This is a genomic window from Massilia sp. 01N417 (assembly GCF_056399645.1).
In genome coordinates this window covers 1-180,234 of sequence record NZ_JBFTRS010000010.1, presented here as the reverse complement: position 1 = coordinate 180,234, position 180,234 = coordinate 1, and the positions used below count along the sequence as shown (strand labels likewise).

The 180,234-nt window shown below is 66.8% G+C and carries 164 protein-coding genes, 5 tRNA genes and 1 pseudogene; 91 read left to right on the top strand and 79 right to left on the bottom strand.

Going from position 1 to position 180,234, the window contains the following annotated elements; genetic code table 11:
- A partial coding sequence (locus AC1DOQ_RS13325) for a hypothetical protein (RefSeq protein ID WP_477364550.1) occupies positions 1-221 on the bottom strand: 221 nt, incomplete at its 3' end.
- Between the two features lie 53 nt (positions 222-274).
- Between AC1DOQ_RS13325 and AC1DOQ_RS13320 the strand changes: the two genes are divergently transcribed.
- The 4 genes from AC1DOQ_RS13320 to AC1DOQ_RS13305 are packed head-to-tail and all read left to right on the top strand — an operon-like array spanning position 275 to position 2,644.
- On the top strand, positions 275-982 hold the full coding sequence (locus AC1DOQ_RS13320) for a YoaK family protein (RefSeq protein WP_477364547.1): 708 nt from the start codon (positions 275-277) through the stop codon (positions 980-982).
- A gap of 19 nt (positions 983-1,001) precedes the next feature.
- A complete protein-coding gene (locus AC1DOQ_RS13315; RefSeq protein ID WP_477364544.1) occupies positions 1,002-1,688 on the top strand; it encodes a hydrolase in 687 nt (228 codons plus the stop codon).
- Positions 1,689-1,722: 34 nt separating this feature from the next.
- A complete protein-coding gene (locus AC1DOQ_RS13310; RefSeq protein ID WP_477364541.1) occupies positions 1,723-1,992 on the top strand; it encodes a XapX domain-containing protein in 270 nt (89 codons plus the stop codon).
- The gene (locus AC1DOQ_RS13305; RefSeq protein ID WP_477364538.1) at positions 1,976-2,644 is read left to right on the top strand and encodes a response regulator transcription factor; all 669 of its coding nucleotides are present in this window, start codon (positions 1,976-1,978) and stop codon (positions 2,642-2,644) included. The genes AC1DOQ_RS13310 and AC1DOQ_RS13305 overlap by 17 nt, the downstream gene beginning before the upstream one ends.
- An 18-nt stretch (positions 2,645-2,662) precedes the next feature.
- On the opposite strand, the gene AC1DOQ_RS13300 is transcribed toward AC1DOQ_RS13305, so the two are convergent.
- Positions 2,663-3,736 carry a porin gene (locus tag AC1DOQ_RS13300; RefSeq protein ID WP_477364535.1) on the bottom strand — a complete coding sequence of 358 codons (1,074 nt, stop codon included), beginning with the start codon at positions 3,734-3,736 and terminating at the stop codon, positions 2,663-2,665.
- A gap of 295 nt (positions 3,737-4,031) precedes the next feature.
- On the opposite strand from AC1DOQ_RS13300, the gene AC1DOQ_RS13295 reads away from it, so the two are divergent.
- The 6 genes from AC1DOQ_RS13295 to AC1DOQ_RS13270 all read left to right on the top strand — a co-directional run bounded on the left by AC1DOQ_RS13295 (position 4,032) and on the right by AC1DOQ_RS13270 (position 12,393).
- A complete protein-coding gene (locus AC1DOQ_RS13295; RefSeq protein WP_477364532.1) occupies positions 4,032-5,816 on the top strand; it encodes an amidohydrolase in 1,785 nt (594 codons plus the stop codon).
- Positions 5,817-5,838: 22 nt separating this feature from the next.
- A complete protein-coding gene (locus AC1DOQ_RS13290) occupies positions 5,839-6,417 on the top strand; it encodes a TMEM175 family protein (protein ID WP_477364529.1) in 579 nt (192 codons plus the stop codon).
- 37 nt (positions 6,418-6,454) lie between these two features.
- Positions 6,455-7,783: a hypothetical protein gene (locus tag AC1DOQ_RS13285; RefSeq protein WP_477364526.1), complete on the top strand. Its 1,329-nt coding sequence runs from the start codon at positions 6,455-6,457 to the stop codon at positions 7,781-7,783.
- Positions 7,784-7,903: 120 nt separating this feature from the next.
- Positions 7,904-8,923 carry an NADP-dependent oxidoreductase gene (locus AC1DOQ_RS13280; protein WP_477364523.1) on the top strand — a complete coding sequence of 340 codons (1,020 nt, stop codon included), beginning with the start codon at positions 7,904-7,906 and terminating at the stop codon, positions 8,921-8,923.
- A gap of 107 nt (positions 8,924-9,030) precedes the next feature.
- Positions 9,031-11,688: a bifunctional diguanylate cyclase/phosphodiesterase gene (locus tag AC1DOQ_RS13275; RefSeq protein WP_477364520.1), complete on the top strand. Its 2,658-nt coding sequence runs from the start codon at positions 9,031-9,033 to the stop codon at positions 11,686-11,688.
- 99 nt (positions 11,689-11,787) lie between these two features.
- Entirely contained in the window at positions 11,788-12,393 is a 606-nt protein-coding gene (locus AC1DOQ_RS13270) for a hypothetical protein (RefSeq protein WP_477364517.1), read from the top strand.
- Between the two features lie 3 nt (positions 12,394-12,396).
- Here AC1DOQ_RS13270 and AC1DOQ_RS13265 read toward each other — a convergent pair whose 3' ends face one another.
- Positions 12,397-12,609, bottom strand: coding sequence for a GDCCVxC domain-containing (seleno)protein (locus AC1DOQ_RS13265; RefSeq protein ID WP_477364514.1), 213 nt, complete (start codon positions 12,607-12,609; stop codon positions 12,397-12,399).
- Positions 12,610-12,915: 306 nt separating this feature from the next.
- Positions 12,916-13,383, bottom strand: a complete 468-nt coding sequence (locus tag AC1DOQ_RS13260) for an Lrp/AsnC family transcriptional regulator (RefSeq protein ID WP_477364511.1) — start codon at positions 13,381-13,383, stop codon at positions 12,916-12,918.
- A 131-nt stretch (positions 13,384-13,514) separates the two neighbouring features.
- Between AC1DOQ_RS13260 and AC1DOQ_RS13255 the strand changes: the two genes are divergently transcribed.
- Positions 13,515-17,036 (top strand): indolepyruvate ferredoxin oxidoreductase family protein, encoded by a 3,522-nt coding sequence (locus AC1DOQ_RS13255; RefSeq protein ID WP_477364508.1) that lies wholly within the window; start codon positions 13,515-13,517, stop codon positions 17,034-17,036.
- On the opposite strand, the gene AC1DOQ_RS13250 is transcribed toward AC1DOQ_RS13255, so the two are convergent.
- The gene (locus AC1DOQ_RS13250) at positions 17,027-17,800 is read right to left on the bottom strand and encodes a slipin family protein (protein WP_477364505.1); all 774 of its coding nucleotides are present in this window, start codon (positions 17,798-17,800) and stop codon (positions 17,027-17,029) included. The two genes, AC1DOQ_RS13255 and AC1DOQ_RS13250, sit on opposite strands and share 10 nt — an antisense overlap.
- 4 nt (positions 17,801-17,804) lie before the next feature.
- A complete protein-coding gene (locus AC1DOQ_RS13245) occupies positions 17,805-19,175 on the bottom strand; it encodes an NfeD family protein (protein ID WP_477364556.1) in 1,371 nt (456 codons plus the stop codon).
- A 383-nt stretch (positions 19,176-19,558) separates the two neighbouring features.
- Between AC1DOQ_RS13245 and AC1DOQ_RS13240 the strand changes: the two genes are divergently transcribed.
- The 3 genes from AC1DOQ_RS13240 to AC1DOQ_RS13230 are packed head-to-tail and all read left to right on the top strand — an operon-like array spanning position 19,559 to position 21,410.
- A complete protein-coding gene (locus tag AC1DOQ_RS13240) occupies positions 19,559-20,380 on the top strand; it encodes a universal stress protein (RefSeq protein WP_477364502.1) in 822 nt (273 codons plus the stop codon).
- 1 nt (position 20,381) lies between these two features.
- Positions 20,382-21,251 (top strand): universal stress protein, encoded by an 870-nt coding sequence (locus AC1DOQ_RS13235; protein WP_477364499.1) that lies wholly within the window; start codon positions 20,382-20,384, stop codon positions 21,249-21,251.
- Complete coding sequence (locus tag AC1DOQ_RS13230) at positions 21,252-21,410, top strand: hypothetical protein (protein ID WP_477364496.1); 159 nt, start codon at positions 21,252-21,254, stop codon at positions 21,408-21,410.
- 1 nt (position 21,411) lies between these two features.
- Here the strand turns inward: AC1DOQ_RS13230 and AC1DOQ_RS13225 are convergent, their stop codons facing one another.
- Positions 21,412-22,215: an AraC family transcriptional regulator gene (locus AC1DOQ_RS13225; RefSeq protein WP_477364493.1), complete on the bottom strand. Its 804-nt coding sequence runs from the start codon at positions 22,213-22,215 to the stop codon at positions 21,412-21,414.
- Positions 22,216-22,308: 93 nt separating this feature from the next.
- On the opposite strand from AC1DOQ_RS13225, the gene AC1DOQ_RS13220 reads away from it, so the two are divergent.
- Positions 22,309-24,087, top strand: coding sequence for a peptidoglycan D,D-transpeptidase FtsI family protein (locus AC1DOQ_RS13220; RefSeq protein WP_477364490.1), 1,779 nt, complete (start codon positions 22,309-22,311; stop codon positions 24,085-24,087).
- A 6-nt stretch (positions 24,088-24,093) separates the two neighbouring features.
- Here the strand turns inward: AC1DOQ_RS13220 and AC1DOQ_RS13215 are convergent, their stop codons facing one another.
- On the bottom strand, positions 24,094-24,909 hold the full coding sequence (locus tag AC1DOQ_RS13215) for a LytR/AlgR family response regulator transcription factor (protein ID WP_477364487.1): 816 nt from the start codon (positions 24,907-24,909) through the stop codon (positions 24,094-24,096).
- Positions 24,906-26,009: a sensor histidine kinase gene (locus AC1DOQ_RS13210; RefSeq protein WP_477364484.1), complete on the bottom strand. Its 1,104-nt coding sequence runs from the start codon at positions 26,007-26,009 to the stop codon at positions 24,906-24,908. Before AC1DOQ_RS13210 ends, AC1DOQ_RS13215 begins: the two co-directional genes overlap by 4 nt.
- Positions 26,010-26,167: 158 nt before the next feature.
- Here AC1DOQ_RS13210 and AC1DOQ_RS13205 point away from each other — a divergent pair, with 158 nt between their 5' ends.
- Positions 26,168-27,181, top strand: coding sequence for a ribonuclease Z (locus tag AC1DOQ_RS13205; protein ID WP_477364481.1), 1,014 nt, complete (start codon positions 26,168-26,170; stop codon positions 27,179-27,181).
- Here AC1DOQ_RS13205 and AC1DOQ_RS13200 read toward each other — a convergent pair.
- Positions 27,129-27,872 (bottom strand): siderophore-interacting protein, encoded by a 744-nt coding sequence (locus AC1DOQ_RS13200; protein WP_477364478.1) that lies wholly within the window; start codon positions 27,870-27,872, stop codon positions 27,129-27,131. The genes AC1DOQ_RS13205 and AC1DOQ_RS13200 overlap by 53 nt on opposite strands.
- A 36-nt stretch (positions 27,873-27,908) precedes the next feature.
- On the opposite strand from AC1DOQ_RS13200, the gene AC1DOQ_RS13195 reads away from it, so the two are divergent.
- Positions 27,909-28,382 carry a MarR family winged helix-turn-helix transcriptional regulator gene (locus AC1DOQ_RS13195; RefSeq protein ID WP_477364476.1) on the top strand — a complete coding sequence of 158 codons (474 nt, stop codon included), beginning with the start codon at positions 27,909-27,911 and terminating at the stop codon, positions 28,380-28,382.
- A gap of 3 nt (positions 28,383-28,385) precedes the next feature.
- Here AC1DOQ_RS13195 and AC1DOQ_RS13190 read toward each other — a convergent pair whose 3' ends face one another.
- Positions 28,386-28,943 (bottom strand): DUF488 domain-containing protein, encoded by a 558-nt coding sequence (locus AC1DOQ_RS13190; RefSeq protein WP_477364473.1) that lies wholly within the window; start codon positions 28,941-28,943, stop codon positions 28,386-28,388.
- A 101-nt stretch (positions 28,944-29,044) separates the two neighbouring features.
- On the opposite strand from AC1DOQ_RS13190, the gene AC1DOQ_RS13185 reads away from it, so the two are divergent.
- Positions 29,045-29,629: a M23 family metallopeptidase gene (locus AC1DOQ_RS13185; protein WP_477364470.1), complete on the top strand. Its 585-nt coding sequence runs from the start codon at positions 29,045-29,047 to the stop codon at positions 29,627-29,629.
- A gap of 73 nt (positions 29,630-29,702) precedes the next feature.
- Positions 29,703-30,203, top strand: coding sequence for a hypothetical protein (locus tag AC1DOQ_RS13180; protein WP_477364467.1), 501 nt, complete (start codon positions 29,703-29,705; stop codon positions 30,201-30,203).
- A 223-nt stretch (positions 30,204-30,426) separates the two neighbouring features.
- Here the strand turns inward: AC1DOQ_RS13180 and AC1DOQ_RS13175 are convergent, their stop codons facing one another.
- Positions 30,427-30,828: a response regulator gene (locus tag AC1DOQ_RS13175; protein WP_477364464.1), complete on the bottom strand. Its 402-nt coding sequence runs from the start codon at positions 30,826-30,828 to the stop codon at positions 30,427-30,429.
- Positions 30,829-31,069: 241 nt separating this feature from the next.
- Complete coding sequence (locus tag AC1DOQ_RS13170; RefSeq protein ID WP_477364461.1) at positions 31,070-31,819, bottom strand: hypothetical protein; 750 nt, start codon at positions 31,817-31,819, stop codon at positions 31,070-31,072.
- Between the two features lie 82 nt (positions 31,820-31,901).
- On the opposite strand from AC1DOQ_RS13170, the gene AC1DOQ_RS13165 reads away from it, so the two are divergent.
- Together AC1DOQ_RS13165 and AC1DOQ_RS13160 are read left to right on the top strand one after the other, a co-directional pair.
- Positions 31,902-33,434, top strand: a complete 1,533-nt coding sequence (locus tag AC1DOQ_RS13165) for an alkaline phosphatase family protein (protein WP_477364458.1) — start codon at positions 31,902-31,904, stop codon at positions 33,432-33,434.
- Between the two features lie 70 nt (positions 33,435-33,504).
- Complete coding sequence (locus tag AC1DOQ_RS13160; RefSeq protein WP_477364455.1) at positions 33,505-34,959, top strand: Ppx/GppA phosphatase family protein; 1,455 nt, start codon at positions 33,505-33,507, stop codon at positions 34,957-34,959.
- A gap of 8 nt (positions 34,960-34,967) precedes the next feature.
- On the opposite strand, the gene AC1DOQ_RS13155 is transcribed toward AC1DOQ_RS13160, so the two are convergent.
- Both AC1DOQ_RS13155 and AC1DOQ_RS13150 read right to left on the bottom strand, forming a co-directional pair.
- Positions 34,968-35,237 carry a hypothetical protein gene (locus AC1DOQ_RS13155; RefSeq protein ID WP_477364452.1) on the bottom strand — a complete coding sequence of 90 codons (270 nt, stop codon included), beginning with the start codon at positions 35,235-35,237 and terminating at the stop codon, positions 34,968-34,970.
- Positions 35,238-35,330: 93 nt separating this feature from the next.
- Entirely contained in the window at positions 35,331-35,480 is a 150-nt protein-coding gene (locus tag AC1DOQ_RS13150; protein ID WP_477364449.1) for a hypothetical protein, read from the bottom strand.
- Between the two features lie 183 nt (positions 35,481-35,663).
- Here AC1DOQ_RS13150 and AC1DOQ_RS13145 point away from each other — a divergent pair, with 183 nt between their 5' ends.
- Positions 35,664-36,206 carry a GbsR/MarR family transcriptional regulator gene (locus AC1DOQ_RS13145; RefSeq protein WP_477364446.1) on the top strand — a complete coding sequence of 181 codons (543 nt, stop codon included), beginning with the start codon at positions 35,664-35,666 and terminating at the stop codon, positions 36,204-36,206.
- Positions 36,203-37,177, top strand: coding sequence for a TIGR01777 family oxidoreductase (locus AC1DOQ_RS13140; protein WP_477364443.1), 975 nt, complete (start codon positions 36,203-36,205; stop codon positions 37,175-37,177). Before AC1DOQ_RS13145 ends, AC1DOQ_RS13140 begins: the two co-directional genes overlap by 4 nt.
- 93 nt (positions 37,178-37,270) lie before the next feature.
- On the opposite strand, the gene AC1DOQ_RS13135 is transcribed toward AC1DOQ_RS13140, so the two are convergent.
- The 3 genes from AC1DOQ_RS13135 to AC1DOQ_RS13125 all read right to left on the bottom strand — a co-directional run bounded on the left by AC1DOQ_RS13135 (position 37,271) and on the right by AC1DOQ_RS13125 (position 40,914).
- On the bottom strand, positions 37,271-37,744 hold the full coding sequence (locus AC1DOQ_RS13135; protein ID WP_477364440.1) for a SixA phosphatase family protein: 474 nt from the start codon (positions 37,742-37,744) through the stop codon (positions 37,271-37,273).
- Entirely contained in the window at positions 37,710-39,884 is a 2,175-nt protein-coding gene (ppk1, locus tag AC1DOQ_RS13130) for a polyphosphate kinase 1 (RefSeq protein ID WP_477364437.1), read from the bottom strand. Before ppk1 ends, AC1DOQ_RS13135 begins: the two co-directional genes overlap by 35 nt.
- Before the next feature lie 91 nt (positions 39,885-39,975).
- Positions 39,976-40,914 (bottom strand): LysR substrate-binding domain-containing protein, encoded by a 939-nt coding sequence (locus AC1DOQ_RS13125; protein WP_477364434.1) that lies wholly within the window; start codon positions 40,912-40,914, stop codon positions 39,976-39,978.
- A 22-nt stretch (positions 40,915-40,936) separates the two neighbouring features.
- On the opposite strand from AC1DOQ_RS13125, the gene AC1DOQ_RS13120 reads away from it, so the two are divergent.
- The 3 genes from AC1DOQ_RS13120 (at position 40,937) to AC1DOQ_RS13110 (ending at position 45,582) form a co-directional block, all read left to right on the top strand.
- A complete protein-coding gene (locus AC1DOQ_RS13120) occupies positions 40,937-41,617 on the top strand; it encodes a DUF4336 domain-containing protein (RefSeq protein WP_477364431.1) in 681 nt (226 codons plus the stop codon).
- Positions 41,618-41,709: 92 nt separating this feature from the next.
- On the top strand, positions 41,710-43,695 hold the full coding sequence (locus tag AC1DOQ_RS13115) for a PAS domain-containing sensor histidine kinase (protein ID WP_477364428.1): 1,986 nt from the start codon (positions 41,710-41,712) through the stop codon (positions 43,693-43,695).
- 63 nt (positions 43,696-43,758) lie between these two features.
- Positions 43,759-45,582 carry a DUF885 domain-containing protein gene (locus AC1DOQ_RS13110; RefSeq protein ID WP_477364425.1) on the top strand — a complete coding sequence of 608 codons (1,824 nt, stop codon included), beginning with the start codon at positions 43,759-43,761 and terminating at the stop codon, positions 45,580-45,582.
- Here the strand turns inward: AC1DOQ_RS13110 and AC1DOQ_RS13105 are convergent.
- Both AC1DOQ_RS13105 and AC1DOQ_RS13100 read right to left on the bottom strand, forming a co-directional pair.
- Complete coding sequence (locus AC1DOQ_RS13105; protein ID WP_477364422.1) at positions 45,555-46,694, bottom strand: acyltransferase family protein; 1,140 nt, start codon at positions 46,692-46,694, stop codon at positions 45,555-45,557. The two genes, AC1DOQ_RS13110 and AC1DOQ_RS13105, sit on opposite strands and share 28 nt — an antisense overlap.
- Entirely contained in the window at positions 46,691-47,581 is an 891-nt protein-coding gene (locus tag AC1DOQ_RS13100; protein WP_477364419.1) for a LysR family transcriptional regulator, read from the bottom strand. The genes AC1DOQ_RS13105 and AC1DOQ_RS13100 overlap by 4 nt, the downstream gene beginning before the upstream one ends.
- Before the next feature lie 120 nt (positions 47,582-47,701).
- Between AC1DOQ_RS13100 and AC1DOQ_RS13095 the strand changes: the two genes are divergently transcribed.
- From AC1DOQ_RS13095 to AC1DOQ_RS13070, 6 genes are all read left to right on the top strand, one after another.
- On the top strand, positions 47,702-48,817 hold the full coding sequence (locus AC1DOQ_RS13095) for an NADH:flavin oxidoreductase (protein ID WP_477364416.1): 1,116 nt from the start codon (positions 47,702-47,704) through the stop codon (positions 48,815-48,817).
- Positions 48,818-48,871: 54 nt separating this feature from the next.
- Positions 48,872-49,213: a DUF6152 family protein gene (locus AC1DOQ_RS13090; RefSeq protein WP_477364413.1), complete on the top strand. Its 342-nt coding sequence runs from the start codon at positions 48,872-48,874 to the stop codon at positions 49,211-49,213.
- On the top strand, positions 49,213-49,722 hold the full coding sequence (locus AC1DOQ_RS13085) for a DUF6644 family protein (RefSeq protein WP_477364410.1): 510 nt from the start codon (positions 49,213-49,215) through the stop codon (positions 49,720-49,722). The genes AC1DOQ_RS13090 and AC1DOQ_RS13085 overlap by 1 nt, the downstream gene beginning before the upstream one ends.
- A gap of 102 nt (positions 49,723-49,824) precedes the next feature.
- Complete coding sequence (locus AC1DOQ_RS13080) at positions 49,825-50,244, top strand: DoxX family protein (protein WP_477364407.1); 420 nt, start codon at positions 49,825-49,827, stop codon at positions 50,242-50,244.
- A 50-nt stretch (positions 50,245-50,294) separates the two neighbouring features.
- A complete protein-coding gene (locus AC1DOQ_RS13075; RefSeq protein WP_477364404.1) occupies positions 50,295-50,678 on the top strand; it encodes an OsmC family protein in 384 nt (127 codons plus the stop codon).
- On the top strand, positions 50,679-51,611 hold the full coding sequence (locus AC1DOQ_RS13070; protein WP_477364401.1) for a pirin family protein: 933 nt from the start codon (positions 50,679-50,681) through the stop codon (positions 51,609-51,611).
- A gap of 21 nt (positions 51,612-51,632) precedes the next feature.
- On the opposite strand, the gene AC1DOQ_RS13065 is transcribed toward AC1DOQ_RS13070, so the two are convergent.
- Both AC1DOQ_RS13065 and AC1DOQ_RS13060 read right to left on the bottom strand, forming a co-directional pair.
- A complete protein-coding gene (locus AC1DOQ_RS13065; protein ID WP_477364398.1) occupies positions 51,633-52,187 on the bottom strand; it encodes a TetR/AcrR family transcriptional regulator in 555 nt (184 codons plus the stop codon).
- 79 nt (positions 52,188-52,266) lie between these two features.
- A complete protein-coding gene (locus AC1DOQ_RS13060) occupies positions 52,267-54,144 on the bottom strand; it encodes a putative bifunctional diguanylate cyclase/phosphodiesterase (RefSeq protein ID WP_477364395.1) in 1,878 nt (625 codons plus the stop codon).
- Between the two features lie 162 nt (positions 54,145-54,306).
- On the opposite strand from AC1DOQ_RS13060, the gene AC1DOQ_RS13055 reads away from it, so the two are divergent.
- The 6 genes from AC1DOQ_RS13055 to AC1DOQ_RS13030 all read left to right on the top strand — a co-directional run bounded on the left by AC1DOQ_RS13055 (position 54,307) and on the right by AC1DOQ_RS13030 (position 60,457).
- The gene (locus AC1DOQ_RS13055) at positions 54,307-55,044 is read left to right on the top strand and encodes an SDR family oxidoreductase (RefSeq protein ID WP_477364392.1); all 738 of its coding nucleotides are present in this window, start codon (positions 54,307-54,309) and stop codon (positions 55,042-55,044) included.
- Positions 55,045-55,300: 256 nt separating this feature from the next.
- Positions 55,301-56,119: a GTPase gene (locus AC1DOQ_RS13050; protein ID WP_477364389.1), complete on the top strand. Its 819-nt coding sequence runs from the start codon at positions 55,301-55,303 to the stop codon at positions 56,117-56,119.
- 3 nt (positions 56,120-56,122) lie between these two features.
- Entirely contained in the window at positions 56,123-56,704 is a 582-nt protein-coding gene (locus AC1DOQ_RS13045; protein WP_477364386.1) for a hypothetical protein, read from the top strand.
- 14 nt (positions 56,705-56,718) lie between these two features.
- On the top strand, positions 56,719-58,551 hold the full coding sequence (locus AC1DOQ_RS13040) for a dynamin family protein (protein WP_477364384.1): 1,833 nt from the start codon (positions 56,719-56,721) through the stop codon (positions 58,549-58,551).
- Positions 58,548-60,194 (top strand): GTPase, encoded by a 1,647-nt coding sequence (locus AC1DOQ_RS13035; RefSeq protein WP_477364381.1) that lies wholly within the window; start codon positions 58,548-58,550, stop codon positions 60,192-60,194. Before AC1DOQ_RS13040 ends, AC1DOQ_RS13035 begins: the two co-directional genes overlap by 4 nt.
- Entirely contained in the window at positions 60,194-60,457 is a 264-nt protein-coding gene (locus AC1DOQ_RS13030) for a YkgJ family cysteine cluster protein (RefSeq protein ID WP_477364378.1), read from the top strand. The genes AC1DOQ_RS13035 and AC1DOQ_RS13030 overlap by 1 nt, the downstream gene beginning before the upstream one ends.
- Before the next feature lie 13 nt (positions 60,458-60,470).
- On the opposite strand, the gene AC1DOQ_RS13025 is transcribed toward AC1DOQ_RS13030, so the two are convergent.
- Positions 60,471-61,181 (bottom strand): glutathione S-transferase N-terminal domain-containing protein, encoded by a 711-nt coding sequence (locus AC1DOQ_RS13025; protein WP_477364375.1) that lies wholly within the window; start codon positions 61,179-61,181, stop codon positions 60,471-60,473.
- Between the two features lie 78 nt (positions 61,182-61,259).
- Here AC1DOQ_RS13025 and tssF point away from each other — a divergent pair, with 78 nt between their 5' ends.
- The 5 genes from tssF to AC1DOQ_RS13000 all read left to right on the top strand — a co-directional run bounded on the left by tssF (position 61,260) and on the right by AC1DOQ_RS13000 (position 67,875).
- Positions 61,260-63,116, top strand: coding sequence for a type VI secretion system baseplate subunit TssF (gene tssF, locus AC1DOQ_RS13020; RefSeq protein WP_477364372.1), 1,857 nt, complete (start codon positions 61,260-61,262; stop codon positions 63,114-63,116).
- Positions 63,080-64,180 carry a type VI secretion system baseplate subunit TssG gene (tssG, locus tag AC1DOQ_RS13015; RefSeq protein WP_477364369.1) on the top strand — a complete coding sequence of 367 codons (1,101 nt, stop codon included), beginning with the start codon at positions 63,080-63,082 and terminating at the stop codon, positions 64,178-64,180. Before tssF ends, tssG begins: the two co-directional genes overlap by 37 nt.
- Positions 64,181-64,230: 50 nt before the next feature.
- Complete coding sequence (locus AC1DOQ_RS13010; RefSeq protein WP_477364366.1) at positions 64,231-66,684, top strand: heavy metal translocating P-type ATPase; 2,454 nt, start codon at positions 64,231-64,233, stop codon at positions 66,682-66,684.
- Between the two features lie 128 nt (positions 66,685-66,812).
- Positions 66,813-67,142, top strand: coding sequence for an H-NS histone family protein (locus tag AC1DOQ_RS13005; RefSeq protein ID WP_477364363.1), 330 nt, complete (start codon positions 66,813-66,815; stop codon positions 67,140-67,142).
- Between the two features lie 52 nt (positions 67,143-67,194).
- On the top strand, positions 67,195-67,875 hold the full coding sequence (locus AC1DOQ_RS13000) for a DNA-binding protein (RefSeq protein WP_477364360.1): 681 nt from the start codon (positions 67,195-67,197) through the stop codon (positions 67,873-67,875).
- A 132-nt stretch (positions 67,876-68,007) separates the two neighbouring features.
- On the opposite strand, the gene AC1DOQ_RS12995 is transcribed toward AC1DOQ_RS13000, so the two are convergent.
- From AC1DOQ_RS12995 to AC1DOQ_RS12970, 6 genes are all read right to left on the bottom strand, one after another.
- The gene (locus AC1DOQ_RS12995; protein ID WP_477364357.1) at positions 68,008-68,775 is read right to left on the bottom strand and encodes a sulfite exporter TauE/SafE family protein; all 768 of its coding nucleotides are present in this window, start codon (positions 68,773-68,775) and stop codon (positions 68,008-68,010) included.
- A 74-nt stretch (positions 68,776-68,849) separates the two neighbouring features.
- The gene (locus tag AC1DOQ_RS12990) at positions 68,850-70,223 is read right to left on the bottom strand and encodes a multicopper oxidase family protein (protein WP_477364354.1); all 1,374 of its coding nucleotides are present in this window, start codon (positions 70,221-70,223) and stop codon (positions 68,850-68,852) included.
- Positions 70,220-71,602, bottom strand: a complete 1,383-nt coding sequence (locus AC1DOQ_RS12985) for a TolC family protein (protein WP_477364351.1) — start codon at positions 71,600-71,602, stop codon at positions 70,220-70,222. The genes AC1DOQ_RS12990 and AC1DOQ_RS12985 overlap by 4 nt, the downstream gene beginning before the upstream one ends.
- Entirely contained in the window at positions 71,599-72,084 is a 486-nt protein-coding gene (locus AC1DOQ_RS12980) for a hypothetical protein (RefSeq protein ID WP_477364349.1), read from the bottom strand. The genes AC1DOQ_RS12985 and AC1DOQ_RS12980 overlap by 4 nt, the downstream gene beginning before the upstream one ends.
- A 60-nt stretch (positions 72,085-72,144) precedes the next feature.
- On the bottom strand, positions 72,145-72,540 hold the full coding sequence (locus AC1DOQ_RS12975) for a hypothetical protein (protein WP_477364346.1): 396 nt from the start codon (positions 72,538-72,540) through the stop codon (positions 72,145-72,147).
- A 140-nt stretch (positions 72,541-72,680) separates the two neighbouring features.
- A complete protein-coding gene (locus AC1DOQ_RS12970) occupies positions 72,681-73,628 on the bottom strand; it encodes a cation diffusion facilitator family transporter (RefSeq protein ID WP_477364343.1) in 948 nt (315 codons plus the stop codon).
- Between the two features lie 95 nt (positions 73,629-73,723).
- On the opposite strand from AC1DOQ_RS12970, the gene AC1DOQ_RS12965 reads away from it, so the two are divergent.
- Positions 73,724-76,402 (top strand): bifunctional acetate--CoA ligase family protein/GNAT family N-acetyltransferase, encoded by a 2,679-nt coding sequence (locus AC1DOQ_RS12965; protein ID WP_477364340.1) that lies wholly within the window; start codon positions 73,724-73,726, stop codon positions 76,400-76,402.
- Between the two features lie 14 nt (positions 76,403-76,416).
- Here AC1DOQ_RS12965 and AC1DOQ_RS12960 read toward each other — a convergent pair whose 3' ends face one another.
- Together AC1DOQ_RS12960 and AC1DOQ_RS12955 are read right to left on the bottom strand one after the other, a co-directional pair.
- Positions 76,417-77,166 (bottom strand): PLDc N-terminal domain-containing protein, encoded by a 750-nt coding sequence (locus AC1DOQ_RS12960; protein WP_477364337.1) that lies wholly within the window; start codon positions 77,164-77,166, stop codon positions 76,417-76,419.
- A gap of 40 nt (positions 77,167-77,206) precedes the next feature.
- Positions 77,207-78,058: a LysR substrate-binding domain-containing protein gene (locus AC1DOQ_RS12955; RefSeq protein ID WP_477364334.1), complete on the bottom strand. Its 852-nt coding sequence runs from the start codon at positions 78,056-78,058 to the stop codon at positions 77,207-77,209.
- Between the two features lie 89 nt (positions 78,059-78,147).
- On the opposite strand from AC1DOQ_RS12955, the gene AC1DOQ_RS12950 reads away from it, so the two are divergent.
- Positions 78,148-79,005: an alpha/beta fold hydrolase gene (locus AC1DOQ_RS12950; protein ID WP_477364331.1), complete on the top strand. Its 858-nt coding sequence runs from the start codon at positions 78,148-78,150 to the stop codon at positions 79,003-79,005.
- A 13-nt stretch (positions 79,006-79,018) separates the two neighbouring features.
- Here AC1DOQ_RS12950 and AC1DOQ_RS12945 read toward each other — a convergent pair whose 3' ends face one another.
- A complete protein-coding gene (locus AC1DOQ_RS12945) occupies positions 79,019-79,618 on the bottom strand; it encodes a response regulator transcription factor (RefSeq protein WP_477250266.1) in 600 nt (199 codons plus the stop codon).
- The gene (locus tag AC1DOQ_RS12940) at positions 79,615-81,750 is read right to left on the bottom strand and encodes a sensor histidine kinase (RefSeq protein ID WP_477364328.1); all 2,136 of its coding nucleotides are present in this window, start codon (positions 81,748-81,750) and stop codon (positions 79,615-79,617) included. Before AC1DOQ_RS12940 ends, AC1DOQ_RS12945 begins: the two co-directional genes overlap by 4 nt.
- A 133-nt stretch (positions 81,751-81,883) precedes the next feature.
- On the opposite strand from AC1DOQ_RS12940, the gene AC1DOQ_RS12935 reads away from it, so the two are divergent.
- Positions 81,884-83,224 (top strand): MFS transporter, encoded by a 1,341-nt coding sequence (locus AC1DOQ_RS12935; RefSeq protein ID WP_477364325.1) that lies wholly within the window; start codon positions 81,884-81,886, stop codon positions 83,222-83,224.
- A 31-nt stretch (positions 83,225-83,255) separates the two neighbouring features.
- On the opposite strand, the gene AC1DOQ_RS12930 is transcribed toward AC1DOQ_RS12935, so the two are convergent.
- The 3 genes from AC1DOQ_RS12930 to AC1DOQ_RS12920 all read right to left on the bottom strand — a co-directional run bounded on the left by AC1DOQ_RS12930 (position 83,256) and on the right by AC1DOQ_RS12920 (position 85,433).
- A complete protein-coding gene (locus AC1DOQ_RS12930; protein WP_477364322.1) occupies positions 83,256-84,521 on the bottom strand; it encodes a DEAD/DEAH box helicase in 1,266 nt (421 codons plus the stop codon).
- Positions 84,522-84,602: 81 nt separating this feature from the next.
- A complete protein-coding gene (locus tag AC1DOQ_RS12925; protein ID WP_477364319.1) occupies positions 84,603-84,731 on the bottom strand; it encodes a hypothetical protein in 129 nt (42 codons plus the stop codon).
- 27 nt (positions 84,732-84,758) lie between these two features.
- The gene (locus AC1DOQ_RS12920) at positions 84,759-85,433 is read right to left on the bottom strand and encodes a hypothetical protein (protein ID WP_477364316.1); all 675 of its coding nucleotides are present in this window, start codon (positions 85,431-85,433) and stop codon (positions 84,759-84,761) included.
- A 133-nt stretch (positions 85,434-85,566) separates the two neighbouring features.
- Here AC1DOQ_RS12920 and AC1DOQ_RS12915 point away from each other — a divergent pair, with 133 nt between their 5' ends.
- Positions 85,567-86,094 (top strand): hypothetical protein, encoded by a 528-nt coding sequence (locus AC1DOQ_RS12915; protein WP_477364314.1) that lies wholly within the window; start codon positions 85,567-85,569, stop codon positions 86,092-86,094.
- Between the two features lie 101 nt (positions 86,095-86,195).
- Positions 86,196-87,668 (top strand): NAD(P)/FAD-dependent oxidoreductase, encoded by a 1,473-nt coding sequence (locus AC1DOQ_RS12910; RefSeq protein WP_477364311.1) that lies wholly within the window; start codon positions 86,196-86,198, stop codon positions 87,666-87,668.
- Between the two features lie 79 nt (positions 87,669-87,747).
- Here the strand turns inward: AC1DOQ_RS12910 and AC1DOQ_RS12905 are convergent, their stop codons facing one another.
- On the bottom strand, positions 87,748-88,374 hold the full coding sequence (locus AC1DOQ_RS12905) for a sensor histidine kinase (RefSeq protein ID WP_477364308.1): 627 nt from the start codon (positions 88,372-88,374) through the stop codon (positions 87,748-87,750).
- A gap of 236 nt (positions 88,375-88,610) precedes the next feature.
- On the opposite strand from AC1DOQ_RS12905, the gene AC1DOQ_RS12900 reads away from it, so the two are divergent.
- The gene (locus tag AC1DOQ_RS12900) at positions 88,611-89,129 is read left to right on the top strand and encodes a hemerythrin domain-containing protein (RefSeq protein WP_477364305.1); all 519 of its coding nucleotides are present in this window, start codon (positions 88,611-88,613) and stop codon (positions 89,127-89,129) included.
- Positions 89,130-89,132: 3 nt separating this feature from the next.
- Here the strand turns inward: AC1DOQ_RS12900 and AC1DOQ_RS12895 are convergent, their stop codons facing one another.
- Entirely contained in the window at positions 89,133-90,767 is a 1,635-nt protein-coding gene (locus tag AC1DOQ_RS12895) for a response regulator (protein ID WP_477364302.1), read from the bottom strand.
- A gap of 262 nt (positions 90,768-91,029) precedes the next feature.
- Between AC1DOQ_RS12895 and AC1DOQ_RS12890 the strand changes: the two genes are divergently transcribed.
- Positions 91,030-91,476 carry a hypothetical protein gene (locus AC1DOQ_RS12890; protein ID WP_477364299.1) on the top strand — a complete coding sequence of 149 codons (447 nt, stop codon included), beginning with the start codon at positions 91,030-91,032 and terminating at the stop codon, positions 91,474-91,476.
- Between the two features lie 136 nt (positions 91,477-91,612).
- On the opposite strand, the gene AC1DOQ_RS12885 is transcribed toward AC1DOQ_RS12890, so the two are convergent.
- The 3 genes from AC1DOQ_RS12885 to AC1DOQ_RS12875 all read right to left on the bottom strand — a co-directional run bounded on the left by AC1DOQ_RS12885 (position 91,613) and on the right by AC1DOQ_RS12875 (position 96,795).
- Positions 91,613-92,623 (bottom strand): GGDEF domain-containing response regulator, encoded by a 1,011-nt coding sequence (locus tag AC1DOQ_RS12885; protein ID WP_477364296.1) that lies wholly within the window; start codon positions 92,621-92,623, stop codon positions 91,613-91,615.
- A 143-nt stretch (positions 92,624-92,766) separates the two neighbouring features.
- Positions 92,767-95,754 (bottom strand): ATP-binding protein, encoded by a 2,988-nt coding sequence (locus tag AC1DOQ_RS12880; protein ID WP_477364293.1) that lies wholly within the window; start codon positions 95,752-95,754, stop codon positions 92,767-92,769.
- Between the two features lie 207 nt (positions 95,755-95,961).
- Complete coding sequence (locus AC1DOQ_RS12875; RefSeq protein ID WP_477364290.1) at positions 95,962-96,795, bottom strand: response regulator; 834 nt, start codon at positions 96,793-96,795, stop codon at positions 95,962-95,964.
- Positions 96,796-97,137: 342 nt separating this feature from the next.
- Here AC1DOQ_RS12875 and AC1DOQ_RS12870 point away from each other — a divergent pair, with 342 nt between their 5' ends.
- Together AC1DOQ_RS12870 and AC1DOQ_RS12865 are read left to right on the top strand one after the other, a co-directional pair.
- The gene (locus AC1DOQ_RS12870) at positions 97,138-97,806 is read left to right on the top strand and encodes a TOL_0243 family YfiR-like periplasmic protein (RefSeq protein ID WP_477364287.1); all 669 of its coding nucleotides are present in this window, start codon (positions 97,138-97,140) and stop codon (positions 97,804-97,806) included.
- Entirely contained in the window at positions 97,803-99,716 is a 1,914-nt protein-coding gene (locus tag AC1DOQ_RS12865) for a sensor histidine kinase, YfiR-like protein-associated (RefSeq protein WP_477364284.1), read from the top strand. Before AC1DOQ_RS12870 ends, AC1DOQ_RS12865 begins: the two co-directional genes overlap by 4 nt.
- Before the next feature lie 58 nt (positions 99,717-99,774).
- Here the strand turns inward: AC1DOQ_RS12865 and AC1DOQ_RS12860 are convergent, their stop codons facing one another.
- The 6 genes from AC1DOQ_RS12860 to AC1DOQ_RS12835 form a co-directional block, all read right to left on the bottom strand.
- A complete protein-coding gene (locus AC1DOQ_RS12860) occupies positions 99,775-100,380 on the bottom strand; it encodes an FxDxF family PEP-CTERM protein (RefSeq protein ID WP_477364281.1) in 606 nt (201 codons plus the stop codon).
- Positions 100,381-100,824: 444 nt separating this feature from the next.
- Positions 100,825-100,901 (bottom strand) — tRNA-Arg (locus tag AC1DOQ_RS12855).
- Between the two features lie 181 nt (positions 100,902-101,082).
- A tRNA-Arg gene (locus AC1DOQ_RS12850) sits at positions 101,083-101,159 on the bottom strand.
- A 62-nt stretch (positions 101,160-101,221) separates the two neighbouring features.
- The gene (locus AC1DOQ_RS12845) at positions 101,222-101,479 is read right to left on the bottom strand and encodes a hypothetical protein (protein ID WP_477364278.1); all 258 of its coding nucleotides are present in this window, start codon (positions 101,477-101,479) and stop codon (positions 101,222-101,224) included.
- 14 nt (positions 101,480-101,493) lie between these two features.
- A tRNA-Arg gene (locus tag AC1DOQ_RS12840) sits at positions 101,494-101,570 on the bottom strand.
- 139 nt (positions 101,571-101,709) lie between these two features.
- Positions 101,710-101,786, bottom strand: a tRNA-Arg gene (locus AC1DOQ_RS12835).
- Between the two features lie 174 nt (positions 101,787-101,960).
- On the opposite strand from AC1DOQ_RS12835, the gene AC1DOQ_RS12830 reads away from it, so the two are divergent.
- Positions 101,961-102,914 carry an IS1595 family transposase gene (locus AC1DOQ_RS12830; protein WP_477364275.1) on the top strand — a complete coding sequence of 318 codons (954 nt, stop codon included), beginning with the start codon at positions 101,961-101,963 and terminating at the stop codon, positions 102,912-102,914.
- Positions 102,915-102,979: 65 nt separating this feature from the next.
- On the opposite strand, the gene AC1DOQ_RS12825 is transcribed toward AC1DOQ_RS12830, so the two are convergent.
- Positions 102,980-103,056: transfer RNA gene (locus tag AC1DOQ_RS12825), tRNA-Arg, on the bottom strand.
- Positions 103,057-103,162: 106 nt separating this feature from the next.
- Between AC1DOQ_RS12825 and AC1DOQ_RS12820 the strand changes: the two genes are divergently transcribed.
- From AC1DOQ_RS12820 to AC1DOQ_RS12810, 3 genes are all read left to right on the top strand, one after another.
- Complete coding sequence (locus tag AC1DOQ_RS12820) at positions 103,163-107,005, top strand: two-component regulator propeller domain-containing protein (protein ID WP_477364272.1); 3,843 nt, start codon at positions 103,163-103,165, stop codon at positions 107,003-107,005.
- A gap of 7 nt (positions 107,006-107,012) precedes the next feature.
- Complete coding sequence (locus AC1DOQ_RS12815) at positions 107,013-108,122, top strand: DegT/DnrJ/EryC1/StrS family aminotransferase (RefSeq protein ID WP_477364269.1); 1,110 nt, start codon at positions 107,013-107,015, stop codon at positions 108,120-108,122.
- A gap of 151 nt (positions 108,123-108,273) precedes the next feature.
- Positions 108,274-108,723 (top strand): RidA family protein, encoded by a 450-nt coding sequence (locus AC1DOQ_RS12810; RefSeq protein WP_441933481.1) that lies wholly within the window; start codon positions 108,274-108,276, stop codon positions 108,721-108,723.
- Between the two features lie 68 nt (positions 108,724-108,791).
- Here the strand turns inward: AC1DOQ_RS12810 and AC1DOQ_RS12805 are convergent, their stop codons facing one another.
- The 3 genes from AC1DOQ_RS12805 to AC1DOQ_RS12795 form a co-directional block, all read right to left on the bottom strand.
- Positions 108,792-110,330: a right-handed parallel beta-helix repeat-containing protein gene (locus AC1DOQ_RS12805; protein ID WP_477364266.1), complete on the bottom strand. Its 1,539-nt coding sequence runs from the start codon at positions 110,328-110,330 to the stop codon at positions 108,792-108,794.
- 144 nt (positions 110,331-110,474) lie between these two features.
- Complete coding sequence (locus AC1DOQ_RS12800) at positions 110,475-111,329, bottom strand: oxygenase MpaB family protein (protein WP_477364263.1); 855 nt, start codon at positions 111,327-111,329, stop codon at positions 110,475-110,477.
- 72 nt (positions 111,330-111,401) lie between these two features.
- Positions 111,402-112,352 carry a LysR family transcriptional regulator gene (locus AC1DOQ_RS12795; protein WP_477364260.1) on the bottom strand — a complete coding sequence of 317 codons (951 nt, stop codon included), beginning with the start codon at positions 112,350-112,352 and terminating at the stop codon, positions 111,402-111,404.
- A gap of 114 nt (positions 112,353-112,466) precedes the next feature.
- On the opposite strand from AC1DOQ_RS12795, the gene AC1DOQ_RS12790 reads away from it, so the two are divergent.
- The 3 genes from AC1DOQ_RS12790 (at position 112,467) to AC1DOQ_RS12780 (ending at position 116,257) form a co-directional block, all read left to right on the top strand.
- On the top strand, positions 112,467-113,555 hold the full coding sequence (locus tag AC1DOQ_RS12790) for a tartrate dehydrogenase (protein ID WP_477364257.1): 1,089 nt from the start codon (positions 112,467-112,469) through the stop codon (positions 113,553-113,555).
- 73 nt (positions 113,556-113,628) lie between these two features.
- A complete protein-coding gene (locus tag AC1DOQ_RS12785; RefSeq protein WP_477364254.1) occupies positions 113,629-114,981 on the top strand; it encodes a dicarboxylate/amino acid:cation symporter in 1,353 nt (450 codons plus the stop codon).
- A gap of 4 nt (positions 114,982-114,985) precedes the next feature.
- Positions 114,986-116,257: a glycerate kinase type-2 family protein gene (locus tag AC1DOQ_RS12780; RefSeq protein WP_477364251.1), complete on the top strand. Its 1,272-nt coding sequence runs from the start codon at positions 114,986-114,988 to the stop codon at positions 116,255-116,257.
- Here AC1DOQ_RS12780 and AC1DOQ_RS12775 read toward each other — a convergent pair.
- From AC1DOQ_RS12775 to AC1DOQ_RS12760, 4 genes are all read right to left on the bottom strand, one after another.
- Positions 116,254-116,637 (bottom strand): group III truncated hemoglobin, encoded by a 384-nt coding sequence (locus AC1DOQ_RS12775; protein WP_477364248.1) that lies wholly within the window; start codon positions 116,635-116,637, stop codon positions 116,254-116,256. The two genes, AC1DOQ_RS12780 and AC1DOQ_RS12775, sit on opposite strands and share 4 nt — an antisense overlap.
- Before the next feature lie 7 nt (positions 116,638-116,644).
- Positions 116,645-117,589 carry a D-2-hydroxyacid dehydrogenase gene (locus AC1DOQ_RS12770; RefSeq protein ID WP_477364246.1) on the bottom strand — a complete coding sequence of 315 codons (945 nt, stop codon included), beginning with the start codon at positions 117,587-117,589 and terminating at the stop codon, positions 116,645-116,647.
- 105 nt (positions 117,590-117,694) lie between these two features.
- The gene (locus tag AC1DOQ_RS12765) at positions 117,695-118,048 is read right to left on the bottom strand and encodes a hypothetical protein (protein WP_477364243.1); all 354 of its coding nucleotides are present in this window, start codon (positions 118,046-118,048) and stop codon (positions 117,695-117,697) included.
- Between the two features lie 120 nt (positions 118,049-118,168).
- Positions 118,169-119,428, bottom strand: coding sequence for a M28 family peptidase (locus AC1DOQ_RS12760; protein WP_477364240.1), 1,260 nt, complete (start codon positions 119,426-119,428; stop codon positions 118,169-118,171).
- A gap of 132 nt (positions 119,429-119,560) precedes the next feature.
- Here AC1DOQ_RS12760 and AC1DOQ_RS12755 point away from each other — a divergent pair, with 132 nt between their 5' ends.
- Both AC1DOQ_RS12755 and ligD read left to right on the top strand, forming a co-directional pair.
- On the top strand, positions 119,561-121,261 hold the full coding sequence (locus tag AC1DOQ_RS12755) for a M28 family metallopeptidase (RefSeq protein ID WP_477364237.1): 1,701 nt from the start codon (positions 119,561-119,563) through the stop codon (positions 121,259-121,261).
- 102 nt (positions 121,262-121,363) lie between these two features.
- Positions 121,364-123,985 carry a DNA ligase D gene (gene ligD, locus AC1DOQ_RS12750; RefSeq protein WP_477364234.1) on the top strand — a complete coding sequence of 874 codons (2,622 nt, stop codon included), beginning with the start codon at positions 121,364-121,366 and terminating at the stop codon, positions 123,983-123,985.
- A 32-nt stretch (positions 123,986-124,017) separates the two neighbouring features.
- On the opposite strand, the gene AC1DOQ_RS12745 is transcribed toward ligD, so the two are convergent.
- Genes AC1DOQ_RS12745 through AC1DOQ_RS12735 form a run of 3 tightly spaced genes read right to left on the bottom strand, consistent with a single transcriptional unit; the run spans position 124,018 to position 126,321 of the window.
- Positions 124,018-124,293 carry a hypothetical protein gene (locus AC1DOQ_RS12745; RefSeq protein ID WP_477364231.1) on the bottom strand — a complete coding sequence of 92 codons (276 nt, stop codon included), beginning with the start codon at positions 124,291-124,293 and terminating at the stop codon, positions 124,018-124,020.
- On the bottom strand, positions 124,294-125,331 hold the full coding sequence (gene ku, locus AC1DOQ_RS12740) for a non-homologous end joining protein Ku (protein ID WP_477364228.1): 1,038 nt from the start codon (positions 125,329-125,331) through the stop codon (positions 124,294-124,296).
- A gap of 18 nt (positions 125,332-125,349) precedes the next feature.
- Complete coding sequence (locus AC1DOQ_RS12735) at positions 125,350-126,321, bottom strand: SDR family oxidoreductase (RefSeq protein WP_477364225.1); 972 nt, start codon at positions 126,319-126,321, stop codon at positions 125,350-125,352.
- 170 nt (positions 126,322-126,491) lie between these two features.
- On the opposite strand from AC1DOQ_RS12735, the gene AC1DOQ_RS12730 reads away from it, so the two are divergent.
- Positions 126,492-127,961 (top strand): GGDEF domain-containing protein, encoded by a 1,470-nt coding sequence (locus tag AC1DOQ_RS12730; RefSeq protein ID WP_477364222.1) that lies wholly within the window; start codon positions 126,492-126,494, stop codon positions 127,959-127,961.
- Positions 127,962-129,614 carry a SulP family inorganic anion transporter gene (locus AC1DOQ_RS12725; RefSeq protein WP_477364219.1) on the top strand — a complete coding sequence of 551 codons (1,653 nt, stop codon included), beginning with the start codon at positions 127,962-127,964 and terminating at the stop codon, positions 129,612-129,614. It abuts the gene before it with no gap.
- A 9-nt stretch (positions 129,615-129,623) separates the two neighbouring features.
- On the opposite strand, the gene AC1DOQ_RS12720 is transcribed toward AC1DOQ_RS12725, so the two are convergent.
- Positions 129,624-130,259: a 1-acyl-sn-glycerol-3-phosphate acyltransferase gene (locus tag AC1DOQ_RS12720; protein WP_477364215.1), complete on the bottom strand. Its 636-nt coding sequence runs from the start codon at positions 130,257-130,259 to the stop codon at positions 129,624-129,626.
- 171 nt (positions 130,260-130,430) lie between these two features.
- Between AC1DOQ_RS12720 and arsC the strand changes: the two genes are divergently transcribed.
- Positions 130,431-130,772, top strand: coding sequence for an arsenate reductase (glutaredoxin) (arsC, locus tag AC1DOQ_RS12715; protein ID WP_477364212.1), 342 nt, complete (start codon positions 130,431-130,433; stop codon positions 130,770-130,772).
- 5 nt (positions 130,773-130,777) lie between these two features.
- Here arsC and AC1DOQ_RS12710 read toward each other — a convergent pair whose 3' ends face one another.
- The gene (locus AC1DOQ_RS12710; protein ID WP_477364209.1) at positions 130,778-131,917 is read right to left on the bottom strand and encodes a DUF1565 domain-containing protein; all 1,140 of its coding nucleotides are present in this window, start codon (positions 131,915-131,917) and stop codon (positions 130,778-130,780) included.
- 175 nt (positions 131,918-132,092) lie between these two features.
- Here AC1DOQ_RS12710 and AC1DOQ_RS12705 point away from each other — a divergent pair, with 175 nt between their 5' ends.
- Positions 132,093-132,947, top strand: coding sequence for an aldo/keto reductase (locus AC1DOQ_RS12705; protein WP_477364206.1), 855 nt, complete (start codon positions 132,093-132,095; stop codon positions 132,945-132,947).
- On the opposite strand, the gene AC1DOQ_RS12700 is transcribed toward AC1DOQ_RS12705, so the two are convergent.
- The 4 genes from AC1DOQ_RS12700 to AC1DOQ_RS12685 all read right to left on the bottom strand — a co-directional run bounded on the left by AC1DOQ_RS12700 (position 132,948) and on the right by AC1DOQ_RS12685 (position 136,975).
- Complete coding sequence (locus AC1DOQ_RS12700; RefSeq protein WP_477364203.1) at positions 132,948-134,726, bottom strand: putative bifunctional diguanylate cyclase/phosphodiesterase; 1,779 nt, start codon at positions 134,724-134,726, stop codon at positions 132,948-132,950.
- On the bottom strand, positions 134,713-136,041 hold the full coding sequence (locus AC1DOQ_RS12695; protein ID WP_477364200.1) for a sensor domain-containing diguanylate cyclase: 1,329 nt from the start codon (positions 136,039-136,041) through the stop codon (positions 134,713-134,715). Before AC1DOQ_RS12695 ends, AC1DOQ_RS12700 begins: the two co-directional genes overlap by 14 nt.
- Positions 136,038-136,430, bottom strand: a complete 393-nt coding sequence (locus tag AC1DOQ_RS12690) for a phosphonate transporter (protein ID WP_477364197.1) — start codon at positions 136,428-136,430, stop codon at positions 136,038-136,040. The genes AC1DOQ_RS12695 and AC1DOQ_RS12690 overlap by 4 nt, the downstream gene beginning before the upstream one ends.
- Positions 136,431-136,543: 113 nt before the next feature.
- Positions 136,544-136,975, bottom strand: coding sequence for an acyl-CoA thioesterase (locus AC1DOQ_RS12685; RefSeq protein ID WP_477364194.1), 432 nt, complete (start codon positions 136,973-136,975; stop codon positions 136,544-136,546).
- A gap of 181 nt (positions 136,976-137,156) precedes the next feature.
- Between AC1DOQ_RS12685 and AC1DOQ_RS12680 the strand changes: the two genes are divergently transcribed.
- Positions 137,157-137,507 (top strand): hypothetical protein, encoded by a 351-nt coding sequence (locus AC1DOQ_RS12680; protein WP_477364192.1) that lies wholly within the window; start codon positions 137,157-137,159, stop codon positions 137,505-137,507.
- A 6-nt stretch (positions 137,508-137,513) separates the two neighbouring features.
- Here AC1DOQ_RS12680 and AC1DOQ_RS12675 read toward each other — a convergent pair whose 3' ends face one another.
- Both AC1DOQ_RS12675 and pepN read right to left on the bottom strand, forming a co-directional pair.
- On the bottom strand, positions 137,514-138,209 hold the full coding sequence (locus AC1DOQ_RS12675; RefSeq protein WP_477364189.1) for a hypothetical protein: 696 nt from the start codon (positions 138,207-138,209) through the stop codon (positions 137,514-137,516).
- Positions 138,210-138,291: 82 nt separating this feature from the next.
- Positions 138,292-140,934, bottom strand: coding sequence for an aminopeptidase N (gene pepN / locus AC1DOQ_RS12670; protein ID WP_477364186.1), 2,643 nt, complete (start codon positions 140,932-140,934; stop codon positions 138,292-138,294).
- Positions 140,935-141,238: 304 nt separating this feature from the next.
- Here pepN and AC1DOQ_RS12665 point away from each other — a divergent pair, with 304 nt between their 5' ends.
- Positions 141,239-143,053, top strand: a complete 1,815-nt coding sequence (locus AC1DOQ_RS12665) for a hypothetical protein (RefSeq protein WP_477364184.1) — start codon at positions 141,239-141,241, stop codon at positions 143,051-143,053.
- Positions 143,054-143,095: 42 nt separating this feature from the next.
- Here AC1DOQ_RS12665 and AC1DOQ_RS12660 read toward each other — a convergent pair whose 3' ends face one another.
- A complete protein-coding gene (locus AC1DOQ_RS12660; RefSeq protein WP_477364182.1) occupies positions 143,096-144,160 on the bottom strand; it encodes an alkene reductase in 1,065 nt (354 codons plus the stop codon).
- Positions 144,161-144,325: 165 nt separating this feature from the next.
- Between AC1DOQ_RS12660 and sugE the strand changes: the two genes are divergently transcribed.
- Positions 144,326-144,646, top strand: a complete 321-nt coding sequence (gene sugE / locus AC1DOQ_RS12655; protein ID WP_477364179.1) for a quaternary ammonium compound efflux SMR transporter SugE — start codon at positions 144,326-144,328, stop codon at positions 144,644-144,646.
- 16 nt (positions 144,647-144,662) lie between these two features.
- Here sugE and AC1DOQ_RS12650 read toward each other — a convergent pair whose 3' ends face one another.
- On the bottom strand, positions 144,663-145,439 hold the full coding sequence (locus tag AC1DOQ_RS12650) for a substrate-binding periplasmic protein (protein ID WP_477364176.1): 777 nt from the start codon (positions 145,437-145,439) through the stop codon (positions 144,663-144,665).
- A gap of 179 nt (positions 145,440-145,618) precedes the next feature.
- Between AC1DOQ_RS12650 and AC1DOQ_RS12645 the strand changes: the two genes are divergently transcribed.
- The 5 genes from AC1DOQ_RS12645 to AC1DOQ_RS12625 all read left to right on the top strand — a co-directional run bounded on the left by AC1DOQ_RS12645 (position 145,619) and on the right by AC1DOQ_RS12625 (position 150,411).
- Complete coding sequence (locus tag AC1DOQ_RS12645) at positions 145,619-146,629, top strand: NAD-dependent epimerase/dehydratase family protein (RefSeq protein ID WP_477364173.1); 1,011 nt, start codon at positions 145,619-145,621, stop codon at positions 146,627-146,629.
- Entirely contained in the window at positions 146,622-147,659 is a 1,038-nt protein-coding gene (locus tag AC1DOQ_RS12640; protein WP_477364170.1) for a glycosyltransferase family 2 protein, read from the top strand. The genes AC1DOQ_RS12645 and AC1DOQ_RS12640 overlap by 8 nt, the downstream gene beginning before the upstream one ends.
- Complete coding sequence (locus tag AC1DOQ_RS12635; RefSeq protein ID WP_477364167.1) at positions 147,656-149,296, top strand: ArnT family glycosyltransferase; 1,641 nt, start codon at positions 147,656-147,658, stop codon at positions 149,294-149,296. Before AC1DOQ_RS12640 ends, AC1DOQ_RS12635 begins: the two co-directional genes overlap by 4 nt.
- Positions 149,297-149,369: 73 nt before the next feature.
- The gene (locus tag AC1DOQ_RS12630; protein ID WP_477364164.1) at positions 149,370-150,134 is read left to right on the top strand and encodes a phosphatase PAP2 family protein; all 765 of its coding nucleotides are present in this window, start codon (positions 149,370-149,372) and stop codon (positions 150,132-150,134) included.
- Complete coding sequence (locus AC1DOQ_RS12625) at positions 150,127-150,411, top strand: lipid-A-disaccharide synthase N-terminal domain-containing protein (protein WP_477364161.1); 285 nt, start codon at positions 150,127-150,129, stop codon at positions 150,409-150,411. Before AC1DOQ_RS12630 ends, AC1DOQ_RS12625 begins: the two co-directional genes overlap by 8 nt.
- A 16-nt stretch (positions 150,412-150,427) precedes the next feature.
- Here AC1DOQ_RS12625 and AC1DOQ_RS12620 read toward each other — a convergent pair whose 3' ends face one another.
- The gene (locus AC1DOQ_RS12620; RefSeq protein WP_477364158.1) at positions 150,428-151,327 is read right to left on the bottom strand and encodes a LysR substrate-binding domain-containing protein; all 900 of its coding nucleotides are present in this window, start codon (positions 151,325-151,327) and stop codon (positions 150,428-150,430) included.
- A 111-nt stretch (positions 151,328-151,438) separates the two neighbouring features.
- Here AC1DOQ_RS12620 and AC1DOQ_RS12615 point away from each other — a divergent pair, with 111 nt between their 5' ends.
- A complete protein-coding gene (locus AC1DOQ_RS12615; RefSeq protein WP_477364156.1) occupies positions 151,439-151,975 on the top strand; it encodes an N-acetyltransferase family protein in 537 nt (178 codons plus the stop codon).
- Here AC1DOQ_RS12615 and AC1DOQ_RS12610 read toward each other — a convergent pair.
- Positions 151,936-152,913, bottom strand: coding sequence for a M14 family metallopeptidase (locus AC1DOQ_RS12610; protein WP_477364154.1), 978 nt, complete (start codon positions 152,911-152,913; stop codon positions 151,936-151,938). The two genes, AC1DOQ_RS12615 and AC1DOQ_RS12610, sit on opposite strands and share 40 nt — an antisense overlap.
- A 104-nt stretch (positions 152,914-153,017) precedes the next feature.
- Between AC1DOQ_RS12610 and AC1DOQ_RS12605 the strand changes: the two genes are divergently transcribed.
- Together AC1DOQ_RS12605 and AC1DOQ_RS12600 are read left to right on the top strand one after the other, a co-directional pair.
- The gene (locus AC1DOQ_RS12605; RefSeq protein ID WP_477364151.1) at positions 153,018-154,175 is read left to right on the top strand and encodes an acyltransferase family protein; all 1,158 of its coding nucleotides are present in this window, start codon (positions 153,018-153,020) and stop codon (positions 154,173-154,175) included.
- A gap of 47 nt (positions 154,176-154,222) precedes the next feature.
- On the top strand, positions 154,223-154,591 hold the full coding sequence (locus tag AC1DOQ_RS12600) for a hypothetical protein (RefSeq protein WP_477364149.1): 369 nt from the start codon (positions 154,223-154,225) through the stop codon (positions 154,589-154,591).
- A gap of 13 nt (positions 154,592-154,604) precedes the next feature.
- Here AC1DOQ_RS12600 and AC1DOQ_RS12595 read toward each other — a convergent pair whose 3' ends face one another.
- From AC1DOQ_RS12595 to AC1DOQ_RS12585, 3 genes are read right to left on the bottom strand one after another with little or no spacing between them, the layout of a single operon-like run.
- On the bottom strand, positions 154,605-155,075 hold the full coding sequence (locus AC1DOQ_RS12595; protein WP_477364146.1) for a hypothetical protein: 471 nt from the start codon (positions 155,073-155,075) through the stop codon (positions 154,605-154,607).
- 32 nt (positions 155,076-155,107) lie between these two features.
- Positions 155,108-155,989 (bottom strand): pirin family protein, encoded by an 882-nt coding sequence (locus AC1DOQ_RS12590; RefSeq protein WP_477364143.1) that lies wholly within the window; start codon positions 155,987-155,989, stop codon positions 155,108-155,110.
- A 54-nt stretch (positions 155,990-156,043) separates the two neighbouring features.
- Positions 156,044-156,637, bottom strand: coding sequence for an FMN-dependent NADH-azoreductase (locus AC1DOQ_RS12585; RefSeq protein WP_477364140.1), 594 nt, complete (start codon positions 156,635-156,637; stop codon positions 156,044-156,046).
- Between the two features lie 112 nt (positions 156,638-156,749).
- Here AC1DOQ_RS12585 and AC1DOQ_RS12580 point away from each other — a divergent pair, with 112 nt between their 5' ends.
- Both AC1DOQ_RS12580 and udk read left to right on the top strand, forming a co-directional pair.
- Positions 156,750-157,676: a LysR family transcriptional regulator gene (locus AC1DOQ_RS12580; protein ID WP_477364137.1), complete on the top strand. Its 927-nt coding sequence runs from the start codon at positions 156,750-156,752 to the stop codon at positions 157,674-157,676.
- Between the two features lie 52 nt (positions 157,677-157,728).
- Positions 157,729-158,370, top strand: coding sequence for a uridine kinase (gene udk, locus AC1DOQ_RS12575; RefSeq protein ID WP_477364134.1), 642 nt, complete (start codon positions 157,729-157,731; stop codon positions 158,368-158,370).
- 18 nt (positions 158,371-158,388) lie between these two features.
- Here the strand turns inward: udk and AC1DOQ_RS12570 are convergent, their stop codons facing one another.
- Both AC1DOQ_RS12570 and asd read right to left on the bottom strand, forming a co-directional pair.
- The gene (locus tag AC1DOQ_RS12570) at positions 158,389-160,569 is read right to left on the bottom strand and encodes a hypothetical protein (protein WP_477364131.1); all 2,181 of its coding nucleotides are present in this window, start codon (positions 160,567-160,569) and stop codon (positions 158,389-158,391) included.
- Positions 160,570-160,692: 123 nt separating this feature from the next.
- On the bottom strand, positions 160,693-161,550 hold the full coding sequence (asd, locus tag AC1DOQ_RS12565) for an archaetidylserine decarboxylase (protein ID WP_477364128.1): 858 nt from the start codon (positions 161,548-161,550) through the stop codon (positions 160,693-160,695).
- A gap of 205 nt (positions 161,551-161,755) precedes the next feature.
- On the opposite strand from asd, the gene AC1DOQ_RS12560 reads away from it, so the two are divergent.
- Positions 161,756-163,954, top strand: a complete 2,199-nt coding sequence (locus tag AC1DOQ_RS12560; protein ID WP_477364125.1) for a TonB-dependent receptor plug domain-containing protein — start codon at positions 161,756-161,758, stop codon at positions 163,952-163,954.
- A gap of 18 nt (positions 163,955-163,972) precedes the next feature.
- Here AC1DOQ_RS12560 and AC1DOQ_RS12555 read toward each other — a convergent pair whose 3' ends face one another.
- Positions 163,973-164,350: a YybH family protein gene (locus AC1DOQ_RS12555; protein ID WP_477364122.1), complete on the bottom strand. Its 378-nt coding sequence runs from the start codon at positions 164,348-164,350 to the stop codon at positions 163,973-163,975.
- A 147-nt stretch (positions 164,351-164,497) separates the two neighbouring features.
- Here AC1DOQ_RS12555 and AC1DOQ_RS12550 point away from each other — a divergent pair, with 147 nt between their 5' ends.
- From AC1DOQ_RS12550 to AC1DOQ_RS12520, 7 genes are read left to right on the top strand one after another with little or no spacing between them, the layout of a single operon-like run.
- Positions 164,498-166,135, top strand: coding sequence for an AMP-binding protein (locus AC1DOQ_RS12550; RefSeq protein ID WP_477364119.1), 1,638 nt, complete (start codon positions 164,498-164,500; stop codon positions 166,133-166,135).
- A 20-nt stretch (positions 166,136-166,155) separates the two neighbouring features.
- A complete protein-coding gene (locus AC1DOQ_RS12545) occupies positions 166,156-168,543 on the top strand; it encodes a bifunctional salicylyl-CoA 5-hydroxylase/oxidoreductase (RefSeq protein ID WP_477364116.1) in 2,388 nt (795 codons plus the stop codon).
- The gene (locus AC1DOQ_RS12540) at positions 168,543-169,298 is read left to right on the top strand and encodes an SDR family NAD(P)-dependent oxidoreductase (protein ID WP_477364113.1); all 756 of its coding nucleotides are present in this window, start codon (positions 168,543-168,545) and stop codon (positions 169,296-169,298) included. Before AC1DOQ_RS12545 ends, AC1DOQ_RS12540 begins: the two co-directional genes overlap by 1 nt.
- Complete coding sequence (locus tag AC1DOQ_RS12535) at positions 169,295-169,789, top strand: MarR family winged helix-turn-helix transcriptional regulator (RefSeq protein ID WP_477364110.1); 495 nt, start codon at positions 169,295-169,297, stop codon at positions 169,787-169,789. The genes AC1DOQ_RS12540 and AC1DOQ_RS12535 overlap by 4 nt, the downstream gene beginning before the upstream one ends.
- A gap of 9 nt (positions 169,790-169,798) precedes the next feature.
- Entirely contained in the window at positions 169,799-170,653 is an 855-nt protein-coding gene (locus AC1DOQ_RS12530; protein ID WP_477364107.1) for an enoyl-CoA hydratase family protein, read from the top strand.
- Between the two features lies 1 nt (position 170,654).
- On the top strand, positions 170,655-171,821 hold the full coding sequence (locus AC1DOQ_RS12525; protein ID WP_477364104.1) for an acyl-CoA dehydrogenase family protein: 1,167 nt from the start codon (positions 170,655-170,657) through the stop codon (positions 171,819-171,821).
- Positions 171,821-172,216 (top strand): RidA family protein, encoded by a 396-nt coding sequence (locus AC1DOQ_RS12520; protein ID WP_477364553.1) that lies wholly within the window; start codon positions 171,821-171,823, stop codon positions 172,214-172,216. Before AC1DOQ_RS12525 ends, AC1DOQ_RS12520 begins: the two co-directional genes overlap by 1 nt.
- A 49-nt stretch (positions 172,217-172,265) precedes the next feature.
- Here AC1DOQ_RS12520 and AC1DOQ_RS12515 read toward each other — a convergent pair whose 3' ends face one another.
- Both AC1DOQ_RS12515 and AC1DOQ_RS12510 read right to left on the bottom strand, forming a co-directional pair.
- A complete protein-coding gene (locus tag AC1DOQ_RS12515) occupies positions 172,266-172,724 on the bottom strand; it encodes a hypothetical protein (protein WP_477364101.1) in 459 nt (152 codons plus the stop codon).
- A gap of 248 nt (positions 172,725-172,972) precedes the next feature.
- A pseudogene (locus AC1DOQ_RS12510) lies at positions 172,973-174,334 on the bottom strand (IS1182 family transposase); the annotation flags it as partial.
- A 233-nt stretch (positions 174,335-174,567) separates the two neighbouring features.
- On the opposite strand from AC1DOQ_RS12510, the gene AC1DOQ_RS12505 reads away from it, so the two are divergent.
- Entirely contained in the window at positions 174,568-175,128 is a 561-nt protein-coding gene (locus AC1DOQ_RS12505; protein WP_477364099.1) for a septal ring lytic transglycosylase RlpA family protein, read from the top strand.
- 193 nt (positions 175,129-175,321) lie between these two features.
- The gene (locus AC1DOQ_RS12500; RefSeq protein WP_477364096.1) at positions 175,322-175,669 is read left to right on the top strand and encodes a hypothetical protein; all 348 of its coding nucleotides are present in this window, start codon (positions 175,322-175,324) and stop codon (positions 175,667-175,669) included.
- A gap of 36 nt (positions 175,670-175,705) precedes the next feature.
- On the opposite strand, the gene AC1DOQ_RS12495 is transcribed toward AC1DOQ_RS12500, so the two are convergent.
- Positions 175,706-177,199: an HNH endonuclease gene (locus AC1DOQ_RS12495; protein ID WP_477364093.1), complete on the bottom strand. Its 1,494-nt coding sequence runs from the start codon at positions 177,197-177,199 to the stop codon at positions 175,706-175,708.
- A 473-nt stretch (positions 177,200-177,672) separates the two neighbouring features.
- On the opposite strand from AC1DOQ_RS12495, the gene AC1DOQ_RS12490 reads away from it, so the two are divergent.
- The 3 genes from AC1DOQ_RS12490 to AC1DOQ_RS12480 all read left to right on the top strand — a co-directional run.
- Complete coding sequence (locus AC1DOQ_RS12490; RefSeq protein WP_477364090.1) at positions 177,673-179,055, top strand: APC family permease; 1,383 nt, start codon at positions 177,673-177,675, stop codon at positions 179,053-179,055.
- Positions 179,056-179,303: 248 nt separating this feature from the next.
- Positions 179,304-179,858 (top strand): DUF2059 domain-containing protein, encoded by a 555-nt coding sequence (locus AC1DOQ_RS12485; protein ID WP_477364087.1) that lies wholly within the window; start codon positions 179,304-179,306, stop codon positions 179,856-179,858.
- A 167-nt stretch (positions 179,859-180,025) separates the two neighbouring features.
- Positions 180,026-180,234, top strand: a 209-nt coding sequence (locus AC1DOQ_RS12480) for a transposase (RefSeq protein WP_477364084.1), incomplete at its 3' end; no start/stop codon positions are given.

The window sequence follows — 180,234 nt, the reverse complement described above, 5'->3', positions numbered from 1 at the left end:
CCGGTGGAGAGCGCGGCGCCGGCGGCGGCGGCGCCGGCCAGCAGCGAGCGGCGTGCCAGCGAAGGTTTGTCGTTCATGGTCGTCATTTCCGTTTGTCGTGGTGAGGATGCCCAGTCTAGGGACCACGAGCCCGGCCGGCCCCGGCCGGAAGATCGGGTGGGGGCCGAACTGGCCGAATGGGAGGGGCAGGGCGGACGCGGCGGCCCTAGGATGCATGGCATCGCGGTGGCCTGGAACGCGTCCGTCCCAGCACCGCGCCCGATGGGAGACATGCATGAACGATCGAAGCCGCAGCCAGTGCCAGGGGATGGCGCTGGGATTCTTTGCAGGGTACGTCGATACCCTCGGCTTTCTGGCGCTGTTCGGCCTGTTCACCGCCCACGTGACCGGCAACTTCATCCTGATCGGCGCCGCGCTGGCGGATCCCTCGCGCAGTTCCGTCCTCCTCAAGTTCCTGGCCTTCCCGGCCTTCATCGCCGGGGTGGCGGTGGCGCGCCTGCTGGTGGTGGCGGCCGAACGGCGCGGCGTCGCGGCATTGCGGCCGGCGCTGGCGATGGAACTGCTGTTCCTGCTCGGCTTCATGGGCTTCGGCCTGGCGGCGTCGCCGGTCGGCGCCGAAGCCGGTCCGCTGGCGATGGCTGCCGGCCTGCTGGGCGCCGCCGCCATGGGCGCGCACAGCGCCACCAGCCGGCTGCTGCTGGGCCACCTGGCGCCCACGTCGATGATGACCGGGAACGTGACCCAGGTCGTGATCGACCTGGTCGACCTGCTGCGCGGCGCCGACGACCCCGGCCTCAAGGAGCGGCTGGTGAAATTCGTGTGGCCGCTGGCCGCCTTCGCCATCGGCTGCGTCGCCGCGGCATTCGGTTTCCTCTGGTTCGGCTTCGCCGCGCTGGCGCTGCCCGTCCTGATCCTGCTCGCCCTGCTGGCGGCCGAAAAGCCGTCGCAAGCGGGGGCACCCCTGCGGCAACCCGCCGCATAATCTCACCTGAAAGCACAACATGCGCAATCCAAAACTCGAAGTACTGACGCCCGATAACTGCCAGCTGATCTTCATCGACCAGCAGCCGCAGATGGCCTTCGGCGTGCAGTCGATCGACCGCCAGACCCTGAAGAACAACACGGTCGGCCTGGCCAAGGCCGCCAAGGTCTTCAACATCCCGACCACCATCACCACGGTCGAGACCCAGAGCTTCTCCGGCCCGACCTATCCTGAACTGCTGGACGTCTTCCCGGGCAAGGAAATCCTGGAACGCAGTTCGATGAACTCCTGGGACGACCAGAAAGTGCGCGACGCCCTGGCCGCCAACGGCCGCAGGAAGGTGATCGTCTCCGGCCTGTGGACCGAAGTCTGCAACACCACCTTCGCCCTGTGCGCCATGCTGGAAGGCGACTACGAGATCTACATGGTGGCCGACGCTTCCGGCGGCACCTCGAAGGACGCCCACGACTTCGCCATGCAGCGCATGATCCAGGCCGGCGTGGTCCCGGTCACCTGGCAGCAGGTGCTGCTGGAGTGGCAGCGTGACTGGGCGCACCGCGATACGTATAATGAGGTGATGGCCATCGTGCGCGAGCACTCGGGCGCCTACGGCATGGGCGTCGACTACGCCTACACCATGGTGCACAAGGCGCCGCAGCGCACCGCCGGCGCCCACGAGGTGCTGGCACCGGTGCCCGCGCGCTAAAACAGCGCATGCCCGCCGCTCAACCGGAGAACCCATGAAGATCTATGTCGTCTCGCTGGCGGCCGGCATCCTCGTCGGCCTGATCTACGCCCTGCTGCAGGTACGCTCGCCGGCGCCGCCCGCCATCGCCCTGGTGGGCCTGCTGGGCATGCTGATCGGCGAGCAGGCCGGTCCCGTCATCAAGCGCATGGTGGCCGGCGAGCCGGTCACCGCGGCCTGGCTGCGGACCGAATGCGTGGCCCGCATCACCGGGGTGCCACCCGTCGCCGCCAAGGCGCAGGCCGCGGATGAGCGTGTCTCCTGAGATCCCCGCATCCATCGGCGCCGGCGACGAGCCGGCGCCGATGGTCTACGTGGTCGACGACGACGATACCGTCCGCGACTCGGTCCTGAACCTGCTGCGCGCCGAAGGCTTCGCGGCGCGCGGCTTCGCCTCCGGTCCGGACTTCGTGGGCGAAGTCCGGGTCGAGGCGCCCTCCTGCCTGGTCTGCGACATGCACATGCCCGAACTGGACGGCCTGGAAGTGGCGGCCGAGCTGGCGCGCCTGGGCGCCGACATTCCCGTGATCTTCATGACCGGTTTCGGCACGATTCCGATGTCGGTGCGCGCCATGAAGGCAGGCGCCGTCGAATTCCTCACCAAGCCGGTGGCGCCGGACGAACTCTTGCAGGCGGTGCGCGATGCCCTGGCCGCGGATGCCCGCCGGCTGGACGAGCGCCGCGAACTGGCCGGCCTGCGCCGGCGCCACGCCAGCCTGACCCCGCGCGAACGCCAGACCATGCAGCTGGTGATCGGCGGACTGCTGAACAAGCAGATCGCCGGCGAGCTCGGTGTCAGCGAGATCATGGCCAAGACCCACAGGCGCAAGGTCATGGAAAAGATGGCGGCGCGCTCGCTGCCCGACCTGGTGCGCCAGGCGGAGCGGCTGCAGATCGTCAAGACCCGCAGCCGCTAGGTTTTCCCGTTTCCCTCTTCAGAAGGCGTGGCGCATGCCCAGCGCCGTCCCCGACGCGGTGGCGCCGGCGCCGCCATCGAGCCCATTGATCGCGAAGTCGTAGACGCCGTGCGCATCGTTGCGCAGCCGGGTGTGGAACACGAACAGGCTGGTGCGCTTCGACAGCGCGAGGTCGTAGCCCAGGGTCGCGTGCACGGCGCCGGTCGCGCTGCCGGCGCGGACGAATCCCACCTTTTCCATCGTACTGCCCTTGCCGTTGCCGGCTTTGGCGATCGCCAGCTGCAGTCCGTGCGGGCCGAACTGCTTGGTCAGCGACAGGAAGCCAGATACGCGTTCGAGCGTGCCGCCGGCGGTCTCGTAGCGCAGCCATTCGACCGCGCCGGCCAGGCGCAGCGTGCCGACGCGGTAGGCGGCGGCCAGCTTGCTGGCGCGGTCCTCGCGTCCGGGGCCGCGGTAGGCATGGTGGCGCTCATGTGCCAGGGCCGCATAGAGTCCGCCGTTTTCGTAGATCAGGGCGCCCGAGCTCAGTGACGGCCTGGCGCCGCTGGCCGGCCTCTCCTCGTTCAGGCCATGGGCAAGGCGCAGGGTCAGGCCGTGCCAGGCCGGGCTCCAGTAATGCACGCTGTTCTGCTGGCGGCGGTCGAAGGAGCTGGTGTCGCTGGCGTTGTTTGCGGTAGCGGCCGAACCGTTTCCCATGATGCTCATGTAGCCGGCCGTGGTCGGGTAGAAGGGATCGAGGCCGGAAGTCGCGGAATTGTAGGGCGTGGTCCAGTTACCGCCGAACAGCGTGCCCCAGTCGCCCGCCAGGCCGACGCGGGTGTCGCGCGCGGCGATGACGCCGGCGCCCGTATCGGGAGAGAGCGTGCCTTCGACCTGGAATACCAGGCGCAGGCCGTTCCCCAGGTCCTCGCCGCCGCGCACGCCCAGCACCGAGCGGTAGTTCGACAGCCTGCCGGCGGACGCGCCGCCGCTGATGCGCACGTCCTCCATCGCCAGGTTCAGGCGGCCATAGGGCTGGACCGCTTCGGCATGGACGCAGGCAGGGGAGGCCAGCAGGCCGAGGACGGCGCCGCGGAATATCGTTTGTTTCATCGTGTTCGCTGGTTGATCGCAGAAGGGCCGATCTTAGCGGCGGGGATGGGCGCTGAACCCCATCCTTTGGCAAGGCGGGCCGCCAGCGGCGCCAATCGAAAAATTCGATGCAAGGTCTGCAAATAACTCGTTTTTCTTCCTGTCCGGCGCTCTCCATAATGCCTTCCATTCCACATTCATCCCGTCCCGGCAATAAGGCAGGGGACGGTGCCGCCACCGACTGTTATCGTTTGAAAGGCCTGCGCGCCCAAGCGCCGCCGCGAACCCACGAAAGATCCGAGCCATGACAAATCCAATGCCCCTGAAACGCCGCACTGTCCTCGCCGCCGCGCTCGCCGCCGGCCTCTTCGCCGCCTTGCCGGCGCAAGCCCGCGAGCAGGCCGACCTCATTCTCACCAACGGCAAGGTCGCGACCATGGCCCGCGAGGGCGAGTTCGTGCAGGCCGTCGCCGTCAAGGATGGCAAGGTACTGGCGACCGGCAGCAATGCCGCGGTGCTGAAGCTGAAAGGCGCCGGCACCCAGCTGATCGACGCCGGCGGCCGCACGGTGATCCCGGGCTTGAACGACTCGCACCTGCACGTGATCCGCGAGGGCCTGAACTACAATATGGAGCTGCGCTGGGACGGCGTCACCTCGCTCAAGCGCGCCCTCGAGATGCTCAAGGAACAGGCCGCGCGCACGCCGGACGGCGAATGGGTGAAGGTGGTCGGCGGCTGGAACGAATACCAGTTCGAGGAAAAGCGCCTGCCGACCCTGGAGGAAATCAATGCCGCGGTGCCGGACAAGCCGGTCTTCATCCTCTACCTCTACGGCCTGGGCTTCCTCAACAAGAAGGGCATCGACACCCTCGGCTACGACAGGAACACGAAGTACAAGGACGGCGAGGTCGAACTCGGCGCCGACGGCAGGCCGACCGGCAGGCTGATCGCCAAGCCGAACGCTCTGATCCTGTACTCGACCCTGGCGAAAACCAATAAGCTGAGCCGCGACGACCAGCTCAACTCGACCCTGCAGTATTACCGCGAGCTGAACCGCCTGGGCCTGACCAGCGCCATCGATGCCGGCGGCGGCTTCCAGAACTATCCCGACGATTATGGCGTGACCCTGGAACTGGCGCGTGCCGGCAAGTTGACGGTGCGTACCTCTTACTACCTGTTCGCCCAGCGCGCCGGCAAGGAGCTGGAAGACTTCCAGCGCTGGCTGACGATGACCCATCCGAAGCAGAACGACCACATGTTCTACCCGAACGGCTTCTCGGCCGAAGGCGGTGGCGAGAACCTGGTGGCGAGCGCCGCCGACTTCGAGAACTTCCTCGAGCCGCGTCCCGAACTGCCGCAGGTAATGGAGAGCGAACTGGAACCGGTGGTGAGCCTGCTGGTGAAGAACCGCTGGCCCTTCCGCCTGCACGCGACCTATGGCGAAAGCATCGACCGCGACCTGGCCGTCATCGAAAAGGTGAATGCGCGGACGCCGCTGAACGGCCTGCGTTTCATCGTCGACCATGGCGAAACCATCAGCGACAGCCAGCTGGCCCGCATCAGGAAACTGGGCGGCGGCGTGGCGGTGCAGGACCGCATGCACTTCCAGGGCGAAGCCTACTGGAAGCGCTATGGCGAGCAGGCGCGCCAGATGCCGCCGATCCGCAGGATGCTCGAACTCGGGGTGCCGGTCGGCCTCGGCACCGACGGCACGCGCGTGTCCAGCTACAACCCCTGGCCCTCGCTGTACTGGACCGTGACCGGCAAGACCGCCGGCGGCCTGCAGATCTGGAAGGATGAAGACCGCCTGAGCCGCTACCAGGCGCTGAAGCTGATGACGACCGGTTCGGCCTGGATGAGCGGCGAAGAAAAGATCAAGGGCACGATCAAGCGCGGCCAGTACGCCGACCTCGTGGTCCTGCCCGAGGACTACTTCACCATCGATGCCGAGAGGATCAAGCGGCTGGAGAGCGTGCTGACGGTCGTGAACGGCAAGGTGGTCTACGGCGCCGGGGCCTACGCGCCGCTGGCGCCGCAGTTGCCGGCGGTGTCGCCGGCCTGGAGCCCGGTCGCCGTCTACGGCGGCTACCAGCAGCGCTGAGCGCGGGCAGGGGACGGCAGCGATGGGCAAGGGCAGGCTGGAAGCCTTCAGCGATGGCGTGATCGCCATCATCATCACGATCATGGTGCTCGGGCTGGAGGTGCCGCAGGCGGGCACGCTGGCCGCCTTCGAGCACATGGCGCCGGTGCTGCTCGGTTACGTGCTGAGCTTCGTCCACGTCGGCATCTACTGGAACAACCATCACCACCTGTTCCAGGCGGTGCGCGACATCGACGGCACGGTGCTGTGGCTGAACCTGCACTTCCTGTTCTGGCTGTCGCTGCTGCCCTTCGTCACGCACTGGATGGGCGCCAGCGGCTTCGTGACCGCACCGGTGTCCATCTACGGCGTGGTGCTGTTCATGTGCGCGGTGGCGTATGCGCTGCTGGTGCACCGTTTGGCCAGCCGGCGCCGCGGCAACCGCATGCTGGCGGAGGCGATCGGCACCGACCGCAAGGGCTGGATCTCGCTGCTGCTGTATGCCTGCGGGATCGGCCTGGGATGCGTGCAGGCCTGGATGGGGCTGGCCGTCTACGTGATCGTCGCCCTGATCTGGTTCGTTCCGGACCGCCGCATCGAAGGCCATGTGGGCGAGGCCTGACCCTTGATTCTTCGCCAAGTCTGCCGTTAACACCTGCATGACCTCGATTTCTTCTCTCTCGTCCATCGCCAGGCAGCAGCCTGCCGCTGCCTATGCGGCCGTCCCGCCGGCGTCCGGCGCCACCACGGCTGGCAGGTCCACGCCCTCGAGCGTCGTGCAACTGAGCCCGGAAGGCCTGGCCGCCGCCCGCGCGCAGGCCAGCGCCGCCACGCCGGCGGCGCGCCTCGCGGATATCGGCGCGGCCCTGCTGTCGGGCTTCAGGACCGGCGCGGTGCTGCCTGCGGCCAGCGGACAGCTGCCCGGCCAGGCCGCCAAGCGCTTCACCCTGAGTATCGTGACGGACAGCGGCAAAAGCGTGGCGCTGGCGCTGGCCAGCCGCGGCGACCGGCTCAGCGTCCGCGTCGATGCGGACGAAGGCCTGAGCATCGACGAGCGCGAAGCCCTGGCCGGGCTGGCGCAGGGCTTCCAGGACCTCATCGGCGGCATGGACCGCGACGATCCGCGGATCCGCCTCGACGGGCTGGCGCAGTTCGACAGCCGCTTCCTGCGCTCGGTCGACCTGCATGCCGAGCTGACGCCGCCGGGACCCGGCGCGGACCCGCAGAAGCTCGACCTCCACCTCGACGCCGGCCAGCGCAAGGTGGCCATCGACGGCCCGGCCGGCCGGATCGACGTCGCGGTCGACATGGGCAAGCTGGAGACCCTCGGCACCCGCAAGCAGCAGGCAAGGGCGATCGACGGCTACCTGAAGCAGTTCGACGAGGCAGCCGCCCGCGGCCATGCGGACCCCAGGCTGATCGGGATGTTCAAGGATGCCTTCGCGAGCATGAGCGCCACCTCGGCCAGCGACGAACTCGACGAGACCGGGATCACGATGCACAGGCCCTGGGCCTACTCTGCGCAAGACCACGCGCTGCTGACCGGCCTGGCCGACTTCAGCGCCACCGTGACCCAGGCGCCGGCGTGGAGCAATCCCGCGCGCCGCGACGAGGCCGACGGCTTCCAGTACGAGGTTTCGCAGGCGTCGCGCACCGGCGGCAGGTCGCGCGCCGAGCGCTCGCTGGAGCAGGTGCAGAAGTCGCATCTGCGCGCCCGGTTCCACCTTGGTATCGAGGAGGACGGGCAGGCGAAGGCCGGCACCAGGCTGCCGGCGCAGAACTACGATTACCACGAGATCGACGATGCCGCGAGCAGCGCGGTGCGGCTGGCGTACAAGGATGGCCAGCTGCGCCAGGCCAGCCTGGAACAGTCGCTCAGCCAGTCCGAACGCATCCGCAAATACGTCCTCGGCAAGCTGCAGTCGGATCGTACGCTGCCCCAGCACACGCAGGTCACGCGCGACCTGCTTGCTTCGCTCGGGCACTGAGCGGCGGCAGCATCGGCTTTGAAAAGGCAAGTCCCTTGCCGGCCAAATAGCGGCTGGCGGCGATTCAGCCGCGCCACCGCGCGGTGCTAGAATGCGGCATTCTCTTCCCGCCCTCTGCCCATGAACTATCAAAACCGCCAGTGGATCTACGTCAAGCGACCGGAGGGACGCGTCGGCGACGAACACTATGAATTGCGCGAACACGAGATCGATGACGTGCTGTCGACCAATGAAGTCCTGGTCCGTATCCGCTATGTCAGCGTCGATCCCTATATGCGCATCCAGCAGGCGCAGCGTAATACCTACGATTTGCCGCACCCGCTGGGCATCGTCCAGCGCGCCGGTACGGTCGGGCAGGTCGTCGCTTCGAAGAGTGCCGCTTTCGCCGCCGGCGACTGGGTGTTGAGCTACAGCGGCTGGCAGCTCTACGACAAATGCCACCAGAACGAGTTGACCAGGCTCGACCCGGAGGCTGCGCCGGTGACGGCGGCGCTGGGGGCGCTCGGGATGCCCGGGCGCACGGCGTGGTTTGGCCTGATGGAGGCGGGCAGGCCGCGGCCTGGAGACACGCTGGTGGTGTCCGGTGCCGCCGGCGCCGTGGGATCCCTTGTCGCACAGTTCGGCAAGCGGGCTGGGTGCCGCGTCGTCGGTATCGCGGGCGGAGCCTCGAAATGTGCCTTCCTTACCGAAACCCTGGGACTGGATGCCGCCGTCGACTACCATGCTCATCCGACCCTCGAGGGCCTGCGCGGGGCCATCGGCGCTGCCACCGGTGGCGTCGACATCTATTTCGACAATGTGGGCGGGATGGTCACCGACGCCGTGATTCCGCTGATCAAGCTACGGGCCCGCATTGTCATTTGCGGAGCAATTGCTCAATACGACGGTGGCCTCGACACACCGGACCTGGCGCCCCGTTTCCTGCAGCACATGCTGTTCAAGCGCGCGACCATCCAGGGCATCCTGGCGCGTGACTTCACGGCACGCATGGGCGAAATGCTGGAGGTGGTCGCGCCCTGGGTCAAGGCCGGCGAAATCGTCACGCAGGAAACCTTTGTCGACGGTTTCGAGCAATTGCCGAGGGCGCTCAACAGCTTGTTCGAAGGACGAAATCTCGGCAAGCTGCTGGTTCGCGTGTAAAGCCGGACGGGGCTTCGGCATGCACATTGCGATACGCCACCCTGGTGCATGCGTGCATCCCGATATGACGTTTATACTGGGTTACGATCTTTAGGTTTCGGCAACCCATGTCCAGTGTGCTTCCACCATCTTCGGAACGCAACCACCGCGTCGCTCACGCGCTTGCGGTGGCCGCGGTGCTGATCATCGCGGTGACGCTGGTGCTGGCCGGTTTGCTGTTCTCCAGTTATCGCAGCACGATTCAGCGCGAACAGACCAATCTGCGCAACCTGGCATCGGCCTTCGCCGCACAAACCCATTATGCGACCCGGGCGCTGGACATGGCGCTGGCACGGGACGCCGAACGGGTCCTGTACGCGCATGACGCCGTGGCGGGCACGCTCGAAGGCTCAATACGCGATGAGATCCCGGTGCGCGTGTATGTGCTGGCGCCGGATGGCCAGGTGCGGGCGGCGAGTCCCGGAGCCGGCCCGGCCAGGCCAGCCTGGATGCGACGCATGGCGCCGAACGAGGGGCCGCAGGTCGGCATCGTGGTATCCGGCCAGGACAAGGGACATGACGTCATCACGCTGGCGCGCCCCCTTCCGGCGAACGTGAGCGTGGCCGGCGGGGCCATCGGTATCGAGACCGATGCCGCCTACTTCGAACGCATCTTCGATGCCGCCGACCTGGGTGCCGGCGGCTCGGTCACCTTGCTGCGGCGCGACGGCACGATGCTGGTCCGTAGCCCTGGGTTGCCGAAATCCATAGGCAAATCCTTCCTGAACACGCCACTGTTCCAGGTCCAGCTGCCGCGCGGTCCCGTCGGCGCGTTCGAGGCGACCAGCCCGGTCGACGGCAAACACCGCCTGTACGGCTACAGCGTGGTCGCCGACTATCCGCTGGTGATCATCACCGGGCGTGACGTGGCCGACACGCTGAGCCTCTGGGTGGGCTGGCTGTGGGTGGCGCTGCTGGCCTGGACCTTGTTGTCGGCAGTGCTCCTGCTGCTGGCCTGGCGTATCGGCCGCGAGGCCTCGCGCCAGGCGGCGCTGATCGGGCGCCTGAGGACCAGCGAAAGCCGCTTGCAGCACAGTTATCGCTACCTGACCGCCATCCTCGACGCCCTCGCGACGCCGCTCTGGGTGCTCGACGCGCAGCGCCGCATCGTCTTGTTCAACAAGGCGTTCCAGCACTTTACCGGCCATGACGGGCAGGGGCTGGCCGGATCCGAGGAGGCCGCGGTGCTCGACCCGGAAAGCGCCGCGTCGCGCGAACGGATGTACGCCGCGACCGCGCAGGACGGTGTGCATGCGCTCGAAGTCGAAGTGCGCGATGGCGCCGGCGAGCCCCGTACCATGATCCAGCTCACCGCACGCCTGGAAAGCGAAGACCATGCATCGCAGATCGTCAGCAGCCTCACCGACATCACGGAACGCAAGCAGGCCGAGTTGCGGCTGGCCTATCTGTCCGACCACGATCCAATGACCGGGCTGGCCAACCACGACCAGCTGCGGCGTGTCCTCACCGATGCGATCCAGGCTGCGGCGGCGCGCGGCGAACAGGTCGCCCTGTTGCTGGTTGCGTTGGAGCGCCTGCAGGAGGTGGCCGACTTGCTGGGCCATGAGGCCGGCGACGAGGCGGTAGGCGAGATCGCCAGGCGCCTGCAAGCGCTGGCGCCGAACACCTTGTGCATGGCGCGCGTCAAACCCAATGAGTTCGGCCTGGTATTGCCGGCCCTGGCGGGACTCGGGACCGTCGATGCGACTGCGTTCAAGCTGTATGACTTGCTGGCGGAGCCGGTGCAGGTGGGCGGACGCGAGTTCCTGCTGGCACCGGTCGTCGGGATCGCGCTGTACCCGCAGGATGCCGGCTCGGTCAACGAATTGTTGCGCTTGGCCGATATCGCCAAACATCGTGCCCGCAGCGAGACCGGCGAGCCAGTGCATTTCCATTCCGCATCCACCCACACCCAGCTCAACGAACGCCTGTCCATCGAAGAGCAGTTGCGTCATGCGCTGGCGCGCGGAGAATTGACCGCGATGTACCAGCCGAAGGTCGAGATCGAGACGGGACGCATGGTCGGCTTCGAAGTCTTGCTGCGCTGGGAAAACCCGGTGCTCGGCAGTGTTTCTCCGGCGCGCTTCATCCCGATCGCCGAACAGACGGGATTGATCGTGCCGATCGGGGAATGGGTCATGGGCGTCGCATGCAGGCAGGCCAGCACCTGGCTGCGCGAGCATGGACTCCGGACCAGGATCGCCGTCAATCTGTCGATGCGCCAGTTCTACCACCGCGACCTGTTGCGCTCGATTCGCGATGCACTGGCCGGTTCCGGCCTGGCGCCGGATGCGCTCGAACTGGAAATCACCGAAAGCATCGCCATGAGCCGCGCCGACCTGGTCGAACCCTTGCTGGCCAGCATCCGCGAGCTCGGCGTCGAACTGTCCATCGACGATTTCGGCACCGGCTACTCGAGTCTCGCCTACCTGAAGCGCTTTCCGGTGCAACGCCTGAAGATCGATCGTGCCTTCGTGCACGATCTCGGGCGCGATGCGGACAGTGCGGCGATCGTGCGTTCGATCGTGGGCCTCGGTCATGGCCTGCAGATGCGGATCGTGGCCGAAGGCGTGGAAACGGCATCCCAGCTTGCCATGTTGCGCGAGTTCGGTTGCGACGAGTACCAGGGCTTCCTGTTTTCGCGTCCGCTCGACGCGCAGGCTGCGCTGGCTTTGCTGACGGCGCCGGATACGGCGCCGCGGGCGCGGGGAGGGAGTGATTCGTAGCGTAAAGATCACGCACGCGAAGTCGCGGGACCGCAAGTTACGAAATGCCAGCTACAATAGCGTTACGATTATGCAAGATAACTGAGTTCACCTGGCAAGATGAAGCGATTGACGTCGACCGTAGCAAAGCATCTCGGAAAAGTCGGCATTACTTTCTTTGCGTTCCTTGGTCTCAACTGGATCAACGAACTGGTATTCATTCAGCTTCAGCAAAGCAACGGTATCAACTGGGTGTTCATCCCGGCCGGCATCCGTTTGCTGTCAACCCTGCTCTTTGGGCTTGCCGGCTTCGAAGGCCTGCTCCTGGCGGGCGTCTATCTCAACTTCTTTCATTTCGAGTTTCATAGCGATTTTCGTGCCTGGAGCGGGGCCCTGGCAGGTGCACTGGGTCCTTATCTTGCCGCTTTGCTGGTCAAGCATTGGTTCGACCTGGAGCCACGTCTCAAGGGCCTGACAGCGCATCGACTGCTGTTTACCGGCGTACTGTGCGGGCTCATGAGTCCTGTTTTTCACCACACCTTCATGTGGGTTCTCACCGGACATGTGGACTGGCCTGCGCTGGGCGCCATGATCATCGGCGACACGATCGGCATTCTCATCGTGCTGTGCCTGGCAAAGGGCGCTATAGCGCTTGCTGATCGTTATGCTCCGGCTTCGAATCTTATTCGCCGCTGGAACCCGCCGGGCCGCTCCAGAACACCCTGATTTTCAAGCGCAGCACCCTCGATTCTCTTGAACGGGCGGACATTTGACCGTCCCATACGAGCAGTACACGCAGCAGTCGCCGGCCTTCGGCCTCAGCACGACTTTGCAACGACTGCATTCGTAAAAGAACTGGCAGGCGTCGGTCGGCATCGACTCCTGTTGCATGTGACCGCACTGGGGGCAGGTCAATACTGATTCAAGAACAAGGGTGGTCATATAAACCTCTCCTTTCGACGATGGCTTGCGCTCTCGATTCCGGCTTGCCAGACATGGCCTATTAGCGTCCAGTGCCGTCATCCGAATTGCGCCGTGAAAAGCAGGATTTTTCCACCATGCGCCATCGCGGACGCCTCGCACGCCATGGCAGAACCTTCATTTTCGAAATTTACGACAATCAGGAATTCATGGGACTTGCCGGGATCGAGAGGCGGTCTATTCCGGGAAAACGATAACTGCGGTTTTGGATTAACAAAACCCTTGAGCCGAGAGATGAAACGCATATTTTCATGAAATTGCTTGGCACTACAAGGGCAGCGCGGTCTCGTACTTCACCTCCCGCAGCGCCACGCTGGTATTCACCTGCGACACCCCGTTCAGCTTGACCAGCACGTTGTGCAGGAAGTCGTGATAGGCATCCATGTCCGCCACCACGACCTTGACCAGGTAGTCCGAGGTGCCGGTGGTCTCGTAGCATTCCACGACCTCCGGCCGCAGGCGCATGGCCTGCTCGAACTGCTCGACCACGCCCTCGGCATGGCGCAGCAGCGACACGTGCAGCAGGCAGACCACGGCCAGGCCCAGCTTGCGGCGGTCCAGCAGGGCGGTGTAGCGCACGATGTAGCCATTTTCCTCCAGTTCCTTCTGGCGCCGCCAGCAGGGGCTGGCCGACATGCCGATCTTGTCGGCCAGCTCGTTCGACGAGATCCTGCCATCCTTCTGCAGCTCGGCGAGAATTTTCATGGAGGCTGCATCGATCGAATGGTTTTTCATATTTTTTATCGAAATCAGACAAGATCTTGCAATTCTAGTCCTGAAACATGAACAGATAGAAAAAATCTTTCTCGGTGCGCAGCCTATCCTGTCTCATCATTTGTATTCCTAAAAAAACAACGATGAACGACATGACGCTTCCCGCGACCGTCGGGCTGGCAGACCCCGACTACGCACTCGACGACAACCTGATCCGCGAACGCGGCCGGGTGTTCCTGACCGGCACCCAGGCCCTGGTCCGCCTGCTGTGCATGCAGAAGCGCTTCGACGAAGCCCAGGGCCTCGCGACGGCCGGCTTCGTCAGCGGCTACCGCGGCTCGCCGCTGGGCGCCGTCGACCAGGAGCTGTGGCGCGCCAAGAAGCTGCTGCAGGCCCACCAGGTCGAGTTCCTGCCCGCGATTAACGAGGAGCTGGGCGCCACCGCCGTGATGGGATCGCAGCAGGTCGAGGCCAATCCGACCCGCAAGGTCGATGGCGTGTTCGGCATGTGGTACGGCAAAGGGCCGGGCGTCGACCGCGCCGGCGACGCCCTCAAGCACGGCCACGTCTACGGCTCCTCGCCGCATGGCGGCGTGCTGGCCATCCTGGGCGACGACCACGGCTGCGTGTCCTCGTCGATGCCGCACCAGAGCGAGCAGGCGCTGATCGCCTGGGGCATGCCGGTGATTAATCCGGCCAACATCCAGGAATACCTGGAATTCGGCTTGTATGGCTGGGCGCTGTCGCGCTATACGGGCGCCTGGTGCGGCTTCAAGGCGATCTCGGAAACGGTGGAGGGCGGCGCGGTGGTCGAGCTGCCGGCCATGCCGCGCTTCGTCGCGCCCACCGATTACACGCCGCCGGCGGACGGCTTGCACAACCGCTGGCCGGACCTGCCGGGACTGGCGCTGGAACAGCGCGTGGCGGCCAAGCTGGAAGCGGTGCAGGCCTTCGCGCGCGCGAATTCGATCGACCGCCTGGTGGTGCCGGCGCCCGGCGCCCGCATCGGCATCATCGGCGCCGGCAAGGCCTATCTCGACCTGGTCGAGGCGCTGGAACGCATGGAGCTGTCCGTCGAGCGGCTGGCGGAACTGGGCGTGCGGCTGTACAAGCCGGGCCTGACCTATCCGCTCGAAGCGACCCGCCTGTCCGGCTTTGCCGAGGGACTGGACGAGATCCTGGTGGTCGAAGAGAAGGGCCCGGTGATCGAGCAGCAGGTCAAGAACCTGTTCTACAACCTCGCGCCCGAACAGCGGCCGGCGGTGGTCGGCAAGACCGACCGCGACGGCGCGCCGCTGCTGTCCGCGCTGGGCGAGCTGCGTCCTTCGCGCATCGCCCCCGTCCTCGTACGCTGGCTCGGCGCGCGCTTCCCGGCGCTGGACCTGAACCGCTTCCTCCCGGACTTCTGCGCCGCCGAACTGCCCTTCGATCCCGCCGACGGCGCGCGCCGCACGCCTTATTTCTGCTCGGGCTGCCCGCACAATACCTCGACCCGCGTGCCGGAAGGCAGCCGCGCCCTGGCCGGCATCGGCTGCCACTTCATGGCCACCTGGATGAAGCGCGATACCTATTACCTGTCGCAGATGGGCGGCGAGGGCATCAGCTGGGCCGGCACCTCGCGCTTCGTGGCGGAGAAGCACATCTTCCAGAACCTGGGCGACGGCACCTTCTACCATTCGGGCTCGCTGGCGATCCGCCAGAGCGTGGCGGCCGGCGTCAATATCACCTACAAGATCCTGTACAACGATGCGGTGGCGATGACCGGCGGCCAGCCGGTGGACGGCACCCTGTCGGTGCCGCAGATCCTGCAGCAGGTGATCAGCGAAGGCGCTCGACGCGCCGTGGTGGTGACCGACTACCCGGACAACTACCAGGGCGTGAGCCTGCCGGAAGGCGTGACCGTGCACCACCGCGGCGAACTCGATGCGATCCAGCGCCAGCTGCGCGAGATCCCCGGCGTGACGGTGCTGGTGTACGACCAGACCTGCGCCGCCGAAAAGCGCCGCCGCCGCAAGAAGAACAAGCCGGACAATATCGTGTTCCCGGACCCGGCGCGGCGCATGGTCATCAACCCGGCCGTCTGCGAAGGCTGCGGCGATTGCGGCGTGCAGTCGAACTGCCTGTCGATCCTGCCGCTGGAGACGGAGCTCGGGCGCAAGCGCCAGATCGAGCAGTCTTCCTGCAACAAGGACTACTCCTGCGTCGAAGGCTTCTGCCCGAGCTTCGTCTCGGTGCTGGGCGGCTCGCTGCGCAAGCCGGCCGGCCAGAAGCTCTCGCTGGCCGACCTGGAACGCGTGCTGGCGGCGTATCCCGCGCCAGGCGGACCGGCGCTGGCCAAGCCCTTCGAGATCCTGGTGGCCGGCGTCGGCGGCACCGGCGTCGTCACCGTGGGCGCCCTGATCACGATGGCGGCCCACCTGGAAGGCAAGGGCGCTTCCACCCTGGACTTCATGGGCTTCGCGCAGAAGGGCGGCGCGGTGCTGTCCCACGTGCGGGTGGCATCCTCGCCGGAGCGCCTGCACCAGGTCCGCATCGACCTGCGCCAGGCCGACGCGGTGTTCGCCTGCGACCTCGTGGTGGCGGGCATGCCGGACGGCCTGGCCGTCATCCGCCGCGGCCATACGAGGGTGGTGGCCAACGAGTACGAGATCCCGACCGCCGACTTCACCCGCGACCGCGATGCCCGGGTCGACCGCGAAGGCCTGCTGGGCAGGCTGGGCGCGGCGGCCGGCGAAGAGAACATGCTGCGCCTGAATGCCCAGGCGACGGCGGCGCGCTTCCTCGGCGATCCGGTCGGCAGCAACGTCCTCTTGATGGGCTATGCCTGGCAGCAGGGACTGGTGCCGGTGGGCCTGCCGGCGTTGATGCGGGCCATCGAATTGAACGGCGTGGCGGTGGACATGAACAAGCGCGCCTTCACCCTCGGCCGCCTGCTGGCCGCCGATCCGCAAGCGCTCGAGCGCATGGGCCAGCCGGCCCAGGTGATCCAGTTCGCGGCGCCGAAATCGCTGGAGGAAATCGTTGCCTTCCGTAGCGACTGGCTGACCAGCTACCAGGACGAAGGCTATGCCCGGCTGTACCTGGACGCGGTGGCCGCCGTCGAGCAGCGCGAGCTGGCCGTGGAGGGCAGCGGCTCGCGCAGGCAGCTCGCCAAGACGGTAGCGCGCAACCTGTTCAAGGTGATGGCCTACAAGGACGAGTACGAGGTGGCGCGCCTGCACAGCGACCCGGCCTTCCGCGAGCAGATCGCCAGCCAGTTCGACGGCGACTACAAGCTGGCCTTCCACCTGGCGCCGCCGCTGCTGGCGCGCAGGAAGCCGGGTTCCGACGTGCCGGCCAAGATGCGCTTTGGCGCCTGGCTGCTGCCGGTCTTCGGCGCGCTGGCCCGCTTCAAGGGACTGCGCGGCACCGCCTTCGACCCCTTCGGCTACACCCGCGAGCGCAAGGAGGAACGCGCGCTGCGCAACCGCTACCTGGCGTTCGTGCGCGAGCTGTCCACCGGCCTGCGCGCCGACAACAAGGAAGCGGCGCTCAAGCTGGCGGCCCTGCCGGACCAGGTGCGCGGCTATGGCCACATCAAGCAGGCGGCCATGAGCAAGTTCGACGCGCAATGGGCCGAGCTCTACCCGCGCTACCGCGACGGCCAGGTGGTGGAGCTGCGGCGTCAGGCCTGAGGGCCTTCGCGCCGCAGCGCCTCCCTTGCCCCGGCCAGCAGCTCCATCGGCATGGGAAACACGATGGTCGAGGACTTGTCGCCGGCAATCGCGCCCAGGGTCTGCATGTAGCGCAGCTGCATCGCGCCCGGCTGCTGGGCCAGCACGAAGGCGGCCTCCTTCAGCTTTTGCGAGGCCTGCAGCTCGCCTTCGGCATGGATCACCTTGGCCCGCCGTTCGCGCTCGGCCTCGGCCTGGCGGGCGATGGCGCGCACCATCGATTCGTCGAGGTCGATGTGCTTGATCTCGACGTTCGAGACCTTGATGCCCCAGGCGTCGGTCTGGGCGTCGAGCACCTGCTGGATGTCGAGGTTGAGGCGCTCGCGCTCGGCCAGCATCTCGTCCAGTTCGTGCTTGCCGAGGACCGAGCGCAGGGTGGTCTGGGCCAGCTGGCTGGTCGCTTCCAGGAAGTTGGCCACCTGGATGATCGCCTTTTCCGGATCGATCACGCGAAAATAGATCACCGCGTTCATCTTGACCGAGACGTTGTCGCGCGAGATCACGTCCTGGGTCGGCACGTCGAGCACGATGGTGCGCAGGTCGACCCGCACCATCTGCTGGACCACCGGGATGAGGATGATGAGGCCGGGGCCTTTCACGCCCCAGAAGCGCCCGAGCTGGAACACGACCCCGCGTTCGTATTCGCGCAGCACCCGGATCGCGGAGGCCAGCAGGGGAAACAGCAGGACGATGAGGGCGGCGACGCCGATGCCGACGTTGAACATGATTTCAGGCTCCTGGGGAAGGGTCGACCGGGACGACATCCAATGTCAGGCCGCGCCGGCCCACGACCCTGACCGTCTGCGACTGGCTGAGCGGCAGGCCGCTGGCCGCCTGCCACAATTCTCCTTCGATGCGGATCCAGGCCGCGCGGCTGCCGCCGGCCTGGACGATGCGTTCCACCGTGGCGGTGGCGCCGATCAGGGTGGCGGCGCCGCTGGCCGGCGGACGCCTGCGGCTCGCCAGCGCGAGGCGGGCGGTGCCGATGAGCAACAGGGCGCTGGCCACGCCGAGGGTGGCGATCAGGGCCGGCGGGATGCCGAAGCCGGGAATGTCGGTATCGACCAGCATCAGCGCGCCGGCGACGAAGGCGACGATGCCGCCGAAGCCGATCACGCCGAAGCTGGGCAGGAAGGCTTCGGCGACCATCAGCATCAGGCCGAGCAGCGCCAGCGCCAGGCCCGCATAGTTCACCGGCAGCAGCTGCAGGGCGTACAGCGCCAGCAGCAGGCAGATCGCGCCGACCACGCCCGGCGCCACCAGGCCCGGGTTCATGAATTCGAACACCAGGCCGTAGATCCCGATGGTCATCAGGATCAGCGCCACGCTCGGATGGGTGATCGCCGCCAGCAACTGGGTGCGCCAGTCCGGCGCGAATTCCGCCGGCATCACGCCCTTGGTGGCGAGGCGGTGCGCCTGGCCGCGCGCGACGACGGTCCTGCCGTCGAGCTGGGCCATCAGGCTGGGCAGGTCCGGCGCGACGATCTCGATCACGTGCTGGTGCAAGGCTTCCTCGGCGCTCAGGCTGACGGCTTCGCGCACGGCGCGTTCGGCCCAGTCGGCATTGCGGCCGCGCATCTGGGCCAGGCCGCGCAGGTAGGCGGCGGCATCGTTGACCTGCTTGCGCGTCATCGCCGAGCCTTCGCCGGCGTCGGCGGGTTTCTTTTGTCCCTCGGGCTGCTGCTGTCCGAGGCCGATCTCGACCGGCGTGGCCGCGCCCAGGTTGGTGCCCGGCGCCATCGCCGCGACGTGGCTGGCATAGAGGATGTAGGTGCCGGCGCTGGCGGCCCGGGCGCCGCTCGGCGCAACCCAGGCGACCACCGGCACCGGGGAGCCGAGGATGGCCTTGATCACCTCGCGCATCGCGGTATCGAGGCCGCCCGGCGTGTCCATCCTGATGATCACGAGCTGCTGCCCGGTGCCGGCGGCGCGGGCGATGCCATGCACCACGTAGTCGGCATTCGCAGGGCCGATCACGCCGTCGACGGTCAGCACGCCGACGCCGGCGGCGCCATGGGCGGCGGGCGGCAGGACCAGTGACAGCAGCAGGGCCAGGGCCGCCATGGCAGCCGTTCCCAGCAAGCGCATTCGACGAATCATCATCCGCCTCCACCGGCACGTGAACTGCTGGGCACCGGGCTGAGTTGACGAAAAACCCAAGTCGTATATACTGATTCTAGTCCATCGAACCATAGCAAGGAAGCGTCGCGCATGGTCGCCGTAGTTTTCACCAAATTTGCTCAGTGCCTTTTGTCTCGCGGACTCAGCGTGTTCCACGCGCGTCCCGTGCATCTGTCCACTCGAGATCTCGCCTGCCTCTCCTGAGCTCGGCGAGACCTGAACGCATCGCCGTTCAGCGTCTCCCGAGCATCCTCACACGAACTGCCTGACGAGCCGGTGCGCCTTCGCGCGCCGGGCATTCGCGCAGTCCATTCATTTCGTTGACGTCGGCCAGCGCCATGCCGGCCGGGGAGGGCTATCGCATGAACGCTCCGCACATCCAAAGAATCCTGCTGGTCGCCGACCACGGCCGGCAGCCTTGCCGGCTGGTGCAGCGCGCCGGCCAGCTGGCGTTCCACCTGGTGCCGCATGCCGTCGAGCGCGTCGCGGTGCGCGAGACCGCCGGCGCGGACCACGGCGGCGCGGCCGAGCGGGTGCTGCGCATCGCCGGCCAGAAGAAGGCGGACCTGATGCTGTTCGCCGCCGGCTCCCGCCACTTCCTGCTCGAGTGGCTGCTGCCTTCCTGCGCGCTGAAGGTGATGCGGCGCAGCCGCCTGCCGGTGCTGCTGGTGAAACCGGACACCGCCAGGGAGTACCGGAAGGTGGTGATCGCCACCGATTTTTCGCCGGAGTCCATTGCGGCGGCCAGGACCGCCTTCCAGCTCGCGCCCTCGGCCCACTTCATCTTCCTGCACGCCTACCGCCTGCCGGACGAGAACCTGATGCGGGAGCTGGAGCTGCAGCCGCGCCTGATCTCGCTGTACCGCGAGCGGGCCCGCGTGGCGGCCCGGCAGTACCTGCAGACCCTGGTCGACAGCTTCGCCGGCCGCAGCGGCCTGTCGATGTCCAGCGAGGTGCGCTACGGCCCGCCGCACCGGGTGGTGGACGACTTCGCGGAGGAAAGCGGCGCCGACCTGGTGGTGATCGGCCGGCGCTTCCGCCATGCGCGCGGATGGCCGGGGCTGTTCGACTCGGCGCTCAGGACGATCAGCCGGCCGCCCTGCGACCTGCTGGTCGGTACCGACGACGCGATCCGCATCTCCGGCCGCCGCCGCGCGCTGGAACGACTGGTAGAGGAGAAATGATGTGTCGACCCCGATCCTGCTTGCCTCCCTGTACCCCAATCCGCTTGCCCACGCCGCCCAGCGCGCGGCGATGCTGGCCCAGGCCCTGAACAGCCGGCGCATGGAATTCCTGTCCGTGATCCCGCCCGCCGAACAGGAGAGCGGCGACCTGAAGCACGTGTCCCTGGCGCGCTGCATGAACGACGTCAAGACGGCATCGGCGAACGCGCTGATCCGCTTCGGCATGCGCTGCTCGGCCACCTTCGAATTCGGCAGCCTGTTCGAATCGACGATCCGGCGCGCCGGCCAGGCCGCGCCCGGACTGATCGCGATCGCGTGGCAGGCCCACCCCTGGTGGCCGGTGCTGCATAACTTCAACCTGATGCGCGACCTGTCGCGCAGCTGCCTGTGCCCGACCCTGCTGGTCCGCCAGCAAGCGCAGCGCCCGTACAGGCATGCGGTGTTCGCCAGCGACTTCTCCTGCGAGTCGCTGGAGACCCTGAAGGTGGCGGCGCGCCTGCTGCCCGGCGTGCGGATCACCATCGTCCACACCTACAAGGTGCCGGGCGAAGGCCATATGCGCACGGCGGGCGTGCGCAACGACGCCATCGACGCCTGCCGCCAGACCCTCGAACGCGAGGTCAAGACGGCCTACGCCAGGACCCTGGAAGAACTGAAGCCGGAAGGCTCGAAGCTGACCCTGGCCTTGCTGCCGCGCCCCACCGGGCTGTCGCTCACGAACTACGTGAACGCGGTCGGCGCCGACCTCGTCATCCTGTCCGGCGGCCAGCGCTGGCTGGTGGACGAATGGTGCCGGCAGTCCCGCGCCCGCGACCTGATCGGCAAGACCGCGAGCGACCTCTTGATGATCACCACCACAAGGAGAATATGAATGGAAAACATCGTCTACGGCATCTCCCTCATCGGCGTCTGCCTGCTGGCCGTGGCCTGGCAGGAATTCCGCAGCCTCAACCACCGCGACAGCCGGTTCATGGCCGGTGCCGGCGCCGTCATCATGCTCGGCAGCGTCGCCGCCTCGATGTTTGTGTGAGCTATTGATCGCGCGGGAAGAATTCGCCCGGCGTCACGCCGGTGATCCAGCGGAAGGCGGCGATGAAGGCCGACATGCTGTCGTAGCCGCAGGCCACGGCAACGTCGGTCACGCGGTGGCCGCGTTCGAGCATGGGCAGGGCGGCCAGGATGCGCAGGCGCTGGCGCCAGGCGCGGAAGCTCAGTCCCGTTTGCTGCAGGAACAGCCGGCTCAGGGTCTTTTCCGAGACCCCGAGGCGGGCCGCGTGTGCGGACAGCGTGCGCGCGCTGTCCGGGTGCGCTTCGAGTTCGCGGCAGATCTTGCGCAGGCGAGAGTCGCCCGGCCATGGCAGCGCCAGGCCGGCCTGGGGCGCGCGCGCCAGCTGGTCGAGCAGGACCGCCACCAGGCGTCCCTGCTCGCCGGCCTCGTCGTACTCGACCGGGAATTCGCTGAAGCTGCGGATCAGTTCCCGCAGCAGGGGCGCGACCGTCACCACCCGGCAGCCGCCGCCGCTATCGGCGACGGCCGCCGGATCGACGTACAGGCTGCGGATCTCGGTGCCCTCGAAGCGGTGCACGGCATGCGGCGCGCCGGCCGGCACCCACACCGCGTGCAGCGGCGGCGCCATGTAGCGCGCGCTGTCGGTGATCACTTCCAGCACGCCGCGTACCGCGTACGAGAACTGGGCCCAGGGATGGCGGTGGCGCTGTCCGATCGCGCGGTTCGGCAGGCCGTGCAGGTGGCCGTAGACCGGCCGCGGCAGGGTCCGCAGGGCCTGCAATGCCTCGATGTCGGCCGATGAGGTGTCCGTTTGTCGATGTTTCATATCCGATGTGCGCTAAACCTCCACGGTGCACTACGTTACATTACCTGCCTTCGATTCACAACGGGTACCGGGCTACCCCCTGAAAGAACAAGAATGATCGGAAGATTCACCCGAAAAAGCCGCGTGGCGGCACGCAATGGCCGGCCCTTCGCCGCCAACCCCCTGCTGGCCGACAGCCTGCCGCGCTGGCGCTCCAGCGTGGTGCAGTGCGTGCTGCTGTGCGCCTTCGTCGGCCTGGCCGTGCGCGCCGTCTGGCTGCAGGTGTATTCCGGCGAGTTCCTGCAGAAGCAGGGTTCCTACCGTTATGCGCGGACCCTCGACTTGCCGGGAACCCGCGGCCGCATCGTCGACCGCGCCGGCCACACGCTCGCGACCTCGGTGCCGGCGGTGACGGTGTGGGCGATCCCGGAAGACTTGCGCGAGGCCGAACCCGACACCCTGCGCCGCCTGGCCGGCGTGCTGCAGTTGCAAGAGGCGGAGATCGCCAAGCGCATCGACACCGCGAAGAACTTCGTCTACCTGAAGAACCAGGTCGATCCCGCCGTCGCCCGCCAGCTCGCCGCCATGAAGATCCGCGGGGTCGGCTTCACCGATGGCTTCCGCCGCGTCTATCCCCAGGGCGACATGGCCAGCCACGTGGTCGGCTTCGTCGGCCGCGAGGGCAGGGGGCTCGAAGGGATCGAGCTGGCTCACCAGGCCCGGCTCGAGGGCGCGTCCGGGCACCGGCGCGTCATCAAGGACAGGCTCGGGAACATCGTCGAGGATGTCGGCACCGACCTCAGGCCGCAGCCGGGCAAGGACTCGGTGCTGTCGATCAGCAGCGTGGTCCAGTACGTCGCTTCGAAACAGTTGAAGGAGGCGGTCGAGAAGTTCCAGGCCAAGGCCGGCGGCGCCATCGTGGTCGATGCGCACACCGGCGAAATCCTCGCGCTCGCCAATTACCCGAGCTACGACCCCAACGACGCCGGCGCGCTGAAAGGGCCGGCGCTGCGCAACCGCGCCATCACCGACATCTACGAACCGGGTTCGGTGTTGAAACCCTTCACGGTGGCGCTGGCGATCGACCGCGGCAAGGTGACGGCGGACACCATGGTCGATACCGGGCCGGGACGCTACGTGATCAACGGCGCGCCGATCTCGGACACCAGCGCGCACGGCGTCATCAACGTCAGCGACGTGCTGCGCTATTCCTCGAACATCGGCACCGCCAAGCTGGCCCTGGGCCTGCCGGCGAAGGACATGTGGGAGATGTTCACCAGCCTCGGCTTCGGCCAGCAGCCGCAGCTGGGCTTTCCCGGCGCCGCCGCCGGACGGGTGCGGCCCTACCGTTCCTGGCGACCGATCGAGCAGGCCACCATGAGCTACGGGAACGGCATCGCGGTCTCGCTGCTGCAGCTGGCGCGCGCGTACACGATCTTCACCAACGACGGCAAGGTGGTCCCGCTGACCCTGGAGAAGGGCAGCGGAACGCCCGCCGGCACCCAGGTGATTTCGCCGGCCACCGCGCGCACGATGCGTGAGATGCTGGAGAACGTGGTGGTGCAGGGCACCGCCAGGAACGGGCGCATTCCCGGCTACCGGGTCGGCGGCAAGACCGGCACCGCCTACAAGGCCGAGAACGGGCGCTATGTCTTCCCGCGCAAGTACATCGCCTCCTTCGTCGGCATCGTGCCGATGTCGGCGCCGCGCTTCATCGTGGCGGTGATGATCGACGAGCCCTCGGGCCGCTACCACTACGGCGGCCAGGTGGCGGCGCCGGCCTTCGTGAACATCGCCTCCAACGTGCTGCAGGTGACCAATGTGGCGCCGGACGCCGCCATCGAGGACGTGCTGGCGGCGCCGGAGACGTCGCCCGAAGAAATCGAGGACTGAGAGCGGCTACATCTGCCGGAACAGGTGGGCGAACAGCGGGCTGACCTTCAGGCGGTCGCTGCGGCCGTGCAGGGCCAGGGTCAGCTTGCCCATCTCGTCGCGGCTGGCGCTGGCCACCTGCTTCATGTTGACGATGGCGCCGCGGCTGACCTGGCAGAACAGGTCCGGGTCGAGCTGGGACAGCAATTCCTTGAGCGGCAGGCGGATCAGGGCCTCGCTGTCGGCGGTAGCCACGGTGACGTACTTGTCCAGGGCCTGGAAATAGACCACGTCCTGCACCGGGATCATGCGCACCACATTGCCGACCGCCGCACGGATCACGCTCAGGCGCTCCGGCGCCGCAACCTGGGGCAGCAGGGCGCGCATCTGCTCGACCAGGGCCGCCATGCCGCCGTCATGGGCCGGGCCGCCGGCGCTGCCAAGGCGCTGGCGCAGGCGGTCGACGGTGCGGCGCAGGCGCTCGTCGCTGACGGGTTTCAGCACGTAGTCGGCGGCCGCCTGCTCGAAGGCCTTCAGCGCATAGTCGTCGTAGGCGGTCACGAACACGACCTCCGGGAAGGGCTGGGCGGCGTCCCAGCGCTCGGCCAGTTCCTCGGCGGCTTCGAGGCCGGTCTGGCCGGGCATCTTGATGTCGAGGAAGAGCACGTCCGGACGCAGCGCCAGCGCCTGCTCGACCGCCGCCAGGCCGTTCGGCGCTGGCCCGAGGAGCTCGAGTCCGGGCCACAGGCGCTGCAGCGACTGGGCGAGGATGGCGGCGAGTATGGGTTCGTCTTCGGCGATCAGGGCGCGGACGGGCCGGGCTGCGGTCATCGATGCGGTCATGGGAACTCCAGGGGAAGGTGGATACGGGCGACCGCACCCTGGGGCGCGGCCGGGGACAGTTCGACATTCGCGCGCGCGCCGTACAGCACCTGCAGGCGCTCGCGGGTGGTGGCCACGCCGACGCCGGTCCCCTTGCGCGATGGGGCGCTGCCGAGGCCGAGGCCGGTGTCGCGCACGCTGATCTCCAGGATGTCGCCATTGCGGGCGGCGGCGATCGTGACCGTACCGCCGTCCACCTTCGGCTCGAGGCCGTGCACGATGGCGTTTTCCACCAGCGGCTGCAGCAGCATGGTCGGCAGGCGCACCGTGCGCAGCTCTTCCGGCAGGCTGCAGCGGTAGGCCAGGCGGGCGCCCATGCGCACCTGCATCAGGCCCAGATAAGCCTCCTGGGCGGCGAATTCCTGTTCCAGCGTGGTGGTCTCGTCACGCGACACGCTGAGGGTGGCGCGCAGGTACTGGATCAGCTGGTCCAGCATCTGGCCGGCGCGTTGCGGGTCGATGGCGATCAGGCCCTGCAGGTTGGCCAGGGTATTGAACAGCATGTGCGGCTCGATCTGGGCCTGCAGCAGGCGCAACTGGGCCTGCAGGGCCTGGCGCTCGACGGTCTCGGCGCGCGCATGGGCTTCGCTGCGCTCGAGCTTGATGCGGTCCATGCGTTCGCGGGCGACGATGATGCCGAGCAGGCCGAAGCAGCTGAGCATGGTGAACAGGACCATGCTGAAGCGCGGTACCGTGAAGTAATGGGCGAGACCCGGCATGTCGAGGCCGAGGATCAGGCTGCCGATGCTCAGGCCGAGGTAATGCATGACCGGCGCCGCCGGCACCAGCAGGGCCAGCAGGGCAAAGCGCCAGCGGCTGTGCCGCACCCGGTCGCGCCAGAAAACCCGCCGTGCGCCCAGCACCATCACCAGGGCGACCATGCCGATGCAGAGCGAGACGATCAGCTCGGTGTACAGCTGGTCCGGACGGCCCGCCGCCAGCGTCATCAGGACCGCTGCCCAGCCGCTGATGAGCACGGTGAGCCCGAAGATCCCGGCAAAGGCGAGCAGGGGGCGGCGTGGCGCCGGGCCCGGACCGGCGGAGGGAAAAAGTGTGCTCATCGGCTTTCCTGATTGCTAATATGCATGGAATTGTCGCCAGAGCGGGCGGCGCGGGCAAGCGCGAAATGACGAAGCCCGGTTTTGGCGGCGCGAAACCGGCCGCCGGAGGCGCGAAACGGCCCGATAATGCGCTGTATCCCATCACAGGAAGGCAAGGCATGGAATTCCAGTTCCTCGGCACCTCATCCGGCACCCCGAGCAGGACCCGCAACGTGACGGCGCTGGCGCTGCGCTCGCTGGGCGGCGCGCGCGCGGCGCGCCACTGGTCGCTGGTCGACTGCGGCGAAGGCACCCAGCACCGCATCCTGCGCACCAGCTGGTCGCTGCACGAACTGCGCGCCATCTTCATCACCCACATGCACGGCGACCACTGCTACGGCCTGCCCGGCCTGCTGGCCAGCGCCGGCATGCTGAACCGGACCGCGCCGCTGGCCCTGGTCGGGCCGCCCCAGCTGCGACCTTTCCTGGAGGGCGTGATGGCGACCACCGAGCTGGGCCTGCCGTTCGCGATCGACTACGTCGACGTCACCCGGGGCGGCGAGATCGATGTGCTGCCCGACCTGCGGGTCGTGGCGACGCCGCTGTCGCACCGCATGCCTTCCTGGGCCTACAGCTTCACGGAGAGGGAGGTCGAGCGCAAGCTGGACACGGCGAAACTGGACGTGGGCGGGGTGGCGCGCGGCGCCGCCTGGGGCGAGCTGCAGCACGGCCGCCAGGTGGTGCTGGATGACGGCCGCGTCCTCGACCCGCGGGATTGGCTGCTGCCCGGCCGCAAGCCGAGGAAGGTGATCGTCGGCGGCGACAACGACAGCCCGGAGCTGCTGGCCGCGGAGGCGCGGGACGCCGAAGTGCTGATCCACGAGGCGACCTACACGGAAGAGGTCTTGAAGAAGGTCGGGCCGGGGCCGCGGCACAGTTCCGCCCGCATGACGGCGCTCGCAGCGAGCCGGGCCGGGGTGCCGAATCTGGTGCTGACCCATTTCAGCCCGCGCTACCAGCAGAATGACAAGAATGGCCTGAGCATGGCCGACCTGGAGCGCGAGGCGCGCGAGGTGTATGCCGGCCGGCTCTTCCTGGCCAGCGATTTCGACCGCTTCGTGCTGGAGCGGGATGGGCGGCTCAGCTTAGTTCCTCGTGATGATGGTCGGCCACGCCCCGTTTCCAGTAGCTAGACACCCGCATATGCTGCTTCGGCACGCCCTTGTCGGCCAGCACCTGGCGCACCCGCGCCATCAGCGAGGCTTCGCCGCCGCCCCAGGCGAAGCCGGCCTGGGCGGCCGGCAGCGTCAACTTCTCCAGCGCCGCCAGCAGTTCCTCGCTCGTGGCCGCCCAGTGCAGCTCGACCCTGGCCCGGCTCGCGAAGTCGCGGCGGTCGGCCTCGTCGGCCAATGCGAAGACGAAGGCGCGGCTGCCGTCCGGCAGTTCTTCCAGGCGGCGCGAGATCGCCGGCAGGGCGGTATCGTCGCCCACCAGCAGGTGCCAGCCCAGTTCCAGCGGCACGATCATCGAGCCGCGCGGGCCGCCGACCAGCAGGCGGTCGCCGGTCTTCGCGTTGCGCGCCCAGTCGGAGGCCTTGCCGTGGCCGTGGACGGCGAACTCGATCACCAGCTCGCGCGCTTCCCGGCTGAAGCGGCGTGGGGTATAGTCGCGCCGAACCTGTTCGCCGCCCTCATCGAACATGAGCTTGACGTGGTCGTCGAAGGACAGCGAAGTGAAGTCCGCCAGCGCCTCGCCCGTGAAGGTGATGCCGAGGAAGCCGGGAGACAGGGTGTCGATGTTGCTGACTTCCAGTTCGCGCAGCTTGAGTTCGTGGCGTACGCGTTGGAGCAGCGGTGTCGTGTCTTGGGTGTGAACGTCAGTCATCGTCACTCCGAAAATTAGTTGATAATGTCATCCATTATGCCGAAACAAGTTGATCAAGTCAACCAACATGCCGGGCGTCCGGTCGACGACGTCCTCGAGACCATGCACGCGATCATGCATCTCTACCGCTCGGCCCAGCAGCGCAGCCTGCGCGACGGGCCCAATGATCTCGCGCATATGGAGGTGAAGGCGCTCGGCTTCTTCGCCCGCCATCCCGGCGCCACCCAGAGCGAGCTGGTGGCGCATTCCGGCCGCGACAAGGCCCAGGTGGCGCGCCAGATCCGTGCGCTGCGCGAGCGCGGCCTGCTGGAAGTCCAGGCCGACGAGGCGGACCGCCGCAGTTCGCGCCTGAGCCTGTCCGCCGAGGGCCGCGCCGTGCACGCCGCCCTGCACGGCAATGACGGCCGGCTGAAGCAACAGGCGCTGCGGGGCTTCACGGCAAAGGAGCAGGACGCGTTGCGGGACCTGCTGGCGCGGGTGCGCACCAACCTGCAGGCGATGCCGGATTGAATCTCAAAACAGGTCGCCCTGAGCTTCCTCCTGGCGCTGGGTGTCCGATGGGTAGGTGATGCGCAGGCCATCCACGTGGGCGAAGGGCGTCAGCTTGTGCGGGCGCGGCGTTTGCGGGCCGATGATTTCCTCGACCGGAATGCCGCGCACCAGCAGCGCGTCGGCCACCAGCGAACGGTGGCAGCGCCACGGCACGGCTTCGGCGCACATCAGGGCGCAACGGCGGTCTTGCGCCAGTTCGATGACCGTATCGACGTTGCGTGCGAACTCCTCGGTCTGCATGTAGTCGGCGTAGCCGCGGAAGGAGGTGTTGCGCCAGCCGCCGTTCGGCGAATCCGGGCGCGGCTTCCTCAGGCCGCCGAGGCCGGCCAGGTAGCGGTATTCGATGCCGGCCGCGGCCAGCGAGGCGGGCAACTGGTCCTGGCCGAACTGCGGGTTGTGGCGCGATTTCGGCACCGTGCGGATATCGAGCACGCAGGCAATATGGTTGCGCTTCAGCAGCTCGACGAATTCCTCGATCGAGCGGTTCGAGTGGCCGATGGTGGAAACGGTCTGGGTCATCGCAGTACGTATCCAGGTTGGGCCTTTCATTCTTGCACAGCCATCCGGGAGGCGGCGCCCGCAGCGCTGGGAATCCTGCCGCCCGGCCCCATATGCCCACCATGCGCACTTTCGTCCGTAGCCTGGCCATTGCCCTCGTCCTGATCGCCCTCGAAGGCGTGATGCGGCCCTGGCTGGAAAACCTCGCCTATGCCATCCGCCTCGGCGCCATGCCGACGCCGGCCACGCTGCCGGTGCCGGTCGCGGGCGTGACGCCCGCGCGCCTGGTCGATACCTGGGGCGGGGCGCGCAGCGAGGGCCGCAGGCACGAAGGCATCGACATCTTCGCCAGACGCGGCACGCCGGTGCTGTCGGCCACCGAAGGCATAGTGATGCGGGTCGGCACCAACCGGCTCGGCGGCCAGGTGGTGTGGGTGCTGGGGCCGGGCGGCCAGCGCCATTACTACGCCCACCTGGACGGCTACGGCGATGTGCATCCCGCCATGCGCATCGATGCCGGCAAGGTCGTCGGTTATGTGGGCAACACCGGCAACGCCATCACCACGCCGCCGCACCTGCATTACGGCATCTATACGGCGGGTGGCGCCATCAATCCTTATCCCTTCCTGCATTCCTACAAGCGCACGGGAGATGCCGTCAGTGCCGGCAGCGCCCGTCGCACTAGAATTGTACAAACCTGTTTGTGACTCGAAACAGCATGATGTAGCGATGGACACCCTCGAAGCAAGAAACTTTCTCGAACCAAGGATCAACGATCAGTTGAGGCCGGACACTGTGCTGTGGCGCTATCTGGACTTCTGCCGCGCCGACCATTTCAGCGACAAGTTCGAAGGCGCGTTCACGCCTTCGCTGCGGCAACAGATCAGCGACGCCTATGCGAAAGGTGAGATCGACTACACCTACGAACAGTTCAAGCGGCGCATGCGGCAGTCCGTTTTCATCAATTGCTGGCACCGCAACCAGGACGACAGCGCCGCCATGTGGGCGCTGTACGGCAAGTCGGCATGCGCGGTGGCGCTGACCAGCACCGTCGGCCAGCTGGCGGACACCCTGCGCGGGGTGGAAACGGAATACGATATCGCGATCGAGCGGGTCGAGTACGTCAAGCACTGGAGCGATCCCAAGCTGGACGTCTCGCCCGCCTATGCGCGCATCTTCGCCTACAAGACCAAGGCCTACGAGTACGAGAAGGAAGTGCGGGTCATCATCGACCGCACGGGTGTGATCCGATTCCGGAGTCATTTCAGTCCGGAATCGTAGTGCCTATCGATCCTTCCAGCTCTTGCGCAGCATCGTGATCGCGCCCGACGCGCCACCCTGGTTCGAGCGGCTGGTGCGCCAGTCGGCGCTGCGCTAGGGCATCAAGGCGCCGGTGCGGCGCTCGAGGCTGGCGACGGATCCGATCTGAGTTCCTGCCCGGGCTTCGTGCACTGGGCCGTGCCGACCGTCTGCTTCGCTAATGGTCCATGTTCACGATCTCGACTCAGTCTGCGTCGAAAGCGAGCGTCTTGATGTGAATGTCGAGCAAATCGCGGACTGCCCCGATGTTTGCAGGTTTGACCAAGTGGAAATCAAACCCGGCAGCATGGGTGCGCCTACGCGCTTCCTCGTCGCCCCATCCTGAAATTGTGACGAGCAAAGGCTGTTGCCCGTAGAAGTCTCGCAACCTCAGATGTTCTGCGAACTCATAACCGGACATGGTCGGCATGCCGAGATCGCAAAAAATTACTTGAGGATCGAAGGCCTGGGAGATGTCGAGTCCAACTTGACCGGAGTAGGCAATTCTCACTTCATGCCCATCCGCTTCGAGCAACCAGCCAAACATATCGGCCGAATCACTGTTGTCATCAATGACAACAATGCGCAATTTTCTTGACGGTAACATTGCTACGTTCCTCTGACTGCGGCGGACCGTAGCGCGGCGCAAGGTTGAGCCTGCGAAATCACAGGTGATTCACAGTAACACTCATTCCTCCTTGTTACCCATACAAATTGAGGAATTCCACAAAATTCAAGGTGGCGTACGACACATCCCAAGACCAAGCACGGCGACATCTCCCGGCGGGACTGGCGGTTCGGCACCTACGAGAACCCGGAGCGCTTCGAGGACCGCGCCTGGGCGCTCATCATGCGCTCACCACTTGCCGCCCTTGCCGGTGACGGCGCTGGCGGCCAGCGGAATCACGGCCGGCACGCCCACGCCAGCCCAGTACCAGCAGGCCGGGGCCCAGCATCCAGGCCATCGACGGTTCGGGCACGGGCAGGGCGGCGGACGAGGTCCAGACGAAGGCAGCGGCAACCACATAGCCGGAGGCGACGGCGTCGCTGTCGTTGCGGAAGATGATGTCGAAGTTCTGCTGCCCGACGAAGCTCGACGGCAGTCCCGGGGCGCTGGTGGAAGCTCCCGACCTCAGCCCGTTCGACCAGAAACCGACCCTGCCGTCCGCGAACGCCAGCCGGACGTTCATCTCGCTCTGGGCGCGCGCGTACTCCTGCAGCTCGGTGTCGGTGACGCTGCCGCTGGCCTGGGCGCTGGAGCCGAGCACCACCTCGGTATGCGGTGAGAGCAGGAACTGTATCCAGCACGAAGTGGCGGTGGCCTCGACCCGGCCGTCCATGCCCAGGGCAAAGCTGGTGGTCGCGCGGGCGTCGAGCAGCATGCTGCCGATCGAACCGGCATTCGACATCTTCACGGCGCCCGACTGGCCGACGTCGTCGTAGCCGCGGTCCAGGAAGCCGCTGCCGCCCAGCGCCGTCTCGCCGTGGAAGTCGACGCCGCGCCAGTGCATGATGTCGCTGCGTTCCGGGATGGTGGGGATGAGCTGGACGATGTGAGCGGTGGCCGTGGCCGCGGCTGCGGCGCTTGCGGCAAACAAGCAACTCGGCGGCGGCGTCCCGTAGCCGCTGATGTGATGGGAATGTCATCAAATTGACATACGGGCTGCCTACAATGCGTGGATGACATCCATCAAGCGCTGCTTCCTCCTTGCTTCCTGCGCCTCGCTGCTTGCCGGCGCCTCCCTCCACACGGCCGCCGCGCCGCTTCGCGCGACCCCGCCGCCCAGGCTGGTGCTGGTGATGGTGATCGATGGCCTGCCGGCCGAGCAGCTGCAGCGCTACCGCGGCCAGTTCGCGCCGGACGGCGGCCTGCGCCGCCTGCTGGAGCAGGGCAGCTACTTCACCAACGCCCACCAGGCCCACGGCGTGACGGTGACGGCGGTCGGCCACTCGGCGGTACTGAGCGGCGCCTATCCCTACCGCCACGGCATCATCGGCAACAACTGGATCGACGCCAGCGGCCGCCTGGTCTACTGCACCGAAGATGCGAATTACAAGTACATCGGCGAAGAGACCGGCGAGCATGACGGCACTTCGCCGGCCAGGCTGCGCGTCGACACACTCGGCGACCAGTTGCGCTACGCTACCGGCAACCGCAGCAAGGTGGTGGCGGTGTCGGGCAAGGACCGCGGCGCCATCCTCCTGGCCGGCAAGACCGGCACCGCCTATATGTTCATGGACAAGACCGGCGACTTCGCGTCGAGCACGTATTACATGCAGCAGCACCCGGCCTGGGCCGAGCGCTTCAGGCAGGGCAAGCCCCAGGACCGCTATTACGCGAAGTCCTGGAAGCCGCTGCTGCCCGCCGGCGCTTACGTCGACGATGCCGCAGACCCCGAGCCCAGCCTGAAGAGTCCCAACCGCTTTCCCTTCACCTTCTACAGCGAAAGCGGGGAGCCGGCCGCCGACTATTACACGCGCCTGAAGGCCAGCCCGGCCATCGACGAGCTGACCCTGGAATTCGCCCAGGCCGCCGTCGAGGGCGAGCGGCTCGGCAGCAATGCCAGCGGCGCCACCGACCTGCTGGGCGTCAGCCTGTCCGGCCACGACTACGTGAACCACGCCTACGGCCCGGAAAGCCGGATGTCGCACGACCACCTGCAGCAGCTCGACCGCATGCTCGGCAAGTTCTTCCGCTACCTCGACCAGCGCGTCGGCAAGGACCAGGTACTGGTGGTGCTGACCGCCGACCACGGTTTCGCGAATACCGCCGAGTTCTCGAACAGCCGCCACCTCGACGCCCGCCGCATCGACCAGAAGCCGCTCGTCGCCGGTCTCGAGGCCGAGCTGGGCAAGCGCTTCGGCATCGCCGAGGTCTTCACCCGCAGCCAGCTGGAGCAGGGCGTGGCCGGAAAATCGCGGCTGGCGCTGCTGATGCAGCGGGCCTGGAACCGCGAGCTGTCCGGCGACCTGCTGCTGGTGCCGACCGCCTACTCGTCCTTCGGCAGTGGCGACAGCGGCGCCACCCATGGCACGCCCTACGCCTACGACACCCAGGTGCCGCTGGTTCTGATGGGCCGGCCATGGATCCGCAGCGGCGCCGTGCCGCACTATGCCGAGGTGGTCGACATCGCGCCGACCCTGGCCCACCTGCTGCGCCTGCGCGCTCCGGCCGGCGCCGAGGGCAGGGTGCTGGACGAAGCACTGAAGTGAGATGGAAACCGGTCCGGCGTCCATGGCGGCTATACTGCACACAACGCCACCCCGGACCTATTTCAATTTCATGTACGCAGCCGTCGACCTGGGCTCCAACAGCTTCCGCCTCCACATCGGCGAACCGATCGCCGGCCAGATGCACATCGTGCGCACCGCGCGCGACCCGATCCGCCTTGCGGCCGGCTTGCAGCCCGACGGCGCGCTGAGCAGCGATGCGATGGAAACGGCGGTGCGCAGCCTGCACGGCCTCGGCGCCCTCCTGCGCCAGCACAAGCTGGACGCGGTGCGGGTGGTCGCCACCAACACCATGCGCGTCGCCACCAATGCCGAGGCCCTGCTGCCGCGCATGGAAGCGGCGATCGGCCATCCGATCGAAGTGATCTCGGGCGAGGAAGAGGGGCGGCTGATCTATATGGGCGTGTCCTGCGCGCTCGGCCGGCCGGGCGAGCAGCGCCTGGTGATCGACGTCGGCGGCGGTTCGACCGAGGTGATCGCCGGCCGCGGCGACGAGATCCGGCTGGTCGAATCCTTCAGCATCGGCACCCATCCGCAGAGCGCCACCTATTTCCCCGGCGGGCGCATCGACACCGCCGCCTTCGAAGCCGCCGTCAACGGCGCCCGCGCCCGCTTCGAGGATGCCGCCGCCCAGTACCGCGCCCACGGCTGGCAGGCCGTGTACGGCTCGTCCGGCACGATCCGCGCGATCAACGAGGTCATCACCCGCAACCGGCTCGGCGACGGCACCATGTCCTTCGACAGCATGCTGGTGCTGCGCGACAGGCTGATCGCAGCCGGCCACGCCGACGCCTTCGACCTGCCCGGCATCAAACGCGAACGCGTGATCGTGATGGCCGGCGGCCTCAGCGTGCTGCTGGGCGCGATGGAGGAGTTCGGGGTACGCGCGATGAACGCCATCAACGCCGGGCTGCGCCTTGGCGTGCTGTCCGACCTGGAGTTGCGGGCCCGCCGCAGCGACCGCCGCGACAGCGCGATCCAGGACTGCATGCGCCGCTTCGGCGTCGACGAGCAGCGCGCCCTGCGCACCGCCTCGATCGCGCGCCAGCTCTACGACAGGCTGGGCCCGGCCGACGACGCGACGCGCCGCCAGCTGCTGTGGAGCTGCATGCTGCACGAGGTGGGCCAGGCGATCTCGCACACCGGCGCCCACAAGCACGCCGCCTACATCGTCGAGCATGCCGACCTGCCGGGCTTCACCAACCGCGAACAGCGCCTGCTGAGCACCATCGTGCTGGCCCAGAAGGGCAATCTGCGCAAGGTGAGGGAAGCACTGGGCACACCCGACCTGGCGCGCGCGGTGCTGGCGATCCGGCTGGCGGCCGTGTTCATGCATGCGCGCGTGGACGCCGACGTCGACGCCCTGAAGCTGCGCATGAAGAACCGCATCGAGATCGATACGCCGCGCGGCTGGCTGAAGCAGCATCCGACCGTGGCGGCCTGGTTCGAGAAGGAAGTCGCCGCCTGGGCCGAGGTCGGGGTCGGCTTCCAGGTGGCGCAGGTCTAGAAGCTCGTCTAGAAGCTTGAACAGTTGAAGAAACCGCGATGGCCGAAGCAGGTCGTCGTCGTCGGCGAAGTCCGGTAGCGCTCGATGGCGTGCCTGGTGTCCATCGTGAGGATGCACGAGCGCCACTGCTCGGAGTCGCGCGCATTTCCCAGCCTTTCGCAGGCCGGCCCGTAGACCGCGATCATTTCGTCCACTTCGCGCTGCTGTTGCGCGGCCCGGTCCGCTTGCGTTGTGCAGCCGGCCAGCAGTGCCAGCGTCAACGTCAATATCGTACGCATGTCAAACCCCCTTCATGGCTTCCCGCGCACCAACGTGGCACGGCGGCGAACGTCAACGTTCACCGGTTAATTCCTTTTCGATGTTGTAAGGTTCTATGGGAAACGCATCCCGCAGCGCTCAGGCCTTGTCGAGGGCGGCTGCTGGTCGGTAGCCGGCAGCAGCGGTACGAATTCCTCGCCGTCCCATTCGACGGCATGGACGGTATCGAACATGCGCCGGTTGGCGATGCCGGCGAAGCGCATCGTTGTCCAGTCGATGCGCCATGGCCTGGAAAGTCGGGAGGATGGATGTCATCGGTAAATACGCCTGGGTGGTAGGGCACTGTGCATCAATAAGGAGCCGGCCCGGCATAATTGTTGAAAATGATTTGACAATCATTTCAGTATGTTCTTTAATTTCTGCATTAACAGAAATAAGAGAAAACCATGCTGAGCAGCCCGACCGCGCAGAAATTCATCCTCCACTGGGGCGAGATGGGCACCCGCTGGGGCGTCAACCGCACCGTCGCCCAGATCCACGCATTGCTGTTCCTGGCGGGGCGGCCGCTGACCGCCGACGACATCGTCGACACTCTGGGCGTGGCGCGCTCGAACGTCAGCAACAGCCTGAAGGAATTGCAGAGCTGGAAGCTGGTGCGCGTGTCCCACGTGCTGGGCGACCGCCGCGACCACTTCACGGCGCTGCAGGATGTCTGGGAAATCTTCCGGGTCATCGTCGAGGAGCGCAAGCGCCGCGAGATCGACCCGACCCTGAGCGTGCTGCGCGAATGCGCGATCGAGGGCACGCAGGACCGCGAGCTCGACGCCGCCGCCCTGGCCCGCATGCAGACCACGCTCGACTTCCTCGAGATGCTCAGCGCCGGCTTCGACGATTACCGGCACCTGTCGCCGCAAACCCTGCAGCGCATGCTGAAAATGGGCGGCAAGGTCGCCCGCTTCCTCGGCCCCAACGACAAGGAGAGCACATGAAACCCGCCACCGGCATCCAGGCATCGGAGCCGATCGTGTTCGACGAGACGAAGCGCAGCGTGCTGGTGACCGGCGCCACCGGCTTCGTCGGCCAGCACCTGGTGGATGCGCTGCTGCGCGACGGCCACCAGGTGATCGCCCTGACGCGGCAGCCGGAACAGGCCGCGCGGCTCTTCGGCGGCAGGGTGCGCTGCATCGCCTCGATGGACGGGCTGGACCCGGCAACGAAGGCCGAGGTGGTGGTCAACCTGGCCGGCGCCCGCATCCTCGGGCCGCGCTGGAGCGCCAGGCGCAAGGAGGCGCTGCGCCGCAGCCGCATCGGGCTCACGCGCGGCGTGGTCGACTGGATCGCAGGGGCGGCGCACAAGCCATTCTTGTTCCTGTCGGCGTCCGCGATCGGCTATTACGGCATCCAGGAGATCGGCGACCAGGCCGCCCTCGACGAGAGCGCACCGCCGCAGCCGATGTTCATGTCGGACCTGTGCCGCGAATGGGAAGAGGCGGCGGGTGAGGCCGCGCAATCTGGCGTGCAGGTCGAGTGCATGCGCTTCGGCCTGGTGCTGGGCAAGGACGGAGCGCTGCCGATGCTGCTGCTGCCGATCCGGCTGGGGCTGGGCGGCAGCCTGGGCGGCGGGCGCCAGTGGCTGTCGTGGATCCACGTGGATGACCTGGTGAGGGCCATCGCGCACCGCTGGCGGCAGGCGCTGCCGGTGAAGGGGGAAGGGCGGCGCGGCGCCACCAATTTCACGGCGCCCGGATGCGTGAGCCAGGCGGCGTTCAGCCGCATCGCGGCCCGTATCTGGCACCGTCCCGCGCTGATCCCGACGCCGGGCTGGCCGCTGCGGCTGGCGCTGGGCGAGCAGGCCGACCTGCTGCTGGAGGGGCAGCGGGTGGTGCCGGCGCGGCTGGAGCGGGAAGGTTTCGTGTTCCGTTATCCCGGCCTGGCGCAGGCGCTGCAAAGCCTGAAGTGAGCGCACTAGGCGGCAGATCTGCAACTAACCGACAGTGTAATCAAGGACCACGGCAAGCCGGGGCCTGGACGGCCCCGCCGGCTACCAAGGCGATCAGCGCAGCTTCCCGACCAGGTCCGGTCCCACGGCCAGGCGCACGAAAGGCGCCGGATCCGACTCGCCCTTGTGCGCGATCCAGAGCACGCTGGCCTTGCGGATCTTCCACTCATGCGGCTCGCCGCAGAAGATCAGGGAAGCCACCTGGCCCAGCAGCGGGTTGTGGCCGACGATGACCACCGGCAGGCGCGCATTCGGCCAGCCGCTCGCTTCGAGGATGGCCTGCGGGGTCGAGTCGGTATTGAGGGCGTCGACGGTCTGGAACTTGCGGCCCAGTCCCTCGGCGGTCTGCACGCAACGGGTGGCGGGGCTGGACAGGATGCGGCACTGGGCCGGCAGCTGGCGGTCGAGCCAGGCGCCGACGCGCGAGGCGTGGCGCGCGCCCTTGGGCGTCAGCACGCGCAGCTGGTCGGCCGCTTCGTCCGGCTTGTGCGCTTCAGCCTCGGCGTGCCGCCACAGGATCAGTTCCATGTTCTGTCATCTCCAGGTTGAGTTCCTTGTCGTGCTGGTCGGCCGTGCCCATGCCCAGGGTTTCCATCAGCTGCTGCTGGGCGCTGTAAGCCGCCTGGCTGCCGCGCGGCTTGCGGCGGCGGTAGTGGCCGTCGCTGCCGAGTTCCCAGGTGTTGACGTTGTCCTTCAGGTAGACCTGCAGGCCTTCGCGGATCACCCGTTTCTTGAGGGCCGGCGAGCGCACCGGGAAAGCGATTTCGACACGCCGGAACAGGTTGCGGTTCATCCAGTCGGCGCTGCTCAGGTAGACGTCGTGCTGCAGCTTGTTACGGAAGTAGAAGATGCGGCTGTGCTCGAGGAAGCGGCCGACGATCGAGCGCACCCGGATGTTTTCCGACAGGCCCGGCACGCCGGGCCGCAGCGAGCAGGCGCCGCGCACGATCAGGTCGATGCGCACGCCGTCGTTCGAGGCGTCATACAGGGCGCGGATCACCGATTCGTCGGTGAGGGAATTCATCTTGGCGATGATGCGCGCCGGCTTGCCTTCGCGCGCGATCGCGGCTTCCTGGCGGATCGCCTTCACGATTTCCTTCTGCAGCGAGAAGGGCGCCAGCCAGATGCTCGAGAGCTGGGTCGGGCGCGTCATGCTGGTGAGGTGGATGAAGACTTCGTTGACGTCGGCGGTGATGTCCTCGCTCGAGGTCAGCAGGCCGAAGTCGGTGTAGTGCTTGGCGGTGGTCGGGTTGTAGTTGCCGGTGCCGAGGTGGGCGTAGCGGCGCAGTCCCTGCGGTTCGCGGCGCAGCACCAGGGCCAGCTTGGCGTGGGTCTTCAGGCCCACCACGCCGTAGACGACCTGGGCGCCGGCTTCTTCCAGGCGCTCGGCCCAGTTGATGTTGGCCTCTTCGTCGAAGCGCGCCATCAGCTCGACGATGGCGGTGACTTCCTTGCCGCGCAGGGCGGCGTCGATCAGCGCCTCCATCAGCTCGGAATTGGATCCGGCGCGGTAGATGGTCTGCTTGATCGCCACCACGTTGGGGTCAAGGGCGGCGCAGCGGATGAAGTCGATCACCGGTTCGAAGGACTGGAAGGGATGGTGCAGCAGCACATCCTGGCGGCCCAGCACGTTGAAGATGTCGCGGTGGTTGACCAGCTTGGCCGGGAAGCCCGGTACGAAGGGCGTGAACTTCAGTTCCGGCCGCGCATTGGTGTTGACGATCTCCAGCAGGCGGCCCATGTTGACCGGGCCGTCGACGGCGAACAGGCGCGAGCGGTCGATCGAGAACTGGTCGAGCAGGAAGTCGGCCAGGTGGGGCGGGCAGCCGCGGCCCACTTCCAGGCGCACCGCGAAGCCGTAGTTGCGGCTGTGTAGTTCGCTCTGCAGGGCCTGGCGCAGGTTCTTGACCTCTTCCTCGTCGACCCACAGGTCGCTGTTGCGGGTGACGCGGAACTGCGAGTAGGAGACCACCTCGCGCCCGGTGAACAGGTCGGCCAGGTGGGCCTGGATGACGGAGGACAGCAGGCAGTAGGACGCGCCCGGCTTGTCGGACAGTTCGTCCGGCAGGCGGATCACGCGCGGCAGCACGCGCGGCGCCTTCATGATCGCGATGCCGGTGCCGCGCCCGAAGGCGTCCTTGCCGGCCAGTTCGACGATGAAGTTGAGGCTCTTGTTGATCACGCGCGGGAAGGGGTGGGCCGGATCGAGGCCGATCGGCGTCAGCAGCGGGCGCACTTCCTTGTCGAAGTACTGCTTGACCCAGGCCTTCTGGGCGGCGTTGCGGTCGGAGCGGCGCAGAAGGTGAATGCCGTTCTCGGACAGGCGCGGCAGGATCTCGTCGTTCAGCAGCGCATACTGGCGCGCGATGATCTGGCGGCATTCCTCGCTGGCGCCGTCCAGGTTGACGCTGCCGCCGTCGTCGATGCCGGCCTGGTGGCGGTGCTGGGCCAGCAGGCTGGCCACCCGCACTTCGAAGAATTCGTCGAGGTTGCTGCTGACGATGCACAGGAAGCGCAGGCGCTCGAGCAGCGGTACCGAAGGATCCTCGGCCTGCGCCAGCACGCGCCGGTTGAATTCCAGCAGCGATATCTCGCGGTTCAGGAAGAGGGCCGGGCTGTCGGCGATGGGCGCGGCCAGCGCCTCATCCGGTTTTGACTTCATGTCCATTGGGCTCGACTGTTTCACTCGTGGCAACGGAGTGTAGAGCCCGATTATGACAGGACCGTGACTCGTACGGCGCGCGCCCTGCTGAGCAGTATCAGCCCGGCAGCGGCCGTTCCACGGGACAGTTCATGGCCAGCATGCGCCGCACCGGCGACCCGCTGCGCAGGCGCTCGCGCCACCATTTCAGGGCCGCGCCTTCCTCGCCGGTGCGCCAGGCCATGAACAGGGTCTCGTCCGGGCGCGGCTCCTCGACCTCCTTCTCGACCAGGCGCCCGGCCTCGATCGCCGGCCGGGCCCAGGCCTCGGGCAGGAAGCCGAAGCCGAGGCCGGCCAGCTGGAAGTCGTATTTCGTCTGCATATCCGGCACCGTCAGGGTGTCCTGGCCGAACAGCAGGCCCACGGTGCGCGCCTGCAGCAGGCGCACCGAGTCCGCCACCGACACCGCGCGGTGCTCGCTCAGCTCGGCCTTGCCCAGGCGGTGGCGTACTGCGGCCAGCGGATGCGAGGGCGCGACCGCGAACACGAAGGACAGCTTGCCGATCGGCTCGGCCGTGTAGCCGCCGCCGGACGGTCCTTCGCCGGCGGCGCCGGCCAGGAAGTCGACGCGGCGGTCGAGCAGGCTTTCCCAGGTGCCGGACAGGGCTTCCTTGACGATGCGCAGCCGGGTCTGGTCCGCCACCTCATAGAAGGCGCGGATGTCCTCGTCCAGGCCGAGCGGCGACAGCGCCGAGTCGATGCCGATCGTGAATTCGGTCTCCCAGCCGGAGGCGACGCGGCGCACGCGGCTTTCCAGGTCGCCCGCCGCCTTCAGCAGGTAGCGGCCTTCCTTCAGCAGTTCCTCGCCGGCGGGCGTGAGCACCACGCGCGGGCCGAAGCGCTCGAACAGCTGCACGCCGAGGTCTTCCTCGAGCTTGGATACGGTATAGGAGATCGTCGAAGGTACGCGGAACAATTCCTTGGCGGCGGCGGAAAAGCTGCCACGGCGGGCGATGGTGTCCACGGTGAGGAGGGCGTCGAGGCTGATTCTTAGCATGTAACTATTTTACAATAGGGCCATGCTCAAACAAATCGCCCCCGATCTCTGGCACATGGAACGCGGCTTCAGCGCCGCCGGCCTGCCGGTCTCGTCCCGCATGACGGTGGTCCGCTTCGGGGACGGCCGCCTGTGGCTCCATTCGCCGGTCCGCTTCGACGAAGCCGTCGCCGATCAGCTGCGCAGTCTCGGCACGGTCGCCTTCATCGTCGCCCCGAACCGCGCGCATCACCTGTTCGCGAAGCATGCCCGGCGCATGTTCCCGCAGGCGGCCCTGTACGGCGCGCCCGGCCTGGCCGCCAAGCGTCCGGACCTGGCCGGCCTGATCGAGCTGAAGGACACGGTCGAGCCGGCGTGGCAGCAGGATCTCGACCAGGTCTGCATCCGCGGCATGCCCTTCGTCAACGAGGTGGTGTGGTTCCACAAGGCCTCGGCCACGCTGATCATGACCGATGTCCTGCAATGCTGGTGCGGCGAACTCGATTGGCGGACGGCCCTGTACGCGCGACTGACCGGGGTGCGCGGCCGCCTCGACCTGCCGCGCACGGTGCGCCTGGTCACGCGCGACCGCATGCTGGCCGCCGGCAGCGCGCGCGTGATCCTGCAGTGGCCCTTCACCCGCGTCATCACGGCGCACAACAGCATCGTCGAGCAGGACGCCCACGCCGCCGTGGCGCGCGCCTTCAGCCGCCTCGGGGCCTAGCATATCCATGAAGCATTGCGTGCGATGCAAAATCGGACACCGCTGTACTGTATCAAGCTGCGCACGGGCGAACCCTCCAGGAGTCGGAAACGATGGAAACGACAGGTAAGCCGGCGGATACCCCACTGGACTATCGGGCGATCTTCGAGGCCACAGTGGCGCCCCAGCTGGTGTTGACGCCCGATTTCACGATCGTCGCGGTGAACGACGCCTATCTGGCGGCAACCGCGACCACGCGCGAGGACCTGCTGGGCCGCTACCTGTTCGACGCCTTTCCCGACAACCCGCGCGACCTCGAGGCCACCGGCGTCACCCGGCTGCGCGCCTCGCTCGAGCGCGTGCTGGCCTACCGGATGGTGGACAGGATGGACATCCAGAAGTACGACATCGAAATCCGGGGCAGCGAGGTCGGCGAGTTCGAGGAGCGCTACTGGAGTCCGGTGAACAAGCCGGTCTTCAACGCTGCCGGTGAACTCGCCTGGATCATCCACCGCGTCGAGGACGTGACCAGCCTCGTACAAAGCCGGACGCGCGCCAACGAACTGGCGTCGGAAAATTCGGCCCAGGCCATGGAAATCAAGGCCGTCGAGGAACGGACCAGGACCCTCAGCAACGAGCGCGAATACCTGCATTCGCTGCTGATGGCGGTGCCGGTGCCGGTGGCCGTGCTGCTGGGTCCCGAGCATCGCTACTTCCTGCGTAACGACGCCCACGCCGCCTTGTTCGCGCACGGGAACGTGATCGGCAAGACCTTCGAGGAAGTCGAACCCGACGGCGCGAAGCTGGTCCTCGACATCCTGGACCGGGTATACCGCAGCGGCGCACCCTACCGCCTGCACCGCCAGAAAATGCTGTTGCCGGCGGCGGCGGGCAGCGGTGTGAGCGAGGCCTACTACGACTTCGCATGGCATCCGCTGTTCGGCGCCAGCGGCATGGTCGACGGGGTGCTGGTAACCGGGACCGACATCACCGAGCAGGACAGGGCGCGCCGCGCCATCGAGGAAAGCGAGGCCCGCTTCCACCTGATCGCCAACGCGCTGCCGCAAATCGTCTGGACCGCGCGGCCCGACGGCTTCATCGACTGGTACAACGACTGGTGGTACAACTACAGCGGGCTGGCGCGCGATGCGCACTGGGGGGAGGCCGGCATGCCGCTCCATCCGGACGACATGCAGCGCACCGCGGCGCTCTGGAGACAGTCCATGAGCTCGGGGGAGCCCTACGAAATCGAGCACCGTCTACGCAGGAAGTGCGACGGCCAGTACCGCTGGCACCTGGCGCGCGCGGTGCCGGTGCGCAGTGAAAGCGGCGCCATCGCGCAGTGGATCGGCAGCAGTACCGATATCGACCGGCAGAAGCTGGCCGAATACCGTCTCAGCGAAGCCCAGCGGCTGCGCGAGCGGTTCATGAATACCCTGGCGCACGACTTGCGCAACCCGCTTGCCACCGCCGCCATGGCGGCACAATTCCTGTTCAGGTTCAAACCGGTGAACGGCCAGCGCGATCATCTGCTGCAGACCATCATCGCGTCCTTGCGCAGGGTCGACGACATGACCGAGAACCTGCTCGACGCCAGCCTGCTCGAAGCCGGGCAATCCTTGCCGCTGACGGTCGGCGCCTGCGACCTGCGTGCCATCGTCGAGCGCACCGTCGGCGACCTGGCGCTGGTGCACGGCGACCGGATCCTGGTCCGCGGCGACCGCGAGGCCTTCGGTTGCTGGAGTTCCGATGGCCTGCACCGGGTCCTGGAAAACCTGGTCACGAATGCGATCAAGTACGGTGCGCCGAACACGCCGGTCACCGTCACCCTGGTGCATGGCGATACCGGCCCGAGCCTGGCGGTACACAACCACGGCCGTCCCCTGGGCGAGGCCGAGAAACAGACGCTGTTCGACCTGTTCCAGCGAAGCGGCAGCGCCAGGTCCAGCGGCCAGCAGGGCTGGGGCATCGGACTGGCCGTGGTCAAGGGCATCGCGGAGAGCCACGGCGGCCACGTTGCCGTCGAGAGCGGAGCCGGCGAGGGCACGACCTTCACGGTGCGCCTGCCCTGGGATGCGCGGCCTTTCGTGCCTTCCTGAATGCCGCCAGCAGGGCGACGGGCTGCGGTATCCTTGTCGGAATTCCATTCATAAAGGAAACGCATGTTCCCGTCCTCGCTATCCCTGCGCGCAATCAGCCTGGCCGCCGCCATCCTCGCCGCCGGCGCGCCCGCCACCCTCGTCCATGCCGCGGCCGCGCCGGCCTCCGCGGGCGAGCAGGCCGCCGAACGCAAGGTCGACAGCATCGCCGCCAGGTTCTACGACACCCGCGCGCGCTTCGATCCGATGCTGTACGCTACCGCCAACGGCGACAGCCGCTACGACGACCAGCTCGGCATGGCAATCGATCCCAAGGCGATCAAGCGCTACCAGGCCGCGAACCACGGCTTCCTGAAGCAGCTGAAGGCGATTGACGGCACGCGCCTGTCGGACAAGGCCCGGCTGAACTACGACATCCTGGCTGCCGAGATCCAGGCCCAGCTCGACCTCGAGCGCTTTCCGGAACACCTGCTGCCGCTGAACCACTTCGACAACGTGCCCAGCAACCTGGCCAATTACGCGAGCGGCACCGGTTCGCAGCCGCTGGAGACCCCGGCGCAATACCGCGCCTATCTGCGCCGCCTCGAGCAGCTGCCGGCCTGGATCGACCAGGCGATCGCCGACATGAAGGAGGGCATGCGTACCGGCGTGGTGCAGCCGAAGATCGTCACGACCCGCATGCTGCCGCAGTTCCAGCAACTGCGCAGCAAGACGCCGGAGACCAGCGTGTACTACTCGCCGGTCACGCGCTTCCCGGGCGCCTTCACTGACGAGGACAAGCGCGAGCTGGGGGCCGGCTACCGCCAGGCCGCGGTGAAGATCGGCCTGGCGCTCGAGCGCCTGTGCGCCTTCCTGGAGAAGGATTACCTGCCCGCCGGCCGCAGCACGGCCGGCTACGGCGCGCTGCCGGACGGCGCCGCCTGGTACCAGGCCCGCATCAGGAACAATACCAATCTCGACCTGCCGCCGGCGCAGATCCATGCGCTGGGCCTGAAGGAGGTCGCGCGCATCCAGGGCGAGATGGCGAAGCTCGCGCCGAAGCTCGGCTACCAGGGGCCGCTGAAGGACTTCCCGCAGTGGGTGGCGGCGCAGGCGAAATTCAAGCCCTTCACCAGCGAGCAACAGGTGCTGGAACGCTACCGCCAGATCTACGGCCAGGTCGAAGCCAGGCTGCCGCAGTACTTCAGCCTGCTGCCGAAGGCCAGGCTCGACATCCAGCTCGAACCCGAGCTGACCCGCGCGACCGCCTCGGATCACTACACGCCGATGGCGGCGGACGGCTCGCATCCGGGCGTGTTCTGGGCCGTGGTGAACGATCCTAAGGACTACGACACGGTCGGCATGGCCACCCTGTTGCTGCACGAAGGCGTGCCCGGCCACCACTTCCATGCCGCGCTGCTGAAGGAATTGCCGCTGCCGGACTTCCGCAAGTTCTTCACCGAACACCCGAGCGCGGCCGCCTACGCCGAGGGCTGGGCGCTGTACTGCGAGACCCTGGGCCGCGAGTTCGGCTTCTACGACGATCCCGCCTATTACTACGGCCACCTGAACGACGAGCTGCTGCGCGCGGTGCGCCTGGTGGTCGACACCGGGATGCACGCCCAGGGCTGGTCACGCGAGCAGGCGATCGCCTATGCGATGGAAAACCTCGGCTACAACGAAGCCCAGGCCGCCAACCAGATCGAGCGCTACATGGTCTGGCCGGGCCAGGCCCTGGCCTACAAGATCGGCGCGCTGAAGATCCTGGAGCTGCGCGCGCGGGCGCAGCAGGCCCTGGGACCGAAGTTCAGCCATGCGAAATTCCACGAGGTGGTGCTGGGCGACGGCACCCTGCCGCTGCCCATCCTCGAGGCGCAGGTTCAGCGCTGGATCGACGGCGCCAGGTAGAGCCAGGGGCGCGCGCCCGCCAGCCGGGCGCCGAGCTTTTCCAGTACCAGCGCCAGGCCGAAGCAGAGCAGCAGCACCGGCAGGTAGACGCCGAAGGTCCAGGCCTGCTCCTTGCCCAGCAGTGCGCGGTACAGGGCGACCGCGGCCAGCACCACGAACATGTGCGACAGGTAGAGCTCGTAGCTCAGGCTGCCCATGCGCGCCAGCCAGCCCAGGCCACGGCGCGGGGCCGGCGGATGCGCGTGGAAGGCCAGCAGCATCGCCGCCGCGCCCAGCACCAGCCCGACCATGCCGGACTTGAACAGGTGCCGGTGCACCAGCTCGCCCCAGCCCAGGACCATCAGGATGCAGAAGCCGCCGAACAGGGCCAGGGCGCGGGCCTCGCGCGACGTCGGCCGCCAACGCCGCGCCAGCAGGGCCGCCAGCACGCCCCAGGCGATCGCCGCCATCCCGGGCAGGTAGGCTTTCTCCCGCCAGACCTCGTTCGCGGCCGGCACCAGCGAGCGCAGCGGGTTCAAGAGCAGCGCCCATGCCAGCAGCAAGCCGACCAGCAGGCGCCGCGGCAGCCACAGGCACAGCAGCGGAAAGCCGAGATAGAACACTTCCTCGATCGACAGCGACCACAACACGTCCCAGCCGGCCGGCGCCCAGCCGGTGCGGCCTTCGTACCAGTTGAAGGTGAAGCTCAGGCTCGATCCGAGCAGGCCGGCCACGCTCTGCCTGCCTTCGTCGGGGGCGAAGCCGGTCACGCCGCCCAGGGCCAGCGACGCCAGCATGGCCAGGGTCAGGAACAGCAGCGGCAGGATGCGCAGCGCGCGGGCGCGGTAGAAGCGCCGCAGGTCGACCCGGTCGAGGCTGCCGTCGCGCTCGAGGATGCGGCTCGCAATCAGGAAGCCGGAGATGACGAAGAAGATGAACACGGCTTCGTAGCCGTTGAAGCTGACGGCGTCCAGCAGGCGCTTGGGCAGGTAGTCCTTCAGCAGGCTCGGACCCAGCGGCAGGCGGAAGGGCAGGGCCAGGTGGTGAACGATCACGAGCAGGATGGCGAGGCCGCGCAGGCAGTCGATGCCGAAGTTGCGGGACTGGAGGCCAGGTGCGGATTGCGGTGTCATACGGTCCTTGGGATGGCTGCGAGCGCCTGTTCCAGGGCGTCGAGGAAGACCTTGACCCGGGTCGGCAGGTAGCGCCGGGTCGGCATCACGGCCCACACCGACAGGTCTTCCATACTAGCATCTTCCAGGGTCACGCCGAGCAGTTCGCCATCGCCGAGCTGCCGGTGCACGTCCCAGTAGGCCAGCATCGCCAGGCCCAGCCCCTGCATGGCGGCAGTCCGCGCGGCGTCCACATTGCTGGTCGTGATGCGCGCGTTCATCCGCCTGCGCTGCAGCTCGCCGTCGACCACCAGCGGCCAGCGCGGAACGGCATGCAGGACGATGCATTGATGCGCGTCCAGGTCGGCCAGCCGGGACGGCACGCCATGGCGCTCCAGGTAACGCGGCGAGGCGCAGATCACGCGCGGGTTGGCGGCGATGCGCCGGGCCACGAGTTCGGAATCCTCCAGGGTCGCCACGCGCAGCGCGAGGTCGAGGCCCTGGCCGACGATGTCGACGACGCGGTCGGACAGGTCGAGGTCGACGCGCAGCTCGGGATGCCGCTCCAGCAGCGCCGCCAGCACGGGCAGGACGATCGTCTGGCCGAAGACGCTCGGCGCGGTCAGCCTGAGCACGCCCGAGACGCCGGCCGGCGAGGGGCGCAGTTCGCAGCGGGCGCTCTCTTCGGCATCCGCCATCGTGTTCGCAAACGGCAAAAAGGCCTCGCCTTCGGCGGTCAGCGAAATCGCGCGGGTCGTGCGGTGCAGCAGCCTGACGCCCAGCTCGTCTTCGAGCACGGCAAGGCGGCGCGACACCTGCATCGGGCCGATGCCGAGTTGCCGTCCCGCGGCGGACAGGCTGCCGGCGCTCACGGCGGCAAGAAAAATCCGAATATCCGACGTTTGCATCTTAACCTTTCTCGATAAGGCGGCTTCACCCGTACCGGGCTGTTTGAAGTGCGCTCCGGTTCATATGATGGAGATCTTGATGCCGCAGCCGTGGCATGCCTTCTCCGAAAGCGAACAGACATGAACAATCATCAGACCGAGATTCTATCGAATTACGTTATGAAAGGCCGGACTTTACGGAACCGTCTGGCCGTCGCGCCGATGACCAGGGTGACGGCGACCGGGTCCGGCGTCCCGACCCCGGCGATGCGCGACTACTACGCCAGGTTCGCCAGGGGCGGTTTCGGCCTGGTGATCACCGAAGGGCTGTATACCGACAAGGCATACTCGCAGGGCTACCGGAACCAGCCCGGCATTGCCGACGACGCCCAGGCCGAGGCCTGGACATCGATCACGAGCGACCTCCAGCAACATGGTGCGCTGGTGTTCGCGCAGCTGATGCATGCGGGCGCCCTCAGCCAGGGCAATCCCTTCCGCAGCCATACCGTCGCGCCTTCCGCGGTGCAGCCTGCCGGCGAGCAGATGGCCTTCTACTATGGCGAAGGGCGCTACCCGGTGCCGGCCGAAATCGGCGAACAGGAAATCGCCGAGGTCATCGATGGCTTCGTCCAGTCGGCGATCCGCGCGGTGCGCGTGGCCGGCTTCGACGGCATCGAGATCCATGGCGCGAACGGCTACCTGCTGGACCAGTTCCTGACCGCCCACACCAACCTGCGCACGGACCGCTGGGGCGGCAGCGTGGAGGGCAGGGTGCGCCTGCTGGAAGAGATCGTGAAAGCGGTGAAGGCCGCGGTCGGCGGCGAGGTTCCCGTGGGCATCCGACTCTCGCAGGGCAAGGTCAACGATTTCAGCGCCAAGTGGCCGGGCCGCGAGGCCGACGCGGAAGTCATCTTCGGCACGCTGGCCCGTGCCGGCGCCGATTTCATCCATGTGACCGAATTCGAGGCCTGGCAGCCCGCGTTCGAAGGTGGCGGCGCGAGCCTGGTCGCGCTGGCGCGCCGCTTTGCACCCGGCGTGACGATCATCGCCAACGGTTCCCTGCACGGCATCGAGCGCGCGGAGCAGGCGCTGGCACTGGGCGCGGACATCGTCGCACTGGGCCGGGGCGCGCTGGCGAACCCGGACATGCCGCGCGTGTTCGAGAAAGGGGATGCGCCGCGCGCCTTCGACGGCGCCATCCTCGGGCCGATCGCCGACATCAAGGAGTCCGAGCTCGCTTTCGGCGCAGGCGCTTGACGGACTTGCGCGGGACAGGCGTAGAATCGACGCGTTCCCAAAGGAGTCCGCCACATGAAACGCTGGTTCCTGCTGGCCGCCTTCGCTGCGGCCGCCACCGCTTCGGCCCACCACGGCTGGACCGAGTACGACACCGACAAACCGCTGCAGCTCAACGGCACCATCCAGGAAGCCGGCTATGTGCAGCCGCACGGCTGGATCCGTCTCAAGAGCGCCGGCAAGACCTGGCTGGTGGTGCTCGCGCCGCCGGGCCGCATGGACAGCCGCGGGCTGCCCAGGGACAGGCTGGCGGTCGGCACCAGCGCCAGCGTCTACGGTTATCCGCACCGCACCAGGCCTGACGAGATGCGCGCCGAGCGCATCACCATCGGCGGCAAGACCACCGAGCTGCGCTGATGCCGCCCGGCGCCGGGATCGACATACCGGCCGGTGCGGCGGCCTGGACCGTCTGGCTGGCCGCGACCCCGCCTGCCGCGGCCATGCGCGCCAGCCCCTGGCTGTATCCCGGCATCGAAATCCTTCACATCATCGGCTTTACCGTGCTGGTCGGCGCGGTGGCGATGTTCGATCTGCGCGTGCTCGGCCTCGGCCGCGAACTGCCGCTGCGCGCGCTGGCGCGTTACCTGCTGCCGTGGTCGGTGGGCGGCATGCTGGTGGTACTGCCGAGCGGCCTGCTGCTGTTCGCCGCCGAGGCGCCCGAGCTGGCCGCCAACCGCGTATTCCTGCTGAAACTGGTGCTGATCGTCGTCGCCGGCCTGAACGCGCTGGCCTTTCATATCGGCCCCTGGCGCGTCGGCGCACACTGGCAGGACACCGCGCCGCTGCGCGCGCGCCTGCATGCGGCCTTGTCGCTGCTGCTGTGGCTGGCGGTGATCGCCTGCGGCCGGCTGCTGGCTTACGTATAGCATCGAAAAAATCGATGATAGAGGCGAAAATAACTCGTTTTTCTTCCACCGGCCGGGTGTCCATAATGGTTTCCATCGACAACCCACATGGAAGGAAACATCATGGAAACCAGCAAACTCTACCCCGTCGGCCGCGCCCTCGCCGGCTCCCTGTTCGTCGTGTCGGGCATCGGCAAGATCCTCGGCTTTGCGGGCGTGGCCGGCTGGATGGCCGGCATGGGCCTGCCGTTCGCCAGCCTGCTGCTGGCCGCCACCATCGCCCTCGAAGTCGGCGGCGGCCTGGCCCTGGTGACGGGCTTCCAGGCGCGCTGGGCCAGCCTGGGCCTGGCCCTGTTCCTGGTGCCGGTCACCCTGATCTTCCACGCTTTCTGGGGTGCCGGCGCGGCCGAGTTCCAGAACCAGCTGAACCACTTCCTGAAGAACGTGGCGATCCTGGGCGCGATGCTGGTGATCTTCGATATCGAACGCCGGCGCGTGCAGGCGAAGACCGGCGCCGGCATCCTGCGCGTCCGCGCGGCCTGATCAGGTCCGCGCATCACGTACAATCGACCGAAAACACCAGGGAGAACATCATGGAAGTGACGACGCACCGCGGCCAGGGACCGCTGCAGCAGGTAATCGAGATCGGGCCGCACCGGCTCCTGACGGACGTGTCGCCGGCGCTCGGGGGCGAAGACAGCGGCCCGGAACCCCACGACCTGCTGGCCGCGGCGCTGGCGGCCTGCACCACCCTGACCGTCAGCCTGTACGCGAAGCGCAAGGGCTACGCACTGGACGAGGTGAAGGTCGGCATCAAGCACGGCCAGGAAGGCGAGGCCTACGCCCTGCACCGCAGCATCCATTACGTGGGCGCCCTGAGCGAGGAAGAAAAGCAGCGCCTGACGGACATCGCCAACAAGTGCCCGGTCCACAAGACCCTGTCCGGGAAAATCCAGATCACCACGGAGGCAATCTAAATGGAACCCGATCACAAACACGATGAACTGAGCAAGCTGGAAACCATCGTGGTGCCGCGCACCCATGACCTCGGCGGCGGTTTCGAAGTCAGGCGCGCGCTGCCGCACCGCGACCGCCGCATGGTCGGCCCCTTCGTCTTCCTCGACCAGATGGGCCCTCACGTGTTCGAGGCCGGCACCGGCATCGACGTCCGTCCGCACCCGCACATCGGCCTGTCCACCGTGACCTATCTGCTGGAAGGCGAGATCTCGCACCGCGACAGCCTCGGCACGGTGCAGGACATCCGTCCCGGCGCGGTGAACTGGATGACGGCCGGGAAGGGCATCGTCCACTCCGAGCGCACCGGCCCGCAGGTGCGCGCCCAGGGCTCGACCCTGTACGGCCTGCAGTGCTGGGTGGCGCTGCCGAAGGCGAAGGAAGAGAACGATCCGAGCTTTTCGCACATCGGCGCCGGCGAGCTGCCGATCATCGACGGCGACGGCGCCAGCGCCCGCATCATCGCCGGCGAATACTTCGGCAAGCGCGCTCCGGTGCCGGTGGAATCGCCGCTGTTCTACGTGGACCTGGCCCTGCAGCCCGGCGCCCGCATCGGCTTGCCGGCCGAGTATCCGGAACAGGCGCTGTACGTGGTGGAAGGAACGCTCGACCTCGGCCGCGACGGCAGCTTCGGCCCCGGCCAGCTGCTGGTGCTGAAGCCCGGCGCGGCCTTGACCCTGGCCGCCGGCAATGGCGGCGCTGCGCGCGTGATGCTTCTGGGCGGCGAGCCGATGGACGGGCCGCGTTACCTGACCTGGAATTTCGTGTCCAGCTCGGCCGATCGTATCGAGCAGGCCAAGGAAGACTGGCGCGAGATGCGCTTCCCGAAGGTGCCGGGCGAGACCGAGTTCATTCCGTTGCCGGATCTGCCTGGGCGGCCGGTGCGGTATCCGTAAGTCGCCTGCGCGGGAGTGACGTCAGGACACCGGCGGTTTGACCGCCGCCTGCACGGCCCCGAGAATGCGTTCCGACAGTCCCGGATCGGCCACCGCGCGCGACAACGTCAGTGCGCCGACCAGTGCGGCCAGCGCCACCAGGCCCTGGTCGTCGGCGGCGGCGCCGAGCTTGCAGTCCCCCAGTCGCTGCGCGATCGTCAGGGCCAGGCCGTCGGTGGTGGCGCTGGGCTGGCCTCGCAGGCCGAGTTCAGCGCACAGGCTGGGCAGTGGACAGCCGGCACCCGGATCGTCGCGGTGGCGCGGCGACAGGTAGCTGGACAGGAGGGCGCGCAACGCCGCTGGCGACAGCGGATCCTGCCACTCTTCCCTGGCCTGTTCGGCCGCCGCTTCGAGCGAGGCCTCGACCAGCGCTTCCTTCGACGCGAAGTGGGCATAGAAGCCGCCATGGGTCATGCCCAGCGCCTTCATCAGGGGGACCAGGCCCGTGCCGTCGATGCCGTCGCGGCGGAAGCGGCGCGCGGCCTCGTCGAGGATGCGCCGGCGCGTCTCGGCCTTGTGGTTCTGCGAATACCGCATGCGTATGTGCTGTGAATTAATTGCCGTACTGAAATTGTAAAACTTTTGACAGTATCAGGCAAACATTCGTCCATCGATGTCAGTGGCGCCGCACCGCATGTTCCCGGAGGTAGGCGGCGCAGTCTTCGGCGCTCAGCGGTTTGCTGTAATAAAAACCCTGGATCTGGTCGCAGCCGGCGGCGCGCAGTCCATCGAGCTGTTCCTGCAGTTCGACGCCCTCGGCGATCACTTCCAGGTGCAGGCTGTGGGCCATCGCGATGATGGCCTTCACCATCGCCATCGATTCCACGCTCTCGTGCATGTCCTGGACGAAGGAGCGGTCGATCTTCAGCTTGTCGACCGGCAGGCGCTTCAGGTAGCTGAGGCTCGAATAGCCGGTGCCGAAGTCGTCGATGCTGAGGCTGACGCCGAGTCCGCGCAGGCGCGCCATCAGGTCGGCGCTGCGTTCCGGATTCTGCACCGAGGTGCTCTCGGTGAGTTCCAGTTCGAGGTCGCCCGGCTGCAGTTCGGCGTCGCGCACCACGGTGTCGACGCAGCCGACGATGTCGGTACGGTAGAACTGGCGCGCCGACAGGTTGACCGCCACCGGCACGGCGGGCAGGCCGGCGGCGCGCCAGGCACGGCACTGGTCGACGGCGCTCTTCAGCACCCATTCGCCGATCTCGACGATCAGCCCCGCCTCTTCGGCCACCGGAATGAACTCGACCGGCGAGATCAGGCCGTGGCTCGGGTGGCGCCAGCGCAGCAGGACTTCCAGGCCGGCCACCGCGCCGTCCTTCAGTGCGATCTTCGGCTGGTACAGCAGGAACAGCTCCTTGTGGTCGAGTGCTGCGCGCAGCTGGCTTTCGAGTGCCAGCTTGCGGTTGAAGGCCTGCTTGAGCTCTTCCGTGAAATGCTGGATCTGGCCGCCGCCCAGCAGCTTGGCGCGGCGCATGGCGAGGGCGGCATTGCCGAGCAGGGCGTCGGCATTGTCGCCGTCGTGCGGGAAGATCGCGTAGCCGATGCTGCAGGTGAGGGGAATCGCGCCGCCGCCCGGGTTCTTGAACTCGCGGTGCACCGCCTGGGCCAGCTGGCGCAGGCGGTCGCGCGCCACGCTGTCGTCGCCGAGGCCGGGCAGCAGCACCACGAATTCGTCGTTGCCGACCCGCGCCAGCAGGTCGCCGGGCCGCAGCACGCCCTGCAGGCTCCAGGTGACCGAGACCAGGGCCTGGTCGCCGGCATGATGGCCGAGGGCTTCGTTGAGGCGCTTGAACTTGTCGAGGTTGATCGAGACCACCAGGGTCGGCGTCCCCTGGCTGCGCCAGTCGTCGAGGCCCTGGCCGATGATGCGCGCCAGCGCCTGGCGGTTCGACAGCCCGGTCAGCTGGTCGTGGTTGAGCAGGAATTCGACCTGGCTGGCGGCCGCGCTCAGCTCGGGGTCGGCGCCGTCCCGCGGCACGTGCGAGTACAGGGCCTGCACCGCGGTGGCCAGCTGCCGATGGTGGATCAGCTGTTCGACCATGCGCGCCAGGTCGCGCAGCACGTCGAGGTCGCCGGCGCCCAGCCGGCGCGGCCTGGTGTCGAGCACGCACAGGGTGCCGATCGCCATCCGATCGACCGAGTACAGCGGCACGCCGACGTAGAAGCGTACGTGCTCCTTCCCGGTCACCAGCGGGTTGTCGCGAAAGCGCGGGTCCCTGGTGGCGTCCTCGATCACCAGCGGCTCGTGTTCGAGGATGGTGTGGCCGCAGAAGGAGATGTCGCGCGCGGTCTCGGTCGCCTCGAAGCCGCAGCGCGATTTGAACCACTGGACATCCTTGTCGACCAGGGACACCAGCGCGGTCGGCGCATCCAGCAGGCGCGCCGCCAGGCGTGTGATGCGGTCGAACGCCTCCTCGGGCGCGCTGCCCAGCAGGCGGGTGGCGTGCAGGGCGGTCAGGCGGCGTGCTTCGTCGACGGGGATATCTGGAATCTGCATTCGGCCTCGCTTCGTGAATCGGTTCCTGTCGAGGCCATTCTGCCATGGGAGCCGAACTGGAGCAGAGGCAAGGGTGCGCCATCTACACGATTGACTTTATCTTGCGGGCCTGCTTGCGATAACATCCATGACGATGCCCCGCGCGGGGAGATGGAGACTGAGATGAAAGCGATCGTTACCGGCCACACGAAAGGCCTCGGCGCGGCACTGGCGCGCAATCTGCTGGCGCGCGGCGTACCGGTGCTGGGCCTGGCCCGCACCCGCTCCGACGAACTGGCGCAAAACTGGCCCGAGCTGTTCGAGGAAGTCGAACTCGACCTCGCCGACGGGCCCGCGCTGATCGACTGGCTCGACGGCAGGGAGCTGAGCGATTACCTGGACGGCACCGGCGCCGTACTGCTTCTCAACAATGCGGGGATGGTGAGCCCGGTCGGCCCCCTGGAAGACCAGGATCCGCGCGCGGTGCTGCGCGCGGTGACCCTGAACGTGGCGGCGCCGATGGCGCTGGCGGCGGCGGTGGTGCGCGCCAGCGACGGCGGCCAGAAGCGCATCATGCACATCTCCAGCGGCGCCGGGCGCCATGCCTATCCCGGCTGGAGCGTGTATTGCGCCACCAAGGCGGCCCTCGACCACCACGCGCGCGCGGTGCTGATGGACGCCGGCCAGGACGTGCAGATCTGCAGCCTGGCGCCGGGCGTGATCGACACCGGCATGCAGGCCGAGATTCGCGACACCCCGGAAGACCGCTTCCCGATGCGCCAGCGTTTCGTCGACCTCAAGGAAACCGGCACCCTGCTCGACCCCGACGAATGCGCCGAGCAGCTGGTCGACTACCTGCTCGGGAAAAGCTTCGGCGACGAGGTCGTGGCCGATCTGCGTACCTTGGCGGTCAAGGCCTAAGCTCGCCTGCCGTGCCGCCGGCGCGGCGCTGCGACAGCGCTTGTCGCCATCCTTGAGATCATTCTTCCCGTCACGGGCAAGCCTTCGGTGAAGTATGCGCCGATCCAACAGGGCGCAACAAATAGTTGCCTGAGTGAAATTATATTTGATAAGATGAAAATTCCTTCCCGGTTACCCCCGCCGTGTGACCGCGGACCGCCGTGCGCCCTTGTGCGCCTGCGCGCCGGCATTAATACACGTTTTTGAACAGGTTCGAATGAAATCCCAGGCATTGCAATCCCGGCTCGACAGTCTCCTGAAGGAGAAGGAAGAAATCAGGCCTGTCATCGTCGCCTACGGCATGATGAACGCAGGAAAAAGCTATCTGCTCAATATGCTGACCGGCCACCTCGAGCAGGAATTCTTCAAGACCAATGACATCCGCGAGACGGTCGATGTGGCGCGCTACGACGACGCCGGCTGCGACTGGCTGGATACGCCGGGCCTGGACGCCGACGAGGAAGACGACCGCCGCGCACAGCACGGCGTACGGAGCGGTGACATCGTGCTGTTCGTGCACCAGCCCCAGGGCGAACTGGAAGCAAAGGAGCTCGCCTTCCTCGGCCGCTTGCGCGCTTCGCTGGATGCGCAGGCGGCGCGCAATATCGTCGTCGTGCTGAGCAAGGCCGACAAGGAAGCCGCCGACAAAATCGGACAGATCGAGCAGCGCATCGCGCAGCAATGTACCGACCTCCTGGGCTTCGCGCCCCGCATCTTCCGCGTATCGGCACGGCGCCACCGCGACGGCAGCATCAAGGGCCAGCAGGCGCTGGTTGCCGCCGCCGGCGTCGACGTCCTGGCGGCGCATTTGCGCGAACTGGCCGCCGACGTGCGCGCGGTCCGTGCGCAAAAGCGGCTGTCGTACATCGACGAGTTGCTGGCGCAGGTCGGCGAGGCCCGCGCCGCCGCACTGGCCGAGCGCTCGCGGCTGCACGCCTCCGTCGTTGCCGCCTTTGCCGCCTACAACGAAGGGATGGCGCAACTGCGCCGCTTCCTGGACGAGAGCGCGTCCGACTACAAACGCATTCAAGGATAATTCATGGCATTACCCTGGTTGATCGGGGCCGCGGTGGTCGGCCTCGGCTCGCTGATTGCCGCTGCCGCCAGCGACGACAGCAGCTCGAATAGCAGTTCCGGCACCGGCTCGGACAGCAGCGCCGACGAGGAACGCCGCCGCAGGGAAGCGGCGGCCAAGGAACATCGCCGTCGCGAACGCGAGGAAAAGCTCGCCAGTGCCCGGACCCTGTTTGCAGGGAAGGGTGCGGCCCTCGGCGAAGAACTCGGCGAGGCACTGGACGGGATCGTTCAAGTGAAATCCGGGTCCACCCCGGCGTTCAGGCCCCGGCTTGGCGCCCAGGATCTGGGAATTCCGTCGTCCGATGACGGCCGCGCGCATGAGGTTTCACATGCCCTGCGCGGGTCCGTCATCGCGGACGATCCCGAGCTCGAGCGGATCGTGGAGAATCTCGAGTTCCACGCTCGCGTCTACGACGTGAACATGTGCTGCACCCCTCGGGTCTGGCAGAAGCTGCTGTCCCTGGACGACGTGAACGCGGCACTCGTGGAACTGGACAGCATCGAGCGGCAACTGCGGGCGCTCAGGCGCGGCGCCGCGGCCTGAGAGCGGAGCGCATCATGCAGAACACCATCCTCCGCACCGACCTGCTGGCCTCCTTCCAGGACTTGCAGGACCAGTTCAACGATACCCTGGCGTGGGCCCAGGCCCGGGAGCACGAATTCGACAGCTTGCGCCAGCGCTTCCTAACGGCCTTCCAGGCTCACCTGGACCGGGCCCGCCAGCAAACCCCGGAAACCAGCCCGATCCATGACCAGGTCCTGGGCTTTATCGACCTGATGAAGGCGACCGGAAACGAGTGGGATGCCAGGGTGCGCGGCCGGGAGTCGGGCGTGAACTTCCAGTCGAGGTTCGGCGATTCCCTGCTGGTCTTCGTCAACGGCAAGGTCAAGTCGGGCAAGAGCTCTCTTGGCAACTATATGGCGTGGGGGCATAGCGATCCCGCCGCCGACCTCAAGGAAGGCGTCCCGGCCGCGCTGACGCCTAGGTATTTCTATCAGGACCACGTCAAAGTGGCGGGCGGCGACGCCAAGGAAGAGGCCGTGGACAAGAGCGAGTTCCGCGTCGACGCCATCGAGGCGACGAGCTCGATCCAGGGCTTCAGCCTGCCGGGCCTGACCTGGGCCGATTCGCCCGGGCTGCATTCGACCAACCGCGAGAACGGCGACCTGGCGAAACGCTATGTCGAGCATGCCGACCTGATCCTCTACACGATGAAATCCGATTCGCCCGGCCGCGAGAGCGACCTGGCCGAGATCTCCGGGCTGTTCAGCAAGGACAAGCGGGTCCTGCTGCTGTTGACCGGCAGTGATACCACCGACGACGAGGTGCTGGACGACGGCGAAACCATCGTCACGACCGTGGTCATGAAGTCCGTGGCCGACCGTGAGAAGCAGCGCGCCTATGTGCGCGAGGCGCTGGAGAAGATTTGCGGCGCCGAGCTGGCGGCCGGGGTCGAGATCCTGTCGATCTCGTCCCGTTATGCCCAGCTTCATGCGGACGACCCGGTCCGCTTTGCCGACAGCGGCATGAGCGAGCTGTTTGATACCCTGCGCCGCATCGCCCGCGAAGACGGCGTGGCGCTGAAGGCGCGCACGCCGCTGGCGAACCTGTGCCACTTCCTCGAAGCCTGCCGCGCCGACCTGGATCCCTATCAGGCGTTGCTGGCTGGTTTCAGGGAACCCTTGCAGGCGCTCAGGCGCCATTCGGACCGGCGGCTCGGCACGGTCGTGCATGCCGCCCAACGCGAGCTGCAAGTCTTCATCGACGGCTTTTTCGAGCGGATCGAGGCCAGGCGCGAGAGCGGCGATCCGCGCGCGGAACTGGTAGCCTTCCAGCAGGCGCTGGACGGGCAGTTCCGCGAGATCACGCACGCGCACCTGGCGACCGTGTTCGAAGAGATCATGTCGGGCTTTGCGGATGCGGTCCAGGACACCTATCAGTCGAGCACCCTGGTGCGTCTGCCGGATTTCGACCTGCAGAAGGTCATCGAGAAGATCCCACAGGTGCGCAGCGGCACGCGCAAGCGCAACAGCGTGATCGGCAGCCTGCTCGGCGGTGCGCTCGGCCTGCTTGCCGGCCCGGCCGGCGTGCTCGCGGGCGCGGCCATCGGCGGCAAGCTGGGCAGCGCGACCGGCGACAGCGCGTCCACCACCTATCGCGAGATCGAAGTCACGGTCGGCGACAACCTGCAGCAGATCCGCATGCAGGCGCTGCGCGACGGCCAGCTGGCGATCGAGGGACAGATTCGCAACGGCGCCACGGTCCTGTGGCAGTCGATCGAACGCGACGTCGAGCGCCTGCTCGGCAGCCTGGCCGGCGAAGTCCAGGGCTTCGAATTGGAACTGCGGCAACTGCTGCGGACCGTCCAACTACAGCAGGAGAAAGTATGACCATCGATCCATCCCGCCTGTTCGAGGCCTACGAGGGCGCGCGCGAACTGGCGGCCGCCTCCCCCGTCCTGGCGGCCTCGTTCGCCGCCGTCGGCAAGGCATTCGAAGACAAGAAGGGCAGCCCCGACGCTAGGATCATGGTGTACGGCGTCTACAATGCCGGCAAGAGCACCTTGATCAATGCGCTGCTGCGCAGGGAGGCGGCCGCCACCGGCGACATTCCGCTGACCGACAAGGTCTCCACCTATGCCTGGGGCAGCTACGAGATCCTCGATACGCCCGGGGTGGACGCGCCGATCGAGCACGAACAGGTGACTCGCGAGCAGATGGTGACCGCGGACGCGATCGTGTTCGTGGTCGATCCGCTGGGGACCGTTGAAGAGGCGAAGACGCTCGACGTGCTGATGGAGATGGTCAGGGCGCGCCGCCAGATCTACCTCGTCTTCAACGAGAAGAATCCGGTCGACGCGGAGACCTTCGTGCACCTGAAGGACCAGTTGCGCAGCCGCCTCCAGGCGCTGGCGGCCGAGCGCGGCCTGTCCGACGTGCTGAAGGACATTCCGATCTCGAAGGTGAACGCCCGCCGCGCCCTGCAAGGCTGGCTCAGGCAGCAGCCCTTGCTGGTCGAGGCCAGCGGCTTCCCGGCATTCGAGCAGCAGCTCGCCGCCTTCCTCCAGGGCGTGGGCCCCGACGCCGTCTACGGCCGCTTGCGCCAGCAGCTGCAGGAGTTCCTCGCTTCCGCGGTGGCGACGATCGAAGGCGCTTCGCAGTCGGAGATCGTCAGGAAGTATGAGCGCCTGTTGCAGCGGGTCAATGGCGAACGCGCGCGCGTGGCGCGTGACATGAAATCCGAGATCAACCGCCAGCGTGTCGACCTGGCCCGGATGAGCATGGCGTACATGCGGTCGGCCCCGGAAGAATGCCAGGTCCGGATCGAGGGCTTGCTGCGCAAGGCAGGCGAGCAGGTGGCCGTCAGCCTGCAGGCCGAACTGCAGGTCGTGGTGACGCTGGTGCAGGCGGAGATCGACGAATTCCAGGTCGCCGTGCCGGACGTCGGCGTGGCCGAGGCGCCGGGCGCGGCGCCGGCCTTCCGGGCCGATTCCCAGGAGCCGGGCGCGGCGGGAGCACCGCTAGTAGCGGCCATGCCGTTCGCCCCGATCCAGGACTTGTTGACTCAGGCGGGCCCGCTGGCCAGGCCAGAGTCCATCGTCGGCGGCCTGAAGGTGGTCAAGAACGTGATGCCGTCGCTGATGAAGGGCGTCGGCGTCAAGACCATGGAAAAATGGGGCGCCGCCATCGTCGGAAAATGGATTCCCTATGTGGGCGTGGCGATGACCGTCGGACAGGGGCTGTACGCGCTGTTCCGCGGCGACCCGGAAGCCGAGCGCCTGCGCGAGCAGCACGCCGAGCAGGAGCGCGCCCGCGAGCGCGCGGTCCAGCAGATGGAAGATTTCGCGCTCGAACTGGCGAACGGCTTCGAGATCGCGATGCTGGCGGCCGTCGACAAGGAAAGCGACGAGTTCTTCGGTGCCGTCAACGGCCAGCTCGAACAGCTACGCCGGAGCTTCAGCGATGCCGAGCAGCAGAACAGCCGGCGCCTGGAACAGGTGCTGGAGATCCAGCGACTGGTGGCCGGCGCGTGATGAACGGGGGAGACCAGGCGCCATTCCCCTGCAACGGCTGCGGCAAGTGCTGCCGCCTGGTCGACCGCAGCACCGAGACCGCCTGGCTGGACCGCGGCGACGGCACCTGCCGCCACTTCGACGAAGCCACGCTGGGCTGTACGATCTACGAGACCCGTCCGCTGGTATGCCGGGTGCAGGACTATCATGCCGCCCACCTTGCCGGGCGCTTCTCCTGGCCGGAGTTCGTGAAGATCAACCTCGCCATCTGCGCCAGCCTCTAGGCGGTGCGCACGCTTAGGCCGCCGGAGCAGAAGGAATCTGCAAGCCGCGCGCCACCGCCGGCCGCGCCACGAAGGCCGCCAGCACCCGCGCGACGTTCTTGAACTCGTCGAAGCCCACCAGCTCGCGCGCGCCGTAGAAGCCGATCAGGTTGTTCACCCACGGGAAGGTGGCGATGTCGGCGATCGTGTACTCGTCGCCCATGATCCAGTCGCGCCCCTCCAGCTGCCGGTCCAGCACGCCGAGCAGGCGCTTCGATTCGGCGGCGTAGCGGTCGCGCGGGCGCTTGTCCTCGTAGTCCTTGCCGGCGAACTTGTGGAAGAAGCCGACCTGGCCGAACATCGGGCCGATGCCGCCCATCTGGAACATGAGCCACTGGATGGTCTGGTAACGCAGCGCCGGGTCGTCCGGGAGCAGCTTGCCGGTCTTCTCGGCCAGGTAGAGCAGGATGGCGCCGGATTCCCACAGCGGCAGCGGCCGGCCGCCCGGACCGTTCGGATCGAGGATGGCGGGGATCTTGTTGTTCGGGTTCAGCGACAGGAATTCCGGCGACAGCTGGTCGTTCCTGTCGAAGGCGACGCGGTGCACCTCATAGGGCAGGCCGATCTCTTCCAGCATGATCGCGGCCTTCACCCCGTTCGGGGTCGGCAGCGAATACAGCTGCAGGCGCTCGGGATGCCGGGCGGGCCATTTGCGCGTGATGGGGAAGTTGCTCAGGTCGGTCATTGTCGTCTCCCTCGGAGTGATTGGTCGGTATTGATTGTACTCAAGATACATCCGCAGCGTGGGTGGGACTATCCATGAATGGATGAGCTCCTGCGCTATTACGAAGAAGAGTTGGGCCTGTTCGGACAGTTCGCGCGCGAATTCCGCGCCCGCTATCCGAAACCGGCCAGCGAGCTGCACCTGGCCGGCGAGACCTACGAAGACCCCAGCGTCGCCCGGCTGATCCAGTCGGTGGCCCTGATGAGTGCGCGGATCCGCAAGCGCCTCGACGACGACTATCCCAAGTTTACCGAATCGCTGCTGGAAAGCCTGTATCCGCACTACCTGCGGCCCATGCCCTCGCATACCATCGTCCAGGTGGGCGGCCGCAGCGATGCGGAACTGCCGGATGCACCGGTCCTGCTGCCGCGCGGGACCATGCTGCGCACCAGCGCCCGCGACGACGGCGTGTGCCAGTTCCGCACCGTCTACGACGTGCTGCTGGCGCCGTTGCGGGTGGCGCAGGTCAGCTTTGCGCCGCTGGCGAAAAGCCCGCGTTCGCTGCGCCTGCCGCGCGGCGCCGCCAGTGCGATCGGCATCACCGTCGATACCCCGGGACCGCGCCCGCTGGCCGCGAGCCTGCCGCCGCGCCTGCGCCTCTTCGTCGACGGCGAAGCGTCCACCCGCGCGGCCCTGATCGACGCGCTGTTCCTGAAGGCCGGCTGCGCCTTCGTCCAGGCCGGGGGCGAGGCGGCCTGGCTGCCGCTGCCGGCCGTGCCGCTGGCGCTGGCCGGCTTCGACGAGAACGACGCCATGATTCCCTTCCCGGCGCGCTCGCATCCGGCGCTGCGCCTGCTGAGCGAATACTTCTGCTATCCCGAGAAGTTCAGCTTCATCGACCTCGACACCACGGCCCTGCGCACGCTGTTGCCGCCGCGCTGCACCGGCTTCACCCTGCACGTGGTGCTAAACGGCCTGGCCGCCGACTCGGACGCCGCGCGCCTGCTGGCCGGCATCGGCCCGGGCAACCTGCTGCCGGCCTGCACCCCGGTCATCAACCTGTTCCCGAAGGCCGGCGCGCCGCTGCAGCTGTCCTATACCAGCGCCGACTATCCGCTGCTGGCCGACGGCTTCCGTGCGGCCGACTACGAGATCCACAGCGTCGACGCGGTGCGCCTGGTGCGCGAAGGCGCCGGCGCCGCCAGCGTGACCCGTTTCGCGCCGCTGTACGCGGCCGACGGCGGCGAGGAGCGGGAAAGCCGGACCCACTACTGGATCACGCGGCGCGACCACACGGTGGCCACCGTCAGCCCCGGCCACGAGATGCGCATCGCCCTGATCGACGCCGACTTCCGCACCAGCCAGACGGAAGGAGCGCCGGGGTGCCGGACCACGCTCTCCACGATGCTGACCTGCACCAACCGCGACCTGCCGGCCCGGCTGCGCTACGGCGACCCCCAGGGCGACCTGCGCACCGACGAGCTGTCCAGCGTGGCGCCGATCCGCATGCTGCGCAAACCCAGTCCCAGCTACCGCTTCGGCAGCACCAAGGGCGCGCACTGGCGCCTGATCTCCCACCTGTCCCTCGACCACGCGAGCCTCACCATGGCGGGCCTGGACGACTTCCGCAAGATGCTCGCCCTGTACGACCTGCCGCGTTCGCCGGCCGCGCAGCGCCTGATCGCCGGCATCCACGGCCTCGAGCACGGCGCCGTGCGCGCCTGGGTCCGCACCGCGCCGGTCTCGACCCTGATGCCGGGCATCGGCATCCGCATGACGGTCGACGAAGAAGCCTTCACCGGCAGCAGCCTGTTCGTGTTCGCCAGGGTGCTCGACCATTATTTCGCCCTCAACGGGCAGCTCAACTGCTTCACCCGGCTGCAGGTGGTGTCGCGCCAGACCGGCCAGGAAATCCTCGCATGCGAACCCCGCCACAGCAGCCAGCCGCTGGGCTGATCGAGCGCCTGCTGGCCGAGCCGCAGCGCTTCGAATTCTTCCAGGCGGTGCGGCTGCTGCTGCTGTGGCTGGGCGAGCAGGGCGTGCCGCCGCGGCGGGCGCTGGAACGCCACCTGCGCTTCCGTAACAGCCTGGCGCTCGGCTTCCCGGCCGGCCAGATCGAGGCGATCGTGCCGGCGGGCCTGGCGCCCGGCCTGCCGCCGCAATTCCACCTGACCCCGACCTTCATGGGCCTGCTGGGCGCCCACGGTGCGCTGCCGAGCCACGTCACCGAGCGCATCGCGGCCTGGGAATCGAGCCAGGCGGACGTCCAGCTGGCCGAGGCGCCGCGCGCCTTCCTCGACATCTTCACCACCCGCATGCTGGCCCTGTTCTACGGCGCCTGGCGCAAGTACCGGATCGAGCATGCGGTGTCCGGGCCGGAGGCCGGCGACGGTTTCCTGCCGCTGCTGCTGGCGCTGGCCGGCTTCGCACCCGGCGCGCCGCACGAACAGGTGGAGGATGCCACCCTGGCGCGCTATGCCGGCGTGCTCAGGCAGCGCCCGGCCTCCGGCGTGGTGCTGGCCAGGGTGCTGTCCCACCATTTCGGGGTGCCGGTCCAACTGCAGGAGGGGATCGGCCACTGGGATGCGCTGGCCCCGGACGAGCAGAGCGTGCTGGGCAGCGCGGCAGGCCGGCCGGGCGCGGTACTGGGCCAGGCCGCGGTGCTGGGCCGGCGCTGCTGGCGTCCCGACCTGCGCGTACGGGTGCGCATCGGCCCCTTGCGGCGCGCCGGGTTCGAGCGCTTCCTGCCGCGCGCGCCGGGCGCCCTGGCCCTGCGCACCATGCTCGGCCTGTTCGCCGCGCCGACCCTCGGCTACGAGGTGGTGCTGGTGCTGGCGCGCAGCGAACCGCGTCCCGTGCAGCTGGCCGGCGGGCCGGAGCAGCTGGGACGGGACAGCTTCCTGATCACCAGGCCGCCGGCCCGGGACCGCGCCGACATGGTCTACGAGATGCGGCCGATGGCGCCGCTGCCGGATACGCCCGTGCCATTCCCTGTCGAGGACATGGCGGACGGGGCTTGACCTTCCCATCGTGGGAAGGATTATCCTGTCGTTAAATGACAGGAGCAATCATGGAAACGATGGAATCGCCGGCCGGGCTGCAGGTCGCGGTACGCGGCATGACCTGCGCGTCCTGCGTGGCGCGCGTCGAGAAGGCATTGAAGAAAGTCCCCGGCGTCGAGGACGCCAGCGTCAACCTGGCCACCGAGCAGGCGACCGTGCACGGCGCGGCTCTGGATGCCGACGCCATCGTCGCGGCCGTGGCCCTGGCCGGCTACGAAGCGGCGCCGCTGCAGCGCGGCCAGCGCCGTGTGCCGGAAGAAGAGGGCAAGACGGGCCTGCCGTCCTGGTGGCCGGTGGCCGCCGCCGCCATCCTCAGCCTGCCGCTGGTGCTGCCGATGTTCGGCCAGCTGTTCGGCACCGACACCGCCCACGGCTGGATGCTGCCGGGCTGGATCCAGCTGCTGCTGGCGACCCCGGTCCAGTTCTGGCTGGGCGCGCGCTTCTACCGCGCCGGCTGGAAGGCGCTGCGGGCCGGTTCCGGCAACATGGATTTGCTGGTGGCGATCGGCACTTCGGCGGCGTATGCGCTGTCGGTGGTTCAGCTGGTCACCGTCCCGGCCGGCGAGCGCATGCCGCATTTGTATTTCGAATCCTCGGCGGTGGTGATCACCCTGGTGCTGCTCGGCAAGTGGCTGGAAGGCCGGGCCAGGCGCCAGACCGTCGAGGCCATCCGCGCGCTGGAATCGCTGCGCCCGGAGTCCGCCCTGGTGCGGCGCGGCGGCCAGGACCTCGAGATCCCGCTGGACGCGCTGCGCGCCGGCGACGTGATGGTGGTGCGGCCGGGCGAGCGTGTGCCGGCCGACGGCCGTGTGCTCGAGGGCAGCAGCCACCTGGACGAATCCCTGCTCACCGGCGAGAGCCTGCCGGTGGCGCGGACCATGGGCGAGCCCGTTCTGGGCGGCGCCGTCAATGGCGAGGGACTGCTGCTGGTCGAGGCGACCAAGGTCGGTACCGACACCATGCTGGCCCACATCATCCGCATGGTCGAGGATGCGCAGGCGGTCAAGGCGCCGATCCAGCGCCTGGTCGACCGCGTCAGCGCCATGTTCGTGCCGGCGGTATTGCTGATCTCCCTCGTTACCTTGCTCGGCTGGGGCCTGGCCACCGGCGACTGGCAGCAGGCCCTGCTGAACGCGGTGGCGGTGCAGGTGATCGCCTGTCCCTGCGCGCTGGGCCTGGCGACGCCGACCGGGATCATGGTCGGCACCGGCGTGGCGGCGCGCCATGGCATCCTGATCAAGGACGCCCAGGCGCTGGAGACGGCCCACGCGGTGCGCACCGTGGTGTTCGACAAGACGGGGACGCTCACCGAAGGCAAGCCGCGGGTGGTGGCGGTCGAAGGCGGCGATGCGCTGCTGGAGCTGGCCTGGGCGGTGCAGCAGTACAGCGAGCACCCGCTGGCGAAGGCGGTGGCGCAGGCGGCCCGCGAGCGCGGCCTGAAGCTGCGCGCCGCCTTCGACGCCGGCGCCTTGCCGGGCCGCGGCGTGCGGGCACGCGTCGGCGCCACCCAGGTCTATCTCGGCAACCGCCGCCTGATGCAGGAGACCGGCGCCGACGTCGAGGCCTGGGACGCTGCCGCGCGCCGCCACGAAGCTGATGGCCGTACCGTGTCCTGGCTGGCCGCGGAAGAGGGCGGACAAGTGGCAGTGCACGGCCTGCTGGCCTTCGGCGACCGCCTGAAGCCGACCAGCGCGGCGGCCATCGCCCGCCTGAAGGAGATGGGCGTGGATGCCGTCATGCTCACCGGCGATAACCAGGGGGCGGCGGCGCTGGCGGCGCGCGAGCTGGGCCTGGGCCGTTTCGTGGCCGAGGTGCTGCCGGCGGACAAGGCCGACGCCGTGCGCAAGCTGATGGCGGAGCATGGCGGCGGCAAGCGGGGCGGCAAGGTGGCGATGGTCGGCGACGGCATCAACGACGCCCCGGCCCTGGCCGCGGCCGACGTCGGCATCGCGATGGCCGGCGGCACCGACGTCGCCATGCACACGGCCGGCGTCACCCTGATGCGCGGCGACCCGCTGCTGGTGGCGGACGCCATCGCGATCTCGTCCGCGACCTACCGCAAGATCCGCCAGAACCTGGGCTGGGCCTTCGTCTACAACGTGGTCGGGATCCCGGTCGCGGCGCTGGGCCTGCTCAATCCCATCCTGGCCGGGGCGGCGATGGCGCTCAGCTCGGTCAGCGTGGTCACCAATGCCTTGCTGCTGCGGCGCTGGACGCCGGAACAGCGGCAGGATTTTGTTTCAACCCAAGGAGAACCAACGATGTATCAACTGACTGTAGAAGACATGACTTGCAAACACTGCGTGGGTCGCGTGACCAAGGCCGTGCAGGAAGTCGACCAGGACGCCAGGGTCGACATCGACCTGCCGACCAAGCGGGTGAAGATCGACAGCAAGGCCGACCTGGACCGGATTGCGCAGGCGATCGATGCGGCCGGTTATCCGGTGAGCGCGCGTTCCTGAGGGGTCCCGGCGCTGGCGGCTGGCCTGTGCGCGATTGCCGCCCAATCGACCAGTGCGGCAAAAAATTGGCAGTTATGTAAAATTGCCGAGAATGCAAATTTACCAACCCGCACACGAAAGGCGCGCACATGGCCAAGACCGACCTGTCGAACTACAACCTTGCCGAGCTCAAGGGTTTGCAATTCGATATCGAGAAAGAGATCAAGTCCCGCCAGAAGGATGAGGTGCGCAAGGCGCGCGAGCAGATCCTGGCGATTGCCCAGGACGTCGGGGTGCCGGTGACGGCCCTGATCGCGAAGGCCGGCGGCGCCAGGAAAGGCGGCGATGGCGCGCAGGGCCAGGCCCGTTTCCGCAACCCGGCCGACGAGTCGCAGACCTGGACCGGCCGCGGCCGCCAGCCGAAGTGGATTGCCGAGGCCCTGGCCGGCGGCAAGTCGCTGGAAGATTTCCGGGTTTAATCGGAGGGCGCGCCTGTCGTATCATACGGTCTTCGACAATGGATAGGTATTTATGAACTTCGAAGACGTAGCGGCGGCGGCCGACAAGCTCCAGGCCGGCGGCACGCCGGTGACCATCGACGCGGTGCGCGACGCCCTCGGCGGCGGTTCCGCCAGCGCCATCTCCCGCCACCTGGCCGACTGGCGCGCGGCCAACGAAACCCCGCCCGAGCCGCCGAAAGCCGAGCTGCCGCAGAACCTGATCGCCGAACTGGCGCGCTGGGCCCAGCAGTTCGCCGAAGAGGCGGGCACCGGCACGCGCGCCACCCTGGCCCGCCACGAAGCAGAGCTGGAAGCCCTGCGCGAAGCCGGCGATGCCCTCGAGGCTGAGCGCGGCGACCTGCAGCAGCGGCTGGGCGAGCTCACGGCCGCGCGCGACGAGGCCCTGGCCTCGGTGGCCGAGCGCGACGAGGAAATCGAGCGCCTCAACGCCGAGCTGCGCAATGCAAAGCAGGTGGCGATGGATGCCCTGGTCGGCAAGGCCAAGGACCAGCTGGCGATCGAGGGCAAGGATGCCCAGCTGGCGGACCTGCGCACGCAGCTGGAGAAGGGCGTGGCGCAGAATGCGACGCTGTCGGATGCGCGCCTGGCTGCGGAGATGGAACTGGTCGGCGCCAAGACGGCGCGCGACAGCCTGGAAGCCGAAAACGCGGAGCTGCGCGCCCAGGTCGCGGCGTTGCGCAAGAAGGCCTAGCCGGCGCCTCCCCGCCGGCCTGGCCGGCGGTGTCGGCCGGGTGCGTGATGAACTTCGCCGCGATGCTGGCCAGGATCGCCAGGGTTCCGATAGTTGCCATCAGGGCCTCGAGCATGGCGTCCTCGCATCGTATCAATGGTGCAGCAGGGCGGGTGCATAAGTCTTCAGGAAGAATACCAGCGTGATGCAGGCGGTGGCGCATAGGGTCATCGCGCGTATCACATTGGCCGGCGCGCGCCGCCCGATGTGGGCGCCGCCGTAGCCGCCGATGACGGCGCCGGCCAGCATCGCCAGCGTCTCCGGCCAGCGCACCGCCCCGGCCGCGACGAAGGCCAGCACCGCCACCGTGTTCGCCGCGCTGACCAGCAGCGTGCGCGGGGCGTTCAGGCGCTTCAGGTCGCTGTTGTCGAGCAGTCCCCACACGGCGATCATCATGATCCCCACCGCCCCGCCGAAATACCCGCCGTAGACGCCCAGCGCGAACTGCACCGCCAGCACCGCATGCGCGTGGATCTTCCAGCGCGCCCGCAGGGCTTCGCCGGCGCGCCGCCCGAAGGCCAGCGCCAGCGAGGCCACCAGCAGCAGCCAGGGCAGCACGAAGCCGAAGGCCGCGGACGAGGTCTTCAGCAGCAGCACCGCGCCCACCAGGCCGCCGCACAGGGTCGCCGGCAGCAGGGAGCGCAGCGGCACCGGGCCGACCGAGACCGCGCCGTCGCGGTAGGCCCAGGCGCTGGCGAGGCCGCCGGGGAAGAGGGCAACCGTGCTGGAAGTATTCGCCTGGACCGGAGGCACACCGGCCGCGATCAGCGCCGGCAGGCTGACGAAGGAGCCGCCGCCGGCCAGCGCATTCATCGCACCGGCCACGATTCCCGCGGAAAAAGTCAAGATCATCGCATTCATGCAAGGATCTTAGTGGCGGGGCGGCGCCTTCGCAATCTGGCAATACCAGGGTCAGCCTTCGGAAAATCCGAAGGCTAATGGCCGCTGTGGCCGCCGCCGCGCTTGACGGTCGCCACCGGTTCGTCCGCTGCCGCGGGCGTGGCCGGCGCCCGGACGGTCTCCGGCGGCGCCCCGGTCCACTCCCGCGCCACCGTGCCCGCCGGATGCCGGTACCAGCCCGGATCGCGGAAGTCGCCGCGCGCCAGGCCTTCGCGCACCTTGATCATGGTGAACATGCCGCCCATTTCGATCTCGCCGAAGGGTCCTTTGCCATCCATCATCGGCAGGGTGTTCTCCGGCAGCGGCATGCGCATGCCGCCCATCGAGCCGCCTTTCTCGCCCATCACCATATAGCCGGGCACCAGGTCGTTGATCTTCCTGGCCACGCCGCGGTGGTCGACGCCGATCATGTTCGGCACCTGGTGGCCCATCGCGTTCATCGTGTGATGCGATTTATGGCAGTGGAAGGCCCAGTCGCCGGGAGCGTCGGCGTTGAATTCGATCGCGCGCATCTGGCCCACCCCGATATCGACCGTCACTTCCGGCCAGCGCGCCGCCGGCGGAATCCAGCCGCCGTCCGTTCCGGTGATCTCGAAGCGGTGGCCGTGGATGTGGAAGGGGTGGTTGGTCATCGTCAGGTTGCCGATGCGGATGCGCACGCGGTCGTCCTTCCTCACCACCATGGCATCGGTGCCGGGGAAGGCGCGGCTGTTGATGGTCCAGATATTAAAGTCGAGCATGGTGTTGACGTTCGGCGTGTAGCCGCCCGGCTCGATGTCGTAGGCGTTCAGCAGGAACACGAAGTCGCGGTCCACCGCGTGCTGGCGCGGGTCCTTCGGATGCGTGACCCAGGACCCCATCATGCCCATGCCGATCTGCGCCATCTCGTCGGCGTGCGGGTGGTACATGAAGGTGCCGGCATGGCGCGCCACGAATTCATACACATAGGTCTTGCCCGGCGCGATGGCCGGCTGGGTCAGGCCCGCCACGCCGTCCATCCCGTTCGGCAGGAACTGGCCGTGCCAGTGGATGCTGGTCGCCTCCGGCAGCTTGTTCGTGACGAAGATGCGCACGCGGTCGCCCTCGACCACCTCGATGGTCGGCCCCGGGCTCTGGCCGTTGTAGCCCCACAGGTTGGCCTTCATGCCGGGTGCAATCTCGCGCACCACCGGCTCGGCCACCAGGTGGAACTCCTTGACGCCGTCCTTCATGCGCCAGGGCAGGGTCCAGCCGTTCAGGGTGACGACCGGGTTGTAGGGACGCCCGTTCGGCGGAACCAGCGGCGGCGCGGTGCCGGCCGAACTCTGTTGCGGGGCTTCGGGGATGGCGGCGGCTGCGACCTTGCCGACCAGCGATGCGCCGACCATGGCGGCGCCGGCGCCGCTGAGGAAATTCCTGCGGGATGTCATTCTGCGTGTTCCTTGACGTTTGCATCGTGATGCCGTTGTTCGAGCCGCATGCCGAGCGATGCTTCGAGCGTCGCGTGCGCGGTCCAGAACTCCTTCAATGCCTCGATATAGGCCGAGACCGCGTTCGCCTGTTCGCGCGAATCGGCCAGCAGTTCGCGGGTCGAGACCAGCATGCCGTTGTAGCGCAACAGGACTTCCTTCGAGATCCGCTTGCGCAGCGGGATCACGGTATCGCGGTAATGCGCGGCGACCTCGTAGGCGCTGCGGTAGTCGAGATAGCTCTCGCGGGCTTCGCTGCGCGCCGCGACCGCGGCCTGGGCGACGCGCTGCACCGCCTGCATGTAGACGCCCTCGGCCCGCGCCACCCGCGCGCCGCCCCAGTCGAACAGCGGCAGTTCCAGCGTGAGCTCGTAGCCGCGCGCGGTCGGCGCATTGGTCGTGGTGTCGTTCACGAAGCCGAGATCGAATACGTTGACCAAGCGGGTCGTCCTGGTCAGCCCGAGATTGGCGGCGGTGGACTCGGCATCGAGTTTCGCGGCCTGGACGTCGAGGCGCTGCGACAGGGCGAGGCGCTCGACGTCTTCCAGGCTGGCCGGCGCGGCGGGCAGCTCGGGCAGGTGGGCGGGCAGGCTGTACTGCGCATCCTTGCCCCAGAGGCCCAGCAGGCGGGTGAGCTTTTCGCGCGCCGCCACGGCCGTCTTGCCGGCGCGTGCCAGGGCGGCGCCGGTCTCGGCGTGGAACAGCTGTTCGCGCGCCAGGTCGAGCTGGCTCATATTGCCCACTTTCGCCATGCGTCCGGCCAGTTCGGCGCTGGCCTCGGCGGCGGCATCGACCTGGCGCGCGTATTCGAGCGCCTGGTTCGCGGCCACCGCCTCGACCCAGGCGATGCGGGTGTCGCGCGCATGCTGCTCGATCTCGCGCGCCACTTCCAGCTTGACCTGCTCGAAGCGCTGCGCTTCCAGGCGCGAGGCCAGGGGCAGGGTCAGCAGCCTGGCCAGGTTGACCGTGAAGGTGCGCTCGATGGCGATGTCGCCGGCGTTCGACACGCGCTTGAAGTCGAGTACCGGATTCGGCAGGCGGCCGGCCTGGGCCAGGTCGGCCTGGGCGATGCCGACCTTCCAGTAGCTCGCCTGCAGGCCGGGATTGGCCAGCACGGCCACCTTGACGGCATCGTCCATGCCGAGCGGCTTGGCCAGCATGGCCCGCACCGACTGCGTCAGCTCGCGGGCGGCGGCATCGTCGCGCGCCAGTCGCGGTTCGGCCCCGATGTGGCTGTGCGCGGTGCCGGCCACGCTGCCGAAGCCGCCGTCCGGGGCCACCGTCGTGCAGCCGGCCAGGACGGCCAGCGCGAACGGGGCGCCCAGCAGTCTGAAACTCATGGCGTCTCCTTCGGCATCTTCATCTTGTCCATCTTGCCCATCTTGTCCATGCAAGGGCAGGCTGCGCAGCAGGCCATCTTGGCGTCGCCGGCCTTGTTCCCGGCCCCGCACTGCATGCCTTCGCCTTCCTTGCCGCCGCCCGGCTTGCACATCGCCGGCGCGGCAGGGGCCTGCATCTGCATGCCCTGCATGCCCTGCATGGCCGCATGGTCATGGCCGCCGTGGCCAGCCATGCCTTTCATGGTGAGGGACATCGAATTGGTGGCGGCCACGGTGTCGTCGGCGCCGCTCCAGTTGCGGTCCGGGCTGGCGTCGGCCGCCGCCTCGGGCTTGTGGCCGAGGACCGACTGGTATCGGGTGGCCGTCACGGCGGCCTGCGGATCGGCGGCTGCGGCCGGGGCCTGCTGGGCGTGAGCGTGGGCGCCGGCCATGGCCAGCAGCAGGCAGGCGCAAACGCGTGCCAGGGATGATTGGTGTTTCATGTGAACCTCGTCGAAATGCGTGATGACAGCCGTCGGCCCACAGGGCGACGGCGCGCGAAATCAGGCGAGGAGGCTGGTGGGAGGCCGTTCGAGGAGGACCGGATCGACGCTCGGCAGGTGGCCGGCGCGGAACGGAATCAGCATCGTGCTGGGCGGGGCCAGTGCCGGCGATGCCGGCAGGCTTGATGCCACCGCGGCGCCCACGCAGCAGGCGGCGCAGGTGCCGCACTTGCCTTTTTCATGGCGTGTGGCGTGGCCGTCCTGCATGGACGATGCCTGTGCCTCTGCCTCGTGGCCGTGATGCCGGACATCCATCGATGCCTGTGCCATCTGCTGGTGGCAGGGCGGCTGCTGCACCGGCGCGGCGGGCAGGCGCATGCTTGCCGAAGCGAATGCCTGGAAGGGCAGCGCCAGCAGCAGGTAACACACGAGCAGCAGTTTGAGGATGGATTTCACGCGGCCATTCTAGCACGCGTACCCGGCCCTGCGGTGCTGCACGGCTGGCGTTCCGCAGCCATGGGCCTTCCGGATAAGGTGGTAGCATTGTGCCAACGCCATCGTCGACGGAGGCAAACCCAATGAGTCCAGCGGCCCTGTCAGCCCATCGCCGCACGCAGCGCGCCCGATTCGAAATAGATATGCCGGATCGAGGGATACAGCGCCGTCACCGATTGTTCCAGGCGCTCGATCGCCGCCTCCACTTCGTCGATGCGCATGCCGCGCCGGAACTGCACCGCCGCCGTCAGCAGCACCTCGTCCGGCCCCAGCTGCATGCTCTGCAGGGCGGTCACGCTCTCGATCGCCGGGTCCTGCTCGAACACGCCGCGCACCTTGCGGGTGGCGTCCGCGCCGATGCTCTCGCCGACCAGCAGCGCGCCGGTCTCGCGCGCCAGCGTGAAGGCGGCGCCCACCAGCAGCAGGCCGATCAGCACCGAGGCGGCCGGATCGAAATAAGGGTTGTCGAAGGCATGGCCGAGCACGATGCCGAGGGCCGCGATGGCCAGGCCGATCAGGGCCGCCGAATCCTCGATGAAGACGGTGAACACGGAAGCGTCCTTACTGGCGCGCATGGTCTGCCACAGCGAGGAACCGGCTTTCCTTCTCTTGTTGAGGGCCTTGCGCGAGACGTTCCAGCTATAGCCTTCGAACAGCGCCGAGACGCCCAGCACCACGTAGTTCCAGGTCGGATCCTGCAGCGGCTCGGGGTGGCGCAGCGCATCGATGCCGTGGTAGATCGAGAGGCCGCCGCCCAGCGAGAACACGGACAGGGCCACGATCAGGGCCCAGAAGTACAGCTCCTTGCCGTAGCCGAAGGGGTGCTTGGCGTCGGGCGGCTTGGCGCTGTTGCGCTCGCCGATCAGCAGCAGCAGCTCGTTGCCGGTGTCCACCGCCGAGTGGATGCCTTCGGCCAGCATGGCGGCGCTGCCGGTGATGCCGGCGACGATGAACTTGCTGACGGCGATGCCGAGGTTGGCGGCGATGGCCGCGTAGATCACTTTCAACGATCCGCTTTTCTTTTCTTCTTCGTCCTGCCCGGTGCTCATGTCCTGGTCCTGTGCCTTGTTTTTGCCTGGGTCCAGTGTAGCCAATCTGACAGCATCGGCTTGCACGGCTGCGGGCGTCCTGCGGAGGCCGGGGCATGAGCGTCCGTAACCTGCGCCAGCTGTTCGCCCCGAAATCGGTGGCCCTGGTCGGCGCCACCGAGCGGCCCGGCAGCGTCGGCGCCACCATGCTGCGCAACCTGCGCGAGGGCGGTTTCAAGGGCACGCTGTATCCCGTCAATCCGAAATACGAGAGCATCGCCGGCCTGCGCGCCTGGCCCGACGTGGCCAGCCTGCCCGCGGCGCCCGACCTCGCCATCGTCTGCACGCCGCCGCATACCGTACCCGGCATCGTCAAGGCGCTGGGCGAACTCGGTACCCGCGCCGCCATCGTCATGAGCGCGGGCGTCGCGACCGGACGCGACGCCCGCGGACGCAGCCTGCGGCAGGCCATGCTGGACGCCGCCAATCCCTACCTGCTGCGCATCCTCGGCGCCAACAGCGCCGGCCTGCTGGCGCCGGGCATCGGGCTGAACGCCAGCATCGCCGCCGGCGGCGCGGCACCCGGACGGATCGCCTTCGTTTCCGAATCCGGCGCCCTGATGACCGGGGTGCTGGACTGGGCGCGCACGCGCGGGATCGGCTTTTCCAGCTTCGTCTCGCTGGGCGAGTCGGCCGACGTCGACTTCGGCGACGTGCTGGACTACCTGGCCAGCGACCCCGGCACCAGCGCCATCCTGCTGCACATCGAGAGCCTGCGCTATGCCCGCAAGTTCATGTCGGCGGCGCGGGCGGCGGCGCGCAGCAAGCCGACCGTGGTGCTGAAGGCCGGGCGCTCACTGGAGGCGGCCAGTGCCGGCGCCTGCCTGTCCGGCGTGCTGGCGACACCGGACGAGGTCTATGGCGCCGCCATCCGCCGCGCCGGCATGCTGCGGGTGTACACCACCGAGCAGCTGTTCGCGGCGGTCGAGACCCTGGCGCGCGCCAAGCCGCTGTACGGCGACCGCCTCGCCATCATCGGCAACGGCGCCGGCCCGGTGGTGATGGCGCTGGACGCGCTGCAGTATGGCGGCGGCAGTCCGGCGCTACTGTCGGAGGCCACGGTGGCCAGGCTGCGCGAGCTGGTGCCGGAGTGGCGCGGCAGCGGTCCGCTGAACCTGCGCGGCGACGCCCCGCCGGAGCGCTACCGCGACGTCATCGACGTGCTGCTGCACGATTCCGGCGCCAACGCGGTGCTGATGATCCATGCGCCGAACGCCGTGGTCGAGCCGGCCGACGTGGCGCGCGCGGTGGCGCCATTGGCCAAGAGTTCGTCGCGCAATGTGTTGGGCTGCTGGCTGGGCGTGCAGTCGGTGCTGGAGGCACGCACCATCGCCGCCGACGCCGGCATGCCGGCCTACCGCACGCCCGAGGACGCGGTCAACGGCTTCCTGCAGATCGTGCACTACCGCGAGAGCCAGAACCTGCTGATGCAGGTGCCGGCCTCGGTGGGCGACGGCGATCCGGACCGCGAGCGCGCACGCCGCCTGGTGCGCGAGTCGCTCGACAAGGGCCGCTACATGCTGGCCGACCCGGACACCAAGGCCATCCTCGCCGCCTATGGCATCCCGGTGGTGCCGACCCGCGCCGCCGCCACGCCCGGGGACGCGGTGCGCGCCGCCGGCGAGATCGGCTATCCGGTGGCGGTCAAGATCCTGTCGCCGGACGTGGCGCAGAAGAGCGACGTCGGCGGCGTCACCCTCGACCTCGACAGCGGCGAAGCGGTGCTGGCGGCGGCCGAACGGATGCGCCGGCGCCTGTCGGAGCTGCAGCCGGGCGCGCGCCTGGAGGGCTTCATCGTGCAGGCGATGGCGCGCAATCCGGAAGCCCACGAGCTGATCGTGGGCGCCGCCACCGACCCGGTGTTCGGTCCGGTGATCCTGTTCGGCCAGGGCGGCGTGGCGGTGGAAGCGGCGGCCGACCACGCGGTGGCACTGCCGCCGTTGAACACGGTGCTGGCCCAGGAACTGGTGGCACGTACCCGGATCGCGCGCCTGCTCGAGGGCTATCGCAACCACCCGAAGGCGAACATGGAGGCGATCGAGGCGGTGCTGGTGCAGGTCTCGCGCCTGGTGGCCGACGTGCCCGAGATCGTCGAACTCGACATCAATCCGCTGCTGGCCGACAGCCGCGGCGCGGTGGTGCTGGATGCCCGCATGCGGATCGGCATGGCGGACCGCTCCGGCTCCACCCTCGACCGCCTGGCGATCCGCCCGTATCCGGCCGAACTGGAAGAGGTCGTGCCCTGGGACGGCGGCACCCTGCTGCTGCGCCCGATCCGCCCCGAGGACGGTCCGGCCCACGTCGAATTCTTCAATGCGCTGACGCCCGACGACATCCGCTACCGCATGTTCGTGCGCGTGCGCGAGCTGCAGCCGGCCCAGCTGGCGCGCTTCACGCAGATCGACTACGACCGCGAGATGGCCTTCGTCGCCACCCGCCCCGGTCCGGACGGGCACGACGAAACCCTGGGCGTGGGCAGGGTGGTGGCGGACCCGGACAACGTCAGCGCGGAATTCGCGGTGACGGTGCGCTCCGACCTGAAAGGCAAGGGCCTGGGCCGCATGCTGATGGACAAGCTGATCGCCTATTGCCGCGCGCGCGGCACCCGCGAGATCGTCGGCGAGGCGCTGCCGCAAAATGCGCCCGTGATCGGGCTGGTGAAGAAGCTCGGCTTCACGGTGGGCCCGGTGGACGAGGACGAGGGCGTGCGCAAGTTCCGGCTGGAGCTGCGCTGACGGCGCGCTGAAGCTCAGCGGGCCTGCGCCCGCGCCGCATCCACGCGCCTGAACAACTCCGCGTTCAGCTTGCGCGAATGTCCGGGCATGTGCTTGCGGGTGCGCTCGATTTCGTCCAGCTCCGGCCCGGCCACCTGGGGCTTGCCGTTGGCGAGCGCCCAGATTGCCAGTTCGGCGCGCGCTTCGAGGCTGCCGAAGCGATGCGCGGCGGCGGCGAATTGCGCACCCGCTTCGTCCTGGCGGCCGGCGGCGGCATACGCCTGGCCCAGCAGGATGCCGACCTGTTCGGTGCGGAAGCCCGGCTGCTCGGCCACCAGCGCTTCGAGTAATGCGATGCTGCCCTGGATATTGCCGCTGGCCAGGCGTGCGCGGGCGGCGCCCAGGCGCAGTTCGGCGTCGCGCGCGAAGGGGCCCTGCAGGCAGGCGTCGTACTGCTCGGACGCCTTGGCCGCCTGGCCGGTCTCCAGCAGGGCCTGCGCCAGCCGCATCTGGTTGTGCGCGGTCGGGGTCAGCTCGAAGGCGCGCTGGGCATCGCGCACCTCGCGGCCGGGATCCAGGCTGGCCTGCAGCGCGCGGCCGGCCCGCGCCGCCGACTGGTCGAAGCGCGAGGCGGGCAGGAACACGGCGAAGAAATACACGATGCTGCCCAGCAGGGGGAAGAGGAAGAGCACGAGCAGCCAGTACATCTCGCGATGGTTCCGTACCGCGTGGATCGCGAAGAAGATGGCGATGATGATGTGGATGCCGATTCCGAAGATTTGCATGGCGGAGCACTAGGTTGACGAGGTCGATAGGATAGCCGATTCAGCGGCTCAGCTCCGACATGATTTTTTCTGCAAGGAAATCGCAGGGAGGCCGTTTCGACGTCGTGCTGCGCGCCAGGATCAGCTCCAGCGGCTCGATCTCGGGCAGGCCCTGGGCCTGGCCGAGCAGGCTCAAATGCGCCGGCACCGCGCAGCGCGCCAGCGGCGCCACCGCCAGTCCCGCTTCGACCATGCTGAGCAGGCCCATGAGGCTGGGGCTTTCGTAGGAAGTCCGGTAGGGGATCTTCGCCCGCTCCAGGCTGCGGACCGCGTTCTCGCGCGCCACGCTGCCGGGCAGGAAGACGGCGATCGGCAGCGGATCCTCCTTCCAGATCTCGCGCGCGCCGGGCGAGGCCGCCCACACCATCGGCTCGTAGCGGATGAATTTCCCGGTCAGGCCTTTGACGCGCGTGGCGCACACCAGGTCGACCGAGCCGTCCTTCACCATCGGCGCCAGCGCCACGCTGGGCAGGCCCACCACCTGGATCTGCACCTTCGGATAGGTGGCGGAGAACTTCTTGAGGATGGACGGCAGCAGCGAGGACGCATAATCGTCGGGCACGCCGATGACCACGCGGCCGGTGATGTCCGGCCGCACCACCGCGGCCCAGGCTTCGTCGCGCAGGGCCAGCATGCGCCGCGCGAAGCTCAGCAGGACCTCGCCGTCCTGGGTCGGCGTGACGCTGCGTGGCCCGCGCACGAACAGCGGCTTGCCGATCGCCGTCTCCAGCGAACGGATCTGCATGCTCACCGCCGATTGCGAGCGGTGCACGACTTCGGCCGCACGGCTGATGTTGCCGGTATCGGCCACCGCCACGATCATGGTGAGTACGTCGAGGTCGAGTGCTTTCATCGCTATCAGAAAAATTGATGGTTACGATCAGTATTATGCGATTTTCTTGGACTGCCGTGTGGTGCATAGTAGTGGAAAGGAGCAAGACCATGAACGCACGAACCGACCTGCCCAGCCTTTCCATCCCCGAGGTGTACTTCGCCACCCTCCGCTCCGGCATTCGCATGCCCTATGTGGCGAGCGGTTCCGGAGAGCCGCTGCTGTTCGTGCACGGCTCGCTGTGCGATTACCGCTACTGGAATGCCCAGACGGCGGTGCTGGCCAGGGATTTCCTCTGCGTGTCCGTCAGCCTGAGCCACTACTGGCCGGCCAACGTCGACGCCGGCGACAACGAGGGCGAATTCGGCTGGCGCCGGCACGTGGATCAAGTCGCCGAGTTCATCTCCGGCATGAATCTCGGTCCAGTCCACCTGGTCGGCCACTCGCGTGGCGGCTGCGTCGCCTTCCACCTGGCGCGCGAGTATCCGCAGCTGGTGAAGACGCTGACGCTCGCCGATCCGGGCGGTCCCCTGCAGATCGAGGGCAAGCCCGAGGCGGCGCTGCCGCCGGCGACGCTGCAGCTGCGCGAGAAGGTGGCGGACCTCGTCCAGCATGGCGAGATCGAGGCCGGCCTGGAGATGTTCGTGGATTCGGTCAGCATGCCCGGCATCTGGCGCCGGAGTTCATCGAACTTCCGCACCATGGCGGCCGACAATGCGTCGACCTTGCCGAAGCAGTTCCGCGATCCCTTGCCCGCCTATACGCGCGCCGAGGCGGGCGAGGTGCGATGCAGGACCCTCTTGATCACCGGAGAGCGCAGCCCGCGCATGTACCGCGATAACGTGGACAGCCTCGTCGAGTGGATTCCGCAGGCGGAGAAGCAGGGCATCGCCGGCGCCTCGCATGGGATGAATGTGACGCATCCGGCGTCCTTCAATCGCCTGGTCCGCGCATTCGCCGGCGCGTAGGCGTCAGGGCCGCTCAGTCCAGCCAAGGATGCGCCGCCAGCCAGCGCCCCAGCTCATTGTCGTTCGCGCACTGCAGCTTGCTGAAGATATTGGCGCGGTGGGTCTCCACCGAGCGCGGGCCGCAGGGCGGCACCAGGATGCGGGCGATTTCCTTGTTCGGCTGGCCCAGGCCCACCAGGCGCGCCACCTCGCGTTCGCGCGGCGTCAGCTCCGCCCACATGCGCAGCGCCTGGGCGCGGGCCCTGGCCTGGGCGATGGCGGCCGGCAGCTTCTCCAATAGCTGCTGGGTGTCCGGCTTCTCCACCCAGTCGTAGGCGCCGCGCCGCACCGCCTCCAGCGCGGTCGGGATGTCGCCGTGGGCCGACAGGAACAGGGTCACCAGCGGGCTGTGCTCGGCGAGCAGGCGCTCGAACACGGCCAGTCCGCTCATTCCCGTCATGCGCAGGTCGAGGATCACGCAGCCGGGCTGGCGCATGTCGACGGCGTCGAGGAAGGCTTCGCCGGACTCGAAGGCCTGCACCGCCAGTCCCTGCGAAAACAGCAGCAGGAGCAGGGAGCGGCGCAGGGCTTCGTCGTCGTCGACGACGTAGAGCGTGAGGGGCATGTCTTTCATGATACGGTGGGCAGCGTGAAGGAGAAAACGGCGCCGCCGCCGGGTCGGTTGTCGACGGTCATGGAACCGCCGTGGGCTTCGACGATGGTGCGGCAGATGTTCAGTCCGAGGCCGAGACCGTCGGCGCGGGTGGTGAAGAAGGGCGCGAATACCTGTTCGAGCTGTTCGGGCGGAATGCCAGGGCCGCGGTCGGCGACGGTGATGCGCAGGAGCTGGCCCTCGCGCCGGCAGCCGAGTTCGATGCTGCGGCGCGCCGGCGGCTGGCGTTGCGGCTGTTCCTGCATCGCGTGCAGGGCATTGTGGATCAGGTTGACCAGCACCTGCTCGAGCAGCACCCGGTCGCCGCGCAGCGGGGCGTCGGCGTCTTCGAGCATCAGGCGCAGGCTCACGCCGTCGCGCTGCAGCTCGGGCTTGAGCAGGATCTCCGCGTGGGCAATGACGCTCCCCATGGTCAGGATCTCGTAATGCGCGCGCTGCGGATTGATGAAGGCGCGCACCCGCTTGACGATCTCGCTGGCGCGCTTCGACTGGCCGACGATCTCGTCGAGCGCGCCGGCCAGCATCTCCTTCGATGCATCCTGGGCGGCCAGGGCACGCGCCGCGGCGGCGAAATTCGACAGCGCCATCAACGGCTGGTTGAGTTCATGCGCCAGCGTGGACGCCATCTCGCCGACGCTGGCCAGGCGCGCGCTGCGCTGCAGGCGCAGTTCCTGGTCGCGCTGGCGGGCTTCGGCCTGCTTTTGGGCGGTGATGTCGACCACGGAACTCATCCAGCCGCGGTGCACGCCCTGGGCGTCGACCAGCGGGGCGGTGTAGACCATGGTGATCACGTCGTGGCCGTCCTTGTGGCGGAGGCGCGATTCGAAGCCGTGCGGCGCCGCGCGTCCCTGCAGGGCCTCGTCGCTGTCGCTGGCGTGCTTTTCCAGGTCGTCCGGGTGCCAGTAGGGGTAGGGCGGGCGGCGGCCCAGCAGTTCTTCCGCGCTGTAGCCGACCATCGCGCACAGCGCCGGATTCACGTAGATGATCTTGCCTTCCGGGTCGCGCGCCCGCATGCCGACCAGCAGCGAGTCTTCCATCGCCTTGCGGAAGGCGTGGGCTTCTTCCAGGTCGCGGGTGCGCTCCTCGACCCGGTGCTCCAGTTCGAGACGTGCCGAACGCTGTTCGACGAAGCGCTTCTCGCGCAGGCGCCAGTACAGGAGGCCGAGCAGCAGCAGGGCGACCGCCAGGGCGCTGAGCGCGAGCGCGCCCTGGCGCGCCTGCGTGACTTCCTTCATGTCGGTGGTGACGGTGAGCGTCCAGCCGAGTTCCGGCAGCGGGGTGTCGAGCGCCAGCAGCGTCGCGCGGCGTCCCTGCACGCTGGTGCGCAGGACGAAGCCGGGCATGTCGGGCTGGGGCTCGATCTTCCATGGCAGCGGATCAAAGCGCGCGCGGCCGCCGTACTGGCCGTGTTCCGTCACCCAGCGCAGGTCCGCCGCGGACAGCGGGCGGATGCTGTGGAACAGCCAGTCCGGCACCGCGCTGAGGAAGACGATGCCGCGGCTGTCCCTGAGCACGACCGGGTCGGCGCCGCGCGTCCAGGCGGCCTGCAGGGGCTCCAGGCTGATCTTGACCACCATGACGCCGATCACCGCGCCCTGCGCCCGCACCGGTTCGGCGATGAAGAGGCCGGACTGGCCGGTGGTGAGGCCGAGACCGTAGAACAGGCCGCGGCGGCCCTGCACGGCATCTTCGAAATAGGGACGCTGCCGATAGGACTCGCCGACGAAGCTGGACGGCAGGTTCCAGTTGCTGGCGGCCAGCGTCAGTCCTTCGCGGTCGACCAGGTAGAGGGCGGCGGCGCCGGTGGTCGATTGCAGGTCGGCGAAGTAGTCGTTGACGCGCGCCCGCAGGGCGGCGTCGCGCGGAGTGCGCAACAGCTGCTGGACGTCCGGATGGCGGGCGGCGGCATGCGGCAGGAAGTTGTGCTTCTCGACCAGGCCGCGCAGGCCCAGGGCGTTGGCGGCGGCGGCCTGGCGCAGGGCTTCGGTCTTGGACTGCAGCTCGTGCTGTTCGGCCAGGCTGCCCGAGGCCACGATCAGGACCAGGGCTCCCGCGGCGGCCAGCAGCCTGCGCCAGTGGCGTGTGATGGACATCGTCGAACGATAGCAGTTGCGGCCGGGCTTTGGAATGCCTCTCCGTAGTTTTACGGAGGAGGGGGCGCCGGGATTGCGGATGCGTGCGCCGCCTTTGGCCGCGATAGTGGAGCCCTTGAAAAAGGAGACGACAATGAACACTGTCACAACAAAGACGGCCCTCGACGGCCGTAGCGATGCCGCCGAGCGCATCTCCGGCAAGCGCCTGCGCGCCATCTTCGTCGGCTCGGCCGGCAACCTGGTCGAGTGGTTCGACTTCTACTGCTACTCGGCCTTCGCCCTCTATTTCGCCAGTTCCTTCTTCCCGAAGCAGGACCCGACCGCGCAGATGATGTCGACCGCCGGCATCTTCGCCCTCGGCTTCTTCGTGCGTCCGATCGGCGGCATCCTGTTCGGCCACATCGGCGACCGCCTGGGCCGCAAGAAAGCCCTCATGACCTCGGTGCTGCTGATGTGCTTCGGCTCGCTGCTGATCGCCTGCGCGCCCACCTATGCGACGGCCGGCATCCTGTCGCCCTGCATCCTGCTGCTGGCGCGCCTGCTGCAAGGCCTGAGCCTGGGCGGCGAGTACGGCGCCAGCGCCACTTATCTGTCCGAAATGGCGGATTCCAAGCACCGCGGCTTCTACAGCAGCTTCCAGTACGTGACCCTGATCGGCGGCCAGCTGCTGGCACTGCTGCTCCTGCTGGTGTTGCAGCGTTACCTGCTCGACGCCGACCAGCTGCGCGCCTGGGGCTGGCGCATCCCCTTCCTCGCCGGCGCCTGCCTGGCCCTGCTGGCCCTGCGCATGCGCCACGACATGCCGGAAACCGCGTCCTTCGAAGCCGCGCGCAAGAAATCCAAGGCCATGGGCGGCCTGAAGCAGCTGGCCCAGCATCCGCGCGAAGTCCTGCTGGTGGTCGGCCTGACCATGGGCGGTACCCTGGCCTTCTACGTCTACACCACCTACATGCAGAAATTCCTGCGCCTGTCGGTGGGCCTGACGGATGCGCAGACGACCGCCGTCTCGGCCGCCTCGCTGCTGTTCGCGATGTGCCTGCAGCCGCTCTACGGCGCGCTGTCGGACCGCATCGGCCGCCGTCCGCTGCTGGTGGGCTTCGCCCTGCTCGGCACCCTGTTCACGGTGCCGCTGCTGACCGCGATCCGCAACGCCAGCGGTCCGTTTGAAGCCTTCATCCTGATCGCCTGCGCCTGGATCATCGTGACCGGCTACACCTCGATCAATGCGCTGGTGAAGGCCGAGCTGTTCCCGGCCACCATCCGCGCCACCGGCGTCGGCGTGCCGTATGCCTTCGCGGTATCGGTGTTCGGCGGCACCGCCGAGTACCTGGCCCTGTGGTTCAAGTCGGTCGACATGGAAAGCGGCTTCTACTGGTACGCCACCGCCGTCATCGCCTGCACCCTGGTCGTCTGCTGGTTCATGCGTGACACCTCCGCGCATTCGAAGATCGACGCTGAACAGCAGGCCCAGTAAGGGCCTCGGCGCCGCCCATCAGCGGCGCGCATTAGCGGCTGAAACGCACATCTTCCTGCACGACCGGCGCATCTCCCTTGGCCGAAGCACCATGCTTCGGCTTCTTCGGCTTTTTCGGTTTCTTGACGACCTGGCCGCTGGCGTTCGTCTCCGGCACCCGGTGGTCGGGGGAGAAGCCGGGTTCCTCGCGGCGCTCGAGCGTCTGCCCGGTCAGCGCTTCGATCGCCGCCAGTTGCTGTACCTCGTCGGCACACACCAATGACACCGCCTCGCCCGAGGCGCCGGCGCGGCCCGTGCGGCCGCTGCGGTGGACGTAGTCCTCGGCCACGATCGGCAGGTCCACGTTCAGCACCACCGGCAGTTCGTCGATGTCGATGCCGCGCGCGGCGACGTCGGTCGCCACCAGGATCTTCACCTCGCCGGCCTTGAAGCGCTCCAGCGCGCGCAGGCGCGCCGGCTGCGGCTTGTCGCCGTGGATCGAATCCGCGCTGTAGCCCTTTTCCTCCAGCAGCTCGACCAGCTGGTCGACGCCCTTGCGGGTCTTGACGAACACCAGGGCTTGCGGCCAGGCGTGGCGCTTCAGCAGGTGCAGGAAGAGCTCGGGCTTGCGTTTCTTGTCGACCGGGACGATCCACTGGCGGATCGCCTTGACCGTCGTGTTGCGCGGGCTGGCTTCGATGCTGACCGGGTCGCGCAGCAGCCTGGTGGCGAGGGCGCGGATCGGGTCCGAGAAGGTGGCCGAGAACAGCAGGGTCTGGCGGCGCTTGGGCAGCAGGGCCAGCAGCTGGTCGATATCGCGCGAAAAGCCGAGGTCCAGCATGCGGTCGGCCTCGTCCAGCACCAGGGTCTGCACCTGGTTCAAGCGCAGGGCGTTCTGGCGCTGCAGGTCGAGCAGGCGGCCGGGCGTGGCCACCAGCAGGTCGACGCCCTTGCGCAGGCGCATCATCTGCGGATTGATGCTGACGCCGCCGTAGGCGACCATGGTCCGCAGCGGCAGGCCTTCGCCATACGCACGCACGCTCTGGTAGACCTGTTCGGCCAGTTCGCGGGTCGGCACCAGCACCAGGGCTCTTGCGGAGTTGCTGTTCACCTGCATGCCGTCCATGACCAGCCGCTGCAGCAGGGGCAGGGCGAAGCCGGCGGTCTTGCCGGTGCCGGTCTGGGCGGCGGCCATCACGTCGCGGCCGGCCAGCACGGCGGGAATCGCCTGCGACTGGACCGGGGTCGGCGAATGGTACGAAAGGGCGGACAGGGTGCGGACGATCTGGTCGATCAGGCCGAGCGAAGCGAACGACATATTGTTATTGGTGGTAAGGGAAAAGGCGACAGTGTACCGTGCCGCCGGGGAAGGCGGCAGGACAGACGGCGGATGGCCGGCTCAGGCCGAGACCTGGACGGTATCCGACAGGTCGACGGTCGGCTTGACCGGATCGCGGCGGTCCTGGCAGGCCACCGCCATCAGGCAGACCAGGAGCACCAGGCTCCAGCGCAGCGGATGATTTCGCATGATGTCCTCCATGCGAAACATCCTACATCAGAAGCGGTAGGCGACGCTGGCGCGCACGACTGGATAGACTTTGAAGCCGTCGACGTCATCCTTCAGGCGCAGGCGTTCGGCGGCGACGTCCTTGGCCACGAGGGCGCAGATGGCGGCCAGGCTCGTGCAACCCCAGTTGCCCATGGTGACGTTCGGATTGCCCTGGAAGAAGGCGCCGAGGTCGGCGTTGAAGCTCCAGTGGCTGGCGTTGTTGGCGGCAAGCGCATTGCCCCAGCCGATGCCGAGGTAGGGCGCGGCCTTGCGGTACTCGATGCGACCCTTGACGATGCCGATGTCGGCCGCCGAATAGCTGTTGCCGTTCAGCGTGTAGGCGCCGTACTGGTCGGTCCGGGCGGTGGCGTCGAAGCGGTTGCCGTTGTACACCAGGCCGCCGGTCAGGCGGAAGGGGCTGCCTTCGCGCACATACCAGTCGAACAGGATGTCGAAGGTCTGCAGCTTGCCCTTGATCGCGTAATCGACCTGGTTCGTGGTCCGGTCGAAGTCGTGCTGGAAGTAATTGGCGCCGAAGCGGCCGTTCAGGTTGGACTCCATCGGGACGACCAGGTGGAAACCGGCGCCGGTGGTGCCGAGGTCAGCGGTAATGCCGACTTGCGCCTGGGCGGCGCCGGCGAACAGGAGGGCGCCTGCCAGGGGAGCGTATTTCAGGAACATTGCTTACTTTCAGGAATCGAAATTGGAATCCGGCATTGTATCGGTAACGGATGTAAGCAGGTGTTGCAACCGACTGAAACGCAACATTTCGTTTGATAAACTGGACACATTCCTAAAACAGAGAGAGGTGAGCATGAAATCCATCATCTTTGGCGTGGCGCTGTGCGCCGCCGCTTTCCCGGCCCTGGCCCAGACCAATGTCAGCATCAGCGTCGGCCAGCCCGGCTTCTACGGCCGCATCGACCTCGGCGACTTTGCGCCTCAGCCGGTGCTGTACGCGCCGCAACCGGTGATCATCCGCCAGGTGCCGCACTACGTGGCCGAGCCGGTCTACCTGCGCGTGCCGCCGGGCCACCGCAAGCACTGGGCCAAGTTCTGCGGCCGCTACGACGCCTGCGGCCGTCCGGTCCTGTTCGTGCGCGACGAGTGGTACACCAACACCTATGTGCCGCGCTACCGCGAGCACTACCACGGCGGTGGCTATCGCCAGCCGGTGCGCGTGGTCGAGCGCGTCGAGTACCGCGACTACGATCGCGGCCACGGCGGCGGCCGCTGGGAAGAGCGCGGGCGCGGCCACGGCGAAGGCCACGGCGAGGGCCACGGACGCGGTCATGGCGAAGGCCGTGGCGAAGGCCATGGCCACGGACGCGGTCACGACTGACGAACTCATCGTAAGTACGAAGTCCGCCAGCGCCGATTTTGTCCGCGTAGTAAACTCCCCTTGTTAGCCCGACAAGCTCGGGCGCTACGAGGGAGGCAGTTTTGCATAGCGAGATCGTGATCGTGGGAGGCGGTGCGGGCGGGCTGGAGCTGGCCTGCAAACTGGGGCGCAAGCTGGGCCCGACCAAGGTGATGCTGGTGGACAGCCGGCTCTACCACGTCTGGAAGCCTTCGCTGCACGAGGTGGCGGCCGGCACCCTGGACATCCACCAGGAAGGCCTGTCCTACCAGATGCTGGCCCACGACCGCGGCTTCACCTTCGTCTACGGCGCCATGACGGCGCTCGATTCCGCCCGCAAGACCATCGGCGTGGGGCCGGTCAATGCCGCCAGCGACGGCGAAGAGATCTTCCCGGCCCGCACCATTTCCTACCAATCGCTGGTGATTGCCGTCGGCAGCACCTCCAACTATTTCGGCGTGCCCGGCGCACGCGAGCACACGATTTCCCTGAACGCCACCGAAGACGCCGAGCGCTTCCGCCTGCGCCTGTTGCGCCTGCTCGCCCAGGCCGCCGAGGCGAAGGGGGAGGGCGGGTCGAATCCGGGCGTGGCGGTCGCCAAGGCGATCGGTTCCGGCAGCTTCGAGTCCGGCGTGGTGGCGGCGGACGCAGCCGGCGCCGGTGCGCAGGCTGTCACTGCCGAGGCTGCCCTGAGCGGGAACGGCGGCACCAGCACCGTGGTGGACACCGGCCTGGTGCCGCGCCGGCCCGCCAGCGGACTGGACATCGTGATCATCGGCGGCGGCGCCACCGGCGTCGAACTGGCCGCCGAGCTGCGCGAGGCCTCCGGCGCCTACGCGGCCTACGGTTTCAACCGCCTGCAGGTGCAGCGCGACGTGCGCATCACCCTGCTGGAAGGGGCGCCGCGCATCCTGGCGCCGCTGCCGGAGCGGGTGTCGGCCTCGGCCACGCGCCTGCTCGACGAGCGCACCATCAATGTGGTCACGGACTGCCGGGTGACGCAGATCGACGCCCACCAGGTCATCGACAAGGACGGCAACGTCTATCCCTCCGATATCTGCGTGTGGGCCGCGGGGATCCGCGCACCGGAATTCCTGGGCTCGCTGGGCCTGCCGGTCACCAAGGGCGGCGCGATCGAGGTCGACGACCATCTGCGGGTCAAGGGCGTGGAAGGGGTCTACGCGCTGGGCGACTGCGCCGCCTGCACGGACGGCAGCGGCAAGCCGGTGCCGCCGCGCGCCCAGGCCGCCCACCAGCAGGCCGATTACCTGCTGAAAGACTTCATGAACATGGCCTCCGGCCAGCCGCCGCAGAAGAATCCCTACGTTTACAAGGATTACGGCTCACTGGTCTCGATCGGCCACCGGACCACGGTCGGCAACCTGATGGGTTCGCTGCGCGCGAGCTGGTTCGTGGAGGGATTTTTGGCGCGCATCATGTATTTGAGCCTGCACCTGATGCACCACCAGGCGATACTCGGGTCGATGCGGACGGGGGTGCTGGCGGTTGCGCGGTTCCTGATTCGGCGGACTACGCCGATCGTCAAGCTGCACTAATTACCCGTCATTCCCGCGAAAGCGGGAATGACGGTGGCTAAGCGGGAATGACGGTGGCCAAGCGGGAATGGCGGCCGCTTCAGGCTTTCGGCAAAATCATCGTCAACATCGCCCCGCCTTCCGGCCCCTGCCCAAGCGTCAGCGTTCCGCCCAGCAGCCGCGCCCGTTCGCGCAGCAGGCGCAAGCCGTGGCAGCTCAGCGGGTTGGATGTATTGGGCGCCGGTCCGACGCCGTTGTCGCGCACCGTGAGCATGGCCTGGTCGCCGTCGTCGTCCAGGATCACTTCGACTTCGGTGGCCTGGGCGTGGGTCGCGACGTTGCGCAGGCCTTCCTCGGCGCAGCGCAGCAGGGTCACGCCCTGGGCGCGCGAATACTCGGGATCTTCATCGGGCAGGCTGGCACGTGCCTTGATGCCGTTTTCCTGGCCCCATTCCAGGACCAGTTCGGCGATCGCGGCCTTGGGGCCGAGGAACTCGAGTTTGTCGTTCCACAGCGCCAGCTGCATCTTGCGGTTGGTCTCGATGATGTTGTTGAGCAACTGCTTCATCTGCGCGGCACGGTCGCGCTGCGGCTGTTCCTTGAGGTGCGAGGACAGTAAGCCAAGGTGCATGGTCAGCGCCGTCATCGACGAGCCGAGGCTGTCGTGCAGGCGGCGCGCCAGCTGGCGCCGTTCTTCGTCCCAGCAGGCGGTGAGATGCCCGAGCAACTCTGTGAGTTCCGCGACGCGCGCGGCCGGATCGCCATCCTGGGAGTGAAAAGGTGGCTGAGGTGCCGAAGCTTTCATAAAAGCAACCAATTAATGTTTCCCAAAATGATACAACAGCTTGGCCTGCAGCGGCGCGCAGGAACGCCAGTGTGTGTTTCCGTACAGTCGCTGCAAGCGACCTGCGCGAAGCTGTCGCTACCGGCTGTATGGCAGCCTTCCATCATGAGGGGAACACAATGAGCAACAAAACGAACGCTACTGGAAATTCCGCTGCGAAAAATGCCGCGATCCACGCCGCCAACCTCACCGGCCAGGACGCCATCGCCCTGCTGGTCGCCGACCACCGTGAAGTGTCCGACATGTTCAAGCAGTACGAAGAACTGAGCGACCGCGCCAAGGCCAGCAAGCAGAAGCTGACCGAAAAGATCTGCAATGCCCTGATCGCCCACACCCAGATCGAGGAAGAAATCTTCTATCCGGCCGTGCGCGAGCAGGTCAAGGATTCCGAGGACATGGTCGACGAGGCCGTGGTCGAACACCAGGCCGCCAAGGACCTGATCAAGCAACTCAAGGAAATGGATCCTGACGAAGACCTGTACGACGCCAAGGTCAAGGTGCTGGGCGAAGAAATCGAGCACCACGTCAAGGAAGAGGAAGAGGAAATGTTCAAGCAGGCCAAGAAGAGCGGCCTCGACCTGATGGCGCTGGGCCAGGAAATGGCGCAGCGTAAGCAGGAAATCCTGTCGACCCTCTAAGTTTTATGCGTTGGCCGGGGCGGTCTTGCTGCCCTGGCTCGCCGGTTCCGCCAGCCGCGCCAGCAGCGTGGCGATATCGACCGGCTTGACCATGTGCAAATCGAATCCCGCCTCCAGCACGCGGCGCTGGTCCTCGGCCAGGCCGTAGCCGGTCAGGGCGATCAGGCGGATGCCGTGGGTGGCGGCATCCTTGCGCAGGCGGCGCGCCACCTCGTAGCCGTCGATGCCCGGCAGGCCGATGTCCACCAGGGCCACATCCGGCAGTTCGGCGCCGGCCAGGGTCACGCCTTCCAGGCCGTCGCGCGCCTGCAGCACCGGGTAGCCGTAGGAACCCAGCATGGTCGCCATCATCTCGCGGCCGTCGTCATTGTCTTCGATCAGCAGCACCCTCGGCTTGTCGCTCGCCGCCACCGTGCCGGTGGGCGCGTCCTCGGCCTGCTCCGGTTCGCTGCGCGGCAGGCGGATCTCGAAGGTGGAGCCGGCGCCGGCGCCGATGCTGGTGGCGCTCACGCTGCCACCGTGCAGCTCGACCAGGCGGCGGACCAGCGACAGGCCGATCCCCAGCCCGCCCTGCGAGCGGTCGATCGAGATCGAGCCCTGCACAAAGACGTCGAATACGTGCGGCAGCAGGTCGGGCGGAATGCCGACTCCCGAGTCGCTCACCGTCAGCACCACCTCGTCGTCGACCGCGTCGATGGCGATCCCGATGCTGCCGCCGCTGGGCGTGTATTTCAGCGCATTGTCGATCAGGTTGGTGGCGATCTGCTCGAGCCGCGTCGGGTCGCCTTCGACCCAGCCGGCGCCGAGCCGGACGTCCAGCTGGTAGCCGGCGGTGCGGCCGGTGGCGCGGAAGGTGTCCAGGCAGCCCGACACCAGCGGGCCGATGTCGATGCGCTTCTTCGACAGCAGGATCTTGCCGGACATCGCACGCGACAGGTCGAGCAGGTCGTCAACGATGCGCGACAGGTGCTGGGTCTGGCGCTGGATGATCAGGCGCGCCCGCCCGCTCGACTCGGCGCCGGCGCCCGGCATGCCGAGCAGGGAAGAGGCGCTGCTGATGGCGGATAGCGGATTGCGCAGCTCATGGCCCAGCATCGCCAGGAATTCGTCCTTGGCGCTGCTCTTGCGTTCGGCGGCGCGCCGTTCTTCCATCTCGCGCACCAGGCGCTTGTTGGTGGCGGTCAGCTCGGTGGTACGCTGGGACAGTTTTTCGGCCTGGCGCTTGAGTTGCTCGTTCTTGGTGGCCAGCGCCACGAAGACCTGCACCTTGGCGCGCAGCACCTGCGGAATCACCGGCGTGAACAGGAAATCGGCGGCGCCGCGCTGGTAAGCCTTCAGGCGGTCGATCTCGTCGGCCAGGAAGGCGGTAACGAAGATGATCGGGATGTCGGCCGAACGGGGCCTTTGGTGGATCGCTTCCGCGGTCTCGAAGCCGTCCATGCCGGGCATGTTCACGTCCAGCAGGATGACGGCGAAGTCGTGACGCAGCACCTCGCGCAGGGCGTCCTGCCCCGACCGGGCCGACAGCACTTCGTAGTTACATTCCTCGGCCCATAGTTCGAGCAGGCTGGTCAGCGCCAACAGGCTGGCGGCATCGTCGTTGACGACGAGGATTTTCGGCTTTTCGGAGTTCGGCACGGCAGTCGGACTGGTGTCAATGCGTTGTATTCACAAATCTGGCAAAGGATAGCAGAGGATGCCCCATTGCAAAATAAATTCACAATATTTGTTGCAATTGGTCATGATACCACGCAAAGAAGAAGGCAAAAAACCAATCGTGCGCACCCCGGCAACACGGTTCGCTGCCGCACATACGCAGCGCAGACGCCTGTGAGATAGTGGAAACGTGTCTGGTTCAACCGTGTCAATGGAAGACAGGCGCCAACTTGAAAGGACAGACATGAATATTCAAATTATCGTAAATGACACCCATCACGACAAATGCTTCCGCGAACTGGTCGATCAGCCGGTGACGGCCCTGCGCGGCATGACCCCGCAACAGGCCGACGCCCTGCGCGATGCGTTCGGCATCAACACCATCGGCGAACTGGCCGAACTGAAGGCCGTCAAGTGGGCCCGTGCGATCCGCACCATGGCCTCGGCCGAAGCCGAGCCGACCGGCGAGAAAGCCAAGGAAACCCTGATCGACGATGCCGTCGAGATGACTTTCCCGGCCAGCGACCCGGTGTCCATCCAATCCAGCATCACCCGCATCGAAGTGGCGCCGGACAAGGTCGACGCAAGCTCGGACCACCAGGGCGCGGCCGCCATCGAGGCGCATAACCGTGAAACCATCGGCAAGCCTGCACTGGGGCCGGGTGGCGAGAAGACGGCCGGCGCGGCCTGATTCGAGCGCTGGATCGCGCGGGCGCAGCTGGTGACGGCTGCGCCTTTTCTTTTGTTGGCCCTTGATCGCCCTCCCGCGAAGCCGGGGGCGACGTACTGGATTTGCGTGGAAATGACGGGGGTGTTCAGGCCGCGGCTCAGCGATGCTGGGCCAGCTCCTGCGAAGCAGGCGCCGGCGCAGGCGCCGTCGGCTTGACTGCCTGGGCCGCCTGGCGGGCTGCGCTGCCGTTCGCGCAGAAGCGGTTCTTGCCCGCGCGCTTGGCTTCGTAGAGGGCGTAGTCGGCGATGCTGATCAGGTCGGTGACGTGCTCGGCGTCGTCCGGATACATGCTGATGCCGATACTGGTCGACAGCTGCAGGGTCAGGTCGTTGATGAAGAAAGGCTCGGACAGGGCTTCGACCAGCTTGGCCGCCGGGCCCTGGGCATCGGCCAGGCTGTGGATGTCGCCCAGCAGCACGATGAATTCATCGCCCCCCAGGCGCGCCACCGTGTCTTCCTTGCGCGAGTTCGACAGCAGACGCTGCGACACCATTTTCAGGATCTCGTCGCCATAGGCGTGGCCGTAGGTGTCGTTGATCGCCTTGAAACCGTCCAGGTCGAGGTACATGACCGCCGCCTTGTGGTGGTTGCGGTTGGCGTGCTGGAGGGCGGTTTCGATGCGGTCTTCCAGCAGGCGCCGGTTGGGCAGGCCGGTGAGGGCGTCGTGCAGCGCCAGTTCCTGCTGGGCGCGGCTGTACTGGGCCAGCTCCTTGTAGAGCAGGCGGACTTCGAGCATGTTGTGGATGCGCTTGTGCACTTCCAGCAGGTCGAAGGGTTTGCTGATGAAGTCGCGGGCGCCCGCTTCGAGGGCCGCGATCTTGAAGCTGGGCTGGGCAGTCAGGGCCAATACCGGCAGATAACCGCCTTGCTCGATCTCCTTCAAGCCCTTCATGACCTGGAAGCCGTTCAGGCCGGGCATCTGCAGGTCGAGCAGGATGAGGTCGTAGTTGTGTTCGCGATGCAATGGGCATACCTGCTCAGGCAGCATCGTGGAGCTGACATCGGTGTAGCCTTCCTCCCGCAATATCTCTTCCATCAGTTCGATATTGTCGGGTGAATCGTCTACGACCAGAATCTTGGCGTTCAGGATGTCTTGGCGGCTGGGCATGCTTACTCTCGTCAAATCGAGGCCAGGGGCCGGATAATCATGGTCCGAACCCACCTCTACTGCAACATTCCTTAGTCTAGCAAATGCCAGAGAATTTCTTGTAGGACAGCGCCGCGTGCGTGGGTAGGAACAACAACCGCACACTAGCGCAGGCGATTTTCCCCCACGGCAGGGGCCGTCACGCGGTGAACCAGCGGCGCCGTCGGGCCGACCACCGAGGCCACGGTGGCGATCAGTTCGCTCGGCTCGACCGGCTTCGAAATATGCGCCGAGAATCCTGCTTCCAGCGCGCGCAGCCGGTCTTCCGAGCGGGCGAAGGCGGTGAGGGCGATGGCCGGCACCTGGCCGCCCTGTTCGCGAGGCAGGTGGCGCACCCAGTCGAGCAGTTCGAAACCGTCGATTTCGGGCATGCCGAGGTCGCTGATCAGCAGGTTCGGTACCGCTTCGCCGAAACGCGCAAAGGCTTCGCGCGCACTGGCGGCGATGTGCACGGTGGCGCCGCAATCGGTCAGGATGCGCTTGATCAGCTCGCGCGCATCGCGATCGTCGTCGACCACCAGCGCGTCCACGCCGCCGAGGTCGCGCACCGTCATTTCCGGGGTGCTCGGGCTCGGCAGGATCATGGCGGCGCGCGCCGAGCGGCTGGTGGCCGCCTGCTGCTTGGCCAGCGGTAGTTCGATCGTGAAGCTGGAGCCCTGGCCTTCGCCCGCGCTCTCGGCGCGCACCGTGCCGCCGTGCTGCTCGATCAGGTGCTTGACGATCGCCAGGCCCAGGCCGAGGCCGCCGTGGCGGCGGGTCATGGAGGCGTCGGCCTGACGGAAGCGTTCGAACACGTGGGTCAGGAATTCGGGCTTGATGCCGGCGCCGTTGTCGCGCACCGTGATGCTCACGCTGGCCTCGTTGCGGGCTAGGATCACCTCGACCAGGCCGTCGCGCGGGGTGAACTTGATCGCGTTCGAGAGCAGGTTCCACACCACCTGCTGCAGGCGGGCCGGGTCGCCGGCGATCATGCCCGGGTCGCCCGCGTAATGCCTTTCGATGCGGATATTCTTGGCATCCGCGGCCGGACGCACGGTCTCGATGGCGGCGTCGATGAAGCCGATCGGCGGCACCACCTGCATGTCGAGCAGCACCTTGCCCGAGGTAATGCGGCTCATGTCGAGCAGGTCTTCGATCAGCTGGGCCTGGGCGCGCGCGTTGCGCTCGATGGTCTGCAGGCCTTTCGCCAGGTCGTTCTGGTCGCGGCTGCCGCGGCGCAGCACCTGGGCCCAGCCGAGGATGGCCGACAGCGGGGTGCGCAGCTCGTGCGACAGGGTGGCCAGGAATTCGTCCTTCATCTGGCTGGTGCGTTCGGCCTCGGCACGCGCCAGCCTTTCGTTCTCCAGCAGTACCTTGCGCTCCTCGGCGGCGCGCTGGGCCGCTTCGTACAGGCGCGCGTTGTCGATCGCCACCGCGGCCTGGGCGGCGATGCCGCGCACGATGCGCTCGGTGCGCTCGGAGAACACGCCCGTTTCCGGATGGCCGAAGAACATCGTGCCCAGCACCTCGCCGGAGTGCGCGATCACCGGTACGGCGAGGTAGCTGCGCACCGGCGGATGGCCGGCCGGCAGGCCGAAGGGCGAGCGGCCCTCGAAGCGCGGATCGCGGGAGACGTCGTCGGCGCGCATCACCTCGCGGATTTCCGGGTTACGCGGCGACAGGCCCGGCCCGAACAGGGCGTTGGGGCCGGACTCGCCGAAGGGCTCGAATTCCGCCGTACTGGCGCCGGATACCGTGTACAGCGAGAAGATCTTGCCGTTCGCGTCGTCGCGGCCGAGGTACAGGAAGGCGCCGTGGCGGGCGCCGGCGATGCCGGTGGCGGCGTCGGTGGCGGCCTGCAGCAGGGAGCGCAGTTCGCGGGTGGAGGCGAGGGCGCTGCCGGTGCTGTTCAGCAGTTCCAGCACGTGCGACTCGTCGCGCAGGGCCTGTTCGGCGCGCTTGACCTCGTCGACGTCGGTATTCGTGCCGAACCAGCGCACGACCTTGCCGTGGCGGTCGCGCACCGGGTTGACGCGGGTCAGGAACCAGCGGTACTTGCCGTCCGCGCCGCGGATCGGGTATTCCATCTCGAAGGGATCGCCGCTGCGCACGGTCGCCTGCCAGCGTTCCATCACGGCCGGCAGCACGCTCGGTTCGCAGGTCGATTGCCAGCCCCAGCCCACCACCTGGTCGGGCGTGGTGCCGGTGTAGTCGAACCAGCGTTCGTTGAACCAGACGATGGCGCCGTCGGCCTGGGCCATCCAGGCCAGCTGCGGGATCGTGTTGGCCAGCGCGCGCAGTACTTCCTCGCTCTGGCGCAGGGTGTCTTCGGCGCTCTTGCGGGCGCTGATGTCCTGGACCACGCCGGTCATCCCGAGCACGCCTTCGCGGCGGTTCGGCTCGGCGTAATCGGCGCGGCCGACCAGGGCCACCCAGCGGGTTTCCCGGCTGTCGCCGCCGTCGCCCAGCAGGCGGCATTCCAGTTCGACGTCGTTCTGGCCGGCGAAGGCCTGCAGCATGGCGCGGCGCACGCCTTCGCGGTCGTGCGGATCGAGGCGGGCGCGCAGTTCCGCCCAGGCCAGCGGGGTCTCGGCCGGCAGGCCGAAGATGGCGGCCGCGCGTTCGCCCAGCGACAGGCGGTCGCTGGCAGCGTCCCAGCGCCAGTCGCCCAGGCGGCCGGCGGCCAGCGCCACCTGCAGGCGGCTGTTGCCCAGCAAGAGGGCCTGCTGGTCGGCCTTGCGGCGGTCGATGTCCTGGAAGTAGAGGGTCAGGCCGTCCGGCGAGGGATGGGCGCGCACTTCGAACCAGCGTCCCAGGCCCGGATAGAAGAATTCCAGGATTGCCGTCTCGCGGCCGTCCATCGCCCGGCGATAGAGGTTTTCCAGCTGGCTGCCGCGCAGTTCGGGGAAGGCCTCCCAGAGGTCGCGGCCGAGCAGGCCGGCGCGGGTGCGCTGCAGCGGCGCCAGCATCTCCAGCGCGCGCTCATTGATATAGATGATGCGCCAGTCGTGGTCGACCGCGCAGAAGCCGTCGCTCAGGCTCTCGAGCATGTTCTCCATGCGCTCGTTGGCACGGCGCAACGCTTCCCTTGCCTGGCGCAGTTCCTCGCTCATCGTGCCTCCAGTGCTGCATGCCGCCGGATCGGCGGTAGCGGGCGGTCGGTGCTGGCGGTGGAAGCGTTCAGGATCATCGTTCGTGGCTGTGGGCGCGTTCGAGGGGCTGCCGCGCGGGAAGCGCAGACGGTCCCGCCCTGCGTCGATGGCAAGCCGTCCATGGATTCTAGCCCAGCCCTGGCGGTTTGATGCACACCGTTGCGCGCATCAGGACCGCGCCTGTTTCTGCCCCGCGGCCTTGTCGAGGGCGGCCTGGAGCTGGTCGAGCTCGTAAGGCTTCTGCAGCGACAGGTAAGGGAACTCGACGTGGCGCAGCAAGGTGTCGCCGTAACCGGAAGCGAAGATCACCTGCATGGACGGCGCATCGACGATCGCCTTGCGCGCCAGTTCCACACCCGACATGCCCGGCAGGCTGACGTCCGTAAACAGGATGTCGTAACGGTCGGCCGCCAGGTGGGCCAGGGCATCGTCCGGATGGCCGACGCCGTCCGCATGGTGGCCGAAGGCGCGCAGCATCTCGCAAATCAGGTATTGGGAATCAACGTTATCCTCGACCACCAGGATGCGCAGCGGACCGGCCGGCGCGCCTTCGGCGGCGGCAGTGCCGACCGCGGCCGGGGCCACCACGCACAGGATGCCCAGCACGGCGCCATCGTCGCCGCGCAGCGGTGTGAAATGGAGATCGTGGGTCTCGGCCCCGGAAGAGCCGGCGAAACCGAAGGAACGGCCGGCGGCGACCGCGGCCTCGCCGTCCCAGGCGCGCTCGAGTTCGGCCGCGGCGACAGCCAGCGGCGGCGGCATCACCGGCGGCACATTGCCGCCCGGGACCTTGCCATAGCTCGGACCGGCGAGGGCGCCATAGGCCTCGTTGAACAGCACGGTCATGTCGCGGCTCCACACCAGCAGCGCCGGCAGCGGCAGGTTGAACAACAGGTCGGCCGCCATGCGCAAGGGCCAGGGCCATTGCCGTGCGTCGCCCAGCCGGGTGGCGGACCAATCGAAGGAGCTGGAGGAGGGCGCGGGCTGTCCAGTTTGAATCATGGCAAGGTGTAAATACTGTTATCGAAACGCAAAGAACGGAATGCTACACCAAATCGGCAACAGGGGGTGGCCCGCACACGGGCAAAAAAAAGCCCGCTACGGGAGCGGGCTGAATCTATCCTTGGAGGAGAATAGAGGAGACAGGTGTAATAATGCTGCATCGCAAAAAAGAAATCCAATTTAGATTTGTAATGACCGTTATTGATTGTTTCAATAGCACAGCAGAGATCGCCTGAGCACCCGCTGCCAGCGCACGCTTGGTGCACTCGGGAAAATGCTCTAGGATAGCAAGATGATTAAGATCTTCCTGCTGTCGCCTGCATTGTCCGAAGGGCCGTCTTTATGGCCGGCCGCCGTGCGCGCGCCTTCCTTCACCGCTGGCTTCGCCTGCTGACCCGGCCGATGCACCGTCCACCGAGCTCATCCACGAATCACCGCCTGCGCCGCCTGGCCGGCTGGGCGCTGCTGTGCGCGGGCGCCCTGTGCGGACAGCTGGCGCTGCTGCCGCCGGCGCGGGCCGACAACGCCGCTTCCAGCCCCGTGCTGGAACGGCGCGTCAAGGCCGCCTTCCTGTATAAATTCCTCGGTTATACCGAATTTCCTCCCGGCGCCTTCGCCGACGCCGCCAGCCCGCTCACGATCGGCGTGATCGGCGCCGACGAGCTGGCGGCCGAACTGGGACGCATCGCCGGCGGACGGACCGTCGGCAATCGCCCGATCCTGGTCAGGGTGCTGCGCGAGTCCGAACTCGGCACCCCGGTGCACCTGCTGTTCATCGGCGGCTACGACAGCGCCAGGGTGGGGCAGTTGGTGCGCGCGGCCGGCAATGCGCTGCTGGTCGTGACCGAATGCGACGGCGGGCTGCAACTGGGCAGCGCCATCAATTTCCGTATCGTCGACGAACGGGTGCGCTTCGATGTCGCACTCGAGGCCGCCGAACGTAACGGCATCAAACTCAGTTCCCGCCTGCTGACGGTGGCGAACCGGGTGCAGAAAGGAGCCCAGCAATGAGCTCGATGAAGAGCATGCGCGACAGCGGTTCGGTACGCCGCAAACTCATCCTCATGGCGGTATCGACCACGCTGGCCGCCCTGGTGGCGGCATCGGTGGCGATGCTGCTGGTCGACCTGCGCGCCTTCCAGCGCTACTGGACCGACGACCTGATGACCCAGGCCGACATCATGGCGCGCGTGACGGCGCCGGCGCTGGCCTTCAACGACGACGAGACCGCCCGCCAGAACCTGGCGGTGCTGCGGGTGCGCCCGCAGATCCTGGCGGCCGCCATCTATACCAGTGGCGGCAGCCGCTTCGCCGGCTACGTGGCGCCGTCGGCCTCCGGCAGCGCGCTCAAGCTGCCCGAACGTCCGCAAGCCTCGGGCTACCGCATCGAGGGCAGCGAGCTGGTGGTGTTCCGCAACATCGTCGAGAACGGCGACATGGTCGGCACCGTCTACCTGCGCGCGCGCTACGGCCTGTTCGACCGCCTGCTCAGCTATGGCGCCATCCTCGGCGCGGTGATGCTGGGCGCGCTGGCGATCGCCTGGCTGGTCGCCTCGCGCCTGCAGGAAGCGATCACCCGGCCGCTGGAATCGGTCACCGATGTGGCGCGCCGGGTGATGCAGCAGCGCGACTTCAGCCTGCGCGTGCCCGGCAAGGAGAGCGGCGAGATCGGCGTGCTGATCGACGCCTTCAACGACATGCTGGCCGAGATCGGGCGCCGCTCGTACGCGCTGCAGGAAGCCAACGCCACCCTGGAGCACGAGATGCAGGTGCGCGAACGCGCGGAACAGGCCCTGATCGTGGCCGACCGCCGCAAGGACGAATTCCTGGCCACCCTCGCGCACGAACTGCGCAATCCGCTGGCGCCGATCCGCACCGGCCTCGACATCCTGCGCCTGCGCAGCGGCGACGCCCAGGCCACCCAGCGCGCCACCGACATCATGGAACGCCAGCTGCGCCAGATGGTGCGCCTGGTGGACGACCTGCTGGACGTCTCGCGCATCAATACCGGCAAGTTCACGATCAAGTCCGGCCGCGTCGAGCTGAAGGCGGTGGTCAACGACGCCCTCGAGGTGGTCCGCCCGTATATCGACCTGCATGGGCACGAGCTGCAGATCGACCTGCCCGACCGCCCGGTATTCCTGAACGGCGACGCCACCCGCCTGGCCCAGATCCTGTCGAACCTGCTGAACAACGCCGCCAAGTACACCAACCGCGGCGGCCGCGTGAGCCTGGATGCCAGCGTCGAGGAGCGGACCCTGACGCTGGTGGTGGCGGATACCGGCATCGGCATCGCGCCCGAGATGCTGGATACCGTGTTCGAGATGTTCGTGCAGGTCGATTCGACCCTGGAACGCTCGACCGCCGGCCTGGGCGTCGGCCTGTCGCTGGCGCGCAAGCTGGTCGAACTGCACGGCGGCACGATCGAGGCCCGCAGCGCAGGCCTCGGCCACGGCAGCCAGTTCGTGGTGCGCCTGCCGATCGTGGTGGAACCGGAACTGCCGGCCAAGCCGACCCCGGCGGACTTCATCGGCGGCGAGACCTACCGCATCCTGCTGGCCGACGACAACGTCGACTTCGTCAACAGCATCGGCGCGCTGCTGACGGCGATGGGCCACAGCGTGGTCATCACCCACAACGGCCCGGACGCGCTGGCCGCCGCCAAGCGCTTCTGCCCGGACTACGCCTTCCTCGACATCGGCCTGCCGCAGATGTCCGGCTACGACCTGGCGCGCGGCATCCGCGGCCTGTCCTGCGGGGCGATGACGGTGATGATCGCGGTGACCGGCTGGGGCCAGGAAAAGGACCGCCAGCTGGCCTTCGAGGCGGGCTTCGACCACCACATGGTCAAGCCGGTGCGCTTCGAGCAGATCGAGGAAATCCTCGGCAACCGCAGCCTGATCAAGAAGCTGCGCACGTAAAAAAAGCGGAAGCGCTTGCGCGCCTCCGCTTCAATGCCGTGTAGACGGACGCTGGAACTTACGCTGCCTGGTTCGCAGCCTGCTTGCGGCGGCGAGCCAGGAAGCCCAGGACGCCCAGGCCGGCGAGCATCATGCCATAGGTTTCCGGTTCAGGAACCGGTGCCAGCATCACGGCGCCGCCGAACGACGCTGCCGTGTTTGACACCATGTTGCCGCTCACCAGCAGATAGTAATCGCCTGCGGACAGGTTGTTGCTGGACACAGACCAGACGTCCATGGCGCCCTTGTTCACCTGGGTACCGCTGGAGATCAGGGTATCCATGCCGGTGCCGGTGCCGGTGCCGCCGCCGACGCGGTACAGGGACAGGCCGCTGATATCCAGGCCGGTATCTGCCGTGCGGCTGATCGAGGAAACGATGGCATCGAAGTTCGAGCTGGTGGTGCCGGTGACCGAGAAGGTGAAGTGGTCGGCAAACATGGCGCCATTGTTGTTCATGGCGAGCGTGTCACCGAAGAAGCCACTGCCATTGGTCAGGTCCAGAACCTGTGGGGTGGTGCCGATGGTGGCTGCGGTGATGCCGCCACCGGTGGTTTGGGCCATGACGGCCGAGGAACCGAACGTTGCGGTTGCAAACACGATACCAGCGATCAGAGATTTTTTCATTTCTTACCTCGCAAAGATTCAGCCGCGTCCTGCAGCTTGGTTTTCAAGAATCGGGGAACTTCATCCTATCAAACCGTCGATAAAACGCGCCAAAAACCACCAATGTGTGCGCTTCTTCTCGGAAACGTGCGCATGTTCAATAATTTCTTATCGGATTCGCCCTTTACCCGATTCTCATAGAGGACGAGGGGCTATTTGCATTGACGAGCAGAAAAACTTATCAGGCTTGCCAAGTATTTGTAGGACTAGGCCTACTTGAAGACGCGCGATACTCCTCGGTCGAGTTTGTTGCGGTTAGTGAATATTTATTGAACGCTCGAAAATGAAATTGCCCATGAGACTGCCCGTATGGCAGAGCTAAGTCACTGATCTAAAAGGACAATACAGATGGGCAAAAGAAAAATGGCCCAGAAATCGCTTTCTGAGCCATTCATCTTGAATTGTTGGTGCGGCTGGCAGGAATCGAACCCACGACCCCTTGGTTCGTAGCCAAGTACTCTATCCAGCTGAGCTACAGCCGCCCGATGCACGTATTATAGCGAAGTTTTGCCATTTGGCAAAGTGGCTGAAACAGCAAAAAAACCAGGCGGGGGAAGGTCGGATTCGGCTGACAGTATGGACGGGAAACGCAGGGCATTCCGTTAGCGGAAAAGAAAAATGGCCCAGAAAGATCAACTTTCTGAGCCATTCCTCAGGAATAACTGGTGCGGCTGGCAGGAATCGAACCCACGACCCCTTGGTTCGTAGCCAAGTACTCTATCCAGCTGAGCTACAGCCGCCCGAGGCACGCATTATAGCAGCGGCTTGGCGAATGGCCAAGGGCATGTCGCAGTATTCATTCTCAGGGGAGGCCGAACAGTTTTTTGGCCGCATTCGGGCGGCGCAGGTCGATCGCATCGCCGATCCGCAAGGTGTGGAAGGCATCCAGCACGCTCACCGGCGGCAGCACGATGCAGCTATCGAATCGCAGACCCGGCGCATAGGGCTGCGCTGGATCGCCATTCGGCATGGTGTGGCCCTTGATCAGCCTTACGGGCCAGTACCAGGAAAACGCCGGACAAAAGAAAAATGGCCCAGAAAGATGAACTTTCTGAGCCATTCCTCAGGAATAACTGGTGCGGCTGGCAGGAATCGAACCCACGACCCCTTGGTTCGTAGCCAAGTACTCTATCCAGCTGAGCTACAGCCGCCCGAGGCGCGCATTATAGCAGCGCGTGATGGAATGGCCAAGTCCATCGCAAAGAATCAGCGGCGATGCCTGGAGTAGGCAGTTGTAAAAGAAAAATGGCCCAGAAAGCAGAACTTTCTGAGCCATTCCTCATGTATAAGTGGTGCGGCTGGCAGGAATCGAACCCACGACCCCTTGGTTCGTAGCCAAGTACTCTATCCAGCTGAGCTACAGCCGCCCGAGGCACGCATTATAGCAGCGGCTTGGCGAATGGCCAAGTCCACTGCGAACAATCAGCGGCGACGCCTGGAGTGGGCGGTTGTAAAAGAAAAAGGCGCTGTTCGCGCCAAGTGTGGAATCTTTTCCGTAAGCCTGCGGTCCAATGTCGACCTGAACCGTTGACGGAGGCACCATGCAAGCACGGCAGTTCGAACAGTTCCTGCAACGCCTTTCCAGCCTGACCCGGCGGCAACGCGACCGCCTGCTCGCACTGCTGCAATCGGCAGCCGGCCTCGACCGCGTTCTCGAGATCGTCGAGCAGCCCGCCGCGCCGCTCTGTTGCCCGCACTGCCGGGCCAGCAAACCCTATCGCCACGGCCATGCACACGGACTGCAGCGTTACCGCTGCCGCAGTTGCCGCCGCACCTTCAACCTGCTCAGCGGCACGCCGCTGGCCCGGCTGCGCTACAAGGCGCATTGGCTCGACTACCTCGGCGGCATGCTCGACTCCCGCAGCGTGCGCCGCGCGGCGCGCGAGATCGGCGTGGCCAGCGCGACCAGTTTTCGATGGCGTCACCGCTTCCTGGCCTTGAGCAAGGATGACCGGCCGCAGCGCTTGAGCGGTATCGCCGAGGCCGACGAGATGTATGTGCTCGAATCGCACAAAGGTTCCAGAAGCCTCGACCGTCCGCCACGAAAGCGCGGCGGCAAGGCGACAAAGCGTGGGATCTCAAACGAGCAGGTGTGCATCCTTGTCGCACGCGATCGCAGCGGCCAGACCATCGACGCCGTGACCGGCAAGGGCAGCGTGAGCAAGCGGCAGCTAGTGGAACACCTGGGGCCAAGGCTGGAGCGCGACGTGCTGCTGGTGACCGATAGCCATGCGGCCTATCCGGCATTCGCGCGGGAGCTCGGGATCTCACATGAGGCCATCAACGCGAGCGCCGGCGAACGAAGGCGCGGTGCGCTGCACATCCAGAATGTGAACGCGTATCACAGCCGGATGCGCGCCTGGCTGGTGCCATTTCGCGGCGTCGCGAGCCGTTACCTGGGCCATTACTTCGGCTGGCGCTGGGCGCTGGATGGACGGCGCATTGCCAGCCCCGACGCCTTTTTGAGAGCGGCGCTCGGCAGGTTCAACACTTAGCGCGAACAGCGCCAAGAAAAATGGCCCAGAAAGCAGAACTTTCTGAGCCATTCCTCATGTATAAGTGGTGCGGCTGGCAGGAATCGAACCCACGACCCCTTGGTTCGTAGCCAAGTACTCTATCCAGCTGAGCTACAGCCGCCCAAGTCGCTATTATAGCAGCGACATCCCGCAGGGGGAAGTCTTAATTTTTCTCAACATAAGAAGCGCTTCTGGTAGATTAAAGCCTGTTTCCGGGAAACCTTTTTATGTTCCGCTTCCTCCTCGCCGTCGCGGCCTGCGTCCTCGCCTGCGCCGCCAGTCTGCCCGCCCAGGCCGGCGCACCGCGCAGCCTGCGCTTCGAACGCGTCGGCCTGGAGCAGGGCCTGTCGCAGGAATCGGTGAAGACGATCCTGCAGGACCGCGCCGGTTTCATGTGGTTCGGCACCCAGGCCGGACTCGATCGCTACGACGGCTACCGCATCCGCAGCTTCCGCAGTGACCCCGGCGACCTTTCCAGCCTGCCCGACAACTTTACCCAGGCATCCTACGAGGATGACGAAGGCCGGCTGTGGTTCGGCACGCGCGGCGGGCTGGTCCGCTTTGACGAAGCCGGCCAGAAATTCGTCCGCTATCCCTTCTCGTCCGTCAGCGAGCGGGTGGTGCGCAATCGCGCCGTCACCGCCATCATCGGTGCCGGCCACGGCGGCCTGTGGGTCGGCACCGGGGAAGGGCTGGTCCACCTCGATTCCACCAGCGGACGCTTCCGCGCTTTCCGCCACGATCCCGGCGACCCCGCCAGCCTGCGCGACGACCGCGTCAGCGCGCTGGCGCCGGACGGCCGTGGCGGCGTGTGGGTGGGCACCGGCGCCGGCATCGACCACCTGCCGGCCGGCGCCACCAGCTTCGCGCACTACGACATCGATTCGCGCGGCGGCGCCAAGCACAACACGGTGCTGTCGCTGTCGATGGGGCAGAACGGCACCCTGTGGATCGGCACCGCGGCCGGCCTGGACGCCTGGCGCACCGGCGACGGCCCGCCGGAGCGGCGCCACGTCGGACATGAACAGGGGATGAGCGACGCCGGCATCCTGGCCCTCTACCACGATGCCGGCAACAACCTCTGGGTCGGCACCGACCTCGACGGCCTGAAATGGCTGGACCCGGTCACCCAGCGCTTCATCGGCTATACCAACGTGCCGCTCGACCGCCACAGCCTGTCGGACAACCAGGTCAGCGCGGTGCGCGTCGACCGCACCGGCACCCTGTGGGCCGGCACCCTGTTCGGCGGGGTCAACCGCGCCGACCTGGCCAGCGGCGGCTTCGGCAGCTTCGTGCTCCTGCCGGACCCGGCGGAAGAGCGCCCGGAGACCCTCAGCCGCAAGGTGCGGGCGATCGCCGCCGGCGCAGACGGCAAGCTGTGGCTGGGCACGACCGGCTCCGGCCTGATCCACCTCGAACCGATCAGCGGGCGCTTCGAGCGCATCCGCCACGACCCGAAGCGCCGCGACAGCCTGCCGGACGACGTCGTCACCGCCGTGCTGCCTGGGCGCGGCCGCCTGTGGGTGGGCTCGCCGACCGGGCTGTCCTGGCGCGAGGCCGCCAGCGGCCGCTTCACCACCGTCCCGCTGGGCAAGGACTCGGCCGGCAACTACGTGCAGGACCTGACCCTCGACCATGCCGGCAACCTGTGGGTGGCCACCCGCGGCGGCCTGTTCCTGCTCGACCCGGAAGGCCACATCCTCAGCGCCTGGCGCCACGATCTCCAGGATCCGCGCAGCCTCGGCGATAACTACGGCTTCGCCCTGTTCGAAGACCGCGACGGCACCATCTGGTACGGCACCGAGAACGGCCTGGACCGCTTCGACCGCGCCAGCGGCACCTTCCGCCATTACCGCCACGACGACCGGGATCCGACCACCCTGCGCCACAACCGCGTCTATTACATTTACCAGTCGAAGATCGGCGAGATGTGGATCGGCACCGCGGCCGGCCTGCACCGCATGGAGCGCGATGCCGGCGGGGCCGCCGTGTTCCGCTATTTCCCGGTGACGAAGTCGCGCGGGCCGGTGCCGATCGGCGCCATCCTCGAGGGCAATCACGGCGAGCTGTGGATCAGCACCACGGTGGGCCTGACCCGGCTCGACCCGACCACCGGCGAATTCATGAACTACAGCGCCAAGGACGGCCTGCTGGACGGCACCTATTTCGTCGGCGCGGCCGCGCGCGACGCCGACGGCGAGCTGCACTTCGGCGGCGTCAACGGCATGACCTCCTTCATGCCGGACGCGGTGCGCGACAACCCGTATCCGGCCGAGGCGGTCGTCACCGAGTTCCTGGTGCAGGGCCGTTCGCTGCTGCCGCATGGCGTGGCGGAACCGCGCATCGACCTGCCTTACCGCGATTCCGGCTTCACGCTGGAATTCGCGGCGCTGCACTACGCCGACCCGCAGGGCAACCGCTTTGCCTACCGCCTGCTGGGCTTCGACCGCGACTGGACCGAGACCGACGCCAGCAAGCGCTTCGCCACCTACACGAACCTCGATCCGGGCGACTACGTGTTCGAAGTCCGGGCTGCCAACAAGGACGGCCTGTGGAGCGACGTCCCGGCGCGCATGGCGATCACGATCGAGCGGCCGTTCTGGATGACCTGGTGGTTCCGGCTGCTGGTCGGCGTGTTCCTGCTGGGCGGCGGCTTCACCATCTACCGCCTGCGCATCCGCGCGCTGGTGCAGCAGAAGGAAACCCTGGAGCGCACCGTCGGCGCGCGCACCGCCGAACTGGTGCTGCAGAAGGAGGCCGCCGAACAGCAGAAGGAAGCGGCGCTGCAGGCGCGCCGCAACATCGCGCTGCTGTCCGACATCGGCCGCGAACTCACCGCCAACCTGGACGGCGAGGCGATCATGAAGAATGTCTACGGCCAGGTGCGCCAGCTGATGGACGTTCACGTGTTCGCGATCGGCGTGCTGCGCGAGGACCGGCTCGACTGTCCGTTCGTGATCGAAGACGGCAAGCGCGTCGCCGGCGCCGAGCATTGCGGCGCGCGCGTGCTGGCGATGGCGCAGCGCAGCGCCGAGCGCGCCGAGGAAATCCTGATCGACGACTTCGAACACGAAGCGGCAAGCTGGGTCGGCGAGCTGCGCGATGCGGTGGATACGCGGCCGCCGGCCTCGCTGATCCTGGTGCCGGTGATGGTCGGCACCCGTTCGCTGGGCGTGATCTGCGTGCAGAGCCACACGCCGCACGCCTACCAGCACATCCAGCTCGACATGCTCAGCACCCTGGCCGCCTACGTCGGCGTGGCGCTGGACAACGCCGATGCCTACCGCCAGCTGAAGGACACCCAGGCCCAGCTCGCGGCCCACGAGAAACTGGCCTCGCTCGGCTCGCTGGTGGCCGGCGTCGCCCACGAACTGAATACGCCGATCGGCAACAGCCTGCTGATGGCCAGCACCCTGCAGGAAAAGACGGAACAGCTGGCAACGCGCTTCGCCCAGTCCACGCTGAAGAAGTCGGAGCTCGAAGGATGGATCGGCGCGGCCAGCGAAGCCAGCGCCCTGATCCAGCGCAGCCTGCATTCGGCGGCCGAACTGGTGAACAGTTTCAAGCAGGTCTCGGTCGACCAGGCCAGCACCCAGCGCCGCTGCTTTGACCTGGCCCAGGCCTGCCACGAGATCGCCGCCACCATCATGAACCAGGTACGGCGCGGCGGGCACGCGCTCGAGATCGAGGTGGCGCCGGGCATCGTGATGGACAGCTATCCGGGACCGCTCGGACAGGTGCTGATCAACTTCGTCAACAACGCGCTGCTGCATGCCTTCGAGGGGCCGGGCGGCACCATGGTGCTGGCGGCGGCCATGTCGGGCGCGGAGCGGGTGCGGATCGAATTCCGCGACGACGGGCGCGGCATCGCGGCCGAGCACCTGTCGCGCGTCTTCGATCCCTTCTACACCACGCGCATGGGGCAGGGCGGCACCGGGCTGGGCCTGAGCATCGCGTACACCATCGTTACCACGCTGCTGGGCGGGACCATCCGCGTCGAGAGCACGCCTGCCATGGGCACGGCATTCATCCTCGACCTGCCGCTGCGCGCAGCATCATCACTTCAATGAGGACTTCGTGGCACACCTGAATTTTTCGCAACCGAGCATTTCCGAAGACACGATCGCCGCGATGGCGGAAACCATGCGCAGCGGCTGGATTGCCAGCGGCCCGCGCGTGCTGGAGTTCGAGCGCGCCTTGTCGCAGACCTTCGGCGGGCGTCCGACGCGGACCCTGACCTCGGCGACCGGCGCGATGGAACTCGCCTTGCTGGCCTGCGGCATCGGCCCCGGCGACGAAGTCATCACCTCGACCCAGAGCTTCTTCTCCACGATGAACATGATCGTCAAGGTGGGCGCGCGGCCGGTGTTCGTCGACTGCGACCTGGTCACGCGCGCGATCGACCTTGAACAGGTAGAAGCCGCGATCACGCCGCGCACCAGGGCCATCGTGCCGACCCATTTTCCGGGTGCGCTGGGCGACATGGACGCGCTCCATGCGCTGGCCCGCCGCCACGGCCTGCGCGTGATCGAGGACGCCGCGCTGGTGCAGGGATCGGCATGGAAGGGCCGTCCGGTCGGCAGCTTCGGCGACATCGCGACCTTCTCCTTCCATCCCAACAAGAACATGACGACCATCGAGGGCGGCGCCATCGTGGTCCCGGACGAGGCGACGGCGCGCAAGGTCGAGGTGCTGCGCTTCCACGGCATCGAGCGCCTGGCGGACGACACGCGCGACGTCGCGGTCGCCAGCGGCAAGTACAACATGTCCGACGTGTCGGCAGCCATCGGCCTGGCCCAGCTCGCGCAGCTGCCGGGCTTCCTGGCGCAGCGGCAGGCACTGGCGGACCATTATTTCGAGGTGTTCCCGACAATCGAGGAGGCGGTGCTGCCGCCGCGCGGCGTCGCGGAGCAGAGCTGGAACATGTTCTGCGTGCTGCTGCCCTACGACCGGCTGGGGACGACGCGCCAGGCCTTCCGGGCGGCCTTGCGCGAGCGGGGTATCGCGACCGGGCTGTCGTACGAACCTTCGCATTTGACCAGCCTGGGCCGGAGCCTCGGTTACCGGCGCGGGCAGTTCCCGAATGCCGAGCGGATCGGTGACCAGACGCTGACCTTGCCGCTGCATTGCGGCATGGGTGTGGCGGATGTCGAGAGGGTTTGCGCTTCGATTCGGGAAATTCTCTGAACCTGCGCGCTGCGGTCGGGGCGTCCGTCGCGCCTTTGTATTGACACGCCTGATTGGTGATCTATATTGGTTTACCGTGGGACCGAGCTGAGCAACGCGCTCTTTCGCCCCAACGAGTCCGATATCTTTTCTTCGAAGAAAAAGGAAAACCATGAAAACGAATATCCGCTTCGGCTGCGCAATCGTTCTTGCTCTCGCCTGCTACCCGGTCCTGCACGCATCGGCCGCGGACGTCATCGCCACAAAAGACGCCCCCGCGGCAATCGGCCCTTATTCCCAGGCCATCCGGGCCGGCAATATGGTCTTCCTGGCCGGCCAGATTCCCATCGATCCCAAGACCGGTCAATTGAACCAGGGGTCGATCGAAGATCAAACGAGGCAAGCGCTCGACAATCTCAAGGCGGTACTTGCAGCCAGTAATATGTCGATGGAAAACGTCGTTTCCACGACCGTGTACGTCAAGGACCTGAACGACTTTACGCGGCTGAACACCGTGTATGGCACGTATTTCAAGGATAAACCGCCGGCCCGTGCCACCGTGCAGGTGCAACGGCTTCCCAAGGATGCCGCCGTCGAGATTTCCGCTATTGCGGTGCATTGACGCCTGCGCGGATTCGACCATCCCCGGGCATCGCCAGCACCGGGCACTGCAGAATCCGATAAGGGCGGTCAGATATTGCCGACGGTGCTGATGTTTGCGTCCGTGCCGTCGGTATAGATCCCCATCGGGGTCTTTCCTGAAAACGTGTTGTTGGAAACGACGGTGGGCTTGCCGTACACGTAGGCCAGTGCGATATGCGCCTGGAACTGGCTGGGCGTCTTGCCGCCGCTGCGCCGGTTCATGACGGAAAAGCTGCAATTCGAATCCATCTTGTTGGCATTGATCGTGTGGCCGCCCGTGTCGGTCCACTTGGCCCTGTCGCCGCCGCCGTACACCTGGATACCGTTCCCTTCATTGTTCGAAACAATGTTGCCGTAGACCGAGCACTGGTTGGTGCCGTCGTCGATGCCGATGCCGACGCCTTCCGAACCGTTGTCCAGCGGACCGCCATAGTTATAGTTGAACCTGCAGGTGTTGTAGCGGATCGTATGTCCCGATACGGCATCTTGCCCTTTCGCCGACGACAGCTCGATGCCCCGGCCGTAATAGGTCGTGCTCAGGGTCCCGCCATTCGAATTGCAGGTGTTGCGCTCGATGATGTAGGACTTGGCAAAGCCGCTGATATGGATGCCGAAATTCATATTGTTGCTGCAGTTGTTGTTGCCCACATAGCTGCCATCTCCACCGTTGATGAAGATTCCGACCAGCATGCCGGTCACGGTATTGTTGTCCAGCCTGGCAGCGGACCCCTGGATGAGAAAGACGCCCATCGCACTGCCGTTCATGCAGTAAGCGATGCCGGGAGGCGGCGAAACGCGGTTCCCGCTGATCACGAGATGGGTGAGGAAAGCGCTGCTGTTGTAGGTCTCGCAGCGGATGCCATGCGATCCCGACGTGCCGCCGCCGCGATGGCGGACGGTGTTGTTCAGCAAGCGGAGGTCGTCGATCGTCGTGTTCGCAGCGACCAGGATCCCCTGGTTGCCATAGCTCGGACCATTGCTGATGACGTCGAGCAGGCAGCCGGACACGGTCACATGGTTTTTTGTGTAGACATACACGCCGCCGCAATTCGACGTCACGTTATTGTTTTCGAAAACGCAGTTATTGCCCAGCCAGATGATCGCTACGCCGGCGGCTTCCGGCAGGGCGGTGTTGCGGATGTCCAGATTGCGGTAGGTGATGAAATCGCGCTCCTGGTTGAGCGCCGCGATCGAGGCGCCGGCGGCCGGGGTGGTGGGCGCGCCCGGCAGGATGATGACCGGTTTTGGCTGGGTAGGATCATCGTCGCCATTCGATTTGTAATAGGCACCGATCGTGATGCGCTGGGCCGCCGTGCCGCTCGCGCCTACCCGGAAGACCCCCGAATAGGTCGTGCCCCGTTTCTGCAGGTAGGTATGGCCGGGCGTCCAGGACACGCTAGTCCATGACCGGTAGGGATTGGCAAGCGTGCCGTCGCCGGGACCGGGAGCGGTGGCGCCTGGATCGATGTAGTGCACGCTCGTCTTGCTGCCGCCTTGGGCCATGGCGAAGCGCGGAAGCACGGCCGCCGCGCATGCCGAGACGCCCGCCCTGGAAGCGATCCGAAGGAATTCTCTTCTTCTGGTCATGGCTGCTCCTCCATTCAGGACCCGGGCACAGTGTTGTGCCCGGTTGGAGGATGCTACGCTTGGCGGTCACAGCCTTGCAACGACTGTTTGTTAAAAAACTCGGGAAATCGCCAGGTCGAGTGGCGTCAATACAAATTCCCGACATCAAGTAGCTCGACCTTGAGGGCGCACTGCGCGGCCGCCCGCCATCCGCTGCGCAGCCTGCACCGGCGGCGTATCCCCCAGCGGCAGCAACCCGGAACCGCGCGCCAGCGACCGCACCAGCGCCGCCTCCCCGAACCGCAGCCGATGTCCGCGCAGCTGCGGCAGCGACCGCACCGGCGCCGGCGTGATCTCCACCGCGGCGCGCACCAGCAGGCGCTGGAGCCAGCGCAACGGTGCGGGAAGAATGGCCGCTTCCATCATGATGCCCAGGAACTCGGCAAGGACATCCGAGCCTTCCAGCCCGGGCGCGGTCCGCGCCAGCATGGCCTCCCACGCCGACCAGGACGCCGGTGCCCCGGTCGCGCCATACAAGCCGGCGGACGCCAGGCCTTCGGCATATACCGCGTCCTTCTCGGCCGCCGATAAAGCCCGGACGTAGCGGTGATACGCCTCGGCGAACCCGAAGCTGGCCGTCGCATGCACCCAGTCCAGCAGCCGCGGATCGTTGGCGCGGTACGCCACGCCGGCGGGCGTCGTTCCCTGCACACGATCGTGCATGCGCACCACGTGGGCGATCATCTTTTCCGCCGCCGGGCGCGGGCCGTAGACCGTCATCATGGCCGCAAAGCCGGTGCGCCGCAGGCGCGTGAGCGGATCGCGCCGGAAGCCGCTGTGGTCCCAGACGCCCGAGCGCACCGAAGGTTCGGCCAGTTCGAGCAGCACCGCCGTCACGCCGCCGACGAACAGCGACACCGGATTGGCGAATACCCGCCAGGAGACGCCGTCCGCCGGCGTCAGGGCCGGCGCGCCGCGCGGCTGGCTGAAGTCGAAGGCCATGCCCGGCGGAGCGCGCATCAGGTCCCGGATCGAATTCAGCAGCATCGCGCTTGCCTATGCCTATGCCTATGCCTATGCCTATGCCTATGCCTACGCCTCTGCGTCCGCCGCGCGGTAGGCACGGTGCTGGGCGAAGCGCTCGAAGGCCTGCGACAGGAAGGCGACCAGGGTACGGATCCGCGCCGACTGATGCTGGTGCTGCGGATAGATCGCATAGATGTCGGCATCGGGCGTCCGGTACTGCGGCAGTACCCGCACCAGGCGGCCGCTTTCCAGGTAGCGCTCGATGTCCCATTCCGCGCGCAGCAGGATGCCGTGGCCGTCGAGCGCCCAATTGACCGCGATCTCGCCGTCGTTGGTGGTCAGGTTGCCGCGCACCTTGACCGCCTCGCCGGGGCCCTTGGTGTCGCGGTCCCTGAACAGGCGCCAGGTGCCGTAGGCCTCGTCGCCCTGGCGGATGCAGATGCAGTTGTGGCGCACCAGGTCCGATGGCGTCAGCGGCTCGCCGCGCGCCGCCAGGTATCTGGGCGAGGCGCACAGCAGGCGCCGGTTCGACGCCAGCTTCTTCGCGATCACGCGCGTGTCGCCCGGCTCGCCGAAGCGGATGCAGACGTCGAACTGGTCCTCGGTCAGCGGCGGCGGGTTCACGGACAGCTGCAGCTGCACGTCGACCTCCGGATACTTCAGCACGTACTGCGAGATCGCCGGCGCGATGTGCAGGCGGCCGAAGCCCAGGGTGGCATTCACCCGCAGCAGGCCCTTGGGCTGGTCTTTCGAGCTGCCCAGCAGCTGGTCGAGGTCGGCGATCTCGCCGAGGATGCGGCGGGCGTGCTCGAACAGGACTTCGCCGTCCGGCGTCAGGCTCATGCGCCGCGTGGTGCGGTTCACCAGCGGCACGCCGACCCGCGCTTCCATCTGCGACAGGCGCTTGCTGACGGCGGCCGTGCTGATGCCGAGTTCGCGCGCCGCGCCGCTCAGGCTGCCGCAGGTGCCCAGCGAGACGAAGAAGCCGAGTTCGGCCGGGTGGATGCCGCTGCTCATTCGATTCTTAACCTGATGTTAAAGACGGATTAAGTCTAGCCAAGATATTTGCTCCCGTCCAGGCCATAGAGTGGCTCTACGTTCATCGACACAGACCCACCAGGAGACAGGAACATGAAAACCTACCAGATCGCTACCATCCCCGGCGACGGCATCGGCAAGGAAGTGGTGCCCGCGGGCCGCCAGGTGCTGGAGGCGCTGGCCGCCGGCAGCAGCAAGTTCAAATTCGCCTTCGAAGATTTCGACTGGGGCGGCGACTACTACCGCAAGCACGGCGTGATGATGCCGGCCGACGGCCTCGACGCCTTGCGCAACAAGGATGCCATCCTGTTCGGCTCGGCCGGCGACCCGGACATCGCCGACCACATCACCCTGTGGGGCCTGCGCCTGAAGATCTGCCAGGGCTTCGACCAGTACGCCAACGTGCGCCCGACCCGCATCCTGCCCGGCATCGACGGTCCGCTGAAGCGCTGCGCGCCGCAGGACCTGAACTGGGTCATCGTGCGCGAGAACTCGGAAGGCGAGTACTCGGGCGTCGGCGGCCGCGTGCACCAGGGCCACCCGATCGAAGCCGCCACCGACGTCAGCATGATGACCCGCGTCGGCGTCGAGCGCATCCTGCGCTTCGCTTTCAAGCTCGCGCAGTCCCGGCCGCGCAAGCAGCTGACCGTCATCACCAAGAGCAATGCCCAGCGCCATGCGATGGTGATGTGGGACGAAGTCGCCCTGGAGGTGGCCAAGGACTTCCCGGACGTGAAGTGGGACAAGGAACTGGTCGATGCCGCCACCGCGCGCATGGTGAACCGCCCGGCGACCCTGGACACCATCGTCGCCACCAACCTGCATGCCGACATCCTCTCCGACCTGGCTGCGGCCCTGGCCGGCAGCCTGGGCATCGCGCCGACCGGCAACATCGATCCGGAGCGCCGCTACCCGTCGATGTTCGAGCCGATCCACGGTTCGGCCTTCGACATCATGGGCAAAGGCCTGGCCAATCCGATCGGCACCTTCTGGTCGGCCGTGATGCTGCTCGAGCACCTGGGCGAGAACGAGGCCGCGCAGCGGCTGATGCAGGCGATCGAGACCGTCACCGCAACCCCCTCGCTGCACACCCGCGACCTGGGCGGCACGGCCACCACGGCGGACGTCACCAGGGCCGTGTGCGACATCCTCGACGGCAGCCAGGAGCGTGCCGCGGCCTGAGACGGTTTCCCCTGGCGTCCCCAAAGCCGCAAAGAGCAGGGGGACCGAAAGCAGACCACATAAAGGAGACATCATGAAGACTTTCTTCGGACGGCTATACGTCCAGGTCCTGATCGGCGTCATCGCAGGCGGCCTGCTCGGCTACCTGTATCCCAAGCTCGGCACCGACCTGAAACCGCTGGGCGACCTCTTCATCCGGCTGATCAAGATGGTGTTCGCACCGGTCATCTTCGCGATGGTGGTGCTCGGCATCGCCAAGATGGAGAGCCTGAAGGAACTGGGGCGCGTGGGTGCACGCGCCCTGATCTATTTCGAACTCATGTCCACCTTCGCGCTGCTGCTCGGCCTGATCGTCGTGAACGTGGTCCAGCCCGGCGCCGGCATGAACGTCGACCCGGCCCACCTCGACACCAAGGCCATCAGCAACTACACGGCGGCGGCCGCGAAATCGACCGGCTTCGTGGACTTCGTGCTGAACATGGTGCCGACCAGCGCCATCGATGCCCTCGCCAGGAACGACATCCTGCAGATCCTGGTGTTCGGCACCATGTTCGGCATTGCGCTGTCGCGCATGGGCCGCCACGCCAAGCCGGTGGTCGACATCCTGGAAGCCTTCAATACCGGCATGTTCATGGTGCTCGGCATGGTCATGCGGATCGCGCCGATCGCCGCCTTCGGCGCCATCGCCTTCACGGTCGGCAAATACGGCCTGGCCTCGCTGCTGTCGCTCGGCCAGCTGATGGGTTCCATGTACCTGACCTGCGCCGCCTTCGTGTTCGTGGTGCTGGGCGTGGTCGCCCGCATCTGCGGCTTCAGCATCTGGAAATTCCTGCGCTTCATCCGCGAAGAGATCTTCACCGTGCTCGGTACCAGCTCGTCCGAGTCCGTGGTCCCGCAGCTGATGAAAAAGCTGGAATACCTGGGCGTGTCGAAGCCGGTGGTGGGCCTGGTGGTGCCGTCCGGCGTCACCTTCAATCCCGACGGCCAGTGCATCTACTACACCATGGCCGCGATCTTCATCGCCCAGGCCACCAACACGCCGCTGTCGCTGATGGACCAACTGGTCGTGCTGGGCGTCCTGATGATCACCTCGAAGGGCTCGGCGGGTGTTACCGGTTCCGGCTTCATCACCCTGGCCGCGACCCTGGCCTCGATGGGCAAGATCCCGGTGTCCGGCATGGTGCTGCTGCTTGGCGTGGACCGCTTCATGTCCGAGGCGCGCGCCATCACCAACACGATCGGCAACGGCGTCGGCACCCTGGTGGTCGCACGCTGGGTCGGCGCGGTCGACCGCGCCCGCATGAACCGCATCCTGGACGGCGAGGAACCGGCGCCGGAACAGGAAGGCCTGGTCGCCCCGCACGGTCACGAGGACCGCGAGGAGGTCGCGGTCGGCCTGGTGAAACCGCAGAAGGTATCGGCCTGAGACCATGGACGCGAAAGCACTACTGAAGGCGATGTTCGACGCCGCCATCGCCGCGGCCCAGCCGGACAAATGCGTCGCGCCCCATCTGCCCGCCGCGCCGCGCGGCCGGCTGGTGGTGATCGGGGCGGGCAAGGCCTCGGCGGCGATGGCGCGGGCGGTCGAACGCGCCTGGCCGGGCAAGCTGGAAGGCCTGGTCGTCACGCGCTACGGCTATGCGGTGCCCTGCGAACGCATCGAGATCGTCGAGGCGGCGCATCCGGTGCCCGACGCCGCCGGAGAGAAAGCGGCGCGACGCATGCTGGAGCTGGTGAGCGGCCTGCATGCGGACGACACGGTGCTGTGCCTGGTCTCCGGCGGCGGCTCGTCCCTGCTGCCGTTGCCGCTGCCGGGCATCACGCTCGAAGACAAGCAGCTCGTGAACCGCGCGCTGCTGGCCTCCGGCGCCAGCATCGGCGAGATGAATTGCGTGCGGCGCCACCTCTCCGCCATCAAGGGCGGCAGGCTGGCCGCCGCCTGCCATCCGGCCAAGGTCGTGACCCTGCTGATCTCGGACGTGCCGGGCGACGAAGCCTGCGACATCGCCTCCGGTCCGACGGTCGCCGATCCGAGCACCTGCGCGGATGCCCTCGACATCGTGCGCCGCTACGGCATCGCGCTGCCGGGCAGGGTGCGCGAGGTGCTGGAGAGCGGGGCAGGGGAGTCGGTCAAGCCGGGCGATGTTCGCCTGGCCGGCAACGAGGTCCGCTTCATCGCCACCCCGCAGATGGCGCTGGAAGCCGCGGCCCGCGTGGCCGAGCAGGCCGGCATTGCGGTGCACATCCTCGGCGACAGCCTGGAAGGCGAAGCCCGCGACGTCGGCAAGGTCATGGCCGGCATGGCGCTGCAGGTGGCGCGGCGCGCCCAGCCCTTCAGGCCACCCTGCATCCTGCTGTCCGGCGGCGAGACCACGGTGACGGTGCGGGGAGATGGGCGCGGCGGGCGCAATGTCGAATTCCTGCTCTCGGCGGCGATCGCCCTGCGCGGCGAGCCCGGCGTGTACGGCCTGGCCGGCGATACCGACGGCGTCGACGGCCAGGAGGAGATCGCCGGCGCCTGCTTCTCGCCAGAGACCCTGAAGCGCGCCTTCGACCGCGAGATCCGTCCCATGCAGAGCCTGGAGCGCAACGACGGCCACGGCTTCTTCCAGGCGCTCGGCGATGCCATCGTCACCGGCCCCACGCTCACCAATGTGAACGACTTCCGCGCCATCCTGGTGCTGGAACCTCCCGAAGCTTAAACCTGGACCTGGATCTCGCCGAAGAAGCCCAGCTGCAGGCTGCTGGCGATGCGGTTGGCGACGACGACCGCCTCGGCGGAATCCTCGGTGCCGAACACTTCGATCGCGGTCATCCTGAACAGGGTGAGCCAGCGGACGAAGTGTTCGCGCCCGATGCCGCTGAGGGCCATGTGCTTGCCGAAGACATTGCCCTGGAATTCGCCGGTATCGAGCAGGACCTTGGTCCAGAAGCCAACCATGCGCGGCATGTGTTCGTGCCAGTGGCCGGCCAGCTTCTCTTCGAAGACGGGACCCAGCACGGCGTCTTCCCGGACCCGGGCATAGAAAGTATCGACCAGCTGGACGATGGTCGACGGTGTGATGGCGGCGCAGGTGTTCATGGTGCGCTCATACGAGGTTCGTGGGTGTGCCGGCCGCCCAGGCGTCGATGTTATCGACCAGCATGTCGGCGAGCGTCTGCATGGCGCCGCCGCTGGCCCAGGCCACGTGCGGGGTCAGCACGAAGTTCGGCAGGTTCAGTGCGAGGAGCGGGTTGTCCGGCGCAGGCGGTTCCTTGCTCAGGACGTCGAAGCCGGCGCCGCCGATGACGCCGTTCCTGAGCGCCTCGGCCAGCGCGGCTTCGTCCACCAGGCCGCCGCGCGCGGTGTTGATCAGGATGGCGTTCTTCTTCATCGACGCCAGCTCGGCCGCGCCGATCATGTGGCGGGTCTGCTCGGTCAGCGGCAGGTGCAGGCTGATCACGTCGCTGGTGGACAGCAGCTCGGACAGCGGCAGCTGTACCACGTCGCCGTCGCCGACGGGCGAGCGCGACGCCACGGCGATCTGCATGCCGAAGGCGCGGCCGATCTGCGCCACGCGGCGCCCCAGCGCGCCATAGCCGACGATGCCGAGACGGCTGCCGGCGAGGTCGCCGATCGGGTGGTCGAGCAGGCAGAAGCGCGTCGAGCTTTCCCAGCGTCCGGCGGCGACGTCCGCGGCATAGGCCAGCAGGTTGCGCCGCACGGCCAGCATCAGGGCGAAGCAGTGTTCCGGCACCGACACCACCGAGTAATTCCGGATATTGCAGACCGCGATGCCGCGCTCGCGGCAGGCGGCGAGGTCGACGTTGTCGGTCCCGGTCGCAGCCACGGCCACCAGTTTCAGGTCCGGCAGCCGGGCGATCGCATCCGCGCGGATCGGCACCTTGTTGGTGATCGCGACCGTCGCCCCGCGCAGGCGTTCGACGACTTCCTGCCGGGCCGTGGCCGGATAGTCCTGCCAGGCGTGTTCGAAGGCGGGTGGACGGACATCGGCGATCAGGCTGTCGCGGTCGAGAAAGACGATCTTGTGCATGGCGGAATCTCAGTCAGGGGAAGCGCCATTGTAGTGCGCAGACGAAAAAAAGGCAGGACGCGGTGCATCCTGCCTTTCGAAGTGATGGGGCTTGAGCCGCTTGGCTTAGTGCGCTGCCGTGTCGGCTTTCTGGTCTGCGTGAGCTGCAGCCTTGTCGGCAGCTGCGTCCGCTTTGGCCTTTGCGGCCTTCTTGTGTGCTTTTGCCTTGGTCTTGGCGGCGTCGGCCTTGGCGACGGCGACGTCCGAATTGGCCTCGGCTGCCTTCTTCTCTACCTTGGCATCTGCCTTGGCTGCCGCTTTCTCTTCCTTGGCTTCGGCCTTGACGACATTCTTGTCGGCTTTTGCATCGGCCTTGGCGGCATGGGTGGTTGCCGGCGCCGGTGCCGTAGCGGTCGACTGGGCGGCAAATGCCGAGGTAGCAAACAGACCTGCGATCAGGGTAGCGACGATTTTGCTCATGGCGATGTTTCCTTCAGTATTGTCTTAGAAATTGTGGGACATTCCCGGGTGCTACTGATCCCTCAACGTCCCTGCACGCCGGCCAGTTGACGCCTTTTTACATGTTCTTACAAATAGCTATCAGTTTTCGGTCCGCGCTCCGGCGAGCCGGGCGATCGCCGCCAGCGTGGTCTGGGCCGCGTTCAGGCCCAGCAGGAAGTCCTTGTCGCTGAAGGTCGATACCAGGTCGGTCGGCTGGTGCCAGTGCGGGTTCCAGCCGGCGCCGATCTGCTGGCCGCGCTCGTTCTCGCGCAGCGAGATCGACGGCACCAGGTCCATGAAAGGGGTCGAGTCCGTATTCGTCATGTGCGGGCCGACGGCGGCCGGGTAGTCGCTGGCGTACTTGTCGTTCGCGGCGCGGAAGGCCCAGGCCAGCTTCTGCGAGCCTTCGGCCTGGCGCGAATTCGCCTGGAACTCGATGTTGACGTCGGCTTCGCGGCGCTGCTCCGGCGGCGGTGCCGCGACCGTCTTGCCGCTGGCGTCCGTGCGCGGAACCGGCATGCCGTGGTCGAACATCATCATGTCGTGCTGGATCATGCCCAGCCAGCGCGGTTCCGGATAGCGGCCCGAACCCTTGGGCGATTCGATCCCCTGCAGGTCCTTGCGCTGGGCTACATAGGCCGAGGCGCCGTTCAGGCCGGTCTCCTCGTTATTCCACAGCGCAAAGCGGATGCTGCGCTCGGTGGTAACGCCGGGCGCGTTGAGGATCCGCGCCAGTTCCATCACCAGCGCCGTGCCGGAGGCGTCGTCGTTGGCCGCTTCGCCGAAGCCGAGGCCATCCATGTGGGCGGCCACGATATACATCTCGTCGGGCCGGCTGCTGCCGACCTTGGTGCAATAGACCTCTTCGCGCGGGCCGCCTTTCGGGTCCGGCTGCTCGGCGTTGAGGGCACGCAGGCGCTCGTCCGGCTGGGCCATCGGATCCTGGTTGACGCCGGTGGGCGCGCGGGTGCCGAACAGGGTGCTGCCGCCCTGGCCGGCCGGGCCGCCGCGGCCGCCTCCCGTCGCCGCCGGACGCGGGCTGCCCGGCGGACGCGGCGCCGGCGGCGTGTAGACGTAATGGATGCGCTCGGTGGCGCAGCCGTAGGACTTCAGCTGGGATTCGATCCAGTCGATCGCCTTGCGGTTGCGTTCGGTGCCCTGTTTGCGGTCGCCGAAGCGGGCCAGGCCGCGAATGGTCTCCTTGTAGCGCTCGAGGTCGAGCTGGCCGACCAGGCGGGCGACCGGGTCTTGAGCGGCCGCGGCAGGCGCCGCTGCGGCGGATTGGGCCAGCGCGGTGGGCAGGGCCAGCGCGAGGGCGGCGAAGACGGCGGCGGGGAGAAGCAGGGCGGAAGGTTTCACAAGACCTCTTTAAGCGATTCGGGTGGAAGCTCGACTATATGCGATGCGCACGATTGATGCTTGTTTGACATTGCAAATTATTCAAAGGATACTCATCCAGCATTTCCACCAACCAAGAAAATCAACGAGACCGTGAAGACCACCACCTCCATCGCCATCCTTTCCGCGGCCGCGCTGGCCGCGTCCGCGCATGCCGCCCCGGCCGCGAACGCCGCCGTAAAACCCGCGGTGCCCGCCAGCCAGGCCGTGCAGATCGAAGCCTCCCACCTGTCGCACGACGTCAAGGTGCTGTCCTCGGACGAGTTCGAAGGCCGCGGTCCGAACACGCCGGGCGAAGCCAAGACCGTCGCCTACCTGATCAACCAGTTCGAGGCGGCCGGCCTGAAGCCGGGCGGCGACCTGGTCGACGGCAAGCGCGGCTGGACCCAGGACGTGCCGCTGGGCCGCTTCGAGATCAAGGGGCCGGTCGAGGTCAGCGTCAAGGGCGGCGGCAAGGAAGAAACCCTCGCCCAGGGCGAGCAGATCGCCGTGCGCGCCTCGATGACGGGTGCAAAAGGCGTGGAATTCAGGGATGCGCCGCTGGTCTTCGTCGGCTACGGCGTGACCGCACCGGAGCGCAAGTGGGACGACTTCAAGGGTCAGGACCTGAAGGGCAAGCTGGCCGTGGTGCTGATCAACGATCCGGACTTCGAGCTTGGGAAAGGCGAGTTCGGCGGCAAGGCCATGAGCTATTACGGCCGCTGGACCTACAAGTTCGAAGAGATGGCGCGCCGCGGCGCCCTCGGCACCATCATCGTCCACGAGACCGCGCCGGCCTCCTACGGCTGGGCGACGGTGAAAAACTCGAATACCAACGTCATGTACGACGTGGTGCGCAAGAATCCGGGCGAATCGCATGCGCCGGTCGAGGCCTGGATCCAGCGCGATGTCGCCATCGACCTGTTCAGGCGCGCCGGCCTGGACTTCGACAAACTGAAGAAGTCGGCCGCCTCGCGCAGCTTCAAGCCGGTCGAGCTGACCGGCGTCTCGATGTCGGGCAAATACGCCGTCGATGCCCAGGTAATCACCTCGAAGAACGTGGTCGCGCTGCGCGAAGGCAGCCGGCATCCGGACCAGGTCGTGATCTACAGCGGCCACTGGGACCATCTCGGCATCGGCCTGCCGGACGCGAAGGGCGACAGGATCTACAACGGCGCGGTCGATAACGCGACCGGCATCGCGGCCCTGCTGGAGCTGGCGCGCGTGTACGCCGCCGCGCCGGCACCCCAGCGCAGCGTGGTGTTCCTGGCGGTGACGGCCGAGGAGAAAGGCTTGCTGGGCTCCGAATACTATGCCTCGAATCCGGTGTATCCGCTGGCGAAGACGGTCGGCGTGATCAATATGGACGCCCTCGACCCGCACGGCAAGGCGAAGGACTTCACGATCTCGGGCAGCGCCAGGCTGGAGCTGCTGGACCGCCTGAAGGCCAAGGCCAGGCTGGCCGGGCTGGGCTACTCGCCGGATCCGAAGCCGGAAGCCGGCCACTTCTTCCGCTCCGACCACTTCCCCTTCGCCAAGCGCGGCGTGCCGGCGATCTCCTTCGGCTCGGGCGAGCACTGGGAGCAGGGCGGCGCCGCCGCCGGCAAGAAGGAAGCGGAGCGCTACGTCAAGGAGAACTACCACCAGCCGTCCGACGAATGGCGTCCGGAGTGGACCTTCGAAGGCATGGCGCGCGACCTCGGCATCCTGTATGCGGTGGGCCGCGAACTGGCCGATTCGAACGCCTGGCCGAACTGGGCCAAGGACTCGGAGTTCCGCGCGGCGCGCGACCAGAGCGCATCCGAGCGGAAATAAGCGCTCGAATGAGCAGCGCCGGCGACGGTTAGCTGCCGTACAGTCGCGCCCGTGGCATTGCAGTACATTGAGCAATATTGCTGCTGATGTACAGGTGATGCCATGCCCGACGCACTCAAGGAATACAAGGCCAAGCGGAATTTTTCGATCACGTCGGAACCCGCGGAAGGGGGCGACGCCAGCACCGGCGGGCTCACCTTCGTGATCCAGAAACACTGGGCCACCAGGCTGCACTACGATTTCCGTCTCGAACTCGACGGCACCATGAAGAGCTGGGCCGTCCCCAAGGGCCCCAGCTACGACAGCCACGACAAACGCATGGCCGTGCACGTCGAGGACCACCCGATCTCCTATTCCGATTTCGAAGGCACGATCCCGCCCAAGCAGTACGGCGCGGGCGAGGTCATCGTCTGGGACAAGGGCACCTGGGAGCCGATCGGCGACCCGCGCAAGGGCTATGCCAAGGGCGAGATCAAGTTCGAGATGCATGGCCATAAAATGCATGGACGCTGGGTGCTGGTGCGCCTGCGCGGCCACGAGGATGACAAGCAGGAGCCCTGGCTGCTGATCAAGGAGAACGACGAGTACATGCGGCCGGCCTCCGAATTCTCGGTGGTCGACGAGATGCCGGACAGCGTCAAGGACTTGCCGATGCCGGGCGCGCCCGGGGACCGGGATGCGGCGCGCGCCAAGGTGGCCAAGTTGAAGGCGGAGGCCAAACCGCCGAAGAAGGCGGCTGCGACATCGGCGGCGGCCAAACCCGCGGCAAAGACCACGCGGCGCGGCGCCATGCCCGAGGGCGCGGTCAAGGCCGAGCTGCCGGAAACCATGAATGCCGAACTGGCGACCCTGGTCGACGGCCCACCCGAACGGCCCGAGGAATGGATCTTCGAGATCAAGTTCGACGGCTACCGCATGCTGACCCGCGTCGCCGACAAAGGCAGGGACATCCGCCTGATCACCCGCAACGGCAACGACTGGACCGACAAGCTGAAGCCGCTGCGCGACGAGATCAAGCGCATGAAGCTGCCGGACGGCTGGTACGACGGCGAGATCGTGGTCCACGACGAAAACGGCAAGCCGAATTTCAACCTGCTGCAGCTGGCCTTCGACGGCTCGAACCGCGCCCAGATCGTCTACTTCATCTTCGACATCCCTTACTTCAAGGGCTACGACCTGCGCAACGTCAGGCTCGACGAACGCCGTCCGCTGCTGCAAGACGTGCTGGCCGAGAAGGCGTCCGACAGCGTGCGCTTCTCCAGCGAATTCGGCACCGATCCCGCCCAGCTGGTGGTGGCCGCCTGCCAGATCGGCCTCGAAGGCGTGATCGGCAAGCGGCGCGACTCGCGCTACGTGAACCGGCGCTCGCCGGAATGGATCAAGCTGAAATGCGGGATGCGCCAGGAATTCGTGATCGGCGGCTATACCGACCCGCAGGGCGCCCGCACCGGCATCGGCTCGCTGCTGCTCGGCTACTATGACGAGAAGGGCGTGCTGCGCTACGCCGGCAATTGCGGCAGCGGCTTCAACGGCGCCTCGCTGCGCCATATGCGCGAGACCCTGGAAGCCATCGCCAGCGACGACAATCCCTTCCCGCCGCGCGCCGTCCCCGGTCGCGGCAACCACTGGGTCAAGCCGACCCTGGTGGCCGAGGTGAGTTTTTCGGAGTGGACGGCGACGAATTCGATTCGCCACCCCGTGTTCCAGGGCCTGCGCAAGGACAAGCCGGCCAGGAGCGTGGTGCGCGAACAGGCCAAACATGTGCAGGAGACTGCGACCATGAAGAGCGAGAAAGCGGCACCGAAAGCGAAAGCCGGACCGGCGGACAGCGGCCTGCCGGCCAAGTTCAAGGTCACCCACGGCGAGCGCGTGATGGACAAGGAGAGCGGCGTCACCAAGCTCGAACTGGTCGAATACTACGCGCTGGTCGGCGAACTGATGATGCCGCACCTGAAGGGCCGCCCGGTCTCGCTGGTGCGCGCGCCGGAGGGCGTGGGCGGCGAGCTGTTCTTCCAGAAGCACGTCGTCGATCCGCGCAAGATGCCCGGCGTCGGCCAGCTCGAGCAGTCCCTCGATCCCGACCATCCGCGCATGACCCGCATCGACACCGTCGAGGGCATCCTGTCCTGCGCCCAATGGAACGTGGTCGAGATCCACAGCCAGAACGCGGTCGAGAAGCGCTACGACACGCCGGACCGCTTCGTGTTCGACCTCGACCCCGGCGAGGGCATCTCGTTCGCGCAAGTGCAGGAAGCGGCCCAGCTGGTGCGCGCCTTCCTGCAGGAGCTGGGCCTGACCCCGTTCCTGAAGACCAGCGGCGGCAAGGCCCTGCACGTGGTGGTGCCGCTCAAGCCCAGGCTCGACTGGGACACCGTGAAGGACTTCTCGCACGCCATCGTGACCCACCTGGCCAAGACCATCCCGGACCGCTTCTCGGACAAGAGCGGCGCCAAGAACCGCGTCGGCCGCATCTTCATCGACTACCTGCGCAACGGCCGCGGTGCGACCACGGTGTCGGCCTGGTCGGCGCGCGTGCGGCCGGGGCTGGGGATTTCGGTGCCGGTGCGCTGGGAGGAGTTGATGGACCTGACGTCGGGGGCGCACTGGACGGTGCGGACCGTCGGGGAGCGGCTGGGGATCGGTAATTCGCCTTGGGAGGATTATGAGGAGAGTGCCGCCACGCTGACCAAGGCGATGAAGGCGCTCGGATTCAAGCCGAAATAGCCGTAGGGCGGGCATGGGGCGCCCACCCTACGTCATGCAGAAGCTTCCTCGCCCGCCTCGGCCTCGGCCTCCTTATGATTCCGCACGATCCCCCGCACATTCATCGCGCACAGGCCCGCCTGCAGCGCAATCAAGGCCCAGGCCGCGTCATGCACGCCCCACGCGATCCACAGCAGGTTGCTGACGATGAAGGTATAGAAGCCGAAAATCCGGCGCCGGGCATGGCGTGCGCCCACCAGGAAGGCGGCCCCCAGGGTGACCGCCATCGCCGGCCATTGCAGGAAATCGATCAGCGTATCCCAATCCACTCAGGCCGCCTTCCTGCGCCTGGCCGGCGCCTTCGCCGCGGCGGGCTTGGTCGCAGTCTTTTTTGCCGCCGGCTTCCGGGCCGCGGTGGCGCGCGGGTGAGCCGTGGAGTGCGAAGGCGTCTTGCGGGCGCGTGGCGGCGGCGAGTCTGAAGTGTCCTGGTCCTCGTCGCTGGACGGCTTGCGCGACTTGCGCGGCGGTGGCTCGTCATCGTCGTCGTCGCCGTCCGCATGCGCCGGCGCCGGCTTCTTGCCCAGGCTGGCCTGCAGCAGCGAGACCAGGTCGATGACGTTGGATTTCTTCGGCTTGTCTTCCTCCGGCTCCGGCATGGTGATGGTCTTGGTCTGGTTGGCCGCGATCTTCTTCTTCACCATCGCCATCACGTCTTCGCGATAGGTGTCGTGGTACTTCTGCGGCTTCCACTTCTCGCTCATGCCTTCGACGAGGGCCTTGGCCATCTGCAGTTCCTTTTCCGTGATCTGGGCCGCCTTCGAGTTCTGGTCGGGGATCTTCAGTTCGTCGGTGGGGCGGATCTCGTCCGGGTAGCGCAGGGTGTTGAGGACGATGGTGTCGCCCACGCACACCAGCGCCGCCAGGTGCTGCTTGACGCGGATGACGACGTTGGCGATGCCGATCTTGCCGACTTCGCGCAGGGTCTCGCGCAGCAGCGCATAGACCTTGTCGCCGCCCTTGCCGGGTGCGAGGTAGTAGGGCTGCTCGTAGTAGATCAGCGGCACCTGCCCGGCGTCGACGAAGGCCAGGATGTCGATGGTCTGGGTCGCTTCCGGATTGGCGCGGCGCAGGTCCTCGTCGGACAGCACCACGTACTCGTCGGTCGCGTATTCATAGCCCTTGATGATGTCGTCCCAGGAGACTTCCTTGCCGGTGTTCTTGTTGTAGCGCTTGAAGCCGATCGGCGAGAAGTCGCGCCGGTCGAGCATGTGCAGGTCCAGGCCGTTGTCGCTGGTTGCCGGGTACAGTTCGACCGGGATATGGACCAGCCCGAAGCTGATCGCCCCTTTCCACATGCTGCGAGCCATTGCAATCTCCTCGAAGGTTTATTCGCCCACCGAGCCGGTAATCGGCAGCACCACGCCCGTCACATAGCCTGAGCACACGTTCGACGCCAGGTAGACGTAGGCCGGCGACAGCTCTTCCGGCTGGGCCGGACGGCCGAAGGTGGTCTGCTGGCCGAACTTGGTGATGTCCTCGGGCGACTGGTCGGCCGGGTTCAGCGGGGTCCACACCGGGCCCGGGGCCACGGCGTTGACGCGGATGCCCTTGTCGAGCAGGTTGGCCGCCAGCGACATCGTGAAGGCGTGGATGGCGCCCTTGGTGGTCGAGTAGTCGAGCAGCTTCTTCGACCCCTTCAGGCCGGTGACGGAACCAGTGTTGACGATCGCGGCGCCGCGCTTCATGTAGGGCAGGCAGGCCTTGGCCATGTGGAAGTAGCCGTAGACGTTGGTCTTCATGGTCTCGTCGAAACGGTCCTCGTCCAGGTCGAGCAGGGACTCGGCATGCTCCTGGAAGGCGGCGTTGTTGACCAGCACGTCCAGGCGGCCGAACCTGGCGACGATCTGGTCGACGGCCTGCTGGCAGAACTCCATGTCCTTGACGTCGCCGGCCACGGTCACGCACTGCTGTCCCTCGGCTTCGATGTAGCGCTGGGTCTCGGCGGCGTCCTCGTGCTCGTTCAGGTAGAGGATGGCGACGTCGGCGCCCTCGCGCGCGAACAGGATCGCGACCGCGCGGCCGATGCCGGAATCGCCGCCGGTGACGATCGCCACCTGGCCGGCCAGCTTGCCGCTGCCCTTGTAGTGCTCGGCCATGAATTTCGGCTTCAGTTCCATCTGGGCTTCGAGTCCCGGCTTGGCCAGGTGCTGGGCCGGAAAGTCGCCGGACGGTTGCTGGACGCCGGTCTGCGCCGGGCCACCCGAGCCCTGGTCGCCTTTCTGCATGCTGCCGTCGTGCTGGTCCTGGCGGTTCTGGATCGCCTTCTGCTTGTTCGCTACATCATCCTGGTTTGCCATGCCGATCTCCTTGTGCATTCGGTAGTACGTCATCCTTCAGTATTCCCGCCGGGTGGCCTCCGCTACCGTGCGCTTCCACACACAGCGCCGCAATTGCTAGGCGAGCATGGTGCTTTGTGGCAAACTTCAGCCCGTAGCACGCTATACCTTCAGCTTTTCCAGGAGTGCAGATGTCGCAGCAGACCGAGCAGGATGCAGGATGGACCGGGATCTACCTGAGCCCGATGGCGCAGCGCCGCGCCGACTTCGCCCAGGCCTGCGGGCCGCTGTTCGCGCGCCTGGACCTGGCCGATAGTCCCGAGGCCGCGCTCGCGCTGCTGGCCGAAGCGCCGCCCCGCCTGCTGATCGTCGACCTCGAACGCTTCGAACCGGGCATCGACCTCGATGCGCTGGGCGGCCTGCTGGCGCGCCGCGGCGGCGCCCCGGTGCTGCTGCTGTGCCCCTTCGACAATGCCCGCTGGCTGCCGCTGCTGAACGAATCCGGACCGGCCGCGTATGCGGTCACGCCGATCGACGCGCCGCGTCTGCAGGCCGCCGTGCGGGCATGCCTGGAGGCGCCCGCCGGTGGCGCCCCGGCCGCCGATGCCGACGCCCTGCGTGCGCTGCTGGCGCTGCGCGCCCGGGTGCAGGCGGCGCTCCAGGAGCGCGAAGAGGAAAGCCTGGCCGAGCGCCTGTGCCGGGCCTTGCTGGCGTGGCCGGGCGTGCTGCACGCCGCCATGTTCCAGCTGCGGAGCGACAACGACCTGCAGCTCGAGGCCGAACTGGGCCGCGGGCCGGCCGCCGGCCTGCGCCTGGCGGCGCTGCTGCAGCGCGGCGAGCGCCTGCTGCAGGCGCCGCTGCGCCATGCCTTCCCGGGCCTGCTGGCCGCCGCCAGCGGCGAACTGGTCCTGCTCGACACCCTCGAACAGGCCGGCGAGCCGGCGCTGGCCGAGACCTTGCGCGCACACGGCGTGGTGCAGGCGCTGGGCATTCCGGTGCCGGCCGACGGTCCCGGCGCCCCGCGCGGCGCGCTGTCGCTGCTGCTCGGCGGCGGCGAGACGCTGGCGCCGGAAGCCTTCGACACGCTGCGCGACTGCGCCGCCATGGCCGCGCTGGGCCAGCGCCAGATCGACATGGACATCGAGAGCGAGCAGCTGCTGGCGCGCCTGACCTATGTGTCGACCATGGACGCCCTGACCGGCGTCGCCAACCGCCGCCACGGCGAGGAGCTGCTCGAGCGCGAGGTGCGGCGCGCGCGCCGCTACCGCACCCCGCTGGCCCTGCTGTCCTTCGACATCGACCGCTTCAAGGTCATCAACGACAGCTATGGACATCCGGTCGGCGACGTGGTCCTGCGCACCGTGGCCGACTGCGTGCGGGCGGTGCTGCGTTCGAGCGACGTGCTGGTGCGCTCGGGCGGCGAGGAATTCCAGGTGGTCGCGCCCCACACCAGCGCCATCGACGGCCTCAAGATGGCCGAGAAGATCCGCCAGGCGGTCGAGCAGGCCGCGATTCCCGGCTGCGACCACGTGACCGTCAGCCTGGGGGTGGCCCAGCTGGGCGAGCAGGAGAGCGCCGATTCCCTGTCCCAGCGCGTGGACGCCGCAATGGCGCGCGCCAAGCGGGCAGGGCGCAACTGCGTCGAACTGGCGATGCAATAGATGCTGGGCTGGTTGAAGGGCTACCGGCGCGCCTGGCTGCCGGGCGACCTGGGCGCGGGTGCCGTCGTCGCCATGATGATGGTCCCGCAGGGCATGGCATACGCGCTGGTGGCCGGCCTGCCGCCGGTGACCGGCCTGTACGCCAGCATCGCGCCGCCGCTGCTGTACGCGCTGTTCGGCACCAGCAGCACGCAATCGGTGGGGCCGATGGCGATCGTCGCGCTGATGACCGCGTCCGCGCTGTCGCCGCTGGCGAGCCATGGCAGCGCGTTGTACGGCGAGCTGGCCGCGCAGCTGGCCCTGCTGTCCGGGCTGGTGCTGCTGGCCTGCGGCCTGCTGCGGCTCGGCTTCCTCGCCAATTTCTTCTCGCGCCCCGTGATGAACGGTTTTACGATCGGCTCCGCGATCGTGATCGCGGCCGGGCAGGTCCGCCCCCTGCTGGGCGCCGCGCCGCCGCACTGGCACGGCCCCAGCGCCGCCCTCGGCCTCGGTTCGCTGGCGCTGCTGATGCTGGCGCGCCGTTACGGCGCCGCCTTGCTGCGGCGCTGCGGCCTGGCGTCGAGTGCCGCCGAGGTCGGGGCGCGCCTGGCGCCGATGGCGCTGGTGGCCGGCGCCATCGCCGTGGTCGCCATCTTCGGGCTCGACCGCATGGGCGTGCGGACCATCGGCCAGGTGCCGGCCGGGCTGCCGCAGCTGAACCTGGCCGTCTCCAGCGCGCACTGGCAGGCGCTGCTCCAGCCGGCCCTGCTGATCGGCTTCATGTGCTTCCTGATCTCGATGTCGGGTGCCCAGACCCTGGCGGCCCGGAAGGGTGAGAAGCTGTCCACCGACGCCGAACTGGTGGGCCTGGGCGTGGCCAATGTCGGCAGCTTCCTGAGCGGCGCCTTTCCCGTCACCGGCGGCCTGTCGCGTTCCGCCGTGAACTTCGCGGCCGGCGCCAATACCCAGCTGGCCGGCGTGACCGCCGCCGCGCTGCTGGGCGCCGCGCTGGTGCTGCCGACCGGCTGGCTGGCCCTGCTGCCGCTGCCGGTGCTGTCGGCCACCATCATCGTCGCCGTGCTCGGCATGCTGGAAACGGCGACCCTGCGTACCGCCTGGCGCTACGACCGCGCCGACGCGCTGGCGCTGCTGGCCACCGCCGGCGGGGTGCTGCTGCTGGGCGTCGAGGCCGGGGTCGTGCTCGGCCTGCTGCTGTCGATGGGTGCGATGATCTGGCGCGAGAGCCGGCCGCATATCGCGGTGCTGGGCCGCATCGCCGGCACCGAACATTTCCGCAACGTCGAGCGCTACGAGGTCGAGATCCGCAGCTGCGTGCTGCTGCTGCGCGTGGATGCCGGCCTGTTCTTCGGCAATGTGGAAGCCGTCCACGCGCGGGTCGAGGAAGAGCTGGCGCAGCATCCGGGCGCCCGCGAGCTGGTGCTGGTGCTGTCGGCCGTGAATGCGATCGACACCTCGGCGCTGTTCGGCCTGCTGGAACTGAATGCGGAACTCGGCCGGCGCGGCGTGCGCCTGCACCTGGCCGAGGTGAAGGGGCCGGTGATGGACCGGCTGAAGGAATCGAGCCTGCTGGACCGCCTCGGCGGCCAGGTCTTCCTGACCACCGCGAAAGCCTGGGACACCCTGTCCGCCAGCGACGAGTCCTGGTCGGTCTGAGCGGACCGATTACCTGCCCGAGGTCTGCCTGCGGGCGTCGTCGGTGCCCGGCTCGGCCAGGCGGATCGGCGCCGCATCCTTCGGATACCTGGCCTGTACGCCTTCGTAGGCCTGGGCGACCGCCGCCATGTCGACGGCTTCGTCGCCGGTCAGGGTCATGGTCTTGGTGACGTCGACGATCTTTTTTCCGTAATCGATGGACACAAGCAGCAGCGGCACCTGGGCCGCCAGGGCGATGCGGTAGAAGCCGCTCTTCCAGTAGGGACGGTAGCTGCGCGTGCCTTCCGGCGTGATCGCCAGCCAGAACCACTTCGATTCCAGCATGTCTTCGGCCAGGCGGCGGATCGCGCCCTGCGGCGCGCTGCGGTCGACGGCCACGCCGCCCCAGTAGCGCATGATGGCGCCCATCGGACCGCGGAACAGCGAATCCTTGGCCAGCCAGCGGAACTGCAGGCCGACCGCCCACTTGGCCAGCAGGCCGACGAAGAAATCGATATTCGAGGTGTGCGGGTAGACCACGGCGATGCCGTGCGGGCCGGGCAGGGGTTTGAAATAGAAATTCCAGCCGATCAGGTTCAGCAGGCGCAGGGCGGTGCGCTGGCCCCAGGTCGGCAGCTGTGCCGGGCGCATCAGGTATTCTTGCATTGTGTCTCTTTCAACCAGGCTTCTTTCATTTCGTCCCGGCAAATAAAGCGGCGATTCTATAGCGGGAGAAAACGCCGGACAAGCGAAAAAACTGGAAGCGTTGTAGCGCCGTCGGTATCATGCCTTGCCTGAGCAACAAGACTCACGCATTGTGCAACCTGGGATTTAACGATGGATATCAAGATTTTTCACAATCAACGCTGCGGCACCTCCCGCACCACGCTCGGCCTGCTGCGCGACGCCGGCCACGAGCCCGAAGTGATCGACTACCTGGCCCATCCGCCGGCACGCGAGCAGTTGAAGGAGATGATCGCAAACGCCGGCCTGTCGGTGCGCGAGTCGGTGCGCAGCAAGGAGGCGCGCTACGCCGAGCTAGGCCTGGACGGCGCCGACGACGAGGCCCTGCTGGACGCCATGGTGGCGAATCCGGTGTTGATCAACCGGCCGTTCGTGATCACGCCGAAGGGTGTGCGCCTGTGCCGGCCATCGGAACTGGTGAACGAGATTTTATAAGCTGTTCAGTGCTGGCAGGCGCCGATATCGACCGCGTCCGCCGGCCCGCGCAGCTTGCCGCAGAAGTCGGGCCCGTCGGCGCCATGCTCGAGGCCCTTGCCTATTGCCGGTGAGTCCGCCGCCAGGCGGAAGTCCGGCGTACCGCTGCGTGAATAGGCGATGAAGCCGGGCGCCGCGGCGACCGTGCCGACCGGGCGCATGCCCTCGGCCAGGCGCCAGTCCGCCCCGCGGTTGCCGAACACCAGGTTGTTGCGGTAGCTGTTGTGCTTGCCCGTCGCGCCCTCTTCGGAAATGCCGTAGCGGTTGTCGAACACGATGTTGTTGAACACGTGGGTATGGTCGTTCGGCCCCTTGCTGTGATAAAAGTCGCCGCCGCCGACCAGGATGCCGGTGTTCGACGCCGTGACCGTGTTGTTGACGACCACCACCCGGTTGGCGTCGTGCCACAGGTGGATGCCGGCCTCGGTCACGCGGTAGACGATGTTGTTGCGCACCGTGCCCGTAGTGCTCATGGCGATACCGTGCACGTAGCGGCAGCCTGGCGGGCCGATGTCGTGCACGCTGTTGCTGGCCACTTCCGAAAACATTCCCTTGTAATAACTGTCGACGGCGATGCCGGCCCCGCCCTTGCTGGTGCAGGGCTGGGCGGTGGCGATGTGGTGCACGTGGTTGGCGGCGATGCGGTTGTAGGAAGCGGCGCTGTAGATGCCGGTGGTCCAGGCTTGGCCGGCAACGTGGGCCGAACCGTCGACCTCGAAGCCGAGGATGTCGACATAGCTGGCGCGGTTGTCCCAGGCCACCGCGTGCCGCGACACCGGCGGCGGCACCAGGCGGGCCTGCCAGCGTTCGGTCGAGCGGAACACGATGCGCGCATTGGCCAGGCCGTTGATGCTGGTGCGGAAGCCGCCCTGGTAGGTGCCGGGCAGGACATTGACCGTGGTGCCGGGCGTGACCAGCTGGGCCGCGCGCGCCAGCGAACGCAGCGGAGCCGTGGGCGTGCCGGGATTGCTGTCCAGGCCGTCCGGCGCGACGTAGAGCTCGGTCGGCACGATCTGGGGCGTGACCGTCACCGGATGGTTGTCCTTGACGGTGCAGCCGCCCACGGCGAGGAGTGCAAGGAAGTAAATGAGGCGCGTCAGTGTCATGGTCGCAAGGCATGGGCTTCAAGAACCTGGCGGTTCTAACCGGCCCAGTGTGCGCCCAAGACGGGCGCGGAAACCCGGCTGCCTCAATCTCGCTCTTGTGCGCGCACAAACCCATGCGGCGCTTTGCTGCATGCCGTGTCTGCGGTATGGTTGGCTTTTACGCAAGGGAGGAAGCATGAAGGGATTGCTGTTGCCATCCGGAAGCCGGATTCCCGTGCTCGGCCAGGGCACCTGGAATATGGGCGAGGATCCATCCGCGCGCCGCGACGAGGTGGCGGCGCTGCGCCTCGGGCTCGAGCTCGGCGTGAGCCTGATCGACACCGCCGAGATGTACGGCGAGGGCGGCGCCGAAGAAGTGGTGGGCGAGGCGATCGCCGGCCGCCGCGACGAGGTGTTCCTGGTCAGCAAGGTGTATCCGCACAATGCCGACCGCCGCGGCGTGCAGGCGGCCTGCGAGCGCAGCCTGCGGCGCATGCAGACCGACCGTATCGATCTCTACCTGCTGCACTGGCGCGGCAACGTGCCGCTGGAGGAGACGCTGGAAGCCTTCGTCCGCCTGCGCGAGCAGGGCAAGATCCGCGACTTCGGCGTCAGCAACTTCGACCTCGACGACATGCTGGAAGCGGCGGCGCTGCCCGGCGGCGAACTGCTCGCCACCGACCAGGTGCTGTACAACCTGTCGCAGCGCGGCATCGAATGGGAACTGCTGCCGTGGTGCCGCGAGCGGCGCATCCCGCTGATGGCCTATTCGCCGCTGGAGTCGAATCCGAACGAGCAGGCCGGCCTGCTGGGCAATCCGCAGCTGGCGGCGGTGGCGCGCCGCCATGGCGTGACGCCGGCCCAGGTGGCGCTGGCCTGGCTGCTGCGGCAGGAAAACGTGGTGGTGATCCCGAAGGCGGTGCGGCCGCAGCACGTGCGAGAGAACCGCGCCGCGCTGGACCTGGCGCCGGCGCTCACCGCCGAGGACCTGGCCCAGCTGGATGCCGGCTTTCCGGCGCCGCAGCGCAGGCGGCCGCTGGCGATGCGCTGATCAAGCCGCTTCGTACAGCCCGGCCCGCAGCCAGTCCAGCAGGGCGGCCGAGGTCAGCGGCCGGCTGAACAGGTAGCCCTGACCCTTGGCGCATTGCTGGCCGCGCACGGCGTCGGCCTGGGCTTCGGTCTCGATGCCCTCGGCCACCGTGTTCATGCCCAGGCTCCGGGCGACCTTCACGGTGGCTTCGATCAGCACGCGGTGGTGCTGGCTGGTGTCGGCCTGGCAGACGAAGGAGCGGTCGATCTTGACCGTGTCGACCGGCAGCTGGTGCAGGCTGGACAGCGAGGAATAGCCGGTGCCGAAGTCGTCCAGCGCGAGGGTGATGCCGATCGCCTTCAGCTCGTGCAGGCGCTGCTGCACCTGCTGGTCCTGGGCGGCCAGGCTTTCCGTCACTTCCAGCTGCAGCTGGGACGGATGCATGCCATTCTCGTCCAGCACGCCGCGCACCGTGGCCGGCCAGTCCGGCTGGGCCAGCTGGGCGCGCGACAGGTTCACCGCCAGCAGGCGCGGGGCGGCGTCGCCGAGTTCGCGCTGCCAGCCCATGAAGTCGCGGCAGGCGCGGCGCAGCACGAAGTCGCCCAGCGCCCCGATCAGGCCCGATTCCTCGGCCACCTGGATGAATTCGAAGGGCGGCACCACGCCGCGCGCCGGATGCTGCCAGCGCACCAGGGCTTCGACCCCGGCCGAGAGGTCGGTGCCGCCATCGGGACGCAGGCCGACCACCGGCTGGTAGACCACGAACAGCTGTTCCTCGAGCAGGGCCAGCCTCAGGTCCGATTCGATGTCGGCGCGGCGCGCGGCGCGTTCGCGCATGGCAGGCTCGAACATCGTGTATTGGTTGCCGCCGGCGCGCTTGGACTCGACCATCGCGATGCTGGCGTCGCGCAGCATCTCGCCGGCGAAGTCGCCGGCATCGGCGCCCCAGACCAGGCCGATCGACGGCTTGCAGGTGACTTCCTGGCCGCCGGGCAGCTGGTGCGGGCGGCCCAGCGCGTCCAGCAGGCGCGCCGCGATGCGCTCGGCATCGTCGCGGCTGCGCAGGCCGTCGAGCAGCACCGCGAATTCATCGGCGCCGACCCGCGCCGCCAGCTGGCCGCTGCCGCCGTTCGGATCGATGCGGTCGCTGGGCGGGCGCAGGGTAGCGCGGATGCGCTCGCCGATCTGCACCAGCAAGCGGTCGCCGGCGCCCTGGCCGAGGGCGTCGTTGATCTGGCGGAAGCGGTCGCAATTCATGAACAGCAGGGCGAAGCCGCCGCGGTCCGGATCGAGCCCGCAGGAGCGGCCCAGCATCTGCTGCGCCTGTTCCAGCAGGGCTTCGCGGTTCGGCATGCGGGTCAGGGCATCGGTGTGGGCGGCGGTCTTGAGGCGCCGCGCCAGTCTTTCCTGCTCGCGCTGGACTTCGTGGGTGGCGTCGGTGACCACCGCCATCAGGCGGGTCGGGTCGAGCTTCAGCACCGACAGCGACAGCCACTGCGGCGCGCCCGGCCCGGCGGCGTCGCCGAGCTGCAGGCGCAGGCCTTCGCACACCGAACCGGATGGCTCGGTGAATTGCGCGCTCAGTTCGCGCAGCTGCGGCGCCACGCCCTGCAGTACGGTGAAGAGGTTGTCCATGCTGCCGTCGCGCACCAGCGGCATCAGGAGGCTGGACGACATCGGGTTCAGCATGTCGACCGTGCCGTCGAGGCTGGCCTGCACCAGGCCGATCGGGGCCCGGTAGAGGAACTGCACCAGGGCTTCGTAGGCGTCGGCGGGGTTGATCGGCTTATCGGCTTGCATTGAGGTCTTTGCTCCAGCATTCGATCCGGTTGCGGCCATTCGCCTTGGCGGCGTACAGGGCGCGATCGGCGCGCTTGATCAGGGTGTCGAGGTCGATGGTCTCGCCGGCGTCGACGGCGGCGATGCCGGCGCTCACCGTATAGGCGATCGACACGCCGTCGCAGATCACCGGCTGGCTTTCGACCAGGCGGCGCAGGCGCTCGGCCACGGCCGCGGCGCCGTCCAGGGTCGAGGAGGGCAGCAGCACGGCGAATTCCTCGCCGCCCACGCGCGCCACCACGTCCACCTGGCGGAAGGTCAGCGACAGGGCCGCGCCGAGCTGGCGCAGCACGCAGTCGCCGGCCGGGTGGCCGTGGCGGTCGTTGATCTGCTTGAAGTGGTCGGCGTCGAACAGGACCAGGGCGATCGGGCGCGGCGTGCGGCGGTTGCGCGTCAGCTCCAGTTCGGCCGCTTCGAAAAAGGCGCGGCGGTTGGCGACGCCGGTCAGGTGGTCGCAGAACACCGACTTGCGGCGTTTGTCGGCGGTGTCGCGCTTGTCGCTGATGTCGCGCAGGACCAGGCAGTAGGCGGCCTCGCCGTCGGTGGGCAGGTCCGGCTCGCGGTCCGGCAGCGGCGAAATCATGGCGCTGCCCCAGAACTGGCTGCCGTCGGCACGCAGGCGCGGGCCTTCGTCCAGGCTCCAGCCGTTGGCGTCGGCATCGCGCAGGCGGTCCTGCACCTGCTCGGCGGTGGTCGCGCCTTCGGGATAGAACACGGAGTAGGGCTGGCCGACCACCGAGGGCTGGAAGCCGGTGACGCGGGCAATGGTCTCGTTCCAGCAGCAGACCCGGCCTTCACGATCGAGGCCGACCAGCGCATAGTCGCTGATGCTGGTCAGCAGGGCGTTCAGCCAGGCGTCGCTCTGGCGCAGCTGGCGCTCGCGGCGCACCTGCTCGCTGACGTCCTGCAGCACCGCCATCAGGCGCGAGCCGTCCAGCTTCAGGAGGCTCAGCGACAGCACGTGCGGCACCCGCATGCGCTTGCCGGCGGCACCGCTGTTCAGATGGATGTGCAGGCCGTCGCAGATCATGCCGCTCGGGCGGTCGAAGCTTGCGCACAGGTGGCGCAGCTCGGGCGCCACGTCTTCCAGCGCGGTGAACAGATTGGTCAGGCTGGCGTCGCGCGAGAGCGGCATCAGGAGCTGGGCCGAGATCGGATTGATCATCACGATCTCGCCGTCGATGCCGGTCTGCACCAGGCCTACCGGGGCCAGGTAGAGGAACTGGATCAGCGCCTCGTGCTCGGCCGCCAGTCGGGCGTGCGCGTCGGCGCTCACAGCTTGCGCTGTACCAGCACGTAGCGTTGGTCGCTGCCCGGCTCGGCCAGCAGGCGCAGCTTCACCTTCACCGGACGCATGCGCAGGGTCAGCACGTAGTCGATGGTGTCGTCGAGCGCATTGCCCTCGTCCTGGGCGTCTTCGAAGCGCTGGGCCACCATGAAATTGTTCATGCACGGCGCGACGTTGGTGAACAGCGGCTGGCCCAGCACGCGCGCGGCGTGCAGGCCGGCGGCGTCGGATTCGGTCTGGTTGTACTTGCAGACATTGGTGTCGGCGCCGAAGCCGATCACGCCGAAGTCGAGGCGGTCGAGTTGTTCGGCATTCAGTTGCATCAGGTGGCCATGGAGGCCGGGCGCGGTGAAGGACAGGTCGGTGGCGGCGGTCATGACGATGATCTCTTGTCGAAATGCGAAGATTGTTGCAGCTAAGAAAGGAATGGTGACATGTCAGATTCCCCCTGTCAAATCAATCGTGCGCAGATGTGACATTCGCGTTCGCTCTAGCGGATGATGGCCGGCATGTAGGTGTCGAGGAAGGCCTGCGGCATGCGGCGCGGCTTGCCGCTGCCGATCTCGATGCAGACCAGGTCCCAGCGGCCGCGCAGCACGGTGGCGCCGTCGCTGGCGCGTACCAGCTGGAAGCGGCGCTCCATCGACAGCTTGCCGTCGCCGCCCACCAGCCAGGTGGCCAGCAGCAGTTTTTCGTTCTCGAAGGTCGGCAGGATGTAATCGTATTCGCCGCGCCGGATCGCCATCGCGCGGTCCAGGCGCCGGTAATCCTCCAGGCCGAGCCCGAGCGATTCCGAATGGGCCCAGCCGATCTGCTCGCACCAGCGCACGTAGACGGCGTTATTGGTGTGGTTCAGCCCATCGATATCGGCGGCGACCGGCACGCGCGGCAGCGTGAAAGGGTTTGCATGATCCCAGTTCAAGGCGGTTCCTTCCTGGCGGTTGCGGTAGGGCCGGCCATTCTACAGCCGGTGCATGCGACACGCCAGGATGGGCTTTGGGATAATGACGGCGCGATGAGATGCCGCTCAGGCGTACGGCTGGGAACATCAGGGCGCTCAAGTCGTCAAGCATCCGGTTAACGCGGGGGAACCGATGTATACGATGATTCTGTTGCTGTATCTGCAGTCGGGGCTGGACGTCACCCTCGACCAGGCCAACCTGCGCGGCGAATTCCGCAGCATGGGCGAATGCGAAGCCGCGGCGCGCAAGCTGCGCGGGCCGATCCCGATCCCGCGCAACGTCCAGGCCGCCTGGCAGGACGTCATGTGCATCAGGATCAATCCGAACGTCAGCGTCAACCAGATGAAGCCGGTCGAGCTCGGCAAGCTGCTGCAGGAGCATCCGCCGCTGGGTTGCCAGGGCGAAGGGGCATGGGAGCGCGTGGCCGAGATGTGTGTGCCAGCGCCCGTGGCGCCGAAAAGCGAGGGCGACAACCCGGGCGGCAAGCGCTGAGCGCTCTCAGTCTTTCTTCCACTCCACGCCGCTTGGGCATGGAATGTTGTCGGCCACCTCATTGCCCATGGCCATGCGCCCCATGCCAAGCGGGCTGATGTTGCCGCCGCGCCGGCAGATGCTGCCGTTGCCGATCCGCTTGCGGTAGATGACGGTGCCGTCGGGCGACGTATAGGTGTCGAAATGCACGCTCTTCGAACGGTCGATGTGGGCCGCTTCGAGGCCGCGCCGGAAGCGGCCCATCGGCGTGTCCGGCTCGTCCGGCACCCCGGATTTCCCGTTGCGCAGCACGCGGTCGATGCGGCCGGCCTGGCGCTTCGCCAGCCCGAGGGCGAAGCCGCCGTCGGCTTCCTTCTGTTCGCGGATGGCGTCCTGCGCGGTGATCGGCGCATGCGCGTCTTCCAGGCGCGGGGCAGCGGGCGCCGCGGGAGCGGCGGCGAGGGGAGCGGGATCGGCAGGCGTGTCGGCCGGCGCTTCGGACCTGGGTGCCGGCGGCAAGGGATTGCCGAAGAAATCGGCGATCGGCGGCAGGTGTCCGGCCCGCGGCCTCGGATAGCCCGGCGCGGACGGCGCCTCGGGTTTCGACGGTGTCGACGGCGGCGGCGCGGGCACGGTGCGTAACAGGTAAGTGACCACCGCCGGCGTCTCCGGCGCGGGCGCCGGGCGATGCCGCATCCAGGCCAGCACCATTACCGTATGCATGAAAAAAATCAGCGCCAGCGCAGCCCGGTTCCTGTGCGGGAAACCTGCTGCGCGGGCGCCGTAGTTCATGCGGCGGGCTTGCTTACTTGACCGTCATCGCCTGCTTGATCGCCACGCAGCGCTGGTCTTCTTCCAGTGTGTCGAGCAGGGCGCGGCGGGTGCCGGCGGACAGGTCCTTCATCTGCGCGCCGGCAGCCTGCAGGCGCTTGACGCTGGCCGGGGTGCAGCTCGACGGGATCATGCTCGGACCGTAGGCGCGCATGTAGACCGGGCCGGCCGTCTTGTCCAGCTGCGGCAGCAGGGACAGGCGCTGGTCGGCGGTCTTCTCGGCCAGGGCTTTCTGCTCGGTCGGATACAGGCTGCCCATCGCCGTGCGCACCTTCGAGAACGGCAGCTTGGTCTTGGTGTCCTGGATGGTGCCGAGCCACTCGGTCTTCACCGCCGGGTCCGGACGGACCACCGTCGACGCCAGCGCCGCGGCCTGGCCGCTGTCCGACTTGTCGCGCTCCTGCTCTGCTTTCACGAGCTCGGCCGCGCCCGGATAGTCGTAGCGGTTCAGGCGGGCGATGATGGCCCAGCGCAGGTCCTGGTTGATGCTCAGGCCGTCGAGCGTCTGCTTGCCTTCCAGCAGGGCGGCCAGACGGTCCAGCGCCGGCCGCGAGCTGGCAACGCCGATGTACATGCCGAACCAGCGGCGCTGGAAGTCGTCGTTGCCCTTGGCGGCGACGGCGGCATTCCAGGCCATGTCCTCGAGCTGGCGGTCGACCTGGCGCGCATAGGCACTGTTCGGGTCGATGGCGACCAGGTAATGGCGGGCGGCGCCGACCTTGCCCAGCACGTCGCCCAGCAGGGTGTAGTCCTTCTCCTGCGGCGCATTGTTCAGCGCGGTGGTGATGAAGTCGTTGAGCGGCAGCTTGGCATCGCGCACGCCGTCCCACAGGCTCTGCCACAGCATGGCGCGCAGCAGCGGATCGTCGACGCCGGAGATTCCCGTGCGCGCGGTGTCGAAGGAGCGCTTGTCCAGCTGGACCTTCACGAAGCCCCAGTCCTCGAAGTTCGGGTACACCAGGTCCGGGCAGCTGGCGCCGACCATGCCCGGCACGGCCGTCTTCGCGCCCTTGTAGATGATGGCGACGTTCTTGTCGAGCTTCAGCGCCTTGCCGTCCAGGCGGAAGCTGGCGACCTGCACGCGCTGTTCGCGCAGGGTCGGGAACTGCTTCGTGGCCGACTGGTCGAGCGTGAAGCTGGCGATCTTCCCGTTCTTGCAGCTGAAGCTGGCGGCGATGGTGTTCACGCCCGGCTGGTACAGCCATTCCCTGGTCCAGCCCTTCAGGTCGCGGCCGGCGGCCTCGCCCAGGCTGCCGATGAAGTCGTCCAGGGTGGCGTTGCGGTACTGGTACTTGACCAGATAGTTGTGCACGCCCTTGCGGAAGGTGTCCGCGCCCAGCAGGTGCCGCAGCTGCATCAGGGTCGAGGCGCCTTTCGAATAGGTGATCGCGTCGATGTTGTCGAAGGCGTTCTGGGTCGACGGCACCGGCACCTCGATCGGGTGGGTGGTCGAGCGCTGGTCCTGGGCGTAGGCGCTCTGCTTGCCTTCGGAGTAGAAGGATCGCCAGGCGTCCTTGAACTCGGTGGCCTCAAAGGTGGCGAGGGTGCCCATGAAGGAAGCGAAGCTCTCGTTCAGCCACAGGCCGTTCCACCACTTCATGGTGACCAGGTCGCCGAACCACTGGTGGGCCATCTCGTGCATGATCACCGCGGCCAGGCGCTGGCGCTGCTCCGAGGTCATGTCGGCCTTGTACATGAAGCCGCGCTCGGCGAAGGTGATGGCGCCGGCGTTTTCCATCGCGCCGTACAGGAAGTCCGGCACCAGGATCTGGTCGTATTTCTCGAACTGGTAGGGGATGCCGAAATAGTCGTCGAAGAAGGCCAGGCCGGACTTGGTGTACTTGAACCATTCGGCCGGCTTGACTTGCTGCGCCACCGACTGGCGCGCGAACAGGCGCATCGGGTACTTGCCGCTGGTGTCTTCCCATTTCTTGTAGGGGCCGGCGTGCATCGAGAAGTTATACGGGCTCAGCTTCTTGGTCCTGGGGAAGGTCCAGCGCCTGGCATCGCCATGCGCATCGATCTTCGTCTCGCGGGTGGTCGAGATCACTTCCCAGTCGGCCGGGACGGTCACGTTGACCTGGTAAGTGCCTTTCAGGTCGGGCTGGTCGAACACCGCGAACATCTGGTGGGCGGCGGCCGGCTCGAAGTGGGAATAGGTATAGACGCGGCCGTCGACCGGGTCGACCATGCGGTGCAGGCCTTCGCCGTTGGTGCTGTGCGGACGCTCGTAGGCGATGGCGACGGTATTGCGGCCCTTGACCAGGTCGGCGGCGGCCAGGGTGATGAACCAGCCGTTGTATTGCGGGGTGACGCTCTTGCCGTTCACCGTCACCGACTTGACGGTGGCCTTGTCGAGGTCGATGGTGAGCGGGCTGGACGCGTCGTTCAGGTCGAAGCTCAGGGTCGTGGTGCCGCTGAAGTTCTCCTTGCCGGTCAGCGTGAAGTCGAGCACGTAGTCGACGTTCGAGACGCGGGCGGCGCGGGCGGCGGCATCCTGTTGCGACAGGAAGGCGTTTTCGGCGCGCGGCGCGGCGGCGGTGGCGGCATGGGTGGCGGGAGCGAAGGCCAGCGCGGTGGCGATGGCGAGCGGCATCAGGCGAAGAGCAGTTTTCACGGTTGTCCTTGCGACGATTGACGACAATGCCGGCGGCCAGGGGCGCCGGAACGGATCGCGCAAGAATAGCATGTCGGCAATATTATTCGTATCGGTATGCGGCTCGATACGGTGAATATTTGCTGTCGAAAGCGCCTGTTCGGAAAAGAAACGGTTCTTCGATATATGCATGCATATCGAAAGGGAAGATACGGACCTTGATCTAGCGCAATGGGTCGACTATGCGGGAGTCATTTTTCTATGGCAGCATCGATGGTTTGTTGTTGATCGAAAATAATCGCAATCGATACACCATGGGGGAGTAATGGATCGTCATTCCGCTGTCGAGCAGGTCCTCGAAGAGATCGCAGCCACCAAGCCTGCCGGCGACGCAGCCGCCGCTCTCGCTACGCGAATCCAGCGCGAGCGGCATTATAAGGATGCTCGCGTCAGGGCCGCTCTACGGGACCATGACGAGCCTGAATGCCGCCGTATTGCAAAAGAGGCCGAGCTCATCTGTACGATCGAATCCTCGTTGCTATCCGAAATAAACGCCATCTCCGCAGGCTTCGATTCGACTGCCAGCGAGTTCAGGCATGCCTTGCTGGCACTCGAAAGCCTGCAGCGGATGCGCCTTGGCCTGCCAGGGTGTCCCGCAATTCCCCCGATGATCGAAGGAGGCGCCCTGGACAAGGAGCAGCATCGATCTTCCTTTGATAATTTTGCCGGCTGGGATTTCTTCCTTGAATATTTCGGCATCGTGCTGAAGAGTTTGTTGTTGCGCGCCAAGAACGCAACCACGACACCGGACATTCGTCCGCAGGATGTTGTCAAGGCAACGGCACATTTCGCTCAGTCGACCAGATGGCAGATCTTCCACGAATTCCGCTCATTCTGGGAACAGGGGGAAGTCGATTTCGATACCAAGGCCCTGGTGCTTGATGCTGGCCAAAGCGAATTTGTCCAGGCATTTCGTATTTCCTTATCCCGGCTTCGAACGTTTCGTGTCATGCGCTCGCATGACCGCTTTCCGCAAGACCGGGTGCGTACTGGAACGAAAGAACTTCCGCTTCAGGCATTTCGCTCTGCTGAGGAACTGACCTCCAGCTATTTGGCAACGTTGCAATTCTTTTCCGCCGAACTGAAGGAAGTCGTACATGGGGCAAGCCTTGCGGAGTGGGTTCGTGCCTATCACGTGTTGAGGGAATTTGCCTGGACGATGCTGCGCGCAGGAGCGAGCGAGGACCCGATGGGCTTGCTGGTAGAGCGGGATCCCGCGTTCTTTCATTCGCTCCTGATCGAGCAGGGCGGGATTGCGGAGCGCAGTGCGAAGGCCATGATCGGGCACCTGACTTTCGGCCCGACGTCAAACGATCTGCTCGACTGTCCGCTGATTCCGCTCGGGACGCGCCTGGTGCTGCTGCCGGCAATCACAGCGGTCATGGAGCCGGCACATTCCCTCGAATCGATGCTGCATTCGATTCGTTGCGGGAAGAGCCATGAACTCAAATTCATCGGGCCTGGGTTGGAAATGAGTGTTCGCGCCAGCTTGAAAGAAGGGGGCGTACATGCACGCCAGATCCGCCATGGTAACTACGAGTGCGACATCGCATTCATTCTGGATGACGTACTATTTCTGTGCGAGTGCAAATGCAAATTCATTACCCCGGATTTCGCGTCCTATGCGAACCTGGAGCATTCCCTCCGCAGCACAGCCGTGGCGCAGCACGAGCGGACCTGCGATTTCTTCGCCAGACATTTGAATGTGATCCGACACCGATTCGGAATGGCGCCCGAATGGGAGCCGAAGTCCATCGAACGGATCATCATCACTTCCGCCAAGCTCGGGCGCCCAATCAGTGAGGACGGCTACTGGATCACGGACCACCACACCGTGCACGCCTACTTTACCCGTCGGACAGCAACTTTCAATGTGGGAGCGAAAGAGCGTTACAAGCTGCCCGACGATCGCCTGGAAGGTCCGGCAACGGCCGAAGGCTTTCTGGACTACCTGAAGGATCCGCAAGTAATCACCCTGCACCAGCGTTATCTTGCGGAACGGCGCATTCCTCTGGAAATAGGAGGATTGCGCCTGTCGTTCAACGATTGCGAAGCTTACGGCGAGGTCCGATACCTGTAACCGGCGGGACCTGGCGCCGCCACAGCTGCGCCAGCCCGCGGATCAGCCGTTCGCCTGCAAGGCCGGATAGTCGGTATAACCTTCCGCGCCCGGCGCATAGAACTTGTCCGGACGCGCCGGGTTCAGCGGGGCGCCGGACTTCAGGCGGGCCGGCAGGTCGGGGTTGGCGATGAACCACTGGCCCCAGGCAACTGCGTCGGCCTTGCCGCTGGACAGCAGCTCCTCGGCGCTTTCCTTGCTCATCTTTTCGTTGGCGATATAGACGCCGCCAAAGATTTCTTTCAACTGCGGACCGAGGCTGTCCGGGCCGATCGCTTCGCGCGCGCAGATGAAGGCGATGCCGCGCTTGCCCAGTTCGCGGGCGACGTAGCCGAAGGTGTCCAGTGGCGTCGAATCGCCCATGTCGTGGGCGTCGCGGCGCGGCGCCAGGTGCATGCCGACGCGGTCGGCGCCCCAGACCTCGATGCAGGCATCCGTCACTTCCAGCATCAGGCGGGCGCGGTTTTCGATCGAGCCGCCGTAGGCGTCGCTGCGCTGGTTGGTCTTGTCTTGCAGGAACTGGTCGAGCAGATAGCCGTTGGCGCCGTGGATCTCGACGCCGTCGAAGCCGGCCTTCTTCGCATTCTCCGCGCCCTTGCGGTAGGCGGCGACGATGCCCGGAATCTCTTCCAGGTCGAGCGCGCGCGGGGTCTCGTATTCCTTGACCGGACGTACCAGGCTGACGTGGCCGGCCGGCTTGATTGCCGACGGGGCCACTGGCTGGTCGCCGTTCAGGAACCGCGGATCGGAGATGCGGCCCACGTGCCACAGCTGCAGGAAGATGCGGCCGCCGGCCTGGTGCACGGCCTCGGTCACCTGCTTCCAGCCCTCGACCTGCTCGTCGGACCAGATGCCCGGGGTGTCGGCATAGCCCACGCCCATCGGCGTCACGGAAGTGGCTTCCGACAGGATCAGGCCGGCCGAGGCGCGCTGCACATAGTATTCGGTCATCAGGGCGTTCGGCACGCGGCCTTCGCCGGCGGCGCGCGAGCGGGTCAGCGGCGCCATCAGGATGCGGTTCGGCAGCTCCAGCGCGCCGACTTTCAATGGATCAAACAACGAAGTCATTGCTACTCCTGTTCTTGTTGACTGGGGATTCAGTAAGGCCGTGCCATCTTAAAGCACACGCGGATTTCCTGCCGGGACCGCCCCGTTTTTGAACGCCGGCCGCGGGTGGGCCCATGCCGCAGTGGTATACTTGCGGCCCTTTGAATGAAGATGAGCGGAGTTGCGATGAGCTGGGTGTATCTGGTGCTTGCCGGACTGTTGGAAGTGGCCTGGGCCGTGGGCCTGAAATACACTGCCGGCTTCACCCGCCTGTGGCCCTCCGTGTTCACCTTGACGACGATGGCGGGCAGCGTCGGCATGCTGGGCCTGGCCCTGCGCGCCTTGCCGCTCGGCACCGCTTACGCCATCTGGACCGGCATCGGCACCGTCGGCACCGCCGTATTCGGGATGATCATGCTGGGCGAGCCGGCCGGCGCCCTGCGCCTGCTGTCGATCGGCCTGATCGTGGCGGGCATCGTCGGCCTGAAGCTGCTGACGCCGGCCTGAACCGGCGCAACCGATCTCAGTGCAAGCCCGTCCAGCGCGTGTAGATGCGGTCCAGCTCGCCGTCCGCCTTGAGCTTCTCGAGGGCGGCGCCGAGCAGGCGGGCGAGGTCGGGTTCGGCCTTGCGGCTCACCCAGAAGTACGACGGCGCGGCGCCCAGGACCACCGGGAGCACGCGTATGCGCGGGCCGAGCGCCTCGCTATGGATGTAATGCTGCAGGGTCACTTCGTTGAGGTAGGCAAAGCGGCCGTGTCCGGCCAGCATCTTGTGCAGGTTGACGCCGTTGTCGTCGGTGGCGTCGTCGACCTGCACGCCGCCCGCCTTCAGCCAGTCCGTGAACACCGAGCCACGCTGGGTCGTGACCAGCGCGCCCAAGCGCACCAGGTCCTGCATGTCGCGCACCACGGCCGTGTCGCCGGCGCGCGCCACCAGCAGATGGCGCGCGATGTACACGGGCTTGCCTACCGGTACCGCGATGGCATTGCGGCGCGGCGAGGCGACCAGGGCGCAGGCGGCGCCCAGCTTGCCCGACTCCAGGCCGGCTTCGATGCCGGGCAGCGAGCGGCTGCGGTCGTAGCCCGTGAAATGCAGGCGCGGCTCGATGCGCTCGATCGCGGCCATGACGTCCGGACAGATGCCGGCGACCCGCCCGGGCAGGGCCACCCATTTGGGCGCGATCGCTTCCTGCCCCACGACGCGCACTTCCATGGCCCACGCCCCGGCGCAGGCCGCCAGTCCGGCGATGAGTGCCCCCAGGCGCTGAATGTGCTGTGATGCCTTGAAGCTATTTGTCATTGTTATCGCTATCGTTCTCTCGAGCGCCGGAATTGTCGCACGAAGCGCCACCATTCTGCTCACCAATTCACGCTGCCGGCGATCCGCGCACGTTTGATCCGTTCGGCATAGTCGCTCCCTCAGCTCCCTAAACTCGGTGGCGAACCGGGGCCGCTTCGCCCCGACCGCGGAGGGAAGCGATGATCCTGTTGACGGGAGTGGCCGGCTTCATCGGCATGCACCTGGCGCGCCGCCTGCTGGCCGAGGGACATGAGGTGGTCGGCATCGACCATCTCGGACCCTGCGCCGAGCCGGGGCTGAAGGAAAAACGCCTGGCCGCGCTTGGCGATGCCGCCGGCCTGCGCTTTTGCCGTGTGGACGTCACCGACGGCGCCGCGCTGGATGCCCTGTTCCGCGAGCACCGTTTCGAACTGGCCATCCATCTGGCAGCCCAGACCGGCGTGCGCCATTCCTCCGAACATCCGCACGAATGCGTGATCAACAATGTGGCGGGCTTCGCCAACGTGCTCGAGTGCAGCCGCCGCCACGGTCTCGGGCACCTGGTCTACGCCAGCAGTTCCAGCACCTACGGCGCCAACCGCCGCCTGCCGTTCAGGGAGCACGACCCGGTCGACCATCCGGTCAGCGTGTACGCCGCCACCAAGCGCAGCGACGAGCTGCTGGCCCACAGCTACAGCCACCTCTACGGCCTGCCGACGACCGGGCTGCGCTTCTTCACCGTCTATGGCCCCTGGGGACGGCCCGACATGGCGCCGATGCTGTTCGCGAAGGCGATCTCGGCCGGCCGCCCGATCGAGGTCTACAACGGCGGCCACATGCTGCGCGACTTCACCTATATCGACGACGTGGTCGAAGCGGTGCTGCGGCTGTGCGCGCGGCCGGCCGAACCGGCTCCGGATTTCGATCCGCTCGATCCGGACCCGGCCACCAGCCATGCGCCTTTCCGCATCTATAACGTCGGCAACCAGCAGCCGGTGCGGCTCTCCGAATTCATCGACGCCCTCGAGGACGCGCTCGGGCGCCGCGCCGAGCGCCTGGCGCGGCCGATGCCCGGCGCCGATATGGCGGCCACCTGCGCCGACACCCGCGACCTGCGGCAGGCGATCGGCTGGACGCCGTCGACGCCGCTGCGCACCGGCATCGCGCACTTCGTCGAGTGGTTCCGGCGGCATGGGGCCTGGCATGCGTAAGCACGAGGCGGCGCTGGAGCCGCATTCCCTGTCGCTGGTCGTGCCCATGCACGACGAGGAAGACAATGTGCTGCCGCTGACGACCCAGGTGCGGGCGGCGATGGCGGCGGCGCCCTGGCCGTGGCAGCTGATCCTGGTCGACGACGGCAGCCGCGACCGCACCGCCGAGCGCATCCGCGAAGCCGTGGCCGCGAGTCCGGGCCACACGGCGGCGGTCATCCTGCGCCGCAACTTCGGCCAGACCGCCGCCATGCAGGCGGGCATCGACGCCGCCGGCGGCAGCGTGATCGCCACCATGGACGGCGACCTGCAGAACGACCCGCACGACATCGTGCGCATGGTGAGGCGCCTGCTCGACGAAGACCTCGACCTGCTGGTCGGCTGGCGGCGCGAACGCAAGGACAGCTTCTGGCTGCGCCGCCTGCCCTCGATGCTGGCGAATCGCCTGATCGTCGCCGTCACCGGCGTGCGCCTGCACGACTACGGCTGCTCCCTGAAGGTGTATCGCGCTTCGGTGCTGCGCGAGATCCGGCTGTACGGAGAGATGCACCGCTTCATCCCGACCTGGATGGCCACCGTGACCTCGCCCGACCGCATCCGCGAAGAAGAGGTCGGCCACTTCCCGCGCATCCACGGGCAATCCAAGTACGGCCTGTCGCGCACCTTCAAGGTCCTGCTCGACCTGCTGTCGATGTATTTCTTCGTGCGCTTCCGCGCCAGCCCCGGCCATTTCTTCGGACGGATCGGCCTGGCCTGCGGCTTCGCCGGCATGGCGGCGCTCGGCTGGCTGGCCTGGCTGAAGCTGGGGGAGGGCGAGGCCATCGCCAGCCGGCCGCTGCTGCTGCTGGCGGTGCTGCTGGTCGTGATCGGGGCGCAGTTCGTCTGCACCGGCATCGTCACCGAAGTGCTGGCGCGCACCTATTTCGAGGTCGGCGCCGCCCGCACCTACCTGGTGCGCGAAACCCTGGGCAAGCTGGGCGAAGCGGAACCCGCCGACGGCCGCCGCGCGGGCGAGGCGCAGCAGCCATGAACGGCGGTCCGGTGAGGGAAGGCGCCGGCCTGCTGCGGCCACAAGGACGCAGCGGACGCCGGCCGGGCTGGATGGCTGCAGCGGCCGCAGCGGCCGAGGCGCTGCCCTGGCTGCCGTCCCTGCTGCTGGCCGGCGCGGTGCTGGCCGGGCTCTACCTGAACCTCGGCGCCTTGCCGCTGTTCGACGTCGACGAGGGCGCCTTCGGCGAAGCCACGCGCGAGATGCTCGAACGCGGCGACTACGTCTCTACCTGGCTGAACGGCCAGCCGCGCTACGACAAGCCGATCCTCATCTACTGGCTGCAGGCGGCGTCGGTGCGGGTCCTCGGCCTGGACGCGTTCGCGCTGCGGCTGCCGTCGGCGCTGGCGGCCAGCGCCTGGATCGCGGCCATCTTCGCCTTCGCGCGCCGCCACATCGACCGCGACACCGGCTACGCGGCGGCCTTCATTGCCGCCGGCGCGGCCGGTGTCGGCGTGATCGGGCGCGGCGCGACCGCCGATGCGCTGCTCAACCTCTTCCTGGCGCTGAGCATGTTCGACATCGTCCGCTACGCCGGGGACCCGCGGCCCTCGTGGCGACGGCGCGCCTTCCTGTGGATCGGCCTCGGCCTGCTGACCAAGGGCCCGGTGGCGCTGCTGGTGCCGGGGGCCGCCAGCCTGCTGGCCTTCTGGCTGCTGGGAAGAATGGCGGACTGGTGGCGGGCGGTGCGCGACCCCGCCGGCTGGGCCATCCTGCTGGCGATCGCCATGCCCTGGTACCTGCTCGAATACGAAAGCCGCGGGGGCGCCTTCCTGGCTGGCTTCTTCATGCGCCATAACGTCGAACGCTTCCTTTCGCCGCTGCAGGGGCATAGCGGCGGCCCCTGGTATTACCTGCCGGCGATCCTGGTACTGCTGCTGCCCTATACCGGGCTGTTCCTGCGCACCTTGCCCGGACTGCGCAGCCTGCGGCATCCGCGCGCGGCGCCGCTCGATACCTTGCTGTGGTGCTGGTTCCTGTTCGTCTTCGTGTTCTTTTCGCTGGCCGCCACCAAGCTGCCGCACTACCTGCTGTATGGCGCGACCCCGCTGTTCATCCTGATGGCGCGCGGGCGCGGCACGCTGCGCTCGCCTGTGCTGGCCTTCGCGCCGCCGCTGCTCTTCCTCGGGCTGGTGGCGGCCCTGCCGGTCTTGCTGGAGCGCCTGGCCCCCGGCATCCGCAACCCCTATGTGCGCGAGGCGCTGGGCCGGCCCGAGGTATTCGGCGCCGGCTGGCGGCTGGGCGCGCTGGCGCTGCTGGCGGCCGTGCTCGGACTGGCGCTGTGGCGCGGCGCCTCGCTGTGGCGGCGCCTGGCCGCGGCCGGGCTGCCGTGCTCGCTGGCGCTGGGCTGCCTGCTGCTGCCGGCGGCGGCCGAGCTGCAGCAGGGGCCGCTGAAGGAAGCGGCCCTGCTGGCCCGGCGCGCCGGCTGGGAGGTGCATAGCTGGCGCATCGATATGCCGAGTTTTTCGGTGTATCGCGGCGCCGTCACGCCGGCGGCGCCGCCGCTGCCAGGGCCCGGCCAGGTGATCCTGACCCGCAGCGACGCCCTGACCGCCCTCGGCCCGGTGCAGCTGCTGTACCGAAAGGGCGGCATCGTGCTGGCCCGCATGCCTGGATGAGCCGATGGCGCCGGCCCTGCGTTCTCCCTGGGTATGGCTGCCGCCCGTCACCGGGCTGGCGCTGCTGGTGCTGGTGCTCGCCAGCGGTGCCGACCGCGCCGCCTTCCTGGCGCTGAACCATGCCGGCCAGGCGCTCGGACCCCTGTTCTGGCTGCACCTGACCATGCTGGGCGACGGTGCGGTGGCGCTGGCGCTGGTGCTGCCCTGCATCCGGCGTGTTCCGCACTGCTTCTGGGCGGCGCTGGCGGCGGCGGTGTTCGCCGCGCTCTGGACCCAGGTGACCAAGCAATTCGTCGACATGCCGCGTCCCTTGTCCGTGCTGGCGCCGGACCAGTTCTTCCAGGCCGGGCCGACCTACCGTCGGGTGTCTTTCCCGTCCGGGCATGCGGCGGCGGCCTTCGCCATGGCCGGAATCTGGACCATGGGCATGGCGGGAAGCCCGCTGCGGCGCACGCTGCTCCTGCTGTTCGCCAGCCTGGTCGGCCTGTCGCGCATCATGGTGGGGGTGCATTGGCCGGTGGACATCCTGTGGGGCATGCTCGGCGGCTGGCTGGGCGCCTGGCTCGGCCTGCGGCTTTCCGGCCGCTGGGCCTGGCCCACCGCGGGCGCGGGCGGCCTGGTGGCCGGGGTGGTGCTGCTGGGGGTGGCGGCGAGCCTGCTGGTGAGCCGGCATATCGGCATCCCGGCGGTGCTGCCGGCGCAGCGCCTCATCGGGCTGGTCTGCCTGTTGTGGGGCGGCCGGGAAATGCTGCGGATGTGGCCGTGGTCGAGAGGGCGCTTGCGCAGGCGCCGCGCCACAGGGCGGCGGCAGATCGAGGAGGAGGAAATCGATGGGTGAGGATGGCTGGTGGCTGCTGGTCGGTTTCGGCGGCCAGGCCTTGTTCATGGGGCGCTTCGTGATCCAGTGGTTCGTCAGCGAACGGCGGCGCCGCAGCGTGATTCCGGTGTCCTTCTGGTACCTGAGCATCCTGGGCGCGCTGGTACTGCTCGCCTATGCGGCGCACCGGCGCGATCCGGTCTTCATCGCCGGCCAGGGGGTGGGGGTGGCGATCTACCTGCGCAACCTGCACCTGATCCGGGCGGAACGGGCGCAGATGCGGGAGGCCGGCGGCTAAAGCCGGCGCCGCACGCTCACTTATTGTTGAGCAGCCATTTCGCAAACCCCAATACACGGGCATCGTGTTGCAAATGGCGCGGATACACGATCCAGAAAGCGTAAGGGTTATCCAATCTCGGCTTGAATGCTTCGACCAGATCGCCATTGCGCACATCGTCCCGCACCAGGGGCTCGGGTGCCAGCGCAATGCCTTTTGCTGCCCGTGCAGCTTCGATCGCCAGGAAGACGCTGGAATAACGCAGGCAGGCCTGAGCGGGCGGCATCGTCAATCCTTGCGCCTCCAGCCACGCGATCCAGCCAGGCGGTTTGCCGGGAAGATGTATCGTACTGTCGTGTATCAGCGTGTGGCGCAGAACATCTTCGGGCGTATGAAGCGGCAGGGAAGTGGAAGCTTGCAGAGCAGGGCTGCAGACCGCGATCATGTCGGCATTCATCCAGTGCTGGGCGATCACACCGGGATAGCGGCCATCGCCATAGCGCAGGGCCATATCGAATTTGCCGTCTTTAAAATCGACGACTTCATCGTCATCGCTCAGTTCGACGGCCAGGCCGGGGTGGCTGGCCTGGTATTCTGCGATGCGATGCACCAGATATTTCGCCGCCAAGGACGGCATGGCGGTAAGGCGCAATGCCTGGGTGTCGCCGATCGATGGCGGCTGAAGCGCATCTTCAAGTCCTGTCAACAGCGCGAACAGGCGGGCTGCCAGGGTCTCGCCATAAGGCGTAAGCACGACGGCGCGGTTCTGGCGCAGGAACAAGGGAAGTCCCAGGTAGTCCTCCAGGCGCTTGACTTGATGACTGATCGCCGTCGGCGTCACATGCAGCTCAGCGGCGGCTTCCTGAAAGCTCAAGTGGCGTGCGGCCGCTTCGAAGCTGCGCGCAGCGATGAGTGGCGGGTTCGGTCGGCGCTTCATTGGATGATTCTATCAGATGAATTTGGTTCATCTGAAAGCAAAAATCGATCGTTTGTCGGCCTCGCGCACGTTCAATAGACTTGCCGCATTCGTCTGTTTTGGAGCGGCATCATGAACGAACACGATTTACGGCCTGCCGGCCGGGCCGATGCCGGCGCAATGCTCGACCTGCTTCGTTCGGTTTCCATGGAGGGGGATACGCTTCCGTTCCGGGATGCGATCGATGCGGACTTCATCGACAGCCAATGGCTTGGCGCAGCCGGATGTTTTCTGGCATGGCAAAACGGGGTCTTGCTGGGCATGTACCGCTACGGCCCGAACATGCCGGGCCGCGGTTCGCATATTGCGACCGCGACTTTTATCGTCGCCCAGGCATTCAGGGGACGAGGGCTCGGCCGCACTCTCGTGCGGCATTGCCTCGCACGGGCGAGGGGCTCGGGATTCCGGGCGATGCAATTCAACCAGGTTGTCGCCACCAATCTCGCCGCACTTTCACTCTACCGTTCCTTGGGTTTCACGAAAGTGGGCGAGATTCCTGAAGCATTCGCCCATCCCGAGCATGGCTATGTCGCGGCCCATGTCATGTATCGCGACCTATGCCGACCTCATCACTCGCGGCCGAACTGCGGGTTCGGACGGGTCATGTAGTACCACTCTTGGTTCGGGCCGGCGTTCGTGTCGGGGAACAGGATGCGGCCCGAGAACTCCGCCACGACCGGGGTGCCGTCGGCGCGCACGCCGATCTGCTCGCCTTCATGCAGCGGGTCGAAGCTGGCCCACTGGCGGGTGAAGCGGTCGCCGGCGTCGAGCTTGTCGTGCACCACGACCATCTGCAGCGCTTCCATCTCTTCGAATGGGATGGGTTGCGGTTCCGGGGCCTCGATCAGCTTCATGTGGGCGAGGGTGTTCATGATGGCGCGGTAGGCCACTTCCGGCGCCTGCGGGTCGAGGTGCTGGCCGCATTCCAGGGTCAGGGCATAGCCGCCGGTGCTGCGCATGTATTCGGTGGTGCCCATGCCGTAGCGCAGCACGGTTTCCAGTTCCGCCGCATTGCCGCGCGAACGGCGCTGCACGCCGCCGCCATAGGCCGCCATCCAGCCGGTCACGAAGCGGCGGACACCCAGGCGGCGCGCCAGCGCGCGCTCTTCGCGCATGTGGCGGAAGGGTTCGAGCGGGCCGTCGTTGTCCAGCGGACCGACCATCACGAAGGGCTCGCCGTGGGCAGCGTTGAAGGAGTGCAGGTCGAGCAGGACGTCGTGCTGGGCCAGCAGCGGGCACAGCCAGTTGGCGACGCGGTCTTCGAAGTCCTGCGGCCGTTCTTTCGGCGACAGGTCGCGGTTCAGGTTGCGGTCGCCCGAGCGGGTGTTCCTGGCGTAGGCCAGCGGGTTGACGATGGGGACGAAGGTCACGCTGCCGTTGACGATGTGCAGCTTGCCGGCGTCGAGCTCCGCCACCACGCGCTGGATGGCCTGGGTGCCGCAGGTCTCGTTGCCGTGGGTCGCGCCCATGATGATGACACGCGGACCGGGGCCCTGGCCCGTGTAGTTGACGGATTTGAAATGCAGCTGGCTTGCGGCGGAGGTCATGCTTTTGATCCAAGGAAATATCGGTCCGGCCATTTTATCGGGAATCCCTGGCATCCGGGAGCGCCGCGTGGCATCATCCGGCGTTTTCGTCGACGATCCTCCACATGAGCCGCGTCTCCGCCCGCATCCATGGCCTCGACACCCTGCGCGCGCTCGCCGTCACGCTGGTGGTGCTGCATCACTACGTGCTGTTCGTCAGCGGTACGAATACCTTCGGCTGGGTGGGCGAGATCGGCTGGGTCGGCGTCGACCTCTTTTTCGCCCTGTCCGGCTACCTGATCGGCAACCAGATCTTCCAGGCCCTGCGCAGCGCGGGCGACCTGAGCCTGGGGCGCTTCTACGCGCGCCGGCTGCTGCGCACGCTGCCGAATTTCTACGCGGTGCTGGCGCTGTATGCGCTGTGGCCGGCCTTCCGCGGCGATGACCCGATGCTGCCGCTGTGGAAATACCTGAGCTTTACCCAGAACATCGGCCTGGAACCGGGCACCGCCTTTTCTCACGCCTGGTCGCTGTGCATCGAGGAGCAGTTCTACCTGCTGCTGCCGGCCTGCGCGCTGCTCGCCGCCGCCCTCGGCCGGCGCAGGGACGGACCGAAGGGCGGGGGGATGCACCGGGTATGGGCCGCGTTCGCGCTGGCCTTCGCGGCGGGGACGGCGGTCCGTGCCGGGACCTGGCTGCACGGGCAGGATGACGGCCACTGGCTGCACTTCTATTACAAATATATTTACTATTCGAGCTTCTGCCGCCTCGACGAGCTGCTGGCCGGGGTGGCGCTGGCCCTGTTGAAGCATTTCCATGGCGGGATCTGGGCGCGCCTGATGGGGCAGGGCAGGATGCTGCTGGCGGCCGGGATCGCCGCCTGCGCGCTGGCGCTGCGTTGCTTCCTGGTCGACCATTACGGCCTGTGGACCACCGTGTTGGGCTTTCCGCTGCTGGCGCTGGGCTGCGCGCTGCTGATCCTGGCGGCGCTGGCCCCGGATTCGCCGCTGCACCGCATCCGCGTGCCGGGCGCATCGAGCCTGGCGTTGTGGTCCTATGCGGTCTACCTGGTCCACAAGCAGGTCGGTGTGCTCGCCGCCCAGCCCTTGGCCGAGGCCGGCTTCGGCCCCGAACATCCGCTGACGATCGTGCTGGCGCTCGCCGCCTCGGTGCTGGCAGGCTGGCTGCTGTTCCTGCTGGTCGAGACCCCCTTCATGCGCCTGCGCGAGCGCTATGTGCCGGGCAATAGCCCAGGATCCCCGCTGGGAGCCGCCGCGCGGTGACAAAGCGCGCATTTTCAGGCGATATCAGTCTGATAAGCTTGGGGGTGATGAAGAAACTTATCCATTCCACCCTACTGGCTGCTGCCATGTTCGCCAGCGCCGGCGCCCTGGCGGCGCCTCCCCAACCCTATGTGATCGTGACGCGGCTGGGTGTGTCCACGACCACCTTCGGCTGCGGTGTCGGCAACGTCGGCGTGTGCCATTACCTGATCCTGAAGTCGCTGTGCCAGGACAAGATGCTCGACGAGCGCACCAAGGAGCGCACCTGCAGCTATACCGAGGCGGTGCCGCCTTTCAAGCTGCTGCCCGGCGAGAAGCGAACGGTCGGCGACCTGCCTGCCGACTACCTGTACACGATGAAGATGAACGCCACGCCGACCGTCGACGAGGTGCTCAAGTCACCGTCGCCGCACTAAGACGTCTTGAGCGTCATTGCGCGTCGATGACGTCGAAGGCGGCCGGCATGTCGGCCAGCCAGGCCGCCAGGTGGGCGACCCGCATCGAGGGATCGTAGCCGTCGGTGCCGGCGATCGCCGCGCGCAGGCCCGGCACCGCCTCCTGCGTGCGCGGACTGGCGTAGGCGGCGATCAGCATTGCCAGCAGGTCGTTGGGAGGGGTGCTGGCGCGGCGCAGGCGGGCGTGGATCACGCCCAGCAGGGCGCGCTGCATGCGCGGCGTCGGATGCTCGATCCAGGCGAACACGCTGGGCGTGTTGGTGATGGCGTCGGCCATGGCCTGTTCGATCCGCTCCGGCTTGTAGTCGGAAGGGATGTCGAAATACGCCTTGTCCCAGCGGGTATCGGCGTAGCGATGGCCCGGCGGGAAGGTATCGATGGTCTCCAGCCCGAGCGCGCGGCTGGCGCGCCCGAGCAGAGAACTTATGGCTTCTATCAGCGGCATGCCGCTAGTGTAGCCGAACTGCCGACTATCGATCAGGCGAAGCGGCCGGCCCGGAAGTCCTCGACCGCCTGGAACACCTCGGCATTCGTGTTCATCACGAAGGGCCCGTACTGCGCGATCGGCTCGTTCAGCGGACGGCCGGCGATCAGGATCAGGCGGCTGTCGGCGCCGGCCTTGATCTTCACCCCGTCGGCGCCCTGGGCGTTGTCGAGGATGGCCATGCGCGCCTGCGGCACCGCCTTGCCGTCGACCACGACTTCACCGCGGTAGACGTAGAAGAAGGCGTTGTGCCCGGCCGCCAGCGGCTGCTCGAATTCCACGCCTGCCGGCAGGTGGATGTCGAGGTAGAGCGGCTGGGTCGCCTCGCGCTGCACGGCGCCATCGACGCCATGCGAGCTGCCGGCGATCACTTGCACCTCCGCGCCGGAGGGCAGGGTGAAGCGCGGCACTTCCTCGCTCGGGATGTCGCGGTACCAGGGCTCGCACATCTTGTCCTTGGCGGGCAGGTTCAGCCACAGCTGGAAGCCTTCCATCAAGCCTTCGTTCTGCTCCGGCATTTCGGAGTGGGCCACGCCGCGGCCGGCAGTCATCCATTGCACGCCGCCGTCGCTGACCAGGCCCTCGTTGCCGGCGCTGTCGCGGTGGCGCATGCGGCCGGCCAGCATATAGGTGACGGTCTCGAAGCCCCGGTGCGGGTGCTCGGGGAAGCCGGCGATGTAGTCGCCCGCCTTGTCGCTGCCGAAGGCATCCAGCATCAGGAAGGGATCGAGACGGCGCTGCAGCGGCTGGGTCAGGACGCGGTTGATCTTGACGCCGGCGCCATCCATCACGAACTGGCCGCCGAGCACGCGCTCGATGCGGCGGCTTTTTTCGACGCCTTCGCCGGCAACGGTGACGTCAACTTGCTGTTCCATATCGATCTCCTGTTGATTGACAATGCGGCCCGAAGGCCGCGCCGCGGGGGTGGTTCAGGCGATGGCGGCGACCACGGCGTCGGCTTCGGCCTGGCCCTTGCTCGCTGCATCCGGACCCATCGCCTGGGCGTTCGAGTACACGAAGGTCGAGTCGGTCATGCCCAGGAAGTTCAGCAGCATGCGGATGTGCGGGACTTGCGGATCCGCGTCTTCCGGATAGATGCCGCCGCGGGAGGTGGCGACGAAAACCTTCTTGTTCTTCAGCAGGCCTTCCGGACCGGATTCGGTGTAGCGGAAGGTGACGCCGGCACGGGCGATCGCATCGAACCAGGCCTTCAGCTGGATCGGCATGCCGAAGTTGTACATCGGGGCGCCGATCACGACCACGTCGGCGGCCTGCACTTCGGCGATCAGGGCGTCGTCCTGGGCCACGCGGGCAGCCTGCTCGGGGGTGCGCTGGTCGGCCGGGGTGAACAGGGCGCCCAGGGCGCTCTCGTCCAGCACCGGGTGGGCCTTCGCACCGACGTCGCGCACGATGACGGTGGCGCCCGGGTTGGCGGCGCTCAGCTTGGCGACGATGTTGCCGGCCACACGGTTCGATTCGGAATTGGCGCCGCGGAGGCTGGAATTGATCTGCAGGATGTTCATTGTCGTTCCCTTCGTTGTGTCGGTTGGTGTGTCGATGTAGACACTTTAACGGTTCCATCTATCGTGCGGAAGGCGTTAGAATGGATAACATTATTCAACTGGTGGAACAATCATGGACATCGAAGCCAACGACATGCTGCTGTTCGCCCGCATCGTCGAAGCCGGCAGTTTCAGCATGGCGGCGCAGCGCCTGGACCTGCCGAAATCGACGGTGTCGCGGCGCATCGCCCTGCTCGAAGCCAGCCTCGGCGAGCGTCTGCTGCAGCGCACCACGCGCCGCCTGGTGCTGACCGAGTTCGGCGAAAGCCTGCTCGAGCACGCGCGCAAGGTGGCCGAGGAGGTCGAAGCGGCCGGCGCCCTGGCCCAGCACCGCCAGGCCGAGCCCAGCGGCAAGCTGAGGATTTCGATGCCGGGCGACTTCGCCAACCTCTACCTGACCGACCTGATCGCGCGCTTCACGGCCCGCTATCCGGCGGTGTCGCTGGAACTGGACCTGTCGCCGCGCCGGGTCGACCTGGTGGCCGAAAACTTCGACATCGCGATCCGCATGGGCGACTTGCCCGAGGATTCCACGCTGAACGCGCGCCGCGTCTCGCTGGAACGCTTCGGCCTGTACGCCGCGCCTTCCTACACCGCCCAGCACGGCCTGCCCGAGCACCCGGACGACCTGGCCAAGCACGACCTGCTGTGCATCCTGAGCCGCAACGGCGGCGCCGCGCCCTGGGTGCTGGAGCGCGGCAAGGTGCGCTGGGAACGCGCGGTGCAGGCGCGGCTGACGGCAAACTCGCCGGAATTGCTGGCGCGCATCGCCGCCGGCGGTGCCGGCATCGCCGCCAGCTCGACCCTGTTCGTCCAGCCCTATCTGCAGAAGGGCGAGCTGGTGCGGGTGTTGCCGGAATGGGAATTCCCGTCGGCTACCGGCTGGGCCGTGTTCCCCGGACGGCGCCTGATGCCGGCCAAGACGCGGGCCTTCCTCGACATGCTGGAAGACGCCTGCTGCACGCGGGCGCGGCTGCAGATGGAGAGCCGGGCGGCCTAGGAAGCATCAAGCGGCCCTGTCGGTTCGGCCGCCGCTCCGGTATCATTCGGGGATGAATCAGATTTCTACCCCTCCGTTTGTCATTGGTGTCGCTGGCGGCAGCGGCAGCGGCAAGTCGACGGTGACCCAGCAAGTGCTGGCTTCCTTCGGCGCCGACATGGTGTCGGTCGTGATGCAGGACGATTACTACCGCGACCAGTCCGACCTTACCCCCGAAGTCCGCCGCAAGCAGAATTACGACCATCCCCAGGCCTTCGACTGGCCCCTGCTGGTGGAGCACGTCCATGCCCTGCGCAGCGGCGAGACGATTGCGATGCCGGAATACGATTTCACGATCGACAACCGCTCGAACAAGACGATTCCGGTGAAGCCGGCGCCCGTCATCGTGATCGAAGGCCTGTTCGCCCTCTACGACGCGGACTTGCGCAAGATGATGTCGCTGAAGATCTTCGTCGACACCGCCCCCGACGTCCGCTTCATCCGCCGCATGCAAAGGGATATCGTCGAACGCGGCCGTACGGTCGAGAGTATCGTCAACCAGTACCTGGAAACGGTACGTCCGATGCACAAGCAGTTCATCGAGCCGACCAAGCGCCACGCCGACGTCATCCTGCCCCACGGCGCCAACGGCCCGGCGGTCGATGTCATTACCACCAAGGTGGCGAGCGTCATCGGCCAGTTGAAGCGGCCTTGATGTTCCGATCGTTCCTGCTCAGAACACTTTGAAAGCAAGGTAGGCGCACAAGGCCGCCACCACGACCCCGAGAAGCAGATAGAGCTTCCAGTATGAACGTTTCTCGGCGTAGGGGTCCCGCAGGCTGCGCGCCGCCCCTTCCGGCAGCCTGGCCATGCGGGTCAGCGCCGTGCCGAAGGGGATGCTGATGCGGGCCCGGGCATTCACCGCCCAGCCATTGGCGTCAAGGATGGGGCCCAGATTGCGGTTCTTCAGCTTGAAGAAGGCCATGGCCACCGAAGGCCCGGAAATCGACAGGAACAGGCCCACCACCGCCAGCGGCATCTGCCAGGCCTTCAGGCCCATGAAGCCCGTGACCACCGAGGCCAGGGCGGTGCCGATGGCGCCGACCGCGAGCCCGAGGGCGGCGAAGATGCCGGCGAAGCGTGCCGCATCGAAAGGCGTCGGCGCGGGCTTGGCCCCGGTGCCCACCTTTTTTTCGGCGTCGGTCACCAGCTTGGCCGTCATGTCGTCCACGCCCTTGGCCCGGGTGGCGGCGAACTTCTGCATCTGCTCGCCCGCCAGGCGGGTCGCCTTGCGATATGGCGCCCAGAAGGCCTGGTGGATACTGATGGGATGGTCCACGATCTTGGTGATGGTGGCGTCCCAATCCTTGCCGTCACGGTCATAGAAGATACCATTGCGGCCCACCATGAGCTGGTCCGAATCGCCGGCGGTAAAGGCCGCCGCGATGGTCATCTTCTGGCTTCCCCGCACACAGTCGCAATAGGCCAGGTACACCCCGGACAGGCTGGCCAGGATGCCGTGCCGGGACGGGTCCAGCACCTTGATGCAGAGATCGCAGCTGCGGCCGTCCAGGTAGAGGGTGCCGGCCTGGAAGATGGCCTTTTTGTCGCCGCCGCTATAGAAGTCCCGGAAGGAGACGAAATTGTTGGCCAGCTGTCCCAGGTCCCGCACATAGCGCACCAGGCGCTCGACTTCGGCAATAACGTTCGCTTCCGGGGCCAGCGCCAGATCCCGGGAGATGAGCTGGTCGATGGCGGTGCGGATGCCCGGGGCGAGGAATGCCTGCAGGAGGGAGATCTCGAGGCTGGCCAGCGGCGTTTCCGGACGGGCTGCCTGCCAGGCCTCGTAGGCGGCGAACTTATCCTTGAGATATTGCCACTCCTCGGCGCCCAGGCTGTCCCTGTCCCCCAGCAGGGGCTTTACCACCTGTTCCCGAAGGGCCGCCGCGGCTGCCGTCCATGCCGGATTGGCGCCGCCGCCCAGCGGCAGCTCGCCGCCGGCCTGGATATAGGCCATGGGCAGCGCCGCCAGGCCGGCATCCTCGGCCGTCAGGCTTCTGGCGCCGAGCGCGCGGATATCCTCCGGCGCGCCGTTCAGCAGGTCCCCCGCCCGAGGGTCGAACTCGGCCAGGCGGCAGCGAGTGAAATAATCGTCCGCCTTGGCGCGAATCGCGGCCAGGGCGGCGAAGGCGGTTTCGGTTTCGGCGCCCAAGGGGAGGAGGGCGGCGTCGTCTTGGGGATGGGACTGCCACGCGAGCCATGCCTGCGCCTCGGTGAAAAAGCGGTCGGCGAGCGCCTGGTCGATGCCCGCTTCGCCACAGCGATCCGGCACGCTGCCCAGGGTGTCCATGATGGCGGCGAGGACCGGCCGCAGCGCCTCGTCGCAGGCGGCGGCGGTGATGACGCCGTCGCCGTTGAAGGCCATGCCGGAGAAGATGCGGTCGCTGTCGCTGACATCCTCGACGCTGATCGCGTCGGTGCCGCCCTTGCCCAGGCTGTCCATGACATGGCGCGCCGAGGCCAGCAGGCGGTCGCCTTCTTCGCTGTCGGCGCGGATGGCGGCGAGCGGCAGTGGGCCGCCATTCGCCAAGGCATCGGGGGAAACCAGGCGGGCCGCCGCCCAATCGATGGCGGCGATCAGTTCCGGAGCCCGGATGTGGCCGTCGCCATCCATGTCCATCAGCGCCAGGGTCCGGCGGTCGAATTCCAGGCCCTGGACCGGGCAGGACAGGGCGACCCACAGCTTCTGGTCGAGCTGCCGGAGATGGACGAGGTCGGCACCCGTGTCGAGGCTGACCTGGGTGAAACCGCCGGCGTCGAAGAAGCGCCAGTTATGGCGGGAAACCGTTTCGGCTGCGGGCGTGGAGACGTCCTCCACATCCTCCAATAGGGAGGGGTTCAGGGGGGCGTTCATGAGGTGAAACGGGCGTGAACAAATGCCATGTCGAGTTTTGTCAGGCGAACGGCTCGGTGCACGAGCCTGTCGCCATCAGAGTAAGTCGCAATCAGAGTAAGTAATGGATAGTGCCTGGCGCTCTCATTTACCGCCGGCGAACTCGCCCATCATCTCGCCCAGGCGCACCGAGCGTTCCGGCGCCCACGCCGGATTGAAGTGAATGGTGTTGGCCTTGAACAGCATGACGATGGTGGAGCCGAGCAGGAAGCGGCCCATTTCCTCGCCCTTCTTGAGGACGATGTCCTGGTCGAGGTAAGACCATTCGCTGATCTTCTGCGGACGCTTCGGGTTCACCACGCCATGCCACACGGTCGCCATGCTGCCGACGATGGTGGCGCCGACCAGCACCATCACGAAGGGACCATATTCCGCCGACTCGAACACGCAGACCACGCGCTCGTTGCGGGCGAACAGGTTGGGCACGCCGCGCGCGGTGGTCGGGTTGACCGAGAACAGGGCGCCCGGCACGTAGATCATGCGGGTCAGGCGGCCGTCGCAAGGCATGTGCAGGCGGTGGTAATCCTTCGGCGACAGGTAGAGGTTGGCGAAGCTGCCGTGCTGGAACTGCCTGGCCAGTTCGGCATCGCCGCCGACCAGTTCGGTCGTGGTGAAGCGGTGACCCTTGGCTTGCAGGATGTGGTGGTCGTCGATGGCGCCGAACTGGCTGATGGCGCCGTCGACCGGGCAGACGAAGGCGGCATCCGCCAGCGGGCGGGCGCCGGCTTTCAGCGGACGGGTGAAGAAATCGTTGAAGCTGGTGTAGCTGCCGATGTCCGGATTCTCGGCCTCTTCCATGTTGACGCCGTACTTGCCGACGAACCAGCGGATCAGCCGGGTCGTGATCGAGCCGCCCTTGGCCCCGGCGACGCGGCCGGCGAAGGTCGTCAGGCGCTGCTTGGGCAGCAGGTATTGCGGCAGGACTTTAAGGCGATCGGACACGGTAAAAAACCTCGAATGAAAGATGACTGATTATAACGGGCAGCCTGCCCTCTGGGCCAAGTTGCATTTTGGCATCAATTTCAGTATGCATGCATATGACATTGATGCATACATATCAAAAATATTTACGCACTGGCAACAATAATCGGAAGAGCTGGTGGACAATGGCGGTCCATTTCAAATTGACCACATTGAACAGATCGCCATGCCAGCCCATCGTTTCCCTTTCCGTCTGAGCCTCGGTGCCGCCGCCGTCGCGGCCGCCCTGGCCAATCCCGCCTTTGCCCAGCAGGCACCGGTCTCGAAGGAGGCCGCGCCCGCCACCGAGGGCAAGGCGATCCAGCAGGTCGAAGTGAAGGGCGCCGCCGCGTCCTACGATCCGCGCCGCGACGATACCGCCAGCAAGATCGTCGTCAACAACGAAGAGATCGTCAAATACGGCGATACCAATGTGCTCGACGTGCTCAAGCGCGTGCCCGGCGTGACCGTCAGCAGCAGCGGCCGCGGCGGCGAGATCCGCATGCGCGGCCTCGGCAGCGGCTATACCCAGGTCCTGATCAACGGCGAGCGCGCTCCGCAAGGCTTCGACATCAGTTCGCTGTCGCCGGACGTGATCGAGCGCATCGAAGTGCTGCGCGCCGCCAGCGCCGAGTTCTCGACCCAGTCGATCGCCGGCACCATCAATATCGTGCTGAAGAAGGCGGTCAAGGCGGCCCAGCGCGAGCTGAAGATGGGCTACGGCCACGGCGCCGCCATGAACAGCCCGACCCTGAACCTGCAGCTGTCCGACAAGCTCGGTAAGCTGTCCTACTCCTTCGCGGCCAACGGCTTCCAGAACCGGTTTACCAACGATCCGGAAACCATCGAAACCTTCGTCAACACCGCCAACGCCATCACCGGCGTGCGCCGGAGCGAGACACCGCAGGATGCCCGCATCAGCGTGGTCAACCTGACGCCGCGCGTCAACTACAGCTTCGAGAATGGCGACACGTTGACCGCGCAAACTTTTGCCAACTGGGCAAACTTCATGCAGGCCGAAATGGGCAGCGTCGACACCCTGATGGGACCGCTGCCGGCTTACCCGCGGCTCGAACAGCGCATGACCAACCACAACCACGTGTTCCGCCAGGAGCTGAACTGGGTGCACAAGTTCGAATCCGGCGCCAAGCTGGACGCCAAGCTGAGCGGCCTGTATGTCGGCGCCGACAATGCGATGTACCGCTTCGGCAGCGGCAATCCGCAGGCCGCGCCGCTGCGCGCCTTCATCAAGTCGGACGTCGTCGTGCGCGGCCTGACCTCGACCGGCAAGTATACGAGCAGCCGCTTCGAAGGCCACGCGCTGGCCTTCGGCTGGGACGGCGGCTGGCAGGGCGGCGATGACGCCCGCCGCGAGCGCGATGCCGCCGCGCCGAACGTCCCGCTGCCGGGCGGCGACGAACTCTACGAGTCGACCGTCTCGCGCCTGGCGGTGTACGGCCAGGACGAGTGGAACGTGACCCCGGCCTGGTCGGTGTACCTGGGCGCGCGCTGGGAGGGCATCCGCACCTCGACCGAGGGCAACACCTACGCGCAAATCAAGAACCGCTCCTCGGTCCTCAGTCCGGTGGCGCAGACCCTGTACAAGCTGCCGGGCACCAAGGGCGACCAGGTGCGCCTGGCCGTGACCCGCACCTACAAGGCGCCGGGCCAGCAGCAGATCATCCCGCACCGCTTCACCTCGGTGAACAACAGCCAGACCGAACCGGATACGATCGGCAACCCGAACCTCAAGCCCGAACTGGCGCTGGGCATCGACGCCTCCTACGAGCACTACTGGGCCGAGGGCGCGCTGCTGTCGGCCAGCGTGTCGAGCCGCCGCATCACCGACTACACCCGCAACATGGTCGTGTTCGACGGCGCGCGCTGGGTCTCGACCCCGACCAACAACGGCAATGCGCGTACCTATGGCGTGGAACTGGAAGCCAAGTTCCCGCTGAAGGCCGTGATGGAGACCAAGACCAACCTCGACCTGCGCGCCAGCCTGTCGCGCAACTGGTCGACCGTCGACTCGGTGCCGGGCCCGGACAACCGCCTGGACGGCCAGACCCCGCTGTCCGCGACCCTCGGCGCCGATTACAAGACCGGCCCGCTGACCCTGGGCGGCAGCTATGTCTTCAAGAACGGCGGCTTCGTGCGCATCTCGGGCAACCAGATCAGCTACCAGTCGGTGCGCCGCGATCTAGACCTGTACGCGCTGTGGAAGTTCGATCCGAAACTGCAGCTGCGCGTGGCGACCGCCAACCTGCTGGCCCAGGACACCATCAGCCAGAGCAGCTACACGACGCCGGGCGTGGGCACCCAGACCAGCCGCACCCTGAATCCGGTGCACCGCAGCGTGCGCGCGACGCTGGAGATGAAGTTCTGAGCCCTGCCTGCGGCGCGGCTACTGGGAGTTGAACATGTCGCGGTGCAGCTGCCAGACGCCGTCGATCTTGCGCCAGGCGACCAGGTAGCGCCCTTCGGCGGCGAGGACCCGTTCGCCGTCCGCTGCCGCCGCATAGAGTGCGTAGCGTCCGACCTCGGTCGCGCGGGCATCGTCGCCGTCGACATCCTCGGTGGTGAAGCGGGCACCGGCGATGCCGTTGGCGAGGGCGCCGTCGAAGAAGGCGGCGATCGCTTCGCGGCCGCTGCAGGCCGGCGCGCCTTGCGGGATGAAGCGGGCATCCTCGGTGTAGAGGGAAGCGGCGCGACCGGCGTCGCGCGCGGCGATGGCGTCGGCAAGGCGGTCTTGCGCCGCCTGGATCTCGTCTTTCAGGGTCATGGGCTGTCCTTTCGATGTACGGGAATGACCCTGCCGATCATACGCCGCTTCGTTTTCTAAAAAAACAATTTTGCTTGCCTCGAAATTGCTTTAGGCTTAAAGTATCTCCCGGTACCCACCGTCCGATACTTTCTCCGGAGCCGCTTCATGACAAGCTCATTGGCAAGCCCTTCCGCAGCAGAAGCACACCTCTCGGCCCATGTCGACACCTTCGCGCGGGATCATCTCCCGCCGGTCGACGAGTGGCCGGATCTCTTATTCGATCTCCCCGAACTCCAGTACCCGGCGCGCCTGAACTGCGTGGCCGAACTGCTGGACCGCCATGTGGCGGAGGGGCGCGGCGAACGGCGCGCCATCCAGGGCGAGCATCATGCCTGGACCTATGCCGGCCTGCAGCGCCAGGTCGACCGCATCGCCCACGTGCTGCGCGCCGACATGGGCCTGGTGCCCGGCAACCGCGTGCTGCTGCGCGGCGCGAACTGTCCTTCGATGGCGGCGGCCGTCCTCGCCGTGCTGAAGGCCGGCCTGGTGGCGGTGCCGACCATGCCGCTGCTGCGCGCGAAAGAGCTGGGCGTCATCCTCGACAAGGCGCAGGTGAATGCGGTGCTGTGCGCGCGTGCGCTGGCCGGCGAGCTGGAACAGGTGGCGGGCCATCCGCCCACCGTGTACTTCGACGACCCGGACCATCCGGAAGGGCTGGAGGCGCGCATGGCACGCCATGACGCACCGTTCGCGGCGGTCGACACCGCGGCCGACGACGTCTGCCTGATCGGCTTCACGTCCGGCACCACCGGCGTGCCGAAGGGCACGATGCACTTCCACCGCGACGTGCTGGCCATCTGCGACTGCTTCCCGCCCCATGTCCTGCGTTCGGGCGCGGACGACGTCTTCATCGGCACGCCGCCGCTGGCCTTCACCTTCGGCCTGGGCGGCCTGCTGCTGTTCCCGCTGCGCGTGGGCGCGGCCGCGGTGCTGCTCGAGAAGCTCACGCCCGAGGGCCTGCTGGCGGCGATCGAACGCCACCGCGCCACCATCTGCTTCACGGCGCCGACCTTCTACCGACAGATGACGCCGCTGGTGCCGAAGTTCGACCTGTCCTCGCTGCGCAAGTGCGTGTCCGCCGGCGAGGCGCTGCCGCTGGCCACCCGCGACGCCTGGAAGGGCGCCACCGGCATCGACATGATCGACGGTATCGGCGCCACCGAGATCCTGCACATCTTCATCTCCGCCAGCGGCGACGACATCCGTCCCGGCGCCACCGGCAAGCCGGTGCCGGGCTATCGTGCCTGCATCCTCGATGCCGACGGCCGGCCGGCCGGGCCGGGCGTGATCGGGCGGCTGGCCGTCAAGGGACCGACCGGCTGCCGCTACCTGGCGGACGAGCGCCAGCGCAAGTATGTGCTGAACGGCTGGAACCTGACCGGCGACGCCTACGAAATGGATGCCGACGGCTACTTCTACTACCGCGCGCGCACCGACGACATGATCATCTCGGCCGGCTACAACATCGCCGGCGCCGAGGTCGAGGACGTGCTGCTGCGCCATCCCGCGGTGGCGGAATGCGGCGTGGTCGGACGCGCCGACGAGGAGCGCGGCCAGATCGTCGAAGCCCATGTGGTGCTGAAGCCGGGCTTCGATCCTTCGCCCGAACTGGTGCGCGAACTGCAGGACTTCGCCAAGCAGCACATCGCGCCCTACAAGTATCCGCGCGCCGTGCGCTTCGCCGACAGGCTGCCGCGCACCGAGACGGGCAAGCTGCAGCGTTTCAAGCTTCGCGAATCCTGAGCATCTACTGTGAGCATCGTATGAATATCGTTTGCATCGGCGGCGGCCCCGCCGGCCTGTATTTCGGCCTGCTGATGAAAAAGCAGAACCCGGCACACCGCATCGTCGTGGTCGAGCGCAACCGGCCCTACGATACCTTCGGCTGGGGCGTGGTGTTCTCCGACCAGACCCTGGGCAACCTGGTGGCCAGCGACGAGCCGACCGCGCGCTCCATCCTGCAGGCCTTCAACCACTGGGACGACATCGACGTCTTTTATAAAGGCGTGCGCGTCACCTCGGGCGGCCACGGCTTCTGCGGCATCGGCCGCAAGCGCCTGCTCAATATCCTGCAGCAGCGCTGCGAGGAGCTGGGCGTGGAGCTGGTGTTCGAGACCGAGGTCCAGGACGACCAGGCCATCGCCGCCCTCTACGACGCCGACCTGGTGATCGCCGCCGATGGCCTGAACAGCCGCATCCGCACCCGCTACGCCGAGGATTACCGGCCCTCGGTCGAGACGCGTCGCTGCCGCTTCGTGTGGCTGGGCACGAAGAAGAAGTTCGACGCCTTCACCTTCGTGTTCAAGGAAACGGAATTCGGCTGGTTCCAGGCCCACATCTACCAGTTCGACGGCGATACCTCGACCTTCATCGTCGAGACCCCGGACGAGGTGTGGCGCAAGGCCGGCCTGGCCGACATGTCGCAGGAAGAGGGCATCGCCTTCTGCGAGCGCCTGTTCGCCGAACACCTGGACGGCCACGCGCTGATGTCGAACGCCCGCCACCAGCGCGGATCAAGCGTCTGGATCGCCTTCCCGCGCATCGTCTGCGAGCAGTGGGTGCACTGGAACGGCGACGTGCCTGTGGTGTTGATGGGCGATGCCGCTCATACGGCCCACTTCTCGATCGGTTCCGGCACCAAGCTTGCGCTGGAAGACGCGATCGAGCTGGCGCGCTGTTTTGATGCGCACAAGGGCGACCTGCGCGCTCAGCTGACCAATGCGCTCGACGCCTACCAGGCCAGCCGCTCGGTCGAGGTGCTGAAGATCCAGTCCGCGGCCCGCAATTCGATGGAATGGTTCGAGAACGTGGACCGCTACAGCGCGCTGGAAGCCGAGCAGTTCGCCTACTCGATGCTGACCCGCAGCCAGCGCATCTCGCACGAGAACCTGCGCCTGCGCGACCGCGGCTATGTGTCGCGCTTCGAGGACTGGTTCGCGCGGCGCGCCTGCGCCGAGGCCGGCGTCGAACTGCCCGCCGGCGCCCACGTGCCGCCGATGCTCACGCCGTTCAAAATGCGCGACGTGCTGCTGAAGAACCGCATCGTGGTCTCGCCGATGGCCCAGTATTCGGCGGTCGACGGCGTGCCGGGCGACTATCACCTGGTCCACCTGGGCGCGCGGGCGCTGGGCGGGGCCGCGCTGGTGATGGCCGAGATGACCTGCGTGTCGGCCGATGCCCGCATCACCCCGGCCTGCCCGGGCATGTATGCGCCCGAGCACACGGCGACGTGGAAGCGCATCGTCGACTTCGTGCACGGCCAGAGCGATGCGAAGATCGGCCTTCAACTGGGCCACGCCGGCGCCAAGGGCTCGACCCGCGCGATGTGGGACGGCATCGACCAGCCGCTGCCAAGCGGGAACTGGCCGCTGATCTCGGCCTCGGAACAGCAGTACTTGCCGGGCATCTCGCAACTGGCACGCGCGGCGACGGCGGAAGACCTGGACCGCGTCGAAGCCGACTTCGTGCGCGCCACCCTGGCGGCCGAGAAGGCCGGCTTCGACTGGCTGGAGCTGCACTGCGCCCACGGCTACTTCCTGTCGTCCTTCATCTCGCCGCTGACCAACCGGCGCGGCGACGAATACGGCGGCAGCCTGGAGAACCGCTGCCGCTATCCGCTGCGCGTGTTCCGCGCGATGCGCGCCGTCTGGCCTACGGGTAAGCCGATCAGCGTGCGCATCTCGGCCCACGACTGGGTCGAAGGCGGCATCACGCCGGAAGACGCGGTGCAGATCGCCCGCCTGTTCAAGGATGCCGGCGCCGACATGATCGACTGCTCGTCCGGCCAGGTGAGCAAGCAGGAGAAGCCGCTGTTCGGCCGCATGTACCAGACGCCGTTCGCCGACCGCATCCGCAACGAAGCCGGCATCCCGGCCATCGCCGTGGGTTCGATCTTCGAGGCCGACCACGCCAACAGCATCATCGCCGCCGGCCGCGCCGACCTGTGCGCGGTGGGCCGGCCGCACCTGGCGAATCCGGCGTGGACGCTCACCGAAGCGGCGAAGATCGGCTTCTCCGCCATCGCCTGGCCCAAGCAGTACCTGGCCGGCAAGGCGCAGATGGAACGCAACCTGGAGCGCGAACGCCAGCTGGCGGCCGCGAACACGGGCCTGTCGCCGCAGCAGATCGCGGCAAAACTGCTGGAGGGCTGATGGACGCGCTGGAGGGAAAACATGCGGTCGTGACGGGCGCCAGCCGGGGCATCGGCCTGGCGATCGCCCGCGCGCTCCAGGCCCAGGGTGCGCGCGTGACCCTGATGGCGCGCGATGCCGCGGCGCTGAAAGCGGCGGCGGCCGGCCTGGGCGGCGCGACCGGATGGCAGGCGATCGACGTCGCCGACGCCGCCGGCGTGGCCGCGGCCTTCGCCGGCGCGGGCCGGGTCGACATCCTGGTCAACAACGCGGGCCAGGCCGCGTCGGCGCCTTTCATGAAGACCGATGAAGCGCTGTGGCAGCGCATGCTGGAGGTGAACATGAGCGGCGCCTACCACTGCATCCAGGCGGCGCTGCCCGGCATGCTGGACGCGGGCTGGGGGCGCATCGTCAACGTCGCCTCGACCGCCGGCCTGACCGGCTACCGCTACGTTGCCGCCTATTGCGCGGCCAAGCACGGGCTGGTCGGCCTGACGCGGGCGCTGGCGCTGGAACTGGCGGCCAAGGGCGTCACCGTGAACGCGGTCTGCCCCGGCTATACCGAGACCGACATCGTGCAGGAAGCCGTCGCCAATATCGTGCGCAAGACCGGCCGCAGCGAGGAACAGGCGCGCGCCGAACTGGCCGCCGGCAATCCGCAGGGACGGCTGGTGCGGCCGGAAGAGGTGGCGCATGCGGTGGCCATGCTGTGCCTGCCGGCGGCGGCGGCCATGAACGGCCAGTCCATCGCGGTGGCCGGCGGGGAGGTCATGTGAAGGCCCAGCTCGACCTGACCGCGCGCCTGACCGGCGAGCACCACCAGGCGCTCAAGCTGTGGCTGCGCATGCTCGCCTGCACGGTGCGGGTCGAGGACGTCATCCGCAGCCGCCTGCGCACCAGCTTCGGCATCACCCTGCCGCGCTTCGACCTGATGGCCCAGCTGGAGCGGCATCCGGACGGGCTGCGCATGGGCGAGCTGTCCAAGCGCATGATGGTCACCGGCGGCAACGTCACCGGCATCGTCGACCAGCTCGAGCGCGAGCATCTGGTGGCGCGGGTGCCGGATCCGCAGGATGGCCGTGCCTTCGTGGTCACCCTGACGCCGGACGGGCGCAAGGCCTTCGCCGCGATGGCCGAAGTGCACGAAGGCTGGGTGGCGGACCTGTTCCGCGACATTCCCGCCGCCGACAAGGCCAGGATGATCGCGCTGCTCGACACCATGAAGCAGCACCTGAACGATCAAGACGACACAGACGACAAGCAATAGGAGCACATCATGCGTTACCTGCAGGGCGAACCGCATTCGCTGCCGCGCAACCGCAATACCCTGGCCGATTACCGCGCCGAGCACTTTCTGTACGAGGTTAGCGACGGTGTTGCCACCATCACCCTCAACCGGCCGGAGCGCAAGAATCCGCTGACCTTCGATTCCTACGCCGAGCTGCGCGACCTGTTCCGCGCCTTGGCCTACGCGGACGACGTGAAAGCCGTGGTCATCCTCGGCGCCGGCGGCAATTTCTGCTCGGGCGGCGACGTCCACGAGATCATCGGCCCGCTCACCAAGCTCGACATGCCGGGCCTGCTGGCCTTCACCCGCATGACGGGCGACACCGTGAAGGCGATGCGCGCCTGCCCGCAGCCCATCGTCGCCGCGGTGGACGGCGTCTGCGCGGGCGCCGGCGCGATCCTGGCGATGGCCTCCGACATGCGCTTCGCCACCGCCCGCACCAAGACCGCCTTCCTGTTCACGCGGGTCGGCCTGGCTGGCTGCGACATGGGCGCCTGCTCGATCCTGCCGCGCCTGATCGGCCAGGGCCGCGCGGCCGAGCTGCTGTACACCGGCCGCTCGATGACGGCGGAAGAGGGCGAGCGCTGGGGCTTCTACAACCGCCTGTGCGCGCCGGAAGACCTGCTGGCGGAAGCCCGACAGCTTGCGGGCGGCCTGGCCGGCGGCCCGACCTTCGCCCACGGCATGACCAAGAAGATGCTGCAGCAGGAGTGGAACATGGGCATCGACGAAGCCATCGAAGCCGAGGCCCAGGCCCAGGCCATCTGCATGGCGACCAACGACTTCCACCGCGCCTACCACGCCTTCGTGGCCAAGCAGACCCCCGATTTCGAAGGAGACTGAGATGGCCGACAAGTCCTACTTGCAGTGGCCTTTCTTCGACGGCCGCCACGCCGACCTCGAAACGGCGCTCGACCGCTGGGCCTCCGAGCACGTACGCGGCCTGCACGGGCATGACGTCGACGCCGATTGCCGTCAGCTGGTGCGCCTGCTGGGCGAGGGCGGCTGGCTGCGCCATGCGATCGCCGGCGAGTCCCAGGCCATCGACACGCGCGCCATCTGCCTGATCCGCGAGACCCTGGCGCGCCATAACGGCCTGGCCGATTTCGCCTTTGCGATGCAGGGCCTGGGTTCGGGCGCGATCAGCCTGTTCGGCACGGCGGCGCAGCGCGAGCACTACCTGCCGCGCGTCGCCCGCGGCGATGCGATCGCGGCCTTCGCCCTGTCCGAACCGCAGGCCGGTTCCGACGTCGCGGCCATGCAATGCGCCGCGCGGCTGGACGGCGACGCCTATGTGCTGGACGGCGAGAAGACCTGGATCTCGAACGGCGGCATCGCCGACTTCTATGTCGTCTTTGCCCGCACCGGCGAGGCGCCGGGCGCGCGCGGCATCAGCGCCTTCATCGTCGACGCCGGCACGCCGGGCTTCGAGATCGCCGAACGCATCGAGGTGATCGCGCCGCACCCGCTCGCGCGCCTGCGCTTCGACGGTTGCAGGATACCCGCCACCCAGCGCATCGGCGATGCCGGCCAGGGCTTCAAGGTGGCGATGGCGACCCTGGACGTGTTCCGCACCTCGGTGGCCGCCGCCGCGCTGGGCTTCGCACGGCGCGCCTTCGAGGAGGCGCTGGCGCATGCGACTTCGCGCCGGATGTTCGGCCAGCACCTGTCCGACTTCCAGCTCACGCAGGCCAAGCTGGCCCAGATGGCGACCCGGATCGACGCCAGCGCGCTGCTGACCTACCGCGCCGCCTGGCAGCGCGACCGCGGGCAGAAGGTGACCAAGGAGGCGGCGATGGCCAAGATGACGGCCACCGAATCGGCCCAGCAGGTGATCGACGCCGCGGTGCAGATGTTCGGCGGCCTGGGCGTCACCAGCGGCCACCCGGCCGAGCAGCTCTACCGCGAGATCCGCGCCCTGCGCATCTACGAGGGCGCCACCGAAGTACAGCAACTGATCATCGCGCGCGAACTGCTGCGCGAAGCGAAGGAAGAAGGAAAACACGCATGATGGACATCCTCCAACCCCAGGGCTGGCCGCGGCCGCGCGGCTATTCGAACGGCGTCGCCGCGAGCGGCCGCCAGATCTTCGTGAGCGGCATGATCGGCTGGAATGCCGGCGGCCATTTCGAGAGCGACGATTTCGCCATCCAGGCGCGCCAGGCCCTGCTCAACATCGTCGAGGTGCTGCGCGAGGCCGGCGCCGAACCGCGCCACATCGTGCGCATGACCTGGTATGTGGTCGACAAGCGCGAATACCTGGCCGCCTCGGAAGCGCTGGGCGCGGCCTACCGCGAGATCATCGGCAAGCACTTTCCTGCAATGACGGCGGTCGAAGTGCGGGCCCTGATCGAGGACCGGGCCCGCGTGGAGATCGAGGTGACGGCGGTGCTGCCGGAAGCCTGAATGTGCCCGACAGTCCGCGATCAAGCCGTTGCGGACGTCTCGGCACTCCTCAGGAACGCGCAGACGCCAGGGGCTTGGTGTCTGGGTATCGCATCAAGAACGAATGGATGGCCTGTTCAGGCAGGTTGATCAGAATCGTTCCACTGCTGTCCCAGCACGCGATCTCGAACATGGCTCCTGCTAGCTGCGGCGCCGGTTCCGTACCGTTCCAATACCGCGGATTGTCCTCGACGTATGGCGCTGGAGCAGGTATTGGACGAAGCCCTTTGGGTACTGCGCTGAATACCGCCCAGATAAACTGGACCTCATAGGCACGCAGAAAGGCTGCAAGCTCGTCGCCAATGAACCATTGGTCATCCGGCGAGAACCCTGGTGGTCTCCAGTTCGTTTCGATGTCGCTGACGTACCAGTCATAGTCTTGTGGCGCAATGTTGGCGGCTTCAAACACGTCGCGCATATTCGTGTACCAGCGAACCTGGTCGGATTTTTCAAGGATGATGTTCTTCATGGGCTCCTCGATACTCGAACGTTGAGAGACCGCGTTTGGCGGTTTGGGAAGCAACGGCTGGGTCTGCTGTCGACCCAGCCTGTGTAAAAACGTGAAATCGAGCTGCAGGGCCAGCTACTGCAATGATTCAGTTAATTGTGGAGTGCCAGGACGGACTGTGGCGCCCCGTGACCTCTGTCCGAAGCCTTCGGTCGTCCGAGTAAGCGAAGCCTCCATCGCAAGTGAAAACGATGTAGAAAATGGGCATAGGCCCGGATCGCTTCCCGCATGCCAGTGACGCCGAGAACCGCTATCAATCTCCGGAAATTATAGGCGAGCACGTGCAGACTCATCTCGGTTGCGACGCGCTCCAATCCTTTCGTTAGGAAATGTGTCGCCCCCATCCAGGACTTGATCGTCCCGTACGGATGCTCGACTGAGGAACGCCGAATTCGCATGGCATCAGGATTCTGCTCCAGGCGCATCTGCATCTCGTCGAGCACATCTTGATGCTCCCAGCGAGACACTCGCCGTTGCGCACTCGGCGTGCACTTGTCCTTGAGGTGGCAGCCCTTGCAGTTTGAGCTCCAGTACCGATGCAGCTTCATGCCTTTTTCGACGCTTGCGAAACGCCATATCAGGGATTCGTCTGCCGGGCAGCGATACTCGTTCTTTAATGGGTCGTAAATGAAGTCGGTCTTGTCGAATCGGCCGTCAGCCTTGGCCCCCGAGGTTTTCGTAGGAGGCACCAAGACTGAGATGCCAGCCTCATGACAGGCAAGGATTTCTTCGCCCTTGAAGTACCCGCGATCGGCGATTGCTGTCAGTGTCGTAGTACCCATTGCAGCCCGGGCTTTCTTGGTCATGCCTGACAATTGGTCGCGGTCGCTGCCATTATTGGTCACCTCATACTCAACGATCAAATGATGCTTGGCGTCGACTGCGGTCTGCACGTTGTAGCCGACAATTCCCGAACCGCGCGTCATCATCGAGCGCGAGTCCGGATCAGTGAGCGAAATCTGCGTTTCCCCAGTCTCTATAAGCTTCGCTTCAATTTCCTTGAGCGTCGCCATTTGAGATTTCATCGCTGCGATCTTGTCGTTGAGACGAACGCTTTTCGATTGTGCAGTGACCGGCTCCTGCCGGTCAACGGTATCGAGTTCTGCCAGATAGCGACCGATATTCGCTTCGACCTCCGCCATCCTGCGCTTGAGTTTTGCATCGGTAAAATTGCGGTCGCTGCTGTTGACGGCCTTGAATTTGCTGCCGTCGATAGCGACGACTGCATCCGAAAACAGATCCAGCTGCTGGCACAGCGCGACGAACTGCCGGCAGACCTTGCCAATCGCTTTGCCATTATCTTTTCGGAAGTTCGCTATCGTCTTGAAATCGGGCGCCAAGCGTCCCGTGAGCCACATCAGCTCAACGTTGCGCTGGGCCTCGCGCTCAAGCCGCCGGCTCGATTGAATACGATTGAGGTAGCCGCAAATGTAGAGCTTGAGCAGCACGGCGGGATGGTAAGCCGGTCTTCCAGTCTTGGCGGGGTGCACGCGCTCGAATCCAAGGCTGGAAAGATCGAGTTCTTCAACAAATACGGCCGATTGCGGACAGTCACGACACCTCATGGGATTTTTACTTTAGCAACATATTATGCCGAGGCGACGGTCTGAAGCTTGTCAATCCGAACCTTCACTGATCCAGGACTGCGACACACCGATTTCTCTGCTCTAGCGTTCTACATGTATGATTCACACGCTCGGCCTTGAGCCTTGCAGTGTTTGCAACCGATGCTGAAGTGCGTCACCCGAAATGGTGGCAAGTCGGCGGAGTGCCGGGCGCGATGAAAAACGTTTGAAAAGCAACGATGAGAAGCATTTTACCTATCTGTTCAACACCAGCGCTGATAGCTGCGTTGGCGCTGTCCCTTGCAGCCTGCTCGACAACAAAAGTTCAGCCAGCGAAAGCTGGTGGGCGCTATTACCTCAATGATGGTCCACCAAAAGGCGTAACGCAGGCGCAGATTGATGCAGTCAAGGAGCCAGTGCCTAGAACAGAGCGGTTTGTCTCTGGTACGCTCAAGCCTTACGTTGCTATGGGAAACAGCTACCGGCCGATGAACAAGTTAATGCCCTACCATGCGCGTGGCGTGGCAAGCTGGTATGGAACCCGTTATCACGGATTGCCGACGGCAAGTGGTGAACTCTACGACGTAATGAAGCTCACGGCAGCGCATCCGCTCCTTCCCATCCCTTCTTATGTCAGGGTTACCAACGTCGAGAACGGTCGAACGCTAATCGTTCGCGTTAACGACCGCGGCCCGTTCCTCTCTGACAGGATCATTGATCTATCGTACGCGGCCGCAGCCAAGCTCGGCTATGCAGCGAAAGGCAGCGCGCTGGTCGAGATCGACGTAATCCTGCCATAAGGCTCTGGTACATTTGAGACAGGCCTCGCCTGAGTGAGCTGAAAAACAATCATCGACGTTTCGCTTGGACTGTGAATGGCCTAGTTATCGCTGGAACATCAAAGAGCCCAGAGCGGCTGGCTAAAGTCTTTTGACGGCCTGCGGGTCAGGTCTGCTCTCGACCCAGAACCGGACGTCCAAATAAAAGGCCGCAATGACACCTGAGCGCGAAAGGGAGTACAACGAGCTGTTGGGCTACGTAAGACTTTTTGCGACCGCTGTTTGGCAGATTGATCCTGCTTCTGGAATTCACCCAGCGGACGTGATCAATGGAATTGCCCAGCAATTCGGGAGGTCAAAAGCGCTTGTTGGGCTGCGCCAAGCAGCGAACGACACTATCGAAGGTTACGGCAGGCGGGACAGCGAAAGGATGAGCGCAACGAGAAGAGGCGGGCTTGCCGGCGCTGCGGAACCGCCGCCGATGAAAAAGCGCGAACATGACAAGCGAAAGCCGCCCGGGGATCGTTGGAACGGCTGTGCAATCGAGCGGTTCCTCGCATGAGGAAGGACAGAAAACTCGCCCCGCTAATGCCGACCTCTAGCGGTTTTTGAAGATATGCGCACGATGGTACTCCAGGTAATGTCGTTGCTTTCGGTTGAACGGCCCCGCCGACTGAACCGATGCCAGCCCCCACAGACGGATCACGGAACGCTCCAACGTACGCGAAAAGACGACCCGACCGTCGGCCTCGAACGTCAGATAGCCTTGATCGAACAAGTGGTCGACATGGGGGCTGAGCAACAGGCCATTGTTACCGTCGAGCCTTTCCGCATCGGTGCTGTCACGCCACGGTTTGATGTGACTTGCTCGCAGGTGCTTCACTGCACTCAGGCCGGTAAGGCGACATGCCTTTTCAATTTGCTGAAGCCTTTTACGGAATAGTCCTTGGCCGACCCGTGCCATGGCCAGTTGCTCGCTCTCGGTCGCACCTAGCGCGGAATTCGAGGCGAGCCTTAACGGGATGAATTCGTCTTCCGCCCAGTGTAGCGGACTCTCGATCGGAACTGCCGGCGTTACCGCGGTGGGCCTGCGATATGCGGCAGTTGGGGCCGCGTTAGCCGATGCCAGAGGCGAGACCGGTAAAGTGGATGCCGTGGCCGGAGCTGGATCGGCTGCAGCTAGGCTGGAAGCTGGCTGCATCGCCGCTTGGCCGCGCGCCACCGCCGCCTTCGTCCGCTCAGCCGGCGGTACAACCAGTGCAGCTTGCGCCACAGGCATCGCCTTGCGTTCCGGCAACAACTGCGCGCTCAGTTGGTGCGCACGCCCCTCGTACTCGGCGTTGAGAATAGCCGCCGCTTTCATCATCTTCCCCGTCGGCGCACCGAGCAGGCGCGGTTGCCATTCGAACGCGATGGCGCGATTCTTCGATACCATTGAACGGTGATCGTAAAACTCCATGCGCGGTTTGCACGACGTGAATCGTTCCAGCTGGTACGGACTGAATACCACGGCGCCCTGCAATACGGGACTCCAACTCCTGCCAACCCGCCAGTGCGCCAGCCTACGGGAGCCACGCATGGCGATGCAGGCATCGTCGATGAATTTGAAGACATCACGGCTGCCCTGTACGTCCAACATGAGAAACCCGATATCGCATTCCAGCAGAAAGGTTGGATGTTCTCGAATCTGGGCGGACCTGGCCTTGCCGCGTAATGACTGGACCCACTTGAACGCCAGATCCACGTTTTCGAAGATCCTCCTGGCCGGGATAGCGTCTCTCTGTGCAATGTCCGGCTGCGAAAACTTGACGCATACGGTTACCTCGAGAACCACATGCACTTTCTCGATGCAGGCCGCGTTCAGGAAAAAAGGCTCGCGCTTCGTTTTCGGGGTTTCAATATTTGCAGCGATCACGTTCAGCCATTTGTTGGGGCACGCATTGCTCCTGTTGCGTGCCGTTTCGTTCTGCACTACCGGCGAGCAGCCAGCACCGTCATACAGGACGCCTTGCCAGGCGTCGCCGCCTCGCATGCAAATGCCCTGTAGAGTAATGCCATCATAAACGGAATAACTGGCGGCGACACGTATCATGTTGCGCGCTGCCAGAACGTCTCAAAGGCCGAGTCGATCGTTCCCTCGGTGCTCTGGTACGGTTTTAACGCACCGCGGCCACAACCACGAAGCAGTCCTGCATGGTGATGGAAAACGTGCTACCGGCCGTCCGGCTCCTGACCACAGGGTTTCGCTGCCCCCTACTGAGCGAATCGGGTGATCGAGGAGAACTATGCAACCGATATACTCAAAAACAAGGCCGTACTATAGCCGCGGCTTCGATCCAGATGCAGGAGCACGACGCCTAAGACATGGTTGATAGTAGCAAGGTCCACTTTGGGTCGGCTCCTGCCTGTTGTGACAGCCGGTGAGCTTCCACTCGGACAAGGTGCTATGCTGGGTCAACCGGCCGGGCACGGCCAGGAGCCGCCGGTGACTAATGCGCCCATCGCACCAAGGATGAACACATCCAGTGACTGGGTATCCTATGGTTGACAATACAAGGGAGCACCATGATGTCCGCCCTTACTATGGCGACGCAGCAACCAAAGCGAACCTTGCTACGTGTCTTGGGACTAGGTTTCGGCATCGCCGTAGTTGTTGGCGGAATGATAGGGGCCGGGATACTGCGGACGCCAGGGTCCGTTGCTGCGCAGTTGCACAGTCAATGGATGGTTTACGTCGTATGGGCAGTGGGTGGTTTGTACGCACTTGTTGCAGTGAACAGCTTTGCCGAACTTGCAACTTGCATTCCCAAGGCGGGTGGAGGTTACGTATATGTGAGGAGAACATACGGCGCGTTCCCAGGGTTTGTCGCCGGGTGGAATGACTTTGTCATCAACACAATCGCCATCGCCTATCTTTCCGTTGCGGGAGGCGAGCTTCTTGGCGTACTCATTCCTAGATTAGAAGGTAGCGAGAACCTGCTCGCCCCTATCATGGTCCTGGCGTTCGGAATATTGCATTCGTTCGGCATGCGCACCAGCAGCCTTGCTCAGCAAATATCCAGCTTGCTTAAGGTGTTGCTGCTTGCTGGCCTGATCGTTGCTGCGCTCCTTGCCAGCAGTCCGCCAGCAAACGCCATGGTTAAGGTGGCCGCCGTTACAACGAGCACCGAGAGTTTGCTCGTTAGCTTTGCGGCTGCCGTCGTTGCCACGCAAATGGTAATGGAAACGTATGCCGGCTGGAACTCCAGCTGCTATTTTTCAGAAGAAACGACTGATCCTGGAAGGACACTACCTCGGGCAATGTTCACTGGCGTGCTGATCGTCATTGCCATGTACCTACTTGTCCAGATGGCGCTTCTGCATGTTCTGACTCTTGAGGAGCTCGGCGCTTCCAAATTTCCAACGTCGGACGCCATGGCCAAGGTGTTCGGCGAGAAAGCACGCACCGGTGTCATTGTTCTCGGGTTGATTGCAATCTCAGGGATCATCAATACCATGATTTTGTACACCCCGCGAACCGTCTACGCAATGGCTCGGGACGGTCTCCTTAGCGACCGCGCGACCTACGTTACAGCGGGGGGTACGCCGTTGGTTGCACTGTGGGTGACGGCTGCAATGGCGACATTCTTTTCAGCTTCGGGCTCTTTTGAAACCTTGCTCGCGATTGCCGCCTTTTTAGGGCTGATCGGAGACGTCCTTTGCTATGCGGCGCTGTTCATATTGAGAATAAAAGAGCCTGACTTGCCTCGGCCTTTCTGTGCAATTGGCTACCCATATATCCCTTGCGGGATTTTCATTGTCGCTTGCATTTTGGTAGTCATTTATTTGGCCGGGAATACCCTGCCAAGCCTGGCGGGTGTGGCAGTTCTGCTCGGCGCTTATCCAGTCTTCCGATACGTGTCGAAGTCGGTCAAAGAGCCGCGACAAGAGCGCAAAAACACGAACTAACGGCGGTAGCGGAACGTCCGGTCCGGTCCGGGTCCCGCCTGTCGTGACACTCCGGGATTTTTCTGCTTCGGCGAACTGCTATCCTAGTTCACCGGCCGGGTCCGGCCAGGAGCAGCCGATAGCAAACGCCCTCGCTTATGCAGTTGCGATCTGGAAATTTTTGCAAATTTCATGCGAGAATCAAGACTTTATTATCAACATCACGGTAGCAAACTTCTGAGCCGTGATTGATCGCGAAAAGGATTCTCATGAAAAAAGGTTTCACTGCTCTCGCTGCCACTATCATTCTAATCTGCGCACCTGTTTTCGGCCATGCTACGCCGCCGGCATCCTCCGATCCAATTGTTGTCACGGCAACCAGGGAGCTGTTGGCGACGATGAAGGCTCGGGAGATAGTAACGAGCATGCTGGCACAAATCGAGCAGCAGATGCATTCTTCGAAAGTAGTTGGAGAAGGAAGCGCCATCATTGCTAAGGCCAACCTGACGCAGAAGCAGAAAGCAGAAGAGATTAAAAAAGCAAACACACGAATCAAGGCGCTTAATGCCAGGACCCATGCCGTACTTTCCGATCCTGCCTTTATCGATGACCTGATCGAAGAATTGGTGCCCCTGTATGCCGAAACATATACCTTGGACGAGATCCGTCAGCTAACCGCTTTCTATGCTTCCCCACTTGGCCAAAAGATGCAGGCGAGTGCACCTTCATTGATGATTCGGAGCATGGAAATCAGCCGCTGGTTCCTCCATACGCGTCTGCCGATCACATCGGTAGAGAACAATCAGGGGCCTGCCACCAAATAAGGCTGAAGACGACGCAAGTATTCAATAGCCAGCTCAACTCACTTTGGGTCGACTGCTGCCCTACATTGAACGACCGAGATCGGCCTATTGTGTTGAAAAACTCCCCTTGATGGCAGCTCCGTCAGCGCCTACCGTTATCTAAGTAGAGCGCGAAGACGGAGGCCGAGATGATGGGACGTCAGGCAACGAAGCGGGAACTGTTCGTCATGATCAGTCTAGACGAATACGTTCCCGAAGACCATCTGCTGAGAGCGGTGGACCGGTATCTCGATCTGAGCGAGTTTCGCGAGAACTTGGCTGAGTCATACAGCCATACCGGTCGGCCATCAGTCGATCCCGAGCTCATGGCCCGCATGCTGATCATCGGTTACTGCTA

What these genes read in the sequence shown, in the direction of transcription:
- AC1DOQ_RS13320 (WP_477364547.1), top strand. Translation starts at nt 275, where the DNA reads ATGAACGATCGAAGCCGCAGCCAGTGCCAGGGGATGGCGCTGGGATTC.
- AC1DOQ_RS13315 (WP_477364544.1), top strand. Translation starts at nt 1,002, where the DNA reads ATGCGCAATCCAAAACTCGAAGTACTGACGCCCGATAACTGCCAGCTG.
- AC1DOQ_RS13310 (WP_477364541.1), top strand. Translation starts at nt 1,723, where the DNA reads ATGAAGATCTATGTCGTCTCGCTGGCGGCCGGCATCCTCGTCGGCCTG.
- AC1DOQ_RS13305 (WP_477364538.1), top strand. Translation starts at nt 1,976, where the DNA reads ATGAGCGTGTCTCCTGAGATCCCCGCATCCATCGGCGCCGGCGACGAG.
- AC1DOQ_RS13300 (WP_477364535.1), bottom strand. Translation starts at nt 3,736, where the DNA reads ATGAAACAAACGATATTCCGCGGCGCCGTCCTCGGCCTGCTGGCCTCC.
- AC1DOQ_RS13295 (WP_477364532.1), top strand. Translation starts at nt 4,032, where the DNA reads ATGCCCCTGAAACGCCGCACTGTCCTCGCCGCCGCGCTCGCCGCCGGC.
- AC1DOQ_RS13290 (WP_477364529.1), top strand. Translation starts at nt 5,839, where the DNA reads ATGGGCAAGGGCAGGCTGGAAGCCTTCAGCGATGGCGTGATCGCCATC.
- AC1DOQ_RS13285 (WP_477364526.1), top strand. Translation starts at nt 6,455, where the DNA reads ATGACCTCGATTTCTTCTCTCTCGTCCATCGCCAGGCAGCAGCCTGCC.
- AC1DOQ_RS13280 (WP_477364523.1), top strand. Translation starts at nt 7,904, where the DNA reads ATGAACTATCAAAACCGCCAGTGGATCTACGTCAAGCGACCGGAGGGA.
- AC1DOQ_RS13275 (WP_477364520.1), top strand. Translation starts at nt 9,031, where the DNA reads ATGTCCAGTGTGCTTCCACCATCTTCGGAACGCAACCACCGCGTCGCT.
- AC1DOQ_RS13270 (WP_477364517.1), top strand. Translation starts at nt 11,788, where the DNA reads ATGAAGCGATTGACGTCGACCGTAGCAAAGCATCTCGGAAAAGTCGGC.
- AC1DOQ_RS13265 (WP_477364514.1), bottom strand. Translation starts at nt 12,609, where the DNA reads ATGACCACCCTTGTTCTTGAATCAGTATTGACCTGCCCCCAGTGCGGT.
- AC1DOQ_RS13260 (WP_477364511.1), bottom strand. Translation starts at nt 13,383, where the DNA reads ATGAAAAACCATTCGATCGATGCAGCCTCCATGAAAATTCTCGCCGAG.
- AC1DOQ_RS13255 (WP_477364508.1), top strand. Translation starts at nt 13,515, where the DNA reads ATGACGCTTCCCGCGACCGTCGGGCTGGCAGACCCCGACTACGCACTC.
- AC1DOQ_RS13250 (WP_477364505.1), bottom strand. Translation starts at nt 17,800, where the DNA reads ATGTTCAACGTCGGCATCGGCGTCGCCGCCCTCATCGTCCTGCTGTTT.
- AC1DOQ_RS13245 (WP_477364556.1), bottom strand. Translation starts at nt 19,175, where the DNA reads ATGATTCGTCGAATGCGCTTGCTGGGAACGGCTGCCATGGCGGCCCTG.
- AC1DOQ_RS13240 (WP_477364502.1), top strand. Translation starts at nt 19,559, where the DNA reads ATGAACGCTCCGCACATCCAAAGAATCCTGCTGGTCGCCGACCACGGC.
- AC1DOQ_RS13230 (WP_477364496.1), top strand. Translation starts at nt 21,252, where the DNA reads ATGGAAAACATCGTCTACGGCATCTCCCTCATCGGCGTCTGCCTGCTG.
- AC1DOQ_RS13225 (WP_477364493.1), bottom strand. Translation starts at nt 22,215, where the DNA reads ATGAAACATCGACAAACGGACACCTCATCGGCCGACATCGAGGCATTG.
- AC1DOQ_RS13220 (WP_477364490.1), top strand. Translation starts at nt 22,309, where the DNA reads ATGATCGGAAGATTCACCCGAAAAAGCCGCGTGGCGGCACGCAATGGC.
- AC1DOQ_RS13215 (WP_477364487.1), bottom strand. Translation starts at nt 24,909, where the DNA reads ATGACCGCATCGATGACCGCAGCCCGGCCCGTCCGCGCCCTGATCGCC.
- AC1DOQ_RS13210 (WP_477364484.1), bottom strand. Translation starts at nt 26,009, where the DNA reads ATGAGCACACTTTTTCCCTCCGCCGGTCCGGGCCCGGCGCCACGCCGC.
- AC1DOQ_RS13205 (WP_477364481.1), top strand. Translation starts at nt 26,168, where the DNA reads ATGGAATTCCAGTTCCTCGGCACCTCATCCGGCACCCCGAGCAGGACC.
- AC1DOQ_RS13200 (WP_477364478.1), bottom strand. Translation starts at nt 27,872, where the DNA reads ATGACTGACGTTCACACCCAAGACACGACACCGCTGCTCCAACGCGTA.
- AC1DOQ_RS13195 (WP_477364476.1), top strand. Translation starts at nt 27,909, where the DNA reads ATGCCGAAACAAGTTGATCAAGTCAACCAACATGCCGGGCGTCCGGTC.
- AC1DOQ_RS13190 (WP_477364473.1), bottom strand. Translation starts at nt 28,943, where the DNA reads ATGACCCAGACCGTTTCCACCATCGGCCACTCGAACCGCTCGATCGAG.
- AC1DOQ_RS13185 (WP_477364470.1), top strand. Translation starts at nt 29,045, where the DNA reads ATGCGCACTTTCGTCCGTAGCCTGGCCATTGCCCTCGTCCTGATCGCC.
- AC1DOQ_RS13175 (WP_477364464.1), bottom strand. Translation starts at nt 30,828, where the DNA reads ATGTTACCGTCAAGAAAATTGCGCATTGTTGTCATTGATGACAACAGT.
- AC1DOQ_RS13165 (WP_477364458.1), top strand. Translation starts at nt 31,902, where the DNA reads ATGACATCCATCAAGCGCTGCTTCCTCCTTGCTTCCTGCGCCTCGCTG.
- AC1DOQ_RS13160 (WP_477364455.1), top strand. Translation starts at nt 33,505, where the DNA reads ATGTACGCAGCCGTCGACCTGGGCTCCAACAGCTTCCGCCTCCACATC.
- AC1DOQ_RS13155 (WP_477364452.1), bottom strand. Translation starts at nt 35,237, where the DNA reads ATGCGTACGATATTGACGTTGACGCTGGCACTGCTGGCCGGCTGCACA.
- AC1DOQ_RS13150 (WP_477364449.1), bottom strand. Translation starts at nt 35,480, where the DNA reads ATGCGCTTCGCCGGCATCGCCAACCGGCGCATGTTCGATACCGTCCAT.
- AC1DOQ_RS13145 (WP_477364446.1), top strand. Translation starts at nt 35,664, where the DNA reads ATGCTGAGCAGCCCGACCGCGCAGAAATTCATCCTCCACTGGGGCGAG.
- AC1DOQ_RS13140 (WP_477364443.1), top strand. Translation starts at nt 36,203, where the DNA reads ATGAAACCCGCCACCGGCATCCAGGCATCGGAGCCGATCGTGTTCGAC.
- AC1DOQ_RS13135 (WP_477364440.1), bottom strand. Translation starts at nt 37,744, where the DNA reads ATGGAACTGATCCTGTGGCGGCACGCCGAGGCTGAAGCGCACAAGCCG.
- ppk1 (WP_477364437.1), bottom strand. Translation starts at nt 39,884, where the DNA reads ATGGACATGAAGTCAAAACCGGATGAGGCGCTGGCCGCGCCCATCGCC.
- AC1DOQ_RS13125 (WP_477364434.1), bottom strand. Translation starts at nt 40,914, where the DNA reads ATGCTAAGAATCAGCCTCGACGCCCTCCTCACCGTGGACACCATCGCC.
- AC1DOQ_RS13120 (WP_477364431.1), top strand. Translation starts at nt 40,937, where the DNA reads ATGCTCAAACAAATCGCCCCCGATCTCTGGCACATGGAACGCGGCTTC.
- AC1DOQ_RS13115 (WP_477364428.1), top strand. Translation starts at nt 41,710, where the DNA reads ATGGAAACGACAGGTAAGCCGGCGGATACCCCACTGGACTATCGGGCG.
- AC1DOQ_RS13110 (WP_477364425.1), top strand. Translation starts at nt 43,759, where the DNA reads ATGTTCCCGTCCTCGCTATCCCTGCGCGCAATCAGCCTGGCCGCCGCC.
- AC1DOQ_RS13105 (WP_477364422.1), bottom strand. Translation starts at nt 46,694, where the DNA reads ATGACACCGCAATCCGCACCTGGCCTCCAGTCCCGCAACTTCGGCATC.
- AC1DOQ_RS13100 (WP_477364419.1), bottom strand. Translation starts at nt 47,581, where the DNA reads ATGCAAACGTCGGATATTCGGATTTTTCTTGCCGCCGTGAGCGCCGGC.
- AC1DOQ_RS13095 (WP_477364416.1), top strand. Translation starts at nt 47,702, where the DNA reads ATGAACAATCATCAGACCGAGATTCTATCGAATTACGTTATGAAAGGC.
- AC1DOQ_RS13090 (WP_477364413.1), top strand. Translation starts at nt 48,872, where the DNA reads ATGAAACGCTGGTTCCTGCTGGCCGCCTTCGCTGCGGCCGCCACCGCT.
- AC1DOQ_RS13085 (WP_477364410.1), top strand. Translation starts at nt 49,213, where the DNA reads ATGCCGCCCGGCGCCGGGATCGACATACCGGCCGGTGCGGCGGCCTGG.
- AC1DOQ_RS13080 (WP_477364407.1), top strand. Translation starts at nt 49,825, where the DNA reads ATGGAAACCAGCAAACTCTACCCCGTCGGCCGCGCCCTCGCCGGCTCC.
- AC1DOQ_RS13075 (WP_477364404.1), top strand. Translation starts at nt 50,295, where the DNA reads ATGGAAGTGACGACGCACCGCGGCCAGGGACCGCTGCAGCAGGTAATC.
- AC1DOQ_RS13070 (WP_477364401.1), top strand. Translation starts at nt 50,679, where the DNA reads ATGGAACCCGATCACAAACACGATGAACTGAGCAAGCTGGAAACCATC.
- AC1DOQ_RS13065 (WP_477364398.1), bottom strand. Translation starts at nt 52,187, where the DNA reads ATGCGGTATTCGCAGAACCACAAGGCCGAGACGCGCCGGCGCATCCTC.
- AC1DOQ_RS13060 (WP_477364395.1), bottom strand. Translation starts at nt 54,144, where the DNA reads ATGCAGATTCCAGATATCCCCGTCGACGAAGCACGCCGCCTGACCGCC.
- AC1DOQ_RS13055 (WP_477364392.1), top strand. Translation starts at nt 54,307, where the DNA reads ATGAAAGCGATCGTTACCGGCCACACGAAAGGCCTCGGCGCGGCACTG.
- AC1DOQ_RS13050 (WP_477364389.1), top strand. Translation starts at nt 55,301, where the DNA reads ATGAAATCCCAGGCATTGCAATCCCGGCTCGACAGTCTCCTGAAGGAG.
- AC1DOQ_RS13045 (WP_477364386.1), top strand. Translation starts at nt 56,123, where the DNA reads ATGGCATTACCCTGGTTGATCGGGGCCGCGGTGGTCGGCCTCGGCTCG.
- AC1DOQ_RS13040 (WP_477364384.1), top strand. Translation starts at nt 56,719, where the DNA reads ATGCAGAACACCATCCTCCGCACCGACCTGCTGGCCTCCTTCCAGGAC.
- AC1DOQ_RS13035 (WP_477364381.1), top strand. Translation starts at nt 58,548, where the DNA reads ATGACCATCGATCCATCCCGCCTGTTCGAGGCCTACGAGGGCGCGCGC.
- AC1DOQ_RS13030 (WP_477364378.1), top strand. Translation starts at nt 60,194, where the DNA reads ATGAACGGGGGAGACCAGGCGCCATTCCCCTGCAACGGCTGCGGCAAG.
- AC1DOQ_RS13025 (WP_477364375.1), bottom strand. Translation starts at nt 61,181, where the DNA reads ATGACCGACCTGAGCAACTTCCCCATCACGCGCAAATGGCCCGCCCGG.
- tssF (WP_477364372.1), top strand. Translation starts at nt 61,260, where the DNA reads ATGGATGAGCTCCTGCGCTATTACGAAGAAGAGTTGGGCCTGTTCGGA.
- tssG (WP_477364369.1), top strand. Translation starts at nt 63,080, where the DNA reads ATGCGAACCCCGCCACAGCAGCCAGCCGCTGGGCTGATCGAGCGCCTG.
- AC1DOQ_RS13010 (WP_477364366.1), top strand. Translation starts at nt 64,231, where the DNA reads ATGGAAACGATGGAATCGCCGGCCGGGCTGCAGGTCGCGGTACGCGGC.
- AC1DOQ_RS13005 (WP_477364363.1), top strand. Translation starts at nt 66,813, where the DNA reads ATGGCCAAGACCGACCTGTCGAACTACAACCTTGCCGAGCTCAAGGGT.
- AC1DOQ_RS13000 (WP_477364360.1), top strand. Translation starts at nt 67,195, where the DNA reads ATGAACTTCGAAGACGTAGCGGCGGCGGCCGACAAGCTCCAGGCCGGC.
- AC1DOQ_RS12995 (WP_477364357.1), bottom strand. Translation starts at nt 68,775, where the DNA reads ATGAATGCGATGATCTTGACTTTTTCCGCGGGAATCGTGGCCGGTGCG.
- AC1DOQ_RS12990 (WP_477364354.1), bottom strand. Translation starts at nt 70,223, where the DNA reads ATGACATCCCGCAGGAATTTCCTCAGCGGCGCCGGCGCCGCCATGGTC.
- AC1DOQ_RS12985 (WP_477364351.1), bottom strand. Translation starts at nt 71,602, where the DNA reads ATGAGTTTCAGACTGCTGGGCGCCCCGTTCGCGCTGGCCGTCCTGGCC.
- AC1DOQ_RS12980 (WP_477364349.1), bottom strand. Translation starts at nt 72,084, where the DNA reads ATGAAACACCAATCATCCCTGGCACGCGTTTGCGCCTGCCTGCTGCTG.
- AC1DOQ_RS12970 (WP_477364343.1), bottom strand. Translation starts at nt 73,628, where the DNA reads ATGAGCACCGGGCAGGACGAAGAAGAAAAGAAAAGCGGATCGTTGAAA.
- AC1DOQ_RS12965 (WP_477364340.1), top strand. Translation starts at nt 73,724, where the DNA reads ATGAGCGTCCGTAACCTGCGCCAGCTGTTCGCCCCGAAATCGGTGGCC.
- AC1DOQ_RS12960 (WP_477364337.1), bottom strand. Translation starts at nt 77,166, where the DNA reads ATGCAAATCTTCGGAATCGGCATCCACATCATCATCGCCATCTTCTTC.
- AC1DOQ_RS12955 (WP_477364334.1), bottom strand. Translation starts at nt 78,058, where the DNA reads ATGAAAGCACTCGACCTCGACGTACTCACCATGATCGTGGCGGTGGCC.
- AC1DOQ_RS12950 (WP_477364331.1), top strand. Translation starts at nt 78,148, where the DNA reads ATGAACGCACGAACCGACCTGCCCAGCCTTTCCATCCCCGAGGTGTAC.
- AC1DOQ_RS12945 (WP_477250266.1), bottom strand. Translation starts at nt 79,618, where the DNA reads ATGAAAGACATGCCCCTCACGCTCTACGTCGTCGACGACGACGAAGCC.
- AC1DOQ_RS12940 (WP_477364328.1), bottom strand. Translation starts at nt 81,750, where the DNA reads ATGTCCATCACACGCCACTGGCGCAGGCTGCTGGCCGCCGCGGGAGCC.
- AC1DOQ_RS12935 (WP_477364325.1), top strand. Translation starts at nt 81,884, where the DNA reads ATGAACACTGTCACAACAAAGACGGCCCTCGACGGCCGTAGCGATGCC.
- AC1DOQ_RS12930 (WP_477364322.1), bottom strand. Translation starts at nt 84,521, where the DNA reads ATGTCGTTCGCTTCGCTCGGCCTGATCGACCAGATCGTCCGCACCCTG.
- AC1DOQ_RS12925 (WP_477364319.1), bottom strand. Translation starts at nt 84,731, where the DNA reads ATGCGAAATCATCCGCTGCGCTGGAGCCTGGTGCTCCTGGTCTGCCTG.
- AC1DOQ_RS12920 (WP_477364316.1), bottom strand. Translation starts at nt 85,433, where the DNA reads ATGTTCCTGAAATACGCTCCCCTGGCAGGCGCCCTCCTGTTCGCCGGC.
- AC1DOQ_RS12915 (WP_477364314.1), top strand. Translation starts at nt 85,567, where the DNA reads ATGAAATCCATCATCTTTGGCGTGGCGCTGTGCGCCGCCGCTTTCCCG.
- AC1DOQ_RS12900 (WP_477364305.1), top strand. Translation starts at nt 88,611, where the DNA reads ATGAGCAACAAAACGAACGCTACTGGAAATTCCGCTGCGAAAAATGCC.
- AC1DOQ_RS12890 (WP_477364299.1), top strand. Translation starts at nt 91,030, where the DNA reads ATGAATATTCAAATTATCGTAAATGACACCCATCACGACAAATGCTTC.
- AC1DOQ_RS12885 (WP_477364296.1), bottom strand. Translation starts at nt 92,623, where the DNA reads ATGCCCAGCCGCCAAGACATCCTGAACGCCAAGATTCTGGTCGTAGAC.
- AC1DOQ_RS12880 (WP_477364293.1), bottom strand. Translation starts at nt 95,754, where the DNA reads ATGAGCGAGGAACTGCGCCAGGCAAGGGAAGCGTTGCGCCGTGCCAAC.
- AC1DOQ_RS12875 (WP_477364290.1), bottom strand. Translation starts at nt 96,795, where the DNA reads ATGATTCAAACTGGACAGCCCGCGCCCTCCTCCAGCTCCTTCGATTGG.
- AC1DOQ_RS12870 (WP_477364287.1), top strand. Translation starts at nt 97,138, where the DNA reads ATGGCCGGCCGCCGTGCGCGCGCCTTCCTTCACCGCTGGCTTCGCCTG.
- AC1DOQ_RS12865 (WP_477364284.1), top strand. Translation starts at nt 97,803, where the DNA reads ATGAGCTCGATGAAGAGCATGCGCGACAGCGGTTCGGTACGCCGCAAA.
- AC1DOQ_RS12860 (WP_477364281.1), bottom strand. Translation starts at nt 100,380, where the DNA reads ATGAAAAAATCTCTGATCGCTGGTATCGTGTTTGCAACCGCAACGTTC.
- AC1DOQ_RS12845 (WP_477364278.1), bottom strand. Translation starts at nt 101,479, where the DNA reads ATGGCTCAGAAAGTTCATCTTTCTGGGCCATTTTTCTTTTGTCCGGCG.
- AC1DOQ_RS12830 (WP_477364275.1), top strand. Translation starts at nt 101,961, where the DNA reads ATGCAAGCACGGCAGTTCGAACAGTTCCTGCAACGCCTTTCCAGCCTG.
- AC1DOQ_RS12820 (WP_477364272.1), top strand. Translation starts at nt 103,163, where the DNA reads ATGTTCCGCTTCCTCCTCGCCGTCGCGGCCTGCGTCCTCGCCTGCGCC.
- AC1DOQ_RS12810 (WP_441933481.1), top strand. Translation starts at nt 108,274, where the DNA reads ATGAAAACGAATATCCGCTTCGGCTGCGCAATCGTTCTTGCTCTCGCC.
- AC1DOQ_RS12805 (WP_477364266.1), bottom strand. Translation starts at nt 110,330, where the DNA reads ATGACCAGAAGAAGAGAATTCCTTCGGATCGCTTCCAGGGCGGGCGTC.
- AC1DOQ_RS12800 (WP_477364263.1), bottom strand. Translation starts at nt 111,329, where the DNA reads ATGCGCGCTCCGCCGGGCATGGCCTTCGACTTCAGCCAGCCGCGCGGC.
- AC1DOQ_RS12795 (WP_477364260.1), bottom strand. Translation starts at nt 112,352, where the DNA reads ATGAGCAGCGGCATCCACCCGGCCGAACTCGGCTTCTTCGTCTCGCTG.
- AC1DOQ_RS12790 (WP_477364257.1), top strand. Translation starts at nt 112,467, where the DNA reads ATGAAAACCTACCAGATCGCTACCATCCCCGGCGACGGCATCGGCAAG.
- AC1DOQ_RS12785 (WP_477364254.1), top strand. Translation starts at nt 113,629, where the DNA reads ATGAAGACTTTCTTCGGACGGCTATACGTCCAGGTCCTGATCGGCGTC.
- AC1DOQ_RS12780 (WP_477364251.1), top strand. Translation starts at nt 114,986, where the DNA reads ATGGACGCGAAAGCACTACTGAAGGCGATGTTCGACGCCGCCATCGCC.
- AC1DOQ_RS12775 (WP_477364248.1), bottom strand. Translation starts at nt 116,637, where the DNA reads ATGAACACCTGCGCCGCCATCACACCGTCGACCATCGTCCAGCTGGTC.
- AC1DOQ_RS12770 (WP_477364246.1), bottom strand. Translation starts at nt 117,589, where the DNA reads ATGCACAAGATCGTCTTTCTCGACCGCGACAGCCTGATCGCCGATGTC.
- AC1DOQ_RS12765 (WP_477364243.1), bottom strand. Translation starts at nt 118,048, where the DNA reads ATGAGCAAAATCGTCGCTACCCTGATCGCAGGTCTGTTTGCTACCTCG.
- ligD (WP_477364234.1), top strand. Translation starts at nt 121,364, where the DNA reads ATGCCCGACGCACTCAAGGAATACAAGGCCAAGCGGAATTTTTCGATC.
- ku (WP_477364228.1), bottom strand. Translation starts at nt 125,331, where the DNA reads ATGGCTCGCAGCATGTGGAAAGGGGCGATCAGCTTCGGGCTGGTCCAT.
- AC1DOQ_RS12735 (WP_477364225.1), bottom strand. Translation starts at nt 126,321, where the DNA reads ATGGCAAACCAGGATGATGTAGCGAACAAGCAGAAGGCGATCCAGAAC.
- AC1DOQ_RS12730 (WP_477364222.1), top strand. Translation starts at nt 126,492, where the DNA reads ATGTCGCAGCAGACCGAGCAGGATGCAGGATGGACCGGGATCTACCTG.
- AC1DOQ_RS12725 (WP_477364219.1), top strand. Translation starts at nt 127,962, where the DNA reads ATGCTGGGCTGGTTGAAGGGCTACCGGCGCGCCTGGCTGCCGGGCGAC.
- AC1DOQ_RS12720 (WP_477364215.1), bottom strand. Translation starts at nt 130,259, where the DNA reads ATGCAAGAATACCTGATGCGCCCGGCACAGCTGCCGACCTGGGGCCAG.
- arsC (WP_477364212.1), top strand. Translation starts at nt 130,431, where the DNA reads ATGGATATCAAGATTTTTCACAATCAACGCTGCGGCACCTCCCGCACC.
- AC1DOQ_RS12710 (WP_477364209.1), bottom strand. Translation starts at nt 131,917, where the DNA reads ATGACACTGACGCGCCTCATTTACTTCCTTGCACTCCTCGCCGTGGGC.
- AC1DOQ_RS12705 (WP_477364206.1), top strand. Translation starts at nt 132,093, where the DNA reads ATGAAGGGATTGCTGTTGCCATCCGGAAGCCGGATTCCCGTGCTCGGC.
- AC1DOQ_RS12700 (WP_477364203.1), bottom strand. Translation starts at nt 134,726, where the DNA reads ATGCAAGCCGATAAGCCGATCAACCCCGCCGACGCCTACGAAGCCCTG.
- AC1DOQ_RS12690 (WP_477364197.1), bottom strand. Translation starts at nt 136,430, where the DNA reads ATGACCGCCGCCACCGACCTGTCCTTCACCGCGCCCGGCCTCCATGGC.
- AC1DOQ_RS12680 (WP_477364192.1), top strand. Translation starts at nt 137,157, where the DNA reads ATGATTCTGTTGCTGTATCTGCAGTCGGGGCTGGACGTCACCCTCGAC.
- AC1DOQ_RS12675 (WP_477364189.1), bottom strand. Translation starts at nt 138,209, where the DNA reads ATGCATACGGTAATGGTGCTGGCCTGGATGCGGCATCGCCCGGCGCCC.
- AC1DOQ_RS12665 (WP_477364184.1), top strand. Translation starts at nt 141,239, where the DNA reads ATGGATCGTCATTCCGCTGTCGAGCAGGTCCTCGAAGAGATCGCAGCC.
- AC1DOQ_RS12660 (WP_477364182.1), bottom strand. Translation starts at nt 144,160, where the DNA reads ATGACTTCGTTGTTTGATCCATTGAAAGTCGGCGCGCTGGAGCTGCCG.
- sugE (WP_477364179.1), top strand. Translation starts at nt 144,326, where the DNA reads ATGAGCTGGGTGTATCTGGTGCTTGCCGGACTGTTGGAAGTGGCCTGG.
- AC1DOQ_RS12650 (WP_477364176.1), bottom strand. Translation starts at nt 145,439, where the DNA reads ATGACAAATAGCTTCAAGGCATCACAGCACATTCAGCGCCTGGGGGCA.
- AC1DOQ_RS12645 (WP_477364173.1), top strand. Translation starts at nt 145,619, where the DNA reads ATGATCCTGTTGACGGGAGTGGCCGGCTTCATCGGCATGCACCTGGCG.
- AC1DOQ_RS12640 (WP_477364170.1), top strand. Translation starts at nt 146,622, where the DNA reads ATGCGTAAGCACGAGGCGGCGCTGGAGCCGCATTCCCTGTCGCTGGTC.
- AC1DOQ_RS12635 (WP_477364167.1), top strand. Translation starts at nt 147,656, where the DNA reads ATGAACGGCGGTCCGGTGAGGGAAGGCGCCGGCCTGCTGCGGCCACAA.
- AC1DOQ_RS12625 (WP_477364161.1), top strand. Translation starts at nt 150,127, where the DNA reads ATGGGTGAGGATGGCTGGTGGCTGCTGGTCGGTTTCGGCGGCCAGGCC.
- AC1DOQ_RS12620 (WP_477364158.1), bottom strand. Translation starts at nt 151,327, where the DNA reads ATGAAGCGCCGACCGAACCCGCCACTCATCGCTGCGCGCAGCTTCGAA.
- AC1DOQ_RS12615 (WP_477364156.1), top strand. Translation starts at nt 151,439, where the DNA reads ATGAACGAACACGATTTACGGCCTGCCGGCCGGGCCGATGCCGGCGCA.
- AC1DOQ_RS12610 (WP_477364154.1), bottom strand. Translation starts at nt 152,913, where the DNA reads ATGACCTCCGCCGCAAGCCAGCTGCATTTCAAATCCGTCAACTACACG.
- AC1DOQ_RS12605 (WP_477364151.1), top strand. Translation starts at nt 153,018, where the DNA reads ATGAGCCGCGTCTCCGCCCGCATCCATGGCCTCGACACCCTGCGCGCG.
- AC1DOQ_RS12600 (WP_477364149.1), top strand. Translation starts at nt 154,223, where the DNA reads ATGAAGAAACTTATCCATTCCACCCTACTGGCTGCTGCCATGTTCGCC.
- AC1DOQ_RS12595 (WP_477364146.1), bottom strand. Translation starts at nt 155,075, where the DNA reads ATGCCGCTGATAGAAGCCATAAGTTCTCTGCTCGGGCGCGCCAGCCGC.
- AC1DOQ_RS12590 (WP_477364143.1), bottom strand. Translation starts at nt 155,989, where the DNA reads ATGGAACAGCAAGTTGACGTCACCGTTGCCGGCGAAGGCGTCGAAAAA.
- AC1DOQ_RS12585 (WP_477364140.1), bottom strand. Translation starts at nt 156,637, where the DNA reads ATGAACATCCTGCAGATCAATTCCAGCCTCCGCGGCGCCAATTCCGAA.
- AC1DOQ_RS12580 (WP_477364137.1), top strand. Translation starts at nt 156,750, where the DNA reads ATGGACATCGAAGCCAACGACATGCTGCTGTTCGCCCGCATCGTCGAA.
- udk (WP_477364134.1), top strand. Translation starts at nt 157,729, where the DNA reads ATGAATCAGATTTCTACCCCTCCGTTTGTCATTGGTGTCGCTGGCGGC.
- AC1DOQ_RS12570 (WP_477364131.1), bottom strand. Translation starts at nt 160,569, where the DNA reads ATGAACGCCCCCCTGAACCCCTCCCTATTGGAGGATGTGGAGGACGTC.
- AC1DOQ_RS12560 (WP_477364125.1), top strand. Translation starts at nt 161,756, where the DNA reads ATGCCAGCCCATCGTTTCCCTTTCCGTCTGAGCCTCGGTGCCGCCGCC.
- AC1DOQ_RS12555 (WP_477364122.1), bottom strand. Translation starts at nt 164,350, where the DNA reads ATGACCCTGAAAGACGAGATCCAGGCGGCGCAAGACCGCCTTGCCGAC.
- AC1DOQ_RS12550 (WP_477364119.1), top strand. Translation starts at nt 164,498, where the DNA reads ATGACAAGCTCATTGGCAAGCCCTTCCGCAGCAGAAGCACACCTCTCG.
- AC1DOQ_RS12545 (WP_477364116.1), top strand. Translation starts at nt 166,156, where the DNA reads ATGAATATCGTTTGCATCGGCGGCGGCCCCGCCGGCCTGTATTTCGGC.
- AC1DOQ_RS12540 (WP_477364113.1), top strand. Translation starts at nt 168,543, where the DNA reads ATGGACGCGCTGGAGGGAAAACATGCGGTCGTGACGGGCGCCAGCCGG.
- AC1DOQ_RS12530 (WP_477364107.1), top strand. Translation starts at nt 169,799, where the DNA reads ATGCGTTACCTGCAGGGCGAACCGCATTCGCTGCCGCGCAACCGCAAT.
- AC1DOQ_RS12525 (WP_477364104.1), top strand. Translation starts at nt 170,655, where the DNA reads ATGGCCGACAAGTCCTACTTGCAGTGGCCTTTCTTCGACGGCCGCCAC.
- AC1DOQ_RS12520 (WP_477364553.1), top strand. Translation starts at nt 171,821, where the DNA reads ATGGACATCCTCCAACCCCAGGGCTGGCCGCGGCCGCGCGGCTATTCG.
- AC1DOQ_RS12515 (WP_477364101.1), bottom strand. Translation starts at nt 172,724, where the DNA reads ATGAAGAACATCATCCTTGAAAAATCCGACCAGGTTCGCTGGTACACG.
- AC1DOQ_RS12505 (WP_477364099.1), top strand. Translation starts at nt 174,568, where the DNA reads ATGAGAAGCATTTTACCTATCTGTTCAACACCAGCGCTGATAGCTGCG.
- AC1DOQ_RS12500 (WP_477364096.1), top strand. Translation starts at nt 175,322, where the DNA reads ATGACACCTGAGCGCGAAAGGGAGTACAACGAGCTGTTGGGCTACGTA.
- AC1DOQ_RS12495 (WP_477364093.1), bottom strand. Translation starts at nt 177,199, where the DNA reads ATGATACGTGTCGCCGCCAGTTATTCCGTTTATGATGGCATTACTCTA.
- AC1DOQ_RS12490 (WP_477364090.1), top strand. Translation starts at nt 177,673, where the DNA reads ATGATGTCCGCCCTTACTATGGCGACGCAGCAACCAAAGCGAACCTTG.
- AC1DOQ_RS12485 (WP_477364087.1), top strand. Translation starts at nt 179,304, where the DNA reads ATGAAAAAAGGTTTCACTGCTCTCGCTGCCACTATCATTCTAATCTGC.